Annotated in this window: 199 protein-coding genes, 2 tRNA genes and 1 pseudogene (2 of these 202 only partly in view); 86 read left to right on the forward strand and 116 right to left on the reverse strand. The window is 41.4% G+C overall.

Annotated features, from left to right (window positions below; translation table 11 throughout):
- The 13 genes from PULV_RS05380 to PULV_RS05440 form a co-directional block, all read right to left on the reverse strand.
- A protein-coding gene (locus PULV_RS05380; protein ID WP_086742560.1) for an FAD:protein FMN transferase crosses the window boundary here: on the reverse strand, window positions 1–620 show its 5' portion. 412 nt of this gene lie to the left of the window's left edge; the window shows 620 of its 1,032 coding nt (coding positions 1–620); its start codon is at window positions 618–620; its stop codon lies off the left edge, out of view.
- A gap of 110 nt (window positions 621–730) precedes the next feature.
- Window positions 731–1,957: an NADH:ubiquinone reductase (Na(+)-transporting) subunit F gene (nqrF, locus tag PULV_RS05385; RefSeq protein ID WP_086742559.1), complete on the reverse strand. Its 1,227-nt coding sequence runs from the start codon at window positions 1,955–1,957 to the stop codon at window positions 731–733.
- Between the two features lie 17 nt (window positions 1,958–1,974).
- Window positions 1,975–2,583 carry an NADH:ubiquinone reductase (Na(+)-transporting) subunit E gene (gene nqrE / locus PULV_RS05390; RefSeq protein ID WP_086742558.1) on the reverse strand — a complete coding sequence of 203 codons (609 nt, stop codon included), beginning with the start codon at window positions 2,581–2,583 and terminating at the stop codon, window positions 1,975–1,977.
- Window positions 2,584–2,593: 10 nt separating this feature from the next.
- A complete protein-coding gene (locus tag PULV_RS05395) occupies window positions 2,594–3,226 on the reverse strand; it encodes an NADH:ubiquinone reductase (Na(+)-transporting) subunit D (RefSeq protein WP_086742557.1) in 633 nt (210 codons plus the stop codon).
- Window positions 3,219–3,971, reverse strand: a complete 753-nt coding sequence (locus PULV_RS05400; RefSeq protein ID WP_086742556.1) for a Na(+)-translocating NADH-quinone reductase subunit C — start codon at window positions 3,969–3,971, stop codon at window positions 3,219–3,221. The genes PULV_RS05395 and PULV_RS05400 overlap by 8 nt, the downstream gene beginning before the upstream one ends.
- Complete coding sequence (locus tag PULV_RS05405; protein ID WP_086742555.1) at window positions 3,964–5,166, reverse strand: NADH:ubiquinone reductase (Na(+)-transporting) subunit B; 1,203 nt, start codon at window positions 5,164–5,166, stop codon at window positions 3,964–3,966. The genes PULV_RS05400 and PULV_RS05405 overlap by 8 nt, the downstream gene beginning before the upstream one ends.
- A gap of 2 nt (window positions 5,167–5,168) precedes the next feature.
- Window positions 5,169–6,512: a Na(+)-translocating NADH-quinone reductase subunit A gene (locus PULV_RS05410; protein ID WP_086743190.1), complete on the reverse strand. Its 1,344-nt coding sequence runs from the start codon at window positions 6,510–6,512 to the stop codon at window positions 5,169–5,171.
- A 405-nt stretch (window positions 6,513–6,917) separates the two neighbouring features.
- On the reverse strand, window positions 6,918–8,108 hold the full coding sequence (fabV, locus tag PULV_RS05415; protein WP_086742554.1) for an enoyl-ACP reductase FabV: 1,191 nt from the start codon (window positions 8,106–8,108) through the stop codon (window positions 6,918–6,920).
- Between the two features lie 120 nt (window positions 8,109–8,228).
- On the reverse strand, window positions 8,229–9,338 hold the full coding sequence (locus tag PULV_RS05420; protein ID WP_193331106.1) for a TRAP transporter substrate-binding protein: 1,110 nt from the start codon (window positions 9,336–9,338) through the stop codon (window positions 8,229–8,231).
- Between the two features lie 10 nt (window positions 9,339–9,348).
- Window positions 9,349–10,728, reverse strand: coding sequence for a TRAP transporter large permease (locus PULV_RS05425; RefSeq protein ID WP_193331107.1), 1,380 nt, complete (start codon window positions 10,726–10,728; stop codon window positions 9,349–9,351).
- Window positions 10,728–11,270, reverse strand: coding sequence for a TRAP transporter small permease subunit (locus tag PULV_RS05430; RefSeq protein WP_227009359.1), 543 nt, complete (start codon window positions 11,268–11,270; stop codon window positions 10,728–10,730). Before PULV_RS05430 ends, PULV_RS05425 begins: the two co-directional genes overlap by 1 nt.
- Before the next feature lie 101 nt (window positions 11,271–11,371).
- Entirely contained in the window at window positions 11,372–11,695 is a 324-nt protein-coding gene (locus PULV_RS05435) for a BolA/IbaG family iron-sulfur metabolism protein (protein ID WP_086742550.1), read from the reverse strand.
- Between the two features lie 230 nt (window positions 11,696–11,925).
- Window positions 11,926–12,516, reverse strand: coding sequence for an alpha-ketoglutarate-dependent dioxygenase AlkB family protein (locus PULV_RS05440; RefSeq protein WP_193331108.1), 591 nt, complete (start codon window positions 12,514–12,516; stop codon window positions 11,926–11,928).
- Window positions 12,517–12,558: 42 nt separating this feature from the next.
- Between PULV_RS05440 and PULV_RS05445 the strand changes: the two genes are divergently transcribed.
- The 4 genes from PULV_RS05445 (at window position 12,559) to PULV_RS05460 (ending at window position 16,426) form a co-directional block, all read left to right on the forward strand.
- On the forward strand, window positions 12,559–13,695 hold the full coding sequence (locus tag PULV_RS05445) for a methyltransferase (RefSeq protein WP_193331263.1): 1,137 nt from the start codon (window positions 12,559–12,561) through the stop codon (window positions 13,693–13,695).
- Between the two features lie 97 nt (window positions 13,696–13,792).
- Window positions 13,793–14,344, forward strand: coding sequence for a YajG family lipoprotein (locus PULV_RS05450; protein ID WP_193331109.1), 552 nt, complete (start codon window positions 13,793–13,795; stop codon window positions 14,342–14,344).
- 5 nt (window positions 14,345–14,349) lie between these two features.
- Window positions 14,350–14,967 carry a peptidylprolyl isomerase gene (locus PULV_RS05455; RefSeq protein ID WP_086742546.1) on the forward strand — a complete coding sequence of 206 codons (618 nt, stop codon included), beginning with the start codon at window positions 14,350–14,352 and terminating at the stop codon, window positions 14,965–14,967.
- Window positions 14,968–15,025: 58 nt separating this feature from the next.
- Window positions 15,026–16,426: an AmpG family muropeptide MFS transporter gene (locus PULV_RS05460; protein WP_086742545.1), complete on the forward strand. Its 1,401-nt coding sequence runs from the start codon at window positions 15,026–15,028 to the stop codon at window positions 16,424–16,426.
- 34 nt (window positions 16,427–16,460) lie between these two features.
- Here PULV_RS05460 and PULV_RS05465 read toward each other — a convergent pair whose 3' ends face one another.
- Window positions 16,461–16,700 (reverse strand): helix-turn-helix domain-containing protein, encoded by a 240-nt coding sequence (locus tag PULV_RS05465; protein WP_086742544.1) that lies wholly within the window; start codon window positions 16,698–16,700, stop codon window positions 16,461–16,463.
- 518 nt (window positions 16,701–17,218) lie between these two features.
- Here PULV_RS05465 and PULV_RS05470 point away from each other — a divergent pair.
- On the forward strand, window positions 17,219–17,389 hold the full coding sequence (locus PULV_RS05470; protein ID WP_176365112.1) for a hypothetical protein: 171 nt from the start codon (window positions 17,219–17,221) through the stop codon (window positions 17,387–17,389).
- 73 nt (window positions 17,390–17,462) lie between these two features.
- Here PULV_RS05470 and PULV_RS05475 read toward each other — a convergent pair whose 3' ends face one another.
- The 4 genes from PULV_RS05475 to PULV_RS05490 form a co-directional block, all read right to left on the reverse strand.
- Window positions 17,463–20,546: an efflux RND transporter permease subunit gene (locus PULV_RS05475; RefSeq protein ID WP_193331110.1), complete on the reverse strand. Its 3,084-nt coding sequence runs from the start codon at window positions 20,544–20,546 to the stop codon at window positions 17,463–17,465.
- A 2-nt stretch (window positions 20,547–20,548) separates the two neighbouring features.
- Entirely contained in the window at window positions 20,549–21,640 is a 1,092-nt protein-coding gene (locus PULV_RS05480; RefSeq protein WP_193331111.1) for an efflux RND transporter periplasmic adaptor subunit, read from the reverse strand.
- Between the two features lie 190 nt (window positions 21,641–21,830).
- Window positions 21,831–22,169, reverse strand: a complete 339-nt coding sequence (gene erpA, locus PULV_RS05485) for an iron-sulfur cluster insertion protein ErpA (RefSeq protein WP_086742541.1) — start codon at window positions 22,167–22,169, stop codon at window positions 21,831–21,833.
- An 86-nt stretch (window positions 22,170–22,255) separates the two neighbouring features.
- Complete coding sequence (locus PULV_RS05490) at window positions 22,256–22,948, reverse strand: DUF6776 family protein (protein ID WP_193331112.1); 693 nt, start codon at window positions 22,946–22,948, stop codon at window positions 22,256–22,258.
- Window positions 22,949–23,050: 102 nt separating this feature from the next.
- Here PULV_RS05490 and PULV_RS05495 point away from each other — a divergent pair, with 102 nt between their 5' ends.
- The 4 genes from PULV_RS05495 to hemL all read left to right on the forward strand — a co-directional run bounded on the left by PULV_RS05495 (window position 23,051) and on the right by hemL (window position 27,600).
- Complete coding sequence (locus tag PULV_RS05495; RefSeq protein WP_086742539.1) at window positions 23,051–24,733, forward strand: chloride channel protein; 1,683 nt, start codon at window positions 23,051–23,053, stop codon at window positions 24,731–24,733.
- A 14-nt stretch (window positions 24,734–24,747) separates the two neighbouring features.
- A complete protein-coding gene (locus PULV_RS05500; RefSeq protein ID WP_086742538.1) occupies window positions 24,748–25,182 on the forward strand; it encodes a CopD family protein in 435 nt (144 codons plus the stop codon).
- A 99-nt stretch (window positions 25,183–25,281) separates the two neighbouring features.
- Window positions 25,282–26,298 (forward strand): aspartate carbamoyltransferase, encoded by a 1,017-nt coding sequence (locus PULV_RS05505; RefSeq protein ID WP_086742537.1) that lies wholly within the window; start codon window positions 25,282–25,284, stop codon window positions 26,296–26,298.
- A gap of 21 nt (window positions 26,299–26,319) precedes the next feature.
- The gene (gene hemL / locus PULV_RS05510; RefSeq protein WP_086742536.1) at window positions 26,320–27,600 is read left to right on the forward strand and encodes a glutamate-1-semialdehyde 2,1-aminomutase; all 1,281 of its coding nucleotides are present in this window, start codon (window positions 26,320–26,322) and stop codon (window positions 27,598–27,600) included.
- Window positions 27,601–27,696: 96 nt separating this feature from the next.
- On the opposite strand, the gene mrcB is transcribed toward hemL, so the two are convergent.
- Window positions 27,697–30,072, reverse strand: coding sequence for a penicillin-binding protein 1B (mrcB, locus tag PULV_RS05515; protein WP_193331113.1), 2,376 nt, complete (start codon window positions 30,070–30,072; stop codon window positions 27,697–27,699).
- A gap of 154 nt (window positions 30,073–30,226) precedes the next feature.
- Window positions 30,227–30,400 (reverse strand): hypothetical protein, encoded by a 174-nt coding sequence (locus PULV_RS05520; RefSeq protein WP_176365111.1) that lies wholly within the window; start codon window positions 30,398–30,400, stop codon window positions 30,227–30,229.
- A gap of 241 nt (window positions 30,401–30,641) precedes the next feature.
- Here PULV_RS05520 and PULV_RS05525 point away from each other — a divergent pair, with 241 nt between their 5' ends.
- From PULV_RS05525 to PULV_RS05560, 8 genes are all read left to right on the forward strand, one after another.
- Complete coding sequence (locus PULV_RS05525; RefSeq protein WP_086743189.1) at window positions 30,642–31,094, forward strand: acyl-CoA thioesterase; 453 nt, start codon at window positions 30,642–30,644, stop codon at window positions 31,092–31,094.
- Window positions 31,084–32,136, forward strand: a complete 1,053-nt coding sequence (locus PULV_RS05530) for an aldo/keto reductase (RefSeq protein ID WP_086742534.1) — start codon at window positions 31,084–31,086, stop codon at window positions 32,134–32,136. The genes PULV_RS05525 and PULV_RS05530 overlap by 11 nt, the downstream gene beginning before the upstream one ends.
- 167 nt (window positions 32,137–32,303) lie before the next feature.
- The gene (locus PULV_RS05535; RefSeq protein WP_193331114.1) at window positions 32,304–33,251 is read left to right on the forward strand and encodes an ABC transporter substrate-binding protein; all 948 of its coding nucleotides are present in this window, start codon (window positions 32,304–32,306) and stop codon (window positions 33,249–33,251) included.
- A gap of 57 nt (window positions 33,252–33,308) precedes the next feature.
- Window positions 33,309–35,603 carry an ATP-binding protein gene (locus PULV_RS05540; RefSeq protein ID WP_176365110.1) on the forward strand — a complete coding sequence of 765 codons (2,295 nt, stop codon included), beginning with the start codon at window positions 33,309–33,311 and terminating at the stop codon, window positions 35,601–35,603.
- Between the two features lie 123 nt (window positions 35,604–35,726).
- Window positions 35,727–36,488 (forward strand): LytR/AlgR family response regulator transcription factor, encoded by a 762-nt coding sequence (locus PULV_RS21905; RefSeq protein ID WP_227009360.1) that lies wholly within the window; start codon window positions 35,727–35,729, stop codon window positions 36,486–36,488.
- An 84-nt stretch (window positions 36,489–36,572) separates the two neighbouring features.
- Window positions 36,573–36,953: a BlaI/MecI/CopY family transcriptional regulator gene (locus PULV_RS05550; RefSeq protein ID WP_086742531.1), complete on the forward strand. Its 381-nt coding sequence runs from the start codon at window positions 36,573–36,575 to the stop codon at window positions 36,951–36,953.
- A gap of 12 nt (window positions 36,954–36,965) precedes the next feature.
- A complete protein-coding gene (locus PULV_RS05555; RefSeq protein ID WP_086742530.1) occupies window positions 36,966–38,960 on the forward strand; it encodes a M56 family metallopeptidase in 1,995 nt (664 codons plus the stop codon).
- A 39-nt stretch (window positions 38,961–38,999) separates the two neighbouring features.
- Window positions 39,000–39,809, forward strand: coding sequence for a class I SAM-dependent methyltransferase (locus tag PULV_RS05560; RefSeq protein WP_086742529.1), 810 nt, complete (start codon window positions 39,000–39,002; stop codon window positions 39,807–39,809).
- Between the two features lie 21 nt (window positions 39,810–39,830).
- On the opposite strand, the gene hrpB is transcribed toward PULV_RS05560, so the two are convergent.
- The 8 genes from hrpB to PULV_RS05600 all read right to left on the reverse strand — a co-directional run bounded on the left by hrpB (window position 39,831) and on the right by PULV_RS05600 (window position 47,872).
- Complete coding sequence (gene hrpB, locus PULV_RS05565) at window positions 39,831–42,254, reverse strand: ATP-dependent helicase HrpB (RefSeq protein WP_193331115.1); 2,424 nt, start codon at window positions 42,252–42,254, stop codon at window positions 39,831–39,833.
- Window positions 42,255–42,351: 97 nt separating this feature from the next.
- Window positions 42,352–43,557 (reverse strand): organoarsenical effux MFS transporter ArsJ, encoded by a 1,206-nt coding sequence (gene arsJ / locus PULV_RS05570; protein ID WP_086742527.1) that lies wholly within the window; start codon window positions 43,555–43,557, stop codon window positions 42,352–42,354.
- Window positions 43,558–43,570: 13 nt separating this feature from the next.
- Window positions 43,571–44,569, reverse strand: coding sequence for an ArsJ-associated glyceraldehyde-3-phosphate dehydrogenase (locus PULV_RS05575; RefSeq protein ID WP_086742526.1), 999 nt, complete (start codon window positions 44,567–44,569; stop codon window positions 43,571–43,573).
- A gap of 3 nt (window positions 44,570–44,572) precedes the next feature.
- The gene (locus tag PULV_RS05580; RefSeq protein WP_086742525.1) at window positions 44,573–44,908 is read right to left on the reverse strand and encodes an ArsR/SmtB family transcription factor; all 336 of its coding nucleotides are present in this window, start codon (window positions 44,906–44,908) and stop codon (window positions 44,573–44,575) included.
- Window positions 44,909–45,045: 137 nt separating this feature from the next.
- On the reverse strand, window positions 45,046–45,720 hold the full coding sequence (locus tag PULV_RS05585) for a hypothetical protein (RefSeq protein ID WP_193331116.1): 675 nt from the start codon (window positions 45,718–45,720) through the stop codon (window positions 45,046–45,048).
- A 75-nt stretch (window positions 45,721–45,795) separates the two neighbouring features.
- Window positions 45,796–46,143: a response regulator gene (locus tag PULV_RS05590; protein ID WP_193331117.1), complete on the reverse strand. Its 348-nt coding sequence runs from the start codon at window positions 46,141–46,143 to the stop codon at window positions 45,796–45,798.
- A 147-nt stretch (window positions 46,144–46,290) separates the two neighbouring features.
- Window positions 46,291–47,523, reverse strand: coding sequence for an ammonium transporter (locus PULV_RS05595; protein WP_086742523.1), 1,233 nt, complete (start codon window positions 47,521–47,523; stop codon window positions 46,291–46,293).
- Between the two features lie 10 nt (window positions 47,524–47,533).
- Window positions 47,534–47,872: a P-II family nitrogen regulator gene (locus PULV_RS05600; RefSeq protein WP_086742522.1), complete on the reverse strand. Its 339-nt coding sequence runs from the start codon at window positions 47,870–47,872 to the stop codon at window positions 47,534–47,536.
- A 317-nt stretch (window positions 47,873–48,189) separates the two neighbouring features.
- On the opposite strand from PULV_RS05600, the gene PULV_RS05605 reads away from it, so the two are divergent.
- From PULV_RS05605 to PULV_RS05620, 4 genes are all read left to right on the forward strand, one after another.
- Window positions 48,190–49,272, forward strand: coding sequence for a sensor histidine kinase (locus PULV_RS05605; protein ID WP_193331118.1), 1,083 nt, complete (start codon window positions 48,190–48,192; stop codon window positions 49,270–49,272).
- A 1-nt stretch (window position 49,273) separates the two neighbouring features.
- A complete protein-coding gene (locus tag PULV_RS05610) occupies window positions 49,274–50,371 on the forward strand; it encodes a histidine kinase (protein WP_193331119.1) in 1,098 nt (365 codons plus the stop codon).
- 85 nt (window positions 50,372–50,456) lie between these two features.
- On the forward strand, window positions 50,457–51,011 hold the full coding sequence (locus PULV_RS05615; RefSeq protein WP_086742519.1) for a histidine kinase: 555 nt from the start codon (window positions 50,457–50,459) through the stop codon (window positions 51,009–51,011).
- Window positions 51,001–51,723: a LytR/AlgR family response regulator transcription factor gene (locus tag PULV_RS05620; RefSeq protein WP_086742518.1), complete on the forward strand. Its 723-nt coding sequence runs from the start codon at window positions 51,001–51,003 to the stop codon at window positions 51,721–51,723. Before PULV_RS05615 ends, PULV_RS05620 begins: the two co-directional genes overlap by 11 nt.
- A 23-nt stretch (window positions 51,724–51,746) precedes the next feature.
- Here PULV_RS05620 and PULV_RS05625 read toward each other — a convergent pair whose 3' ends face one another.
- Complete coding sequence (locus tag PULV_RS05625; protein ID WP_086742517.1) at window positions 51,747–53,012, reverse strand: response regulator; 1,266 nt, start codon at window positions 53,010–53,012, stop codon at window positions 51,747–51,749.
- A 121-nt stretch (window positions 53,013–53,133) separates the two neighbouring features.
- On the opposite strand from PULV_RS05625, the gene PULV_RS05630 reads away from it, so the two are divergent.
- The 6 genes from PULV_RS05630 to serA all read left to right on the forward strand — a co-directional run bounded on the left by PULV_RS05630 (window position 53,134) and on the right by serA (window position 58,971).
- On the forward strand, window positions 53,134–54,018 hold the full coding sequence (locus PULV_RS05630) for a dTDP-4-dehydrorhamnose reductase family protein (RefSeq protein ID WP_193331120.1): 885 nt from the start codon (window positions 53,134–53,136) through the stop codon (window positions 54,016–54,018).
- Between the two features lie 101 nt (window positions 54,019–54,119).
- A complete protein-coding gene (locus PULV_RS05635; protein ID WP_086742515.1) occupies window positions 54,120–55,622 on the forward strand; it encodes a S10 family peptidase in 1,503 nt (500 codons plus the stop codon).
- 201 nt (window positions 55,623–55,823) lie between these two features.
- On the forward strand, window positions 55,824–56,381 hold the full coding sequence (locus tag PULV_RS05640) for a hypothetical protein (protein WP_086742514.1): 558 nt from the start codon (window positions 55,824–55,826) through the stop codon (window positions 56,379–56,381).
- A gap of 51 nt (window positions 56,382–56,432) precedes the next feature.
- Window positions 56,433–57,014, forward strand: coding sequence for a 5-formyltetrahydrofolate cyclo-ligase (locus PULV_RS05645; protein ID WP_193331121.1), 582 nt, complete (start codon window positions 56,433–56,435; stop codon window positions 57,012–57,014).
- Between the two features lie 56 nt (window positions 57,015–57,070).
- Window positions 57,071–57,727, forward strand: coding sequence for a ribose-5-phosphate isomerase RpiA (gene rpiA, locus PULV_RS05650; protein WP_193331122.1), 657 nt, complete (start codon window positions 57,071–57,073; stop codon window positions 57,725–57,727).
- A 14-nt stretch (window positions 57,728–57,741) separates the two neighbouring features.
- Window positions 57,742–58,971 (forward strand): phosphoglycerate dehydrogenase, encoded by a 1,230-nt coding sequence (serA, locus tag PULV_RS05655; protein ID WP_193331123.1) that lies wholly within the window; start codon window positions 57,742–57,744, stop codon window positions 58,969–58,971.
- A 71-nt stretch (window positions 58,972–59,042) separates the two neighbouring features.
- On the opposite strand, the gene PULV_RS05660 is transcribed toward serA, so the two are convergent.
- Window positions 59,043–61,226 (reverse strand): OsmC domain/YcaO domain-containing protein, encoded by a 2,184-nt coding sequence (locus PULV_RS05660; RefSeq protein WP_193331124.1) that lies wholly within the window; start codon window positions 61,224–61,226, stop codon window positions 59,043–59,045.
- A 209-nt stretch (window positions 61,227–61,435) separates the two neighbouring features.
- Complete coding sequence (radA, locus tag PULV_RS05665) at window positions 61,436–62,800, reverse strand: DNA repair protein RadA (RefSeq protein WP_086743187.1); 1,365 nt, start codon at window positions 62,798–62,800, stop codon at window positions 61,436–61,438.
- Window positions 62,801–62,937: 137 nt separating this feature from the next.
- Here radA and PULV_RS05670 point away from each other — a divergent pair, with 137 nt between their 5' ends.
- Window positions 62,938–65,451 (forward strand): PilZ domain-containing protein, encoded by a 2,514-nt coding sequence (locus PULV_RS05670; RefSeq protein WP_086742509.1) that lies wholly within the window; start codon window positions 62,938–62,940, stop codon window positions 65,449–65,451.
- Window positions 65,452–65,566: 115 nt separating this feature from the next.
- On the opposite strand, the gene serB is transcribed toward PULV_RS05670, so the two are convergent.
- The gene (gene serB / locus PULV_RS05675; RefSeq protein WP_086742508.1) at window positions 65,567–66,574 is read right to left on the reverse strand and encodes a phosphoserine phosphatase SerB; all 1,008 of its coding nucleotides are present in this window, start codon (window positions 66,572–66,574) and stop codon (window positions 65,567–65,569) included.
- Between the two features lie 107 nt (window positions 66,575–66,681).
- Between serB and PULV_RS05680 the strand changes: the two genes are divergently transcribed.
- A complete protein-coding gene (locus PULV_RS05680; protein ID WP_086742507.1) occupies window positions 66,682–67,299 on the forward strand; it encodes an AhpA/YtjB family protein in 618 nt (205 codons plus the stop codon).
- On the opposite strand, the gene PULV_RS05685 is transcribed toward PULV_RS05680, so the two are convergent.
- From PULV_RS05685 to prfC, 4 genes are all read right to left on the reverse strand, one after another.
- Entirely contained in the window at window positions 67,269–68,039 is a 771-nt protein-coding gene (locus tag PULV_RS05685; RefSeq protein ID WP_086742506.1) for a TatD family hydrolase, read from the reverse strand. The genes PULV_RS05680 and PULV_RS05685 overlap by 31 nt on opposite strands.
- Window positions 68,040–68,055: 16 nt before the next feature.
- Complete coding sequence (gene pdxH / locus PULV_RS05690; protein ID WP_086742505.1) at window positions 68,056–68,694, reverse strand: pyridoxamine 5'-phosphate oxidase; 639 nt, start codon at window positions 68,692–68,694, stop codon at window positions 68,056–68,058.
- A 71-nt stretch (window positions 68,695–68,765) separates the two neighbouring features.
- Complete coding sequence (gene argS, locus PULV_RS05695) at window positions 68,766–70,508, reverse strand: arginine--tRNA ligase (protein WP_086742504.1); 1,743 nt, start codon at window positions 70,506–70,508, stop codon at window positions 68,766–68,768.
- 118 nt (window positions 70,509–70,626) lie between these two features.
- On the reverse strand, window positions 70,627–72,210 hold the full coding sequence (gene prfC / locus PULV_RS05700) for a peptide chain release factor 3 (protein ID WP_086742503.1): 1,584 nt from the start codon (window positions 72,208–72,210) through the stop codon (window positions 70,627–70,629).
- Window positions 72,211–72,510: 300 nt separating this feature from the next.
- Here prfC and PULV_RS05705 point away from each other — a divergent pair, with 300 nt between their 5' ends.
- A complete protein-coding gene (locus PULV_RS05705; RefSeq protein ID WP_086742502.1) occupies window positions 72,511–74,784 on the forward strand; it encodes a TonB-dependent receptor plug domain-containing protein in 2,274 nt (757 codons plus the stop codon).
- Window positions 74,785–74,804: 20 nt separating this feature from the next.
- Here the strand turns inward: PULV_RS05705 and PULV_RS05710 are convergent, their stop codons facing one another.
- The gene (locus PULV_RS05710; RefSeq protein WP_176365108.1) at window positions 74,805–75,209 is read right to left on the reverse strand and encodes a YfiR family protein; all 405 of its coding nucleotides are present in this window, start codon (window positions 75,207–75,209) and stop codon (window positions 74,805–74,807) included.
- A 263-nt stretch (window positions 75,210–75,472) separates the two neighbouring features.
- On the opposite strand from PULV_RS05710, the gene PULV_RS05715 reads away from it, so the two are divergent.
- Window positions 75,473–78,127 (forward strand): ATP-binding protein, encoded by a 2,655-nt coding sequence (locus tag PULV_RS05715; RefSeq protein ID WP_193331125.1) that lies wholly within the window; start codon window positions 75,473–75,475, stop codon window positions 78,125–78,127.
- Here PULV_RS05715 and rimI read toward each other — a convergent pair.
- The 3 genes from rimI to PULV_RS05730 form a co-directional block, all read right to left on the reverse strand.
- Window positions 78,102–78,560 (reverse strand): ribosomal protein S18-alanine N-acetyltransferase, encoded by a 459-nt coding sequence (rimI, locus tag PULV_RS05720; protein WP_193331126.1) that lies wholly within the window; start codon window positions 78,558–78,560, stop codon window positions 78,102–78,104. The two genes, PULV_RS05715 and rimI, sit on opposite strands and share 26 nt — an antisense overlap.
- Entirely contained in the window at window positions 78,541–78,858 is a 318-nt protein-coding gene (locus PULV_RS05725) for a hypothetical protein (protein ID WP_193331127.1), read from the reverse strand. Before PULV_RS05725 ends, rimI begins: the two co-directional genes overlap by 20 nt.
- Before the next feature lie 65 nt (window positions 78,859–78,923).
- Window positions 78,924–79,000, reverse strand: a tRNA-Trp gene (locus PULV_RS05730).
- A 224-nt stretch (window positions 79,001–79,224) separates the two neighbouring features.
- Here PULV_RS05730 and PULV_RS05735 point away from each other — a divergent pair.
- Window positions 79,225–80,247: a GGDEF domain-containing protein gene (locus tag PULV_RS05735; RefSeq protein ID WP_193331128.1), complete on the forward strand. Its 1,023-nt coding sequence runs from the start codon at window positions 79,225–79,227 to the stop codon at window positions 80,245–80,247.
- A gap of 141 nt (window positions 80,248–80,388) precedes the next feature.
- Here the strand turns inward: PULV_RS05735 and guaA are convergent, their stop codons facing one another.
- Both guaA and guaB read right to left on the reverse strand, forming a co-directional pair.
- Complete coding sequence (gene guaA, locus PULV_RS05740) at window positions 80,389–81,966, reverse strand: glutamine-hydrolyzing GMP synthase (protein ID WP_086742496.1); 1,578 nt, start codon at window positions 81,964–81,966, stop codon at window positions 80,389–80,391.
- A gap of 85 nt (window positions 81,967–82,051) precedes the next feature.
- Window positions 82,052–83,521, reverse strand: a complete 1,470-nt coding sequence (gene guaB, locus PULV_RS05745; RefSeq protein WP_086742495.1) for an IMP dehydrogenase — start codon at window positions 83,519–83,521, stop codon at window positions 82,052–82,054.
- 151 nt (window positions 83,522–83,672) lie between these two features.
- Between guaB and xseA the strand changes: the two genes are divergently transcribed.
- Window positions 83,673–85,022, forward strand: coding sequence for an exodeoxyribonuclease VII large subunit (xseA, locus tag PULV_RS05750; protein WP_193331129.1), 1,350 nt, complete (start codon window positions 83,673–83,675; stop codon window positions 85,020–85,022).
- A gap of 1 nt (window position 85,023) precedes the next feature.
- Here xseA and PULV_RS05755 read toward each other — a convergent pair whose 3' ends face one another.
- On the reverse strand, window positions 85,024–85,359 hold the full coding sequence (locus PULV_RS05755) for a hypothetical protein (protein ID WP_193331130.1): 336 nt from the start codon (window positions 85,357–85,359) through the stop codon (window positions 85,024–85,026).
- A 90-nt stretch (window positions 85,360–85,449) separates the two neighbouring features.
- Window positions 85,450–86,040 carry a carboxymuconolactone decarboxylase family protein gene (locus PULV_RS05760; protein ID WP_193331131.1) on the reverse strand — a complete coding sequence of 197 codons (591 nt, stop codon included), beginning with the start codon at window positions 86,038–86,040 and terminating at the stop codon, window positions 85,450–85,452.
- Between the two features lie 177 nt (window positions 86,041–86,217).
- Here PULV_RS05760 and PULV_RS05765 point away from each other — a divergent pair, with 177 nt between their 5' ends.
- A complete protein-coding gene (locus PULV_RS05765) occupies window positions 86,218–87,642 on the forward strand; it encodes an aminotransferase-like domain-containing protein (protein ID WP_193331132.1) in 1,425 nt (474 codons plus the stop codon).
- Window positions 87,643–87,829: 187 nt separating this feature from the next.
- Complete coding sequence (gbpA, locus tag PULV_RS05770) at window positions 87,830–89,296, forward strand: N-acetylglucosamine-binding protein GbpA (protein ID WP_193331133.1); 1,467 nt, start codon at window positions 87,830–87,832, stop codon at window positions 89,294–89,296.
- 104 nt (window positions 89,297–89,400) lie between these two features.
- Here the strand turns inward: gbpA and PULV_RS05775 are convergent, their stop codons facing one another.
- The 3 genes from PULV_RS05775 to cysE all read right to left on the reverse strand — a co-directional run bounded on the left by PULV_RS05775 (window position 89,401) and on the right by cysE (window position 93,154).
- Window positions 89,401–91,206, reverse strand: coding sequence for a pre-peptidase C-terminal domain-containing protein (locus PULV_RS05775; RefSeq protein WP_193331134.1), 1,806 nt, complete (start codon window positions 91,204–91,206; stop codon window positions 89,401–89,403).
- Window positions 91,207–91,347: 141 nt separating this feature from the next.
- Entirely contained in the window at window positions 91,348–92,268 is a 921-nt protein-coding gene (locus PULV_RS05780; protein WP_193331135.1) for a hypothetical protein, read from the reverse strand.
- 79 nt (window positions 92,269–92,347) lie between these two features.
- On the reverse strand, window positions 92,348–93,154 hold the full coding sequence (gene cysE, locus PULV_RS05785; RefSeq protein WP_086742488.1) for a serine O-acetyltransferase: 807 nt from the start codon (window positions 93,152–93,154) through the stop codon (window positions 92,348–92,350).
- Between the two features lie 137 nt (window positions 93,155–93,291).
- Between cysE and PULV_RS05790 the strand changes: the two genes are divergently transcribed.
- Together PULV_RS05790 and PULV_RS05795 are read left to right on the forward strand one after the other, a co-directional pair.
- Window positions 93,292–94,470, forward strand: a complete 1,179-nt coding sequence (locus PULV_RS05790) for an MFS transporter (RefSeq protein WP_193331136.1) — start codon at window positions 93,292–93,294, stop codon at window positions 94,468–94,470.
- 182 nt (window positions 94,471–94,652) lie between these two features.
- The gene (locus PULV_RS05795; protein WP_193331137.1) at window positions 94,653–97,157 is read left to right on the forward strand and encodes a serine/threonine-protein kinase; all 2,505 of its coding nucleotides are present in this window, start codon (window positions 94,653–94,655) and stop codon (window positions 97,155–97,157) included.
- A 7-nt stretch (window positions 97,158–97,164) separates the two neighbouring features.
- Here the strand turns inward: PULV_RS05795 and PULV_RS05800 are convergent, their stop codons facing one another.
- The 3 genes from PULV_RS05800 to PULV_RS05810 all read right to left on the reverse strand — a co-directional run bounded on the left by PULV_RS05800 (window position 97,165) and on the right by PULV_RS05810 (window position 101,785).
- Window positions 97,165–97,701 carry a hypothetical protein gene (locus tag PULV_RS05800; protein WP_193331138.1) on the reverse strand — a complete coding sequence of 179 codons (537 nt, stop codon included), beginning with the start codon at window positions 97,699–97,701 and terminating at the stop codon, window positions 97,165–97,167.
- A 129-nt stretch (window positions 97,702–97,830) separates the two neighbouring features.
- Window positions 97,831–98,706, reverse strand: coding sequence for a DMT family transporter (locus tag PULV_RS05805; RefSeq protein WP_193331139.1), 876 nt, complete (start codon window positions 98,704–98,706; stop codon window positions 97,831–97,833).
- A gap of 154 nt (window positions 98,707–98,860) precedes the next feature.
- Window positions 98,861–101,785 (reverse strand): M16 family metallopeptidase, encoded by a 2,925-nt coding sequence (locus tag PULV_RS05810; RefSeq protein WP_193331140.1) that lies wholly within the window; start codon window positions 101,783–101,785, stop codon window positions 98,861–98,863.
- Between the two features lie 236 nt (window positions 101,786–102,021).
- Here PULV_RS05810 and PULV_RS05815 point away from each other — a divergent pair, with 236 nt between their 5' ends.
- Window positions 102,022–102,978, forward strand: coding sequence for a methylenetetrahydrofolate reductase (locus PULV_RS05815; protein ID WP_086742482.1), 957 nt, complete (start codon window positions 102,022–102,024; stop codon window positions 102,976–102,978).
- A 237-nt stretch (window positions 102,979–103,215) separates the two neighbouring features.
- Window positions 103,216–103,914 (forward strand): helix-turn-helix transcriptional regulator, encoded by a 699-nt coding sequence (locus PULV_RS05820; protein WP_217895787.1) that lies wholly within the window; start codon window positions 103,216–103,218, stop codon window positions 103,912–103,914.
- A gap of 21 nt (window positions 103,915–103,935) precedes the next feature.
- Here PULV_RS05820 and PULV_RS21910 read toward each other — a convergent pair whose 3' ends face one another.
- The 6 genes and pseudogenes from PULV_RS21910 to PULV_RS05845 form a co-directional block, all read right to left on the reverse strand.
- Window positions 103,936–104,337, reverse strand: coding sequence for an OmpA family protein (locus PULV_RS21910; RefSeq protein WP_319608840.1), 402 nt, complete (start codon window positions 104,335–104,337; stop codon window positions 103,936–103,938).
- 63 nt (window positions 104,338–104,400) lie between these two features.
- Window positions 104,401–105,171, reverse strand: a pseudogene (locus PULV_RS21915) (CsgG/HfaB family protein); the annotation flags it as partial.
- A complete protein-coding gene (locus PULV_RS05830; protein ID WP_405127481.1) occupies window positions 105,171–105,599 on the reverse strand; it encodes a curli assembly protein CsgF in 429 nt (142 codons plus the stop codon). The gene PULV_RS05830 and the pseudogene PULV_RS21915, both read right to left, overlap by 1 nt.
- A gap of 2 nt (window positions 105,600–105,601) precedes the next feature.
- Window positions 105,602–105,997: a CsgE family curli-type amyloid fiber assembly protein gene (locus PULV_RS05835; RefSeq protein WP_086742480.1), complete on the reverse strand. Its 396-nt coding sequence runs from the start codon at window positions 105,995–105,997 to the stop codon at window positions 105,602–105,604.
- 34 nt (window positions 105,998–106,031) lie between these two features.
- Window positions 106,032–107,540: a curlin gene (locus PULV_RS05840; protein ID WP_227009361.1), complete on the reverse strand. Its 1,509-nt coding sequence runs from the start codon at window positions 107,538–107,540 to the stop codon at window positions 106,032–106,034.
- A gap of 20 nt (window positions 107,541–107,560) precedes the next feature.
- A complete protein-coding gene (locus PULV_RS05845) occupies window positions 107,561–108,049 on the reverse strand; it encodes a curlin subunit CsgB (RefSeq protein WP_086742479.1) in 489 nt (162 codons plus the stop codon).
- 408 nt (window positions 108,050–108,457) lie between these two features.
- Here PULV_RS05845 and PULV_RS05850 point away from each other — a divergent pair, with 408 nt between their 5' ends.
- Window positions 108,458–110,959, forward strand: coding sequence for a S8 family serine peptidase (locus tag PULV_RS05850; protein WP_193331141.1), 2,502 nt, complete (start codon window positions 108,458–108,460; stop codon window positions 110,957–110,959).
- Window positions 110,960–111,038: 79 nt separating this feature from the next.
- Here PULV_RS05850 and PULV_RS05855 read toward each other — a convergent pair whose 3' ends face one another.
- The 3 genes from PULV_RS05855 to PULV_RS05865 form a co-directional block, all read right to left on the reverse strand.
- Window positions 111,039–111,548, reverse strand: coding sequence for a GNAT family N-acetyltransferase (locus tag PULV_RS05855; protein ID WP_086742477.1), 510 nt, complete (start codon window positions 111,546–111,548; stop codon window positions 111,039–111,041).
- Entirely contained in the window at window positions 111,548–112,207 is a 660-nt protein-coding gene (locus PULV_RS05860) for a thioredoxin domain-containing protein (protein ID WP_193331142.1), read from the reverse strand. The genes PULV_RS05855 and PULV_RS05860 overlap by 1 nt, the downstream gene beginning before the upstream one ends.
- A 563-nt stretch (window positions 112,208–112,770) precedes the next feature.
- Window positions 112,771–112,856: transfer RNA gene (locus tag PULV_RS05865), tRNA-Leu, on the reverse strand.
- A gap of 320 nt (window positions 112,857–113,176) precedes the next feature.
- On the opposite strand from PULV_RS05865, the gene PULV_RS05870 reads away from it, so the two are divergent.
- Window positions 113,177–113,674, forward strand: a complete 498-nt coding sequence (locus PULV_RS05870) for an RDD family protein (protein WP_086742475.1) — start codon at window positions 113,177–113,179, stop codon at window positions 113,672–113,674.
- 29 nt (window positions 113,675–113,703) lie between these two features.
- On the opposite strand, the gene lptG is transcribed toward PULV_RS05870, so the two are convergent.
- Window positions 113,704–114,765 carry an LPS export ABC transporter permease LptG gene (gene lptG, locus PULV_RS05875; protein ID WP_086742474.1) on the reverse strand — a complete coding sequence of 354 codons (1,062 nt, stop codon included), beginning with the start codon at window positions 114,763–114,765 and terminating at the stop codon, window positions 113,704–113,706.
- The gene (gene lptF / locus PULV_RS05880; RefSeq protein ID WP_193331143.1) at window positions 114,762–115,874 is read right to left on the reverse strand and encodes an LPS export ABC transporter permease LptF; all 1,113 of its coding nucleotides are present in this window, start codon (window positions 115,872–115,874) and stop codon (window positions 114,762–114,764) included. Before lptF ends, lptG begins: the two co-directional genes overlap by 4 nt.
- 156 nt (window positions 115,875–116,030) lie before the next feature.
- Here lptF and pepA point away from each other — a divergent pair, with 156 nt between their 5' ends.
- From pepA to PULV_RS05895, 3 genes are read left to right on the forward strand one after another with little or no spacing between them, the layout of a single operon-like run.
- A complete protein-coding gene (pepA, locus tag PULV_RS05885) occupies window positions 116,031–117,542 on the forward strand; it encodes a leucyl aminopeptidase (RefSeq protein ID WP_193331144.1) in 1,512 nt (503 codons plus the stop codon).
- Between the two features lie 36 nt (window positions 117,543–117,578).
- Entirely contained in the window at window positions 117,579–118,019 is a 441-nt protein-coding gene (locus PULV_RS05890; protein WP_086742471.1) for a DNA polymerase III subunit chi, read from the forward strand.
- Between the two features lie 24 nt (window positions 118,020–118,043).
- Window positions 118,044–120,890 (forward strand): valine--tRNA ligase, encoded by a 2,847-nt coding sequence (locus tag PULV_RS05895; protein ID WP_193331145.1) that lies wholly within the window; start codon window positions 118,044–118,046, stop codon window positions 120,888–120,890.
- A gap of 96 nt (window positions 120,891–120,986) precedes the next feature.
- On the opposite strand, the gene PULV_RS05900 is transcribed toward PULV_RS05895, so the two are convergent.
- Window positions 120,987–122,246 carry an outer membrane protein transport protein gene (locus tag PULV_RS05900; RefSeq protein WP_193331266.1) on the reverse strand — a complete coding sequence of 420 codons (1,260 nt, stop codon included), beginning with the start codon at window positions 122,244–122,246 and terminating at the stop codon, window positions 120,987–120,989.
- Between the two features lie 345 nt (window positions 122,247–122,591).
- On the opposite strand from PULV_RS05900, the gene PULV_RS05905 reads away from it, so the two are divergent.
- Window positions 122,592–122,885 (forward strand): hypothetical protein, encoded by a 294-nt coding sequence (locus PULV_RS05905; RefSeq protein ID WP_193331146.1) that lies wholly within the window; start codon window positions 122,592–122,594, stop codon window positions 122,883–122,885.
- On the opposite strand, the gene PULV_RS05910 is transcribed toward PULV_RS05905, so the two are convergent.
- From PULV_RS05910 to nudF, 10 genes are all read right to left on the reverse strand, one after another.
- The gene (locus PULV_RS05910) at window positions 122,863–124,095 is read right to left on the reverse strand and encodes an HD-GYP domain-containing protein (RefSeq protein ID WP_193331147.1); all 1,233 of its coding nucleotides are present in this window, start codon (window positions 124,093–124,095) and stop codon (window positions 122,863–122,865) included. The genes PULV_RS05905 and PULV_RS05910 overlap by 23 nt on opposite strands.
- 181 nt (window positions 124,096–124,276) lie before the next feature.
- Window positions 124,277–124,612 carry a ribonuclease E inhibitor RraB gene (rraB, locus tag PULV_RS05915; RefSeq protein ID WP_086742467.1) on the reverse strand — a complete coding sequence of 112 codons (336 nt, stop codon included), beginning with the start codon at window positions 124,610–124,612 and terminating at the stop codon, window positions 124,277–124,279.
- The gene (locus PULV_RS05920; RefSeq protein WP_086742466.1) at window positions 124,612–125,331 is read right to left on the reverse strand and encodes a 1-acylglycerol-3-phosphate O-acyltransferase; all 720 of its coding nucleotides are present in this window, start codon (window positions 125,329–125,331) and stop codon (window positions 124,612–124,614) included. Before PULV_RS05920 ends, rraB begins: the two co-directional genes overlap by 1 nt.
- Before the next feature lie 166 nt (window positions 125,332–125,497).
- Window positions 125,498–127,804: a DNA topoisomerase IV subunit A gene (parC, locus tag PULV_RS05925; RefSeq protein WP_193331148.1), complete on the reverse strand. Its 2,307-nt coding sequence runs from the start codon at window positions 127,802–127,804 to the stop codon at window positions 125,498–125,500.
- A 57-nt stretch (window positions 127,805–127,861) separates the two neighbouring features.
- The gene (locus PULV_RS05930) at window positions 127,862–129,730 is read right to left on the reverse strand and encodes a tetratricopeptide repeat-containing diguanylate cyclase (protein WP_193331149.1); all 1,869 of its coding nucleotides are present in this window, start codon (window positions 129,728–129,730) and stop codon (window positions 127,862–127,864) included.
- Window positions 129,731–129,834: 104 nt separating this feature from the next.
- Window positions 129,835–131,730: a DNA topoisomerase IV subunit B gene (gene parE, locus PULV_RS05935; RefSeq protein ID WP_086742463.1), complete on the reverse strand. Its 1,896-nt coding sequence runs from the start codon at window positions 131,728–131,730 to the stop codon at window positions 129,835–129,837.
- A 108-nt stretch (window positions 131,731–131,838) separates the two neighbouring features.
- A complete protein-coding gene (locus tag PULV_RS05940; RefSeq protein ID WP_193331150.1) occupies window positions 131,839–132,402 on the reverse strand; it encodes a YqiA/YcfP family alpha/beta fold hydrolase in 564 nt (187 codons plus the stop codon).
- Entirely contained in the window at window positions 132,384–133,175 is a 792-nt protein-coding gene (locus tag PULV_RS05945; protein ID WP_193331151.1) for a metallophosphoesterase, read from the reverse strand. The genes PULV_RS05940 and PULV_RS05945 overlap by 19 nt, the downstream gene beginning before the upstream one ends.
- Window positions 133,162–133,614, reverse strand: a complete 453-nt coding sequence (locus tag PULV_RS05950; RefSeq protein ID WP_086742460.1) for a DUF1249 domain-containing protein — start codon at window positions 133,612–133,614, stop codon at window positions 133,162–133,164. The genes PULV_RS05945 and PULV_RS05950 overlap by 14 nt, the downstream gene beginning before the upstream one ends.
- Window positions 133,608–134,240, reverse strand: a complete 633-nt coding sequence (nudF, locus tag PULV_RS05955) for an ADP-ribose diphosphatase (protein WP_193331152.1) — start codon at window positions 134,238–134,240, stop codon at window positions 133,608–133,610. The genes PULV_RS05950 and nudF overlap by 7 nt, the downstream gene beginning before the upstream one ends.
- A gap of 183 nt (window positions 134,241–134,423) precedes the next feature.
- On the opposite strand from nudF, the gene tolC reads away from it, so the two are divergent.
- The 3 genes from tolC to PULV_RS05970 all read left to right on the forward strand — a co-directional run bounded on the left by tolC (window position 134,424) and on the right by PULV_RS05970 (window position 137,521).
- Window positions 134,424–135,785 (forward strand): outer membrane channel protein TolC, encoded by a 1,362-nt coding sequence (gene tolC / locus PULV_RS05960; RefSeq protein WP_086742458.1) that lies wholly within the window; start codon window positions 134,424–134,426, stop codon window positions 135,783–135,785.
- A gap of 100 nt (window positions 135,786–135,885) precedes the next feature.
- Window positions 135,886–136,812, forward strand: coding sequence for an LpxL/LpxP family Kdo(2)-lipid IV(A) lauroyl/palmitoleoyl acyltransferase (gene lpxL / locus PULV_RS05965; protein ID WP_193331153.1), 927 nt, complete (start codon window positions 135,886–135,888; stop codon window positions 136,810–136,812).
- 133 nt (window positions 136,813–136,945) lie between these two features.
- The gene (locus PULV_RS05970) at window positions 136,946–137,521 is read left to right on the forward strand and encodes a TcpQ domain-containing protein (RefSeq protein ID WP_086742456.1); all 576 of its coding nucleotides are present in this window, start codon (window positions 136,946–136,948) and stop codon (window positions 137,519–137,521) included.
- A 131-nt stretch (window positions 137,522–137,652) separates the two neighbouring features.
- Here the strand turns inward: PULV_RS05970 and glnE are convergent, their stop codons facing one another.
- Window positions 137,653–140,442 (reverse strand): bifunctional [glutamate--ammonia ligase]-adenylyl-L-tyrosine phosphorylase/[glutamate--ammonia-ligase] adenylyltransferase, encoded by a 2,790-nt coding sequence (gene glnE, locus PULV_RS05975; protein ID WP_193331154.1) that lies wholly within the window; start codon window positions 140,440–140,442, stop codon window positions 137,653–137,655.
- 118 nt (window positions 140,443–140,560) lie between these two features.
- On the opposite strand from glnE, the gene PULV_RS05980 reads away from it, so the two are divergent.
- A complete protein-coding gene (locus tag PULV_RS05980) occupies window positions 140,561–141,454 on the forward strand; it encodes a DUF350 domain-containing protein (protein ID WP_193331155.1) in 894 nt (297 codons plus the stop codon).
- On the opposite strand, the gene PULV_RS05985 is transcribed toward PULV_RS05980, so the two are convergent.
- Both PULV_RS05985 and PULV_RS05990 read right to left on the reverse strand, forming a co-directional pair.
- Entirely contained in the window at window positions 141,444–141,896 is a 453-nt protein-coding gene (locus PULV_RS05985; protein WP_193331156.1) for a globin family protein, read from the reverse strand. The genes PULV_RS05980 and PULV_RS05985 overlap by 11 nt on opposite strands.
- An 88-nt stretch (window positions 141,897–141,984) precedes the next feature.
- On the reverse strand, window positions 141,985–142,542 hold the full coding sequence (locus PULV_RS05990; protein ID WP_193331157.1) for a Crp/Fnr family transcriptional regulator: 558 nt from the start codon (window positions 142,540–142,542) through the stop codon (window positions 141,985–141,987).
- A gap of 92 nt (window positions 142,543–142,634) precedes the next feature.
- On the opposite strand from PULV_RS05990, the gene PULV_RS05995 reads away from it, so the two are divergent.
- A complete protein-coding gene (locus PULV_RS05995; RefSeq protein ID WP_086742451.1) occupies window positions 142,635–143,093 on the forward strand; it encodes a hypothetical protein in 459 nt (152 codons plus the stop codon).
- Between the two features lie 41 nt (window positions 143,094–143,134).
- On the opposite strand, the gene PULV_RS06000 is transcribed toward PULV_RS05995, so the two are convergent.
- Together PULV_RS06000 and PULV_RS06005 are read right to left on the reverse strand one after the other, a co-directional pair.
- Complete coding sequence (locus PULV_RS06000; protein ID WP_193331158.1) at window positions 143,135–144,136, reverse strand: ABC transporter permease; 1,002 nt, start codon at window positions 144,134–144,136, stop codon at window positions 143,135–143,137.
- Window positions 144,129–145,034 (reverse strand): ABC transporter ATP-binding protein, encoded by a 906-nt coding sequence (locus tag PULV_RS06005; RefSeq protein WP_193331159.1) that lies wholly within the window; start codon window positions 145,032–145,034, stop codon window positions 144,129–144,131. Before PULV_RS06005 ends, PULV_RS06000 begins: the two co-directional genes overlap by 8 nt.
- Before the next feature lie 166 nt (window positions 145,035–145,200).
- On the opposite strand from PULV_RS06005, the gene rsmE reads away from it, so the two are divergent.
- The 4 genes from rsmE (at window position 145,201) to ruvX (ending at window position 148,013) form a co-directional block, all read left to right on the forward strand.
- Window positions 145,201–145,932 (forward strand): 16S rRNA (uracil(1498)-N(3))-methyltransferase, encoded by a 732-nt coding sequence (gene rsmE / locus PULV_RS06010; protein WP_193331160.1) that lies wholly within the window; start codon window positions 145,201–145,203, stop codon window positions 145,930–145,932.
- Between the two features lie 70 nt (window positions 145,933–146,002).
- A complete protein-coding gene (gene gshB, locus PULV_RS06015) occupies window positions 146,003–146,950 on the forward strand; it encodes a glutathione synthase (protein ID WP_193331161.1) in 948 nt (315 codons plus the stop codon).
- A gap of 30 nt (window positions 146,951–146,980) precedes the next feature.
- Entirely contained in the window at window positions 146,981–147,538 is a 558-nt protein-coding gene (locus tag PULV_RS06020; protein ID WP_086742446.1) for a YqgE/AlgH family protein, read from the forward strand.
- 25 nt (window positions 147,539–147,563) lie between these two features.
- The gene (gene ruvX, locus PULV_RS06025) at window positions 147,564–148,013 is read left to right on the forward strand and encodes a Holliday junction resolvase RuvX (RefSeq protein WP_086742445.1); all 450 of its coding nucleotides are present in this window, start codon (window positions 147,564–147,566) and stop codon (window positions 148,011–148,013) included.
- Here ruvX and PULV_RS06030 read toward each other — a convergent pair.
- From PULV_RS06030 to PULV_RS06040, 3 genes are all read right to left on the reverse strand, one after another.
- Window positions 148,010–148,906 (reverse strand): hypothetical protein, encoded by an 897-nt coding sequence (locus PULV_RS06030; protein ID WP_227009362.1) that lies wholly within the window; start codon window positions 148,904–148,906, stop codon window positions 148,010–148,012. The genes ruvX and PULV_RS06030 overlap by 4 nt on opposite strands.
- Before the next feature lie 168 nt (window positions 148,907–149,074).
- Window positions 149,075–150,205, reverse strand: coding sequence for a PilT/PilU family type 4a pilus ATPase (locus PULV_RS06035; protein ID WP_086742444.1), 1,131 nt, complete (start codon window positions 150,203–150,205; stop codon window positions 149,075–149,077).
- Between the two features lie 9 nt (window positions 150,206–150,214).
- Window positions 150,215–151,267: a type IV pilus twitching motility protein PilT gene (locus PULV_RS06040; RefSeq protein WP_086742443.1), complete on the reverse strand. Its 1,053-nt coding sequence runs from the start codon at window positions 151,265–151,267 to the stop codon at window positions 150,215–150,217.
- 4 nt (window positions 151,268–151,271) lie between these two features.
- Here PULV_RS06040 and PULV_RS06045 point away from each other — a divergent pair, with 4 nt between their 5' ends.
- From PULV_RS06045 to PULV_RS06060, 4 genes are all read left to right on the forward strand, one after another.
- Window positions 151,272–152,000: a YggS family pyridoxal phosphate-dependent enzyme gene (locus PULV_RS06045; RefSeq protein ID WP_193331267.1), complete on the forward strand. Its 729-nt coding sequence runs from the start codon at window positions 151,272–151,274 to the stop codon at window positions 151,998–152,000.
- Between the two features lie 11 nt (window positions 152,001–152,011).
- Window positions 152,012–152,830 (forward strand): pyrroline-5-carboxylate reductase, encoded by an 819-nt coding sequence (proC, locus tag PULV_RS06050; protein ID WP_086742442.1) that lies wholly within the window; start codon window positions 152,012–152,014, stop codon window positions 152,828–152,830.
- A 9-nt stretch (window positions 152,831–152,839) separates the two neighbouring features.
- A complete protein-coding gene (locus PULV_RS06055) occupies window positions 152,840–153,373 on the forward strand; it encodes a YggT family protein (protein ID WP_193331162.1) in 534 nt (177 codons plus the stop codon).
- A gap of 93 nt (window positions 153,374–153,466) precedes the next feature.
- Window positions 153,467–153,904 (forward strand): DUF4426 domain-containing protein, encoded by a 438-nt coding sequence (locus PULV_RS06060; protein ID WP_086742440.1) that lies wholly within the window; start codon window positions 153,467–153,469, stop codon window positions 153,902–153,904.
- Between the two features lie 304 nt (window positions 153,905–154,208).
- Here PULV_RS06060 and PULV_RS06065 read toward each other — a convergent pair whose 3' ends face one another.
- The 5 genes from PULV_RS06065 to metA all read right to left on the reverse strand — a co-directional run bounded on the left by PULV_RS06065 (window position 154,209) and on the right by metA (window position 161,851).
- Window positions 154,209–156,155, reverse strand: a complete 1,947-nt coding sequence (locus tag PULV_RS06065) for a sensor domain-containing diguanylate cyclase (protein WP_193331163.1) — start codon at window positions 156,153–156,155, stop codon at window positions 154,209–154,211.
- On the reverse strand, window positions 156,148–157,029 hold the full coding sequence (locus PULV_RS06070) for a type 2 periplasmic-binding domain-containing protein (RefSeq protein ID WP_086742438.1): 882 nt from the start codon (window positions 157,027–157,029) through the stop codon (window positions 156,148–156,150). The genes PULV_RS06065 and PULV_RS06070 overlap by 8 nt, the downstream gene beginning before the upstream one ends.
- A gap of 180 nt (window positions 157,030–157,209) precedes the next feature.
- A complete protein-coding gene (gene metH, locus PULV_RS06075) occupies window positions 157,210–159,843 on the reverse strand; it encodes a methionine synthase (protein WP_193331164.1) in 2,634 nt (877 codons plus the stop codon).
- A gap of 9 nt (window positions 159,844–159,852) precedes the next feature.
- Window positions 159,853–160,914, reverse strand: coding sequence for a homocysteine S-methyltransferase family protein (locus tag PULV_RS06080; RefSeq protein ID WP_193331165.1), 1,062 nt, complete (start codon window positions 160,912–160,914; stop codon window positions 159,853–159,855).
- Entirely contained in the window at window positions 160,904–161,851 is a 948-nt protein-coding gene (gene metA / locus PULV_RS06085) for a homoserine O-acetyltransferase MetA (protein ID WP_193331166.1), read from the reverse strand. The genes PULV_RS06080 and metA overlap by 11 nt, the downstream gene beginning before the upstream one ends.
- 469 nt (window positions 161,852–162,320) lie before the next feature.
- On the opposite strand from metA, the gene PULV_RS06090 reads away from it, so the two are divergent.
- Window positions 162,321–163,508: a sensor domain-containing diguanylate cyclase gene (locus PULV_RS06090; protein ID WP_193331167.1), complete on the forward strand. Its 1,188-nt coding sequence runs from the start codon at window positions 162,321–162,323 to the stop codon at window positions 163,506–163,508.
- Between the two features lie 31 nt (window positions 163,509–163,539).
- On the opposite strand, the gene PULV_RS06095 is transcribed toward PULV_RS06090, so the two are convergent.
- From PULV_RS06095 to PULV_RS06110, 4 genes are all read right to left on the reverse strand, one after another.
- Window positions 163,540–164,172: a 3'-5' exonuclease gene (locus tag PULV_RS06095; RefSeq protein ID WP_193331268.1), complete on the reverse strand. Its 633-nt coding sequence runs from the start codon at window positions 164,170–164,172 to the stop codon at window positions 163,540–163,542.
- A gap of 102 nt (window positions 164,173–164,274) precedes the next feature.
- Window positions 164,275–166,113 (reverse strand): DUF294 nucleotidyltransferase-like domain-containing protein, encoded by a 1,839-nt coding sequence (locus PULV_RS06100; RefSeq protein WP_193331168.1) that lies wholly within the window; start codon window positions 166,111–166,113, stop codon window positions 164,275–164,277.
- 100 nt (window positions 166,114–166,213) lie between these two features.
- Window positions 166,214–167,938 carry a sodium:solute symporter family protein gene (locus PULV_RS06105; RefSeq protein ID WP_193331269.1) on the reverse strand — a complete coding sequence of 575 codons (1,725 nt, stop codon included), beginning with the start codon at window positions 167,936–167,938 and terminating at the stop codon, window positions 166,214–166,216.
- Between the two features lie 11 nt (window positions 167,939–167,949).
- The gene (locus tag PULV_RS06110) at window positions 167,950–168,213 is read right to left on the reverse strand and encodes a DUF4212 domain-containing protein (RefSeq protein WP_086742431.1); all 264 of its coding nucleotides are present in this window, start codon (window positions 168,211–168,213) and stop codon (window positions 167,950–167,952) included.
- A 411-nt stretch (window positions 168,214–168,624) separates the two neighbouring features.
- Here PULV_RS06110 and PULV_RS06115 point away from each other — a divergent pair, with 411 nt between their 5' ends.
- From PULV_RS06115 to purU, 3 genes are all read left to right on the forward strand, one after another.
- Window positions 168,625–172,074: a PAS domain-containing hybrid sensor histidine kinase/response regulator gene (locus PULV_RS06115; RefSeq protein WP_193331169.1), complete on the forward strand. Its 3,450-nt coding sequence runs from the start codon at window positions 168,625–168,627 to the stop codon at window positions 172,072–172,074.
- Window positions 172,075–172,300: 226 nt separating this feature from the next.
- Entirely contained in the window at window positions 172,301–172,654 is a 354-nt protein-coding gene (locus PULV_RS06120; RefSeq protein WP_193331170.1) for a DUF3718 domain-containing protein, read from the forward strand.
- Window positions 172,655–172,797: 143 nt separating this feature from the next.
- Window positions 172,798–173,631, forward strand: a complete 834-nt coding sequence (gene purU / locus PULV_RS06125) for a formyltetrahydrofolate deformylase (protein ID WP_193331171.1) — start codon at window positions 172,798–172,800, stop codon at window positions 173,629–173,631.
- A gap of 55 nt (window positions 173,632–173,686) precedes the next feature.
- Here purU and PULV_RS06130 read toward each other — a convergent pair whose 3' ends face one another.
- Both PULV_RS06130 and acs read right to left on the reverse strand, forming a co-directional pair.
- Window positions 173,687–174,340 (reverse strand): response regulator transcription factor, encoded by a 654-nt coding sequence (locus tag PULV_RS06130; protein ID WP_086742427.1) that lies wholly within the window; start codon window positions 174,338–174,340, stop codon window positions 173,687–173,689.
- Window positions 174,341–174,423: 83 nt separating this feature from the next.
- The gene (gene acs, locus PULV_RS06135; protein WP_193331172.1) at window positions 174,424–176,364 is read right to left on the reverse strand and encodes an acetate--CoA ligase; all 1,941 of its coding nucleotides are present in this window, start codon (window positions 176,362–176,364) and stop codon (window positions 174,424–174,426) included.
- Between the two features lie 380 nt (window positions 176,365–176,744).
- Between acs and PULV_RS06140 the strand changes: the two genes are divergently transcribed.
- Window positions 176,745–177,905 carry a DcaP family trimeric outer membrane transporter gene (locus tag PULV_RS06140; RefSeq protein WP_193331173.1) on the forward strand — a complete coding sequence of 387 codons (1,161 nt, stop codon included), beginning with the start codon at window positions 176,745–176,747 and terminating at the stop codon, window positions 177,903–177,905.
- Window positions 177,906–178,099: 194 nt separating this feature from the next.
- On the opposite strand, the gene PULV_RS06145 is transcribed toward PULV_RS06140, so the two are convergent.
- The 5 genes from PULV_RS06145 to rplU form a co-directional block, all read right to left on the reverse strand.
- Window positions 178,100–178,474: a DUF3718 domain-containing protein gene (locus PULV_RS06145; RefSeq protein ID WP_193331174.1), complete on the reverse strand. Its 375-nt coding sequence runs from the start codon at window positions 178,472–178,474 to the stop codon at window positions 178,100–178,102.
- 83 nt (window positions 178,475–178,557) lie between these two features.
- Window positions 178,558–179,043, reverse strand: a complete 486-nt coding sequence (folA, locus tag PULV_RS06150; RefSeq protein ID WP_227009363.1) for a type 3 dihydrofolate reductase — start codon at window positions 179,041–179,043, stop codon at window positions 178,558–178,560.
- Between the two features lie 69 nt (window positions 179,044–179,112).
- On the reverse strand, window positions 179,113–180,261 hold the full coding sequence (cgtA, locus tag PULV_RS06155) for an Obg family GTPase CgtA (RefSeq protein WP_193331175.1): 1,149 nt from the start codon (window positions 180,259–180,261) through the stop codon (window positions 179,113–179,115).
- Window positions 180,262–180,577: 316 nt separating this feature from the next.
- Entirely contained in the window at window positions 180,578–180,835 is a 258-nt protein-coding gene (gene rpmA / locus PULV_RS06160; protein ID WP_086742422.1) for a 50S ribosomal protein L27, read from the reverse strand.
- A gap of 16 nt (window positions 180,836–180,851) precedes the next feature.
- Entirely contained in the window at window positions 180,852–181,163 is a 312-nt protein-coding gene (gene rplU / locus PULV_RS06165) for a 50S ribosomal protein L21 (RefSeq protein WP_086742421.1), read from the reverse strand.
- Window positions 181,164–181,548: 385 nt separating this feature from the next.
- Between rplU and ispB the strand changes: the two genes are divergently transcribed.
- Entirely contained in the window at window positions 181,549–182,520 is a 972-nt protein-coding gene (gene ispB / locus PULV_RS06170) for an octaprenyl diphosphate synthase (protein WP_086742420.1), read from the forward strand.
- Window positions 182,521–182,605: 85 nt separating this feature from the next.
- Here ispB and mdh read toward each other — a convergent pair whose 3' ends face one another.
- Entirely contained in the window at window positions 182,606–183,541 is a 936-nt protein-coding gene (mdh, locus tag PULV_RS06175; RefSeq protein ID WP_193331176.1) for a malate dehydrogenase, read from the reverse strand.
- A gap of 384 nt (window positions 183,542–183,925) precedes the next feature.
- Between mdh and argR the strand changes: the two genes are divergently transcribed.
- Window positions 183,926–184,393 (forward strand): transcriptional regulator ArgR, encoded by a 468-nt coding sequence (gene argR, locus PULV_RS06180; protein ID WP_086742418.1) that lies wholly within the window; start codon window positions 183,926–183,928, stop codon window positions 184,391–184,393.
- Here argR and PULV_RS06185 read toward each other — a convergent pair.
- The 4 genes from PULV_RS06185 to PULV_RS06200 are packed head-to-tail and all read right to left on the reverse strand — an operon-like array spanning window position 184,390 to window position 188,997.
- On the reverse strand, window positions 184,390–185,298 hold the full coding sequence (locus PULV_RS06185) for a Dyp-type peroxidase (RefSeq protein ID WP_193331177.1): 909 nt from the start codon (window positions 185,296–185,298) through the stop codon (window positions 184,390–184,392). The two genes, argR and PULV_RS06185, sit on opposite strands and share 4 nt — an antisense overlap.
- Before the next feature lie 18 nt (window positions 185,299–185,316).
- Entirely contained in the window at window positions 185,317–186,354 is a 1,038-nt protein-coding gene (locus tag PULV_RS06190) for an ABC transporter ATP-binding protein (protein WP_193331178.1), read from the reverse strand.
- Window positions 186,347–187,993 (reverse strand): ABC transporter permease, encoded by a 1,647-nt coding sequence (locus PULV_RS06195; RefSeq protein ID WP_086742415.1) that lies wholly within the window; start codon window positions 187,991–187,993, stop codon window positions 186,347–186,349. Before PULV_RS06195 ends, PULV_RS06190 begins: the two co-directional genes overlap by 8 nt.
- Complete coding sequence (locus PULV_RS06200; RefSeq protein ID WP_193331179.1) at window positions 187,993–188,997, reverse strand: extracellular solute-binding protein; 1,005 nt, start codon at window positions 188,995–188,997, stop codon at window positions 187,993–187,995. The genes PULV_RS06195 and PULV_RS06200 overlap by 1 nt, the downstream gene beginning before the upstream one ends.
- 335 nt (window positions 188,998–189,332) lie before the next feature.
- Here PULV_RS06200 and PULV_RS06205 point away from each other — a divergent pair, with 335 nt between their 5' ends.
- Window positions 189,333–189,485, forward strand: a complete 153-nt coding sequence (locus PULV_RS06205) for a hypothetical protein (protein ID WP_193331180.1) — start codon at window positions 189,333–189,335, stop codon at window positions 189,483–189,485.
- A gap of 239 nt (window positions 189,486–189,724) precedes the next feature.
- On the opposite strand, the gene PULV_RS06210 is transcribed toward PULV_RS06205, so the two are convergent.
- The 7 genes from PULV_RS06210 to ampD form a co-directional block, all read right to left on the reverse strand.
- Entirely contained in the window at window positions 189,725–190,411 is a 687-nt protein-coding gene (locus PULV_RS06210) for a tRNA-uridine aminocarboxypropyltransferase (protein WP_086742413.1), read from the reverse strand.
- Window positions 190,412–190,526: 115 nt separating this feature from the next.
- Window positions 190,527–191,954, reverse strand: a complete 1,428-nt coding sequence (gene lpdA, locus PULV_RS06215) for a dihydrolipoyl dehydrogenase (protein ID WP_086742412.1) — start codon at window positions 191,952–191,954, stop codon at window positions 190,527–190,529.
- Window positions 191,955–192,128: 174 nt separating this feature from the next.
- Window positions 192,129–194,021 (reverse strand): pyruvate dehydrogenase complex dihydrolipoyllysine-residue acetyltransferase, encoded by a 1,893-nt coding sequence (aceF, locus tag PULV_RS06220; RefSeq protein WP_193331181.1) that lies wholly within the window; start codon window positions 194,019–194,021, stop codon window positions 192,129–192,131.
- A gap of 11 nt (window positions 194,022–194,032) precedes the next feature.
- Complete coding sequence (aceE, locus tag PULV_RS06225) at window positions 194,033–196,699, reverse strand: pyruvate dehydrogenase (acetyl-transferring), homodimeric type (RefSeq protein WP_193331182.1); 2,667 nt, start codon at window positions 196,697–196,699, stop codon at window positions 194,033–194,035.
- A gap of 71 nt (window positions 196,700–196,770) precedes the next feature.
- Window positions 196,771–197,520 carry a pyruvate dehydrogenase complex transcriptional repressor PdhR gene (pdhR, locus tag PULV_RS06230; RefSeq protein ID WP_193331183.1) on the reverse strand — a complete coding sequence of 250 codons (750 nt, stop codon included), beginning with the start codon at window positions 197,518–197,520 and terminating at the stop codon, window positions 196,771–196,773.
- Between the two features lie 306 nt (window positions 197,521–197,826).
- Window positions 197,827–198,669, reverse strand: a complete 843-nt coding sequence (ampE, locus tag PULV_RS06235) for a beta-lactamase regulator AmpE (RefSeq protein ID WP_193331184.1) — start codon at window positions 198,667–198,669, stop codon at window positions 197,827–197,829.
- Between the two features lie 52 nt (window positions 198,670–198,721).
- Window positions 198,722–199,261 carry a 1,6-anhydro-N-acetylmuramyl-L-alanine amidase AmpD gene (gene ampD / locus PULV_RS06240; protein WP_193331185.1) on the reverse strand — a complete coding sequence of 180 codons (540 nt, stop codon included), beginning with the start codon at window positions 199,259–199,261 and terminating at the stop codon, window positions 198,722–198,724.
- A gap of 242 nt (window positions 199,262–199,503) precedes the next feature.
- Here ampD and nadC point away from each other — a divergent pair, with 242 nt between their 5' ends.
- The 6 genes from nadC (at window position 199,504) to coaE (ending at window position 206,086) form a co-directional block, all read left to right on the forward strand.
- Window positions 199,504–200,391, forward strand: a complete 888-nt coding sequence (nadC, locus tag PULV_RS06245; protein WP_193331186.1) for a carboxylating nicotinate-nucleotide diphosphorylase — start codon at window positions 199,504–199,506, stop codon at window positions 200,389–200,391.
- Between the two features lie 471 nt (window positions 200,392–200,862).
- Window positions 200,863–201,288: a pilin gene (locus PULV_RS22110; RefSeq protein WP_319608831.1), complete on the forward strand. Its 426-nt coding sequence runs from the start codon at window positions 200,863–200,865 to the stop codon at window positions 201,286–201,288.
- 101 nt (window positions 201,289–201,389) lie between these two features.
- Complete coding sequence (gene pilB, locus PULV_RS06255) at window positions 201,390–203,093, forward strand: type IV-A pilus assembly ATPase PilB (RefSeq protein WP_193331187.1); 1,704 nt, start codon at window positions 201,390–201,392, stop codon at window positions 203,091–203,093.
- A 70-nt stretch (window positions 203,094–203,163) separates the two neighbouring features.
- Entirely contained in the window at window positions 203,164–204,402 is a 1,239-nt protein-coding gene (locus PULV_RS06260; RefSeq protein WP_193331188.1) for a type II secretion system F family protein, read from the forward strand.
- A 4-nt stretch (window positions 204,403–204,406) separates the two neighbouring features.
- A complete protein-coding gene (locus PULV_RS06265; protein WP_193331189.1) occupies window positions 204,407–205,306 on the forward strand; it encodes a prepilin peptidase in 900 nt (299 codons plus the stop codon).
- Window positions 205,307–205,423: 117 nt separating this feature from the next.
- Entirely contained in the window at window positions 205,424–206,086 is a 663-nt protein-coding gene (gene coaE / locus PULV_RS06270) for a dephospho-CoA kinase (RefSeq protein ID WP_193331190.1), read from the forward strand.
- A 164-nt stretch (window positions 206,087–206,250) separates the two neighbouring features.
- Here the strand turns inward: coaE and PULV_RS06275 are convergent, their stop codons facing one another.
- The 4 genes from PULV_RS06275 to folB all read right to left on the reverse strand — a co-directional run bounded on the left by PULV_RS06275 (window position 206,251) and on the right by folB (window position 209,592).
- A complete protein-coding gene (locus PULV_RS06275; protein ID WP_227009364.1) occupies window positions 206,251–207,318 on the reverse strand; it encodes an IS110 family RNA-guided transposase in 1,068 nt (355 codons plus the stop codon).
- Window positions 207,319–207,937: 619 nt separating this feature from the next.
- The gene (locus PULV_RS06280; protein ID WP_193331191.1) at window positions 207,938–208,750 is read right to left on the reverse strand and encodes an undecaprenyl-diphosphate phosphatase; all 813 of its coding nucleotides are present in this window, start codon (window positions 208,748–208,750) and stop codon (window positions 207,938–207,940) included.
- A complete protein-coding gene (gene folK / locus PULV_RS06285) occupies window positions 208,747–209,235 on the reverse strand; it encodes a 2-amino-4-hydroxy-6-hydroxymethyldihydropteridine diphosphokinase (RefSeq protein WP_193331192.1) in 489 nt (162 codons plus the stop codon). Before folK ends, PULV_RS06280 begins: the two co-directional genes overlap by 4 nt.
- Window positions 209,236–209,592, reverse strand: a complete 357-nt coding sequence (gene folB / locus PULV_RS06290) for a dihydroneopterin aldolase (RefSeq protein WP_193331193.1) — start codon at window positions 209,590–209,592, stop codon at window positions 209,236–209,238.
- Window positions 209,593–209,717: 125 nt separating this feature from the next.
- On the opposite strand from folB, the gene plsY reads away from it, so the two are divergent.
- On the forward strand, window positions 209,718–210,305 hold the full coding sequence (gene plsY / locus PULV_RS06295; RefSeq protein WP_086744546.1) for a glycerol-3-phosphate 1-O-acyltransferase PlsY: 588 nt from the start codon (window positions 209,718–209,720) through the stop codon (window positions 210,303–210,305).
- 31 nt (window positions 210,306–210,336) lie between these two features.
- Here the strand turns inward: plsY and tsaD are convergent, their stop codons facing one another.
- Window positions 210,337–211,350, reverse strand: a complete 1,014-nt coding sequence (gene tsaD / locus PULV_RS06300; RefSeq protein ID WP_086744547.1) for a tRNA (adenosine(37)-N6)-threonylcarbamoyltransferase complex transferase subunit TsaD — start codon at window positions 211,348–211,350, stop codon at window positions 210,337–210,339.
- Window positions 211,351–211,590: 240 nt separating this feature from the next.
- Between tsaD and rpsU the strand changes: the two genes are divergently transcribed.
- The 12 genes from rpsU to PULV_RS06360 all read left to right on the forward strand — a co-directional run bounded on the left by rpsU (window position 211,591) and on the right by PULV_RS06360 (window position 226,129).
- The gene (gene rpsU / locus PULV_RS06305) at window positions 211,591–211,806 is read left to right on the forward strand and encodes a 30S ribosomal protein S21 (protein WP_086744548.1); all 216 of its coding nucleotides are present in this window, start codon (window positions 211,591–211,593) and stop codon (window positions 211,804–211,806) included.
- A gap of 21 nt (window positions 211,807–211,827) precedes the next feature.
- Entirely contained in the window at window positions 211,828–212,274 is a 447-nt protein-coding gene (locus tag PULV_RS06310) for a GatB/YqeY domain-containing protein (protein WP_193331194.1), read from the forward strand.
- Between the two features lie 121 nt (window positions 212,275–212,395).
- Window positions 212,396–214,147 (forward strand): DNA primase, encoded by a 1,752-nt coding sequence (gene dnaG, locus PULV_RS06315; RefSeq protein ID WP_193331195.1) that lies wholly within the window; start codon window positions 212,396–212,398, stop codon window positions 214,145–214,147.
- 137 nt (window positions 214,148–214,284) lie between these two features.
- The gene (rpoD, locus tag PULV_RS06320; protein ID WP_086744551.1) at window positions 214,285–216,132 is read left to right on the forward strand and encodes an RNA polymerase sigma factor RpoD; all 1,848 of its coding nucleotides are present in this window, start codon (window positions 214,285–214,287) and stop codon (window positions 216,130–216,132) included.
- Window positions 216,133–216,208: 76 nt separating this feature from the next.
- Window positions 216,209–217,087, forward strand: coding sequence for a 50S ribosomal protein L11 methyltransferase (prmA, locus tag PULV_RS06325; RefSeq protein ID WP_193331196.1), 879 nt, complete (start codon window positions 216,209–216,211; stop codon window positions 217,085–217,087).
- A gap of 212 nt (window positions 217,088–217,299) precedes the next feature.
- Entirely contained in the window at window positions 217,300–218,271 is a 972-nt protein-coding gene (gene dusB / locus PULV_RS06330; RefSeq protein ID WP_086744553.1) for a tRNA dihydrouridine synthase DusB, read from the forward strand.
- Between the two features lie 17 nt (window positions 218,272–218,288).
- The gene (gene fis / locus PULV_RS06335) at window positions 218,289–218,579 is read left to right on the forward strand and encodes a DNA-binding transcriptional regulator Fis (protein WP_002957804.1); all 291 of its coding nucleotides are present in this window, start codon (window positions 218,289–218,291) and stop codon (window positions 218,577–218,579) included.
- Between the two features lie 153 nt (window positions 218,580–218,732).
- The gene (gene purH / locus PULV_RS06340; RefSeq protein ID WP_193331197.1) at window positions 218,733–220,325 is read left to right on the forward strand and encodes a bifunctional phosphoribosylaminoimidazolecarboxamide formyltransferase/IMP cyclohydrolase; all 1,593 of its coding nucleotides are present in this window, start codon (window positions 218,733–218,735) and stop codon (window positions 220,323–220,325) included.
- Window positions 220,326–220,472: 147 nt separating this feature from the next.
- Entirely contained in the window at window positions 220,473–221,297 is an 825-nt protein-coding gene (locus PULV_RS06345) for a class I SAM-dependent methyltransferase (RefSeq protein ID WP_193331198.1), read from the forward strand.
- 10 nt (window positions 221,298–221,307) lie between these two features.
- Window positions 221,308–222,594, forward strand: coding sequence for a phosphoribosylamine--glycine ligase (gene purD / locus PULV_RS06350; RefSeq protein ID WP_086744556.1), 1,287 nt, complete (start codon window positions 221,308–221,310; stop codon window positions 222,592–222,594).
- A 130-nt stretch (window positions 222,595–222,724) separates the two neighbouring features.
- Complete coding sequence (locus PULV_RS06355; RefSeq protein ID WP_193331199.1) at window positions 222,725–225,271, forward strand: EAL domain-containing protein; 2,547 nt, start codon at window positions 222,725–222,727, stop codon at window positions 225,269–225,271.
- 45 nt (window positions 225,272–225,316) lie between these two features.
- Entirely contained in the window at window positions 225,317–226,129 is an 813-nt protein-coding gene (locus tag PULV_RS06360; RefSeq protein WP_086744558.1) for a DUF2797 domain-containing protein, read from the forward strand.
- Between the two features lie 167 nt (window positions 226,130–226,296).
- Here PULV_RS06360 and PULV_RS06365 read toward each other — a convergent pair whose 3' ends face one another.
- A complete protein-coding gene (locus PULV_RS06365; protein WP_227009365.1) occupies window positions 226,297–228,843 on the reverse strand; it encodes an EAL domain-containing protein in 2,547 nt (848 codons plus the stop codon).
- A gap of 17 nt (window positions 228,844–228,860) precedes the next feature.
- On the opposite strand from PULV_RS06365, the gene PULV_RS06370 reads away from it, so the two are divergent.
- On the forward strand, window positions 228,861–229,238 hold the full coding sequence (locus PULV_RS06370; RefSeq protein ID WP_086744560.1) for a hypothetical protein: 378 nt from the start codon (window positions 228,861–228,863) through the stop codon (window positions 229,236–229,238).
- A 3-nt stretch (window positions 229,239–229,241) separates the two neighbouring features.
- On the opposite strand, the gene PULV_RS06375 is transcribed toward PULV_RS06370, so the two are convergent.
- Window positions 229,242–230,159 carry a histone deacetylase family protein gene (locus PULV_RS06375; protein ID WP_086744561.1) on the reverse strand — a complete coding sequence of 306 codons (918 nt, stop codon included), beginning with the start codon at window positions 230,157–230,159 and terminating at the stop codon, window positions 229,242–229,244.
- 172 nt (window positions 230,160–230,331) lie between these two features.
- Window positions 230,332–230,686 carry the end of a serine hydrolase gene (locus PULV_RS06380; RefSeq protein ID WP_193331200.1) on the reverse strand. 1,193 nt of this gene lie beyond the right edge of the window, so 355 of the gene's 1,548 nt are visible here — the last part of the coding sequence; the start codon falls outside the window, past its right edge; it ends in the stop codon at window positions 230,332–230,334.

Below are 230,686 nucleotides of genomic sequence, written 5' to 3' on the forward strand. Positions count from 1 at the left end.
CCAATTTCAACCATATAATTAGTTAGGTTTTTTTGCTCCAGCAACATCGCGACTTTATCAATCCCATAGCCTTTTGCTATTGCGGAAAAACTAATTTCTAGATCTGGTATTGATTTAGCTAACCCCTGTTCTGTAAGTGTTAATTTATCTACGCCAATGCGTTTTTGTATTTCTTTTATCAAATCATCGGCCGGAATATTAACCGGATGCTTATCTGGGCCAAACCCCCATAAATCAATTAAGGGCCCCATAGTCACATCGAGTGTTTGAGTGCTTTTACCTAATCGAATCGATTCAGCCACGACAGTACGAAAGTCATCCGAAATTTGAAATGGAGTGGTTGTTCTAGATTGATTGAATAATGATATTTCAGAGTCAGGAATGTAAGTAGACATCGATTGATTAACTTGCGCCAATACATCGGTCACTTCGGAGTACAAGTTCATCGATTGCATTTTTTCGATCGGAACAAATACTTTGATGGTGAATGTTGTGCCCATTGTCTTACCTTGAAGCAACACTTCTTGAACACGAGTGTCGTCTTTTGCTGGCTCACAACCTTGTAATAACAAAGTAATCAACAACACACTCAGCAAGCTAAACCAATTCAAGCTTTTCATTTTATTCCTCAACACTTTCAGACCGATACAAAAAAGGCTTCTTACCTACTATTGTAAATAAGAAGCCTATATTACCCTAATAATTTCTATTATGGGTCTAAACTTTTTGGCTAGCCACCGAAGTCATCTAATAAGATATTTTCTTCTTCAACACCTAGTTCTTTAAGCATATTGATAACTGCCGCGTTCATCATTGGAGGACCACACATGTAGAACTCACAATCTTCTGGTGCTTCGTGATCTTTTAAGTAGTTCTCGAATAACACGTTATGGATGAAACCGGTATAACCTTCCCAGTTATCTTCTGGTTGCGGATCAGATAGTGCACAGTGCCATACGAAGTTATCGTTTTCAGCTGCTAACCCATCAAAATCTTCAACATAGAACATTTCACGCTTAGAACGCGCACCATACCAGAAGCTCATCTTACGCTTAGAGTTTAAGCGCTTAAGCTGATCGAAGATGTGTGAACGCATTGGTGCCATACCTGCACCACCACCAACAAAGACCATTTCAGCGTCAGTGTCTTTAGCGAAGAACTCACCAAATGGACCAGAAATCCATACTTTATCACCTTCTTTAAGTGACCAAATGTACGAAGACATTTTACCACATGGAAGTGACAAGTTATTTGGTGGCGGAGAAGCAATACGCACGTTCAACATGATAATGCCTTCTTCTTCCGGATAGTTTGCCATTGAGTATGCGCGGATTGTTTCCTCGTCTACTTTTGACTCCAGGTTGAAGAAACCAAAATGCTCCCAGTCACCACGGTATTCTGCAGGAACATCAAAGTCTGCATATTTAACATGATGTGGTGGCGCTTCAATCTGAATATAACCACCAGCACGGAAAGGCACTGACTCGCCATCAGGGATTCCAAGCTTCAGCTCTTTGATGAATGTTGCTTTGTTATCATTAGAGATAACTTCACATTCCCATTTTTTAACACCGAAAATTGACTCTTCTAATTCAATTTCCATATCAGTTTTCACATTAACCTGACACGCTAAACGACAACCTTCGCGCGCTTCACCTTTAGAGATATGGTCAAGCTCAGTTGGTAGAATGTCACCACCACCTGAATGAATGTGAACACGACACTGGCCACATGAGCCACCGCCACCACATGCAGATGATACAAAAATACCCGCGTCAGCAAGTGCGCCGAGTAGTTTGTTACCTGCAGATGTTTTAATTGCTTTATCAGCGTCGCCATTGACACCGATGATAATGTCACCACTGGCCACTAACTTAGATTTAGCCGCAATAATGACTAAAACAAGCAGTACCACGATAGCGGTGAACATACCTACGCCTAAATATACCTCAAGCATGATTTTTCCTTGCTACCTTAAAGTGAAATACCAGAAAATGACATGAAGCCAAGACCCATCAAACCAACCGTAATAAAGGTAATACCTAAACCACGAAGTCCATCAGGAATATCAGCATATTTCATTTTTTCACGAATACCTGCAAGTGTTGCAATTGCAAGCGCCCAACCCACACCTGAGCCAATACCATACACCACTGATTCAGTGAAGTTATAGTTACGCTCAACCATGAAAGATACCGCACCAAAAATCGCACAGTTAACTGTGATCAATGGTAAGAAGATACCTAATGCATTATAAAGTGCAGGGAAAAACTTATCTAAAGCCATTTCTAGGATTTGCACGAGTGCTGCAATAACACCAATGAATGTTAAGAAACGTAAGAAGCTTAAATCAGCTTCAGGAAAACCTAACCATTCAAGTGCACCTGGAGCCAACACTGCGTGGAAAACGAGGTTGTTAACCGGTACTGAAATACCTAGTACGAAGATAACCGCGACACCTAAACCGATCGAAGTAGTTACTTTTTTCGATACAGCTAGGAATGTACACATACCTAAGAAGAATGATAACGCTAAGTTTTCAATGAAAACCGCTTTAACAAATAAACTAATATAATGTTCCATTGTTCTCTCCTTAACCTTTCGCTTCTACTTGGTCTTTCTTATAAGTACGAAGTACCCAAATGAATAAACCAATGATGAAGAAAGAACTTGGTGGAAGAATCAGTAAGCCCATAGGCTGGTACCAACCACCATCAGACACTAATGGTAAAATTTCAGCACCAAATAGTTTACCTGAACCAAATAACTCACGAATGAAGCCAACAGTTATTAATACCACTGAGTAACCTAAACCATTACCAATACCATCTAAGAATGACATTAATGGTGGCGACTTCATTGCATAGGCCTCTGCACGACCCATTACGATACAGTTAGTAATAATCAAACCAACAAATACAGATAACTCTTTAGCTGTCGCATAAGAAAACGCCTGTAAAACTTGGTCAACAATGATAACTAACGATGCAATGATGGTCATTTGCACGATAATACGGACAGATGACGGAATCTGATTACGGATCAATGAAATGAACATGCTTGAAAAAGCCGTTACTAATGTCAAAGCAATTGACATGATAACCGCATTTTTAAGGCTTGAAGTAACCGCTAATGCAGAACAAACACCGAGTACTTGAAGTGCAATTGGGTTATTGGCAAAAACCGGTCCAAATAAAACCGACTTCATTTCTTTAGTATTAGCCATTATTCAATGCTCCTTGACGAACTTTAGCAAGGAAAGGACCGAAGCCGTTTTCACCTGTCCAGAACTTAAAGGTATTATCAACACCTTTAGACGTTAATGTTGCACCTGATAAACCATCTACCTTGTGAACATTACCCGCAGCATTTGCTTTAACGATATCAACAGGAAGTTGTTTACCTTCCCACGTAGACACCCATTTAGCATTTTGAATTTCGCCACCAAGACCTGGTGTTTCAAAGTGCTTATAGAAGTTAATTGATTTAATCGTTTTTGTGTCTGGCTCAAGCGCGATAAAACCAAACATTACACCCCAAAGGCCATACCCTTGTACCGGTAAAATGATCGATTCAACAGCACCTTGTGCATTTTTTGCAAAATACACTGGTGATTCAGTCGTCATACGTTGAATGCCAGCTGTATCTGTTTCTTTGTCTAATTTGATACTACGCTTAGCGTCAAATTTTGATTTCTCAAAATCAAAGCTATTTGGATCAGTATCGACAAATTCACCTGTTTTCATGTTTACAACACGTGCTTCAATGTTCTTTTCGAACACTGCTTTTACGTCTGTTACATCTGAAAAACCTGCAGCAGCTAAAATATTACGTTGAATATCTTTTGCTTTGTTCTCGTCTTGGAAAGGACGTAATTGAACTGAAGCAAACGATACAAAGATCGCACACACTAAACAAAGTGCAACAACGACGCCAAGCGTTTTACCAATAGATTCGTTATTACTAGACATTGCGTGCTAACCTCCTCTTGATGTTAGACTGCACAACGAAGTGATCGAATAACGGCGCAAACAAGTTAGCAAATAAAATAGCTAACATCATACCTTCTGGATATGCAGGGTTTACAACACGGATCATCACAACCATAAAACCAATTAAGATACCGTAAGACCACTTACCACGATCAGTGAATGATGCAGATACTGGGTCTGTCGCCATAAAGAACATACCAAACGCAAATCCGCCTAATACTAAGTGCCAATGCCAAGGCATTGAGAACATAGCATTCGTATCAGAACCAATTGCATTTAATAAGAATGACGTCGCCACCATACCGATCATTACACCAGAGACAATGCGCCATGAAGCAATGCGGACATAAATTAAGAATAAACCACCAAGCATAATTGCAAGCGTTGACGTTTCACCCACAGAACCTTGGATAAAACCATAAAAAGCGTTTAACCATAATTCCATGTTGCTGTAATCAATGCTACCGACAACAGCTTGTCCTAACATAGTTGCACCAGAGAATGCATCTACAGCAGTCCATACTGTGTCACCCGAGATTTGAGCTGGGTAAGCGAAAAATAAGAAAGCACGGCCAGCTAACGCAGGGTTTAAGAAGTTACGTCCTGTACCACCGAAGACTTCTTTAGCGATAACAACACCAAATGTGATACCTAATGCCACCTGCCATAAAGGGATCGTTGCTGGAAGAATCAATGCGAATAACACTGAAGTTACAAAGAAACCTTCGTTAACTTCATGCTTGCGCACAGATGCAAAAATCACTTCCCAGAAACCACCTACCGCGAATGTAACTGCGTAAATAGGTAAGAAGAAACATGCGCCATAGAACATTTTAGCGCCCCATCCCGCATCAGCAGTTAATTCACCACCGAGCATTTGGAATAGGCCTACTTGCCAAGTATTCGCAAGTTCAAAACCACTCGCTAAAGCACCAGCAGCTTGATGACCAATATTAAACATACCAAAAAACATAGCTGGGAATGTTGCCATCCATACTAAGATCATGATGCGTTTTAAATCGATGTTGTCACGAACGTGAGAACCATTTTTAGTCACAAGACCAGGAGTATAAAAAATAGTCGCAGCAGCTTCATAAAGCGCATAGAACTTTTCGTATTTACCACCTGGCTCAAAGTTAGGTTCGATTTTCTCTAAATAATTTTTTAAGCTCATTATTAACCTTCCTTCTCAATTGTTGTCAGGCAGTCACGAAGGATAGGACCATATTCGTATTTACCAGGACAAACGAAGGTACATAACGCCAAATCTTCTTCATCTAATTCCAACGCACCTAGAGAAATAGCACCATCTAAGTCACGAGAAATCAGATCACGTAATAAAAGAGTCGGTAAAATATCTAACGGCATTACACGCTCATAGTTACCAATTGGCACCATTGAACGATTAGAACCACCTGTAGACGTTGTCATATTAAACAAACGCTTAGGTGATAAATGCGATAAGAATGTACGCGTTACCGAGAACTTTTTGCTACCAGGAACAATCCAACCAAATAGCTCTTTTTCACGGCCTTCAGCCAAAACAGAGACTTGGTTATGATAACGACCTAGATAAGCTTGAGGGCCCGCAGCGGTAGTACCAGACAAAACAGATCCTGAGATAATACGGTTTTCACCGTCTTCAAGTTCACCTGACACTAATTCAGCCAAAGAAACACCTAGTCTAGTTTTAATTAAACGAGGATTTTTAACAGAAGGACCAGCTAAAGAAACAACGCGGTCTGTGAAGATTTCGCCTGTTAGGAATAACTTACCAAACGCAATGACGTCTTGGTAACCTAAATGCCAAACCTGTTTGCTCATTGAAACTGGATCTAAATGATGAATATGTGTTCCAACTAAACCAGCAGGATGAACACCACCAAACTCATGCACTTCAACTGAAGCAATCGATGAGCTAGGCACTGAACTACCCGATGTTTTACAAACAAACACTTTGCCATCTGTTAAGCGAGAAACCACGACTAAACCCGCTTCAAATGCTTCGCTATGCTCAGCAATCACCACTGCAGGATCTGCAGCAAGCGGATTAGTATCACTTGCAGTAACAAAAATTGAGCTAGGATTTGCATCCAACGCCGCAACTTTACTGAAAGGACGTGTTCTCAACGCCGGCCATTGGCCTGATTCGACAAGTACTTCTTTGACTTTTTCACGATCTAGGTTCGCAAGCTCACCTGCCGAGAATGAATCAAAGGTGACCTGCTCGTTGCCATCAAGTTCTATGACAACCGATTGCAGAACACGCTTAGCACCACGGTTAATTTCTTTAACTACGCCAGAAGCTGGAGCAGTATATTTGACGCCTGGGTTCTTTTTATCAATAAAAAGAACTTGGCCTTTTTTGACTTGGTCATCCACGCGAACTTGCATGGTAGGACGCATTCCGATGAATTCTTCACCTAGCACAGCCACTCGTTTGACGGCAGAGCCATCATGAATAACTTGCTGAGGTGCGCCTTCAATAGGAAGATCCAGACCTTTTTTTATATTGATCATACGCACTTGCATTACATTAACGGAAAGAAACTGAAAATTCTGCTTACTGTATAAGCCAACTTATTATTAAGTCCACTCAAGTACACCGCCCGACAAATTTTTATCAAACAATGATAGGCTACACAGTGAAACCCACACATATCCACCGAATTTTAACATTATTAAGCTTGGTTATGCGAGCCAATTTATGAAAATTCTTCTTACAAATGACCTAATTGAAGTACATATTTCGTACTGTGCAATTTTTAAAGAAACAAAATAATAAAAATGATTTAACTTTATAAATGTCAATAGGCTATTTAGCTAAACCAAGCCAGAAGGCTAATTTTTAAAATTGCATCAATCAGTGTAGTGGCTTTAAAAAAAAAGGCCGCATAATGCGACCTTTTATTTAAAAATCTCAGTTTATAGCATGTGTTCAATTGGGGTAAATGTAGCGACATCCGCCTCATAATCTACCGAGTCGATACCAAAGCCGAATAAACGTAAAAACTCATTGTGATAACCCACATAGTCTGTTAGTTCATCAATCGTTTCTGTCGTCACTGAGTCCCAAACTGTTTGAATGCGTGCTTGAACATCATCTTCAAGCTCTTTGTAGTTTTGGAATAAATGACCATCAGCATCCAAACGAGGAGAAGCACCATAAAGGTTTTCATTAAACAAACCATGGATTTGTTCAATTGTTCCCTCATACGTTCCATCCGCTTTCATCACTTTAAACAAAGCTGAAATGTACAATGGCATAATAGGAATAGCAGAGCTTGCTTGTGTTACGACGGCGTTGAGTGATGATACATAAGCTTCACCATTTAATGCGCGAGTCGTCTCTTTAATTGCTGATGCGGCACGATCTAAATCTTCTTTCGCTTTACCAATGGTTGCATGACCATAAATAGGCCAAGTCAACTCTTTACCTATGTATGTATAAGCGGTTGTTTTAAAGTTTTCTGCCAACACATCTGCATCATTAAGCGCGTTTAACCACAACTCCCAATCTTCGCCGCCCATTACTTTAACAGTATTAGCGATTTCATCTTCATTGGCCGCTTCTACCGAGATTTCATCGATTAAGCGCTTTGAAGTATTTAGATTCTTAGTGGTTACTGAATTGCCAATCGGTTTTAATGTCGATGAATAGACCTCTCCAGTCTTAGGATCCGTTCGACGAGGCGATGCAAGGCTGTAAATGACTAAGTCAATTTTACCCATCTCAGCTTGAATGGCTGCGATCGTTTTTTCTTTGATTTCATTTGAAAAAGCATCGCCATTGATACTTTTAGCCCATAAACCTTCCGCTTCAGCAGCTTGATGAAAAGCAGCTGAGTTATACCAACCAGCTGAACCCGTTTTAGTCTCTGTGCCTTCTTTTTCAAAGAAGATACCTAACGTTTTAGCTTGAGAACCAAATGCAGCGGTAATACGTGATGCTAAACCATAACCAGTTGAAGCGCCGATCACTAACACATTTTTTGGACCATTTTCTAGCGCGCCTTGCGCTTTAACATAGTCAATTTGTTCTTTTACATGTTCAGCACAGCCTACTGGGTGTGCGTTGGTGCAGATAAATCCACGGATTTTAGGCTTAATTACCATTATTTGATTCCATATCTATCACATAAAATTGCCTGCTAGTTTAAAACACATTCAGGCAAAACAGGTCTGATCAGCGCCAGATTATAGAAAAAAGGTGCTAAAAAGAATAAAAACTAGGGCTTACTCTCGATTTAAGTAGTACGCCTTTTCTGAAATTGTATGATATTGCGAGACTTGCTGTAAAAAATCATTGTAAGCAGTCCAAATTTCGAGCATTTTTGCATCATTGGCAATTTGCTCTTCCATCACTTCACTCATTGCTTGTTTAAGTGCCAACATGACTTCTGGTGGTAGCGGTCTGATATCAACATTATGTTTATTCTTTAATTGCTCAAGGGCTTCATTATTTCGAGCTGTATATTCATCTAACATATCAGTGTTTGCAACCCGCATTGCCGCATTCACAATCGCTTGTAAATCACTGGGCAAACTCTCAAATGCAGTTTTGTTGATTAAAAACTCTAAATTAGCACCCGGTTCGTGCCAGCCCGAATAATAGTAATATTCAGCAGCTTTATTTAAACCAAATGCCAAATCATTGTATGGCCCAACCCACTCTGTAGCATCAATAGCGCCTGTTTGTAGAGCCGTAAATAACTCCCCACCCGTCAACGACACAGGCACACCACCCAGCTTTTTGAGTACTTCACCACCTAAGCCTGGAATGCGCATTTTTAATCCTTTAAGATCATCAACAGCATTGATTTCTTTTTTAAACCAGCCCGCTAATTGCACCCCTGTATTTCCGCCCGCGGCTGGAATTAAGTTAAATGGCGCGTAAAGCTCTTGCCATAATTTTAATCCACCGCCATGATGAAGCCATCCATTGACCTCTTGTGCATTCATTCCAAAGGGAATAGCGGTAAAAAATTGAGCAGCAGGAATTTTACCCTTCCAATAATAGGCCGCGCTATGGCCCATTTGCGCAGTACCTGCTGATACCGTATCAAAAACTTCAAATCCAGGGACCAACTCACCCGCACCAAACACTTTAATCTTTAGACGGCCATTACTCATAGCTTCGACATTCTTTGCAAATCGCTCTGGCGCAGTACCAAGTCCAGGATAATTTTTTGGCCAACTGGTAACGAGTTTCCATTCTATCGTTTGTACCGGAGGGAGGTTTTTGGTTGATGTTGATGATGTATTGACGCGCTGAGAATTATCACCACAGCCTCCCAAAATTACTGCAAATACGACACAACATAACGGGATTATTTTTCTAAGCATTTCCTTTCCCTTACTTATAAAGTTCATTAGGCAGCCATGTAACCAATTGCGGATACATAGCCATTAAAATTAATAATATCAGCTGGATAACAACAAATGGGACCACCCCTTTGTATATGTCACTCGTGAGAACAGTTTTGGGAGCAACGCCGCGCAAATAAAACAATGCAAATCCAAAAGGAGGGGTTAAAAAGGATGTTTGCAGGTTTACAGCTATCATAATGCCCAACCAAATTGGGTCGACTCCCATCATCAATAAAATAGGTGCCACGATGGGCACAACCACAAATGTAATTTCAATAAAGTCGAGAATAAACCCTAACAAGAACATCACCAGCATCACAACAAGTACAGCAGAAAAAACCCCGCCTGGTAGTTGCTCAAACAATGAAACAATCAGCTCCTCACCACCGAAACCCCGAAATACCAACGAAAAAACCGCCGCACCGATCAAAATCATAAACACCATAGCGGTGACTTTTAACGTCCCTTGAGTGACATACTGTAGATTGGTCAAAGTAAGCTGTTTTTGCCAAAGCGCCAGTACTAATGCACCAAAGGCCCCCACGCCAGATGCTTCTGTTGGCGTTGCAATGCCAAATAAAATTGAACCTAAAACCACACCAATTAACAGCAGAGGCGGCACCAATGCGGTGATTGGCCCGACTTTTCTTCTTTGCTTAATATCGGCGATATCGTCTTTTGTCAGACTCGGTACACTCTCAGGTTTTAACATTGCTAAACCAATTGAGTAACCAATATACAACAGCACTAAAATAAACCCTGGGATCATTGCCCCTGCAAATAAATCACCGACAGAGATATTATCGGGGCTGAAAATCCCCATATTTAGCTGGGCTTGTTGATAGCTACTTGAAAGCACATCACCCAAAAGCACTAATGCGATTGAAGGTGGAATAATTTGCCCCAAAGTACCAGTCGCAGCAATGATCCCAGTGCTGTATTGCGTACTGTAACCACGCTTAAGCATAGTGGGGAGAGCCAACAACCCCATAGTGACCACAGTGGCCCCAACGATTCCTGTGCTGGCAGCTAATAACATGCCAACAAGCGCAACCGAAATTCCCATCCCAGCTTTAGTACGGCCAAACAAAAGCGCCATCGCATCAAGTAAGTTTTCTGCTACTTTAGACTTTTCGAGCATTAAACCCATAAATACAAACAAAGGAACCGCCAATAATGTGGTATTTGTCATGATGCCGTAGAGTCGATTTGGCAAAGCCTGCAAAAAGGCCATATCGAAGTGCCCGAGTAACACACCAATGCCAGCAAAAGCTAATGAAGTCCCAGCCAGCGCAAATGCGACAGGAAATCCTGTTAGTAAAACCACACAAACAGCTAGAAATAAATACAGCGCTAAATAATCCATTACTGCACCTCTGCTTTAGTTGCATCAACATCGGGGGATTTCATTAACGTCAGCAAGACACGACAAAGCTGAGCTATCGCTTGCAGTAGCAAAGTAACAGGAAACAAGAAAAGCAACGTTTTTAAAAGATAGACACCTGGAATTCCACCCGCTTCGATGGATCCTTCTTTGACTTGCCACGACTGCAGCACATAGTCATAACTTGACCATAAAATAAATACAGTGGTAGGAATTAACAGAAAAACAATACCGAAACAATCAACCCAAGCTTGCTTTGTTTGCGATAAGTGACGATACAATACGTCAACTCTGACATGTTCGTTATATTTAAGTGCATAACCGCACCCAAGCATAAAAACCGAGGCATGGATGTAGATGATGGATTCTTGCATAGCAATCCAACCTAAATTAAATACATACCGTAAAATAACTACTGAGGTCATAATGAGTACCATTAAGCAGGTACTCCAAGCTAAACATTGCCCAAGGCGTTCAGTGAACGAATCAAGATAACTCGCCACACTTAGAAGAGTTTTTCGCATATACATCATTTAAAATTAACAGCATACGCGAAAATCTAACATTTAAATAACGTCTAATAAACCTTTGTTAAACAAATCAGACGAGATCAGGAGTCACAAATTTATAAGTGTGCACTCACTTTTTTAGAGCCACCTAAACAATTTGGTGATACCGGTGCTTGTTGATATAAATCTGTCCACTCATGAGGTGTGTATGTATGCAGTGCTAATGCGTGAATATGATTAGCCAGTTCATCAGCTAACACAGTATTGATTGCACGATGGCGTTGCAGTAGTCGCTGATTTGCAAAATCTTCCGTCACGATAATGACTTTAAAGTGAGACTCTAAGCCTGCACTGTGCATATGACTTTCGTTGATGACCTCTAAATGCTGGCAATTAAATTGTGCTATCAACTTTTCTTCTATTTGAATCTGCATTTGCATGAGCTTAACCTTTTTAAATTCGTAGACCTACTTTAGCGCAAAAAAGCCGCTACTAGCGCTAATATTTTCACTTAACAAGGCAAGCCTTTGTCCGTAAAACAAAGATTATTTTATTGTAAAAATCACTCAAGCTATAGCTAAAAATCGACTTTTGAATAATTAGTTTAAAATTTAACAACCTAAGGCAAACGTCGTACAAAATAAAAAATCAGCCACATCGAATGCTTATTTTATGGCATCACATACCGAAAGGTTAGATTCAAGCGCCCTGATAACACTTTGTTTTGTTTAGGTAAACTATGCTGATAGTCTCGCTGTGCGCTGCCTTGCATAATCAAGCAATCACCATCAGACAAAGGTAAGTCTATGACTTGTTTTGTCTTTTTATTTCTAATCTTAAATAGCCGAGTTTCACCTAATGATAACGACGCGATTGTTGGGTTGATGCCGAGCTCAACTTCATCATCACTATGCCAGCCCATACTATCTTGACCCGTACGATACCAATTAACGAGCAGCGCATTAAAAGGTGTGTCACAAATCAAGCTCAGGCGCGCTTTGATCCCCAGTAAAGCTTGTGGCCAAGGGTTAGGTTGCATCAATAACCCAGAATATTGATAAGAGGCTTGTGGATCACCAAAATAACACTGCAATCGAGGGATTGGGATTTGCTTACCAAACATTTGGATTTGAGGCTGTTGCCATCGACAGTGATCAATCAAATGCTGGTATAGCGCCAATGACTTTTGCGAGCTAAGGGTGTTTTGATGATAAATAAACTCATTTGGTAAGGATTTGATCTTGGTGTTGAACAAAGGCATGTTAAAATCACTCTTATTCAGGGCGAGTACTCTATAAAGAAGATAATGACACAAGCAACCTTAGGCACAAAAAATTTTATTCTCGAGCGTTTTCCATTAGATCAAAAAAATAGAAGCCTTCAAGCATGGGATTCTGCTGACGAGTATTTAATCGATTATATCAATGAACATCACGCAAACTGTCAAGATATTTTATTGCTAAACGATAGCTTTGGTGCGCTTGCTTGCTATTTTGCCAAACAAGGAAAACGATGCAATGCCATCACTGATTCCTATATTGCCCAACAAGCCACTGTTCACAATTTAATTCAAAACAATTTAAATGCCGATGCGGTGACTTTTTTCGATAGCTTAGCAACCCCTAGCCAGCATTACGATCTTGTGCTTATTAAGCTGCCAAAAAACCTTGGTTATTTGAGCCATCAGCTCGCGACACTTAGTCAATTTCTTCCAGCTAATACTCCTGTAATTGCTGGCGGAAAAACAAAAGATGTCCATAACTCAACTTCAGCCAACTTTGAGAAATTTATCGGCCCGACTCATACGAGTCTCGCAGTCAAAAAGTCTCGCTTAGTTATCAGTACCTTTACCAAAACGCCATCACAAAGCCCCTACCCAATCTCATGGCCAATTGAAAAAACAGATTTGACGATTTTTAATCATGCCAATGTATTCTCAAGAGACTCGCTCGACATCGGCGCACGCTTTTTTGCTAACTATCTACCTCAAGGTAAAAAAGCGCTTCAAATCGTCGATTTAGGCTGCGGTAATGGCGTTATTGGTTTGCAAACCCTAAAGCAAGCACCAGAAGCCCAACTTACGTTTGTCGACGAGTCCTTTATGGCAATCGCGTCGGCGCAGCTCAATATTGAACATAACGAGCCCGAAAAAATGGCCAACTGTCAGTTTATTCAAGGGGACTGCCTTACAGACCTTGATGATGAAAGCCAAGACATGGTGCTGTGTAATCCGCCATTTCATCAATTACAAGCCGTTACTGACCATATCGCTCGACAAATGTTTAAAGATAGTTATCGCGTTTTGCGCCCAGGCGCAGAACTGCGAATTGTCGGAAATCGTCACCTTGATTATCATGAACAACTTAAATACCTATTTGGAAACTGTAAGCTACTTGGTTCAAATAAAAAGTTCGTGGTATTGAGTGCAAAAAAACGATAATTAACCTGTTGTTCAGCAAGCCTTCATATTCATAAATGATACTCTTGTCGCTGAACAACCATCTCAAGCTCGTTTGATTTTTTAAAAAAGGGTAATCATGAAAAAAGTAATTCTAAGCCTCTGTTTATTAACTTTAGCAGCGTGTCAAAGTGCACCAAGCAATATAATCATTCAGCCAAACTACACAGCCACGGGTAATCAATTAATAGGCAAGCAGTTTGATGTAAATGTGCGTGATGTTCGAGCCAGTAACAGTGCTTTAAAAGTGATCAACAAAGATGGGCCGACAACTGTTCCAAGTAATAATTTGAGCCAAAGCTTGCACAAAACACTTATTGACGCACTGAAACGCCACGGTGCAAGTAGCGATACACAAACTAACAATCAGCTTGAATTAAAGATCCATCAATTAGAAGCCATAGTGAAACAAGAAACGTTAAAATATCGCAGCGAATCAGTGATCGAGCTCGAATTAGTTATCAATCAAGGTAACCGACGCTTTGCCAAGTATTACAACGGCAATCAACAAAGTGAAGGCCCGCTTCTTCATGATAAAGCGCGAATAGAAAGCGATTTGAATACCTTGTTAGAGCAACTTATCTCACGTATGGTAACCGACCAAGAGTTAAAACAATTTCTACAAGGTTAAGTACTATGTTGTTCCGTACATTATTCATGGTGATTTTTTTCGTCAGCTCATTTTCGAGTCTAGCAGCGATTGAAGGGCGTTTTGTTCAAAAAGATAACTTGTTTCCACGCGTTAAAATAAGCACTAACTTTGGTGATATTTTACTCGAACTCGATCGCAGTAAAGCGCCAATCACAGCGAATAACTTTTTAACCTATGTGATGGATAATAGCTACAAAGGCACTATTTTTCATCGTGTTGAACGTAACGAAATCAATGATACCGATTTTGTTATTCAAGGCGGTGGCTACGACACCAACTATGATGCTGTCGGTGAAAATGCCCCTATCTTTAACGAAAGTGGCAACGGTTTAAAAAATGATATGTATTCAGTAGCCATGGCTTATCAAGATAGTAAGCCACACACAGGTACACGCCAATTTTTCTTTAATATGGATAACAATGACCACCTCAATCCAGGGAAAGATTGGGGCTTTGCTGTTTTTGCGACAGTAATGGATGGCTATGAAACGCTAAATAAAATCATGGCTGTCAAAACTGATTACAACGAAAAAATTGGCTACTCGTTTATCCCGGTAGAGCCTGTTGTCATTCTCGATGTTAAAGTCCTCGACCCACTATAACCTTTTTAGGGCTTGTTATTAAAAAAGGCCCATTAAACTAAAAATAATAAGACTTGCCATGAATAGTGCATTATCGCTCAAAGAATATTTTTCTTACTTCAAAGATAAACGATTAATAAACATCTTTATTTTTGGCATGGCAAGTGGCTTTCCCTGGGTCTTAATTGGCTCTGTAATGTCCGCATGGCTAAAAGATGAAGGACTTAGCCGCAGTACTATCGGCTTGTTTGGATTGGTGTTTGGTGTCTACAGCATTAATTTTTTATGGTCCCCGCTCATTGACCGAATTAAGCTTCCTCTACTTTATAATTGGCTTGGACAACGTCGCAGTTGGATCTTCGTTTGCCAACTCATCATCATCATAGCGACTTTGAGTCTAGGTTTCATTGATATTAAACAACAACTCGCAACCGTTGCCCTGTTATGTTTTATCATTGCCCTTGCTTCAGCTACACAAGATATCTCAATTGATGCGTTTAGGATTGACTCGTTAGCCGAACATGAAAGCTATAAAACAACCGCAGCTGCGGCCATGGCCACTTCTGGATGGTGGTCTGGTTACGCTCTTTTAGGAGCTATCCCTTTTTACATAGCGGATATGCCAAATTGGCAGTGGTCTCAGGTTTATTTTATTTTAGCCGGATTAATGGTGCTGATGTGTTTAAGCTTATTTTGGGCACAAGAACCGAAAACAAACCGCGATATCATTCAAGCTGAACTAGAACGTAATTACCAATTAGCACTCCAGCAATCACAGCATCACATGGCGGCCTTACAAAAACCACTTGCATGGCTCATAGTGACATTAATTGAACCATTTAAATCCTTTTTCAGAAAAAATGGCGTGAAATCAGCTTTAGCTTTACTCGCGTTTATCTTTTTATTCAAAATCGGAGAAGCATTTTTAGCTCGAATGTCGATTGTCTTTTATAAAGAAATTGGCTTTAGCAATACACAAATCGCTAATTACTCTAAGCTTGGAACAGGCTTAATAACCATAGTATTTGCTTTTTTTGGCAGTATTTTCAATCACAAATACGGGATAGTGAAAGGCTTAATGATCAGTGGCATTGCCATGGCAGCTTCTAACTTAATGTTTTCTTATATTGCGATTCAAGGCCCTAAAGAGCATTTGTATGCTATTGCAATCGTGATCGATGGATTTACTCAAGCTTGGTCTTTAGTGGCAATGGTTGCGTTTATTTCAATGCTCTGCGATCGCGCTTTTACCGCTACACATTACGCATTATTAGCATCGTTAGGTAATTTAGGAAGGACTGTGCTATCAAGTTATTCTGGCGTGGTCATTGACGATTGGTTAAACGGAAATTGGGCGTTATTCTTTGCCTTGACGGCTCTGATGGTGCTGCCATCGTTACTCTTTTTATGGTTAATCAGAGATAAACTCTACCAATTAGAAAATAACTTTCACGCTAATACCGCGACAACTGAAAAATAAATGCGTCCTTGCTAGGCTTATCCCTGTTTAAAACTTATTCGCCTTTAAGCAGCGCTAAACCTTCAATTGGATCAACTTCAAGTGCATGACAGTAGCGCATGAACTCGACAACATCTAGGCGACGTTCTTGGTTCTCAATTTTCCCAATGAATGAATGCGGTGTACCTAGAATTTGAGCTAAGCTACGCATTGTATGGCCTTTTTCTTGACGTTTGTCTTTTAACCATTTTGTTAAACGTCCGTTTTCTTCAGACGAGACAGTTTTACCCATCATATACATCTCCTACTAGATGAATGTTACTAATAAAAATTAAATGAGAATGCCCCTTCTCATTTAAAGTATAACTAAAAGTGCATAATGAATGCCGCTTTTAGCAAATTCTGACTATTTAACCATAAGCCCAATATTAGGTATAGCCGTTTTTTTAATCTTTACCTAATTTAGGTTCTTATTAACATCTCATTTGCGATTACTTTTCAAAATACGAACATTTAGCGGCAAAATTCCCGAATGTATTGACTATGTATGCATTTAAGGGATTTTCCTCAAAGGATACTAACACAGAAACCATACAATTTTTGTGAGTTTTTAAGACTGTTTATTACAGTTAGTTTAACTATTTATAACAAAACTAAATAGACATCAGCGCGCTTAAATGAGCGATATCACCCTTTACCACGTATTAACACCCAGCCGAATGACTCTAACAATAAACACCCACCTCATCGCTAAACAACTGATATACTCAATGTTGATTATCAAATTATCTCTATACAGGTACTTGAATTGTTATGATCCGATTAATGTTTTTATTACCCATTATTTTGTGCCTTGCTTGGTATTTTTTCTTAAAAGCAAATAATGTGACCATGAAAGAAGGGAGAAAAGGATTTTTTTATATTCTGGCATTTAGCGCAATTCTATTGGGGTTCTTTTCGATGATGATCTACATCACCCAATAAACCTGAAAGACATGTGTTTTAAGAGGCGATTAATGACAGGCGGATTATCAAACCATCATTAATCGCGACATGATTATGTTCTCTCTTTTGCGTTTACGCGTAATGCTAATAAACAGGGCGTTAAAATCAGCGTCAGCACAGTTGCAAAGGCCAACCCACCAGCCACAGCTGTCGATAATTGCACCCACCATTGCGTCGAAGGCGCACCAATATCAACCTGACGATTAAATAAATCAATATTAATTTGCAGCACCATCGGCATCAGGCCCAAAATCGTAGTCACAGTTGTCAATAATACGGGTCTGAGTCGCTGCGCACCTGTTCTTAAAATCGCCTCCCGCGGGGCAATCCCTTGTTGACATAAGACATTATAAGTATCAATCAAGACGATATTATTGTTTACAACAATCCCTGCAAGTGCAATGACGCCAATCCCCGACATAACAATACCAAAAGGTTGCTGTAAAATTAGCAGTCCAAGAAACACACCGACAGTAGAAAATACCACAGCGCTTAAAATTAAAAATGCTTGATAAAAGCTATTAAATTGCGTGACCAAAATAATACCCATCACAAATAACGCCACCAAAAATGCATTTTTCAAGAACACTTCTGACTCGTTTTGCTCTTCGTTCTCACCCCTGACTTTTAGTTTAACCCGAGGATCTAACCCTTGCGCTTCAAGTTGAGCTTGTAAACGTGGTAATGCCATACTTAATAAGTATCCAGGTCGCATATCCGCATTCACTGAAACAACTCGGTGACTATCGACTCGGCGAACCGTATCAACCTTTTGTACCGCTTGACGTGCAACAAAGTGTGAAATGGGAATTTGGCCGTTGAGAGTGTTTATGCGTAAATTTTCTAAGCGGCCAAGATCTCTTTTATCAAATGGAAAACGAACGCGAATATCAATTTCATCATCCACGTCGTCCGGGCGGTATTCACCTAACTTCAGTCCGTTAGTAATCATTTGCACGTTCGCACCAAGCATTGCAGCATCGGCTCCAAAACGCGCTGCATCAGCACGATTGATTTTTAATTGCCATTCGATTCCAGGTTTCGATCCTGTGTCATCAACATTTGTAAACGCGCCATCAGACTCAATTGCGAAGCGGATCCGTCGAGCTTCTTGCTCCAAAATATCAGGAAATTTTGAACTCAGCTCGATAGATAAATCTTTGCCGCCACCTGGGCCATTCTCATCTTTGCGCAGTTCAATTTCGACACCTGCTATATCGCTGGTCAAGGACATCGCCTCAGCGATAATATCATCCGCAGGAGCCCGTTGATCCCAATCTTTTAAATTCAAGCGCAACGTGCCCACTAAGTCTTTCCCGCCAGTTAACGAGTAGAGAGTTTTGATTCCATCCACAGTTAAAATTCGAGACTCCACATCTTCCATAATGGTATTTTTTTCATAAATAGATAAATCACCAAACGAGCGGACTTTAATGTTTACGCCATTAGGCTCAACATCAGGAAAGTACTCAATGCCAAGCTTAGATTGCCCATAACCAATAAACACACACACAGCAAATCCGATAGCCCCAATCAAGACCAACCATGGTCGGCTGATTGCTGAGTCAAGCAGCCTGACATACCGACCAACTAAACCATGAAGCTGCGTTAAATCGCCTTTTTCAGCAACAAGCAGTTCGTGTTTTTGTGACTCGGATAGCGCGTTGACTTTTCCCATTAAACTGCCCAGAGTCGGCACAAAAATAAGCGCCATCACCAGTGACGCACTGAGCGTTGCCATTAGAGTAATTGGGAGATACTTCATAAACTCCCCCATCATTCCCGGCCAAAAAATTAAAGGAGCGAAAGCCGCAAGGGTCGTGGCTGTAGAAGCAATAATCGGCCAAGCCATCCGCTTAGCGGCTAAGGCATAAGCTTGCCTACGATGCATTCCCTCCCCCATCATACGATCAGCGAATTCAGTCACGACAATGGCCCCATCGACCAACATACCAACAGCCATAATTAGCGCAAAAAGCACGACGATATTAACCGTCATACCAAAAATTGAAATCACTAAAATGCCCGTTAAGAATGAGCCAGGGATCGCGACCCCAACCAAAAATGCTGCCCGCGAGCCCAAGATTGCAATAATGACAATCACCACAAGTAATACAGCCGATAACACATTGTTTTGCAAATCATTGAGCATTTGTTCGACGTCAACAGACATATCACCGGTGTAATTAACTTTAATATGATCAGGCCAGCGAGTTTGTGTTTCACTTACAACCGCTTTAACTTGCTTCACAGTATCAATAATGTTTTCACCGGTACGCTTTTTAACCTCGAGTGAGACCGCCTGTTCGCCATTAATTCGTGCAATGGTAATAGGATCTTTGTAAGCTCGGCGAATAACGGCTACATCCATAAAGCGTACGACTTTATCGCCGACAACTTTAACCGGTTGCTCCATTACATCTTGAATGGTTTCAAATACTGAAGGAATTTTAACGGCGAAGCGCCCTTTACCTGTATCCAATGTCCCCGCAGCAATGAGTCGATTATTATTGCTCAGCAACTGAAAAATATCGTTTTGGCTCAAGCCATAAGAGACCATTGCCAAAGGATCCACTTCAATTTCGACCATATCCTCACGATCACCGCCAATTTCAACTTCTAATACACTTGAAATGGCTTGAAGTTCATCTTTTAGTTGCCGCGCTAAAGTAAGCAATCCTCGCTCTGGTGCCTTTCCAGAAAGAGTGAGGGTAATGGTTGGCTGCTCATCTTCCATTAACACTTCATGCACCTCTGGTTCTTCTGATTCAGAAGGCAGTTTTGCTTTCGCTAACGAAACTTTATCACGCACATCTGCCAGTGCTTCTTTAGGATCCATTCCTGCGATAAATTCAAGTGTGACCGATGCATGCCCTTCACTGGCGACTGAGGTCATTTCTTTTACACCTTCAATCGCGCGCAACTCTATTTCCATCGGCCTGACAAGCAAACGCTCCGCATCTTCAGGCGAAATACCGTCATGAACAATCGACACATAAATAAAGGGGATCGTGACATCTGGGTTCGCTTCTTTGGGGATCGTTTGATACGTCACCCAGCCTGCAATTAATAGCAATACAAAAATAGATAGACCGGTGCGAGTATGTTTCAATGCAGCATCAATGAGGTGACCCATATCTACTCCTCAGCTTGTGCAAAAATAGGGTTAACCACATCACCTATTCTTACAAACCCTTGGCCAAGGGTAATTACATTGGCTTGTTCGCCAAGCCCTGTCATCCAGACACCTTCGGTCGTTGATTTAACAATATTCATTGGATTGAACACGACGCGATTATCCGCATCAATACTTTTCACTCCAATGTTTCCCTCTGGATCTAACGCCATAAAAGCGGGGCTTAATTTAATGGCTCTCACCGCTTCGGCATTAATATCAAGTTGCGCCGAAAAACCAGCGCGAAATGCCATATTCGGATTGGCAAACGCAGCTTCAATTCGAAATGTGTTCGTACGGGAGTCCGCAACTGAGGCTATATATCTGATCTCACCTTGGTAGGAGCTCTGATTCAAAATAGTCGCCATTACAGGCTGTTTGAGGCGTAAACCAGCGACTTCTGATTGGGTCACATCAGCACGAATAACCAAAGGATCTAAATCCGCTAACTCAAACACTGCATCTCCGCGGCCAACATAATCCCCCTCTTGCACTAAACGTGTATTAATCACCCCATCAAAAGGTGCAATGATTTGTGTTCGTTTATCGCTTAAGGCCAAACTCGCATACGTAGCTTTTGCCTGCGCGAGTAAAGTTTCAGCTTGAGCAAGTTGCACTTGATCTTGAAGACCTTTTTTTTGCAGTTTGACAGCCCCTTGGTATTCGAACTCTCGTTGTTTTATCAGGGCTTGTGCTGATGCTAGTTGTTGAGATAAATCTCCTTTTTCTAAGGACATCACGACCGTGCCTTTTTCGACAAACGTACCTTCATCAACAAATATACGCTCGACTTGTCCGGCTTCGTAGCTACTTACCCGTGCAACTTTATCTGGCTCACTGCGGCCATAAAGAGATAAAGACTTATAAACTGATTCAGCAAATAACCGCTCAACTTTTACGTTTGCTTTATGAGCTTCGCTGTTGCTGGGTTCTATTTTAGATTCGGCATTAGATGGCCCTGCCATCATCCAAATAATGACAGCTAAACAAATCACGAATGAAATCAGGTAAGGTTTTTGATCTAAGAGTATTTTGATGCGTTGCGGGGTAAACATCGGCTTCTCCACCTTGAGATGTGCAAAGAAAAGCAAATTAATGAGTAAGCAACTCTTTGAACTTAAATTATTTATTTTTTACTGTATAAATAATACGAGCTTTAGTGAGAATAGGAAGAGAAAAAATGCAATTTTTTGTAAGCACAAAAAAACCACTGCAGGCAGTGGTTTTTTTGTTAATTCGGCTTGATTAAACGCTAAATGAAGAGCCACAACCACAGGTTGCTGTTGCATTCGGGTTGTTAACAAAAAAGCGCGAGCCTTCTAAGCCTTCAGTGTAATCAACTTCGCCATCGACTAAGTATTGAATACTCATAGGATCAATTACCAATGTCACACCGCTTTTTTCAATTTCTAAATCACCTGGGTTTACTTTCTCATCAAAGGTAAATCCATATTGAAAACCTGAGCAGCCACCACCGGTAACATACACGCGTAATTTTAGTGCTGGGTTTTCTTCTTCTTCAATTAATTGCTTCACCTTGTTGGCGGCAGCATCGGTAAATTTAATTGGTAATTGATCTGACATTATCTTACTCACTAGACGGCAATAGCGAAATTATCTAATACCCGAGTATTTTAATCAAGTACTCGTCACTATCTAAGGGGGGAACTTTAATTAATAGGCTGCCATGGAATCGTTTGAGTGAGTTGTTCAAATTTTTGCCATTTTAATGTCGGCTTCACCGCTTCAAGCGCTATTTGATCAGCCACAAAACCATCAGGTAATTTAAATTCTCCCTCAAATAACTGAAAGTAATGAAATTTGAAGTTTGTTGGCGAATCTTCAAACTCTGAAAGAGCGAGTAAATCAAGCTGAGTATTTTGTTGATTAAGTGTTCCAAAAAGAGTTAAAGATAACCGCCCTTGGTTAATCTCTTTTACTTGCGTTGCTTGGTATAACAAAAAAGTGAATTGATAACGCTGCTCACCTAAGCCACTCAACTGCCAGTTAAGTAATGACAACCCAGAATTGACTAATTCAGGTGCCATAATTGTTTGATACACTAATAACTCTTTTCGTAAGCTGATCAGTTCAGCCGTCAACTGGTTGATTTGGAATTTGTTTTGCTGTTGTGATGCTTGCTCAAGCGAAAGCTCAGCACGCACCTTCCTCTCGTTACGTTTACTTTGTGTTAATTGTAATTGCGTGGCTATGAGCTGCTCTTGCAGTCTCGCAGCCTGTTGCTGCAAAGCTTGACGAATAGAGGTCGCGTTATAAGCACTATTTATCACGATGATTAATGCACATAAACAGGCGCATATCGCCACAACATAGCGCATTGACCAACCCTTGATTTTCGTCATATCAACCTTAGATAAAGCACCGTTTTTATTAGAAAATAAAACGACTTAAACGAATCAATCTGTTAAACTTTCTTGATTGTGGAACATATTCAGGATTATGCAATGTCGCTTGAATCCCTCAGGCGTCGTTTGGCTCGACCAAAGACATCTGTACAACTTTGCTTATTGGGAGTCTGTGCTGGGCTGATTGCTGCGATCCTGATCATATTATTTCGTTTAGTAATTATTGCTGTACAAGGGATGTTTTTAAATGAGGCTGATAATTTTGCCGAACTCTCTACCCTTGAGCGCTTTGCTTTACCTATGGTCGCAGCACTGTGTATTGCTATTTTTGCTGATTTTACCGGTTTTAAGCATTACCGCTTAGGGATCCCCTTTGTACTGCATCGCATCAAACAGCATTACGGCAACATGCCGATTTGGAATGCGGTTAATCAATTTGTTGGCGGCGCATTAGCGCTAATAAGTGGTTTTTCTGTAGGCCGAGAAGGCCCATCAGTTCATATGGGCGCCACAGGTGCAAGTATTTTAGGTACCTGGTTGCATTTACCTTATAACGCCATGCGAACACTCGCAGGGTGTGGGGTTGCAGCTGGCATTGCCGCTTCGTTTAACACCCCTTTGGCCGCCGTGATTTTTGTGATGGAAGTGGTTCTGCGTGAATATAAAGTCCATATTTTTGTGCCTATCATGTTGGCCGCAGTAACCGGTGCCCTCACCACTCAATTTGTCTTTGGCACTGATACCGAGCTTTCGATGATCCACGTCATTCCATTAAGTGGCTGGCATATTCCTTATTTAATTTTATGTGGTGTGGTCCTTGGTGCGTTGGCATTTAGTTTTAATCAAAACTTAATGCTCATTATGCGTACATTTAGCAAAGTAAATATGTTTCCGCGTTTAATACTGGCAGGGATCATTACAGGCATGATTGGTTATTTGGTGCCACAAGCGATGGGACCAGGATTAAGCGCCATCGCAATTTCGGTTTCATCCCCAGAAGATATTCAATTACTGACCACTATTTTTGTCGCCAAATTATTGGCCACTTTATTTGCTTTAGGCCTTGGGATCCCTGGCGGAATTATTGGCCCAGTAATAGGCTTAGGCGTTGTGATTGGCTCAATGATGTCCTATTTTGGCCATTATATTAGTCCCGATGTCGAAGTCGTCGGCACCTACGCTGTTTTAGGAATGGCCGGGTTACTCGCTGCAACCTTGCATGCGCCTCTTGCCGCGTTAGTGGCGGTGATGGAATTAACCTCAAGCCCCACTATTATTGTGCCTGCGATTGTGGTGATAGTGTCTGCGTATGTAACAGCCCTTCAGCTATTTGGTAATCGTTCAATATTTTTGCAACAGCTCGAATTTCAAGGGCTCGCATACCAAGTATCACCCGCTGTCGAAGCATTACAAAAAGTCGGGGTGCTCGATGAAATGGATGAAGACTTTAAATTGCTTTATAGCGATGATAAACAACAAATTGCCGAAACACTCAATGCTGTTGATGCCCAAACGCCCCTAATCGTCTTTGATGAAGAACACGGTTATCGCCTAGCCGAATATGATTTATCCCTTACTGCTGAAGAAACCGTCTCGATTTTGTATGTGCCTCTTGAAGGCGTCAGCAGTCAATCCACATTAGCAGAGGTCTTTACCGTACTCAACGATAAGCGCAGTGGCGCTGTCTATGTTTATAACAAGCTTGATAACAAACAAATTATGGGCATGATCCGCTGGGATCATATTCGCCATATTCTGACAATTCGTAATAGTTTACTTTAGGGTTTCGACACAAAATGACCACGTTATTGATTTATAAAAGTTTACACATTTTTTTTATGGTCGCTTGGTTTGCCGGTATATTCTATTTACCGCGCCTGTTTGTTTACCATGCAATGAGTAGCGATAAACCTTGCCATGACATGCTCAAAACGATGGAAAGAAAACTACTCTATTTTGTCACACCTTTTGCGGTACTGACTCTCGTATTTGGCGTGCTGATGATTGCAGAATATGGCCGTGAATGGTTTCGCCACAGCTTATGGTTGCATTATAAATTAGTGTTCGTCATTGCGTTATATCTCTACCATGCATATTGCTTTAAGTTATTAGCTGACTTTAAACATGATCGTAATACTCGCAGCCATAAGTTTTATCGCATTTTTAACGAAGCGCCGGTGCTTATTTTATTAGCGATCATCTTTTTAGCCATTCTCAAACCAGCACTTTAAATTTGGTACTCAAGCAAAATTAAACACTACAGTCGCGCGTGAATTTGATATAGTTACGCGCGAAAATTCCCCGTAACTTTGTTCTTTAGGATTAGCCATATGTTGAACTTTCAAGGCGAAAATATTCTTTCGGTAAATCAATTAAATAGAGACAGCATTGACACCATTTTTGCCGTTGCGAAAAAAATGGAGCCGTATGCTAAAAAACAAAAGCGTACCAAAGTGCTCGAAGGCGCGATTTTAGCTAACCTATTCTTTGAACCAAGTACCCGAACTCGCGTCAGTTTTGGCACCGCATTTAACTTACTCGGCGGATTAGTTCGCGAAACAACCGGGATGCAAAGTTCAGCGCTCGCAAAAGGCGAATCACTTTACGATACCGCGCGTGTTATTTCAGCTTATGCTGACGCAGTCGCGATGCGCCACCCTGATGCAGGCTCTGTCTCAGAGTTTGCTACGGGCTCCGATGTTCCAGTTATCAATGGTGGCGATGGCCCCAATGAGCACCCCACTCAAGCACTACTTGATTTATTGACCATTGAAAAAGAACTTGCTCGCTATGACCGCAACATCGATGGCATGCACATCGCACTGGTTGGCGATCTAAAATATGGCCGCACTGTGCATTCTTTATCAAAATTATTGTGCCATTACAAAAACGTAAAGTTTTCTATGGTCGCACCTGATGGCTTACAAATGCCTGATTATATTTTAGACTCGGTCACCAATGCTGGTCACGAAATTCAATTAGTGAGTCAAATGGAAGGTAATTTAGCTGCCGATATCGTCTACCAAACTCGCATTCAAGAAGAACGCTTTCCATCACAAGAAGAAGCAAACAAATACCGCGGTGGCTTTCGTATTAGCCAAGCGATTTACGAAGCACACTGTAAACCGAGTTCTGTGTTAATGCACCCTCTACCTAGAGATAGCCGAGGCGAGGCCAACGAACTTGATAACGATCTTAATCAAAATGATAACCTAGCTATTTTCCGCCAAGTCCAAAATGGCGTGTTAATTCGTATGGCATTATTCGCCTTAACCTTAGGCGTCGACACGCTTGTTGAAAAACATGAAGTCGATGTTCCTTGGTTTAGCCGTAAACGCGATAGCTAATTAAAAGAAAAGGATAAATACATGACTATCAGTCAAGACCTATTTCAACGCGCTCTCGATTCAATTCCTGGTGGAGTAAACTCACCGGTTCGTGCGTTTAATGGTGTCGGTGGTACGCCACTTTTCATCACTAAAGCACAAGGCGCATATACTTATGACGCCGATGGCAATCAATACATTGATTATGTTGGTTCATGGGGCCCGATGATCATGGGTCACAACCATCCAACCATTAAGCAAGCGGTGCTTAATGCTGTTGAAAATGGATTAAGCTACGGTGCGCCCACTGAAACAGAAATTTTGATGGCCGAAAAAGTCAAAGCCTTAGTGCCATCTATCGAAAAAGTACGTATGGTGAGCTCAGGGACTGAAGCTACTATGAGTGCTATTCGCTTAGCCCGTGGCTTTACTGGCCGTGATAAAATATTAAAGTTTGAAGGCTGTTACCATGGCCACGCAGACTCACTGCTGGTAAAAGCAGGCTCAGGAGCCCTTACCATGGGCGTTCCTAATTCACCGGGGATCCCAGCTGATTTTGCTCAGCATACTTTAACGGTTTCATTTAATAGCTTAGATGAAGTTAAAGCCATCTTCGCTAAATATGCCAATGACATTGCCTGTGTGATTGTTGAGCCTGTGGCTGGAAACATGAACTGCATTCCTCCAGTTGAAGGCTTTTTGGAAGGCTTACGCACCGTCTGCGATCAATATAAATCAGTGCTTATTTTCGACGAAGTCATGACTGGTTTTCGTGTTGCACTCGGCGGCGCTCAGCAGTATTACAACATCACGCCCGATCTAACCTGTTTAGGAAAAGTGATTGGCGGCGGCATGCCTGTCGGTGCATTTGGCGGTAAAAAAGAGATTATGGATTTCATCGCCCCTGTGGGTCCTGTTTACCAAGCTGGCACTTTATCGGGCAATCCGATTGCGATGGCTGCCGGTTTAGCAGCATTAGAATTGCTTGCAACTCCAGATTTACACGATGAACTCGAAGCAAAAAGCCAACGTTTATGCGAAGGGTTTGAGCAAGCGGCAAAAGAAGCAGGCATTGCTCTAACCACAAACTACGCAGGTGGCATGTATGGGTTCTTTTTTACTGAAGCAGAAAAGGTAACCAGCTATCAACAAGCTACTGAGTGTGACATTGAGCGTTTCAAGCGCTTCTTCCACTTAATGCTGGAAGAGGGTGTCTATTTAGCGCCATCAGCCTTTGAAGCTGGCTTTGTCAGTACTATGCACGGTGATGAAGAAATCGAGCAAACTATCGCTGCTGCTAAACGCGTTTTCGCAAAGCTTTAATCGCGATATTGATAAGCAAAAAACCAAGCACTTGCTTGGTTTTTTACTTTTTAATCAACAGTCACTTTAGATAACTTAAGCTCAAGTTAAATAAACTTAATTACATACAGGTCGCTGCTGAAATTCAGAAGCGCGCACCGGGAGTTTAATCACAGTCCCACATCCTGGAGGCGCTTGGCGTCCAGTCTGCTCAGACACAAATGCCCATTTAATATCTTCTGGCCGCGTATCCGCAATAGATTCAGGATTGAGTTGTTTTAAATACCGAATATACAATTCAAGCGCCCCTTGGCCGCCAGTTAACCCCGTCGATTTATTGTCATCACGGCCTAACCACGACACTGTGACCGTATTGTGATCAAAGCCCGCATACCAGCTGTCGCGTAAGTCGTTGCTGGTTCCTGTTTTACCTGCAAATTGAATCGTAGGAAAATACTGTTTGAGTTTTTTAGCCGTCCCTTCATAAGTGACTTTTTTCATCGCATATTTTGTTAAGTAAACGGCATCTTCTTTAAAGCGTCGCTCTTTGCGCGGTCGGTGTTGATAAATCACTGCGCCAACAGCATCCGTAATCGCAGCAATGGATGTAAGCTTTTGATAACGGCCATCTTGCGCTATGGTGGTGTACATTTGTGCGACCTCAAAACTCGATAGCTCAAGTGCGCCAAGCAATAAAGACGGATACGGATTAATCGCCCCCTCGATCCCCAGCTGCTCAATAGTTTGAGCAACATTGTCAATTCCCACATCTAAACCAAGTCGCACCGCAGGTAAGTTTATACTTTGGCTAAAAGCTTGATACAGAGGCAATGCCCCACGGAACTGATGATCAAAGTTTTCTGGTTTCCAACGATTACCTTGATCATCCACCATCGAAATCGGCACATCCTCTAATAAAGTCCCTAAGTGATACTCTGTTGATGACAACCCAGTTAAATAAACCGCAGGTTTCACTAATGAGCCAATATTACGCTGTGAATCTAACACACGATTAAAGCCAGATAACTGTGTATCTCGCCCTCCCACTAACGCACTGACACCACCCGATTGAATATTCACCGACACCATAGCTGCTTGAAGCTGATCGGCTTTTTTATGGCGCTCAAGGATAGGCAACCCTTTTGAAACAGCTTCTTCCATTGCGGTTTGTTTTTGCAAATCAAAGTATGTGAATACTCGCACACCTGCATCGAGTGTATCTTTAGATTCCAATAACTCATTTAACTCACGGCTCACTAAGTCTAAAAAACCAGGGTGGGCAACTTTGGCACTTTTACCCATGTCTTCAATGCCTAATGGACGATTCAGAGCAAGTTGGAACTCTCTTGGACTGATCAACTGATTTTCAGCCATCAGTCTCAACACTAAGTCGCGGCGTGCCATCGCTCGCTCAGGGTAACGACGAGGGTTGTAAAAAGACGGCCCTTTAATAATTCCGACAAGTAAGGCGATTTGATGATATTCCAATTCATTAGCGGGCTTAGCAAAGTAAAAGTCACTGGCTAGCTCAATCCCATGCACTCCTTGGTTATATGCTTGGCCAAGATATACTTCATTCAAATACGCTTCCAATATTTGGTCTTTGCTATAACGATAATCCAAAATTAAGGCAATTAAGGCTTCATTAAATTTACGTGTGTAGGAGCGTTCTCGGCTCAAATAAAAGTTCTTCGCTAGCTGCTGAGTCAGCGTGCTACCACCTTGAACTGTTCGCCCTGCTAAAATATTTGAATACAGTGCCCTTAAAATTGACCAAGGTGACACGCCATGATGATGATAAAAATCCTGATCTTCGACCACTAACAACGCATCTTTGAGCATATTTGGAATACGCTCGAGTGGGACAAATTCGCGGTCTTGACCAGTCGCATTACTTAAACGGGCAATTTGCACCGGCTCAAGGCGTGCATAAGCTAAATCACGCTGTTTTTCATCTTTAATACTGTGCAGTTTTTTAGCGCTAAATGCTAACTCAAAGACCCGTTGCGCTTCTGGGCCATCAAAAAACTCAAATGCGCGGCGGTAAATCCGTACTTGGTTATCTGAAACAACATATTGCCCAGTAGAAGAAAGCTGATTGACCTGAGAGTAATTTAGCCGGTTAAGTTCCCATACGACTTCTTGAATAGATAAGTATTGCCCCGGATAAAATTGCATCGCTCGCGCATATACTTGCGCTGGTAATTGCCATTTATTCCCTTCAAATTGACGAGTAATTTTTGAATCCAAATAAATAACATAAAGACAAATGACTAAGCTAAGTGTTAACCCGCCTTTCCAGCAAATAGACCACAGGCTTTGTACAATACGCGCTTTAATATTACGAGTTCCAGAAGCTGTTTGCTTTTTTTTGCGAGTGTTGTTTGTATTTTTACCTGATGGTTTCTTTGCTTTTGTGGTGCTTTTTTTAGCTGTCGAACGGGGGCGTTTCGTTGCAGGTTTTGTTTCAGGTGGCGTCTCTTTGGCAGTCATAACACTCGTTTCTTAACACATCATGTGAATTAGCACGAAACGCTAACTCTTTGTATGAGCTAAGCATATCGCGCTTTAACAAGTCATGCAGTATTTTTAAGGTCAGAAACGTTTATTTGCTTAAACCCTCGTCATGATGAATAGATAATAAACGTTATGGTTTAGCTGTTGATTTTTGAGTCTTGAGCAACCCAAACCAAAAAGCCATTTCAAATAACACACCTAAAATGAGGAAAACAGTACCACCAGCGGCAAAGCTAGCACTATAAAAGACTAACGATATCGTGATTAAGCCCACCAGAATTAACCACTTCATGGCTACTTTCATTTCTTTCTCCTTAACTGTGTCTATTGGTTAATTGTCGGTAATTAGCTGGCTAATCACAATGGACTAAGTGTAACAATTTATAAAAACTGTTATCAAAGCCATGACTGTGCTTTTTTAAAAGTCGTGTATTCGATGTTTAGCAAAGCGCAAAGCATCATAATCTTGCTTTTATTTTCTCTTGAGAAGCCCAGATGAGCTTGTTAGTCTAGAGCTTATCTTTGATATTAAAGCAGAAACAACGATGGATAACTTCCGACAAACACACCCTGTTCACAGTGAAATAAAAGTCGCATGGGGTGAAATGGATGCCCTTCAGCACGTCAATAATGTCGCTTACTTTCGCTATTTTGAAACTGCTCGCCTTGATTTTTTCAACCAATTTAATTTGCTTGATGAGTTAGAAAAAACAGCGATAGGCCCTGTGATCAGCGAAAATAACGCTCGCTATAAACGCCCCGTGACTTACCCTGACACCCTGCTGGTTGGTGTCAGCGTTTCTGATATTAAAGCCGACCGCTTTATGTTGCATTACACTGTAATGAGCCAAGCACAACAAGCCGTGACTACGGTTGGTTCATCACAAGTGGTGATGTTTAACTTCAAAACAGGGAAAAAAGCACCACTGTCGAATGAGTTGCTCGCTATCCTTCATCGCTATACCAGTGAAACACAGGAGTGCCGCAATGAAGTTTAATCGCTTAGGTTCTAGTAATATCCCTGTTTCTGAAATTTGTTTAGGCAGTATGACCTGGGGATTACAAAACACTCAGCAGGATGCTGATCAACAAATTCAATATGCTCTTGAGCGACAAATTAACTTTATTGATACCGCTGAAATGTATGCGGTGCCGCCAAGTCCTGAGACTTATGGAAAAACAGAAGCCATCATTGGTGACTGGATCCGCCGCCACCCATCACAACGCCAAGATTTGATAATCGCCACCAAAATAGCAGGACCTGGGCTCAACTGGGTACGCGAAGGCAGTCCTATGACAGCAAAAAGCGTGCAGTCAGCTGTCGAAGCATCCCTTAAGCGCTTACAAACTGATTATATCGATTTATATCAACTACACTGGCCAAATCGGACTTCACCGCATTTTGCCAAGCACTGGCCAAACATGATTGATTTCTCAGACATTGACGTCGATGAGCAAACCACGCAAATGCTCGACATTTTGCATGCGCTGGATCAATGTGTGAAGGCAGGTAAAATTCGCTATTGCGGCCTATCGAATGAAACCCCATGGGGGATCAGCCAATACCTCAAGCTTGCCCAACAACACAATTTACCTAAAATGGTCTCTATTCAAAATGAGTTTAGTTTGTTGCATAACAAAGACTGGCCATATCTGATTGAACAGTGCGTCCATGAAGACATCGCGTATTTACCTTGGTCTGCGCTTGCAGGAGGCGCTTTAACCGGCAAATACCTCAAAGGCGCTCGCCCAGAAGGAAGCCGCTGGACACTGGTACAACGAAATGGTTTGTTTCGTGATACACCTCAATCACAACAAGCCGTCGCGGCTTACGTTGACCTTGCTAAACAACATGCGCTTACCCCTGCACAATTAGCACTCGCATGGTGTAAGCAAGTCAATGGCGTTAGCTCAACCATTATTGGCGCGACAACCTTACAGCAGCTACAAGAAAATATTACTGCATTTGAGGTTACGCTGAGCGAAGCGTGTTTAGAGGCAATCAAGGAGATTTTACAACACCACCCACAACCGTTTTAAATCAGGTGCGGGTTATCAGCTTATACGCTAATAACCCACCCTATAAAAGCAAGATATTGACCTACTAACAACTCGTGCTAAAAACAACCAGCAAAAATAAACACGCCCTAGAGTTTTCTAATTAAGTGCTCTATGCTTTGTGTTGATTAAGCTTGAAAGGATATGTCATGGCTCGTACGGTTTTTATCTTTCTGACTTTAATACTTTTATTTAGTTGTAGTGACCCACAAAAAAAGCCCATTAAAATTGCAATTAACCCATGGCCTGGATATGAATTCCTCTATCTTGCACAACACCTAGACTTGTATAATAAAGCCAACTTACAAGTCGAAATCATTCAAGTTTCGACCCTAGCCGATGGACAACGAGCATATTTAAATGGTCACGTAGATGGATTTGCCAGCACTTTGGTAGAAGCGGTTCAAGTCGAAGCGCACGGTGCACCGCCTGTAGAAATTGTTTTATTAGCTGATTATTCAAACGGTGGCGATGTCATTTTGGCCAATAAGACTTTTACTTCCATTAATGATTTAAAAGGAGCCACTATTGGCTGCGAAGTGAATTCTTTAGGTTTATATTTTTTAGCCCGAGCACTCGAAAAATACAACCTCAGTATTTCTGATGTTTCAGTCAAACATGTCGAACAATCTCAAGGGCTTGATGCATTAAATTCAAAAGAAATTGACGCGTTCATCAGCTACCCCCCCTATTCATTAAAAGTGCTTGCTGACCCTCAATACCAACAAATTTTCAGTTCAGCTGCTATTCCAAGCGAAATACTAGATGTAGTATCAATTTCTAAAACTGTACTCATTGCCAACCCTGACTTAAAAGCTAAGCTGCAACACGTATGGACATTAGCGCTGGACTACCATAAGCAGCATCCTGATAAAGCCAACCAAGTCATGGCACAACGTGAAGGCATCACAATTGAAGAGTTTGAGGATACTCTCAATGATTTAAAAATCCTCGACATGTCAGAGCAACGGGCAATCGTCAAAACCAACCGGGTTTCAGAATTGGCGCTATCAGTTTGTCACACCCTCACTCAAGTAAATTCAATCTCTTCTGATTGCGCTCATACGGAGCACATAATCAACATGAAAACCTTTTAATAAATACCCATGCTAAAAAAGACACCTTATCGTAACTCGATTATTTTTAGACTTACGATGATTAATATTGTCGTGGTTATGGTTATTTTATCGGCCATAACAGTTGCTTTTATCAATGAAGCAAAACGACGCGTCAACAGCCAAACTGAAGCGTTTTTAAAACACCAATATCAAGCAACCGCTTTAGCATTACAAGGCAACTCCTTGACCAGTCAGGCAATGCGCGTATTGAGTTCGATTGCTACGAACGAGCATATTCTTCGCGCTACGCTAATTGGAGGGCAAGATAAGCGCATAATTGCAGACAACCAGCACCAATATCAACGAGCGTCTATTGATGATGCTTTCAAACCAAATACAGCATCGTTTATCACTCAAGCAATTAATCAATCAAATAGCCATGCAAAAAAAATTGATGGCGAACACTTTTTTTACATTGCTAAAATGATGTTAATTGACCCAGAAATCAAACGCCAGCGCCCTTATTTCATGTTTATAAAATATGATTTAAGTACTGAACAGCAGACTGTTTTTTATGAGTTAAGTGGTTATTTAATCATCGTGCTGTGTGGTTTTTTCATTATATTTTTTGTGACCTACCTCACTCAAAAGCGATATTTTTTCTCACCTTTAACCCAGCTCAGTAACGATATTTCCAAACGTTTACAATTAAAAGATCGCACTGATGAATTTGGCGTGTTTATCCAAGCTTATAATCATGGCCTCAATACGCAACATGCCCAAGAACAAGAGCTGGCTGAGTCTCGACGCTATATCGATACTATCACTCATGAAATTCCTATTTTATTGGCTTACTTTAACAACACACGCTGCTTAGAGTTCATTAATAAACGGTTCTTATCTTGGATTGCAAAATCAACCGAAGACGTCACGGATTTAACCATAGATCAATTATTGCATCATCATGTCCGTACTGACTTAGAACCCTTTTATTTACGCGCATTATCAGGATCGCAATGTTTTTTTGACTGTGAATTCATCGATAAAGATTTAGAGTTTAAATATGTAAAATGCACATTCATTCCAGATCAAGACAGCGATAACACTGTTAAAGGATTTTTCATTTGCATTGAAGATATTACTGAAATTCAACAAAGCAACGATCGAATTACTAACTATCTACATGAATTAGAAAATACCAATACAGAACTAGAAGAAGCCCGCTTTGCTGCGGAGTCATCCGAAAAAGCAAAGTCAGAGTTTTTAGCCTGTATGAGCCATGAAATTCGAACCCCGATGAACGGTATTTTAGGTTTACTAGGGATTGTTCAACGCCAAGCGACACTGAGCCCTGAGCACTTTGATAATATTTCCTTAGCACTTAAAAGTGCGGACTCTTTAATGAATATCATTAATAGTATTTTAGACTTTTCAAAAATTGAATCAGGTAAATTAGAGTTAGAGCACACCCCCTTTCACCTCAAAAAAGAACTCAATTCCATCCTTGCTTTATTAAGTCCGCAAGCCAACGAAAAGCAATTGAGTTTTGAGCAAACCATTGACCCTTCATGTGATTGTTTTGTAAAAGGAGACCCAACTCGATTACGTCAAGTCATCATTAATTTATTAAGCAACGCTGTAAAATTCACTCATAAAGGGAGCGTTGTTTTTCAAGCACAATTAAATCAAGAAGTTGAGCCAGCTTATTTACATTGCCGCATTACTGATTCAGGTATTGGCATGACACAACATCAACTCAGTAAATTATTTCAACCTTTTAGCCAAGCAGATAGTTCTACTACTCGCCAATATGGTGGTACAGGGCTTGGTTTATCCATTGTGAAACGACTTTGTGAATTAATGGGCGGAGGAATTACAGCCATTAGTGAGCCAGAACAAGGCAGTTGTTTTGAATTTCAAATTGCGTTACCACTCAGTGAAGAGCAACCTCAACACACTCAAGAAGAACAAACATATCGCCAAAATCATTCAGAACATAAAATTTTGTTAGTCGAAGATAATAAAGTCAATCAGATTGTCGCCACAAAAATGCTCAGTGAGCTCTCTCTTGAAGTAGATATTGCTCAAAATGGGCTTGAGGCATTAGACATACTCAAACAATGCGATGTTCATCATCCTTACACATTAATTTTGATGGACTGCCAAATGCCTGAACTTGACGGCTATCAAACAACTGAACTCATTCGTGCAGGTGATGTCGGCGCCTATTACAGCGCCATCCCAATAATCGCAATGACCGCTAATGCAATGAAAGGCGACAAAGAGGCGTGCCTCGCTTGCGGGATGAATGATTACATCAGCAAACCACTCCAACTAGATGATATTTATCAAGTCTTATCACTTTGGTTATCCAAACTGACCAAAAAGTAACAACCACATAGCATCTAAAATAAAATCTCGTTCCTTTTTTGTTGCAATATACGAAAGATATCGTATATTAACTACGAGCAACTTCGTATATAAAAATAACACTACGAATCTAAGGAGAAGATGATGTCAAAGTTTACAGTAATAATTGCAAGTGCATCGAATAAACAAGTTAACCTAATTAATGACTGCATAAATGACGACCTACGCTTTGAACTCGCCTGTGTTACACACCATACTGACGAAATAATTGATTTATGTAGCAACATTCAGGTTGATCTTTTGGTGATAAGCGACACGTTGTTTGAACAATTATCAGCAACCGACCGTCTCAAACACTTGCCCATTCATACAAAATTAGCCTTTACCTCTAATTCCACTGAATTTGCAGCGCAAGCATTCGAGTTTAATACGATAGATCTAATGCCAACGCCGTTAACAAAAGCGCGCGTGACCACTATGTTCAATAAATTTGCCAAAACCAGTGAGCCCCTCTATCTCAATCATTTAAAGCAAATGCAATCTTTGCTACAACAAGTAAAACACTATGGATTAGAAACAGAACAAATTATTGTCAAAGAATCAGGCAGAATTCGTATTATTGATACGAATGACATTGAGTGGATTGCAGGTGCAGGTAATTATGTTGAACTCCATTTAGGGCAAGAAACTCGACCTGTGTTGCATCGCGAAACGCTTTCTTCGATGCTCAACCGCATGGCTATCCATGGGTTTGTTCGCATTCATCGCTCGACCTTAGTCAAAAGACGGAGCATAAAAGAGCTCAAACCCACCGAAAATGGCGATTATTTATTAACCTTAAAAAACGGTGAATCTCTTAATTTATCTCGCCGTTATAAACAAAACATGACCGGGATCTTGTGTTAACCTTTTTTGTTATTGATTACGAACAAGTTCGTATGATAGTGTATCTAAAACAAGCACATGCCGTGCTGAGGAACAAACAGCGATATGAGCAAGCTAAAGCCAGTACCAACAACGACAGAGTTAAATTTGCTAAATATTCTTTGGAAAATCCAACCTGCAACAGTCAAGCAGGTACATGAATGTTTGTCCAAAACACAAACGTCTGGCTATACCACGGTGCTAAAAATGCTGCAAATAATGCACGAGAAAGGCTTGGTCTCTCGTGATGAAAGTCAGCGAGCTCACCTGTATAAAGCCCACGACTCGCAAACACAAACGCAAAGCTCTATCGTTAAAGATTTACTGAGTAAAGCGTTTGGAGGCTCAAAGTTTAATCTCGTACAACGCGCGCTCGGCGAAAGTGCAAGTAAAGACGAAATTAATGAAATTCGTAAACTGCTTGATTCATTAGAAGAAAAAAAATAAAGGGACATCAACATGGAAGTATTAACGTATGTCTTAGATAATCGCTTTTTTCAATTACTCGCTTGGCCATTAATTCATTTTTTATGGCAAGCCTGTGTAATTGCAGTGTTGGTGTTTGCAAGTCTTAAACTGATTAATAATCGTTATTCAAAACTACGCTACGGCCTCAGTTTATCAGCACTGGTACTTTGCTTACTTAGCCCTCTAGCCACCTACTTAGTCACTGAATCACAGATGCAAGTAAACGAGCTAGTGGATGTGCAAAGCATAACGGTATCTGAAGCGCAATCATCTCTAATCCCTTCAAACTATGTAAATACCCCATTAACTCAGTGGCTGGATTACGCCCCACTGTTATCTTTATTTTGGCTAATCGGCGTGTGTTTTTTCAGCCTTACCTTGCTGACACAAATGTATCGTACTTATCAGCTCCCAAAGCAAAACACCATCGCACCCAGTGTTGAGTTACAGCAGCTATTTTACAAACTAATCCAACGCTTTAATGCAAATAAACATAGTCGTTTGCTCATTTCTATGTCTGCGGAAGTACCCATGGTCATTGGCTGGATCAAGCCCGTTGTGCTACTTCCTCTTTCTATGAGTTCAGGATTGAGTATTCATCAAGTAGAGATGCTCTTAGCTCATGAAATTGCACATATTAAACGCTATGACTACTTAGTGAATTTTTTGCAAACCCTTGTTGAAGTGATCTTTTTCTTTCACCCTGCAGTGCATTGGATTTCGAAGCAAGTGAGGGCCGAACGAGAATATTGCTGCGACGATGTGGCGCTGTCATGTTGTGATAACCCACTTGCCTACGCCAATACTTTGACTCAAGCGGAAATGCTCAGACCTCATCACATTCCCACTTTAGCGATGGCGGCTTCAGGTGGTGACTTAAAAAATCGCATTTTTAGAGTGATTGATCATCAATGCACTCCAAAAAACACTTTTAAAAGTGATGCCCTTGTTGCAGTCGTGGTTTTGTCTTTATTAAGCAGTGCTTTTTATAATCAAAAAAGCCACGAACACACAGTGAATGACAAAGCTCTAAATGGCAAAACTCAAAATGATAAACCAAAGGCTAATACAACCCCTCTTACCGATCCGATGACGAACACAGACACACTTGAGAGTCAAATTGAGTCACTCTCTGATGTTCTTGAACTTACAGCAACCTCTTCATCAGCAACGACGGCACTCATCTCGACACCAACCATAGCGCCGACTTCTCCACCACAAAAAATACAAATCAGTCACTCTCAGTCAGAGCCAACAACATCGCCTATAGACACTCCCGTGACAATTAAAACTCCGAACGCTTTGTCAAAGCCATCTGCTATTAGCGCTAAAAGCCCGGCAGTTAAGCCTACTGCCAGTTTAGCGACAAAAGCAACGAGTCCAATTGAGCACGGCACCGTCGCACTTACAGCCAAACCCAAAAAAGCTGAACAAGAAAAACCAACAACTGGCGCCCTAATTTCTCACGCAGAAGAAACTACTCAGCCACAAGAAACAACAACTACTATCCAACACAATACAAGTGAACCGGATGCTTTTTCAGCAACGCCAACGCTAGCGAACACAAAACAGCAAAGTGCGGCGGCCGCTAAAAAAACATCTCAAACAGAGATTGCCAAGCCACAGCAAACAAATGAATTATCTGCCACACAATCATTGTCGACAGTCACGGTTAATTCTGCTCCTGAATTAATTCACTCTTTACCGATTGATACACCCAGAGCAGGATTTAGACGAAAAGAACGAGTTTCAGTTCAAGTGACTTTTACTGTTGATAAACAAGGGAATGTGGATGATTTCGAATTTGAAAATGGCGCACTGGCTTTTCGAAAAGCCATCAAAGAATCAGTAAGAGAGTGGCAATTTAAACCCGCTATTACTGATGGCAAACAAGTCACAGCCCGAGTGAGTCGCGAATTCATTTTCACCAAACCTGATCTCTATGATGATCTACCAACAACGGGAACTAGAATCAAACGCTATTAAATGTAAAAATACACCCCCATTTTTTAGCGTTAGACGTACATGATAATTAATCCTGCTTGGCGTATTTTAACTATCGGTGATGGTGACTTATCTTTTTCTGCCTCAGTATGGCAACACCAAAAACCCGCGCACCTTAGCGCAACGGTTCTCGATAGCGCAGACGAACTGTGCGCTAAGTATCGTCATAACCAACTCGCATTTTTACAACAGCAATCAGTAAATGTGTGCACTGGGTTTGATATCACCGATCCTACAAGTTGGGGGGAAATCAACAACTATCAATTTGATTTGGTGATTTTCCAATTCCCACTTGTGCCTAATTTTACCGATGCGAGTGATTATCAGCGTTATTGCCAACATATAAGTGTCAACACCCTCAATCGCATACTGCTCAGACAATATTTAACACATTGTTTTTCGCAATTTTTGGATCCTGATGGAGCCAACCTAGCGGTGATCACCTCAAAAGATGTTAAACCTTATTTGCACTGGCAAATTGACACTACATTGACCCAACAAAGTGGCATCTATTATATTGGCAAAAAGCAATTTGAGATTAACCAATTTCCAGGTTATCAAATCAGAAATGTTGATCGTGATAAACACGTCAAAGATACACAAGGATGGAGTTACTTTTTTAGCACCTACCCAGAGCATTCAATCAAAAGTGACCTAGAATTGCCCATCAATTATCAATCAGGCTGCCCACTGTGTAGAGTGAAGCATTTATCGACAACAGATGAGCAAACTGCCCACACACACTCAAAACGCCATCAAGACATGTTGCATTATGAACAGCAATGGCAGTGGGCATTACATCACCATCCGGCTATAAAATTAGGTAGTTAATCAGGTTTCAATAGGGCGCATTTACATACGACTTTTAACCCGATTTGTTGCCACACTAGTAGCAGGATCATCTGGCCAAAAATGTTTTGGATAACGCCCTTTCATTTCTTTTTGCACCTCTTTGTAGCTGCCTTGCCAAAACCCGGCTAAATTTTGAGTTAACTGTAGTGGGCGACCCCCAGGTGATAACAGCGCCATTAATACCGGCACTTTTCCTTTGGCAATCTCCGGGCTTTGCATCCAACCATACACCTCTTGCATCCGCACTGATAAAGTAGCAGGTCCATCAAGTTGATACTCCAAGCCAATTGTAGAACCGCTTGGCACCTTCACCTTAGTCGGAAAAAGTTGTTTAAGTTGATGTTGGCTTTCCCAGTCCAACATATTGCTCAAAATTTCGAATAGCGCGATTTTTTTTAACTGTGCAAAAGTCGAAATATTGGCCAAATATGGAGCCAGCCACACAGATAAATGACGTGTTAAATACGCATCAGAACATTGTGAGAATGAATCAGGAAAATATTTTGCGGCTAATTCCATTCGAATCAAAAGCTGCTGGCAATTGGAATACTCAGCAAATAAGTTAAGGCCGTGTTTGGCAACTAAATTGAGCCAAGCTTGGGTGCGAAGTGACTCATCAAGATTCGTTTTATTGTCTTTTCGCTCGATCACAAGCGCGCCAAGCATTAAGCGACTTTCTGCGATAAATCGTTGCGCTTTTTCATCAAACTCACACACATCACAGCGCTGAAATAAATGCGGTAAATATGTCTGTAGCTGACCGATTGCAACAGGTACGGCACTGAAAATTCGCTGCCCTTTATGACCGCCAAGCTCTGCAATCGCCACATATTCATCTTTATGCCAATGACCTTCAATAACATCGGCACCAGCACCATTTGCCAATTGGTATCCTTGCCCTCGTCGTTTTGCCATTCTATCTGGGAACGCCATTGCAACCAATAAACCGAGATCTTCTGTTTGCAGTGACTCACTCGGCTTTAATCCGAAGCGTTTAAGCCACATTTTTAAACTCAATTTAAACTGAGGGTGCGTTAAATAGTGCTTATTTTGTAACGCAAAGGCGAGATCCGGATGTTTACTCACTCGGGACTCTAATAACGCCACTAAATAGATTGCTAATGGTAATAACTGTGGCTCTTCTGCTTGTAAGGCTTGCGCCTTAAGTAACATATGCGCTAATCGCAAATCCGTACCAAAGCTCAACATTTGACGACCAAACGGCGTAATTTTATGTTGTTCATCAACAGCTTCTAGCATGATAAGTACTTGCCATGCTTGCTGCTGGGCAATCAGCGAGGGCGAATCGAGTAACGTCAGCTCTGCGATGTCACACCCCCAAAGCGATGCCTCAAGCAAAAGCTGGCTGATATCACTGCTTAATATTTCAGGTTTATCATGGGCATCTCGGCGCTCAAATTGCGCCAAAGAACCCAATCGATAGACGACCCCAGGCTCTAACCGTCCAGCTCGACCAGCACGTTGTACTGCTGATGAGCGGGAGATCTGCGCCGTAACCAGCTCAGTCACTCCGGTTTTAATATTAAATTGAGCCGCGCGTTTTCGACCGCTATCGATTACGATGCGAATACCTTCTATGGTTAAACTGGTTTCTGCAACATTGGTTGTTAATACTACTTTTCGTTTACCTGAGGGGGCGGGCGCAATCGCCGCTTGCTGCTCGCGCTTATTTTGATCGCCAAATAACGTAAAGACTTCAATATCTGGAGGAAGATCCATCAACTGCTGATTTAAGTAAGTTATTTCTCTTTGGCCGGGTAAAAACACCAAACAACTGCCAGACTCTTCTGAAATCGCTTGCTTGATTATTGCAGGCATTTCAAAAAGCCAGTTACTTTCATCTTTAAGGGCTACATACCGCTCAACGATTGGATAACTGCGCCCCTCACTTTGAATAAGCTGACAATTTAATTGCTCAGCAATATGATCCGCATCCAGTGTTGCTGACATTATTAATATTGTCAGATCATCGCGCAGCGCAGCTTGACTCTCAAGCGCAAACGCAAGCGCGGTATCAGCGGCCAAAGAGCGCTCATGAAATTCATCAAAAATCAGGCAATCCACACCACTTAGTTCAGGATCTTGTTGCAGCATGCGAGTGAGCACCCCTTCGGTGACAATCTCTAGCTGAGTCTGTGCACTGACGTATTGCTCATTGCGTATGCGTAAACCAATACTTTGCCCTAGGGGTTCTTGCTGGCAACTCGCCAAAAAATGCGCGATATTGCGTGCCGCTAACCGCCTTGGTTCTAACATAATGATCCGCTTGAAGTGTTTGTCTCTTACAAGCTGTAGCGGCAGCCAAGTAGATTTTCCAGCACCCGGTGGCGCTTGCAATAAAGTGACAGGCTGTGAATGGAGTTGATCAACAAGGTCGGCGTAAATAGTCTGAACAGGAAGCACGAAAAAATAACTTTACCAACAAAAAAGATACGCCATTGTAGCGCTAAATAGTCGCTCACCCAACTATTTAGCTGATGAAGAAAAACAAAGCATGCAATTAATCCGTGCCTTGACTCATGGCACTTTTAGGTAAATTAACACTGATGAATACACAAACTAACACCAAAACAAAGCTGGCGTAAATCGTCGCACTGAATCCCGCGGCTTGATACAAATAACCTGATAACACAGTGCCTAACAAACGTCCGCCTGCATTGGCCATATAATAAAAGCCAACATCCATTGATGCGCCTTCTGAGCGAGCATAATGAACAATTAAGAAGGAATGAATAGCCGAATTAACAGCAAAAACCACCGCAAAGAGCATCAACCCCATTAATGCAACCATTTGCCAATCAAAGAAAACTTGCGCAGCCAAAATCATTGCACCCAATACCAAGAGTAAGGCGATGGCTCCATACAATGCATGTTGTCCTGTTGGTGCATGATCAGCAAAACCGAGTAATTTTGGAGTCGATGACTGCATCATGCCATAAATGATCACCCAAGCTGCCATCATTGCCCCGACAAGCTGACTACTCCAGCCTGCTTCTAAGGTTAAAAATACCGGTAAAGCCACCACAAACCATACATCCCGCGCGGCAAACAAAAAACAGCGTGCGCCAGAGAGCCAATTAACTGCAGGGCTTGTTGAAAAAACCTCACTGAATTTTGCTTTATATTGCTTAGCTTGCAGCGTGTGGGTTAAGTTCATGCCAACTAACAAGGTCAATAATGTCAGTCCACCAGCCAGGCAATAAAGCGCCCCTGTGTACCCAACCACATGAAGTAACCAACCCCCTAAAAAGAACCCCAAACCTTTTAGTGCATTTTTAGAGCCCGTCAACACACTAATCCAATAAAACAACCGAGATGATTGATCTGCAGGCACCAGCTGCTTGATAGCTGTTTTGGCACTCATTTTATTTAAATCTTTAGCTATGCCAGAAATCGCCTGCAAAGCCATCACATAAGCGATACCAAGCCACTGCGTCTGTGCCAATAAAATCAGCGCCACAATTTGTAAAAACAAGCCTGAAAACAACGTGCTTTTTAGACCAAATCGCGCAGCTAACCAACCACCAAACAAGTTGGTCACAATGCCAAAGAATTCATAAAATAAAAACAACGATGCCACAGCTAAGGGGCTGTAACCTAACTGATGAAAATACAGCACCACCAACATCCGTAGTGCCCCATCAGTTAAAGTAAAGCCCCAGTAAGCACTGGTCACTAGCCCATATTCTTTTACGTCTTTATTCATAGTGAGTCATCACTTAACCGCGTGCAATTAAATCAACAATATCGCGCATTCTGCTGACATAATTGATTTCGTTGTCGTACCACGCCAACACTTTCACTTGGGTTTTATTGGTAACTTGGGTCAATAAACCATCAACAATTGCACTGTGTTGGTCACCCACAAAATCAACCGAAACCAATGGACGATGTTCGATATCCAAGATGCCTTTCAATGAGCCCGCTTTGGCCGCTTCAAAAGCTTGATTAATTTCGGCCACACTTGTTTCTCGCTCTGCTTCAATGACTAAGTCAACCAACGAGCCGCTCAATAAAGGCACTCTCACAGCAAGTCCATCGAGCTTACCTTGCAGCTCAGGAAAAATACTCATAATCGCCGTTGTCGAGCCCGAGCTCGTTGGGATCAATGACTCACCGCAAGCGCGTGCTCGGCGCAAGTCTTTGTGCGCTCGATCAACAATGGTTTGGGTATTGGTAATATCATGTATTGTGGTCATCGAGCCATGTTTAATCCCAACCGTCTCTTTGAGCACTTTAATGACTGGAGCTAAGCAGTTAGTGGTACACGAAGCGGCAGTCACAACAGCATGAGTATCGGCTTGATATAATTCATGATTCACGCCGTAGACTATATTCAAAGCGCCCGAATCTTTGACCGGACATGATACCAAGACTTTCGCCAGTCCTTTATCCAGTAAAGGCTGAAATAATGCTGATTGGCGGTATAAGCCTGAACACTCAATCAATAAATCAATCTCATCAATAGGTAACGCGTTTAAATCTTTCTCTTGTAGGGTGCTGATACGCTGTCCTGACACATTAATGGCATCAGACTCAGCCACGATTTGTTCATCTAAAAAACGCCCTTGAACCGAATCAAACGCCAGCAAGTGGGCAACTGTTTTTGCATCACAGCTAGGATCATTGATGTACATGATCTGGTGCTCACCTTGCTCAATCAATAAGCGAGTTAATAATTTGCCCATTCGGCCAAAACCATTAATTGCGACTTTCATTGTTTATTCTCCACACACACTAGGGTTAAATTGATTGCGATCTGCAATACATTGAGGATCCATATCAAGTTGCTGTTTAAGCACATTTAATGCAGCCACTTGCAAGGGGGTAAGCTGTTTTGATAGGCCGTAATAGCGCCAGTTTCCTTGTTTAAACACCTCAGCTAATCCAGCATTTTTTAAATAACTTAAATGACGACTCACTAAAGGTTGCGACAAATCCAGCGTCGTGACGACATCACAGACACAGACGGCATCATAAGACAGTAAAATATTTAAAATTCGAAGTCGTGCTGGCTCAGAGCATGTTTTGTAAAAATGAGCGATTGTATCTATCATTTGTGTATACGTATAAGCAAATATAGAGCGAGCTTACAGTGTTTTTAACAAAGAGAAAATAGAGAACATTTAAAATTCATAAAAGTGTCATAAAACCCGTAGGGTAAATAATCAATGAGCCATAACATCTCACCGATTTAACCAACATGTTTTTTAAATTGTGCCATCACCTCCTCTAAGTCATGCACTATTTTAAAGTGCTCAAGCGCCATTTCTTCAAATTTCATCAATGTCGAGTCAGTGACTTCTGTCAGGCTTTTTTCTTCATCATCTGTTAATTGCAATTTATTAAATACTTCAAAAAACAACCATGATTGCTGGTTTTGAATATGGTTTGTTTCTTTGTTAAATTCATGCATCCTGAACTTAACTAAATCAAGCGCCTCCGAGACTTTTGAAAAATATAACTGCTTGACCATATTTTGATTAATACTGAGTAAATGATGCTCTGCACACTCAACATACGCGGTGAGGACATCAATCAGTTGCCCTTGTTTAACCTCATCATCTGGGATGTTTTTAATTAACATGCTGATGTTTTCTGTTTGAAAAAAATAGCGCCGGCCAATTTTTAAAATTCTGTCTCCTTTTTGCATCGCCAAGCACATCACTTCTTGCTCTAATCCTGTGGCAGCATCTTCAGGGCTGTCCCAAATAGTTAGCCCCTTATTTTCGTTGATAGCAATGGCCGCCAGTAAATTTAATTCACTAAGGTAATGAAAAATGGCGTTTAAAAAACCACTAATACTATGAGTGGTTAAACAAGAACGAATTGCCCGTGCGGTGTGCCCCCAAACAAAAGAATCCGACATGGCCACATACACAGCTTCAGTTGAGGCTTGCTCTGCTTGGGCTATTTGCCGATATTTAGCCCTAAATTTTAGTGCTTATTCTAATTTAAGATTCAACATTGTTGGCGCACATTGGGTTTTATCAATCCAGTCTATGGCGCCGCTATTAAAGGCGGCCATTTTTTTATCTAAATCTTTAGATGCGCTTAAAAAAATAACGATGGGTCGCTCTGCTCTAGATTTCAGTTGTTCAGAAATAATCACCCCTTCACCATCGGGCAAATGGTAATCTAACAACACCACATCAAAATGTGACTTATCAAGTCGCGCTTGGCCTTGCGCAATACTATGGGCCACGTCAGTCTGATATCCTTGACCTAATGATAAAACCAATAAATCACACACACTCTCATCATCTTCAACAATCAGCACTGACACAGTCATAAGTAGACCCTCAAATAGAATCCATTAAGCTTAGTAAATATCTTAAAAAAGCTCGCCTTATCATTGATAAAAACGCATTAATTTATCTCAACCATAAAAAAAGCCCATCAAAAGATGGGCTTGAATCAGTTGTGCAGTTTACTCACATTAGATATTACTACGGACTGTAACAAACTCCGGGTATGCATCAACTCCACAATCATGTTGATCCATGCCATTAATTTCTTCTTCTTCAGAAACGCGGATCCCCATAAATTTTTTCAGTAAAGCCCAAGTGATAAATGACGCAACAAACACAAAGGTAAATATGGTTGCCGTACCAATTAGCTGATTAACAAGAGTCGCATCTGTGTTTGACAGTGGCACCAGCATTAAACCTAAAACACCACATACGCCGTGTACTGAAATTGCGCCTACAGGATCATCAATTTTTAGCTTATCGAGTAACACTATGCTAAAGACAACAAGCGAACCGCCCAATGCACCCAGTAATAATGCTAATACTGGCGTCGGTGACGCAGGCTCAGCCGTAATGACAACCAGGCCCGCTAATGCGCCATTAAGCACCATAGTTAAATCCGCTTTGCGCCATAAAATTTTACACACAAACAAGGCTGCAATCGCTCCAGCTGCGGCAGCAGCATTGGTGTTAACCATTATTTTGCCCAGTGCAGTTGAGTTTTCGACATCAGACAGTAACAACTGCGAACCACCATTAAACCCAAACCAGCCCATCCACAAGATGAATGTTCCCAATGTCGCTAAGGGTAAGTTTGAGCCTGGAATTGGATAGATTTCGCCATTTTTACCATATTTGCCTTTACGGGCCCCTAACAATAAAACACCAGCAAGGGCAGCTGACGCACCCGCCATATGCACAATGCCTGACCCTGCAAAATCAACAAAACCCAGCTGAGATAAAAAGCCACCGCCCCACGTCCAATAACCTTCGAGTGGGTAAATAAAGCCTGTAAGTACGACTGTAAAAGCTAAAAAGGCCCAAAGCTTCATGCGCTCAGCAACCGCGCCTGACACAATAGACATCGCCGTGGCGACAAAAACCACTTGGAAAAAGAAATCAGACTCTAAAGAGTGATTCGCGTCCGCAGCTTGCGTGCCAATCAAGCCACCAAGAGTTGGAATGATGCCACCTTCTGGGTTATCAACGTACATAATGTTATAACCCACCAATAAAAACATGGTGCAAGCAATCGCATATAATGCGACGTTTTTAGTTAAAATCTCAGTGGTATTTTTTGAGCGAACTAATCCCGCTTCTAACATGGCAAAACCTGCAGCCATCCACATCACTAAGATACCTGAAATTAAAAAGTAAAAAGTGTCCAGTGCAAATCGTAATTCTAATACTGTGTTTTCCATCATCTTCCCCTTAAATCGCTTCTTCGTCGAGTTCACCAGTACGGATCCGCACAATTTGATCTAACTCATAAACAAAAATTTTGCCGTCACCTATTTTTCCGGTTGAAGCGACTTTTGTAATCGCCTCCACAATGCGTTCGACATTTTCACTGCGTGTAGCAATTTCAAGTTTGATCTTTGGAATAAAATCCACTTGGTATTCAGCACCACGATACAACTCTGTATGACCTCTTTGGCGGCCAAATCCTTTGACATCAACTACAGTCATCCCTTCAACACCTAAATCAGAGAGCGCTTCTCGTACATCATCTAATTTAAATGGTTTTATAATTGCACTAATCATTTTCATAGTGGACCCTTCAATATCATTATTATTAATCTGTTGATATTTTGTTAATCCAACCTTTGTGCCACTCTGTAAAAAGCAATTAATTCAGTACGATAGAAATATTTATTAACAATTAAATACTTTACTTGCACCACTTGTGTGCAAAAATAAAACCCAGCACACACTATTGGTGCATTTGACACAGCGCGTTTTAATTCCCGATTTAGTTACAGATTGATTTATTGTGATTTTTATCACAATATAGGGTCTTTATTGCCCGTGGTTTGAGTCGGTTTTTCTGGGGTAACCTTTTTAATTTACAAGGTAGTTTTTAACCAATGACATATTGGATCCTCCAAGCCATTGCTGCTTTAGCGCTATTTAGCATTCAGTTTGCTTTTGCGCATGAACGCGAATTCAGTATTTACCCAGACTGGGTTGTATTGACGTCCATCATTTGTAATTCCGCATTACTTGTTCTGCTCAGCCACTTTATTATTCGTGCCCCGCAAAAGTATTTACAAAAAGATAAAGCATATAAAAAGCAGATTTTCTTCACGTTAGTTGTCACAGCGCTCGCGGCAGCCTTTATCGATACCACGATTGCTTCTATGATTGATGCCACAATCAAAGAATCATTAAATGGTCAGGTTTATCAATTTAGAAATGGCAGTGAATTCACCCAAGAACTAAATGTGCTAGGTTTGCATAAAGAGACATGGGATATGTCGCGATTAATTGTCATCCCCCTGATGATGTTTGCTCTTTATTTTTTGTGGGGTCTTTTTTATCTATGCCTCACCAGCCTCAGAAATAGACTGCAAATCAAACAAAAGGTCAAAGAAGGGCAACTGGCGCTTTTAATGAGCCAACTCAATCCTCACTTTTTGTTTAACTCGATGAATAGCATTCGCGGCATGATTTTCGAAAATAAAGAAATCGCCAAAGAATTAGTCGATAAGCTCACCGAACTCTTTCGTTACAACTTGAGTTCAAAACAACAACCGACTATCTCACTCAAAGAAGAACTCAAAGTCTGTGAGTTTTACCTTGATATTGAACATACTCGTCTCGAAGAACGTTTGTTGATTGAAATTAATGTGCCAGATGAACTCTATCATTATTCCATCCCAACAATGGGAGTGCTTACTTTGCTTGAAAATGCCATTAAACATGGCATCGCTCCGCGAATTGAACAAAGCTTGTTGCGCATTACTGCCACAGAGCAAGACAAAACCTGGCAGCTTGATGTCTCCAATCCTCTTTACCTTGGTGAGTTTAAAGCCAGCGGCACTGGAACGGGCTTATCCAACCTCAAGCAACGAATGACATTGATGTACCAAGATGAGGCAAGCATTACAACTAAAGAGGTCGATAACCACTTTATTGCATCACTCATTTTACCGAAAAAGAAGCATTAATATGAATTGGCAATACCTTACACACACAGGCAAAAAATATTGGCAATACTTAGGTATCTCTCTCGTGATAGGGGTTGGCTACTCCTTTTACACCATTTTGACTATTTTAGAAGAACTCGCCAGTAGACCTTACCTTGTGACACAAGTATTAGTTAGCTATACAGGCTTTTTCATTGCTTTTCATATTGTTGCTCGTGGTATGTACAAAGTGAATGAACATAAAATCATGTCGATTAAAAAGCAGTTACTTTGGATTATCTGCATTTCAATCGTGGCTCCGCTCCCTTGGTTGTTGAGTGACTTTCTCTTTTTTCAACTCGTCCCCCGCACCTATACTTTTGATGACTTGATGAAGATTGTGTATCAGCTTCCAACCACTAATTGGTCTTATCAAATACTGACTATCGTGATGAGCTATTGGGGAAACTTTATCATTTACCTGATTGTTTATGTCATGATTGTATCGGGGCGCAACTACCACAAATTAAAAGATATTAACGAAAAACAAGAACTTAAAATTCTTATAAATCAAATCAATCCTGATTTTCTTTACAATACAATGGATGTTATTAAGCGCACCATTGATATTGATGCTGAGCAAGCAGCCGATGTCGTCACCCAAGCCTCAGAGTTATTTAGGTATAACCTCACCGCCAGTAAAAATAATGCCGCGACAATAGAACAAGAACTTGAAAGCCTCACGAACTATCTCAATTTGCTGAAATTGCAAAATCGAGCACCCCAAGATATTCATATCGAATTGGCCGATCAACATTTTATTGAGTCACTGCCGACTATGACCCTTATTTTTATGGTGTCGCATATTTTAAAAAATGCACTGCACCCCAACCATTCATTATTGATAAAAGGGCAGCAACAAGGCGAGAAATACCTACTGACTTTGCTGCACACATCAACAAAAAAGCGCATTGTCGATGCTGATTATTTTAGAAACATCAAACACAGGCTCGCGTTTATGTTTCATGACAAAGCGCAACTCACTTCAATTAAAGATAAAAATAGCCATAAGTTAATGTTATCTTTGCCATTAAAGGAACAAACAACCACTCATCCTGATATTTTACCTTCTGTCATTTAACAGTAGGCATTATGGATGTTAACTTTTACACTTATTGTTACGCCTTAATTAATGCGATTCTACATTACTTTTAAAAAGCGACTTTATGTTTGATACCAATACCGAATCAGCGCTCAACCCACACTTCATCTTCAATAGTATGAACGCGATTCGCTATACAATTTTTGAAGATCAAGAAAAAGCCAGCGAACTGCTCAGCGAGCTGGCACAATTGCTACGCTACAAACTCGCAGATGGCAAAGCCCACACCGATGTGCTTGAAGAGCTCACCTATGTTAAACAGTATTTAAATCTTGAGGCCTTGCGCCTTGAAGAGCGACTCATCAGCACTGTCACGTTCAATAACGTGAGTAAACACAACCCTCTGAGCCACTCATTATTGTTGCCGCTGGTAGAAAAAATTTGCCATGAAAAAGATATTTATAGCGTGCAAGAAAACACGCTCACGATTGTGTGCAGCGAACACAATAAATGCGTCACTTTCACCCTTGAATTAACCCAAAAACCAGGGGTAAAACCTGGTGAAATCAATTTTGATACTGAACTTAATCTAATTAAATCCAGCGTAGCAACTACAATTGCACAAACACTGACAAAAAATAGCTATAAAATGGAGTTAACGCTTAATTATGACCATTAAAGTGATCATCGTAGATGATGAGCGCCTTGCCCGAAACGAACTCAAACGTTTATTGGCCAAGCATAGCCAAGTGGAAATCATCGACGAAGCCAAAAACGCTGAAGAAGCAAAAGAAAAAATAGCCGAACATAAACCTGATGCGATATTCCTCGACATCCATATGCCGGGTGCAACAGGGTTAGAGTTAGCAGAATCACTCGGTGACGATGTGAATATCATTTTTTGCACGGCCTACGATCAATTTGCCGTTGATGCCTTTTCACTCAACGCCATGGATTACCTAGTCAAACCCGTCAATCCTGAGCGCCTTGCTGACAGCTTAGTTAAATTAGAAAAACGTTTAGCACAATCAAAAGAAAAATCGTCATTGCCAGACGATCATAAATTGATGGTTAAATATGGCGAGAAAATGCGCATCATTCAACTCAATGAAATCATTCGCTTTGAATCAATTGGCAACCATGCAGCCATTTACACCCCACATGGTAAAGCGTACTTGCATAGTTCACTCAATAAAATCGAAAAGAAACTCGATGAAAGCCATTATTTTAGAGCGAGCCGCTCTGATATTATCCGTCTTGATGCTATTTCAAGCATGGAGCAATCGATTGGTTATGGCTTAACTGCGACCTTATCAAATAACCAAACGGTTGAAATTTCGCGTCGCCAAGCAACAAAACTCAAACAACTACTTGAGTTTACCCAGCTCTAAACACTCCTAAAATCCGCAATGCATCACACCGGCTCGATGCATTGCGATTTATTTTCAAACACCGCAACTTGATTTCGACCTTGCCCTTTAGCATCATACAATGCGATATCGGCATGTTGCATGGCTGTTTCAAGAGACGGCCCTTCAATCCCACAAATTCCAATACTGACAGACACTGCAATTGGCTGCGAAGCAAACACAAACAAATGATTTGACACATAAAACCTAAACTCATCCATCAACTCTACAGCTTGGCTTAGATCACTCACATTCAACATTAACGCAAATTCTTCACCACCAATTCGGGCGATTAAACACTCTGGAAAATGATGCTGTAACAAAGAAGATAATAACACCAACACTTCATCACCGGCTTGGTGGCCATAGGTATCATTGATTTGCTTAAAGTAATCAATGTCTAACATCGCCAATACTGACGTTTGTTCTGGTTTACAGTGTTGTATTGATTGCTGTGCTTGTTGATAAAAATAACGGCGATTATACAAACTCGTTAAATAATCCCGATTCGCAGCATCTTTAATTTGCCCAATCATATTGAGTTGTTCCATAGTCTGCATCACACGACAATGAAACTCTTCAGGCATAAAAGGCTTAATCAAAAAGTCATTCGCGCCGTATTTAATAAACTTTGCCGATAAACTTTGGCTGCCCGAACCTGAGATGCCGATAATAGCTAACTCGTCTCGTCCACGGCGGTGACGAATTGCTTTAGCTAACTCAAATCCATCCATTTTTGGCATCGCATAATCGGTCAGCAACAATTTGATTGAATTATCTGAACTGAGCATTTGCAAAGCCTGTTCGCCATCAGCAGCTTCCTCAACTTGATACAACAGTTGCTCTAACATCTGCTTCATTAAATTACGACTCGTTTTTGAGTCATCAGCAACAAGCACCTTACTGCCTTGATTTCGCAGCAACTGCGCAAGCAGTTTTATTGCATAAAGGTAAGAATCTCGATTATCTTTGAGTACGTAGTCAATCACACCCATTTCAATCATTTGCAGGCGTTTATATTCATCAATCGCAGACGTCAGCACCACGGTAGGGATCGCTGACTTCATCATCAATTTGACCACTTCCCCGTTCGGGGCATCGGGTAACGTTAAGTCAACTAATGCCACCGTATAACGATGCTTTTTAATCAATGTTGCAGCTTCACGCAGCGACCAAGCAAAATCAACGTCAATATCTAACCACTGAGCGGCTAAATGTCTTAATACTTGTTGAACCATTTTGCTATCTTCAACAATTAATACTCGTTGCATGTGCCTACTCCGTAAAGCTAAAATCAAAAACTTTAGCCAGCATAACGCTTTATTATTACAATCGATACGAGATAAAAGCAGAATGTAACAATTTGTTGCTAATTTAACAACTGAGAAACGTATGAAAAAAATAATGATTACCGGTGCAAGCGGCCTGTTAGGGCGTGCATTAATGTCGACATTTACGCCAAATTTTACCGTTTTAGGCACGGCCTTTTCTCGAACATCACCGCCCTTGCATAAACTTGACCTAACCGACTTTACCGCCCTTGAAGCCTTTATTACTGAACATCAACCCGACTACCTAATTCATGCGGCAGCAGAGCGTAAACCTGAAGTGTGCCAAGCGCAGCCCGAGTTCACACAACAACTCAATGTTTCGCTGCCTCAAAAATTAGCCCTGCTGTGTCATCAATATCGTATTGAGCTGTTTTTTATCAGTACCGACTATGTGTTTGATGGACTTAACCCTCCATACGCTGAAAACGCCGACACTCACCCACTCAACGACTATGGTCTGTCTAAACAACAGGCCGAGCAAGCGGTGTTAAGCTATCCAGCGCACAATGTTATTCGCGTGCCAGTGCTCTATGGCCAAGTGGAGTTTATTGAAGAATCTGCACTCACTATCACGTGGGCACAATTGCAGCAAAATAAGCAACCTGCCATGGACAATTGGGCGATACGCTACCCAACCCATGTAAGTGACATTGCAGCCACCTTACACGATATGCTAACTAAACTAACACCGTCTGAACGTGGTGGGGTTTTTCATATCTCAGATACGACAGCTCACACTAAATACGCGCTTGCTTGTGCATTAGCGGATGCCTTTGGAGACGATAAAACGCGTATTATTGCCCAAGACAGCGCCGTTGGTCAGGCTGCAAGACCAAAAAACTGTCAATTACAAGACACCCGTTTAACCCAAAAAGGAATTTTATATCAACGAGATGCAACTCAAGGTCTCATTGATGCTGTTCGGCCCTTTGTAGCACACAGCTAATTACTAACTTCACCGTATAATCTGGTCATCAGTCTCAAGATGTTTGGTTTTTAGACTAAAGTTGCTTTAAATGATCACATTATCATTACAAGAGATCCGTTATGAATGTACTAAAAAGCTCGCTCATAGTGATGCTGATGTTCAGTCAGTTTAGCTTTGCGACTAACATAGAAATAGAAGCCGAGAGTAAAGTCACCACTGAACACAAAGTAAAAATAAACGGCGATACCGTTAATTATTCAGCCACAACAGGCACTCAACCTGTATGGAATGAAGAAGGCCAAGCGGTGGCCACGCTGCACTATACGTATTATCAAAAAAAAGCCGTCAAAGATCTCAGTAAACGACCACTGCTTATTTCGTTTAACGGCGGTCCAGGGTCTGCTTCGGTCTGGATGCACTTGGCGTACACTGGGCCTCGTATTTTAAATATTGATGACGAAGGCTATCCAGTACAACCTTATGGTGTCAAAGCCAACCCCTACTCAGTGCTAGATGTCGCCGACATTTTGTATGTTAACCCAGTCAATACAGGCTACTCTCGGGTTCTAAAAAATCAAGACGGTAAGTTACCCAGTAAAAAAGAGCAGCAAGCCATGTTCTTTGGTGTCAATGCGGACATTCAATATCTGGCTCAGTGGCTCAACACTTTTGTAACTCGCCATGATCGCTGGTTATCACCCAAATTTTTAATTGGCGAAAGCTATGGTACGACCCGCGTGTCTGGTCTTGCGCACGAACTGCAGAATCAGCAATGGATGTATTTAAATGGGGTTGTGCTCGTTTCTCCAACCGATATTGGTATTAAACGCGATGGTCCGGTTGATGCTGCCAATCGCCTGCCTTATTTCACTGCCGCGGCTTGGTACCATAAGGCCTTAACACCTGAGTTACAACAACTTGATTTAGATGAAGTACTTGCACAAGCCGAACTCTTCGCTATTGATGAACTGATCCCTGCCATTGCTCGCGGGGGGTTTTTAGCCCTTAATGAAAAACAACGTATCGCAGAAAAAATGGCACGTTTTAGTGGCTTAAGCACGCAAGTAATTATGCAAAATAACCTCGATGTTGCCCCAAGCTTTTTTTGGAAAGAGTTATTAAGAGATAAAGGGCTCACCTTAGGGCGTTTAGATTCTCGTTATTTAGGCATCGATAAAAAAGAAGTGGGTGATTCTCCGGATTATTGGCCAGAGCTAACATCATGGTTACACTCATTCACTCCTGCTATTAACTGGTATTTGAGTCAAGAACTGCAATACAAGACTGACATCAAGTACAACATGTTTGGCCCTGTGCACCCTTGGGATCGTACCAAAAACAAAACAGGCGAAAATTTACGCCTTGCGATGGCGCAAAACCCTTACCTCAATGTACTGGTACAAGCCGGATACTACGATGGGGCAACCAACTACTTTGATGCTAAATACACCTTATGGCAGCTAGATCCCAGTGGTAAAATGAAAGATCGCTTAAGCTTTAAAGGCTACCGCAGTGGTCATATGATGTATTTACGTCGTGATGATTTACAGCTATCAAATCAAGACTTACGTGAATTCATTTTACAAGCGATACCAGCGGCTGGTGTACCAGCCAAGTATTAACTCCTGGTTTGTGCTCTGAGTAAGGGAAACACCTTCTCCCTTACTCTTATTACGCCTTAACTACTTGGCAACACGCCCCCTTTCACATTTTCTTAATAATAAACTCAATAAAATCTTGCACCTATTTAAATAGCTAACTCGCAATAATCCACATCTTGGGTATATAATTTAAACTTCGTAACGGGGAATAGAGAAAATTCAATGAGTGATCAATGTAAAATTGTTTTTGCTGGTTTAGCGGCAAAAGTATCACCCGAACTCGCAAAGCAGTTGTTACAGCAAAAACTAAAGCTGAACGAAAAAACCGTCAAAAAGTTTCTTCAAGGCCAAGATGCATTTAACCCGACCACTCTTGAAAAAGCACAAAAGCAACAAAAAGTGTTCGCAAGCCTAGGTATTAAAGTGCAAATAGTCACTCCAGCTCACGCCAGCCAAACAGATGATGATGACGATGAACAAAGTCAAAAAGAGCGCGATTTAAAAATCATCAATGCACTGGATTACATCACCACCAGCTTGATCCGTTTAGAAGAAAAAGTCGATGAATTAGCTCAAAACACCCCAGCTAAAATGCCTGATCTTGAAGATGATATCGATCCTGAACCTCACGCTGAGCCATTAATCTTTGAAGATGATCTCGATGAGCCAATTAAAAAAGGGCCAAACAAAGTCTTTATGCTGATTGGAGGCTTTATTTTATTACTTCTGATTGCATTATTAGTGATCAGTCTACTCTACCCAGACATGGTAACGTTCTAATTTTTCTGCAATGATGCGGCACATACTGCATCCTTTTTTTGGTAAAACCCCTTGAATAGAGCACAAATAAGAGAACTCGTGCGAAAAAAGCGCAATTCTCTAACAAAAAAACAGCAACAAGAAGCCGAAAACGCCCTAAACTTGAATTTAATTCAACAACTAAAACACTATAAAAACGCCAAAATAGCCCTCTACTTAACTAATGACGGCGAATTAGGAACAAACAAGTTAATACAAAGCCTTAGAACGCTAAACCATCAAGTTTACCTTCCTGTGATCCACCCCTTTTCAGCTGGTTATTTACTCTTTCAGCTTCATGAAGAAAATTCACCCATGAGTACAAACCGCTATGGTATCTTTGAGCCCAAGTTAAATTGCAGTCAAATCTGTCCAATTGAGCAATTAGATATCCTGTTCACTCCCCTAGTTGCATTTGATGCACAAGGGAACCGATTAGGAATGGGTGGTGGGTTTTATGACCGAACCTTGGCAAAGTATTACCAAGAACAATGGCAAAAACCCATAGTGATCGGCTTAGCGCATGAGTGCCAAAAAGTAGATCTCGTACCAACCGAAGCATGGGATATTCCATTAAAATGGATCGCAACCCCTGAATTTAATTACCGTTGGTAGACAAAAAATTTATATACTGACGCCATACTCAATTACCCGTTCTGGAGATTACTGCAATGACACAAGATGAAATGAAAAAAGCCGCCGCCTGGGCTGCACTCGAATACGTAGAAAAAGGCAGCATCATCGGTGTTGGTACTGGTTCAACCGTTAATCACTTTATCGATGCTTTGGGCAGTATTAAAGAAGATATCCGCGGTGCAGTTTCAAGCTCTGAAGCGTCAACAAAAAAGCTTAAAGAGCTCGGCATTGAAATTTATGAGCTTAACGATGTTGATACATTAAGCGTGTATGTCGATGGGGCTGATGAAATCAACCCGCAAAACGAAATGATTAAAGGCGGTGGAGCTGCGCTCACGCGTGAAAAAATTGTCGCGGCTGTGGCCAAAAAGTTTGTATGTATCGTTGATAGTACAAAACAAGTCGACATCTTAGGGCAGTTTCCACTTCCCGTTGAGGTGATCCCAATGGCACGCAGTTATGTGGCCAGAGAGTTAGTAAAGCTCGGTGGCGACCCACTTTATCGCCAAGGCGTGGTAACCGATAACGGTAATGTCATTTTAGATGTGTTTAATCTAAGTATTACCGATGCAAAAAAATTAGAGCAACAAATAAACCAGATGGTAGGCGTTGTGACAAATGGCTTGTTTGCTGCACGTGGTGCAGATACGGTCATTGTCGGCACTCCTGATGGACCAAAAACACTTAAATAAACTGAGGAATGAGGATGAGTAAGGTTTCGTTAGCAAAAGATAAAATTAAGATTTTATTACTTGAAGGATTGCACCAAAGTGCCGTAGAGACACTCAAGCGCCACGGCTATAGCAATATCGAGTATGTCAAAACGTCCTTAGCTGAAGACGACCTTATTGAGCGAATTAAAGATGTTCACTTTGTCGGGATCCGCTCGCGTACTCATTTAACCGAAAAAGTATTGGATGCAGCAGAAAAACTGGTTGCTGTCGGTTGTTTTTGTATCGGCACCAACCAAGTCTCTCTTGATGCGGCCCGTACTCGTGGTATCGCAGTTTTCAATGCACCGTTTTCAAACACCCGCTCGGTTGCTGAGCTTGTGTTAGGTGAGATTTTATTGTTACTGCGCGGTATTCCACAAAAAAATGCCATGGCTCACCGTGGCGAATGGGATAAATCCGCTCATGGTTCGTTTGAGGCGCGTGGCAAAACCTTAGGTATTATCGGTTACGGACATATCGGAACCCAACTTGGCATCATGGCTGAAAACATCGGTATGAACGTTCAATACTTCGACATTGAAGATAAATTAAGCTTAGGCAATGCCAACCAAGTTCATCAACTGACGCATCTGCTGCAAACTTCTGACGTCATTAGCTTGCACGTACCAGAAACACCACAGACTAAAAACTTGATTGGTGCTGCTGAGCTTGAAGTGATGAAGCAAGGCGCAATTTTAATCAATGCTTCTCGCGGTACTGTGGTTGATATCGATGCACTTGCCAGCAGCCTCGCTGATAAAAAGCTATCAGGCGCAGCCATTGATGTCTTCCCAGTAGAACCAAAATCAAATGACGAAGAGTTTATGTCGCCACTGCGCGAGTTTGATAACGTGATTTTAACTCCTCACATTGGTGGTTCAACACAAGAAGCGCAAGAAAATATCGGTATTGAAGTTGCCGGTAAGTTAGCCAAATATTCAGATAATGGCTCGACGTTATCGGCAGTTAACTTCCCTGAGGTGTCTTTACCTGAACTAGGCGATCGTAGCCGTTTACTGCACGTTCACCACAACCGTCCGGGTATCTTGACGCAAATCAACCAAGCATTTGCTCAGCATGGCATTAACATCGCAGCGCAGTATTTACAAACTGATGAATCGATTGGTTATGTCGTGATTGACGTTGATTCTGATGACTCTGAAATTGCGATCAAAGAATTACGTGCCGTAGAAGGTACGATTAAAGCGCGGATTTTGCACTAACAAATAGCGACATGTTTAAATATCGAACCAAAAAAGCCAGCTAAGCTGGCTTTTTTGTGTCTTTTTAAAAATTATGAGTGAGCTTTGGCTGCACGCGCACTGTGTAGTTTTTTATAACTTTCAATTAAACGCTGATGACGCTCAAGACCTTCAAGTTTCATACTGGTTGGTGTTAAACCATAAAATTTAACTTCACCTGTCACAGAGCCGACAACATTTTGCATCACGTCTTTGCCAAACATGCGCTCAAAGCTGACCATGAAATCTGCAAGTTCAAGTTCCTCATCCAAAGTTACTTCTAATACACAGTGAATAGCTTGATAAAACAATCCACGTTCAACGGTATTATTATTAAATTGTAAGAAGGATTCGACTAACTCGATTGCCTCTTCTAACTCACCTAACGCTAAATAAATTAAAATTTTCAGCTCTAGGATAGTGACTTGACCCCAAACGGTGTTTTCATCAAACTCAACACCTATTAAAGTGATAATATCAATATAGTTATCTAGTTGGCTTTCTTCTAAGCGCTCAACAAGAGCAACAAGGGCATCATCATCAAGAGAGTGAATATTTAAAATATCGCTGCGATAATGCAAAGCTTTGTTGGTATTGTCCCAGATTAAATCTTCCACCGGATACACTTCGGAGTAATCAGGTACCAAAATACGACAAGCCGTGCCTAAATCTGAAAATTCAGCCACGTAAGCTTCTTTGCCTAATGCCTTTAAAATACCAAACAAACTTTCTGTTTCTTCGGCATTGGTGCCCGAAAAATCCCATTCACAAAATTCGTAGTCGTGTTTAGCACTAAAGAAACGCCAAGAAATAACCCCTGTTGAATCAATAAAGTGTTCAACAAAATTCTCAGGCTCAGATACAGCCATGCTATTAAAAGTCGGCTTAGGTACGTCATTGAGCCCTTCAAAACTACGCCCTTGTAGCAATTCGGTTAAACTACGCTCAAGTGCCACTTCAAAGCTTGGGTGCGCGCCAAATGAAGCAAAAACACCACCCGTTTTAGGGTTCATAAGCGTGACGCACATTACAGGGAATTGCCCCCCTAAAGAAGCATCTTTAACGACAACAGGAAACCCCTGCGCTTCGAGCCCAGCAATACCAGCCACAATACTAGGATATTTATCTAATACAGATTGTGGCACATCAGGTAGCACGATTTCTTGCTCGATAATTTGACGTTTTACCGCGCGTTCAAAAATCTCCGACAGACATTGTACTTTCGCTTCTGCTAAATTATTGCCAGCACTCATGCCGTTGCTGAGGAATAAATTTTCAATCAAGTTAGATGGAAAATACACTGTCTCACCATCAGAATGACGCACATATGGTATCGCGCAAATACCCCGCTCTACATTACCTGAATTGGTATCAATCAAATGAGAGCCACATAACTCACCTTCAGGATCGTAAATCTCACGGGTATAATCATCTAAAATCCCCGCCGGCAATGCATCACTTTCATCAGGTTTAAACCATTTTTCATTCGGGTAATGCACAAACTCACTATTAGCAATGTCTTCACCCAAAAATTGGTCATTGTAAAAGAAATTACAATTTAAACGTTCAATAAACTCACCTAACGCAGAACATAGCGCACTTTCTTTCGTCGACCCTTTACCGTTAGTAAAACACATGGGCGATGCCGCATCACGAATATGTAACGACCAGACATTAGGAACTATGTTGCGCCACGACGAAATTTCTATCTTCATGCCTAAGTCAGCTAAAATAGCCGTCATATCAGCAATCGTTTGTTCAAGTGGCAGATCTTTACCAACGATAAAAGTATTAGCTTCATCGCTTGGTTTAGCCATCAGCATGGCTTGCGCATCTTCATCTAGATTTGCAACAGTTTCGATTTTAAATTCAGGGCCGGTTTGAACTACTTTTTTCACTGTACAACGGTCAATCGAACGCAAAATACCTTCGCGATCTTTATCAGATAAACTCTCTGGCAGCTCAACCTGAATTTGAAAAATTTGGTTATAGCGATCTTCCGGATCAACAATATTATTTTGCGACAGTCGAATGCCATCGGTCGGGATGTCGCGTGCGTTACAATATACTTTGACAAAGTACGCTGCACACAATGCAGAGGAGGCTAAAAAGTAATCAAAAGGACTTGGCGCTGAGCCATCACCTTTATAACGGATCGGCTGATCAGCAATCACAGAGAAATCGTCAAACTTAGCTTCAAGCCTAAGGTTGTCGAGAAAATCAACTTTAATTTCCATTGAATATAGTTCCAGTTCGAGTGCAGTGAGGTCTGTATTTACACAATGTATTTGTGCCCCCACCTGCATTGATCTTAATTAAGGTCATTATCTGCTTTTTGCCAACAATAGTCTTGGTCAATTGGCATAACTGACCCATAAATATGGTGGTGTCATCCAATATCCAATCGAATCAACACTCTTAGCAAATAATGTCGTACGTCTTATGATTAAAACAACGCTTCCAGTGCTTGTGACAAGCTGGTCACCGCAATGACTTCCATCCCATCTATCGGCTCTTTTGGTTTATTGGCCTTTGGCACAATGGCACGTTTAAAGCCATGTTTAGCCGCTTCTTTAATTCGCTCTTGTCCACTTGGGACTGGGCGTATTTCACCGCCTAAGCCCACCTCACCAAACACCACTAACTCTCGCGATAACGAATAGTTTTTAAAGCTTGATACCAATGCGGCAATCAAGGCTAAATCGGCACTGGTTTCAGTGACTTTGACGCCACCGACGACATTGACAAAGACATCTTGATCAGCCACTTGCAAGCCACCATGACGGTGTAATACGGCCAGCAGCATCGCAAGCCTGTTTTGATCCATTCCCACCGTCACGCGCCGAGGGTTCGCCAATTGAGAGTAGTCAACTAAGGCTTGCACCTCAACCAACAGAGGTCGGGTCCCTTCCCAAATCACCATGACTAATGAACCCGGTGTTTGCTCACTGGCGCGATTCAAAAAAATTGCCGAAGGATTACTGACTTCTTTAAGTCCCTGCTCCGTCATGGCAAACACACCAAGTTCATTCACGGCACCAAAGCGATTTTTATTACCTCGTAAGGTGCGAAAGCGGCTATCGCTCTCCCCTTCCAATAAGATTGAACAGTCAATACAGTGTTCAAGTACCTTGGGGCCAGCAAGTGAGCCATCTTTAGTAACATGACCGACCATAATAATCGCGACTTGGTGTTGCTTGGCAAACCGGGTCAAATAGGCGGCACTTTCTCTTACCTGCGAGACACTCCCTGGTGCAGATTGCACATCACTCATGTGCATCACTTGAATGGAGTCAATTACCATAATTTGTGGCTTTTCAATTAACGCGAGCTGGCAAATTGTCTCCACGTTAGTTTCAGCCAAGGTTTTGAGGTTTTTAGTCGGTAAGTTGAGTCGTTTTGCCCGCATGGCTACTTGTTGCAATGACTCTTCCCCAGTGACATACAGCGCGGTCATTTTTTCAGCCAGCAAGCACATCGTCTGCAGTAACACCGTACTTTTACCCGCCCCGGGAGAGCCACCAATTAAGATGGCACTTCCTGGTACTACGCCTCCACCGAGCACGCGGTCAAACTCCGAAAAACCGCTACTAAAACGCGGTAACTCAGCTAAATCCACATCATCGAGGCTTTGTACTTTTGCTTCAACAAAACCTGCATACCCGGCAGTTGCGCCACGGGTTGGCTTAGTAGAAGGAACTCGAAACTCAGAAATAGTATTCCACGCTTTACATTCTGAACACTGACCTTGCCAGCGTGAAAAATCAGCGCCACAATCATTACAAACAAATGCAGTTTTCTTTTTTACCATGATATCAAAGGCATACTTTTTGCAGTGATGTTTAATAGAGATTTTTACCAGAAAATTGGTTATTCTCATTATTCACTACTTAGTGATTCAATATTCTAATTATACAGTGTTTTCAAATACAAAGGTGATGGATTTTTATGCCAGATGATGTCTTGCTAAAGTATCAAAGTGTAATCGAAGAACTTCGAGATAAACTTGGCGCACCTAATTTTGATAAAATTTTTCAAAATAAAACCAAAGCGTTATCTAAGCCTGACCAATTTTTGTTAAAAATGGAAATGAACCGCCTGTCACAACCTGTGCAACGTTTCATTGATTTGCGCGGCCAAGTAACGGGAGATGTTCGACCGTATGAACACAACGGCAAGCAACATTTTATGGATGACCTTGCCATTGAAGTATTTGAAAAAGCGATAAAACAACACGGCTCTTATACACTTGCAGTGTATGAGTCGGTAATGAACACCGAAAACAATCATAAAGTTATGCAGCGTAAAGCCAAAGCACTTGGCACCGACGCGCCTATCAATGTAAAAGAGCCTGAAAAACAAAAACCTATGACTCATCTGGTCGAGTTTGCATCCTATGAAACTCGCAGTGAAGAACGCATGAATTATTCGATTCGTGTGAAAATACATATCTCCGCCAAAAACACCGTTGAAGCCAATACATCAGATATCTCGGTCAGTGGGTGTAAAGTCAAATTACCGATGCGCTATGAACTGGCGGTCGGACAAAAGTTGAATATTCGTTTAGTCGGTTTAGAGCAAGATTTTGAACTGGGGCTTAAAGAAGGCGTACAGTACGAAGTGGTTGCGATTGAGTCTGTGAGTGACGACACTAATCATATTCGTATGAAACGTACTTATGCAGAAAACAGCGCCAGTTTTGATGACTTTTTACGTAGTTTTATTCATGGTAATAAACGCCGCTATAAAGTGAATCTCGATAACACATTAGAAGCGGTGATTGTCAAAGGATACGAGCAGTATTACCTACCCCGTGTTAGTTCATTGTTCATCTATATCAGTGATAAAAACCAAGTGTTAACCCCTACACTTTCTCTGACTAATGAAAATAATATCAACACACTGCGCTATTTTACTGATGAAACTAAGCAGTCTGTTTTATCCAGCATTTTAAACCCTAAACGTTTGAGCTTAATTATTCAGCAACCGGGTCAAGTTAAGTCAACGGTATTGTATTGCTTCACACATATTGTCGCTGGAAAAGCGTATTTTTATTCATCGACGGCGCAGGAGTTAGATTTAATTCCTGCGCTCAAAGCTTTATTTTTTGGCTTTGGAAGTCAAAAAAGCAGCTGGCGAACCTTTAATGTGCAATTGATCCCCACTATCGAAGCCGATGCGTTTATTCCGCTCTCGCTGCCTGAAAGTGCAAGCGCCGATATTGCCAAATTTAATAAACCTCCTTCTGCACGGGTTCAGGGTTTTATTCAGAATATTCAATATATTGCCTTACTGACTGACATCACATCTAAAACTGCCTCTTTGGAATACCAAAAAAACACCTTTAATAAAGACCAAGTTAATGCGCTCAAACAATTTGGCCATGCCAAGCAAAAAACATATGCAAACATCGATGCTGTGGCACTTGAATATGTAAACCTGCGCAGTGAAACCCGCTATTTGTACAAAACGCCCATTGAACTAGAGCAAGAAGAACGCGGTAAAATTACAGCTCATACCTTAGATTTGTCTGAAAATGGCTTACAGATTGAGCTCCCTGAGCCAACCTTGTACGAAAAAGGGGATTTATTACTCGTTGCATTACCGGAAATGCAAAAAATCACTAAAAAATATCAATTGAGCAAGTTACCTTACGAGATCATGGCGGTAAGCAAAACTAAAACCATCGTTAATTTACGCAGTTATCACCCAACACCCGATATGCAACATCAAGGGACGCTTTTTTTCACTCAACTGATTTCACACAACCGAGAAAAACTCCAAGCCGCAGAGGACTCACCAAAAACACCGGGGCTTTCGAATGCTTTGCGCAATATGGCGACTAAAAATGTATGCCAATTCCCTTTTTATATGCATAAAAAAGGAGCCCACTTTGAAATTGGTGCCATAGGTAAAGGTTTATACCCAAATAGCTGCCATTTGTTACTTCAGCATTTTGGTTTACTCGATGAGCAGTTTTCAATTGAGCACTTTATTCCAGAAAGTGCCATTAATGATATTTTTGTGCCACGTTTAAAAACTCTAAAACGCCAAGATCCGCCGCTGCAAATTGATTTATATATCCGCTTTAATCCTTTGATTAAAAATATTGAAAAAGCCATGATGTGTGATTTTATGCCAACTGAATACACCGGCATTACGAAAAAGAGTTTTATTACCGCATCTGCTACGCAAGATTTGTTTTTTGGTTTTCGTATTTATTTATCACGTACTGGGCGCCCAGATACTGAGTATTTATCAAAAGAGCTTAGCTATATCAGCCATTATGCGATTCATAAAGCGAAAGTGCTTGAAGAAGAGTTGTGGTCAGTGGTGTGTGTCGGAGAAATGATTGAGATTACACAAGAGCTAATCCAGCGCTATCATATCGAACCAAACATTATTAAAAACATGCAGATCCGTAAGCAGCGTTGGTTAGATAAACTAAATCAATCAGCTTAAGTCGAGTTGATCTTTCAAGGTTATTTTTGCACGATTTTTAGTTAGATTGTGAGGCGGCAATTCACTCGCCGCCCTTAATCCATTTTTATCTTGAATAAAACTCAACCGACAAAGATCAACATACCCTCGGGAAACTCAAGAAATACGCCACTTGCAACAGTGAACCTGTATTGATTGCCACATCTGCCGTTTTAGCGACCAGCGGCTTACCATGCACAGCCACCCCCAAACCTGCCGTCGCCATCATGATAAGATCATTCGCCCCATCACCCATGGCAACGGTTTGGGTAAGGTCAATGCCTTGTATGCCTGCATAATGCTGTAAAAAGCGACTTTTTTCTTGCGCATCTACGATCACACCCAGTACATTTCCAGTTAACCGCTGCTGTTCGAACTCCAACTCATTCGCATGAATGGCATCTAAATTCAATAAGCGCTGCACTTGTTCCGCAAACGGAATAAATCCGCCCGATGCTATAGCTAACTTCCAATTATGCTGTTGTAAATATTGGCAAAGATCCTTTACTCCGGGCATAAGCGGCAACTGCTGTTTTAATTCATCAATTAAAGATTGTTCAATGCCTTTTAGCTTTGCAACCCGCATCCGTAAACTTTCAGAAAACTCTAATGCCCCTTGCATGGCCTGCGCAGTGACTGCTGAGACTTCGTCATATACTCCAGCTAATCGTGCAATTTCATCTATACACTCAATCTCGATAGCGGTTGAGTCCATATCCATTACCAGCAATCCAGCTTCATTAACAGATGGCGCATTTGCAACAACCGCTAACTGCGCACTCATTTGCGGTTTAAATGCCTCTAAATGGGCTTTAACTTCTGCACTGTCACCATTAAAAACTAAAACCACGGCGGGAAGTAACGCTTGTGTCGGTTGAAATACTGCTGCATTCACTACGTTAACACTTGCTTGTTCAAGTAACTGTTGTAATACATCGAACTCAATGGCCTCTAGCGGCACACCAAAAACAAGTAAGTACGACAATGCTTTGTCTTGCTCCACAAGAAGTGTTTGCTCACTCAGTTGAAATGTATGCCATTCATTGTGAGCTAAAGAAGGGTGACTGAGGGTCGAATGTATTGCAGCCCATGGGAATGAAGGCATGTATAACTCCTGTATAAAGTGGGTGAGCGCGTAAGGCGTGATATACTTTTTGCTGTATTGCATTTTTACCAAGAAATGCGCACACTGTCAGTAGGGTATTGAGCATTATGAAAAAAACACAACTACAAAATCCAGCTGTTGCATCCATTTATCAAAGGATCACTCGTTTGAGCCTGGCTTTGCTGTGCCTGTTTATTTTCATCAATATTGCGTTTAACACTAGCTTTGAAAGCCATGAAATCCTGCTCAAGCAATCTCACACTACCGCCCGAAGCCTTGCTTTACAAATGTCGCTGACAGCCCGCGATGCGATAAAAGAAGATGATAACACCGCATTACAGCGAATTGTTGATAATGTCGTCAAAGATCCACATGTACAATCGGCGGCTATTTTTGATCAACACGGCCTGCTCATCAGTAAAAGTGCAAACGGCTATTTGTATAAAGAGCAACTCAATCAACCCAAAGCTTTGCCGGGGATTTCAAAATTATTAACTCCAGTCATAGAACCTATCACCTCTAAATCCGGAAAGCGTTTGGGATTTGTAAGACTGACGTATCTCTCTATGGCGGCGATGAATGAAGGCCACTCTTACTTCCATCAGCTCGGACGGCAAATTGGTTTGATGCTCATTTTATGTATTGTCGGTACTTGGCTGATCGCTCGGACGATAAAAAGATGGCAAGTGATGCGTTATATTCGAAAAATATCTTTAGTTGATTGATACACTTGTTGGCAAACCTGCTCTGCTGGCTCTGCTCTGATTGCTTGTAAACAGCTTAGTATCTCGCAAAGTGCTAACGGCGAATTATCTTGCCCTTGCGCACCTGATAAGGGCATTGACGGCGCATCCGTTTCAAGTACTAACAACGCCAGAGGAATACTCGCCAGTGTTTGCTGAGTTTTATGGCTTCTGGCATAACTAATGATCCCGCCGACGCCAAGTTTAAAGCCTAAATCACAGTAATAACGTGCTATTTGTTCACTGCCAGAAAATGCATGAATGATCCCACCAAATTTTGGTCTTACTTTTTTAAACGCCGCCTGAATCAAATCGTGACTTTGCCTATGATGCACGATTAAGGGCAGCTCGAGTTCGTTGGCCAATTTGATATGCTCAATAAACAGCTGAGACTGAGACGCAAGCTCAGGTTGATTGCGATCGATACCACATTCTCCAATCGCGATAATTAAATCACGATGCTGGCGGCACAATGCTGCCAACTGATTCATGGCATCATCACACTGTTGATCTAAAAAGTATGGGTGTAAGCCAAAGGCGATATCGATAAAATCTGCATATTGCTCTTTAAACTTAATCAATGCCAAGCATTGCATTAAATCAACGCCTGGCACGATCAGCCGCTCGATTCCTACAGCTTTGCATTGCTCAATTATCTGCTCTCTTTGGTCATCAAATGCAGAAAAATCAAAATGACAATGTGAATCAATCAGAGCTGACATCTTTGTAAAAACAACCTTAAGGATTCAATCGTTCAATTGACCATTGACCTGTATCTTGCTTTTTATACATGAAACGGTCGTGTAAGCGGTGGGCACCGCCTTGCCAAAATTCAATTTGGTGCGGTTCAATACAATACCCACCCCAAAATGAAGGTAGAGGGATTTCGCCTTGAGAAAACTTATTTTTCATTTGCGCGAATTTCTCTAACAGTACTTGTTTTGATGAGATCGGTCGACTTTGCGCTGACGTCCATGCAGCAATCTGACTTTCTTTAGGGCGAGAGAGAAAATATTGGGTAACCGCTAGATTTGATAACGGCTTGGCCGTACCATAAACAATGACTTGGCGCTCTAATGGATGCCAAGGAAAGTGCAAACAGATTTTTTGGTTTTGAGCCAACTCCTGCGCTTTTCGTGACTCTGTGTTGGTAAAAAACACAAACCCACCTTCATCTAAATGCTTGAGTAACACAATACGCTGTGAAGGCTGACCATCTGGATCGACCGTAGCTACCACCATCGCAGTAGGATCGGGCAGATCAGCTGCAACTGCTTGCTCTAACCAGGCTTCAAATTGCACAATTGGATTATCGTTTAGCATCTCTCGATCGAGTCCATCTTTTAAATATTCTCGTCGTATGTCTTCTAATTTCATCTCATCATCCCTAGTAAAAATGATTGATTACAACCAAAAACAGCGCCGAAGCGCTGTTTATATTTAGATGGTTACATCTGCTCCATCACTTCAATACCGAGCAAGTCGAGGCCTTGCTTAATGGTATTAGCGACAAGATTACATAACATTAAGCGGCTGTCTCTAAGCGCTGGTGACACATCGTCTTTAAGTACAGGGCACGCTTCGTAGAATGTCATGTATAAGCTCGCCAACTCGTACAAGTATGAACACAGTACGTGTGGTGTTGCTTCGCTGATCATTTGATCAAGCACTTCTTCTAACTGTAATAACTTAAGAGCGAGTGCTTTTTCTTGCGGCTCAGCAATGGTTATTGCAGCGTTTAACGTGCTCACATCGACATTCGCTTTACGGAATAAACTTCTTACTCGCATATATGCGTATTGTAAATATGGAGCCGTTGCGCCTTCAAAGCTCAGCATAGTGTCCCAGTTAAAAATGTAGTCACTGGTGCGGTTTTTTGATAAATCGGCGTATTTAACTGCGCCTATACCGACTTTTCGAGCGATCTCTGCACGCTCTTGTTCAGATAAATCTGACTCACGCTCAGCCAGTTTCGCCCCAGCACGTACAATGGCTTCTTCTAATAAGTCAGCTAATTTAACTGTATCACCACTGCGCGTTTTGAATGGTTTGCCATCTTCACCCATCATGGTACCAAATGGGCAAAATTCATAACTGGTTTCGTCACGCAACAAACCCGCTTTACGAGCGGTAAATTCAACTTGGCTAAAATGTAAGCTCTGACGGGCATCGACAAAAATGAGGATACGGTCAGCCATTAATGTATTTGAACGATAGTCACATGCGGCTAAATCAGTTGTTGCATACAAGAAGCCACCGCCAGATTTTTGCACAATAAACGCCGATGGTTCACCGTCTTTATTGGCGAGCTCATCTAAAAACACTACTTGTGCGCCTTGTGATTCAACAGCAATATTTTTCTCTTTTAATAAGGAGATAATCGCGTTTAACTGACTGTTATAAGCACTTTCAGCCATGATATCGTCTTGGCTTAGGGTCACATTTAATTTTTGATAGACCTCAGCAGAATGTTTCACTGACGTATTAATGAATAAACGCCATAACTTATCACAGTGCGCATCACCACTTTGTAGTTTCACAACATAATCACGGGCTTTATCTGCAAAGCCTTCTTCATCGTCAAAACGCTTTTTCGAATCGCGATAGAATGACTCCAAATCAGCAAGTGCAACCGCTTCTAAATCAATACCTTGGTTTAGCAAATCTTCAAGATGTGCGATTAACATACCAAATTGTGTGCCCCAATCACCCATGTGATTTTGACGCACAACCGTGTCACCACGAAACTCAAGTGCACGCACAACTGCATCACCAATGATGGTTGAGCGTAAATGACCTACGTGCATTTCTTTGGCTAAATTTGGCGATGAATAATCCACTACCACTTTTTGTGTGGCTGGATGAGGGCTGACGCCAAGCTTTTCATCTTGATTTGCGATAACAAGCTGGTTAGCCAAAAACTCAGGCTTTAAATGAATGTTAATAAAACCAGGGCCTGCGATTTCAAGCTGAGCAGCAACATCGTCAAGCTGTAAATTATCTATGATTTTTTGAGCTAATTCTCGCGGATTACTTTTTAACTTTTTCGCAGCCCCCATCGCACCATTAATTTGGTAATCGCCAAATTGTGGGCGCGTACTTTGTGTAACCGCAGGATTTGTGTCTTCAGGTAAACCTGCAGCGACCATCGCGGCGATGGCTCTTTCGACTAATAATTGACGAATATTCATTATCTTTCTCTTATAGTCGCCGGTAACCTTGAAGCACCAGCTATGTCATTTAAATTTTGGATTGTAAAAGGTCATATAAACTCGGGAAATCGCGGTGTGATACCACACCGCATTACGATTAATTCTCGCGAGTTTGATGGAAGCTCACATCAGGGTGACGCTCCATCGACAGGTTGAGATTTACACGACTTGGAGCGATATACGTGAGGTTATCACCGCCATCAAGTGCTAAATTCGCTTCGCACTTACGTTTAAATTCTTCAAACTTTTTGTTGTCTGTACCTGAGACCCAGCGTGCTGTATTGACATTCACACTTTCATAAAGCGCATCGACGTTGTATTCAGATTTTAAGCGCGCAACGACCACATCAAACTGCAGCACACCCACCGCACCTACAATTAAATCATTGTTGATCAGTGGTCTAAATACTTGCACAGCGCCTTCTTCAGACAATTGCACTAACCCTTTAAGCAGCTGCTTTTGTTTAAGTGGGTCGCGTAAACGAATTCGGCGAAACAGTTCTGGAGCAAAGTTTGGAATACCACTAAATTTAAGCTTTTCACCTTGAGTAAACGTATCACCAATCTGAATCGTGCCGTGGTTATGCAAGCCAATAATATCTCCCGCATATGCATCCTCAGCACGCTCACGATCACCGGCCATAAACGTCACCGCATCAGAAATGCTGATCTGTTTTCCAATACGGACATGATTCATTTTCATGCCTTGGCTGTATTTACCCGAGACAATTCGCATAAATGCAATACGGTCACGATGCTTTGGATCCATATTGGCTTGAATTTTAAACACAAAACCACTGAAATTGTCTTCTGTCGCCACAACTTCGCGATCTTCGGTCTGACGAGGTAAGGGCTGTGGTGCCCACTTGGTCAAACCATCAAGCACGTGATCAACACCAAAGTTACCCAAAGCAGTACCAAAATATACCGGCGTTAATTGACCACTTAAGAACAGCTCTAAATCAAATTCATGTGAAGCACCAATGACCAATTCAAGTTCTTCGCGCAGCAACTCTGCTAAATCTTCACCGATGGCTTGATCGAGCTCAGGGTTATCTAGCCCTTTTACCGTCCGGACTTCTTGAATGGTATGGCCTTGACCTGTTTGATACAAAATCGCTTCTTGGCGATGGATATGATAAACGCCTTTAAATTCTTTACCGCAGCCAATTGGCCAAGTGATAGGCGCACACGCAATGTTTAGCTCATTTTCAACTTCGTCCATCACTTCCATCGGATCGCGAATATCACGGTCAAGTTTATTCATAAACGTAACAATCGGTGTGGTACGTAAACGTGTCACTTCCATCAGCTTACGAGTTCTATCCTCAACCCCTTTTGCGGCATCAATCACCATTAAGCAAGAATCAACAGCGGTGAGCGTACGATAAGTATCTTCCGAGAAATCTTCGTGTCCAGGAGTATCGAGTAGATTGACCAAACAATCGTTATATGGAAATTGCATCACAGACGTGGTGACAGAAATACCCCGCTCTTTTTCCATTTCCATCCAGTCAGATTTGGCGTGCTGGTTAGAACCTCGGCCTTTTACTGTACCAGCTTTTTGTAACGCCTTTCCGAATAAAAGGACTTTTTCTGTAATCGTTGTTTTACCCGCATCCGGGTGAGAGATAATGGCAAACGTGCGACGTTTGGCCACCTCAGTAGAAACACTGGACATTAAAACCGCCAATTGCTGAATTTAAGGATCAAAAAATGGCTTCGATTATAATACCAAACCATTATTTTAACTAGGGTCTGTTGCCCTTTTAAAACGAATATTACTGTACTGAAAAGTGTCATTGTTACAAAAGTGGGTCAGTCGGATTTTGACGCTACTTCGCCTTCGTTTGCTCTAAAATCGATTCTAAAAACAGTATCAAATTGCGCTTATTCACTGCATTTTATTCGTTTGGTTAATAAACATATCTTGCAAGATATGCTAAGTTAATTTAATACACTGCAATTAATAAATTATTCAATGAATTATACGCATTTATCTTCAGTACTTTTATTAGCAAGTGCCGCATTTACATCAACAGCCGACGACAATGCGCAATACAGCTTAGAAACACTGCATGTCATGTCTCTTAATGAATTGCTTAATTTAGAAGTCATCAGCGCAAGCCGTACAAAAGAAAAAATAATCGATGCTCCAGCCAACATTACCGTCGTCACAGCGCAAACAATTCATCAACGTGGTTACCAAAATTTAATTGATGTATTACGTGATGTGCCCGGTTTCGACTTTGCAAATATCGAAGACAGTGCTGGCGAATACACCACTCACAGCGTCAATAGAGGTCTTGGCGGCTCACCAGGTAATGTACAGCTGCTGATCCTTGTCGATGGTGTGGTGCAAAATCATATTGGTTTTAATTGGTCCCAACCTTGGGGAAATCAGCAAATCTTCGCTGATTTGAAAAAAATAGAAATCATACAAGGGCCGGGCTCTGCAAGCTATGGTGCAAATGCTTATTCTGGAGTTATTCATTTTATCACTGCTGCCAACAACGATGAAGTAACAGATCAATTTTCAACCTTGTTTGGCCAAAACAACCTACGCACTTCCAGTTTCGTGGTCGATACTCAACTCAGTGAATTGTATTTACAGGCGTCGGGGAGACTGTCTGAAACCGATGGTGATTTAGGTGTAGCCCGTTATGATCCTGCCGGTTACTTCAGTGCGCAGCCATGGCCCTTAACCCAAACACAAGATTACGCTAACGAGCAATACCTAACAGGCTCTGCAAATCCAAATGCTGGGCAACTTCAGTCTGCTGGCTTTAATAACCAATCAAAGGATTGGGCGCTTCGAGGCAAAGCAACTTGGCAGCCATTAAACAAAAACCTTGGTATTACCCGCATCAATCTAGCCTTTAATAAGTGGTCTCAACAGCAAGGTTTAGGCAGTTATGTGGCTGGATTTGAATATCAAACTCGCGCAAAAAGCTATCAAAAACATCATGAAGCGGCTCATGTAGCCCTCGATGTTGACTATCAAATAAATAACAATACGCAATTAACCTCAAAGCTCTGGTACCGTGAAAACAAGCAATTACCTCAAACCGGATTTCAATATAGTTACCGCTTTGTTGATTTAGTAAAAAGCTACCATAGCACCAACAGCCAAATTGGTTTTGAACAACAAGTACAATTTGATCAAATCGATTCTAATTGGCTACTGGGGTATCGAGTTCAACAGTCTGAGAAAATGGATCAAGTGGTCTCACTTGGCCAGTACCAAAGCGGCCAAGATGCGAGCACTCATTCTAGCTGGGACATTGCGGCATCAGGGCTTGGACTCAATCAATATGCAAATTCTGGTACCCGTGAAGTCGACGAACGTGCCGCTTATATTCAATACCAAGCTAATTATCAGGATTGGTTCGACTACACATTAGGACTTCGTTACGATCACAGTGATGAATATGGCTCGACTATCAATCCACGTTTGGCGTTGATCTATAATGCGGATCGTTTGGTAGAGAACATTGATTGGCGGATTAAGTTTTTATATGGGCAAGCTTTTCGTGAGCCTTCTATTTTTGAACTGACCGATGAATTTAGGGGCAACAATCACCTCAAACCTGAATCAATCAATACCTATGAAATCGTGAGTCACTGGGTGTCAAACAACGATGTGTACGATGCCAGTTTAAAAGCCGCTGTTTTTTATAGTCAGCAAAAAGATGTCATCACCTTACAAGCACAAGACAGCGAAAGTGGCAGTATGTTTATTAATGGCAAAAGTGATGATACCTATGGTTTTTCACTTGATAGCCATTGGAACATTTCCTCACAAATTAACGCTTATGCTAATTATCAGTTCACAGAAGGCGAAAATAATGCCAGCACTTTGTCACTTCAACATACTGCAAAACATAAAATAAACTGGGGAGTGAGTCTCGATTCTTTTGAGCAAAAGTTAAATATTAACTTTCGAATGAATCACCTTTTATCTCGAGCCACTCCACCGAGTAATCGGTATTTTGTTGGACAGGCTCCGAGTGTCAGTTTAGCTAACTTAGTTGTTAGTTGGCATGGCTGGAGTACTTCATCAGTGACCATCACACCTCAGCTACTTATCAATAACCTATTTGATAAACAATTTTTAGGGGTCGGACGCCAAGATGGCAGCAGTGATATTAACCGTTACGATCCTGAATATAATATCAATCCAAATGGATTCACGCCGCCCTATCACCCACAACCAGGCAGAACAATTGCGGCTAATATAAAAGTGACATTTTAGAGTGAGAAATAAAGATAAAACTAGCGATATGTCTGTGCGATAGATAAAATTTTATCATCCCACTGTAAGCCTGATGCGGTACTGGTCGTCAAATTAATATAAAACTTAGGGCGCCCCTCTTTGGCACCTAATCCTAACGTGACTCCTTGTGTAACCCATTTTGGGTTACTCGAAATTAATAAGGCGTTATTTTGAATGGCATATTCGACGGCCGCTTCAATTTGCGCTTCATCGGCAATATAAACCAAATCAAACGTTGAATTTGGCAAATTAGAGCCAATCTCCAGATTACTAATTTTAATTTCGCTGTAACCTTTGACCTTTAGCTTATGAAACGCTTGGTAAATGGTTGGGGATGCTAGTACATAAATTGAAATTGACTCTTTGCTGCTCAGTTTTGCTTCATACGATAAAATCTTTGACACCAAAATAACTTGCAAGCTAGAAGGAAGTTCAGACGACAACGATATTTTTGGCAGAACAAAAAAGCACAAACAACACAACACCATCAAACTGTGTTTTAAGTGATTATTTTTATTTTGCCGCGACTCCTGCGTCATACTAATATTAAATACTCTCAATGTAGTTAAAAAAACACGCCGTAAGTTGCTATGTTGCAAACATAACTATTTAATATTAAATCACCTAGTGTTATAAACAAGTACTAATAAGGATATAGGGATAAATAATGATCAAAAGCAAGCTTAGTATCAAGTTACTCTGGTATGTAACCCCGCTTGTGATTGTTCCATTATTATTCTTAGGTGGTTTTGCTTTATCAAATGTTACTCAATTTACTGAACGTCAAGCAGAGCTCAGTGTGAGTCGCTTCGTCGAACAACAGCAACAAAAAATATTTAATTACACTGAATCTTTTCACGCAACCACAGAGCTCCTTTCTAATTCTCCTGTTTTATTTGAATTTCTTGATGATTATGAGAATAAAACCAGCAATAAAGTGGTAAACCCAGGTAACTTACTCGATGTATTCGTCAGCTACACAGATGCTTATCCAGATATTCTTAGCATCGACTTAATCACTCCCGATGGAAAAAGCATTGCATTTTATTCCAGTGATTTGTTTGCCACCTCGGATAGTTACCACTTTACCGACAATTTAAAAAATAGTTCTATCAGACGCCAACAATTTATGTTTCAAAATGATCAAGGCGCAACATCTCTCTACTTCGCACAACAAATTTTCAAGGCAGATTACCACTTAGAAAGTCCTAAATTATTAGCGTACCTGATTGTCCATTTAGATCCCTCTGTATTGAACACCAGTATTTTAGAAACCCCCTTTGAGAACACGCTCAATATCGTTTTAAATGAAGAAGGCAAAATTCTCTTTAGTTCAGATTTTAGTAAGCTTGGCCGTTTTTTAACTGAGTTTGAATATAAAAGCATTGTCACTGCCGCCGAACAAGCGCATCTCATCGAGCTACAGCTCAATACCCTTGATGATGAAGAGCGAATGATTTATGCCAATCAAATGAATGGTGGCGCCTATTATGTATCTTCTATTCCCAAGAACATTCTTTATGAATCAGGCAAAGCCATCACGCTGTTTACTGCATTAGTGGTATTCGCCTCAGTCATTTTTTTACCAATTCTGATTTTTATTGTCGTACGTTCGCTGCTCTTAACTCCTTTAGAAATGCTCGCAGAAGCCAGTCACCGAGTTGGAGATGGCGACTTAAAAATCCTCTTACCAATCGAGCGAGAAGACGAAATGGGCTCGCTGTTCCAAGACTTCAATCACATGGTGAGTCAAATTCGTCATTATCAAGGGCAACTTGAAGATTACAAAGAGCACTTAGAAGAAAAAGTCTCTGCGCGAACCCATGAGCTGGCAAAAATGAACCATCAACTTGAAAAAGCCATGAACCAAGCTGAGCAAGCCAGCCAACTTAAAAGCCGCTTTTTAGCCAATATGAGTCATGAGATCCGCACCCCTTTGACTGCTATCATGGGCTTTACCGAACAAATGCTCACCAAAGAACCTGATGACAAAAAAGCGCAGCACCTCAATACAGTCCTTAGAAACTCGCGCCATTTACTTGAGCTTATCAATAACATTCTTGATTTATCGAAAATAGAAGCTGAAAAGCTAGAAGTTGAGCAAAAGCCTCTTGAAATCAATCAGCTCATAGACGACATCACCTCTGTAGTTGAAGTCCTAGCACAAGATAAGCAACTTGAGTTTAATATTCATTACCACTACCCACTGCCACGAACGATCAACAGTGATGTTACACGCCTAAAACAAGTCCTACTGAATGTTTGTACCAATGCGGTCAAATTTACTAGCGAAGGCTCTGTTACTTTGTCAATTAATGCACAACAAGACTTACGCCTAATTGAATTTAAAGTACAAGACACAGGGATTGGCATGTCAACTCAAGAGCTCTCTCGAATTTTCAAACCTTTTGAGCAAGCCGACTCGAGTACCACCAGAAAGTTTGGCGGCACTGGTCTTGGTTTATGTATTTCAAAAAATCTAGCGCAAATCCTCGGAGGTGACGTTGAAGTCAGCAGTGAGCTCACAAAAGGCAGTTGCTTTACAATCACTGTGGCTGCACACAATGAACACATTCCTGTTGAAGTGATCAAATCTGCCGCTGATTTAGCCCAGTTAAAACCATCACAAACGCCATTTAAGGCGACGCATTATCAAGCGCATATACTGGTTGCTGAAGATAATCTCGATAACCAAGAGTTAATACGCCTTTTACTTGAGCAATGGGGACTTGAACCACACTTTGCAAACAATGGTGCACAAGCGGTCGAGCTGGCGCTTAAAAATGATTACGACCTAATCTTAATGGATATGCAAATGCCCGTAATGGGAGGGTTAGAAGCAACAAAAATGCTGCGAAATACAGCCTATGATGGGCCGATCATCGCTTTGACAGCTAATGTGATGAAAAATGACATAGATACTTATTTAGCAGCTGGCTGCGACGAATCGTTAGCAAAACCCATAGATAAACAAGAACTCGAAAATACCCTCGAAAAATATCTAAGCCTGCAACACGATTCAACTAAAAAATGGGAAGAGGTCCTAAAAAGCGATCAATTCAAACAAATTAGCGCCAATTATAAAGCCAAAATGCCTCAGCTACATCAAGAGCTGACAGAGCTTTACAGCGCAAAAGATTGGGAGCAACTTGTTGCACTTGCTCACAGCATAAAAGGCAGTGCGGGTTGCTTTGGCTTTACCCACATTAGCGAAGCGGCGTCAGAGTTAGAGAGTTGTTTAAAAAATAAAAACCAAGATTCTCTAGATTACCAGTTTTTAAAGCTCGAAAAGTCAATCACATATGTTTTGCAAATGGATTAAACGGCAACCCCATTAACACAGCATCTTCATTACCCTCTGCTGTAGGGTAATAATTTTTACGGACCCCCATTTCACAAAAACCCATTTTATCGTAAAGGTGAATGGCCGCTTTATTACTCGCTCTTACTTCTAAAAAGATGTTTTCAGCTCCCTTCGCTTCAGCCTGTGCCAGCAAATGAGTCATCAGCTTTGCCCCCACGCCTTGCCCTTGAAGCTTGTGATCAACACAAATGTCCATCAGCGTAATATCTGGCCCTGCAACTTCGCCAATATAAAATCCGGCCAGCTCATCAGCAATAAAGAAACCAAAATTAAAATACCGACCACTAAAACACGACTCCATGTTTTTATATGACCAAGGAAACTGATTCGCTGCCACTTCAATCGCCATCATGGCGTCTAAGTGCGTTTTATTAAGTGCTTGAATGCTCATCTAAATACCGAGTTATTGCTTGCCACAACGCTTTTTTATTCTCAACATCCATCATTTCAGGTGAGATGTGTAAAGCAGCATCAGACAAAAAGAACGCATTAGGTTCGTTTGTTTGTAAAATTTTCACCTGAGAATTTGTCAATACCTGATTAAGGTCAGTCAATATTTGAGTTGATTGAAGCTGATAACTCTCAGGGTGAGTGGTATTTTCTTCTGGTGATTGAGACGCCAAGTGTTGGTAATAATTATTGAATTGTAGTAGCTCAACATCAAATATTTTTGCTTCGACAGAATTCATATAAAGCCAAATAAATTAAAACTGACGCTAGTGTAACAACAAATTGAGGTAAGAGAAAAAAGAATTGGCAGGGGCGGAGAGATTCGAACTCCCAACCGTCGGTTTTGGAGACCGCTGTTCTACCAATTGGAACTACGCCCCTGCAATGTCGACGAATTATAAAGAGCTTTTTTAAAAGGTAAAGTAAAAAATGCACATTTAAGTTCAAGTGATTATTTTGTAAGCGCAAAGTGTATTTATAATACAAAAATAGGGCTTACTTTGTTCTTTACCATGGTTGCTATTTTGATTAATTCAATTATAAATAGGTATGGATGACACTTTTAGGGAAAATTTTTTAGTTAAAAACCTCCTAGAGGAGTGAATATGCAAGAAGAGTTACTCAATTCCGTAGTCAAAATCACCAAAACTCGCGATGTTGATTCTCTTGAGTTCAGTTTAGTGTCAACTATTCATGAATTTATCGAATGCAAAGAAATCATTATCTATAAAAACTTATCTGAGTTTAATAGTTCAGGGGTGGAAAGAAGCGCCTCACTGCGTGTTGATGAAGAAAACAACTTTGTTTGGGGTGAGCGTGACATCCTGACAGACACCTCGCAAGAGCTTGCATCCTGCTTACACTCCGCGTGCTCCATTAACATTCAAAATAAAAATGGCACAGAGCAGCGCTGGATCCCCGTTTTACTGAATGACAAGCCCGTTGGGGCTATTTACATTGAGTGCAATAGCCTTTGTAGCCACCAGCAAGTCATGATTAACGCATTTTGCCGGATATATGAAAACTACCTCACCATCTTAAATGAAAACGAGCGAGACAAGCTGACAGGGCTTTTAAACAGACAAACATTTGATCGAAAAATAAAAATGCTGATGGAACGCCAACTCAACGATCACTTTAAAATTAAAGCCGAAAAAACCAATCGAAAAATTCACGATGATTCAACATCATGGCTGGCAATTATCGACATTGATCATTTTAAAGCTGTCAATGACACCTATGGTCATGTTTGTGGTGATGAAGTACTTTTGTTGTTAGCACAAAGAATGTCGGGCTTTTTTAGGGCCTCAGATTTAGTATTTCGTTTTGGTGGCGAAGAGTTTGTGATTGTTTTTGAGCCAACCACCTGCGCCATGATTACAAAGCGTTTAGAGGAATTTAGACAAACGATTCATGAGACTGATTTCCCATTTATCAAACAACTCACATTGAGTATTGGCGCGGCGCGAATGAGCCCTTATGATTTTCCTATTTCTGTCATTGAAAATGCAGATAAAGCACTGTATTACGCCAAAGAGCATGGTCGCGATCAATTGGTATTTTATCACCAAATTAACAAAAAACAGTCCATAGCGGCTAAAAGTGACTCAGATATAGAGCTTTTTTAACGTTACAACTCGAGATACCCACACCATCACGTACTTATTGAACTTATTGCGCTGCAAGCACTCTCAGCAATTATTTATCACCTTGAAAAATAGACATAAAAAAACAGCAAGCCAAAGCTTGCTGTTTTTTATCGAGTCAGATTATTCCCACTCAATCGTCGCTGGCGGCTTACCTGAAATATCGTAAACCACGCGAGAAATACCATCGATTTCGTTAATAATACGATTAGAAACTAACCCTAAGAAGTCATAAGGTAAATGTGACCAGCGTGCCGTCATAAAATCAATCGTTTCAACACAACGTAATGACACAACCCAATCATATTTTCGCGCATCACCCATTACACCCACCGATTTTACCGGTAAGAATACAGTAAATGCTTGGCTGACCTTGTGGTAAAGATCTGCTTTATGAAGTTCTTCAATAAAGATTGCATCTGCACGGCGTAATAAGTCACAGTACTCTTTTTTGATCTCGCCCAGTACGCGCACACCTAAACCTGGCCCTGGAAATGGGTGACGGTATAACATGTCGTAAGGTAAACCAAGCTCTAAACCTATCTTACGTACTTCATCTTTAAATAACTCACGTAATGGCTCAACTAAGCCCATCTTCATGTCTTCAGGTAATCCACCCACATTGTGGTGTGATTTAATCACATGGGCTTTACCTGTTGCTGAAGCTGCTGACTCAATAACATCAGGATAAATTGTCCCTTGACCTAACCATTTGGCATTTTTTAGCTTTTTAGATTCAGCATCGAAAATATCAATAAACGTATGGCCAATTGCCTTACGCTTTGCTTCAGGATCTGATAATCCCGCTAAGTCATTTAAGAATTGCTCTTCAGCATCGACTTTGATGATGTTTAATCCAAAGTGATTACCAAACATATCCATTACTTGCTGACCTTCGTTAAGACGAAGTAAACCATTATCAACAAAAACACATGTCAGGTTTTTACCGATAGCACGGTGCAATAACATCGCCACAACAGAAGAATCAACGCCACCAGATAGGCCTAAAATCACTTCATCATCACCGACTTTTTCTTTGATACGCTCAATTGCATCATCAATGATTTTGGCTGGAGTCCATAATTTTTCACATCCACAGATATCAACGACAAAACGCTCTAAAATACGTAAGCCTTGTTTTGTATGTGTTACTTCAGGGTGGAATTGAATACCAAAGAAACGTTTCTCATCATTGGCCATAATGGCGTGAGGGCATGTCTCAGTACGTGAAACAGTGGTAAATCCAGCAGGGATTTCAACCACTTTATCACCATGGCTCATCCATACATCAAGTAAACCATTACCCGACTCTGAAATATGGTCTTCAATGTTGGCCATTAATACTGAGTTTGCGACATTTTCAACTTGGGCATAGCCAAATTCTTTTTTGTCTGAGCTTTCAACTTTACCGCCCAACTGCATGGCCATTGTTTGCATGCCGTAGCACACACCTAACACTGGAATACCTGCGTTAAATACATACTCAGGTGCACGAGGGCTCCCCTCTAACGTCGTCGACTCAGGACCACCTGATAAAATAATCCCTTGAGGATTAAACTCTTTGATTTGCTCTTCAGTTACGTCCCAAGCCCACAGCTCACAATAAACACCAATTTCACGTACTTTACGTGCAATTAATTGGGTGTATTGAGAACCAAAATCTAAAATTAGGATGCGTGAATCGTGAATATTTTTGCTCATGATGTCTCTCGATTGAAAGAAAACTAAAATAAAGATGGGCTAACCTGAGTTAGCCCAAAAGCGTGACCGGTATTAAGCGCAGCGATTAACCTTGACGGTAGTTCGGCGCTTCTTTAGTGATTTGCACATCATGAACATGTGACTCACCCATACCTGCAGATGTAACACGAACAAACATAGGTTTGGTGTTCATTTCTGCGATGGTTGCACAACCCGTTAAGCCCATAGAGCTGCGGATCCCGCCTACTTGCTGATGAATAATATTAGCAATCGGTCCTTTATATGCAACTCGACCTTCAATCCCTTCTGGAACCAATTTTTCAACTTGCTTAGAATCTTGGAAGTAGCGATCTGATGAACCTTCTTTTTGATTCATTGCGCCAAGGCTACCCATACCACGGTATGATTTATAATAACGGCCTTGATACAACTCTACTTCACCTGGTGATTCTTCAGTACCAGCAAGCATTGATCCCACCATGACCGAAGAGGCGCCAGCTACAAGCGCTTTTGCGATATCGCCAGAAAAACGAATACCACCATCGGCAATCACTGGAATATCACGACCTTTAAGACCTTCAACAGCATCTGAAATAGCCGTTAACTGAGGCACACCACAACCCGTTACAATACGAGTTGTACAAATAGAACCTGGGCCAATCCCGACTTTAACAGCATCAACACCTGCGTCAGCTAGTGCGATTGCACCTTCTGCAGTGGCAACATTACCTGCAACAATTTGTAAATCAGGGAAAGCTTGACGAGTTTCGGCAACGCGATCGAGTACACCTTGTGAGTGACCATGTGACGTATCAATTAATAACACATCCACACCTGCTGCAACTAACGCAGTAATACGCTCATCAGTGCCAGGACCGACGCCTACAGCGGCACCTACACGTAAACGACCACGTTCGTCTTTACATGCATTTGGTTTTTCTTGTGCTTTTTGGAAATCTTTAACAGTGATCATGCCTTTTAACTTAAACGCATCATCAACAACTAGAATTTTTTCGATACGGTGTTCGTGCATCAATCCTAAGATTTGCTCACGTTGTGCACCTTCTTTAACTGTGACTAATTTGTCCTGCTGCGTCATAACTGTTGAAACAGGTTGCTCTAACTTTGTTTCAAAACGCATATCACGGCTAGTTACAATACCAATTAAGGTATTGGTTTCATCTGTCACAGGGAAACCAGAGAAGCCTTTATCTTCAGATAAAGCCAGAGCTTCTTGAATGGTTAAGTCGGCTGTCACAGTAACAGGATCAGAAACAATCCCCGCTTCGTATGTTTTCACTTTACGAACGTTTCTTGCCTGTTCTTCTATGGTCATGTTTTTGTGAATGAAACCTAAACCGCCCTCTTGTGCCATCGCAATCGCTAGGCGTGCTTCTGTCACTGTGTCCATTGACGCTGACACTAAAGGTAAATTAAGTTCGATACCACGCGTTAAGCGTGTTTTCAGGTTTGCAGTATGAGGTAATACGGTAGAATGACCAGGTACTAAAAGTACGTCATCAAAGGTTAAAGCTTCTTTAGCTATTCTTAGCATTTGGCAACTTCTCACAATTGAAGGTTAATATATAAATATATATAGAGGGAGTTGCGGTAAAATTTTATCAGCAGTTCTAAGTTGAGTAAACAAAATTCCAGAATATTTATGTTAAAGTACCCGCTGTTGTTTAAAAACAGATACCTGGCTTATGTACCATTCACAAAATTCATCAACCGTTTACACTGTGACGCGTTTAAACAAAGAAATCCGTCAGATTTTAGAGCGTAACTTTGCCTCTATTACGATTAATGGTGAGATTTCAAACTTTGTTAGCCCAAGTTCTGGTCATTGGTACTTTACCGTGAAGGACGACCTCGCCCAAATTCGCGCAGCCATGTGGCGAGGCAACAATCAAAAAATGCAGTTTAAACCCAAAAATGGCGACCAAGTACATATGCGGGCCCGCATTTCGCTTTACGAGCCTCGAGGGGACTATCAACTGATTGTTGAACATATGGAACCTGCTGGCGAAGGACAACTGAAACAACAATTTGAAGCATTAAAAATGCAACTCGCTGCCGAAGGACTCTTTAGCAGCGCGCTTAAAAAACCGTTACCAAGTACAATCAACAAAGTGGGGATTATAACCTCAGCCACAGGTGCAGCGATTAAAGACATTCTCACCGTATTACATCGCAGAGCACCGCAACTTGAAGTGGTAATTTACCCTGCTCAAGTGCAAGGGGCAAATGCGCACCAGCAACTCATAGAACAACTCGCCCTAGCCAATGCCCGCAATGAAGTCGATGTCCTCATTTTAGGACGAGGTGGTGGCTCTCTTGAAGATTTGTGGTGTTTTAATCACGAACTGCTTGCTCGAGCTATTTATGCCAGCCAACTCCCTGTAGTCAGTGCTGTCGGTCACGAAATAGATACCACTATTAGTGATTTTGTCGCGGATATTCGCGCCGCAACCCCTTCTGCGGCTGCTGAACTGGTAAGTCCCGATCAACAGCAATTGTTCGCCTTTATTGAACAACAGAAGCAGCGCCTGCATCATGCATTTAAACATGCCTATGCCCGCCTTAACCAGCAAGCACTTGAATTACATCATCGATTATCGTTATGTCATCCGCAAAACCAATTACAGCAAAAAGCGCAAAAGCTCGATGAATTGCAATTAGCCTTGCAGCAAGCCATGGCGCAACGAATCAATACAGCGCGCACTCAGCATTCGCAAATCGAAAACCGACTCATGCTGCGCTCACCTCAAACACACATCCAGAATGCACAACATAGGCTTCAACAACTCGAAAATCGTTTGAATCAAGTAATGACACAAACATTAAAAGACGGCCATAACCAACTTGCTTTATATGCCGCACAACTCGAAGCGGTCAGTCCATTAGCTGTCTTATCTCGGGGGTATAGCATTACCAAAGATGATAAAGGTCACGTCATCAAATCAGCAGAGGCACTGCATGTTGGTACAACTGTAACAACAAAACTGGCCAACGGAATGTTCGAATCTACCGTTTTGTCTGTTAGCCCCAAATAAGTTAATCGGCGACCTCCGATTGTAAAATCATGATGATTTTACCCACAGAATCCTGAGTTAAGCCCCCCATTAACTCAGGATTAGCAAGCGCATACAGATAATCATCAATACTGCGCCCCTCTATTTCATCACTGTGACTGATAAGATCGGCCCAATCAGTCAGCGCGTCTTCATCGATTAGATTGCGATAAAACAATTCCAAAACATGTAACAACATTGATTTCTCAACCAGTATTGCTGGTGCATCTTCAAGACGGGGGAAGTCAGCTAAATGACGCCAAGCAGTATCAGGTTGATCAAATAAAATTATTTGGCGTAATAAAGAGTCGCGAGTCATACGTAAACCCAATTGATAATGTCAGCTTACTGTACAGAGGTGGCTGATAACTTGTAAAGAAACACCTCTTGTTATTGCCTAAGTTGACTATTATTGGTGTTTTTCTATCGCCCAACCTTGTTGGCTTAATAAGGCTTCGCCAGAGGCGATTGCGCCCTCTTCGAGGGTTGTTGCCATTGAATCATTCCAACGATTGAGGTAGCCAAATAATGCGATGACGCCGAGTATTTCAACAATCTCATCTTCACTCCAATATTCATGCAAACGCGCTTGAATATCTGCATCCACGCCATTGGGTACTTGTGACGCCGCTAACGAAAAATCTAACGCAGCTCGCTCAGCTTCATTGAATGCTTGATGGGTGCGATACTGCCAAATGTTATCAAGTTGAGCTTGCTCTGCACCGTAACGCTCTGCCGCACGAATAGTATGTGCTTGGCAATAACGACAACCTGTTGCATTACTCGACACATACGCAATCAATCGCTTTAATGCACTGGTTACTCGGCCTTGATTATCCATCACTGCCATATTCAATGCGATAAATGCTTTGGCTATTTTTGGGCGACGCATCATGGTTAAAACACTGTTAGGGCAAAAGCCTAATGTTTCATTAAAAAACTCAGCTAATTGTGCGACTTCTGGATTGCTGTCGGCTGCAAGAGGGCTTACTAATGGCATGGCTTTATTCCTATTTGGTTAATTGATAAACACTATAAATCAATCAAAATGCTCGAAATAGAGACACATACAGCGTAAATTAGCAGTACAAAATAAAGTAAAAAACAATGTACCGTTCTATTTTTATAAAATTGTACCGTTCTTAATGCTCGTTGACGTTACACAGCAAGGAAGAGTATGCATCGATTAAAATATCGTGTTATTGCAGAGCGCATTGCACACCAAATTAACGATGGCACTTTAGCGCCCAAAGATCAGTTACCGACCATCAGAATGGCATGCCAACAATTTAATGTCAGTGTGACAACGATTCAAAGCGCCTATCAATATTTAGAGCAACAAAATTTAATCGTTGCCAAAGCCAACTCTGGTTTTTATGTACTCGAGCAAGCCAGCCCTCATCCGATTGCATTGGAAGCACCGAGTCACTTGCAGCTCAATAACAGCATGTTTGATATTTTGACTCTATGTCAGCACCCCCAGACCTATAACTTTGGCACCGCGGAGTTGCCCCCACAATTACTCCCTTTAACGCACATGCAAAAAACACTTCATCAGTTAACGCGTTATCATATCCATGAGCTTGTACAAACTCACTATACTAGCGGCGATTTAACTCTTAGAAAGCAGATTGCCAAACATGTAGCCAATGTCGGAGTGCACTTGCATCCCGATGAACTGATCATAACCAGTGGCTGCCAAGATGCAATCGCCCTCGCCTTATCGACGTTGTGCCAAACTGGCGATGTGGTTGCTGTCGAGAGCCCTTGTTTTCCAGGATTTTTACAAGTCTGTAGTGCACTAAAGTTAAAAGTCATTGAAATACCTTGCCACTTAGAGCGCGGAATGAGCATTGAGGCACTTGAAATGGCGCTGGCGAGTTGGCCAATTAAAGCACTGTTAATCGCCCCCTCATTCAGCAATCCAACAGGCAGCTTAATGCCCGAAGACGAACGCCACAGGCTTTGCCAACTAGCCGAACAATTTGATTTCACCATTATTGAAGATGATCTGTATTCTGAGCTGAATTTTTCTGGCGCAACAACGTTAGCCATTAAACATTTTGATCACACCAATAAAGTGATTTATTGCTCCTCCGTGTCAAAAATTGTCGGCTCGGGTTTTCGTTTAGGCTGGATAGCACCAGGAAAACACTACGCAGCGATCATGCAAGCCAAAGCATTTAGAAATATATCAGAGCCACTGATCAGCCAAAAACTGATTGCCGAATTGATGCAATCAGGGCGCTATCAAAAACATGTTAAGCAACTGCGAAAAACCCTACAGCAAAATTTCGAAAAAATGCACGTTATTATTAAGACTCATTTCCCTGCTCAAACTCGTATCTCTCAACCCAAAGGAGGGCTAGTCGTTTGGGTTGCCTTACCAACAGGTTGCGACAGCTCTACTTTGCTAGATGAAGCCAGAAAAGAACACATCTCATTCTTTCCGGGTGAGGTTTTTTGTGAGCGAGCGTTGTATCAACACTGCTTTCGTCTCTCATTCGCGCTCAACTGGGCCGAACAAACGGAGCGAAAGCTCAGGAGATTGGGGGCACTTGTACATAAACAAATACAAAAAAGTAAAATGATGCTCACTTGATTTTGCCTTTCATTCACAGCGTGAATTGTTTCTAACTTAATAACTAGTTACCATTCCGGGTGCAACAAACCTTTTGTATTAAGTGAATAACAAAAACCAATTATAAAGAACCAACTTTATGGCTAGTTGTTAATAAATGTGCCTCTAGACACACTTAATACAGCCTTTTATGTCTTTTAGGAGCAAAATGAAACACATCAATAAAACGCTACTGGCGATGACCCCCATTGCTGCAGCCCTGTTAATGCCACTGTCACAGACCGTATCGGCTCATGGCTATATTTCCAAACCAGAGTCTCGTGGTTATTTATGTCGCCTTGGCGAAAACACCAGTTGTGGCAATGTTGTCTATGAACCGCAAAGCCTTGAAGGGCCAGACCGCTTTCCTGAAACGGGGCCTGCCGATGGTCATATTGCCAGTGCTGGTCACCGTGCATTTAGTCAATTAAACGCACAAACAATCAGTCGTTGGACAAAACGGCCAATCAAAGCCGGTCCGAATGAATTCACTTGGACGTTTACCGCCAACCACTCTACACGCGATTGGCGTTATTTCATTACCAAAACCACCTGGGATCCAAATAGCCCATTAACACGTGACCAATTTGAAGCCGTGCCGTTTTGTGAATACTCAGGTCATTACAAACAACCGCCTCGTAACGTCACTCATTTGTGTAATGTGCCGGCTGACCGCAATGGCTATCACATTGTACTGGGAGTCTGGGATGTAGGTGATACTGGCATGAGTTTCTACAATACGGTTGATTTAATGATCGACAACGGTGATACCAACCAAGTTTATTGGCAAGATGTTGGCGACATTCTAGCTGGTCGTGATTTAAGAGCCGGTTCAAGCATCAAAACACGAGTATTCGGCCATGATTCAAAAGAGTTAGCGTCATTGCAAACCGTGTTAACAATTGACACCGACGAAGCGGGTCTTGGTACCAATTGGCCACTCGCACTGGCGAATAAAATCAATGCAACACAATCTTGGCTACAAGCCGGTCAACTGGACGATAACAACACTATTCAACCAATGGCTGGACGCAATGAAATTTTTGCACAAAGTAACTCAGGTATAAGCTCCGTCGAGCTTGAGTTTGTCGCAGCTCCTTTGCCTAAACCTGACTTTGACGTGTCAGGAATTAGCCATCGTTATGAAATTAATGACAGCGATGTCAAATTCACATTCACCACCGACATTAGTGAAAAGGCGAGCATTACAGCAACGCTCAATAAAAACTATCGTAGCGTGGTCACACACACCTTCCAAGTAGAAGCGGGCCAAACTGAATTAACGATGTCATACCCAGAAGCAGAAGCTGGCCACTACAATTTAGTGATCAGCTACCTCACTGAAAATGGCACCACAGATCAAGCAACATTCCACCTTAATCTTGTAACCCCTACAGACGGAGGTGATCCGGTTGATCCTGTAGAACCTCCAACAACAGATGCTGATTACACTTTCCCTGAAGGCCTAAGCAGCTACAAAGCAGGAACAACGGTCTTTCAACCTAAAAATGGTAAAGTGTATCAGTGTAAACCTTGGCCATATAATGGTTACTGCGTACAGTGGTCAGAAGGCTCAAATCAATATGAACCGGGCGTGGGCTTATATTGGAATATGGCCTGGATTGAACTGAACTAAAACTCGTCTCAGTTCTTTATAGCTCATTTAGAGTCAAGAAAATAAAAAGCCACCCTATTTTCATAAGGTGGCTTTTTTAATGTCGCTAGATTACTGAATGTTAATTACTGAACATTGATTTCTAGGTTTAAACCAGTCACTGCAGCGTAGCCGTAAACACCGACATGCCAAGTTGTTGCGACTGTATTATTTTCTGAGCACGACTCTGAATTACCCTCACGCCAAGGGCGACAGGTGTAATTCTGTAAAGTGGGCTGCGAGCCTTTACGAACATATAAATCTGCATCCCCTGTCCCACCTGAAATGGTCACACTCACATTAGTCGCATTTGCCGGTGCATCCACCGAAAAATATTGCCATGCTCCCTTTGCTAGGCTGATATTTGACTCGTTAACGACGATGGGTAACGTCACCCCACCCAATTGATAACTGCCAATTAAGCGCACATTATTGTACGTGCTATAGGCAGATAGCATCACAGAGTACTCACCACTTTGCGTTAAAGAGCAGCTTTCTGTATTACCTGATTTAAATGGGCGACAATCCCAATTATTAGTGCCAGCTTTACTGCCTAACTTAACATAAAGATCGGCATCGCCCGTGCCACCCGAAGTGGCAATACTGATATTGCTCGCACCGCTTGGCACGCTGAAGCTATAAAAAGTCTGACTGTCTTTTGCCCCAGAAACTGTTTGTGCTTGATCATTGTCCATAACAATGACTTCAGGCGGTAAAATAACACCCGTTCTGAAATTAGCCATAGCAGGTGAAGTTAAGTTTAATACCCGAGCATTATCGTTTCGTGCTGTGGTTCCCATTACATCTCCGTTATAGGTTTTGTTTGGGTTTGACCAATAATTGATTCGTGTACAGCCTGAGGTACAGTTATATGCCATCACTGAGCGCCAACGCGATTGCGGATCTTGATAGCCATGCCCGTACGCGTAAGGTGTGGTAGTGGGATCATTTTCTGGATTATGACGTGCCCCTTGAAGGTGGCCAATTTCATGCCCAAACGAGTAATAACCTGTTGCACAATCATAATCGACAATCACAAACGCAGAATCCGCATTGGCGCCAATCGCATCAGCTTCACCACAATAGCCATTTGTATCGTGGACAAGTACCACAACATCAGCAGCGTATTGGTCACGTAGGCTGTGCACTTCGTCCATATAACCATCGTTTTTGGCTGCTAAACGGGCTAAATCCGTACTTGAATTAGGCGCTTCGGTATAATTGACTTTCGCTTTATGCGCCAATGTTACTTTTGCATTAATCCCTGAGTTACCATAACCTGCATTGGTTTCTGTAATCGCTAAATCAATTAAGCTATTGATATCTGCAACTTTAGATTGAGCGGTGGCCGTGTACACAACCAAAAGTTTAATATCAGCAACAGCTGCTGCCGCAGCTAGTTCGCTGTTGTTTAAGATTTGATTAAAATTTAAATCTTCAAGATGGCTAGGTGCATTTTCATTAAATCCCTGTGGATGCTCTTGTGGGGTGTTGGATTGATCAATCTCAGTGATTAAATGGCTATTATTATCAGTCGGTTGAATTTTAAACAGGCGATTTCCAAATTGAACTGTGCCAGTCACTCCTGCATTGCTTTGTACTAAAGTTGCATGTTCGCCTTGTTCATTCACCCCTTGCCAAATCAAGTTACCGCTGGCACTTTGCTGCGCCTGCTGCTTAGTAAACTCAATCTCCATCCCATCAAGAGGAATGGTTAAACTTGCTGTTTCAGCACTGAGGTTAAACTGCGCGCTGCTCAGTATTGATTGGCTTTTCGCAAATTCATTGATAGTCAAAGGGGCATGACTAGCTGTCACATTAAACAGTGCTTGCTCAGCATATACATTAAGCGAAGCTAATATAGCTAAGCTCATCATCGTTTTTTTCATCATAATAGTTCCCGTATTATTTTAAGTTGTTAATAAACTGGGAACACAATAACAGTTAATTTTTTGTTATCAATACACTGAATAATTCCGAAAAACGAAAAAGTTACATTTTGTAAACATAGTTTTACTTTAAGGTACAACTTTTTACTGAGCTGATTTAAATCGTTTTTTTATTGGAACCTCATCTAGATTTATTTTATACGCATTTCCTCCCATGCCCTTAAAGTTTTCATCTGTAAAGATCAGGGTCTGATTATCATAAAAGGTCACAGATTCTTTTTGCGTCACGATCCCTAAATCAATCTGCGACACGTCTCCACTAAAAAAATCATCTTCTGACCAATTTTCGAATAACCATAAGCGCTCTGAATCGAGCAAAACAAGCTTACTACGGTCAGGACTAAGAGCAGCCGATGTGACCCAACATAATACCTTTACATCTGTGCAAGTGGTAAAAGAGCTAATATATTCGGCGGCAAAATTACTGGCGTGATCGCCAATTTTAAAGATATGAGTTTGGCCATCAAAAGGGGATGTCCGATTTTTTGTAAACAGGTAAAGCGAACGATTAAACGATACAAACGCTTCTAAATCATGAATACCTTGTGCACTTTTTTCACTCGTATCACTAAACGTGGGATAGTTAAATTTAATGATCTCAGCTTCTGTTGTCTCACCTTTAATATCAATTGGGTTTTCAATTTTATAAATGGTTAACCATTCGCGTTTTTGATCATTGTTGCCAAAATCACCAATAAAGAAATGACCAAAATCGTTTTGTGTCATATCTTCCCAATCAAGGTTTTTGGCGTTGGTTATTTTGACTGAGCGTGTGACTTGCCCACTGACATCCACCTGATGTAAAAATGGCCCACCACCGCCATCGTTAATGGCCCATAAACGCTGTTGTTTATCAAACTCGATCCCCGATATTTCACGTACTTTATCGTCCATATCTGCGATTTTAAACTGATACAAATAATGGATCTGGTACACAACAAACACAGTTAGCAAGATTACAAATAACAAGGCTAGCTGAGCGATTTTTTTGGCGGCTAAACGCATCGTGTTCACTTTTAAAAACTAACAATAAAAAAGGCCAGACAATTCTGACCTCTCAAAAAATACGATTATATAAAAAACATCACAACCATGCACTGGTCAACGAATCATCCGCCAAGGCTAATACATTTTGATCCATGGTTTCAGCTGGACGATTACAAGGCTTACCCACGACTTTTGCAGGCACTCCCACTACAGTGGTGTGCGCTTTTACAGGGCTTAAAACCACTGAGCCCGCTCCAATTCGCGCGCCTTCTGCCACTTCAATGTTACCAAGCACTTTCGCCCCAGCACCTATCATCACACCTTCACGGATTTTAGGATGACGGTCTCCTTGCTCGTTACCCGTACCGCCTAAGGTCACCCCTTGCAAAATAGACACGTTATCTTCAATCACGGCGGTTTCACCAATGACGATACCTGTGGCATGGTCAAACATAATGCCATGACCAATTTTACAAGCTGGATGAATATCGACCCCAAACACTTCAGAATTACGGCTTTGAATAAATCGAGCTAACTCTTTACGATCTTGTCGCCATAAACAATGCGCTAAACGATGCACTTGAATCGACTGAAACCCTTTTAGATTCAATAACACTGTTAAATAACTATCCGCAGCAGGATCGCGATCTTTTACCGCTTTAATATCGTGAGACACATGCGTCAGCATTCGGTCACAATCAACAAACGCTTGATCAAATAATTCTCGAAAGGTAAATGCAGACACAACCGCATCAGACAATTTGTTTGCAACAATAAAGCTCAGTGCAGAGCCTAAACACTCATGATTTAAAATACACGAATAGACGTGACTGGCTAACAGCGGCTCTTTTTTTACCAGCTCTGTTGCTTCTACTTTTAATTGCTGCCAAATTTGGTGTCTCATTCAACCATTTACCTGTAAATAAAATGGGCTTTAGTTTAGCCCAAATATTGATTAAAGTGTCTAGCTTCATTACGCCCTGTCGTTATGCCTTATAACCAACAGTTTTAAGCCTGCAAAACAACTTTTTAAGGAACACTGTGAACCGCCACGTTATTATTTTAGCTTTATGCCAAGGCCTAATTGTTACCGGTAACATTATGTTAGTGGCCATTACGGCATTAATAGGTCAAAAAATTAGCCCCAGCGTGACTTGGATTACACTACCAGTTGCCACACAATGCTTAGGCCTATTACTCGCCACCATTCCTGCGTCATTATTAATGGCTAAAACAGGGCGAAAACTTGGTTTTACGACCGGCAACTGTATCGGGATCAGCGGAGCACTCCTTGGCTGGTACGCCCTTGAGCAACAGTCATTTTTGTTATTTTGTATTGCAACAGGGTTCATTGGCATCGGCATTGGTTTTGCCACTCTCTATCGTTTTGCTGCTATCGAGGCCTGCCCCGACAAACCCAGTCAAGCCATTTCGCTGATTATGGCCAGTGGCGTGGTTGCTGCTGTTATAGGCCCTAATTTAGCGATTTGGGTTGACCACCATGTTGATTCTATCAACTACAGTGCAACATTTTTGGCCTTAGCGGCGCTGTATTCTCTGGCCATTGTGCTGCTACAGTTTATCCGTTTTCACTCGCCACATAACACACAAGACTCAGGACCCGCTCGCCCACTCAAACAAATAATGGCTCAAGAATCGTTTATTATCGCCGCGTTTGTGGCCATGGTGTCATACACCTTAATGAACTTGCTGATGACGGCCACGCCACTTGCGATGCATCGCCATGGCTTTGATTTAGCCCAATCAGCCTTAGTCATTGAATGGCATGTCTTAGGCATGTTTTTACCCTCTTTTTTCACCGGTAAACTGATTGAAAAAATAGGGCAAATACACACTATGCTTTTGGGCTCTGCATTGATGTTACTGTGTATCGGCATCAATTTACTGGGTGTCACACATCATCATTTTTTACTGGCTTTATTTGCGCTCGGTGTCGGTTGGAATTTTATGTTTATTGCAGCCACTCAAATGGTGTCACAAACCTACCAAGCAAGCGAAAAAGCCAAAAGCCAAGCTGCCAATGAATTTTTAGTATTTAGCATGGTCACGGTGTCTGCATTAGGTGCGGGCTGGCTTGAAAGTACCGTTGGTTTTCAAACATTGAATAGTGTGTCGATTGTGCCACTGTGTTTGGTGATTGGGTTATTGTTTAAATTCAAATTTAACAATAAAAACCAGCTACATCAAATAGCTAATTAAGAGTCAATACTGGCTAATTACTCCCATACCAACAGGGAAATGCCTTTGCTTCAACACGGACAAATGGTATAAATTAGCCCAGCGTTATAATTACATCGCACGTTTTTTGCTTGGTATATTAACTAAAACCAAAAAGAGCCATAATTGGCACTGACGATAGCGAGAGTGAAAAGGATCATTTTGTGATTGATGGGTTAGCGGAGTTTTTAGCCACAAAGGGATACACCATTAGCGAGCCAATTGGCAAAGGCGGCATGGGTGAAGTCTACTTGGGTCACGATCCTCGTCTCAATCGCCCTATCGCAATTAAAATATGCTCACTGAGCGATCACCCCAATAGTCAATTAGAAGCCAAAAATTTAGCCGCACTGAATCACCCTAACATAGTACAAGTTTACGATGTATTAGAGCACTTAGCACATACTCTGATCATCATGGAGCTAGTCGAAGGCCCGACGCTGAAACAGCACCTAAAAACAGCGGTATTAACTGAAAAACAAAAACTCAATATTGTAACGCAAATATGCCAAGCGTTAGTTCACGCTCATCAACGAGGTGTGTTTCATTGCGATCTAAAAAGTAGCAATATCATTGTTAACCAAGACAATGACGTCAAGTTAGTCGATTTTGGGATCAGTATTAGCGAACACAACCCACAACCCAGAAGCATCAATTATGGCTCTGTGCTAACGGCCTCTCCTGAGCACCTAAATGGGCAAGCGCTCGATCAACACAGTGACTTATTTTGTTTAGGATTACTCGCCTTTGATATGTTTTATCAGCGTCATCCCTTTGTAAGCAAACAAAGTAGCCTGGTTGACAACATGTTTAAACACCCCAAGCTCGATGCACAAAGCTTGCTCCCGCTATTGCCTGAGGCACTCGCACAGCTACTCAATCAATTAGTCGAAGTGGATAAAAAGCAACGCCCTGAAAATAGTGAAGATGTGCTAACGCGATTGCGTTTTATAGAACAACATTACGATATGGCGACTGATGATACATTAGCTATCACCAAAGTCTTACCTGCTGCCAACCAGTCCAAGTCAATGTTCAAGTTATTTGCTGCTGTACTTAGCCTTATGTTAGTCAGTGCAACACTTGGGTACTGGTTGATAACCCCAAAAGAGAAAGAGACGGTCTTATTATTACCCTCAACCGCACTCAATACAGTCAAAACCAATTTCACGCTGACAATCGATGATGCCCTTAGCCAGTACTTTATCCAGAATGACCAGTTCAAGTTACTGCCAGAAACCGATGCACGATTAATCGACCAAATGACCGCTAAAAGTCACAGTGAACAGTTGGCGATTGCTGGTAAAGAATTAGGCGCATCCGTCATTATCCGCCCCACCATTCGTTGTGAGAAGATCTTTTGCCAAGTTAAATTGCAATCTTACCGCGCTCCATCTTGGTATGTACACAATGAAAAATCAGGGAGGCTTAATGTCGAAAACTACACTCATTTATATACGTTTAGTCAAACCTTGCTTGAACAAATTACAGGCGGCCACGATATTAGCACTCAGCTAAACGATGGCGATGAACAAAACTACCAACAATATTTATCCATTAAACAAGCTTTTTTAAATGGTGATTTAAATAATACATCAGACAAAAATTCATTAGATCAACTCTATACATTATTGAAACAAAACAACAAAATTTATAGTGCGTATAGTTTATACCGAGAGCTTGCCCTCAATACCTATCACATTGATAAAAACCCTGAGCATTTAACCCAAATGGAAGCACTGTTAGCCAGCTCACCAAGTCAATACAAACAAAGTGAAAGCTATCACCTTGATTTATTCAGCCTGTATCAAGCCCAGCAAGAATGGGAAAAAGCTCGTAATGTCATCGAGTTATTAAAACCTAAAAACCCTAGCCATTATTACAGCTTGCTCGGGAGATGGCACTACGCTCAAAATCAATTTAAAGAAACAAAGCAATACTATTTAAAATCTCTTGAGCTCACTCCGAACTTAGCACTTAGGAAATCATTGGCTTATTTGTACTATATCGAAAGCGATTTTGAACAAGCGCTAAACGAGACTTTACGTATCGTTAATGCGCTACCTGATGACTTATTTGCCAATCAGTTATTAGCGGATATATATATGGGACAAGGTGAGTATAAAAAAAGCATCCAACATTATTTATCTTTTATTGATAGCTCACAAACACCGATTGATTACAGTAACTTAAGCCTCGCTTTATGGCTTGACCAACAGCCAGAAAAAGCGCTTTATTACGCCCAAAAAGCACTCGAACTCGCGACTGAGAATACCGGCATCATCTTAAATTATGCTGACTTATTAAATGTGAACGCTCAAACACAACAAGCGCACGATTATTACCAGCAAATAATCAACAAAGTCATTGCAAAGCCGAGTGCGCAAGAGTTATTAGAAAAAGCGCAAGCTTACAGTCAAGTCGGTGACCATATGAATGCGCTTAAAACATTGAGCTCTGTTGTTGTAAACAACGAGAACAAACAATTTTACTTTTACACCGCGACACTTGTGAATACTCAAGCAAAACAATTTGAGTCTGCCTTAGTAAGCTTTGAAGAATCTTTACAAGCAGGTTATCCCATTGAATGGTTTCAGTTTCCTTGGTATCAACCGCTGTGTAAATTTACTATTTTTAGCAATAAAGCAGGCAGTTTTTGCCTGCAATAAGAGTGGATTACCTTTCGACTGGAGGTCGTCTAATAATCACACCCGGATCTTGTGACATAAAGATTTGTGCCTCTGCTGTATTAGGATCAGCAAATTGCACAACATAACGAAAAGAAATAGCCAGGTCAGCATCTGAAGGTGTCGCAGTTGCAAGGTTAACCGCCACCACTTGATCTAAAGGGATCGGTAAGTCAGGGTTTTGTGCATTAATAAACTGCTGGGTTTGACCCACATTGGCAATCTTCAGTACTAAGGTTTTATTGTCTGAAGAGACATACGAGCGCAAGTTGTAATTACAGTTATCAATTGCTTGGCAGTACTCTATTCCGTTACCAAAAAACGACCATCCCTCAACAGCCATTTCAAGTATTAACGTTGCTTCTTGAGCAAAGTTAATTGCTGAATTGTGATTATCAAATGTCACCATTAAGCTATCAACAGCTTTGCCATTTTGCAGCGTTTGCCATACTGTTTTTTCGCCCTTGACAGGAAACGTAGGATGAAGCTGAAATGTCGTGCTGTTATTATTTATATTGATTTCCATAATGTCTGTTCCTAGTTAAAACTCAATCATATATAACCAGTTAGTACATTGATATTACTAATTATTACATCTTGAAAATCAGTTTTTTTTGAATCAAAATGACTTCAAAAACCAGCACAGCTATTAAACTCAGTCCTGCTTTAATCGCGATTGTTGATACTGGTTCACCCCAAATGCCAGAGCAATCATTGCCCCACCCACTGCCAAACGCACTAAATCCGCATCGCGATTCCAAATCATTAAATTGACCACTATCCCTGCCGGGATCAGCACATTGTTCATGACTGCTAATGTCCCGACATCAACAAGGGTCGCGCCTTTATTCCACGCGAAGAACCCAAGCCCAGAAGCAATCACTCCTAAGTAAACCAGCACGCCCCATTGTATTGAAGTCTGCGGCAATTGTGAGGGGTTGCCAAAGAGTGCATAACTTAAAAGTGCAACAACAAAAGCACCAACAAAAAACCAGCCAAAAATTTGATGTTGTTTGATTGGCTGAGAGTGCCGTTGGTTTTGTTGATTCATCACTCGCTTATAGCTCACCTGACCCATGGCAAAACACACATTAGCGCCTTGCACCAATAAAAACCCAGTGATAAAACCAGCGTCGATACTTTGATACCGGATTGCCACCGCACCTAACACAGCCAATAACGCCGACACTAAAAAATGCAGATGAAATTGGCGCTCAAGGACATCATTAATCAACGTAATATAAACAGGTGTCATCACAGTAAACAGCAGTACCTCAGGTACACTTAAATACAAAAAGGAATGGTAATAAAAACCGTACATCAAGCCCAATTGCACCGCACCAATCGCCATCAACTGCGTAACAAAGACTTTACTCAATTCGCCCAAGCGCAAAAAAGGTAAAAAAACTAAAGCAGCAAGCCCTACTCGCATCAGCACCGAAAACCACGGGTCGACTTGCCCTGCCAAATACACGCCAATTAGGCTAAACGAAAACGCCCAAAGCACTGTGACAACGATTAAATAAAGCATGATAAATTCATTGTTAAATATAAAAGCGCTATGTTAATCAATAACCCCGCCACAACAAAGCAGTAAACAACATTCGCCATCTATCTACTCCACCGAAAATAAAAAAGCCCGCGATATACGCGGGCTTTTATTGTTAAGCTCGTTTATTGCTTAATTATAAAAACACGTTTTCAATATCGAGTACTTCAACGTGTTTTTTATTCAGTTTGAGCGGGTAGCTTTCAATGATTTTATCTTCATTAATAAGCGCTGCTGGTTTATCTGAATTATATTTAAGCGGAGACACTTGCTCAGTGGTTAAACGTTTTGCCATGTCTTTACCATCACCGGTTACAAATACAAACTGAATATTATCGGTTTGTAAGTTGTCACGAATAACGCGGTTTACATCATCCACTGTGAGGCTCGCTAGTTGCTTACGCACATAACTTACAAACTCATCCGTTTGATAGAACTGGCTATCGAGGGCATAACCGAGTTGACGATCTTGGCTTGCCACTAACTGTGGCACAAAGTTAACTAAGAAATTACGGGTTGCAGCAAAGTTCTCTTCACTCATGCCGTCTTTGATTAATTTATCAAGTTCAAACATTGCAGTACGGGTAGCAAAATGCGCATCGTTATTAGAACGCAGTGGGCGTAACCATACTTGGAAGATTTGCTCAGAGCGGCCTAAGTTTGCATCCGGCTTGGTTTGGAAGCTACCACGTGGGAAGTATTCGATGTAAGAATAATCACCATAATTCATGCCGCGCACTTGGCGAATTCGCTCATATAAGAAACTGTTTGAACTTCTGTGCTCACCAAAATACGAACGCACTAACCAAAGTGCCGCCCAATCTTTATCGCTGCGAATAGTCTCAATCGGGAAACCAAACGACACAGCGGTCGACTTCGCAGTTTTTTCAATAATTGTTGCATGGCGGCCAACTAGTTTAGGTGCGTCAGCGATGGTTAAACGCTGCTCATCACCTTTTGGTAAAGTAGATAAGTCTTGCAGCATTTTGCTTTTTACTTTGCTAGGTAATGCACCTGTAATCCCTAAGTTCAGTTTCGCTTGTGTAAACTCGCTACGGTAAAAGGCTTTTACATCATCAAGAGTGATCGACTCTAAATCAGACAAGTCACCATAGTTATAACTTTCATACGCATGGCCTTGATACAATTTATGATAAAGCACTTCTTTACCGAGCTCTTCATCGTTAGAGGCTTTTAAACCTGATTTTAAACCGTCAATTTGTTCTTTTTTCAAACGCTTAAAATCATCTTCACGAAAACCAGGATTAAGTAACTGATCGCTGACTAATGCGTACCAAGCTGCAGCATTGTCTTTATGGACACGACCGCGAAATGAAAGCATTTCTTTATCAAGTTGCGCACCAAAGCTACCAGCTATCGGATACATGGCTTTTTTAATGTCGTTATAAGAGCGACTTTCTGAACCACCTTGTGCTAACAAACTCGCGGTTAATGCGGCTAAGCCTTTTTTACCCACAGGATCAGCCGCAGCGCCGGTATAGAATAAAAAGTTTACATCCACCAGCGGTGAATCATTACTTTTATCAAGCACATTAAACGCCACTTCAGTTGGTTTATTGTTGATTTTTGCGACCAAGGCATTCAGGCTGACTTCTTGTTCAAACCCTTTGATGCTCGCTAAATCAGACATGGTCACAGTGGTGCGCGCTTCATCAACAAAGTACTGATTCGCAATGTCTTTTATATCTTGCGCTGTGATTGCATCAGCACTTGCATACAGGTCATTAATGACTTCTGGATCACGTTCAAAGTGCATATACGATGCAAGCGTTGAAGCAATGGCTTCTGATGAATCAAGGCCACCAACAAAGCTGTATTTTAAGTTTGATTTTAAGCTGGCCAGTTTATCGGCATCCACTAGCTCAGTGCGCGCTTGGGCATAAGTTTGATTAATCGCATCACGCACGACGGCTAAATCTTGTTCTTTTTCAACTTTTACAAATACATGCAACAAACCTGGATCTTTGGTTTCGGCGTTGTAAGTAAACATTTGGCTAGCAATTTGTTTATCCACTACTAACTCTTGATACAGTGCTGAGTTATTTGAGAAATAAAGCTGAGAGATTAAATCAAGTGCAGCGCGGTCTTTTTGCTTAGGTTGCCACGCTGTGCCTTTATACGACACTAATAACCAGTGACCTGGTAAGCCATCATTTTTCTCATGGATGTATTTAGCTGCTTGCTGTTTTGGCTCAACCGGAATATCAGCGACGAAATCGCCTTTTTGCCAGTTACCCCAGTGTTTCTTCACCATTTTCATGGTTTCTTGTGGGTCGACATCACCTACAATCACTAACGATACATATTCAGGCTTATAAAACTTTTCAAAGAACTCTTGTCCATACGCCATTTGATCTGGCATGGCTTCAATATCTTCAAAAAAGCCCATGGTAGTGTGCTTATAGGTATGCTTTTCAAACGCTTCGTTTCTAACTGCAGAGAGTAACTTACGAATTGGGCTGGCATTATTTTTTAAATATTCGCCTTTTACAGTCAAAGCTTCAGTACGAAATTGCTCTTCGCTATACGATAAGTTTTGGAAAATATCCGCTTCAATTTCGAGTACTTTATTTAAATGCTCTTTTGAGAAGTTAAGGTGATAATTAGTGTAATCATTGGTGGTGTAAGCGCGGTTATCCACCCCTGAATTTTTCAAAATATCTGAGTACACATCTTGCGGGTATTTTTCAGAGCCTTTAAACATCATATGTTCAAAAAAGTGAGCAAAGCCAGTTTTGCCCGCTTCAACTTCATTGCGTGATCCGACTGAAACCGGTATTTGCAGCGATACAACATCAGGGTAATCGGTTTTAACAATCATCACGCGCAAGCCATTTGGCAACTCTTCTAATACATAGTTTTGCGAAAACACTTTATCGCGACTATTGTTGGCCATTTTTTTGTGGCTTGTTTGCTCAACAGCGTATGTAGATTGACCTGAAGTATCGTTGTTGCGTTTATTTCCTGCATCTACGTGGACAACACAACCCGATAAAATGGCAGACACTGCCAAGCTGGTCGCTAAAAGTTTAAATTTCATGGTGATCCCTTAAGTGTTTTTTGTTATATCGCGGCCTATTATGCTCAAGCATCGATTATTACGCGACTGATTACGATGAAAGTTTGTAAATAGATGTGTCATTTGACTGGCGATACCTCCTCTCAACATGAATTTAATTCAACTTCAATGAAAAACTTTCACTAAAAAAATCTATCTAGACGTCTAAATGGCTGCTATATTAGTTGCCATAGATTGAATTTCGTTAGGGCAGGGTCATGGCATTATCGCTACAAGAGAAAATTGAAGATGCAAATCAAGGTGTTTACCTCATAGGTACTACGCCACCAAAAATTGATACCGATAATGCGCAATTAGAAACAATTGCCAATAAACTACTTAGCCGTCTACATGAAATTGAATATGATGGTGTGGTGATTTATGACATTCAAGATGAAAGTAGCCGTATCAGCGCCCCGCGCCCTTTCCCATTTAAGCAAACGGTCGACCCTCGCGTATACAGCCAACTGCTGAGCAAATTGTCTGAATTAGATGTGATCACCTATAAAAGTGTCGCACAGCGTGGTGTCACACAATTCAAAGCCTGGCTTAACGAAACCAAGCAAGAATTCAATCTGAAAAATTTAGTCTTAGTCGGCAGCCCTTCATCAGAAGGCGACATCAAGTTGAGCTTGCCTGATGCTTACCAAACATTGGCGGACAGCGAGCAAGATTTCTTCTTAGGTGGCGTGACGATTGCTGAGCGTCATGCCTCAAAACGCAACGAGCATACGCGCCTGATCGAAAAAACACAGCAAGGCTGCCGCTTCTTTATTTCGCAAGCTGTTTATGATGCACAAGCAACCATTGATTTAATTACCAGTTATGCCCGTACATGCCGCCAAGAAGGTATTAAACCTAACCGTGTGATTTTAACTTTTACCCCTTGCGGTGGTGAAAAAACCCTACAATTTATGCAGTGGCTAGGCATTGCAGTCCCTGAAGCGACAAAATGGCGCATATTGGATGCCGAGGATTCACTTAATGAATCAATTCGTATTTGCCGTGAAAATTTAAACCAGATTTTGCGTAGTTGTGCCCACTTAGATGTGCCGTTGGGTTTAAATATTGAAAGCTTAACTAACCGTAAAGAAGAGATTGATGCATCGATTAATCTTTATCGTTTACTAAAGGCGACGATGGAGCTCAACCTAGCCGAAAAACAAATTGCTTAACCCATCTTAAAGCAACTCAAAAAACCTAACCTTTGCCCCAAGGTTAGGTTTTCTCTAATCCGTAACGTTCCAAAAAATTGACAGCGTTATCATATAGATAAATTACTCTATCTATAACGCGATGTGATTTTTCCCCCCTTTTATATAGCATAAAAATCTAGCTTATTATTTTACATTAGTTTCTAATTTAAATACGCTGACTGTCCGCTTTCAACAATCTATAAAAGGAAGTTATAAGTGAATTGGCTAGAGTCAAATGTATATCTGCAAGTCTCATCGCATTATCAAGAATCCAATACGATCAATGTGCTACTGAAAGTGCTAGAAACAATGTGTTGTAATGTCAAAGTCGACACCAACCTACCTGAATTAAATGAGGCAAAACAAGACAACCTTTACTTAATTTGTGCTCGGGATACACCATGGAATGATATGTTACCGGCCCATTTAATGCTGCTCGCCAGAGATCATCGCGTGATTATTTACAATGCAAAGCATGAGGAAATTTCTGAGCAATTACTACTGATGGCAAACGTCAAAGGCGTCTTTTACCATAATGATACCCCCGACATTCTATTAAAAGGGATCAGTAAAATTTTAAATGATGAATTATGGTTTAAACGCAGCTCTATCTGTAAAGCCTTTGGTAACTTACTCGCCCAGCAACCTAAATATGCAGCCTCAGAGCAAAGTAATGACTCACTTGAAAAACTGACCAAGCGAGAGCGCACTATAATTCATCTCATCTCACAAGGTGCAAAAAACAAAGATGTCGCCGAGAAACTGCACATCAGCGACCACACAGTCAAAACCCACCTTTACAGTGCATTCAGAAAAACCAATGCCCGCAACCGTATTGAGCTAGTCAATTGGGCGCAAAAGTTTTTACCTTGTGCCCTGCAACATGGCGCACCAGCTAGCCATATCAATCCTTAACGACAAAAAAAGAGTCTCTTATTAGAGACTCTTTTTTTGTAAGTGATCATTCACTTTTATTATCACACGGCGATCGAAAAACAATCCTTCTGGATCATCAGACTGAAACATTGCCTGCTCCTCACCTAATCCGGCAATTGCGATCCGCTCCATGGCAATGCCGTTTTGCAGCATATATTGTGCAATATTTTTTGAGCGACTGAGTGAAAGCGCACTGTTATCGTCACTGTGGCCGCGTTGATCCGCATAACCATAAAGCTGAACACTTAATCGTGAATCACTATTGAGTAAGTCTATGATGCTATTGAGTTGATCGACATACACTGATTCTACTTGTGCCGTGCCCGTTCTAAATTGCACCGCAAAGCTCAATTGCGTCACGGCTTGCTGAGACACTGTGGCCATGTGCTGTGCTTTTAGCATTTGCTGCTGTTTGAGTGCCGCAGCTTGTTTTGCTTTTACTTGCTCAAGCGCACGTCTATTTTGTTCTTGTGTGGTCCAAATTCCTTTATCAATCCCTTTGACAACCAAAGTCGATAACGCTTTTTCTATCGCTTGTTTGACACAAATATGCATCGGCTCGTTTTCACTGTAGCCCGCCTCTGCTTCTGCCAAACGTTTATAACTGACATAACGGAAAAAGCCCGCGCGAATTTCTTGGCTCAAGACTTTTTTAGTGGTCGCGACCGATAATAAAATTTGCCCGGTACGTACATCCACCGCACGTAAGTAAATTGAAATCACATCTTCGCGGTACAGCTCTGAAGCACCAATACCAAAATACTCCATCCCTAAGCCACCTGTTTTAACATTCGAATCATAGCTAATAATGCCACCTTCAAGAATAATTTTTGCAGTGGTTAATGGAGGTAATTGTGTTGTTTCTTCTTCTTTGTCTTTAAGTGATGCTCGGACAATTTTACGTTCTGTAAGAATATTTTGTAGTCCTTCGCGTTCAACAGGTGTAAACCAATCAGACTCATGCAGTGCTTGCACTAAAATGGAGTTTGCCCCTTGTGTCACCGCTGTTGAAAACGAGCTGACATTCGCTTGGGGTTTGTATTGCCCAGTTTGATCACGAAACGAATAAACTGACACCGCCACACTTCCCGCGGGAGTGGGTAAGTTTTTAAGCTCATTAAATGTATCGGTTTGCTCAAGCGCTTGTGCAATTTCAAGATCCGGTGGCAACGTTTTATTCACGACCGAACAACCGGATAAAATGACCACTAAGGCCAATAAAAAAGACTGTTTCATCATCCGCCAAACCTCGGTACTTCAACTATCACCACTTCACCGGTCACTGTATTGGTTATTTGCACGGTGATTGTATCCACCCCACTAGTCAGCACTTGAATTTCATAATCTCCACTCATAAAAATAGAGTCTTGATTAAAAATGCTGTCATCAACCCCTTCACCAAATGCCAGATCAGTAATCTCGCGTACCATGCGATTGATATAAGCTCGCTCTAACGAGTCTTGGAATTTTTCGGCATAGCTTTTTTCATTAATTGGCGCTTTGTGCTTGTTTTGCGATTGCGCTTTATTGAGCAACATCGAGCCATTTAAAGGACTGCCGCCAAAACTTGGATTGATTGGGGTGTACACTAATTCACTGGCGAAGGCATGTGAGACAGATAACATCATCACTGCACTTATTATTATTTTTTTTGATCTTGTCATTACTACCATCCACTACTGGCTAAATCTTCACTTTGTTCGATAAATTGCGAACGAGCTATCGCATCAATCGTGGTGTAAATTGCTTGTTCTACTTTATCTTCAACCGGCTCAATGCGTCGGCCCATGTACGTGCCATAAATAATGGTGTTGTTCATCTCAACCACGAGGCGGGTGCCTGCCCGTGGTACTACGGTTTCTTTTATCACTACGTTGGTGCCTACTGTGTTGGGCATGTCCTGCCATAATAAGCTGAATTTATTATAAAATTCATGACCTGAGCGACTGATTGTACGATCGAGTAACAAGCCACTGATTTCTATTTCGCCATAGACAGGTTTCGTCGTGCACAGTAAGAAAACGCACATTAGTAACAATGGGATAGAGTGATATCGGTTCATAAAAGTGGGGCCAATCAAGGCCCCTCCTACACAATTATTGTTGAACAATCGTTGCGCTGTTGTAATCACCTACTTGTGTGATTGAAATGTTACCTGAGGCACTAATAATTGAACCTTCAACTAAGTTGCCATCACCCATTTGATTGATGCTTAGTGTGATATCACCACCACCAACCAAAAGTGCATCGCCACCTAGACCGCCAATCATGTTGTAATTGCCCGTTTGCGCAATATCAATATTGTGGCCACTGCCTTCAATCATCATGTCTAGTGAGTTTAAGTCACCGTTTTGTGCAATATCTACATTACTATTGTTACTGTCTAAAATACTGCTGAACGTAACCGTTGAGTCATTTTCATTACCCATTTGTGACACCATCACTTCATTATTAAAGCTGGTCAGTGACACATTAGGATACGATGACTGTACAAGACTCGCATTCGAATCACCTGTTTGTGACACAGTGACATTGCTATCTGCAGCATTAAAGTTCGCAATATGGCTGCTGTTGTCATTACCAAGTTGTATCAAAGTGAAATCATTATTGTCGCCTAATGCGCCCATGTATGATTCATTGCTATTGCCCAATTGCGTTACTTTGAAATCATTATCACTGCCAATCACATCAGCTGACGCTTTATTTTCATCGCCTTGCTGGTTAATGGCGACTTCATTGTCTGAGCCTGTGAACACATCGCTGACAATTTCATTGTCATCGCCACGTTGATCAAGCATTAACGTGTTATCGTTTCCTTCTACAGCGGCCACAGTAACTGCGTTACTACCACCTTGCTGATCAATCGAAATATCATTGTCTGAACCATTGATTAAACCAATAGTCGCCACTTGGATATCACCTACTTGCTCAACATTGAGCTCATTCGCATCACCGATTAACTCATTTACTTTTAAGGTATTCCAAAGGCCATCTTGAACAACGTCGATACTGTTTGCATCACCTTGCACTTTGTCTAAGTGCATTTCACTCCACGCACCCGCTTGAGATACAGAAACAGCATTGCTATTTCCTTGCATGTCTTTGTTATAAGCCCAATGCCCACCATCAGATTGCTCAACGGTAATCTCATTGTTATCGCCGGTGATAACATTAATCGCTTCATTGTTAGCGCCTAAAAAGCCTGCACCAGACTGAGTCACAGCAATTTCATTGCCATTACCAGTTAGCTCAGTTAACGCACCATTCATCTCGCCATTTTGAGTGTAAACCTGGCTATTTTCATTGCCTGTGGTGGTTAAAAGAAGCAAATTACTTTGCCCTACTTGCACTGTTTCAGTGCTATTAGCTTCACCTGTTGTGGTTATTTCAAGCTGATGTAAGTCACCATCTTGCAACGCTCTTAAATCATTCCCCCAGGTCACACCTGTTCCTGAAGTTTGATTGATTACCATTGAGTTACCGACTACTTGTACTTTATTTTTAGTATGGACGGACTCACTTAAATCTTTGCTGCTTGCCAGCACCGTTGTTGAACTCAACGCCATTGCGACAGCACATGTAACCAGAGATTTATTTAATTTCACTGGGTTTCTCCTAGATATTGTTATTGTTTAGAAAACGAGACATTGACCACAAGATCGTTACCGATTTGCGTGACTTTAAATGCCTGTTCACCTATCTGTGAAATATTGGCTATGTTGGCATCGCCCTGCTGGAATACTTCAGCGTGGTTATTATTCCCTTGCTGTGACAGGTTGATGAGGTTATCTGAACCATTTTGCAAAAAGGTCGCTAAATTATTGCTGCCATTTTGCACCACATACGCCTCATTCGTACTTCCATTTTGTTGGTTGACTGTTGCTTTATTTAATATCCCATACTGAGTGACAACTACTTGATGCTGTTGCGCACCGTCTCGGTATTGCAGGGAAGGATTTAGACTGAGAGAAAGAGGAGATTCGATGAGGTCTTGATGAAGCTTCGACAATGACTGATCACAAAAAGCGGGCAGACTAACCATTAAAGCACTGCAAGACAGCAGGGCAATCAAGGCATTTGATCGGTTATTCGCGGTATGTTTTTGTGTGGTCATTATTATTATCTTTATCAGGGACTCAACCCCTTTAATCTACCGATATAACCTAGCTGTCGCATATCGGCCATAATTACTCTTTATTTTAATTATTTAAATTCAATAACTTAAACACTTAAAAATCTAAATGTTAATTTTTTATAAACACGAATACCAAAAAAGTATGAGAAAAAATAAACTGACAATTTCCCCATCGCCTGCCATTTAAAGATAAAAAAGAAACATTAAAACAATAACTTGAGAAATAACGTTCCTTTTTTGAATATTTAACTTGCCTAAAATATAAAATGAGCGTTTTCTTAATAGGTTGCTGATTTATTTAATACACATTTAGATTGCTGGAATTTGAGGCCTAAGCGCTCAGGATATGCCTGAGTAAGACAATAAAGTCATAATGGAATCTCACTCATGAAAGCAAAACTTTCGACGTTATCACTTGCCTTGCTACCTTTATTTGCAAGTGCAAACCCAAGCATTGCGCCAGCTAAAAAAGCGGAACCACATTACAAAGCCGATTCAGTAATCGTTGTTTATAAGCAAGGCACCAAAAGCACTGATCGTGCTTCAGCACGTAAATTAGTTGCTGCAAAAATCTCAGATATCAACCTCGATGAAGTTGATGATCGCTTTAAAAATGTTCTCTCTGGACGCTTAGCACAATATAAGCTTGATAAAACCAATGCCAAAGATGCCATTGCCAAACTAAAATCTCACCCTGCAGTCCTCTATGCAGAACCCGATTACCAAGTCAAAGCTTTGGGCGTCCCTGATGACTCTCGCTTTGGTGAACTTTGGGGTTTACACAACACAGGTCAAACAGGCGGAACTGCCGATGCTGATATCGATGCAGTAGAAGCTTGGGATATTTCGACGGGTAGCCGTGAAGTTATTGTTGGTGTGATTGATACTGGGGTTGATTATTCTCACCCTGATTTAGCTGCCAACATGTGGACTAACCCTAATGAAATCGCAGGCGATGGCATTGATAATGACAACAACGGTTACATTGATGATGTCCACGGTATCAATGCGGTGACAAATTCTGGCGATCCGATGGATGATCAAGGCCATGGTACACATGTATCAGGTACTATTGGTGCATCAGGTAATAACGCCAATGGCGTAGCTGGTGTAAACCATAATGTTTCGATTGTCGGCTGTAAGTTTTTGGAAGCGTCGGGCAGCGGTAGTACATCAGATGCCATTAAATGTATCGATTACATGGTTGGCTTAAGTAATGCAGGCGTTGAAGTAAGAGTATTAAATAACAGTTGGGGTGGTGGCGGCGCAAGCCAAGCTCTTGCGGATGCGATTACATCGAGTGAGCAAGCTAACATATTATTCGTAGCAGCTGCGGGCAATGATGCTGTGGATAACGATGTCAATCCAAGCTATCCATCAAACTATGAGCATGCCAGTGTGTTATCTGTCGCAAGTACTGATCATAACGATGCGATGTCTGGATTCTCTCAGTGGGGACTCACCACGGTAGATATGGGCGCGCCGGGTTCTGCTATTTTATCGACAGTTCCAGGTGGCGGCTATTCGAGCTTCTCAGGTACATCCATGGCGACTCCACATGTTGCGGGTGCCGCTGCGTTAGCGTTATCGGTTAACCCTGCGCTAAACTTCCAAGAACTCAAAGATCTTCTCATGAGCTCTGGGGATGACAACGCAGCACTTACTGGTAAAACGGTATCGGGTAAACGCTTAAACGTATTTAACGCCTTGCAAGATGCAAACCCTGAGCCTGGCTTTAGACTCAAAGTGGCACCTTCTAATCAAACTATCACAGCAGGCGATACAGCTACATATACCTTTGAAATTGCTTCTGTTGCTGAATGGAATGATACAGTCACGCTTGCGCTAACAAGCTCAATTGCTGGTGCGAGTTTATCAACAAACTCTGCGATGCCGGGCGATACTGTCACTCTTACAGTGCCAACAACGTCAGAAACAAACTGGGGTGATTACAGCTTTACTGTCAACGCGACTAGTGGTGATTTAGCTAAAGATGCAACCGTGGGCTTATATGTTTACCCACAAGGTTTGAATGACTTTACTTACGCCAATGACAGCAGTGCAGCCATTCCTGACAATGACCCAACGGGCATTACCTCAGTAATCAATGTACCTGATGACATCACTTTATTTGGAACGTCTGCATCGGTTGATATTAGCCATACTTATATTGGTGATTTAATTGTGAAGCTCACGTCGCCATCAGGTTCTGTGGCCACGTTACACAATCAAGCCGGTGGTTCTGCAGATGATCTTGTTGCCACTTTCACTTCAGCAGTGTTTGATGGAGAAGTCGCAACAGGTGATTGGACGCTGAGCGTTGAAGATACCTACGCAGAAGACACAGGCACACTGAATAACTGGTCAGTGACTTTCACTGGACTGGGTGAAGTGGGTCCAACAGCTCCAATAGCTGGTTTCACGTATGAGCGTGATTTCCTAAATGTCAGCTTCACTGACACCAGTACCGATGTGAATGGCGATATTGTATCGCGCACATGGGACTTTGGTGATGGCAATACCTCAACAGACACTAACCCAATGCATAGCTATGCTGCCGCAGGCACATATGCAGTATCACTTACTACGGTTGATTCTGAAGGTCTGAGCAGTACTAAAACAGAAGAAATTCAAGTCTCTGAAGTCAACATTGAGCTTGCAGTGAAACGCTCAAATAAATCACGTACTGGCTATATGCGTGTCGAGCTAACATGGCAAGGTGCTGCACAAGGCACAGTCGATGTTTATCGTAATGGTGAGCTGTTAAATACCGTTGAAAACAAAGGTGTTTATCGCGATATTCAACGTCAAGTTGAAGAAAATGCCTTTACCTACAAAGTCTGCCAATCAGTGGATATTTGTTCAAATGAAGTAAATGTTAATTTTTAGTTTCCACCCCTAACGACCAAGGCGCTCACATTGAGCGCCTTTTTCATTTTATCTTGCAATGTTTAAGCGCAATGACACATTAAATCTGCTTGTAAAAATACACCGTGGCCGCCATACAACCGAGGCCATCTCTAGCAAAGTTTGGGATCACTCCACCATTTTGATAGCCTAATTTTGGATATAAAAATGAAGCTGTGTCGCCTTGTTTAGTATCGAGTACCAACAAACGCAACTCGTGCTCTGACGCCCATGCTTCAAGTGCTCCCATTAACGCTTTGGCCACCCCTTTGCCTCTTGCCGCTTTGGCAACCATCAACTTTTCGACCTCTGCGCGATGATTACCATTAGCTTTATTGCAAACAGACAATTGCACAGTGCCAAGCAACTGACCCGCTTCAAATGCAATCCACATCCATTGCGTTGGCTCTGCCAAATCCGTATTCACATTTTGCCAATACGATCTCGCTTCAAAAAAAGTGACTGGAGCAAGAAATCCAATCGATGCCCCATCAGCAACAGTCTCAATCAGTAAATCAGCGAGTGCATCGTGATACTGACTAAGGTCATCGAGACGGGTGATGGCCATCATTATGGCGCAAGCGTCTGTAGATAATCGACTAACGCAAAATACGCCTCATTAGATCGTAAGTCATCATGGGGGACTACTAAATATTTGCCGTTGACAACAATGGCAGGCACGCTATGAATTTTGTTATCTGTCATCTCTTTGAGGCTTTGTTGCATCTTCGCAATCACCGTTGCATCTTGGCCTGCAATAGTTAAAAACGCTTCTTTATCGATGTCATTACGTGTAAAAAAGTCATCAAAACGCTGCTGAGTCATCCCCTGTTTATACAAATCAAATAAATCAGCAAAATGGTCCATATTATTGGTTTGTTGTAAGGCATAAAATATACGGCCATCGTTTGCCCAGCTCTCATTTAAAATCGCATGCTTACGAACAAAACCCAGCTCAGGCTGTTGGGCTTTATAGGCTTGTAAGGGCGCTTCAAAATGCTGGCAATGTGGGCAGCCAAGCCAGAAGTATTCAACAATAAAAGGCACTTTAGCACCTTCGGCATCGATACCACTGACAATGCGATAATGTACACCTTCTTGATATTGAGCTTGTGATTGAGACTGTACACTCTCAGCTTTTGCTGCAGGGTTTGTAGGCGTTTCAACCTTTGAACAGGCAGTTAAACCAAATAACAGCGAAACCGCACTGGCGAGCAGAATTTTTTTCATTTTGATGATTCTTATTCTTAAAAAAGTACTCTGATCATAAAAGAATTTAAACAAAATAGCAGGGGTTAATTTTGTTTACTGATAAACCACATACTTTGGCTTGAAAAGGCCGCTCTTCAAAATTCGTTTGAAGAATAATGCTGCTTTAATAAATCACAGGCATAAAAAAACCTTACCAAATACTAAGGGCTATAAAAAGTCGACCCAGTGGGCATGATTTCACATCCAACCGCCACGCTTATTCTGCGGGGCCGATTATAGAAAGTGAATCCCCTCGTCTCTCTACGAACTTTGCAGTACAGCACAATAATCAGACAAGTATAAATTGAACTGATAAATCACAGGCATAAAAAAACCCTTACCAAATGGTAAGGGTTATAAAAAGTGGTACCAGTGGGCGGACTCGAACCGCCACGCTTATTCAGCGGGGCCGATTATAGAAAGTGAATCCCCTCGTCTCTCTACGAACTTTGTAGTACAACACAATAATCAGACAAGTATAAATTGAACTAATAAATCACAGGCATAAAAAACCCTTACCAAATGGTAAGGGTTATAAAAAGTGGTACCAGTGGGCGGACTCGAACCGCCACGCTTATTCAGCGGGGGATTTTGAATCCCCTATGTCTACCAATTTCATCACACTGGCACAATTTTTCTTTAATCTTCTCACGCCATCTAAAATGATTGAGAAAATAAAGAAAAACCACTTACGAGCAAAAACTTATAAAAGGTGCTTTTGTCTCTGGTTTTGCATTATACAAAGAAAGCAGTGCTGAGCAAGCGGTTTTTTACCTAAAGCTGAACAACTGCTCAGCAATCAATCAATTTGTATGTTTACGCTTCTTTTACTGCGGCTTTACAATCGCTCACATTTTAAATTGCAAGGCAATCCCGACACTTGGGATGGATTCATGTTTGCAATATTGTTTGTTAGAATATGAGCAATCCAACTTTGATAGGCTCGTTATGACAGATTTTCCTCGCACTGGCTTTTGGCGCCGTGCCGCCGCTTGGCTTTATGATGCGTTAGTGATCATTGCATTTGCCATGCTCACCACAGTGCTTTACCTACTGTTTATTCAACTGTTACTTTCTTTTGAATTTCTGAGTTTAGGAAATGCGGCTGATGTCTCTGATTTAATTCAACAAGATCCAATTTTAAAGACCATTCGCACTGCCTTATTGATTTTAGTCAGCATCTGCTTTTTTGTGTATTTTTGGACGCGAGGCGGTCAAACAATTGGCATGCGCGCATGGCGACTAAAAGTTCAGCAGGTGGGTGGCGCTCGCATTACTGTCAAGCAAGCGATTATTCGCGCCGCTACAGCTTTAGGTGGATTAGGCAATTTGGCTGTAATCGTTAATTTAAAACAGCCCAGAGCGCTACAAGACTACTTAGCTGGCACTGAAATAATCACGCTCAGCAAAGAAGAAAACAAACGGATTTATAAGTCTCTCGACTAGGTTATATTAAGCGTAATAAACGCAGCCTATTAGCTGCGTTTATTAATTAGATAAACTGAAAACGCAATAAATATCACGCTAGGTAAAGTAGCCCCGACAAATGCAGGTAGCTCATACACAAGTACAATCGGGCCAAATATTTTATCACTTAAGTGAAACACTATACCTGTCACTACGCCCATCACGATCCTCGCTCCCATAGTGACAGAACGAAGCGGGCCAAAAATATACGACAACGCAACCAATAACATCACACCAATCGACACAGGCTGCATCAGCTTACGCCAAAGAGCTAACTCATAAGTACTGCTATCTTGATCATTTTTTTCTAAGTAATCCAAATAACCAACTAAGCCACTAAAAGAAAGCGACTCGGCTTTTAGCGAGACAATACCTAGCTTATCGGGTGTTAAATCTGAGGGGTAAAACAGCTCATCAAACTTTTTGGAAGTGACCTCCTCACCTAGCGATAATTGATTCACGCCACTGAGCATCCAACCTTCGGAATGACTCACCGCACTTTGTGCATTGGTAACTTCAACCAAGTCGAGATCTTTATTGAAGCGATACATTTTTAAATCATCCAGTCGACCTGATTCATCCACGTTATCGATATTTAAAAACACATCGCCATCTTTAGCCCACACACCTTGGCGCGCATTAAACACATTACCACCAGAAATAGCGAATGTACGCAGTTCTTTTGCTTGTCTTTGCGCTTCAGGAACGCCCCACTCACCCATAGCCATAACGCATAACGCCATAAATAATGCGGTTTTCATCACTGAGCGAATAATCGCAAAACGTGACATACCTGCAGCTTGCATCACCACTAATTCACTGTTCGAAGCCAGCGCACCAAGCCCAGTTAAACCACCAATTAATGTCGCCATTGGGAAAAAAGTCACCACATCACCGGGGATACTGTACAAAGTAAAAAGACCAGCCGTAGTGACATCATACGTACCGCGGCCAACATATTTAAGCTGCTCAATAAATTTTATTAAGGTGCTAATCCCAACCAAAACGAGCAGTGCAAACCCTGTGGTTTGTAAGATGCTTCGCCCTAAATACCAATCTAAGGTTTTCAACTCACACGCTCCCGTTTCTTAAATATCGCTTTGACCATCGCACCGGATGCTCGACCTCGTAAAATCAGTAAAACGCCAATGAATAAAGCGCTGATATGGATCCACCACAAACCGATATCGGTTGGGATTTTCCCACCTTCAATGGCATGCTTAGCCCCATTTAGTAAAATAAAATAAGCCAAATAAATCACAATCGCAGGGACTAACTTGGCAAACTTACCTTGCCTTGGGTTTACTTCACTGAGCGGAACAGCAATGAAGGTTAAAATTAAAATAGAAAGCGGAATAGCCAAACGCCATTGAAACTGAGCCGCAGCTTCGGAAGAATCCATTTGCAATAATGCCAAGCTACTCACGGCTTCGAGCTTACGGCGTTTATGCTCTATTGCTTGTTCTTGGATTTCGACTTGATAACCATCAAATTCAGTTAATTTAATATCAAGTTGATTGCCATTGGTTTCGTAGTGCTGGCCATTGCTCAGATTGAGTTGTTGTTCACCGTTTTCTTCTTCGATGACTATCCCTTTTTCTGCATAGACAATGCGAGCTTCAGGTGCTGCGTTATCATCAGAAAATTGTGCCACAAACACTTTGTTGAGTTCTTTGCCGCCTTGACTAATGTCATGCACAAATACCACGGCTTTTTCATTGCCCGTTTGTTGAAATCGGCCAGCGCGTAAGCTAAATAATCCCGACTCAGCCTTGGCTTTTTCTTCAAGGCGATACTCTTGCTCACTTGCCCATGGCGCAACAACTAAAGTCAATGCCGCAGCAAAAAGCGCCATCACAGCACTAGAGGCGAGCGTCACCCGCACCACATACCATTCGCTGACTCCACACGCTTTTAACACAGTCATTTCACTGTCAGCATAAACTCGGCTGTACGCTAATATAATGCCCAAAAATAAGCTTAAAGGTAAAATAAACGAGGCTAATTGCGGTAACTTAAGCGCAAGCATTGAAATGATTAATTTAGCCGGCAAAGAACCGTCTGTTGCTTCAGTTAAAATGCGTACAAATTTTTCACTGACAAAAATTGTCATCAAAGTCAGGAACACCGCCAACTGCGATTTCAGCACTTCAGCAGTTAAATAACGAAAAATAAGCAAAATGTGCCCCTATAAAACATGTCTTTTCACTGGAATAGTCAGAAATTTTAAGTAAACTTGTTATTTTCACAACTTAATTATATGCCATTGCAGGTTTTTATAAACCTAAAAGTTATTAATGGCATAAATAGTGAGCAGATTCATTTAGGAGTCGCTATGGAATTCAGCGTAAAAAGTGGTAGCCCAGAGAAGCAAAGAAGTGCTTGTATTGTAGTCGGCGTTTATGAACCGCGTCGTTTGTCACCTATCGGTGAGCAGCTGGATCGGATCAGTGATGGTTATATCTCCAATTTATTGCGCCGTGGTGATCTTGAAGGTAAGCCCGGTCAAATGCTGTTATTGCACCATGTGCCAAACGTATTAAGTGAACGTATTTTATTGGTTGGCTGTGGTAAAGAGCGTGAGTTAAACGATAAACAATACAAACAAATCATTTCGAAAACTATCAACACGCTTAACGAAACTGGTTCAATGGAAGCTGTGTGCTTTTTAACTGAGCAACACGTCAAAGGCCGTGATACATACTGGAAAGTCAGACAAGCCGTAGAAACAACACAAGACTGCTTATACACCTTTGATCAACTAAAAAGTAAAAAGAGTGATACTCGTCGCCCGTTACGTAAAATCGTGTTTAACGTGCCGACGCGTCGTGAATTGGCCATTGGTGAAAATGCCATTGAACATGGCTTAGCTATCTCAGCTGGTATGAAGCTGTGTAAAGATGTCGCTAACATGCCGCCAAACATTTGTAATCCTGCTTATTTGGGCGAGCAAGCCAAGTTACTCGAAGAGACCTTTGAGAAAGTCACCGTGAATTTGGTCGGCGAAAAAGAAATGGAAGAGCTTGGAATGCACTCTTACCTAGCGGTTGGTCGAGGAAGTGCAAACGAATCCATCATGTCGGTGATCCACTACAATGGTGCGCCAGAAAGCCAAGCCCCCATCGTGCTTGTTGGTAAAGGCCTTACTTTTGACTCAGGCGGTATTTCAATCAAACCAGGCGAAGCCATGGATGAAATGAAATATGATATGGGTGGCGCAGCCGGCGTCATTGGTACGATGCGCGCATTAGCTGAAATGGATCTCCCAATCAACGTCATTGGTGTACTCGCTGGTTGTGAAAACATGCCAAGCTCAAACGCCTATCGTCCAGGTGATATCTTAACAACTATGTCTGGGCAAACCGTTGAAGTTCTTAATACTGATGCTGAAGGGCGTTTAGTATTGTGTGATGCGCTTACCTATGTAGAAAGTTTTGACCCAGAAACAGTTATTGATGTCGCTACCCTGACTGGTGCGTGTATAATCGCCCTAGGTAGTCATGCCACAGGATTACTGTCGAGTCATAATCCTCTCGCCCATGACTTATTAAAGTCAGGTGAGCAAAGTGGAGATCGCGCATGGCAACTGCCATTATGGGATGATTATCAAGATCAACTTGAAAGCCCATTTGCAGATTTCACTAACTTAGGTGGCCGAGCAGCTGGCACAATTACCGCGGCATGTTTCTTATCTAAATTCACCAAAAAATATAATTGGGCTCATTTAGATATTGCTGGAACAGCATGGCGCAGTGGTAAAAACAAAGGCGCGACAGGTCGCCCAGTACCGATGTTAACTCAGTACTTGCTAAACCGTGCTGATGTAACCCCAGTGCAAGAGTCGTAATTTACTTTTGCACCTAAGCAATGCTTTGAGGCAAAAATGAACGCAGTGTTTTACGTTCAAAAACAAGAAAATGAGCCGGATAACCCTATCCCGGCTCATTTTGATCTCGCTGCACGCATTGCAGCTGATTATTACCGCCAAGGTCAGCGTGTCTTTATTTATACCGACAATAAAAACGACGCTCACTTAATCGATGAACATTTATGGGGATTTGAAGCGGACAGCTTTGTCCCCCATAACCTTCAAGGTGAAGGCCCCGCCATGGGCGCGCCGGTTGAGATTGGCGACTCAACTCCGGTTGGCAACCGAAAAATTTTAATTAATCTGGCGCAAACCGTGCCCGATTTCATTCGACGATTTAATCAAGTGTTTGATTTTGTCCCTTTGCAAACAGAGCAAAAACAAGCGGCCAGAGAGCGCTATAAGCAGCTTCGCCAACTTGGGGCCAACATGACAACACGTGATATTGAACAGTAAGTATTATTTAAAAGGTTCTGTGTAATGGATAAAACCTATAATCCGCAAGATATTGAACAGTCTTTATATCAAGATTGGGAAGAAAAAGGCTACTTTAAGCCGTCAGGCCAAGGTGAAGCCTATTCAATTATGATTCCACCTCCCAATGTCACTGGTAGCTTGCACATGGGTCATGCATTCCAAGACACCATCATGGATACCTTAACCCGTTTTAAACGCATGCAAGGTAATAACACCTTATGGCAAGTGGGTACCGATCACGCGGGTATCGCGACTCAAATGGTTGTCGAGCGCAAACTCGCCGCAGAAGAAGGGAAAACTCGCCACGATTTAGGTCGCGATGCGTTTATCGATAAAATCTGGCAATGGAAAAACGAATCAGGTGGCACAATTACCAAGCAGCTTCGTCGCTTAGGTGCATCGGTCGATTGGGATCGTGAACGCTTTACCATGGACGAAGGCCTATCTGAAGCAGTCAAAGAAGTGTTTGTTCGTTTACACAAAGAAGATTTAATTTACCGCGGTAAGCGCCTTGTAAACTGGGATCCAAAACTTCACACAGCTATCTCAGATTTAGAAGTCGAAAACAAAGACAAACAAGGTCATATGTGGAACCTTCGTTATCCACTTGCTGATGGTTTAACTACAAAAGATGGCAAAGATTACATTGTCGTCGCCACAACTCGCCCAGAGACCATGCTCGGTGATACGGGTGTAGCGGTCAATCCTGAAGATGAGCGTTATCTTGATTTAATCGGTAAAGAAGTGCTGCTGCCAATCGTTAATCGTCGCATTAAAATTGTCGCCGACGAACATGCCGATATGGAAAAAGGCACAGGTTGTGTAAAAATCACACCTGCTCACGACTTTAACGATAACGAAGTCGGTAAGCGCCATCAATTAGAAATGATTAATATCTTTGATAAAGATGCGGCAGTGCTCTCGGCTGGTGAAGGTTATGACTTTAGCGGTAAGCCTATTGAAATTGACGCCCCGATCCCTGAGCGTTTTCACGGCTTAGATCGCTTTGATGCACGTAAACTCATTGTTGATGAATTTGAACAACTTGGCTTACTCGAAAAAATCGATGATCACAGCTTAACTGTGCCTTACGGTGACCGTTCAGGTGTAGTGATTGAGCCTTTATTAACAGATCAATGGTATGTACGTGTTGCACCACTTGCTGAACCAGCAAAGCAAGCGGTTGCCAATGGGGATATTAAATTTGTCCCTGCGCAATACGAAAACATGTACAACGCATGGATGAATGACATTCAAGATTGGTGTATTTCACGCCAACTCTGGTGGGGACACCGCATTCCAGCTTGGTATGATGCACAAGGTAACGTCTTTGTTGGCCGCGATGAAGCTGAAGTACGCGCCGAAAATAATATTGCTGATGATGTCGTCTTAACTCAAGACGAAGATGTACTTGATACGTGGTTCTCATCTGCGCTGTGGACATTCTCAACACAAGGTTGGCCTGCAAATACAGACGATTTAAAAACATTCCACCCTTCGGATGTTTTAGTGACTGGTTTTGACATCATCTTTTTCTGGGTCGCTCGTATGATCATGATGACGATGCACTTCATTAAAGATGACAATGGCAAACCACAAGTCCCCTTTAAAACTGTGTATGTTACCGGCCTCATTCGTGATGAGAATGGCGATAAAATGTCAAAATCAAAAGGCAACGTGCTTGATCCTATCGACATGATTGACGGCATTGATTTAGAGAGCTTAGTTGAGAAGCGTTGCGGTAACATGATGCAGCCACAACTTGCTAAAAAAATCGAGAAAAACACCCGTAAAGCCTTCACTGATGGCATTGAAGCACACGGTACTGACGCCCTGCGCTTTACACTCGCTGCGATGGCTTCAACTGGCCGCGACATCAACTGGGATATGAATCGTCTCGATGGTTACCGCAATTTCTGTAACAAGTTATGGAATGCGAGCCGCTATGTGCTGATGAATACTGAAGACAAAGATTGCGGCTTTAATGGCGGCGAGATGCAATACTCTCTTGCCGATCGTTGGATCTTAGGTCAATTTGAAACCACAGTGAAGACTTTTACCGATCATTTAGATAACTACCGCTTTGATTTAGCAGCAAATACTATCTACGAATTCACATGGAATCAGTTCTGTGACTGGTATTTAGAGCTGACAAAACCAGTGTTATTCAAAGGGACAGAACAAGAGCAACGCGGCACTCGCCAGACCCTTGTCACTGTGCTTGAAGGACTATTACGTCTGATGCACCCGCTCACACCTTACATTACCGAAACTATTTGGCAGCGTGTTGCACCACTTGCTGGCATCAATGCGGATACCATTATGCTGCAAGCATACCCTCGCTTTGATGAGAGCAAAGTCGACGCAAAAGCCATGGCCGATTTAGAGTGGGTGAAACAGTTCATTCTTGCAATTCGTAATATCAGAGGTGAAATGGACATCAGCCCAAATACACCACTGAATGTATTACTCAAAAATGCCTCAGCAGAAGATCAAAGCCGCCTAAATGAAAACCAAGCATTTTTAGCCTCACTAGCAAAACTTGAGACTATCACTGTGTTAGGTGACAACGATGACGCTCCAGCTTCAGCGACAGCGCTAGTTGGGAACCTTGAAGTGTTAATTCCTATGGCGGGCTTAATCGATGTCGATGCAGAGCTTGCTCGTATCGCCAAACAGCTTGAAAAAGCAGAAAAAGGCCTTGCTCAAGTGCAAAACAAACTGGCTAATGAAAAGTTTGTTAATAATGCACCTGAAGCCGTCCTTGCAAAAGAGCACGAAAAGTTAGCCGAGTTTACCGATGCGCAAACAAAGTTGCTTGAACAAAAAGCAAAAATAGAAAGCTTATAATCTGCTATTTTTACCCATAAAAAACGCGAGCTTAGCTCGCGTTTTTTATTTTCATCAGAACAAATTATCTTGGTTTAAACGACTCAATCCGAGTGACTAAAACTGATAATTATACTGAGCACCAACAAGATAAGCATGGCCCTTAGATTCAAAACCCCAAGACTGACCAAGATTGTCGCTTTCTGTGAAGTTTTGTGTCTCACCGCGCAAGGCACTCATGCCCACATCAACACTTGAATGTGCATCAAGCTGATAAGTTAAACCTGCACTTAACCATAAGCGGTTGGTATCTGGAATTGAGATAGACAAATGACTCTGCTCTGCAGGAGACTCATCATACGCCAAACCAGCGCGAAGCTTTAGCGCCTCATTAAATTGATAATCTCCCCCTAAAGCAACACGAAAAGAACTTGTGAAGTCTTCAGTTTTACTAAATACAGGGGCATCACGGCCTTCAACGTAGGCTTCTAACTTATCGAAGCTCGTCCAACCCGTCCATAAAATTGAATAATGTAATCCGAACTCTGAATTCAATTGATGAGAGCCTGAAAATTCAGCAATAGCTGGCAAGGTAATCGCGACTGAACCTGGTAAACTTTGCCCAGCTAACCCACCGAGTTGGGCTGGTAGCTGATTTGAATAAGTACCATCAAACGTAATATCTGTTTCGCTGCGGTAATGAAAACCGTAGCGATGTCCAGGTTTCACGTCATACGCAAAGCCAATATTGAATCCATAGCCAGTGTCATCACCTTCTAGATTAACCGCTTGCGTTTGAGCTGGGATAGGTAAAGGAGATGCACCAAAGGTACGCTTAATTGTCGCATCGGCATAAATGTAATTAATGCCAACCGCAACAGAAAATACTTCGTTTACTCGGTAAGCGAGGCTGCTGTTTAAATTAACTGTGGTTATTTCTGTATTACCTGCCAACTGCCCTGCAGCATAATCATCATTAAACTCTGTTGCCAAACCGAAATTAGAAAAAGCACCAAAACCAATCGCAAACTCATCATTAATTGGCATGGTAAAATAAGCAGCTGGAACAACCGCACTCGGGGCAATACTGTCTTCATTTAACACATCGGCACTTAAACCATAAGGTGCACTTTCACCTTTGAGGCTAACATCAGGTTTAACATACGTGGCCACAACACTCAGTTGCATGTTGTCAAATTGAGTCATTAAAGCCGGGTTACGCGCAACGACTGAGGCATTTTCAGCAATTGCAGCATCGCCAGCGAACGCTCTGCCTAACCCTGAGGCACTGTGTTCTGCTAATTGAAATGCTGCAGAAAAAGCCTGCTGCGATACTAATGTCAAACTTACTGCAAGCAGCGTTTTTTTAAAATTCATGGTGTTCTCTTGTTGTCTAATGCGATACATCATCGCATCGCTGTGCGTCATCATATTACTTAACATCATGACGTCAGCGTTATTTGCACGGCGCATCTTGGCGATAGGACCAAGACCTTGGTAACAAGCGCTAACTTACTTATTACTGAGCATATACTCTAACTTTTTTAGAGTAATAACTCAGCATTTAAATTGTAATTAAGTTTGTTCTCTCGCTTAAAAATCAACGGATTGAGTACAAAACAAGCAAAGCGATTAAAACACCTAAATGATAATAAATATCATTTACATTTAATTTATTTTTGATATGCTTAAACTCTGACAAGCCAATAAGGAACGATACCAATGCTATTAATCATGCTTGCTTTTATGTTCTGTTTAATTGCCGTTAAAGCGTTATTAATGAGTAATCAATATGCAGATACGGATGACGCCCATGCTGATGAGAGACTCACTCAATTTTGGTTTGTGGCGATTATTATGGCGGTAGTGGCGCAGCTAATGTGCACTTATTTGTTTGATGGCTTTTTTGGCACTTTTATATGGTTACTAATGCTCTTAAGCAGCTATGTAATAATCCGATTGCCTTTGGTTAAGTTACTTAAATTCGAACGCACTAAACGCTCAACTGCTCTTTGAGTAAACGACTTAAATTTATTTGATGCTCCTGTGGCTGGACACTGCCAAGAATTCTCAGTGTTGATCCATGCTCAGATAAACAGAGTTTTTTACGGGTAATATAGTGCTGGTGCTTGGCATTGTAAAAAACCTGAATTTTCGGACGTAAGGGTTGTGAGCGGTTGCCTTCTAATACTAAAGCCAGCTTTTCTCCCGTGAGTTTGACTATCGAACCAACAGGGTGCACACCGATACACCGAATAAATTTTTGCACCAGCACGGCATCAAAAAGCGTTGGTTGACTCATTAAATAGCGCAGGGCTGCAATGGGTTCAATGCCTTTTTTAAATGTTCTATCGGCTGTCAACGCATCATATACATCGACAATGGCGATGATCTTCGCTGCGGTACTAAGCTGGTTATTTGATAAACCCCGAGGGTAGCCACTGCCATCTAATCGTTCATGATGGTTAACAATGACATCAATCATCAATGGTGTCAGTCCAGGATATTGCTTAGCAAGCTGGTAGCTATGCGCAACATGTTTTTGCACGGCCTTTCGTTCTAAGGCGGTCAGTTTTGTTGGTTTGGTCAAAATTCCCTGAGGTACTTTGGCCTGCCCTAAATCATGTAATAATGCCCCCATAGTTAGTTCGATAATGCGCTCTTTCGCAAAACCTAAAAACTTAGCAAACATCGTCACTAGGATGGCTGTATTAATAGAATGCCTAAATGCATAAGTGTTTTTATCTCGCAGACGAGTCAGCACAGCCATGGCACTTTCATTTCTAAAAACTGATTCCAAAATCGTTTGTCCAACGTCATCAAGAACCGCAATATTGACATTTTGCCCCATCATTAAATCACAGTGCAACGTGGTCATTTTTCGAAGTCCAGCATCATAATCTGCTGAAGCTTGGCGAAACTCTTCTTCAATGGAAATTGCGTCGTCTACTGGAGGGCGTTTTTTTCGACGTGGATTATGTTTAACTGCTGGATTAGGCGAAACCGTTTCTTCGCTAGGTGGCGTTTCTGCTGATGGCTCTACAGGCGATTGCTCACTTTGCCTTACATCTATCTCTAATTGCTTAACCCCACGTTGTTGTAAGGTGTCAATTAATGGCTGGCTACGAACTATCCCAGTTTTTATTTTAAGATCCGACTTTTGCTTCAAAATTCGGGTGACATACATGCCAGGTTTTAATTCGGCAATTGAGATAACTTTTAACATAAACTGCATTCATTACGTTCAAGGCATAAAACTTACACTCGATTAACACCAATTGCGACATTTATCATGAATTAAGTAGGGGGATGCAATAAAAACACAACTTTTGTATTAACTTTAGAGGAATGAATTTGGGCAGGAAAAGCGATAGCCAAGCACGCGGACTAAGCTATCGTAACGCAGATTATTCTTGGAAGTAAGTGCCCCAGCCATCGTACTCAACTTGGCATTCATGAGCTAATGCTGACAGTTTATCAACATCTTCCATGATTACATCAACATCTAGCTCAGCTTCAACCACGACATCAAAGCCCCAAATTTTGCTGCCATCTTCTAATTCTAATTCCGCAGGATCTTCAACGTCATAACCTAACTTAAATGCTTGTAGTGCGGCATTTTCTAACTGTTTGAAATCTTCACTGACAAAGTGATGTTCTACTTCATATAAAATCTCTGGATTTGAACCATCTTCTAATAATGACTCAACAATGTCTTCACTAATTTCGCGCCAGTTTTCCATTATTTACTCTCTTGTTCTGCGACTTTCGCATCTAACTGTTTGATCTTGTCATCCATAATAGCATGGACGTTTTGAGCTTGCTCTCGAATGCTGCTATTTTGCTGCAATTTAATCGGCGCAAGCAACTCAATATAAATAGTGCCATTATTCCAACGATTAAGCTTAATGGTCTTGTGAGTCGTACTCATACACACTGGCACAATGGGCACTTCGGCTTGTAATGCAGTGTGAAACGCGCCCGTTTTAAAAGGTAGTAAACCTTTACCATAACTACGAGTGCCTTCAGGAAACATCCAAACAGACAACTGCTTATGCTTAATTTTATTGGCCGCTTTTGAAATCGTACCAAGCGCTTTTGAGCGATTAGCTCTATCGATCAAAATATTACCAGAGAGCCAATATAGTTGACCAAAAAATGGGATCCATTTTAGGCTTTTCTTACCTATGCTCACCGTTCGCTCAGGAACCGCATTGGTGATAGTAAAAATATCATAACTATTTTGATGATTAGCAACAAACACATACGGGCCTTTGCTTACTTCTGGAGACACGCTAATTTCGATCGTCACTCCTAACAACTTGCTGACACTGCCATACCAAGTTGCAATACGATGGACATGATTAGGGTGAAACGGTACAAAAATGCACAGCAATAATCCAAATACTCCGCTGAATAAAATAAACAGCGCAATCAAAAATAATCTAATTACAGCAAGCAAAGCCTGACTCCTCAAGTGAAAGTGCGCGCATTATAAACCTTATCGTAAGCAAATCCTATTTTGGCGTACAGCTGTAAGCCAATATTCATAATCACTAAACCTCAATGACGAATATGGCAATAAAAAACGCCCCGAAGAGCGTTTATTTAATCGTAAAAATACTAATTTAATCGAGCTTAAAGTCTTGAGGATCATCTAATGATTCAACGCCACCGACTTCAACATTATCGATTTCAATCGCATCAACACGCTGCAAACCTCGCGGTAGTTTATTACCTCGGCGACCTCGTTCTCCATAATAATGCTCTAAATCGCTCGATTTCAGGGTTAATTTTCGCTTACCGGCATGCAAGGTCACAGAGCTATTTTCTGGCACCACAGCCAATACAGTCACAAACTCTTCGCGAGACTTCACTCGAGCTGAAGGGATTGAAATAATTTTGTTTCCTTTGCCTTTTGCCAGTTTTGGTAAATCACGCAGCGGGAACATTAACATGCGCCCTTCATTAGAAATCGCCAGGCAATAATCGCTGCTGATGTCGTTCACTCTTATTGGAGACATTAAATGTGCTTCAGCAGATAAACTCACCAATGCTTTACCGTTTTTATTTTTGCTGACTAGATCTGTAAAGCCCGTCACAAACCCATATCCAGCATCTGAGGCCATCAAGAATAAGTGCTCATTGTCGCCCATAACCACATGCTCAAAATTCACGCCAGTAGCCATATTAAAGCGCCCTGTCATGGGCTCTCCTTGGCTTCGAGCGGTTGGTAGGCTATGTGCATCAGTCGAAAATGCGCGCCCACTTGAATCTAAGAACACCACAGGCTGATTACTTCGCCCTTTTGCCGATGCTTTAAATTCATCTCCAGCCCGATAACTCAAACCGACAGCATCAATATCATGCCCTTTTGCACACCGTGCCCAGCCTTTTTCTGATAACACCACAGTAACAGCTTCGCTTGGTATTAAATCTTTTTCGCTTAACGCTTTTGCTTCTGCACGCTCGACCACCGGAGAGCGGCGCTCATCACCATACAGTTCAGCGGCTTGTTGAATTTCTTTTTTGATCAAAGTCGACATACGACGATCTGAACCTAAAGTTTGCTCCAACTTATCTCGCTCTTGAGCCAGTTCATCTTGCTCGCCACGGATTTTAACTTCTTCGAGTTTAGCTAAGTGACGTAGTTTTAACTCTAAAATGGCTTCTGCTTGAATATCTGAAATGCCAAAACGCGCCATCAGCACAGGTTTTGGTTTATCTTCAGCGCGGATAATTTCGATCACTTCATCAATATTTAAAAAGGCCGTTAATAAACCTTCTAAAATATGCAAACGCGCCAAAATTTTATCTAGTCGATATTGAAGGCGTCTGCGCACTGTTTCTCGGCGGTACACTAGCCATTCTGATAAAATGGTAAGTAAATCTTTTACTTGCGGGCGGCCATTCAAACCGAGCATATTGAGATTGACGCGGTAACTTTTTTCAAGATCTGTGGTAGCGAATAAGTGAGCCATTAAAGGCTCCACTTTAATGCGGTTTGAGCGAGGAATAATCACGATGCGCGTCGGATTCTCATGATCTGACTCATCTCGTAAATCTGCAACCATAGGCAGTTTTTTCGCCTGCATCTGAGCGGCGATTTGCTCTAACACTTTGCCACCAGAACATTGATGGGGCAAAGCCGTAATGACGATATCCCCTTGCTCTTGCGTATAAACAGCGCGCATTTTTATAGAGCCTTTACCTGTTTGGTAAATTTTTTGAATCTCTGCCTTTGGCGTAATTATTTCAGCTTCAGTGGGGTAATCTGGCGCATGCACAAGTTCAAGCAGCTCATTGAGCTCCGCTTTTGGCTTATCAAGTAACAAACAACAGGCATCTGCGATTTCTCGGACATTGTGAGGGGGGATATCTGTCGCCATCCCGACTGCAATACCGGTAATACCGTTAAGCAAAATATGCGGTAAACGCGCAGGAAGCACCAAAGGCTCATCCATGGTTCCGTCGAAGTTTGGCGTCCAATCGACTGTACCTTGCCCTAATTCTTGCAGTAATACTTCAGAAAATTTTGATAAACGAGCTTCGGTATAACGCATTGCAGCAAATGACTTCGGATCATCTGCCGCCCCCCAGTTACCTTGACCATCGACTAATGGATAGCGATATGAAAATGGTTGAGCCATCAACACCATCGCTTCATAACAAGCACTATCACCATGCGGGTGATATTTACCTAGCACATCACCGACGGTACGGGCTGATTTTTTATACTTGGCGGCCGCAGATAAACCTAACTCGCTCATTGCATAAATAATTCGCCGCTGTACAGGCTTTAAACCATCACCAATATGCGGTAAAGCCCGATCCATGATCACATACATGGAGTAATTCAAATAAGCGTCTTCAGTAAAACGCCCCATTGATAATTGTTCTATACCCTGCAACGACAGAGCTTCTAAATCGCTCATTCAAGCTACCTAATTTTTGTTTTAATTTTAATGATGCGCTGTATTACGCAACAAAGATTAATCGATTTTACTCACTACCCGATTACGCCCTTCATTTTTGGCTCGGTATAACGCCTCATCAGCATGTTGGAATAAACTTTCAAAGTCATCCACTAGTGGGTTAAATGATGAAACACCAAAACTGGCTGTCACAGTCACCACTTGCTTATTCAATTCGAAGGTACGCTGTTCGATTAATTGACGGATCCTTTGCGCTATTTCGATGGCTTGGGCGAGTTCAGTATGCTTTAGCACCACCATAAACTCCTCTCCCCCGATCCGACCCAGTAAATCAGGTTCTCTGAGCCCTGATTGTGCAGCGTCAGATACCCCTTTTAATACCTCATCACCAAATGGGTGGCCATAGCGATCATTGATACCTTTAAAATGATCGATATCAAAAATCACGATACTCAGAGGATGTTCTGTTGTTTGCGATTCCTTAAAAACATTTTTTGCAAAATGAAAGGTATAACGACGATTGGCAAGTTGCGTCAGACTATCAGTATTGGCAAGTCGATTTAAACGTTTACTATGCCTAATTTGTCGATAAACATACACAGTCAACATAATAAATATCAAGACAAATAAAACGATAATTAAACGTTGTAACTCGTGTTCTTTTTTTCCTTTTTCCAAAGCCAACTGATCGATTAGCCTGCTTTGCTGCAACACTTTATTTTCAAGTTCAGTTTGTTCGGTATCAAACATTACTTTGTATTTTGAACGTGCATCTTCACGCTCTTGAGAATAATAATCTGCAAGCAAAGCTTCACTGGCAACTTTTTCATAATATGCACTTTCATAATCTCCTAAAAGAGCCATCACCTTTGCCTTTTGATCAGACAAACGGACAAACAAATTAATATTTTTGCCTTTGTCTAATTGAGTTATTAAGCCTTCAACGCGCTCAATTCTATCAAGGGCTTGCTCGATTTGTTGATTATGGGTGGCTAATGCGGCTTCGAGTAAATAGTGATGCGCTTGACCATATGGGTCTTGGATAAAGCTAAAAAACTGATTAGCCAGCGCCATTTGCTCTGCGGCTTGTTCAAATTGCTCTTGTTTTATTTTCACATTGGCAAGACCAATATGGGCAAAATAAACAAAGCGCTTTTCACCAACAAACTGGGATAACTTCAGCATCTTTAAATAGCAGATGGTTGCTTTGTCATGCTCTTTTTGCGCGATATGAGAGAAAGATAAACTCATCTGAGCCTGCATTTCATCATAGTGCAGCTCATTGCTAGCAAAGTAATCGATGGCCTCATTTTGCAGTGCGATTGCCTTGTCGTAATCATGCAGATTGGCATATGTATTGGCTAAGTTAGTTTTTAGATAAGCCATCTCAAGCTCATCATTTAACGAACTAATTATGGTATAAGCTTGCTGATAGTATTGAATCGCTTCAACATCGTTGTAACTATTACTGTGTGCAAGCGCAATAGCAGTGTAACTTTCGGCTAATAATTGATTGTTTTCTTCTAGCCTTGCTTGTTCCATTGCTTGTTGATACATCGCAAGGGATTGTTCAGTATTACCCGCAATATCGAGTAAACTGCCCTCGACCAATAAAATATTGATTCCAGTATCCGTTTCAGTATCTGGGAATAATCGTTTAGCATCTGAATTAAACTGCCCAGCGGCTTTAAAGTCCCCTAAGTACACTTTATACAAAGCTAATTTATTCAAGACAGTGGCTTTATCAAAATCACTCATTTGCTCAAAACGCGATACTTTTACTTTCTCTAAAAACTCAAAAGCTAAATACGGGTCTTTTCTATCAAGCTCTTTCGCTTTGACTAACGCCTCTTTTAACCAAGCAGGATGGACATTTGAGCCAGACGCGACTGACGAAAAAGCAATAAATACCAGTAACAACATCATTAACAGCCTGTTATTAAATGGTATAAACATATCTACTTTTTTGATTGCTGACTTCAAAGCCACCTACTTAAATAAACGATTATTATTTGAATATATTAAACAACTTATAGCTGCACTTCCGCTTTATCACCACTATCTTCGAGCCATTGACGACGGTCTGAGGCACGCTTTTTAGCCAATAACATGTCCATCATTTCAATCGTCTGCTCTTTGTGCTCAAAAGTCAGCTGAACCAAACGGCGTGTGTTGGGATCCATAGTGGTTTCACGCAATTGTAATGGGTTCATCTCACCCAGACCTTTAAAGCGCTGTACGTTTACTTTACCGCGTTTTTTCTCTGCGGCAATGCGCTCTAAAATACCATTTTTTTCATCTTCATCTAAGGCATAATAAACATCTTTTGCCACATCAATTCGATACAAAGGTGGCATAGCGACATAGACATGACCTTGCTCAACTAAGGTCGGAAAATGCTTTACAAATAAAGCACATAACAAAGTGGCAATATGCAATCCATCCGAGTCAGCATCGGCTAAGATACAAATTTTTCCGTACCTTAATGCTGAGATATCCGTTGAATCAGGATCGATACCTAACGCAACTGAAATATCATGCACTTCTTGTGAGGCTAAAATTTGGCCCGATTCAACCTCCCACGTATTTAAGATTTTACCGCGAAGCGGCATAATCGCTTGAAAATCACGATCTCGCGCTTGCTTCGCAGAACCGCCTGCAGAATCTCCTTCTACGAAAAAGATTTCACTGCGGTGTGTTTCGCTGGTACTGCAATCGGTGAGTTTACCTGGCAATGCGGGGCCTGAGGTGATTTTTTTACGAACGACTTTTTTGGCCGCTCGCATCCGTTTTTGGGCATTATTAATACAAAGCTCAGCAAGTAATTCAGCTTTATCTGTGTGTTCGTTCAACCACAAACTAAACGAATCTTTTACCACTCCCGAAACAAATGCAGAGCAAGAACGCGACGAAAGTTTTTCTTTTGTTTGACCTGCAAACTGCGGATCTTGCATCTTAACTGAAAGTACGTAATTACAGCGGTCCCAAATATCATCTGGGGTCAATTTCACACCACGGGGCAGTAAATTTCTAAACTCACAAAATTCCCGCATCGCTTCAAGCAAACCTTGACGCAGACCATTAACGTGAGTACCGCCTTGTGCGGTCGGAATTAAGTTAACATAACTTTCGCTGATCCCTTCCCCGCCTTCTGGTAACCAACAAATCGCCCAATCGGCCCCTTCTGTCGTTCCTTTAAATTCACCGGTAAAGGGTTCTTCTGGAAGAGCTACAAATCCTTTTACAGATTCTTTTAAGTAATCTTTTAATCCTGCCTCATAAAACCATTCAGTGGTTTCTTTGGTTTGCTTATTGATAAAGCGAATTTTCAGGCCTGGACATAAAACAGCTTTGGCTTTGAGCAAATAAGAAAGTTTTGAGACAGAATAATTAGCAGAATCAAAATAACTCGCATCGGCCCAAAAACGCACAGATGTACCAGTATTTCGTTTACCAACAGTGCCTGTTACCGATAAATCTTCAACTTTATCACCGTTTTCGAACGCGATTTGGTATTGCTGGCCATCACGCTTTACTGTCACTTCAACACGTGTTGAAAGCGCATTCACTACCGATATCCCAACACCATGCAAACCGCCTGAGAATTGATAGTTTTTATTCGAGAATTTACCACCAGCATGTAATTTAGTTAAAATTAGTTCAACACCTGGGATCCCTTCTTCAGGGTGAATATCAATCGGCATCCCTCGCCCATCATCTTGAACTTCGAGTGAATTATCTTCATGCAAAATCACATCAATTTTGCTGGCATGCCCAGCTAATGCTTCATCCACACTGTTATCTATCACTTCTTGTCCAAGGTGATTGGGTCGTGTGGTGTCCGTGTACATGCCTGGACGGCGTTTGACGGGATCAAGGCCATTTAAGACCTCAATGGATTCTGCATTATAATCTTGATTGCTCATAGTATGCTGTTCTTTCTCTTATATATGCATCGGTACTAGTGGTAGTACTGGCGTCACTTTGTACGTGATTTACTCACAATACAGAGTCGCTAAATGTGAATACTAGTTTTACGTTATTTTGAGGAATTCTACAATCTTTGCAAAATAACGTTCAAAACCTATAAAACTATGATCGCCGCCAAATTCGACGACTTGCGGGCTATTTTTATAATATCGAACCGCTTGCTGAAAATCTAAAACTTCATCCCCAGATTGCTGCAACAACAAAATTTGCTCAGCAATAGGAAGTTGAGGTAGATACAATTTTTTTAATTGCTCAACGTGCTCTAAGGTCAACTCATAATGGTATTGTTGATATGGATTATACTGTTGCCCCAATAATGAATGCATTAACTGATGTGGAGCCACTGCTGGGTTAATGAGCACGGCCGGTACCTTGTATTTTTGCGACAAGTACGTGGCGTAAAACCCACCAAGAGAGCTTCCAACCAACACTGTGTGTGAGTTTATCATGCGCTCAATCGTTACTAAAGCTTCAAGGGGTTGGTGATTAAGTAAAGGTACTTGATAATCAACATTAAAATGGGCTAAAAACTCACCTAATAACTGCGCTTTGGCCGACAGAGGGGAGCTGTTAAACCCATGGATATAAATTACACGTTTTTTAACCATCGTATTTGTGTTGTTAACCTTGAAAATGAGTCAATATTGATAAGCCGATAACTAGGCCCCTTATCTTCTTGTAACCATTCGGGGCTGTTTTTAACAAATTGAATACAAGTGGCTGGCGTCGCATAAATAGCAATATTCTCAAAAGCATCACTGTAGTCATTATGAACATGACCATGAAATACATGCTTAACATTCTGGGTATCTGCAAGAGTGCGTAAAAATTGATTTCCATTTTCAAGCAGGTGTTTATCTAAATAACCTTTTATTGGCATTGGATGATGATGACAAAAAACCAGAGTATTTTTCGGTTCCTGACTAATAACGTGTTGCAACTCTGTCATGTGTGCCTCTGTCACCCAACCTGCAGGAGTTTCACTTTTACTATTACACAAAGCGATATTCACATTTGGTGTGCTTAACCATTTCGCTGGGTGTATAACATTTGGGCTGGCACCACCAAATGCTTGCTCATAATACGATAGCTCATCATGATTTCCGGGTAGCCATACAACCGGGCAACCCAAATTCGCTTGCTCGACCAGTCGTAGAAATTGCATATAAGAGGCAAGACTGTGATCTTGGGTAATATCACCCCCAAATATTGCCAAATCACAGCGCTGTGACGCGATATCTGCCAGTACATCACCTAAATATGTAGTGCAATCTACGTCAAAATAGCGACCTGATGGCTCAGAAAATAAATGGCAATCTGTAAAATGCGCAATTTTCAACGTCGTTTGATTAAGCGTTAATACCTGATCAAACCAAGCCATTATTCACATCCCAATGCAATCGAGAACGCCCGTGGCTAATACAAAAATCTAACCAGTCGAATAAAAAGGCATTTATCTGATATTTCTCGTCTTTATGGCGCATTTGTGGATTTGGGTAATGGTAAGATGGCTTAACACGATTGGGATAATTTAAACAAAACACTTCTGCAACCCTCGCATCATGATAGACGCGAACCATTAATTTAGGACTAACAAACCCCATAATATCACCTTGGGTCTGACGAAAGCTGACTTCTGTAGTAAATTTAGCGGAGGCTGTAATTTCAAGTTGATAACAAAAATTAGCGACTAAAATATCAACGGTTTTGCCAACGCTTTCATCTTTTGGCATCAAACGCATAATGCGAAAATAGTTTTGCTCACACAGCGTCATAAACGCAGGTAAGTTTTGCCTATATTTAACTGCACTATTTAACATCTTGTTTGATTTGCCCACTGTTCCATTAACCGAGTTTGATTTAATGCCATCCATTGTAGACTAATCACAGTGGCTGCATTATCAATCGTTCCATCAGCCAGCAATTCAAGTGCTTGAGTTAAAGGCAGAACATGAACCTTAATGTCTTCCCCCTCAGAAGCTAATCCATACAATCCTCCAGCTTGCGATAAATCAGCACGCGCTGCATATAAAAATAAGCGCTCAGTTGTGCCTCCAGGACTCGATAAATACGACATCATAAATTCAAGCTGATCGAGTTCAATTCCCGCCTCTTCTTGCGCTTCTTTTCTGACAACACTTTCATAATCGGTCGAACCATCGGCCATGCCAGCAATACACTCTAGTAACCAAGGGTTATTCTTGGATGCAAGGGCACCGATACGGATTTGTTCAATCAATAGAACATTGTTGGTATTAGGATCATAAGGCAAGACAGCAACGGCATGACCTCGCTCTAATATTTCACGATGAATAATCTCAGAATGGCCACCGGCAAATAAGCGATGCTTAAAGGCATACCCTTCTATTTTAAAAAAACCGCGGTACAAAGACGTTTTTTTTACTACTTCGACATCTTTATCATTGAAAGTTGAAATATTAATCATATATTACTCAGATACAGTGACCTTTATAGTCAATTAGTTTACTCTCAACTGTGATCGACAGGAACAATTTATATTCTGTTACACTTGAACAACTTAATTTACGTAAAAGCCTTATAGCTTTAATAAAAAACAGTTTACCATCAAGTTAATTTAAGAATAATAGTCTTAAGGACGTTATACCTCATGAAGAAAAAAATACTCTCTACGCTACTCGGTTTAAGCGCTACATTTGCAACCAGCGCAAGCTTTGCTGAAGATTTACTCCAAGTTTATCAAATTGCCTTGGCCAATGATCCAACTGTATTAAGAGCAAAAGCCAATCGCGAAGCGCAAAGTTACCAAATTGACCGTGCGATGAGTAGTTTATTACCCCAGTTAGACATGACGATGGGTTACTCTAAGGTAGACAGTAATTCATATAACCGTGAAGATATCAATTCGCCATACTACAAAGTAGATAGCGATTCCGATACGTTTAAACGTGGATTATCATTACAACAATCTTTATTTAACCTTTCTTCTTGGCGCAGCCTCGATATTGCAGAAAAGCAATCACTACAAGCGCAAGCGAGTTATGATTTAGCGCAACAACAATTAATTGTACGTGTTGCTAACACTTATTTTGCCGTTTTATCGTCATTGGATGATTTAGAGTTTGTGCAAGCTGAAAAACGCGCAATTGAACGTCAATTAGAGCAAACAAAGCAACGCTTTGCTGTCGGTTTAACTGCTATTACTGATGTACATGAAGCGCAAGCGCAATTCGATAACGCTGTGGCGCGTGAAATCGTTGCAACCAATAACGTAGAGACTGCTCGTGAGAATTTACGCGAAATAACTGGTAAATATCACGAAAAACTTAACCCATTAAACACCACAAAGTTTTCAACGGTCAAACCAAATCAAAACTCTGTTGATTTTATCAAAACAGCTGAAGATAAAAATATTGAGCTACAAGTTGCTAAAGTCACCTTTGATATTGCAAAACAACAAATTGATTTAGCACAAGCGGGTCATTTCCCAACTCTCACACTAAGCGCAAGCTATGGTGATACGTTAGCTGATGGCTCAGCTACGGCATTGGGTCAATCAAGTAATTCAAATAATGAACCTCGTAGCGATCAAACCAGCATAGGTCTTAACTTCGCAGTGCCTATTTATTCTGGTGGTGGCACACAAGCGGCAGTAAACCAAGCTCGTGCCTTTTATGTTGCAAGTGCTGAAGATCTAGAAGCATCACATCGTTCAGTCAGTAAGCAAGTTCGCACGTCTTACAATCAAGTAGTGTCTGATATCGCTACATACAAGGCACTTGAGCAAGCTGTTGTTTCTGCAGAAAGTGCGCTTCAAGCAACAGAAGCTGGTTTTGAAGTCGGTACTCGTACCATAGTGGACGTATTACTGAGTACGCGTAATTTGTACGATGCTAAACGTAACTTATCTGCGGTTCGTTATCGCTACGTTGTTTCAACATTAGGCTTAAAACAAGCTGCAGGGACATTGAACCAAGACGATGTTGCAGCAATCAATCAGGGTCTAAACTAAACCCTGATTTAAAATAAAAAAGCCAAGCTATCGCTTGGTTTTTTTATTTTTACTGAAAATCCGCTAAGATACCCTTCCTTTTTATTGATGAGCATGTTTTGTGGTTAAGAATCCTCCTTTCAAACTCGCATTTTTAGGCCCTAAATACTGGCCGACTTGGTTAGGCGTACTGATCTTATATGCCCTATCTTGGTTACCATTTTTTATACAAATACAACTTGGTAAAGCTATCGGTTTACTAGTTCATCGCTTTGCTAAAAAACGCAAAAAAATTGCCCAAGTCAATATTCAACTGTGTTTTCCTGACATGCCAGCCGATCAACAAGCCCAGTTAGTACTGAAAAATATGCAACAAACGGGGATCGCTATTTTTGAATCTGGTATGGCCTGGTGGTGGCCACAATGGCGTGTACGTCGCCACTTTGGTGGGATCAAAGGATTTGAGCATATCGAGACCATCCAAAAAACAGGCAAAGGGGTTTTATTGCTTGTTCCACACATGCTGCACCTAGAAATGGCAGGGAGAATGATGGGGATCACGCAGCAAGGAATTGGCTTTTATCGTCCACACAACAATGCACTAATGGAATTTTTAATGACTCGCGGGCGACTGCGCTCCAATGAGTACTTAATCGGTAAACGGGATGTGAAGGGCCTGCTCAAAGCACTGAAAGACACTAAGCTCTGTTACTATTTACCAGATCAGGATTATGGCCGAAAGCGCGCTGAATTTGTGCCTTTTTTTGCGGTCCAAGATGCAGCCACCACAACCGGAACCATATTATTTGCCTCTAGCCAATATTGTGAAACCGTTAGCTTTATGAGTAAGCGTGATGATAGTGGTCAATACTACTTAGAAATTGTTCCTATGCCTCGTGACTTCCCAAGTGGTGATGACAAACAGGATGTGACCCTTGTCAACCAAGCGATTGAAACTGCCGTGCTCAATGCACCAGAACAATACATGTGGTTGCACCGTCGTTTTAAAACGCGCCCCAACCCCAAAAGCCCATCATTCTATAAATAAGCATTTGTTTAGTGAGCACCGTTCTGCTTGTGCTTGCTAAACCAACCACTTGCCCCTTTATTCATACATTTGCCTATAGATCAAAACCTAAAAACTGTTTAAGATAAATTGTTTTGATTAAAAGAGATTCACTATGTGGTTTTGGATTAAGCACTTATCACTGGCTTTTATATTAATTGCGGCCGCCGCTTATTTTTTATTAGGTGATGGACCTGTTTATAAAAAAAACGATAAAACAAATGCCGCCGCAGATGGTTTATCACAGTTTTATGCCAATATTCGTGCAGCCGCAGAGCGCTCGTCCAATGAAGATGAATACGTCATTGAATTAGATATGCCAAGCACAGATATAAATTCGGCACTACAGCAACGCAGTAAGTCGGTTAAGCCGTCAACAACCAAATGGCGAGGCGAAGTCAAAAGCCGTCGTTTTGTTGAAGGTGAGACACTTAAAACCATTATGAAACAGTATGCTGATGAAGAAGGTATTGAGTTTTTGTGGTATTTACACAAAGACTACATTGTGAAGCATAACTTTCGCGTTGAAGATAACTTTGTTGCAACTCTTTACCAGCTAGGTAAAGCAATTGATAGTGACTTTGAATTTGAAGTGAAAGCTTACTTTTGCCACAAGCAACGTACGGCAGTTATCACTGAAAAACCGTCACAATTTGTCCGCGATAACTGCATATTAGCCAAAGCATATTAATGAACCTAAGCTCAGGTTCATTAATCAGTATTTTCGTAAATAGCTTAGGTAAAAATGAGATTAAATTAAAAGGCTGCCTAACCTAGCAGCGTTTTAAAACACGCCATTTACCCCAATTCAATGAACATCAATTAAAGTAATAATTGCTGCCAAACGGCACTGACATGTTTGCGGTGCTCAGTCACTGCCTCAGTCAAAATTAATTTACTTTCTTGACGCAAACTCAATACATGATACTGCTCACGATAAAAGCAATATGCAGCAATCAATTGTGTCGCCTGCTGCTGTTCCATAATTCCGAGCTCACTGGCAACAGTAAAAATACGAATATTATCCGACCATGTCGTCATTTCAGCCAGCTGATGTGCATTGGCCAACACACAAAACTGAGCAATAAATTCAATATCAGCCATCCCGCCAACATCTTGTTTTAAGTCAAAAAACTGCTGATCCCCTTTCGCTAAATGTGCACGCATTTTTTCACGCATTTCTCTCACTTGTACTTTCAACTCATCAACATCGCGATTGAGAGATAAGACTTGATGACGAATATCAGCAAAGCGCTGCTGCAAGCTTACTTGGCCATAAATCATTCTGGCTCGAACGAGCGCCTGGTGCTCCCAGGTCCACGCTTGTTCATTTTGATAAAGTCCAAATGTATCGATGTTGATGGCCAATAACCCTGATGCGCCTTCAGGACGCAGCCTTGGGTCAAGCTCATACAGCATGCCTGAGCTAGTGCGCGTATTGAATAAATGCATTAACCGTTGAGCTAGTTTTAAGTAAAACTGACGTGAATCTATTTGTTTCGGCCCTGTAGTAACTGAAGTAGCATCACTATTATGTACAAACACTAAATCAAGATCAGAGTCATACCCCAATTCAAACCCACCCGCTTTACCATAAGCTATGACAGCAAACCCTTTATTTTGCTCATCAGTACCTTGTGGATAGCCAAAACGCACCACCATCTGTTGCCAGGCAATTTGAACACTTTGCTCGACAATCGCTTCAGCCAAGGCGGTGAGATGATCACTCACTTTCATAATATCAATGACATGAGTTGCATCTGCTGCAGCAATACGTAATTGATGCGTTTGCTTGAACTGCCTTAATGCTTCCATTTGTAACTCAAGATCATCCGGCTCGATACGCAAAAAGTATTGGCGAATTTCACGTTGATACGCCCCAAGCGATAGAGGTCGATATAAAATGGCCGGATCGATTAATTCATCAAGTAAAATTGGATAACGTGCAATGTGTTCGCCAATCCATTGGCTGTGGCTGCATAATTTTATCAGTTGTTTGAGCGCCCCTTGATTTTCATACAAGAGCTCTAGGTAGGCGGTGCGTGATGCAACCTGTTCAATGACAGCTAAAGTCAATTTAAGCACATTCACTTCAGAGGTTTGCGCCGTGATATGCTGCAACATCACTGGCAATAACTTGTCCATGATGTCTCGGCCCCGAGAGCCAATACGTTTTTTATTCATTTGATCTTTAAATGTCATTAACTGGGACTGCCAGAGCTGATAATCATCCTCTGACCATGCCAGTTTTAATGATTCAAAATCACCTTGCTCCCAAACACTTTCAAATGTAATCAGCTGTGGGTTATCTTGCTCTTTCTCTTCACCAACCACTAAACGGAACTCTTGATGCACATTGGCCATTTGTTGGGCAATTAGGGTGCGAACTTGTTGGTAATCATCCACAAATAAAAGTGCACATAACCGCTGCTGATTTAGCTCATCACTGGGTAAGGTTTGTGTTTGAGCATTATCAAAAATTTGTAAATACTGCTCTATTTTGCGTAAAAATAAATACGCATCTTCGAGCTGTTTTGCATGCTGGCTATCGACCTCTCCCAAAGAGACCAATTGCGCCAAAGCGGTTAGCAAAGATTGAGTTTGCAAACCTGCTTCGCGCCCACCGCGGATCATCTGAAATGCTTGAACAACAAACTCAACCTCGCGGATCCCGCCAGAGCCAAGCTTAATATTATCCACTAGGCCTTTGCGACGTACTTCTTGGGCGATTAACGATTTCATTTTTCGTAACGACTCAATCACTGAAAAGTCAATGTACCGGCGGTACACAAAAGGTTTCAGCAAGGAATAAAACTCTGACCAATATTGATTCTCTTGACCAATTAAGCGCGCTTTGAGCATCGCGTATCGCTCCCAATCGCGACCTTGCTCTTGATAATACTCCTCAATCGCAGTGAAGCTCATTACTAACGGGCCGCTATCGCCAAAAGGGCGTAGCCGCATATCGACGCGAAACACTTGACCATCTGGGGTCACTTGATTCAAGGCTGCTATTAATTTTTGTGCAACTTTATTATAAAAGACTGACGCTTCAACCGCTTTGCGTCCACCTTGGGTATCTGTTTGGTATGGGTAACTAAAAATAAGATCTATATCTGATGAGTAATTCAACTCACAGCCACCGAGCTTACCCATACCTAAAATCAACATAGGCAAAGGGTTGCCTAACTTATCAAGTGGTTTACCGCAGCTCTTAGCTACTTGCTCGTACGCCCATAAATAGGCATCGTGAATGAGTTGATCAGATAATTTAGAAATGTAAGCAATGCTATCGGCAATTTCATTTCGATTCACTAAATCCAAAAATGCCACTTTTAGCCAATATTGCTGGCGGTACTGACGTAAACGTGAAAAGCATTCCCGCTCATCGACAAGTGCAACATCGTTATCAAACACAGGTAAGATATCTCGGCTATTTAATTGCTCGGTATCAAGTAACCACGATTTAAGATTTGGCTGACTACTCAAGACATTAAATGCAAAATCACTGAGCGCCAACAGGGCCACAATTCTATCGTCAACCTGCAGCCCTGAGTACAAAGTTTCAAAACGAAGCTGACCAAGCTGTAAGAGTGAAGGCGATAATTTCATGTAGACGTCCTAGCTGAATCTTAAATATAAACTTTAAATTTTGTTGGTTATACTTCACTATATTCCAAAATTCGTTGGGAATATTCCTGCACACTTGAATGAGATAACGATATTGACTATGACTTATAACGCCCTGTTGCAACAAGCATTAATTGCATTAACTGTGACTTTTTTAATTACTTTTATCGTGATTTTGTTTCTAAGGTATCGCGCCAATCAAAAAAGTGAAATAGGCTTAGTCAAAGAGTTATCTCAAAAAGATAATTTTGCTGTTGGGATCAGCTATGCAGCGCGTATTTTTACTCTCACTCTGATCGTTGGTTATTTAATCCGCCACTTAAATTTTACCGATATTCAAGCTGATTTAATCTATGCTGGGATCTTAATTAGCCTCGCCATATGCTTTAGTTATGCAGGTAAACAAATTCATAATAAATGGGTACTTAGCCGATTTAACGAAGAACAAGAAATCTTAAAACGAAATGTATCTGCAGCCTTGGTTGAATCAAGCGCCTTACTTGGTAATGCCTTAATCATCTTAGGCTTGTATAAATGGTCACACACGCAAAGTGTTGATGGGTTAATCATTGTCTCACTCACCTTTGCAGTCATCCAACTGTTCTTATTTTTACACAGTAGGTGGCAAGAATATTTATTTGCCAAAGCCAATCAAGGCAGCTCACTGCAAGAATACCTAAGTTTTGACAATACTGCGCTGGGTCTTAAATATAGTAGCCAGACTTTATCTGTTTGTATGGCCATTTATGCCGCATTGTCTTTTATGCCTTATCTTGCAGGAGCCATAGTCGATAACATTCTCACCGCACTTTTTTATAGCGCTGTATTTATTTTATTTCAGCAAATGAGCAGTGCACTTTTCACCCGACTGGCACTGCCTAAGGTCGATACTGAATCAGAAATTGATCAACAAGATAATATCGGCGTAGCAAGTATCGAACTGGCAATTTATTTAGCGATTGGCCTAGTGCTTATCGCTATTTTCAATCCATAGATTGCGCCGCTTTCCACTTATCAAAATTGGCATAGTCATAGCTCATACCTGCTTGCATCACACTTGCAACAATCGTATAGGCTTCAACCCACGCCTGTTTAACATCAGGCGTAAATGCCCTTTGTAATCCTTGCTCGAGTGTCCAGAGCAGTGCTTCTGCAACAGTATTAAAATCCTCAGGGGCGATGCGATACACTTGATGACGTCTTCCGAGCTGCCACACCGCCATTTCTAAACGATCAAATTGCTTTAAACCACGTACAACCGTAGTTAAAATCTGCATTAATTTTTTGCCTTGCTCGTCGATATCATCCTTAAACAAACGCTTTAGCTGTGGATTGAGTTCAAATAAGCGCCCATAAAAGAGATCGGCAGCTTGCTTGGCGATAGGAACCACTTTTTCCCAACTCGATTGAACTAATTCCACTTGAACAGGAGTCATGCTTTTATCCTTTTCTTAATGAACGCCTAGTTTCATTGAGTTTAGACCATAGAATAAAAACACTCGGTAAAATATTGTTCTGACTGAATTAAGTAAGTGTCGCTAGTTTGTTTCTCGATTTTATTCTGCTCAAGGCAACTGGCGTAATGCCTAAAAACTTAGCCAATTCTGCCTGACTAATGCGTGAAAAAATTTGCGGGTACTGCTCTATAAAGCGTAAGTAACGTTGCTCTGGTGTGAGGCACAAGAATTGATATTCGCGATCTTCTTTTCGCGCTGTTAACTGCTGCATAAATGCTAGCTCAACATCTCTTAATTCAGGGTAATCTTTGACCCATAACTTAATTTTTTCATAAGGAATCGCCACCACATCAGACGCCTCCATACTAATACATGAATAAGGTGATGGCTGAGCAAACACCACACTCATTAAGCTGCCTGATAAATCATTTTCAGATAAAAATGCTTTAACAAATTCCTTACCGTCTGGTTGAAAGAAAACCAGTTTCACGAGTCCTTTTTTAATCCAAAACAAACGAGGCTCAAAGTCTCCTTGATTAAAGAGTGCTTGGCCTGGCTGATAGGTTTGCATAGATAAATTAAAGTTTTCAGCCACGCTACTGAGCAAGAGTTGGTATTTATCCATAAATAGTCTGATCCAAATTAACTTGAGTTAACGCTCTAAAAGTTTAAGCAGTGTAAAGTTTCGCCATTGTTGAACATACTAAGGACAGTATCATGCAACTCAATAGAAAAACCTTTCTAATAATTGACCACATTCCTGCAGTAACACGCCGTTTTACAATGAGTTTAACGAACACAAACAGCAAACTAGTTGTTGCTGGTAACAATACACGACATTTACTCCGAATGATGTACGACCACTTGATTGAAGATTATACCTATTGTGATTTCAACAGTGAGATTTCAGTTGCAGAGCTAAAACAATATGTTTCAACCTATCATCATATCGATGGCTTATATCTATTTGCTGATTATTACCAACAACAACCTAACGAGACAAAACAACTAATTACTTCTTTGCATAAACAGGTATTTTTAATCAAAAGTGACCTTTCCCAGCAAATTTTTACCTGCGAAGCGCTCAATCAAACACAATCACATATTACTTTTATTGATCAACTTGGTGAACTCAGTAAATTATTTCAAATCGAACCCACAAAATTAGTAAGATAAAACAAGGGAGAGCGTCAGCGCTTTCCCTTGATAAAAACTATTTACCTCGCTTGTCCTTGCCAACGGAAAAGCCAAGAGCCAAGAGTTAAAAAAGCAAAACTCATAAAGAGTAACGCCAAGATATGCTGCTTAACTTGCCACAAGCTTGCACCCTCTAACATCACTTCACGCGCAGCTTCTAGCAAATGGGTTAACGGAAACACTTGCGCGATGTGCTGAATAAATTCAGGGCTACCCTCAAGAGAAAACCACACACCTGAGAGCATCATCATCGGCCAAGATGTCAGATTTAATAAACCACCGGTAAATTCCTCCGATTCAGAACGAGCTGCCACGAGTAACCCGAGTGAAATTAATGAAAAAGCGCCAAGCCCAGCGATGATAAATAAATCGATGTAACTGCCGACCATATAAAAGTCGAACATCCAATCACAGCCAATAAAAATCACACTGCTTAACGTCAATACGATAAACAAACGCGAGCAAACCTGAGCGGTTAAGAATTCAATAGGCCGTAAAGGGGTTGCGTGTAAGCGTTTTAGCACTGAGTTTTTACGATAACGAACAATCACATACCCAATACCAAATAAACAAGAAAACATCATATTCATGCCTAAAATCCCAGGCACAACCCAATCTAAATAACGTATTTCTCGGCCGTTAATGACCTGCTGTTCAAAGTGAGGCTCGACACTCAATAACAATTTTTGTGCAATATAACCATTCGCAGAAGATTGATTAACCCAATATTGCTGATTGTTAAAATCAACCAGCAAATCCAGCTTATGCTGTCTGAGCTTATTTTGTGCAAGAGCAGGATCTTGATAAGAAACAAATTCAATGTGCTTAATTTGCGTCAATACTTGCTGGTGATCCTCTCCAACAATGCCAATTTTATAGAGCGTCTTTCCAGAACCAGAGAAAATAAACGCAAAACCAACAAGCAATAACACCGGGAACATCACATTCCAACCTAGTGCCGCTCTATCGCGAAAAAACTCATAATTTCGCGCCTTAAATACGGCATAAAAACGCTTAAACATGCTCAAGTCCCTCTTTGTTGTTCAGTCCATGTCCGGTTAGTTTTAAAAACAAATCATCTAAATTGGCTGACTTGACCTGTAACCCTTGTAAAGAAACTCCTTGTTCCATGAGTTGCAGCAATGTCTGTTGAATATCAGTACTTTGAATTAACACTTTATCGGCCACTTGCTGATAATCAAAAGGCATACTTCCTGATAGACTCTTTAAAGCATCCGCATTGAGCTTAATCAGCGCGCCACTAAAATGCTGTTTGAGTAAATTATCAGGTGTATCTTTAGCAATAATTTGACCTTTATCCATAATGGCAATTTCATCACATAAATATTCAGCTTCATCCATATAATGGGTGGTCAAAATGATTGTTTTTCCTTGCGCTTTAATTTGATTGACTAAATCCCAAAACAGCCGACGACTATGCGGATCCAATCCGGTCGTTGGTTCATCTAAAAAAATCAGTTGTGGATCATTAATTAGCGCCAGCGCCAATAAAAGTCGCTGTTTCTGACCTCCAGATAACTTGCGATGATCTTGCTTTAAAAAATCCTCGAGTTGGCACAAGCCAATTAACTGCTCAAGCGGTACTGTACGTTCATAAAAAGCGGCAAACATTTTTAGGGTTTCATGCACTGTTAAATGATCTTGGATCGCAGTATGTTGAAACTGAATACCCAATTGTTGATAAATAGTGTCATTGATAGGCGATCCTTGATACAAAATCTCCCCACTTGAAGGTTTAACAATTCCCTCTAACATCTCAATGGTTGTTGTTTTACCTGCTCCATTTGGCCCTAGTAAACCAAAACAACTTCCCTGCTCAACTGAAAAACTCACGCCATCAACCGCCGTTAATTGGCCAAATGTACGGGTTAAATTGGCAACGTCTAAAATAATAGCCATGCTTTCTCCTTGTGTTCAGCCATCAAATTAGCACATTGATGTTATCTAAAAACACTTTTAAAAAAATAAAGCCTACCAATTGCGGCTTTTCGTTGCCAAGGCCCATTCCCTTTCATACCATAGTGGCATGACATTCAGTTGTATCTATTCGTAAAAAGGGCACTTCATGCGCATACCTCATATCTATCAACCAGGCGATATCGCACTCAATCAAATTATCAATCTCGATGATGATGCTGCCGGTCATATTGGCCGAGTTTTGCGCATGTCCGTTGGTGAGCAAGTGAGCATTTTCAATGGTCAAGGGGGAGAATATCTTGGCGAACTTCATGAGGTCTCAAAAAAACATGTCAGCGTGAAAATACTCAGCTTTACAGATAAAGATGTTGAATCCCCATTAAAAATCCACTTAGGCCAAGGTGTCTCTCGGGGTGATAAAATGGATTTCACGATTCAGAAATCTGTCGAACTAGGCGTCACCGAAATCACACCATTATTTACTGAACGCTGTGGAGTCAAACTCTCTGGTGAACGGTTAGAGAAAAAGCATCAGCAGTGGCAAAAAATAGCGATTGCAGCCGCTGAGCAATCAGGTCGAAACGTGGTCACAACCATTCATCCACCCATAAAACTTGAGCAATGGCTAAGCCAATCAAGCAATGAACTCAAGCTCACCTTACATCCAAGAGCTGAGCACAGCATCAAAACTATTCCCGCCCCAACTGAAGGCTTAAGATTTGTTGTTGGGCCTGAAGGTGGGTTTACCGATGCAGAAATGCTGGCAACTAAAAACAGCGGTTTTATCGATATTCGCTTAGGTCCTCGAGTTTTACGAACGGAAACTGCAGCTTTGACGGTCTTAAGTGCATTGCAGTTGCAGTTTGGTGATTTAGCCTAATAAACAATAAATTGGTTTTTGCTCAATCATCCCCATATATGAAAAATAGAAGATTAAAAAGGATACCCACATGGCCATTAAGCTCGGCATAATTTCAGATCCAATTTCAGGTTTTAACATCAAAAAAGATACTGGTTTTGCCATGATGGAAGAAGCGCAAAATCGAGGCTATGAAATTCATTATATGGAAATGGATGATCTCTTTTTACGTCAAGGTGAAGCCTACGCCACGACTTCAATCGCGACAGTCTTTAATGATCCCGCTCATTGGTATGAGCTGGAAGAAAAGCAAACCGTCAAACTCGCTGATTTAGATGTCATTTTAATGCGAAAAGATCCGCCATTTGATACCGAATATATTTATGCCACATATATATTGGAACGAGCGGAACAAGCAGGAACACTGATAATTAATAAACCGCAAAGTTTACGTGACGCCAACGAAAAGCTCTATACAGCCTGGTTTAGTGAACATACTCCCGATACTTTAGTGACACGAAATAAAGATCAAATTCGTGCCTTTCTTGCTGAACATCAAGACATTATCATTAAGCCTCTAGATGGCATGGGCGGCGCGTCTATTTTTCGGGTTAAACAAGACGATCCAAACATAGGTGTGATCTGCGAGACCCTCACCGAGCACGGTAGCCGTTTTACGATGGTTCAAAATTATATTCCTGCCATTAAAGATGGGGATAAACGTATTTTAGTAGTCAATGGTGAAGTCATTCCTTATTGCCTAGCGCGTATTCCACAAGGCGGTGAAACCCGAGGTAACCTTGCGGCAGGTGGTCGAGGCGAAGCTCGTCCTTTAAGTGAATCAGATTTTAAGATTGCCAATGCAATTGCACCTATACTCAAAGAAAAAGGGCTGATTTTTGTCGGCTTAGATGTGATAGGCGACAAACTGACAGAAATAAATGTCACCGCTCCAACTTGTGTAAGAGAAATTCAAGCGGCTTATGATATCTCCATTACCGGCATTTTATTTGATGCCATTGAAGAAAAGTTAGCTTAAGCTTTATTGCTTAAAATAAGGAGAAACCGGATGCAATCATTAGAAAATCATTTTTTAATCGCAATGCCCACCATGCTTGATCCGAGTTTTAAGCAAACGGTTACCTATATTTGCGAGCACAATAATGAGGGTGCTATGGGGTTAGTTATTAATCACCCCACCGATTTCACCATCGGTCAATTACTCGATAAAGTGGATATAGAAAACGACAAATCAACCGAGTCATCACAAAGCTTAGTCTTTGCTGGCGGGCCTGTTGATACCGAGCGAGGGTTTGTTTTACATAGTACAAAATACGGATTCGCCACCAGCTCCGCTTTAAGTGAACAAATCATGATCACCACATCGAAAGATGTATTAGCGAGCTTAACGACCTCACAATCTCCCGATAACTTTTTAGTGACACTGGGTTACGCTGGTTGGAGTGCAGGCCAACTTGAGTCTGAGTTACAACAAAATGCTTGGCTCACGATTCAAGCCGATCCTGAGATTATTTTTAATACTCCGGCACATTTGCGCTGGGAAAAAGCCATCGAAATGTTAGGCATTGACTTGGCCATGTTGAGCCATCAAGTCGGCCACGCATAACTACATATATAAATAGGTATTTTTTATGGCAAAAAAGCCATCAACGCCGATAGGTGAACGCACAATATTGGGTTTCGACTTTGGTACTCGCAGCATAGGCATTGCTGTTGGCCAAGAAATTACAGGCTCAGCCTCTCCGGTTAAAGCCGTCCCCGCCAAAGATGGCATCCCAAATTGGGATGATATTTTACATGTTGTAGAACAGTGGCAACCTGACTTACTTGTGGTTGGACTACCGCTCAATATGGATGGCACCAATCAAGAAGTAACGTTTCAAGCCAAAAAATTTGCCAATCGCCTTCATAACAAAACTGGATTAGTTGTCGAAACGCAAGACGAGCGCTTAACAACTGCAGATGCCAAGGCACAATTATTTGCCAGTGGTGGGTATAAAAAACTCTCTAAAGGAAATGTTGATAGTAAATCAGCCCAAATTATTTTAGAGAGTTATTTTGAAAACAGTTACGGTAATTAATGTGGTTTGATAAGCGCCTGATTAAGCACCTTTGTGGTGCTTAAATCTGGAATAAACCCTGCTTCGAAATACGCTTTTTTAATTCGTCCCTGAAGCCGTAATTGCTTCAGCCCAAGTTGCAGTGCCTTAAATACATCGGGACCTTCTGGATGATTTCGGCTCACAACAAAGTGCCGACTATCATCAAGTACAATGGCTAAGTTCGGCACGGCCATTAAATCAACATTTCCTAACTTATAATGATTATTTAATGCTGGCATAAAAGGCATCAACATAAAATCAGCCCACTTTAAATGGACCATGCGGATTTGACTTAACCATTCATCTTCTACAAACAATTCTTTGAGGTTTAAACTTTTTAATGTCGTCCAGTCAGTACTCCAACGTGGTGTAGAAACCGATGTCATCGTATGTAAATCAGTCAAAGATTGAACGTTAAATACCGCTTGATGGTCTGGGTTTGCGTATATTCCAGCAAAATACTCCCCCCTGCGGATCACTGCATCCGAAATGAAGACATCATTTTCTAACAGCTTTGCATCTGACAGCCAATAGCTATCAAAACTAATTAAAAGTTCCCCTTGTTCAATTAGCTTAGTATTTCGAAAGTTAACTTTCCCTACTTTATATGTGAATTTTTTTGTGTAGCCGCCCAATTTTAACGCCTGCTGCGCAATAATCATATCGACCACATCTCGACGAATTTTTGGTCCTATAAAACTGGTAATTTCAAGAGGATCGCGCCCAGCTAAGAACGTCATATAGTCATCATAAACATCATCACGTAAATACAACATGACCGTTTGATTACTGAGCGATGGTTCTTTTGCAAAGCCCGAAACGCTCAGCACACACGTAATAAATATCAAAAATAAACTAGAATACGTTTTCAAACTTACAACCTAATCAATACAACTATGAAGATTATAACCACCACCCTGAAAATTAGCGAACTGATGAGCCTGTGAACCTGGGCAATAATCTAATCTGCTAAGAGCGACTTATCACACATAACCAATAAAAAATGCAGCCTAAGCTGCATTTTTTATTATAAACAAAGATTAGTTGCTCTCATCGCCGCCTAACCCATCAATGGTCACGCCTTGTAAAAAGCCAGCCCCTTGCTGTTCATTATTTCGTAGTTTTATCATCAACCGGAGATCATTTGGCGAGTCAGCATGATGTAAGGCATCGGCATAATTGATACGGTGGCGCTGATAATGATCAAATAAGGCCTGATCAAAGGTTTGCATGCCCATTTCTCGTGATTTCGACATAGTTTCTTTAATCCCACCAATGTCGCCTTTCTTAATCAGCTCAGCAACCATCGGAGAATTCAGCAGCACCTCAATTGCCGCCACTCGCCCATTACCATCGGCTGTCGGAATCAATTGCTGCGCCACAATTGCACGTAAATTAAGCGCAAGATCATATTTTAATTTATCATGTTTTTCTTTTGGGACCAGGTGCATAATCCGGTCAATCGCTTGGTTGGCGTTATTTGCGTGAAGTGTGGCCACACATAAATGACCCGTCTCAGCAAAACTCAAGGCGTATTCCATTGTTTCTTGTGAGCGAATCTCACCAATTAAGATAACATCTGGCGCTTGACGTAACGAACTCTTCAAAGCTGACTCAAAACTATCTGTATCAAGCCCAACTTCCCGCTGCGTGACAATACTTTTTTGATGTTCATGTACAAACTCGATTGGATCTTCAATCGTTAAAATATGCCCACGTTGATTACGATTACGGTAGCCAATTAACGCTGCAAGTGAAGTTGATTTACCGGTGCCCGTCCCCCCCACAAACAAGACTAACCCTCGTTTGGCCATAATCACATCGGTCAACACTGGCGGAAGGCCTAAATCGTTCACATCAGGAATGGTGCTCACAATCCGACGAATAACCATCCCAGCTTTATCACGCTGCCAAAATGCAGAAATACGAAAACGCCCTTGATCTGTGGCTATCGCAAAGTTACATTCTTTTGAGTCGTGGAATTCTTTTTTTTGCTTCTCCGACATCGCTGATTCAACTAGCGACAACGCTTCTTCTTCTGTTAAATCATGATCATCTAAATGGGTTAATTCACCATTTATTTTTGCACTGACAGGCATAAAGGTAGATACAAATAAATCAGAGGCGCTTCGGTTGATCATTTGGCTTAAATAGCCATTTAAAGTACTCATATTCTTCTCTTACATTGTGCCCATGCCACCAAATGCTCCTTTATCATGAGCTTTGGCCTGTGCTTGTGCTTGACTAATAATGCCGCGGTTTAGTAGATTCAATAAACACTGATCCATCGTTTGCATACCATGAGATGCACCAGTCTGAATAGACGAATACATTTGGGCAATTTTATCTTCACGGATTAAGTTACGAATAGCAGGAACACCAATCATAATTTCGTGCGCAGCAATTCGGCCACCCGTAATCTTCTTTAACAGCGTTTGCGAAATAACCGCGCGCAGTGATTCAGACAACATTGAACGCACCATATCTTTTTCTTCACCAGGGAAAACGTCAATAATACGGTCGATGGTTTTTGGGGCTGAGGTCGTATGCAAAGTACCAAACACTAAGTGACCCGTTTCTGCCGCTGTCATCGCTAATCGGATGGTTTCTAAATCACGTAGCTCACCAACCAAGATAACATCGGGATCTTCACGTAATGCGCTTCTGAGTGCATTACTAAAGCTTTTAGTATCACGATGCACTTCACGCTGATTGATTAGGCTCAGTTTATTTTGGTGTACAAATTCAATTGGATCTTCAATGGTTAAAATATGGTGGTGCTTGTTGGCATTAATGTAGTCAACCATCGCCGCGAGCGTAGTCGACTTACCCGAACCGGTCGGCCCCGTCACTAACACTAAACCACGTGGGTTATCTGAAATCGTTTTGAAAATGTCAGGGGCACCTAAGTCATCTAAGGTTAACACCTCACTTGGGATGGTACGAAACACCGCAGCTGGACCGCGATTGGAGTTAAACGCATTCACACGAAAACGCGCTAAATTTGGCACTTCAAATGAAAAGTCGCATTCTAAATTTTCTTCGTATTCTTTGCGCTGTTTATCATTCATAATGTCATACACCAAACCGTTGACATCTTTAGCTTCAAGCACAGGAATATTAATGCGTCTTACATCACCATCAACACGTATCATAGGTGATACCCCAGATGATAAATGTAAATCGGACGCCTTGTGCTGAACACTAAAGGCGAGTAATTCGGTAATATCCATGAGTATAACTCCACAACTATCTGATAATTATATGGTTACAATAGCAGAACGACTTAAATCCGCCTACGCAAGAATTGCGCTTGCAGAGAAAAAAGCACAAAAACCAGCGCAAAGTGTGAGCTTGCTTGCTGTTAGCAAAACCAAGCCAGTTCAATTAATCATAGATGCTTATGAAGCTGGACACCGAAAATTTGGTGAGTCATACGTGCAAGAAGCCGTCGATAAAATAAAACAGCTCCCACATAGAGATATTGAGTGGCATTTTATTGGGCCTATTCAATCGAATAAAACCAAGCCCATCGCAGAAAACTTCTCATGGGTACAAAGTGTCGAACGGATAAAAATCGCTGACAGACTCAATAAACAACGACCCAATAATTTGTTGCCTCTCAATGTGCTCATCCAAGTTAATATCTCTAACGATGCAGCGAAATCAGGCTGCCCTGTTGAAGAAGTATCTGAATTAGCTGAGTTTATTGCACAATCTCGTCAATTAACTCTAAGAGGTTTAATGACTATCCCAGCTCAAACGGATAATGAAGCAGAACTCATCGCAAGCTTTAGCCAATTAAGGGCTTGTTTTGATACACTTAAAACCCAATATCCTTCTATGGATACTTTATCTATGGGGATGAGTGGTGATGTCGAAGCGGCGATTACTGCTGGTTCAACCATGGTTCGCATTGGTACTGATATTTTTGGTGCCCGTGATTACCCGACTCAACAACATTAAAAAGGTTTCGTATGTCTCAAGCAACAGTTGCATTCATTGGTACTGGAAATATGAGTTATGCCATTATTGGTGGCATGATCAACAGTGGTTTTAGTGCCGCACACATCATTGCAACCAACCGCAACCAAAGCAAACTCGACAAAGTAGCCAATGACTTTGGCGTACAAACACAAACCGATAATTTAATCGCCCTTGCGCAAGCTGATATTATTGTGCTGTCTGTGAAACCACAGATGATGGCCGATTTATGCCAAACATTTGCTGATTCTGGCATTGATTTGAGCGACAAAGTGTTCGTCTCTGTCGCTGCCGGTATCACAGTTGCTCGTTTACGTGAAATGTTACGCCAAGACGTCAAGCTTGTTCGCTGCATGCCAAACACACCTTCATTACTCGGTAAAGGCGTATCAGGATTGTTTGCCGCTGGTACAAACGAGCAAGAAAACGCCACCATTACAGAGATTTTTAGCGCCACTGGCATTGCAATGTGGCTTGAGAAAGAATCACAAATTAATGACATTATTGCTGTCACTGGTTCGTCACCTGCCTATTTCTTCCTATTTATGGAAGCCATAGAATCAAAAGCGAAAGCGCTGGGTTTTAGTCCTGAGCAAGCGCGTCAGTTAGTCCAGCAAACAGCCATGGGCGCTGCAATGATGGTTGAAGATCAACAGATTGAAATTAATGAACTGCGCAATAATGTCACCTCAAAAGGGGGCACCACAGCCGCAGCCATTGCACACCTCCAACAGCAAGGTTTAGAAAATACAGTCAGTGATGCGATGGATGCCTGTATTGCTCGCGCCCTGCAAATGGAACAAGAACTTTAAGGACTTACGATGAATGCATTTAAATTTTTAATTGAAATAGCGTTTGACCTATTTTTAATGGTCGTACTGCTGCGCTTTTGGCTGCAATTAGCTAAAGCGGATTTTTATAACCCGCTGAGCCAATTTGTCATTAAAGCGACCTCCCCATTAGTGAACCCTTTGCGTAAAATTATTCCTGGTTTTGGTGGCTTCGATTTAGCCTCTTTAGTGCTCGCGTTCATCATCGCATTTGCCAAAATCAGTACCGTCATGCTGTTATTTTTTAACGGCTGGGATCCAGTCAATGCGTTAGTAGGAGGCGTAATTACACTGTTTAAAGAAGCGCTTAATTTAGTGTTTTGGGTGCTCATCATCAGAGCAATCTTAAGCTGGGTGAGCCAAGGCCACAATCCTATAGAAGCAGTTTTTCATCAGTTAACTGAGCCTATGCTTCGTCCAATTCGTAAAATATTACCGCCATTAGGTGGTTTAGATTTATCGATTTTAGTACTCATTGTGGCTTTACAGTTTTTACAAATTCTATTTATGGATTTGTTTCGTTAAATATGAAACTTGCGTGTTTAGCTTCAGAAACAATGAGGCTAAGCACACAGTTTTAGTTTTAAACAACATAAATGCTCTCTCAAAGGAAACGTTATGATCGCCCGTATTTTCACTGTTTTTGCGCTATTGTTAAGTGGCACTGTATTCGCTAATGATGATGGCGGACAATATAAACAGCTTGGTGATTGGGAGGTGCATTACATTGCCTTCCCTTCGACTTTTTTACAGCCGAATATTGCCAAACATTATGGCCTTGAGCGCAGTAAATATAGCGGTGTTATCAATATTTCCGTATTAGATAGCCGCCATAAAGACAAGCCAGCCCAACAGGTCGAGATTGTTGGCCAAGCCAGAAATTTACTCGGTAACACGGTCAGCTTGGATTTTAAAGAAGTCGTTGAAGGGGATGCGGTTTATTATATTGCACCAATTAAGTTTACCAATGAAGAAATTTACCGCTTTAATATCGACTTGAAACAAGGTCGTCAACAACACACATTAAAATTCCAACAAAAATTCTATGTAGATTAGGGGTTGTTGATCTTTCAGGGTTAAATTTGCAGCAGTCTGTTTGGTATTTAGGCAAGGCAGCAGCTATGTGGTGTGGTTGTTCCCCATAAATAGGTGATAACGCAGCATCAATGCCAAACAGGCGCTGCCCTTCGGGTTCTGCCCAGGAGCGATTTACTCTTTGTTGCTCGGTTTTGACTTAGCCCGCTAGGTTACAAACCTCACGCCGCGATTAAATCGCTCCTAGTTTGAACGAATTTTAATCCGCAAAGGTCAACAGACCCTAGAGCATGACTATTTAAAACAGAAGGCACAGCCTTCTGTTTTAAAATTGCAATGGCTGCGTTAAGTTTGATTGCACCGAGATGGCTTTTGAGGCCACAGCTTGCGCTAATCCTTGTTTAATTAATTGCTCTGAACTTAATTGGCTTTGAGCTTGATAGTCCAACGCAATCCACGCGTTGCGGCCACTTTTTTTCGCACCATACAAGGCTAAATCGGCTAATTCGAGTACTTGTTGCCAACTAAAAGCGGTGACATTTTGTTTGTTAAACGGAAAGGTCGCAAGACCAATTGAACAACTGATTTGCAAAGGCTTGTTCTGCTCTAAGTCAAACGGATAATGCGCTACCCTTGTCCTTAAACGCTCAACAATTGCAGGTACGTCATCACGCAATGCATGGCGAAACACAATCAAGAACTCTTCACCGCCCCAGCGAATAACAAAATCACCTTCTCGGATCACGGTTTTTAAAATCGTCGAAAACTGTTTAAGCACGCTATCTCCTGCGCCATGTCCAAAGCGATCATTGATATGCTTAAAATAATCAATATCGATTAGCGCAAACGATAGTCCATATGCGTCGCTAGCCTTAGTTGATGAAAACGCTCGCTCGACTAAGGCTATCTCATCTTCAATGATATTCGTAAAATAGTGTCGATTATGAAGCCCTGTCAGACTGTCGCTATAACTGAGCTGTTCGAGCTCTTTGTTTTTTTGGGCTAACTCGAGTGTTTGTTTTGTCACTTCTGATTTCAATCTGGCTAAGTATTGCTGGGTAATAAAGCGGCGATATAGAATCCAAACAAATACCATAAAAAGAACTGCAAAAAAGCCCCACTTCTTTTTTGTCTGCTCATGCTCTTTTTGTTGCTGTTGCTGCTGTAAATGCTGCTGTTGTATTTGCGTGGCGTGCAGTGTATTTTCTTGCTCAAGCAAACGTATTTGCTGTTGTTGCAAACGGGTGTTGAGCTGCGCCTCAAGTTGCAGCACTTTGTTGTTTCGCTTTTGTTCATCAAGGGCAACAACCGTTAAATGATAACGATTTAAAAAAATATACGCCTCTCGCATTTCTCCGAGCTGTAAATAAGCATCGGCTAATAATTTTTGTAACTGCGCTTGAATGGTTAAAAAACGCGAGTTATAGGTAATACTTAGCTGCTCAAGCGCAATCTCTATGGCCTGTTGAAATTCCCCCTGCTGTAAATAAGTTTGCGCTTTTAACAACTGATACTTAAGCATTTGTTCCGAAGAAAACACAGCTACAAATGTTGGAGTGAGCTTTTCAAGTGCCTCACGCGCATCCTCTGGGCGCCCTAATTTTAAGGCGGCTTGTGAATAAGCGAGCTGCAATTCTATTTGCGTGATCGAATCAGCTGTCAGTAAAGTTTCAGCCTGCTGATACAGCAAAATGGCTTGGCGGTAACTGCCATTAAAAACATGAAGCTGCCCTTTTAAGACTAAAATATGTGCACGGTACGCAGGGTTGTTTTCACCTATAGCCTGCAAGCCTAAATCATAAAATTGGTTTGCTAAGCGAGTTTTCTCTAGCTCTAAATGTAATTGGCCATATGCACTATAAACATGCGCTAAAAGTATCGGGTCTTGTAATTGTTCGCCAATATCTAACGCCTGCGCATTTAATAATAAAGCCTCAGAGAACGCGCCAAAATACTGCTTAATTTTTGCTTCAAGCAACAATGCCTCAAGCTCAATCGCTAAACTTGGTGTCGCTTGCAAATTAGCTTTCACATCATCGAGCGCTGTCAGCATCATGAAATCATAATCATCCGCTATCAATGATTTTAACTTTGCCAGCGAGGCCTCAAGTTTGTTACTCGTTTGTCCTTCAAGCACATTCTTAGCTTTAATTGAGGTAACCTTTGCATCTATCGCCTCTGATGGTTGTTCAGTAATCTGAGCCAGAGCACTGTGCGCAACAAGACTATTACCTGCGATCACTGCGAGGAGTATTAAAGATGATTTAGTCATCGACAACCACCATCGCTTGATTGACTAACTGCCACTCTTTAACTTGCGAATTTATAAAGCCAGCTTGTTGATAAAAGCGCTCAATTTTACCTTGCTTATTAAGCTCAACTAACCCTTTTTCAAGTGCTTCAAATATCACTTTACCTTCCGGATGCTGCTTACTCACAACAAAATGTCTTGAATCAGGTAGCATCACTTTTAAGTTTGGGATGGGTACAAATTCTTTTCCGGAAAAACGTAATATTAAGTCAGGGCTCACACTAAAATTAACCAGCATGGCATCGACAATTTTTGCATCGACCATAGCCAGCATATTTTCCCATGGACCAATAAAGTTGTTAATGATCACAGGGGTACTTTTAAGCGCGCGCCAATCGGCTTTCCAACGCGGATTGGCGACTACTTTTAATTTATGAAGATCAGCAATGGTCATGCTTTGTGCCGCTAAATTATCTTTTGCGACATAAAATCCCGCTTCATATTGCCCATACGGGATCACTGCCTCGCTGACATAGAGCGAGCCTAAAAAGTCGATCGTATCTTCAAACCATAAGGTGCGCCCTAAGGTTAAAACATCACCACTGATTAAATCCGTATATTCATTGAGATTATGAGATTCTGTGCCTTTAAACTTCACAGGGCGAGTTTCCCCCCCTAAATAAAGGGCTTGTTGTAATAGAATCATCTCGACTATTTCAAGGTGTGAACCTGCAGAAAGAGGCGTGAATTCTTCGACAGCCAGTGCTGAACGACCATTGAGGATTTCGTTATAACGGCTAGTGAAATTTTCACTTTTTAGGATATCCACCACCACTTCGTTGGCAGCCTGTAAACCACAACTAATTAATAGCAGTAATACACATAATTTAGACATATACAAAACCTTAGATACATCCTTGCGGTTACATTTTGAGTACCAAAAATTAACATAATTACGACCAAATAAAACGTTTAAATTGATTTAAATCCGGATTTATCGTCCATTGGCTGGTGATTTTGCATAAAAAAGCCAGTATTTATAACTGGCTTTTCCTCATTCGCTTTTTAAATACTCTTAACTTTCTGGTTCATAACCTAAGTTAGGCGATAACCAACGTTCGGCTTCTGTCAGCGTCATATTTGTGCGCTTAGCATAATCTTCTACTTGATCTTTTTGAATGGCCGCGACTGCGTAATATTTTGCTTCTGGGTGCGAGAAATACCAACCCGAAACAGCAGCACCTGGCCACATAGCATAGGAACTCGTCAGTTGCATACCAATTCGTTGCTCAGTATCGAGTAACTGCCAGATTTTCTTTTTCTCTGTGTGTTCAGGACAAGCTGGGTAACCCGGTGCAGGGCGGATCCCTTGGTAGTTTTCACGGATCAGCTCTTCATTTGAAAGTGTCTCATCAGGGGCATAACCCCAGTACTCTTTGCGAACTTGCTGATGAAGATACTCTGCAAACGCTTCAGCTAAACGATCAGCGACCGCTTTGACCATTATCTTATTGTAATCATCGTGCTGTTTATCAAAGGCTTCGGCTAAATCATCTTCCTCTAACCCACCCGTGACCGCAAATGCACCAAAATAATCTGCTACACCTTTTGGCGCGATATAATCGGCCAAACAATAATTGGCAAAATCTGATTTCTCGGTCTGTTGGCGTAAATGACACGACAGAGCCAAAACGTCAGTGCGTGTTTCGTCGGTATAGATTTCAATATCATCACCGACTCGATTAGCAGGGAATAAACCAATCACGCCTAACGGCTGTAAGCTACCTGAACGCTCAAGCTCATCTAACATCGCATTGGCATCGGCAAATAAACTCTGAGCTTGCTCACCAACGATTTCATCCTGCAAGATACGAGGATACTTTCCTGCTATCGACCACGTCATAAAATAAGGAGTCCAATCGATGTACTGACGTAACGTCGCTATCGAGACATCTTTAAACTCTGTCACCCCAAGCTTTTTAGGCACAGGTGGCGTGTAATTTTGCCAATCAAGCTGCGCGGCATTTTCGCGAGCTCGTGTTAATGACACCGCTTTAGAGCGTGGACGCTTTCGCGCTTGCTGATCTCGGACAACCTCATATTCTTTTTTGGTTCTCTCTAAAAAGGCTGGCTTTAACGTATCGCTCAACAAAGACGAGACCACGCCCACAGCGCGGCTGGCGTTGTTCACATAGACCACGCCTTTATCATACTGTGGCTCAATCTTAACGGCAGTATGCGCTTTGGAAGTCGTTGCACCACCAATTAACAATGGGATCGTAAAACCTCGACGCGTCATTTCTTTGGCAACATGCACCATCTCATCCAATGACGGTGTGATAAGGCCAGACAAACCGATTGCATCGGCTTTTTCATCTATCGCCGTTTGCAAAATTTTCTCAGCGGGCACCATCACCCCCAAATCAACCACGTCGTAGTTATTACACTGCAGCACCACACCTACAATGTTCTTACCAATATCATGGACATCACCTTTTACGGTCGCCATAACAATTTTACCGTTGGTGGCACCTTCTTCTTTGAGTGCATCAATAAACGGATTCAAATAAGCCACCGCTCGTTTCATCACTCGTGCAGATTTAACCACCTGTGGTAAAAACATTTTGCCTTCACCAAACAAGTCACCGACAACATTCATGCCGTCCATGAGAGGCCCTTCGATCACCTCAATTGGGCGTTCAAAGCTCAAACGACACTCTTCGGTGTCGGCTTCGATGAAATCAGTAATGCCTTTGACTAAAGCGTGTTCTAAACGCTTAGCGACAGGCCAAGTGCGCCATTCTAAGTCTTCAACGCGCTCGGCTTGCGCCATCCCCGAATATTTAGGTGCGAGTTCGACTAAACGCTCACCTGCGCCGGCATCTTTATTGAGGACCACATCTTCAACAGCAATGCGCAGCTCTTCTGGAATATCATCATACACAGCCAACTGGCCTGCATTGACAATCCCCATATCCATGCCTGCCTTAATGGCGTGATATAAAAAGACAGAATGAATCGCTTCACGAACCGGATTATTGCCTCGAAAAGAGAACGACACATTCGAAACACCACCTGAGACCTTACAATGTGGCAAGCCTGCTTTAATGCGTCGCGTTCCTTCGATAAACTCAACCGCATAATTATCGTGCTCTTCAATCCCGGTAGCAACTGCGAAAATATTCGGATCAAAAATAATGTCTTCTGGTGGAAAACCCAGTTGCTCAACCAAAATCCGATAAGAGCGCTGACAGATGTCAAACTTGCGGTCTTGTGTTTCGGCTTGGCCTGTTTCATCAAACGCCATCACCACGGCAGCCGCACCAAAGCGTTTAATGATTTTTGCTTGGCGAATAAACGGCTCTTCACCTTCTTTTAAAGAAATTGAATTAACAATCGCCTTGCCTTGAATGCACTTTAAACCCGCCTCGATGACTTCCCACTTGGATGAATCGACCATAATCGGCACCCGAGAAATATCTGGCTCGGAGGCGATTAAGTTTAAAAATTTCACCATCGCGGCTTTTGAGTCCAACATGGCTTCATCCATGTTGATATCGATGACTTGAGCGCCACTTTCAACTTGCTCTCTGGCAACACTTAACGCTTCTTCATAGTTTTCTTCCATGATTAAACGTTTAAATTTGGCCGAACCGGTGACATTGGTTCGCTCACCTACATTGGTAAACACAGCTGTATTTTGAGTCATTATCAGTCCTTAGTTCAGATTACAGGCTTCTAAACCAGATAAACGCATCCTAACTTCAAGTTCTGGTAATGGACGTGGAGCAACCGTTGCAAGTCCTTGCGCAAATGCTTTGATGTGTGCAGGCGTAGTTCCACAGCACCCACCAACAATATTGATAAAGCCACATTTACCCCAATCGATAATTTCAGTGGCCATTTCTGGCGCTTCAAGATCATATTCACCAAATTCATTCGGAAGACCAGCATTGGGATGAACTGACGTATAGGTTTCACACACTCGTGATAACTCTTCAACATATTGGCGTAATAAATCTGGGCCAAGGGCACAATTGAGCCCAATAGAAATAGGCTTGATGTGACGAATTGAGTTATAAAATGCCTCGGTAGTTTGCCCTGATAACGTGCGCCCTGATGCATCGGTAATCGTGCCTGAAATCATTACTGGCAATACTCGTCCGGCTTGCTCAAATGCTTCTTCAACTGCAAAAGAGGCCGCTTTGGCATTTAAAGTATCAAAAATGGTTTCAATCAAGATAATGTCGACTCCACCTTCCATTAAAGCAAGCGTTGACTCAATATACGCTTCCACCAGCGCATCAAAAGTAATATTGCGATAACCCGGATCATTGACATCTGGCGAAATAGAACAGGTTTTAGACGTCGGGCCAAGTACACCCGCAACAAAACGAGGTTTATGCGGCTCAAGCGCGGTGACTTCATCACATACTTGTCGGGCTAATTTAGCCGATTCAAGATTAATCTCTCGGCTTAAGTGCGCCATTTCATAGTCTTCCATTGAAATGGTGGTTGAGTTAAAAGTATTTGTTTCGATAATATCTGCACCAGCGCGTAAGTAATTTCGGTGAATAGTTGCAATCACCTCAGGCTGAGTGAGACTCAATAAATCATTATTGCCTTTGATCAATACATGCCAGTCAGCAAAGCGCTCACCGCGATAATCTTCTTCAGAGAATTTATATTCTTGGATCATAGTGCCCATGGCACCATCTAAAATTAAAATGCGCTCATTGAGGGCGGCTTTTAATTGAGCGGTCTTGTCTTTATTCGGCATAATTGTTAGTCCTCACATCCTGGCTAACTAAGTTAATATCATACGGCGTAGTTTGGTACACATAATAGTTTAACCAATTCGAAAACAATAAAAAGGCGTGACTTTGCCAAGTTTTAGACGGCTTATTATCTGGATTATCATCAACAAAATAATTTTCAGGTTTGGGGGCATCAGAACCTTTCGCACAGTCACGAATATACTCCCCCTTCAATGTATCCGCATCATACTCTGGATGGCCGGTTAAATACACTTGGCTGCCTGATGTGTTTTTAGTCAAGTACGCCCCAACAGTCTCAGAGCCCGCCAAGATAGTCAGCTCGTCTACCTGTTGAATTTTGTTTATATCGATGTGGCCATAACGAGAATGAGGCACCAAAAACTCATCGTCAAAACCACGCGTCAGGGCTGCATGCTCAAAAAAGCACTGATGTTGAAACACCCCACATAATTTTTGTTCGCGCAGTTCGCGCTTTAAACCATAATGATGGTAAAGCGCTGCATGAGCGGCCCAACATGAAAACAGTGTCGAGGTTACATGTTGCTCAGCCCAATCTAAAATAACTTTAAGCTCATCCCAATAGGCGACTTCTTCAAACTCAAGATGTGCTAAAGGGGCACCAGTGACAATCAATGCATCATAGTTAAGATCTTTTACTTCAGAAAAATAACGGTAAAACGTATCAAGGTGCTGCTCAGAGGTATTTTTACTTCTGTGAGTGTCTAACCGCAGTAAATCAACATTAACTTGTAACGGAGAATTGGCGAGTAAACGAATAAACTGCACTTCGGTTTCAACTTTATTTGGCATCAAGTTTAAAATAGCCAATTGCATTGGACGAATTTCTTGCGTTTTTGCCCGAGTTTTAGGCATGACAAACACATTTTCTTGGCGTAATTGTGCAATTGCAGGGAGTTCATCAAGGACAGTAATTGGCATCGTTATTTCTCTATAAGCAAAACTAGCTGCAATTATGACTGGATATCTGGAAATTTCAAGCTCCAGATGTTTAGACGTCCACCACAAAATCTAAGTCTGCTTTTTTATGGGTCACTGTTGGCCTGCTTTTCTGATTAAGCTAAAGCCATCATAAAAAACAGCAGGCGACTTGGCTCTCTAAGTTGATGAACATTTCATCACTATATCAGTAGAAAATATGGCACATCATGTAGATTAACGAGAGACACTGCATATTTTATTGTGGGTTTTTACGTTCTTTTGTTGGCTACTAACATTTAAATTGTTGAAAAGTCTTATCGAATTGACCTAATGTATGCATGCTTGCGATACAGATTAACCTATCAGTAAAACCCGCTTTTTCAGTGTTTGAGTTCACAAACCTCTCTGATAATACTATCTTTATTGAATGAGTACTTTTTCATTCTAAACTTTATCAAAAGGAACGCTTATGGCACTCACTGGTTTAAATGAATCCGGTGTAATTGACCGTATGACAGACATTGTTGCCTGCCTCAATAGCAGTGACTCCATACAGCGTTTTTTACTCGACATTCATTGTATTTTACAAAAAGTCACCTATGCCGATAATTTTTATGTTGTGCTTCTGGGTGATGATGACCGCCTTACTTTTCCTTATTTTCATGATGTAAAAGATGACTTTGATGCCGAAGAACTCAATGGTATTGAGCTCAATGATTTGGCCAGCACCCTTACTTATTACGCTTTAGCTCAACAAAAAGTCTGCAACTTTAATCTATCACAACTCACAGAGCTGATTGAAAAAGGCGAAGTTAAGGTCCTTGGCTCTCTACCACAACAATGGCTGTGCTTTCCCCTCATGATCAGAGAAAACTTTTTAGGCGCATTCATTATTCAGTCTTATCGACGGGAAGACGAGTATTCAGGTGTCATGGTTGATGTGCTCTATACCATCAGCCATGTTATTGCCTCCGCCCTCGATGCATTTAATAATCAACAAGCTTTATATGAAGCTAATCAGCGCTTAGCTCAATATCAAAATGAATTAGAACATCAAGTTGAATCTCGTACAAAACAACTGCAAAACAGTCTCACTGAGCTACAACGAGAGGTGGATCAACGAAAACAGCTCCAGACTCTCCTTGAGTTTGATTCACTTCACGATAGCTTAACCGGGCTTGCCAATCGAAAATCACTCTTTAATGAACTCAAACGAATTTCTGCACGCCTTGATCGCCAACCAGCGTATGTTTATCTGTTATATCTTGATTTAGATGGCTTTAAACCGATTAACGATACATATGGCCACCATGCTGGCGATAAAGTATTGGTTGAAGTCAGCAAGCGGATGATCAAAGCAATGCGAGGCTATGACTTAGTCGCACGTATTGGTGGGGATGAATTTATTATTGTCATCGATCAGGCGCTGGATGAAGTTGAACTCACGCAAATAGCCGAGCGTTTAATTACTGATATTCACCAACCTATTGAAATCGATGCCTACACGCAGGTCACCAGTGGGATCAGCATAGGCATTGCTTTTACCACTTTATCAGAACAAGTTGGAGAGCCCCTCGTGCAACAAGCAGACAAGGCGCTTTATCAAGCCAAAAATAGCGGCAAAGGCTGTTTTCAAATTTACCAATCAAACTTGTAATTTAGCCACTGACAGTCTGCGGCAGTATTGACTAAACTAGCTGGCGCAATGCAATCCCTTTTCCGGAAGTAATTTTATTGAGCTGCGCTAAAAAAAGCTCAGCAGTGGCGAGCGCATCCGTTAAGGCGTTATGTGTTAAATACTCAGGCAAACTATAACGGGCACGACATGCCGCTAAATTCAAATCATCAAAGCCAATCTCTTGCCCTTGTAGTGATAGTCGTTTGTGCTCGATTTTCATGGTATCAACCATGACAGTGGCAGCAATTGGCATATTAAACTGACCAAATGCATTTTTTAAAAATAACCAGTCGAGTTCGGCATTATGAAAAACCAATACATATTTATCTAATAAGGGCCTAAGCTGCTGTAGCGCTAAAACCAACGGCACTCCACCTTCTAAAGCATGGCTGTCAATACCATGGAAAATTGGGCTTTGTTTGAGCTCATTGACATGGGCATTAATAAAGTGCTCACTTTGACCGACAAATATCCGCTGATCTTCAATGGGTAACCAAGCTAAAGACACGATTTCATCCTGTTTAGGATTGAGGCCGGTCAACTCCAAATCAATCACTAAATATTTAGCGCGAAAACAATTTTGCTGCAAGGTATCTTGCAACTCAGGGGAAAACCCCAATAACCGTTTTAAGGTATTAAACATACTCACGATAACTGTTCCTTCTTTACTTAATCAGGCTACACCCGATAAGTCGTTAGTTGCCGAGGCCACCCACTCCTTGCGAGGCAAAATTCAGGCAAATAGTTATAAACTGCCTCGTGCAAACTTAAATGCAGCGGCTTGTTGCGCTTGTTTTACGAGGAAAAATGCTTCTTTCAGTTGATGCTTTTCTAATGATGTTAATGTCTCTGGGTTAATACAGTTACTTGGTAATCCCTCTTGGTTGATCTGGCTTCGTAAGCGCAGCTGGGTCAGAAAACGCCAACAATCTTTGAGATCATATAAATCCCGCTTATTGTTTGCTTGTGCTTTAACAAGTAAATCGATGCGCTCAACGGTATTAGCTGCTTTAACCCCTTTGCTCAATGCGTACAAACGCACAATGTCATTTATGATGACTACGCCGCGTTTCTTTAAATCTAAATATTTGTATTTATGGGGTGTCTGCTCAAGTTTAAATTGATTAAACAAACCAATCGGCACTGAATTAGTATTAATATCGGTGGCCATTGAAGCAAAGAAAATCTGATTTTTACTCATTTCACTGAGTTTCAAACTAAAGCTTTTATAGAGCTCATTCGAGCCTTCAACAAAACGTAAATCAAAAAATATCTTACAATTTAAGACCGCTTGCGGTGATGGACTGCTCACCCAATGGGAAAACTTCGCCAGCCACGCAGATATCGATAAACAACACTCAGGTGAGCTAGCCATTATATTGCCAGGACATTTTACAATGCCACATACACTGAGTTGCTCACAGACAAACTCCCCCATCGCCGCAAAATATGACTGCTGAGCAGCAGTGAGTTCATCGGGTAATAATAAGCCGTTATCTTGATCTGAATGAAGAGTTTGCTCTTCCCTTGCTTGTGAGCCAAAACATATCCAGCTAAACGGCGTTGGTGCTGCGCCATGATCTTCTTGAAATAAATAAATTAGCCGCGATGTGAGCGCATCAGTAATGCCGCTGAGTAATTTCCCAATCAAGCTGATATCTTCAACTTTATGAGAAAAACCCTGTAATAATTCAGGTATTTCCATCGCATAGCGTTTTACATCAGCTACAGTGGTAGCCTTATAAATGCGCCCAATAAGTTGGACTGGATCTGATTTTTGCTGACGAAGTAAATCAGTGCTGGTTAACATACCGAGGGGTTTATGATTTTCATCTAGGACAGGTAGATGATGAATATTGTGCCGTAGCATCAGATGTAAAGCCGAAAAAACTCGGTTATTTTCGAAGATGTACTTAGGTTTCGCACTCATGATTAAACTGACCGATTCTCTTGGATCGAGCTCAGTGGCTAATACACGGTTACGTAAATCCCGATCGGTCACCACGCCAACAAGGCGCTCATGCTCCATCACCATAATGGATGACACTCCATGTTGGCTCATCTTTTTCGCCGTTTGGCGAATACTGGCATCAGGCGAAAGTGTCACTGCGCCCTTATTCATCACTTCAGAAATTCGACGCTCAGACCAATTATCTGCTTTATTTTTATAATGCGTTGATAACAAGCGGTTGGCATGTGCACGCACAAAATACTGTTCAAACGCTTTGTATTGATGGCGTAAAAAATCAAACGCATCTTGTTCAAGTAGATAAACAATGCCATCAGTCTGAACTTGTAGTTGATTTTGAATGTCATCTCCCGTCAATAGCGACGGGTAACCAAAATATTCACCTTCAGAGAGACGAGCCACCAATTCACCATTTGGCTCAACTAAATCAAACGATCCAGAGCGAATTAAATACAAATTAGGGGCTTGATTATTAAGCCATTGATGCTGATTTTCTTTGCTTACATACACAACCTGCAGATGCGAGACAAAATAATCCGTTGCAGCAAAATCGAGCTGATTAAAAGGGGCTTGTTCGCTAATAAAGCGTAATAACTCTTTTTGTTCAATGGTCATGATCGTTACCAATTGTATAGGCTAAGCCCACTGTACTGAAACTGGATAAAAAAAAAAGCTCGACGTTAGTCGAGCTTCATTTTGTTACCATGCTAAAAGTTTAGTGTGCATGAGCTGTTTCTGAGCCTTTCGGGTTACGAATACTCTCAACCATCTCTTGAACTTCTACCGGTGTTTCTGCTGTTAATTTAAGAACAGCAACCGCAACCACAAAGTTCACTAACATACCAATTAGACCAATCCCTTCAGGTGAAATCCCAAACAACCAGTTAGCTGGAGCATTCAGCTCTGGGCTAACAAACTTGAAGTAAATGATATAACCTGCCGTGAAGGTAATACCCGATACCATACCGGCAATCGCGCCTTCTTTATTCATCTTCTTAGAGAAGATCCCCATAATAATTGCAGGGAAGAAGCTTGCAGCTGCCAAGCCAAAGGCAAACGCAACAACAGAGGCGACAAATCCAGGCGGGTTAATACCAAAGTACGCCGAGACACAAATGGCCACCATCGCCGCTAAACGCGCTGCCATTAGCTCCTGTTTATCTGTGATATCAGGTTTAAAGGTCCGTTTAAGTAAATCATGAGAAACCGACGTTGAAATAACCAATAATAAACCTGCCGTTGTTGAAAGCGCCGCAGCAATACCACCCGCCGCAACTAATGCAATCACCCAAGCAGGTAAATCTGCAATTTCTGGATTCGCTAATACCATGATGTCACGGTCAATTTTAACTTCGTTTGCTGAATTTTGGTCTTCAATTTTGCCAGCAGAGTAGAACATTTTGCCGTCGCCATTTTTATCATCAAACTTAATTAAACCTGTACGCTCCCAGTTTTTAACCCACGCTGGCGCATCCGCATACACAGTACCACTACCATCTTTACCATTGATTGTATCAATCATGTTCACTCGAGCGAATGATGCAACTGCAGGAGCGGTCGTGTACACAATCGCAATAAATACTAAGGTCCATGCAGCAGAAATACGCGTGTCTTTAACACGTGGTACCGTGAAAAAGCGAACAATAACATGAGGTAAACCAGCAGTACCTACCATTAAGGCACCCGTGATGGCAAAGACATCAATCATGCTCTTTGAGCCTTCAGTGTACTGGGCAAAGCCGAGTTCTGTGCTCAGACCATCAAGTTTATCAAGCAAATACATGCCTGAACCATCACTTAATGTTGCACCAAAACCGGTTTGTGGCAGGACGTGACCTGTCATCATCAATGAGATAAAAACAGCTGGAACTAAATAAGCAAATACTAATACACAGTACTGAGCAACTTGCGTATACGTGATCCCTTTCATGCCACCCAAAACAGCATAGAAAAATACTATCACCATACCAATGTACACACCCGTTTCGATTTCAACTTCTAAGAAACGAGAGAACACCACGCCTACACCACGCATTTGGCCCGCGATGTATGTAAAGCAGATAAAGATTGCACAAATAACCGCAACCGTTCTGGCCGTTTGAGAGTAATAACGATCTCCGATGAAATCTGGAACCGTGAATTTACCGAACTTACGCAAATAAGGTGCAAGACACAGTGCTAATAAAACATAACCACCAGTCCAACCCATCAGATAAACGCCGCCATCATAACCAGCGAACGAGATAATACCAGCCATCGAAATAAACGACGCAGCGCTCATCCAGTCAGCTGCTGTAGCCATACCATTTGCTAAAGGAGGCACACCGCCACCAGCAACATAAAACTCTTTAGTTGAACCCGCTCGCGCCCAAATTGCGATGGCAATGTACAGCGCGAAACTTGCGCCGACAATGATAAAGGTGAGTGTTTTTACATCCATCATTTTAATCCTTATTCATCTACGCCATATTTTTTATCTAACGCATTCATTTTGTACACGTAGAAAAAAATCAAACCAACAAATGTATAAATTGCACCTTGCTGCGAGAACCAGAAGCCCAATTTAAAACCAAAAAAGCGTATTTCATTGAGCACATCCACCAATAAGATGCCAAACCCAAACGAAACTACAAACCAAATCACTAAAAGCTTAAACATGAGAGACAGATTTTCTGACCAATATGCTTTCGCTTGTTCTTCATTTTTAAAAGCCATTTTTATCCCCTTACATCACACTCATAATGAGCAGTGATTGTATTAATTGTCACCATTGACTCTAGCAATGCTCGGCATCATTTAAATTGAGACCTTAGTCGTAACAATTGATTAACCTTTCCGTTTACGTAAAGGTTGTGGCAGACAAATATAAATGTAAGACACTGAAAATTAAGCGCTTTAATGAAGGGTGTCTTTTTGAAAAGATGCATATGAAAAAATTACAGACCCAATGCGACATTAGTCTTAGATTGAAGGTAAATCGAAAATCACCTACAACTTACTTTTTAAAAACAACAACTTAAAAACAATCAAACGCAATTTCTGTAAACTGAACTGATGATTGAAAATGGTACTTTTGTACTTCGTCATGGTAGAGTTTATAAACTAAAAAAATAACACATCATTGCCATGACTTTTTTTCTTATTTTTGTCGCACTCGCCTATATTGCCGTCTTATTTTGGCTGGCTAATTGGGGGGATAAAACCAGCGCCAAAGCGAGTAAAATTACCCGCCATCCATTTGTATATTCACTTGCGCTCGGTATTTACTGCACATCTTGGACGTTTTATGGCGCAGTCGGCACTGCGGCGAACAATGGCTGGAGTTATCTGCCTATTTTGCTCGGTCCTGCACTACTGTTTATATTTGGCCAAGGTTTTTTGCATAAGCTTGTCGTCGTCAGTAAAAAACAAAACATTACCACCATTGCTGATTTTATCTCCTCTCGTTACGGCAAACGCCAATTTACCGCAATTTTAGTGACAGTGATCGCACTGCTTGCCACTATTCCCTATATTGCATTGCAATTAAAAGCGCTCAGTACCAGCTTTGTTTTACTCCAATCAAGCAGTGGCATATCAGGGCCACTCTTGGCCTTTATTGGTACTTTGATGATGGCGTTATTTGCTATTTTTTTTGGTACTCGCAAAGTCGATGTCACTGAGTACCGCTCAGGCCTAATGCTGGCCATTGCGTTTGAATCCTTTATTAAACTCATCGCTCTGATTGCCGTTGCAGGATTAGCCATTTACATTTTTAGTGATTACCAGCCTGGGATGATGGCATTTTTTCAAAGCCAAGATGCATTTGATCATTGGCAACGTAGCGATTTTTTTAGTTTCACCTTTATTGGTCAAGCCTTAATGGCTGCCGCGGCCATTATCTGTTTACCACGACAATTTCATGTCACAGTAATCGACAATCAAGATCCAAAGCACCTTAAAACAGCGCGTTGGGCCTTTCCGCTCTATTTACTGTTAACCGCAGCTGTGATCATTCCTATCGCGACGGCAGCAATGCATCCACTTATTGGCGGCGAATTTGCCCCTGATAGCTTTGTTTTAGCCTTACCACTGGCTCACGGGTTTGATGTTATTGCCATTTTAGTCTTTGTCGGTGGCTTGTCGGCCGCGACTGCAATGATCGTCGTTGCCACCTTGACACTCAGTACGATGATCTCTAATGACGTTGTATTACCGCTCATGCTGCGCCGAAAATTTAGACGTAACTTAATTACCACAAGTTATAAAAAACGCATTTTACTGGTACGCCGCTTGACCATCGCCTTGATTTTGTTTCTCTCCTATTTCTATCAACAAATGGTCGGTGATCAGTCTGCACTAGCCAGTATGGGGTTAGTTGCATTTTCTTTAGTGACTCAGCTTCTTCCAGCTATAGTTGGTGGCTTATATTGGCGTAAAGGCCATGCATACGGTGTTTATGCTGGCTTAATGGCTGGCATACTATGTTGGATGTTGTTTTTAATGCTGCCCATGCTTGAGGGAGTGCCCGCAGGAGAGTATGTATCCCAACAAAGCATCATCACACAAGGGACATTTATTGCCCTTTTTGCCAATATTATTTGTTATATCAGTTTTAGCTTAGGTGCCCATGAGCGTTTGGTTGATAAAATTCAGGCTTCCGCTTTTGTAAATCCTCGTGCCTCAGAAAACTCAGCAAAACGCGCAACTAAGCGTATCAATGCAAATATCTACGATCTCAAAGTCTTGCTACAAACTTTTTTAGGCATTGAACGCGCAAAACAAATTTTGATTGAATACGCCATGATGCATGAAATGGGCGATGATAATAGCAGCCCAAGCATCAATTTTGTTGAGTATTGTGAGCGCTCACTGGCAGGTGTACTAGGCGCATCTACTGCTCGCGCAATTATGGGGGCGGTGATTTCTGGTAAACAGATGGCTTTTGAAGAAGTCGTCAATTTTTTTGATGAAACAACACAAGCGTTACAGTTTAATCAAAACCTTCTGTACACCGCATTAGAAAATCTCAGCCACGGCATTTCGGTGGTGGACAAAGATCTCAAACTGGTTGCTTGGAATAAACGCTATATTGAAATGTTTGAATATCCTGAAAATTTTCTTGAATCAGGACAGCCAATTGAAGAGGTGATCCGCTTCAATGTTAATAAGGGTGATTGTGGCCCGGGAGAGTTCGAAGACCAAGTACAAAAGCGGGTGCAGCATTTAAAAAATGGCACCCCACACCATTTCACGCGAAAAAGGCGCAATGGCAAAGTATTTGAAATGATAGGTAACCCACTTCCTGATGGTGGGTTTGTCACCTGCTTTTCTGATGTCACCAATCATATAAATACTCAAGATGCGTTAGAAGAAGTCAATATAGACCTCGAAAACAGAATCGAAGTGCGTACGCAACAAATTAGGTCAATTAACAAAAACCTCGAAGCACAAATAGTTAAACGCGAACAAACGGAACAAGCTCTTCAGCAAGCAAAAATGGAAGCTGAAAAAGCCAATGAAAGCAAAACGCGCTTTTTAGCCTTGGCCAGTCACGACATTCTACAGCCCCTCAATGCTGCTCGGCTTTATTTGGCGGCTATTGATGAAGCACAACTCAATGCCCCTAACAAAAGCGCTCTGGATAAACTAGGTGATAGCTTAGATTCAACGGTGCATTTAATGTCTGCTCTACTGGAAATAGCTAAGCTCGATCAAGGTGCGATGACACCAACTCCCCGCCATTTTTCAATTAGTGATATTTTACAGCCTCTTTCCAATGAATATTCTATTTTATCTAAAGCAAAAGGCCTGCTTTTAAAAATCAAAGAATGCGATACGGTTGTGCATAGTGATACCACTTACCTAAGACGTATTATTCAGAATTTAGTATCCAATGCAGTTAAGTACACACAGACAGGTAAAGTATTGGTACTGTGCCGCAAAAGAGGACTGCATTTACGAATTGAAGTCTGGGATACCGGGCCTGGAATTTCTGAATATGAGCAACAGCGCATTTTTAATGACTTTTATCGTATTAGTAAAACGGATAACAAAGGAGTCGGGCTGGGTTTAGGTGTGGTAAAAAGGATGGCCGATTTACTTTCCATTCCACTTTCGCTCACCTCCGTAGTTGGAAAAGGCAGTTGTTTTAGTATCGAAGTGCCTTTAGGTGAGCCTGCATTAGTTCAACAGAAACCATCAAATTCGTCACAATTGAGCCAAGATAAAACGTTAACTATTTTCATGGTCGATGACGAACAAGAAAATTTAGCCGCTATGAGTACTCTGTTAGATAAATGGTTTGTAAAGTATAACAGTACTGATAACGTCGATGATGCCCTTACGTATGCACACACACATTGTGCCCCTGATGTTATTTTAATGGATTACCAACTTAGCAATGAATGTGATGGCGTTAGTTTAATATCACAACTGCGTGACATTTGGCATAAACAGGTCCCTTCTATCCTAATTACTGCGGTGCGCGATGACAGCTTAAAGCAACAAGTTAAAGAGCTTAATATTCATTATTTAAGCAAGCCGATAAAACCAGCCAAATTAAAAGCTTTGTTAAACCATAACAGTCGGTTGTAACGATTGTTATGGCATTTAACTTTACATTCTGATTAAAAAACAAACCGAAAAATAATACAAAAGGATGGAAATAAACTTTTTTACTAGTAAAAGCATGCAAAACCATAAAAATTAACTAAACTATCACGTAGATAAATGTAAGTACCTAATTTAGTTATTTATATTAGTCACTTAGCATCAAATTGCTAAGTAATATTTATCATAATAAATACTCACGGGATAAAAAATGAAAAAGACTTTACTCTCACTTAGTGCTATCGCACTTACTTCCACTCTTTTTACAGCCAATGTCAGTGCCAATGACGAAGTATCTACACGTATTTGTGAGTACACACAAATAGATGATAAATCTCGTCTTCGTTCATTTTTAAAAGATAAGAATTTAAAAATCCGCACTGTTTTTGACAGTATTCAATGTAACGGTGAAAACTTATTACAGTTCGCAGCTTCATCTAAAGCCCTTAATACAGGTGAGTTTATTATCGGCCAACTTCCAAAATCTGTTGTTGCTGATAATTTAGCGTCGATTAAAGAAAAATCTCCGCATCTTCATATTGCTGCTGAGCAACGTGTTAACTAAACGTATTCAGTTATAAGAAAGCTGGCTTTTGCCAGCTTTTTTTATGTCATCGCTTTGGCAATGGATATAAATCTTGTTCTGTCATTCGCTTCGTGGTAACTATCTAAGACGTTTACGTAATCTTATGATGGAATGAGGAAACCATGAAGAAAGTATTATTAACAGACTGTCCTGATGAAAAAGGTCTCATCGCAAAAATAACCAGTCTCTGCTTCGAACACCAACTTAACATAGTCAAAAACAATGAATTTGTTGACAATATTAACTCTCGATTTTTTATGCGCACAGAACTAGAGGGTGACTTTTCTAATCATAATTTAATCCCCCAACTCGCGCGGATTTTGCCACCCAAAAGCCACCTTAGGCTAGAAGGTCAAGACAAACAAAAGGTCGTCCTGCTAGCGACAAAAGAAGCCCATTGTTTGGGTGGTGTATTACTCAAATGCTTTGAAAATGCACTTAATATTGAAGTCGTCGCTGTCATTGCAAATTACGATACACTCGCTCCTTTGGTTGCGGGGTTTAATATACCTTTTCATGTTATCAGCCATGAAGGACTCACTCGCAGCGAACATGATAAAGCTGTCGCCGATAAAGTAGCTCAATACCAACCAGACTTGATTGGCTTAGCTAAATATATGCGCATTCTTACTCCTGAGTTTGTGCAGCAATTTAGTGGGAAAATTATCAATATTCATCATTCATTCTTACCCGCTTTTATTGGCGCTAAACCATATCAACAAGCGTATCAAAGGGGAGTTAAAATTATTGGGGCGACCGCACATTTCGTCACAGATGAGCTCGACGAGGGGCCAATCATTACTCAAGATGTCATCCATGTGACTCATGACAACGATGCAGCGGCTTTAGCACAACTTGGTAGAGATGTTGAAAAGAATGTATTTTGCAAAGCCTTGCAACTAGCAAGCGAGCACCGCATCTTCATTAATGATAATAAAACGGTGGTGTTTAGATAATGGCACATTAACGTGTTAAATAACTTTTACACGTTAATGTATTTTTCAAAAGGTATTAATTGCTTTCTGTTTGCGGTTCTAGTTGTAATTTAGAGGCAATTAGTACTGCTTGAGTTCGATTATAAACGCCAAGCTTTCTGAAAATAGCTGTGATATGGGCTTTTACAGTTGCTTCAGAAATACTTAACTCATAAGCAATTTGCTTATTGAGTAACCCTTCATGTAAATAACTCAGCACACGGTATTGTTGCGGTGTTAGTGACGCTATTTGCGCTGCTAACCCGATGTCATCATCGCTTAAGCCTGCTACTTGATCTTTGAGTTTGCTCGGTAACCAAGTGTCTCCTTCTAAGACAGCTGATACACCTTGCGCGATTTCAGCTGAAGAGGATGATTTAGGGATAAATCCCATTGCTCCATATGCCATGACTTTAGAAACAACTTGGATGTCTTCACTACCAGAAACAACTGCAATAGGTAATTCAGGGTAATCCTCTCGGATGCGGATCAGCCCGTATAAATCATCATTGCCAGGCATGTGTAAATCTAACAATAACAAATCGAGCTCATCATGCTGTTTCAGTAGGTCTAATGTGGCATCAAAGTTATCCGATTCGAATACCTCTAATTCAGCAAACGCTGACTTTAACGCCCCCTTTAATGCCTCCCTAAATAAAGGATGATCATCCGCGATCAAAAACTGGCTCATTATCTACTCCTAATAAAATCGGCTGTTATCTTAACAGGTAACAGCCGATATCTTACTTGTTGAACTATCGAATTAGCAACCTTTTAACGGTTTAGGCGATTTTCGATAAGCTCCTCAACAACACTAGGATCTGCAAGTGTAGACGTATCTCCTAACTGCTGATGCTCGTTTGCAGCAATTTTGCGTAAAATACGACGCATAATTTTCCCCGAACGAGTTTTAGGAAGCCCAGGAGACCATTGAATCATATCGGGAGATGCTATTGGACTCAGTTCTTTACGGACCCAATTACGGACATCTTTCGTTAACTCTTCCGTAACAGCCACCCCATCGTTTGGCGTGAGATACACATAAATCCCCTGCCCTTTGATGTCATGAGGGTAACCTACTACCGCGGCCTCTGCGACAGCTTCATGAGCCACTAACGCACTTTCTATTTCAGCGGTACCTAAACGATGTCCTGAGACATTTAATACATCATCAACACGGCCTGTAATCCAGTAGTAATCATCTTCATCACGACGACAACCATCACCGGTGAAATAAACACCAGGGTAAGCAGAAAAGTACGTTTGCTCAAAACGTTCGTGATCACCATAAACTGTTCGAGCTTGCGATGGCCAGCTATCTAAAATAACAAGATTACCATCTGTTGCTCCAGTTAAAGTATTGCCTTCTGCATCATACAATGCAGGCGAAATACCAAAAAATGGACGAGTCGCAGAACCTGGTTTCATCGCAGTCGCACCCGGTAATGGTGTGATCATCATGCCACCAGTTTCTGTTTGCCACCAAGTATCAACGATTGGACATTGACCATTACCGATTTTTTCATAGTACCATGCCCACGCTTCTGGATTAATTGGCTCACCCACCGATCCTAAAATGCGAAGACTGGTACGCGAAGAGGTGGCTGTTGGCTCCTCACCTTTAGCCATCAAAGCCCGAATTGCTGTTGGAGCAGTATATAAGATTGTGACATTATGCTTATCAACAATCTCCCCCATACGCCCTGCAGTTGGGTAAGTAGGCACCCCTTCAAAAATAACTTGTGTGCAACCATTTGCGAGCGGGCCATATGCGATATAACTGTGGCCTGTGATCCAACCCACATCGGCACTACACCAATAAATATCGTCTTCTTTTAGATCAAAGACACATTCATGAGTCAATGATGTATAGACTAAATACCCAGCCGTGGTGTGCACCACGCCCTTCGGCTGCCCAGTTGAGCCCGAAGTATAAAGGATGAACAAAGGAGCTTCTGCATCCATTACCTCAGGTTCACACGTAGTGGCCTCATCGGCGACTAAATCATGCCAATATACATCGTGTTCAAACCATTCAACTTCACCACCAGTCAACTGATGAACAATAACATGCTCAACAGTTGTGACCGTTTCTTGAGAAACAGCTTCATCAACATTGGCTTTTAACGGAACGGCATTGCCGCCACGGCGTCCCTGATCGGAAGTAATGACCACTTTCGCACCAGAATCTCGAATGCGATCAGCAATAGCTGACGGCGAAAAGCCACCAAAAACAACAGAATGAATCGCACCAATACGCGCACAAGCTTGCATTGCATAAACAGCTTGAGGGGTCATTGGCATATAAATAGCAACACGGTCACCTTTTTTAACCCCTAGCTTTTTTAAGCCATTTGCCAATTTACATACTTCATCATGTAATTGCTGATACGTTATATGGGCGACATCTTCAGGGTTATCCCCCTCCCAAATGAGTGCAACTTTATCTGCTTTATCTTTTAAATGGCGATCAATACAGTTATATGACACATTTAATTGACCATCTTCATACCAACGGATATCAACATGACCTTGATCAAAAGACGTATTTTTTACTTTAGTGAATGGTTTTATCCAATCAAGGCGTTGACCTTGCTCGTGCCAAAATGCAGCTGGGTCATCAATCGACCATTGATATAACTCTTGATACTTTGCTTCATCAATCAATGCATTTGCTTTTACTGACTCTGGTACTGGATAAATACTTTCTGACATAACCGTCTCCCTAAAATTCTTGCTAACAGCATATACCCAAAGAATTACCCAGCTACCTATTATTAAATATTAGACCTTAGTATGAGAGCGCTGCTTGTTTGTTCAAGATCAAACCATTAACGAATATTTTTTACTTTAATTACAAGTTAACTTCCTCTTGAACAGTTCTCAACCTGCTTAAGGCTCATGGACCTATTAAGTTTGCTAAACCCTATAAGCTTCTGTATACAAGAAACTTTATAGATTAACGTTGTGATTCAAACCTTGTTTTTATTACATAATTTTAACAAGTTACACCTTAGTCGTATAGACCAATAGGTAATTGAGCAAAATCTATTCATAAACAACATTACTTAGGCACGTTCAATTGGGATACAGTGATGAAAACAATTACATTAACAAAAAAATTAAGCGCTATTGCAGTACTAAGCGCCCTTAGCTTTGGCGCGAACGCTGCGTCTATGGACAATACAACTGTCAATTATGGTGGTTACGTTAAGCTCGATGCGATGTGGAGCGACTTTTCTGCAGGTGCAATTTCAGGTGATAGCATTGGTCGTGACTTTTATGTTCCAGGAACAACACCTGTTGGGCCTGATGCAAAAAACAATGACCCCGTCTTTGATATGCATGCAAAACAATCACGCTTCTTCTTCGGAACTGACACTAAGTTAGACAGTGGAAAAAGCATTAAAACAAAAATTGAACTCGACTTTTTAGTCACCCCTGGTGGCAATGAGCGCGTTTCAAACTCATATGTACCAAGACTACGCCAAGCATTTTTAACCTATGATGGCTGGTTGTTTGGTCAAGCATGGTCAAACTTCCAAAACGTTGGCGCCCTTCCTGAAACCCTAGATTTCGTAGGCCCAGCTGAAGGGACGGTCTTCAACCGTCAAGCCATGATCAAATATACAAAAGGAAACTGGTCATTCTCTGCAGAAAATCCAGAAAGTACCATTACAGTCAACGGTGCACGCGTCGAGACTGATGATGCTGGCTTACCTGATTTATCAGCTCGCTATACCCATAATGCTGATTGGGGTCAACTTGTTGTCACAGGCTTAGCTCGACAACTGAAGTATAATAAAAATAATGTTGATGCGACACAAAGCGCTTACGGCGTAAGTGTTTCTGGCAAAGTGAACATTGGAAATGACAACATAAAATTTATGCTGACTCAGGGTTCAGGTTTAGGACGCTATGTAGGCTTAAATGCAGCTAACGGCGCCGTATTGAATGGTGATGATCTTGATGCAATTGATTCGACGTCTGGATTTGTTGGTTATCAACATCATTGGAGCAATAAAGTACGCTCTACCTTCTTGTATTCATTTTTTGAAGCGGATAACAATACAGACTTAGCTTCAATGTATGGTAGTCCAACAAAGTCGAGTACCAGTTATAGCGCTAACTTGCTTTATTCTCCTGAGAAAAAGCTCACTTTTGGTGTCGAATTGAAGCATGCAAATCGTGAAATAGAAAGTGGAGTTGATGGCGATTTAACTCGTTTACAATTCTCAGCTAAGTACGTTTTCTAAAAAGAATTACTTCCTAACAAATGCGGCTATAGGCCGCATTTTTTTGTATCTGAATTATTTACCGCATCTATTGTAGACTTCGATGCGCGCGCGTCCCAGCATCAATGAAACAAACGAGCATAGTTTAAGTGAGCATTAACGACCCATAAAAAAACCAGCATAAGCTGGTCCTTTATAATATACTCATTCAAAAGTTACAGACCTGCACGGTCCTTAATTGCAGCTGCGACAGCTGAAGCTCCATGCCCATTTGCCGTCGCCCACTCATAATCACCTGATGAAGCTAATTTCTTTTTAGGAAGTTGTTTAACAATAAACTCGCCTGCACTTGTCGCATTACTTGCCATAGCATGACGTAATAATGAGTTCCCACCACAGCTAATATCATCATACACATTACGGAGCTTTAAACGGCTGTCATCAAGCTTCTTACGTAAACGATTTTTGTCATCTGCTGCAACATAGTCACAAATACTTGCAACAAGCTGATCTGTTGCATTTACAGAAGAAGAAAATACCATTGATCCTGTTGCTAAAATACCTAACACAATACTCGCTGTTAATTTCATACTTCGTACCTTTTAATACTTTTTACTTAGTGAGAATGCAAAAATTGTATCAAAATGATTAGATTGATGCAATAACCTAATGCTTATTTAGTATAAGTTATGAAAGTGTAGTCAAAAGGATTAGTTTTGTCACTGTAATGTCGCTCAGTTTCTAACACCTGCCATGGGCCTACTTTTTCATAGTCAGGAAATTGCGTATCCCCTTGCGTATCAAGATCAATAAACGTTAAATACAAACGGTGGCAAAGAGGTAAAAAAGCCTCATAGATAAATCCACCTCCTATAATCATTACCTCATCAACTTCACCTGCCTTTTCAATCGCTTGTGAAGGAGAGTTAACAAGTTCAACTCCTTCAATTAATAAATCAGTATTACGTGTAATAACGATATTTTTCCGCCCTGGCAAAGGACGACCAATTGATTCAAATGTCTTACGACCCATAATTACGGGCTTGCCTAAAGTTACGGCTTTAAAATGTTTAAGATCTGCAGGTAAATGCCAAGGCATTTGATTTTCTTTACCAATCACACGGTTATTAGCCATGGCGGCTATCATTGAAATAATCACAAGAAACACCTAATACTTATTTATTAATTTTAATATACTAAAACGAAAAAAGGCGCCAAGCGCCTTTTCTTATTTCTGATAAACGACTTCTACATCGTAATCATCTTCATCCCAATCATCATCGTCCAAATCATCATCAAGCGTTTCTTGGTGATAAGAGTCCCATTTGAACTCAACTTCTTTCGTCGTTTCTTGCTCAAATTTATCTTTTGGCATTGAATCAAGTAACGTCATGACATCAAAGCACAACTCGGATGTATTTTGCTTACTCACAGCTGAAATTTTATAGATATTTTCTTTAATATCTAATGCATCTGCAATCTGCGCACAGACCGCATCAACTTCATCTTGTGGTAACAAATCAATTTTGTTAAAAACAAGCCAGCGCGGCTTAGAAGCCAATTCAGGACTATAACACTCAAGCTCTGCAACTATAGCATCTGCATTTTCAACAGGATCAGAACCATCAACTGGCATCACATCAATAATGTGAAGTAAAACACGGCAACGCTCAAGGTGCTTCAAAAAGCGAATACCTAAGCCTGCGCCATCTGCAGCACCTTCAATCAAACCAGGAATATCCGCAATAACAAATGATTTATTTACATCAGGACGGACAACACCCAAATTAGGTACCAATGTAGTAAATGGGTAATCAGCTACTTTTGGCTTTGCTGCAGAAACACTACGAATAAATGTAGATTTACCCGCATTCGGCATCCCAAGTAAACCCACATCTGCAAGTAATAACAATTCAAGTTTTAGATTTCGAATTTCACCTGGTGTACCTAATGTTTTTTGGCGTGGTGCACGATTTGTACTTGATTTAAAGCGAGTATTTCCTAAACCATGAAACCCACCTTTAGCAACCAACAAACGCTGGCCATGGCGTGTTAAGTCACCAATACTTTCGCCAGTTTCGATATCTGAAACTCGCGTACCTTGTGGCACACGAAGAATAAGATCGTCACCTTTTTTACCTGTACAGTTACGACTACGGCCATTCGTACCGCGCTCTGCACGATGAAAGCGTTCAAACTGATAATCGATCAGAGTGTTAAGGTTTTCGTCAGCTTCAAAGTATACACTGCCGCCATCACCACCATCACCTCCATCAGGACCCCCTTCTGGAACGTATTTTTCTCTACGAAAAGAAACGGCTCCGCTACCACCGTCACCGGCTTCGGCTCGGACTTCCACTTCATCAACAAATTTCATGGTTTCTCGCTTACAGAATAACTTGAATACTTTAACTTTGAGCAATTATAAATCGTTGCGCATGCGCTTGCTATAGATAATAGCAATCAATCCCCCGAATAGATAATCCAGCGCTTAATCCTAGCCATATTCACGCAATAGGAGCGAAAATAATCACACACTTTTGCGTAATAACTAAATAGACAAGGAACTAACTCTATAAATTAACAATATAAAATGAACGAATTGTTCAACGATAGGTAATTGAGGAAGTTAAATTTAATAATTAAAAACAAAAAACCCCGCCTAAGCGAGGTTTTTCAAAACAAAGCTCTGATTACTCAGAAACGATGTTTACGTATTTACGGTTTAAAGGACCTTTTTGTTCAAACTGAACTTTACCGTCAGCTTTTGCAAAAATTGTGTGGTCTTTACCGATACCTACGTTTGCACCAGCGTGGAACTTAGTACCACGTTGACGAACGATGATGCTACCCGCTAAAACTGACTCGCCACCAAAACGCTTAACGCCTAGACGTTTACTTTCTGAATCGCGACCGTTACGAGTACTACCAGCTGCCTTTTTATGTGCCATCTTACTGTACCTCTAATTAAGCGCTAATGCCTGTGATTTTAACTTCAGTGAACCATTGACGATGGCCCATTTGCTTACGAGAATGCTTACGACGTCTAAACTTAACAATCTTAATCTTCTCGCCACGACCATGAGAAACAACTTCAGCTGCAACCTTACCGCCATTAACGAAAGGTGCACCGATTTCTACTTTCTCACCATTAGCAACTAAAAGTACTTTATCAAACTCTACTGCAGAACCAGTTTCTACGTCTAATTTCTCAAGACGAATCGTTTGACCTTCAGTCACACGGTGCTGTTTACCACCACTTTGGAAAACCGCGTACATAATTAACTCCGTCTGTGCGCCCTCAAATCGACGCAACTAAATATTCTTCAATGGCCGCGAAGTTTACGCTAATTATTCAGTACAAGCAAGTATATTCAATCAACTTTTTGCAAAAAACAATTCACACTAAACAGTTTGCAAAAAACCATTATAAACAATGAATTAGAGCTGCAAGCTTACTAAAATAGATACAAAGTGCAGATAATGATAAATAACGTCTACTTTTCAACCACACGGCATGTTTATTTGTGAGTAAAGTTACTCTTTGAATATATTTTAATTTAATAATTCTCGCTAAGCTAGCATTAAACGGTCGAGCTCAAATAATTATTGTTGTATAATCGAACGCTGCAAAACCACTACAAAGAAACTGGTTCGGAGATCAATGGATATCAAATCTATCCAGGCGCTGACTGACAATGACATGCAGAGCGTCAATCAATTAATTTATACTCAACTACAGTCTGATGTAGCCTTGGTCAATCAACTTGGTTTATATATCGTTAATAGTGGCGGTAAACGAGTTCGCCCAATGCTATCTCTTCTTGCTGCAAAAGCACTTGGTTACCAAGGTGATGCACACATTACATTGGCAACTATTGTCGAGTTCATTCACACCGCAACATTACTGCATGATGACGTAGTGGACGAATCCGATCTCAGACGTGGTAATGCAACCGCTAATGCAGAATTCGGCAATGCCGCAAGTGTATTAGTGGGTGACTTTATTTACACTCGAGCCTTTCAGCTCATGGTTGGTCTTGAAGAAATGCGAGTCATGAAAATACTCTCTGATGCAACAAATGTCATCGCTGAAGGAGAGGTACTGCAATTAATGAACTGTAATGACCCCGACACCACTGAAGCTAGCTACATGCAAGTTATATACAGTAAAACAGCTAAATTATTTGAAGCGGCAACTCAACTGGCGGCAGTCATTACACAGCAAGATGACACGATAGAAAACGCTTTAAAGCTTTATGGCATGCATTTAGGGACTGCTTTTCAATTAGTTGACGATGTACTCGACTACAGTGCAGACCAAGCTGAACTAGGCAAAACCATCGGTGATGATTTAGCAGAAGGCAAACCAACCTTACCGCTCATTTACGCAATGCAGCATGCAAATGAAGAGCAAGTATCACTTATTCGCCGCGTCATTGAACAAGGCAATGGTCGTCAATACCTTGATGAAATTCTGGCCACCTTAGCGCAAACCGATGCCCTGAATTTCACCTTAAATAAGGCAAAAGAAGAATCAGTTAAGGCAATTGAATGTCTAAATATACTCCCTGATAGCGAGTATAAAAATGCCTTGATTGGATTAGCTAAACTAGCGGTCGATAGAAATCATTAACAACAACGACTCGTTTAGCGACAGTTCAAAATTCACCGAACATAAAAAAGGCCTGCAATGCAGGCCTTTTTATCATGCAATGAAATTAACCATTGATGAAATCGATACCTTCTTTGATATCAGCATTTAACGTTGCAAGCATGTCATTTTTAGCTTGTTCTTCGAATGCACTTAACGCACCGTAAGAAAGAATTTCTTCAACGCCATTTTTACCTAGACGAACTGGGTGCGCGAAGTAAGGTGCATCACCATTTTCAACAGCAACATACGCATAATCAACTACATCTTCACCTTGTAAGCCTTTAACTAGCGACAAACAAAAACGAGCTGCTGCAGCACCCATAGATAATGTCGCAGAACCTCCGCCCGCTTTAGCATTAACAACTTCAGTACCTGCATTTTGAATACGAGGAGTTAATGCAGCCACTTCTTCATCAGTAAAGGTCGCGCCTTCAACTTGAGACAATAATGGTAAAATTGTTGTACCAGAGTGACCACCAATAACTGGTACTTTCACTTGAGCAACATCTAAACCTTTCAGTTCAGCAATAAACGCTTCAGAGCGGATCACATCAAGAGTTGTCACACCAAATACACGTGACGCTTCATAAGTACCTGCTTTTTTGAATACTTCAGCAACAATTGGCACTGTGCCATTTACAGGGTTAGTGATAACACCAACCAATGCTTTAGGACAATTAGCGACAATACCTTCAGCTAATGTTTTGATAATTCCTGCATTCACGTTGAATAAATCAGCACGATCCATACCAGGCTTACGTGGCATACCCGCTGGAATTAACACAATGTCAGCACCAGTTAATGCATCAGCAAGATTATCAGCACCAAAACCTGCCACTTTTACATCTGTAGGGATGTGAGACAAATCAACAGCAACACCGGGTACAACTGGAGCTACATCGTATAATGACAACTCTGAACCAGCTGGTAAGCTAGTTTTCAATAATAAAGACAGGGCTTGGCCGATACCACCAGCGGCACCTAAAACGGCTACTTTCATTTGTATTCTCCGTATAAAAGGGAAGGTAAAAAAATTTGCCCCTAAAGATAATGAAAACTGAGGCTAAAGACAAATTAAACCCGCTATTTTCTTACTATTAGCGACTATAGTTGTAACAACTTAGCAAAAATCCACCTTTAAAGCTCAGCTTATGATGTATTCGTCTGTTTTATTTATTTTTTCCTAAGGATCCGAACGGTCTTCAATACTCAAAAATCACATATTTAGGTTAATAACCAAGCTTTTAAATGTATATCCGTTTATTTCTCTACAATTTGAGGGGCGGTTAAATCCCCTTAATCGCAAATAGTGCGGTGAACTTTGTGCATCTTAGCGTAAATTTGTGTAGAATTTATGAATTGATATGATATAGAACAGTCAGAGATGCAGATACAAGACAAACAAGAAGCACTGGTAAAAGCCTTTAAAGCACTTTTAAAGGAAGAAAACTTCGGCTCTCAAGGCGAAATTGTTGACGCCTTAAAAGACCAAGGTTTTGATAATATCAGCCAAAGTAAAGTATCTCGAATGTTGAGTAAATTTGGTGCGGTAAGAACTCGTAACGCCAAACAAGAAATGGTTTACTGTCTGCCTGCTGAAATGGGTGTGCCAACGGCTAAAAGCCCGCTGCGCCAACTTGTTATTGATATCATGCACAACGAAATGATGATTATCATCCGCACTAGCCCTGGAGCGGCACAACTCATCGCTCGCTTATTGGACTCGCTTGGAAAAGCTGATGGCGTGCTCGGCACTATCGCTGGAGATGACACTATTTTTATTGCGCCGGCCAAAATAAGCGAAATAGACATCACCTTAGAGCGCGTAAAAAACCTCTTTGAAACGGTTTAATGCTTCGCTAGCGCAGTTAAAAAATCAATCGATGGGGCAAAAAATGATGCCCCCATATCAGCACTGGTAAAATCAAGCCAACTATCATAACCCTGATCACTGTCTAAACGATTTTTGAGTAACAACAAAAAAGCCTCACTGTTGGCACTGCAGCTCACCTGCAGCATACCTTGCTCATGCATATCCCCATAAGGCATTCCTTGCTGTAATAGCAATGCATTCCCTTGTGAGTCTTTGAGTTCAAAACGATGTACATGACTGCCTGAATTTATAGGCTCTATCAAGTCATTATCAAGACGAGTCCGCCCAATAATCGCCTCTTGCTCATCAATACTAAGTAGCTGCCATTTATTCAGATTGTGTCTAAAGCGTTGAATATGAACAAAGGAGCCTTGATGAAATGGCGAGTCAACATCTTCGATTAGAGCCACTCTTTTCTTAGCTCGGCCATGAGGGACATCCGCGCCATAAATAAACCCATTCAGATCACGCCCATCTAAAAAACGAAAGCATTTAACTTGCTCGACCAACTCCACATCAGGTGCCAACAAATTAAGAACACGAAGACCAAACAGGTGATTAACATCACTTCTATCTGAACGTATTTGTATGAATAGATCAAAAGGCTGCGAGGGCATATTATGTTCAGCATCATCCACTTGTGGAAAACCTACCAGTCCATCGGGTATCTCAGTTGGAATGAGGTGAGGCCAATACTCAGCACCGATTGCCACAACACTTGAAAGCAGAGCCTCTGAAAATTGATCTGAGAAGTCATCTTGCAAATCGATAATTTGCGCAAACTTTTTTGCGACCGACTCATCATGCCCATCTAGCACATTTAAAAATAAATATAACCCATGTAAATTCGCTTCGGCACAAATTCCTGATTGCGCTTGTGGCATAACGCACCCTCTTAATGATCACGACTGAGCAAAAAAGTTAACTGGATGAGGCAAAAGAGTCGCGGTAACAGGCTGGCCAATTTCAAATATCGCGTTAGCATTTGCAGCAATTTCAATTTCTTGTCCGGCAATATCGACTCGATAAAAAAATTGCTCTCCCATAAAACGTCGAGCTTTCACGCTATGTTGACCCTGTTGATCGGCCTTAAGCGTTAAGTGATGTGGGCGCACATATACCTGCCCTGCTTGCTCAGTTTGCGCTAATCCTAAATCAGCTTCCAGCAACCCAAGTTCAGTCGTCAACTCTCTATTATTGTTATAACTTGCCGCTAAGTATATGCCGTTACCTAGAAATTCAGCAACTTGCTTTGAGTTTGGGTGTGAAAATAACGCTTGAGGTTCATCAATCTGTAAAATTCGTCCTTGATCCATCACGGCTAATTTATCAGCAAAAGCAAACGCCTCTTCTTTTGAATGTGTGACAAAAATCGCAGAAACTTGCGCGGCTTTGATAATTTGACGGATCTCTTCAATCAACTGGAAACGAACTTGATGATCAATGTTTGAAAATGGTTCATCTAATAATAAAAAAGTCGGTTTATAAGCCAAAGCTCGAGCGATTGCGACCCGCTGCTGCTGCCCGCCAGATAACTGATGAGGGTAGCGATTAGCCAAATCTGGTAACTTTATCAACGCCAGCATTTCTTCAACTCGAGCCTGACGAGACGATTTAGACCACTTTGCCAGACCAAAACCAATATTTTCAGCCACTGTTAAATGAGGAAAAAGCGCATAATCTTGAAACATCATGCCCAAATTTCGCTGCTCTGGTGGCAAAAAACAGTGCTCATCGCTAATACATTGATCTGCAATAGCAATGCAGCCCGACTCAGGCTTTATCAAGCCAGCAATTGCTTTGAGCGTGGTTGTTTTACCACAGCCACTGGCACCTAATAAGCACACTATTTCATTCGAGTTAACTGTCAATGACAACTGATCAATCACAGCTTGGTTATGATAACGATAAACAAGATTTTTAATTGATAAGCTACTCATGAGATTGCGTTCGTTCCATAGATGAATTGACAAAATATAAAGGGAGTAACCCCACTAATACAATTAATAAAGCAGAAAACGCAGCTAATTCTAGGTGTTCATCACTAACATACTGATAAACATGGGTGGCTAACGTTTCAAAATCAAATGGCCTTAATAACAGGGCTGCAGGCAACTCTTTCATGCATTCAATAAAGACTAAAAGCCCCGCAGTGAGAATACCACGATGCATAAGAGGTAGATGGATCAAACGTAAGGTTTGCCCTTTTGTGCGCCCCATGGATGCACTGGCCATGTCTAAAGAAGGTGAGATCCGAGCAAAGCTGGCTTCTATTGTACCTTGAGCTATGGCATAAAAACGCACTACATAAGCAACGATAAGTGCAAAAATAGTCCCACTAAAAAACAACCCCGGAGCCGAAAACCACTGTGAGCTATCAGCAAAGTGATTAACCCATTCATCTAAACGCGTTAAAGGCAATAACACAGCTATAGCCAGCACAGTCCCTGGCAAGGCATATCCTGCACTACCAATTCGCCCTGGTATTGTTTTAAATGGCGAATCACTTAAACGCTGAGCATACACAACAAATAACCCAATCAACACACAACAAAAACTGACAATACTGGCTAACGTTAGACTTTGCCACGCGTAAATAAAAAAGTCACTTTGCCATGATTGTTCAAAGTATTGCACAGCATAACTGAATAAAATAACTACAGGGATAATAAACCCTAAACCGAGAACCAACAGACAAAAGCCAGTGGAAAAATATGCTTTAACCCCTTTTAATGTATACAATGCGCCGTGATTATGAACACTTTGTCGTTCAAACACATGCTGATTTCGTCGACTAAATCGCTCAGCGCCCAATGTTAAAAACAAGATAAGCAGCATAACTGCAGAAATTTTTGCAGCCGCAGTCAATGAATAATAGCCCAACCAAGTATCATAAACAGCCGTGGTTAACGTGCTCACAGCAAAGTAATGGACAGTAGCAAAATCCGCCATCGCTTCCATACTGATCAACGCTAACCCCGCCACAATAGAACCTCTGGCTAATGGTAAGGATACTTTGAAGAAACTAAATACCGCTGAGTGCCCCATCAACTGACTAGCATGAATGAGTTTATGTGATTGCTCTTTTAATGCCGTTTTAAAAATGAGATACAAATACGGGTATAACACCAAAGCAATCATAATAATCGCACCTGGCAAAGTGCGAATATCAAAAAACCAATACTCACCTGCAGATTGCCAACCAAATAGACTTCTCAGCCACACTTGTACTGGTCCCGCAAAATCAAACAAATCAGTGTAAATATACGCAATAATATACGCAGGCATCGCCAATGGCAGCATCAACGCCCATTCGAAGTGTTTTTTTCCAGGAAAATCACAATATGCAACGAGCCAACCTAAAGGAAGTGCGATTAGAGAGCTGACAAGTGCCACGCCAATAATCAATAAGATGGTATTTGCAGTGTAATCCCAAAGGACGGTTTGCCAGAGGTGGTCAAAAACCTCAGCCGAAGGTTGAAACGATTCAAAAATAAGAAAAGCGAGAGGAAGCGACAGTAAAAGCCCTGCCGCCCAAGCGCACACCTGCCATTTAGACAGTGAAAAACGTAAATGCATTAAAGATCAAATTTCACCTCATCCATCAGCTTCAATGCTACAGGACGATACTTACTGACTTCAGTGAGTGGTAAACTATCTTCCTTAAACTCACCCCAAGATGCCACTAATTCTGACAGTGGTACACCCGCTTTAACAGGGTATTCCATATTAAGTGAAGCATACATATTCTGAGCTTTGTTGTCAGTCATAAATTCAATAAGTTTCAATGCGTTTGCTTTATTTTTCGTAAACTTACTCATCACCACACCCGATACATTAATATGGGCACCGCGATCTTGTTGGTTTGGGAAATTAATATGAACTGCATCAGCCCAAGGCTTTTGCTCAGGATCCATTATCATCTTACCAAAGTAATAGCTATTCCCAAGCGCTAAGTCACACAGCCCCTCTTTAATCGCTTTAACTTGAGCTCGGTCATTACCTTGAGGCTTACGTGCTAAATTAGCTTTCACCCCTTCCAGCCATTTTTTTGTTTCAGCTTCACCGTGATGGGCAATCATTGATGCGACTAAACCTAAGTTATAAGGATGCTTACCAGAGCGAGTGCATAACTTACCTTTAAATTGAATATCCGCTAAATCTTCATAACGTAACGTAGGCATTGCACCAATACGAGTTTTTGAAGAATAAACATTACGCGCGCGTTTCGTCAAAGCCACCCATAAACCATCATCAGCTCTAAAGGTACTTGGTACATTTGCTTTGACTAATTCACTCTCAATTGGCTGCATCAAATCCGATTCTTGCAACTGGAGCAAAGTATTGAAGTCCGATGACAGCACCACATCCGCAGGAGTGTGTTTACCTTCTCGCTTAATGCGCTCAATTAAACCACTTTTAGCAAAGACCACTTTTGTTTGAATCCCTGTTTGAGCGGTAAACTCTTCTAAGATAGGCTCAATTAAAAACGGTTGACGAAACGAATAAATATTAACCACATCAGCGGCTAGACTACTGACACTAAATAAACTAGCAAGTAATGCCATCGCTTTTAATTTCATAATTCATGCCTTTTTAAATAAGAAGTATTATCAGTTGAATTTTAAACATTCTGATACATAAGTACAGCTTTTATCTCCCTTCCCTGACTTTATGCTCTTCTTAAACTCCATCAGAGTCAAAACTTCATAAGTAGGATTAACTTTGTAAGATATTTCCCACAAACTCGACAGACATTCCTATTTATGTAGTATGAAAACACAGCAAAAAAAATATAACATTTTGAATTAAAATAACTTTAATTTTTTTAAAATATGATGACCAGTATTTTATTGCTGTTGATAGGCTATTTTAGTCAGCCTAAATATCTATAATTGATTCATAGCTTGAAGGAAAGATGGAGCGACAAGCAAGGCAAGATGCCAAAGTGCTTAGTTTAGCACAGGGACAAGGAGTAAAAGTAGGATGTGCAGGATGCACAGAGCGGGATGCTCAAGTCATGGATAGTGCCACAGGAGTGGCCTTCAAAGATGCAACAAGGACGTTTTAACGCTGACAGGAGTCAGCCGCTCATTGAAGTAAAGCGTAAAGGATGACTGCTAGGAGCACACAAGGAAATAGACTTAGGATGAGTCTGCTATAGAAATATAGCTAAGGATAGACGAGTAGGATTGCCCCAAAAGGCACCGAGCAGGATGCTCAGAAAGATTCCGGTCAGCGTGGACTATTTTATAGGCCACGCTTTTTTTTGCCTAAAATTTTGAGTAAATGAATCTATCTCATTACAAGTCACTCTTTGTTTTTGAGTAACGCTCCTTTGTTTCGCTTGCCACTTAAATATGCCTCACGAAAATCAATAAAATGTCGTTCTAACTTTGCTGATGCATCTAATTCATTTGCCATTTCTAACACCATAATCGCGACTTCAGCAGTGCCTAAATGATTATCAAAAGCCGCAACACGAAGTTTGTACTCACTTAATTTATCTGGTGTGATTGATAAAATAGGTAAATGATCTAAATAAGGGCTTTTGCGGATCATTCGCTTCGCTTCACGCCACGTGCCATCAAGAAAAATAAATAACGGTTTTTTACCCTCTGTTACATCTATTTTTTCAATAAAACGCGATGCTGGTAAATTATCATTCGGAAAGACAATGATGGGCTGATAAATAGGGTTGGCTATGAGTGCTAATAACTCAGGCTCGACCTCTGTTCGCTGCCAGCGAAAAGCGTAATGGTCAGGAATAATATCGGCAATCAAACGTCCGGTATTTGAAGGTTTATAACTTTCGTTATGTGACATCAACAAACACACCGCACTGTGGCAATTAGCCACTTCAATACCTGCACAAATGCAATAATTGACCGATAGCAAACACCCTTCACAGCGGATCATTTTGCCACCACGGGCATTAAATTCGCGTTTTGATGTTTCTAACTGCTTTGCACGAAGTGCTAATACTGCATTTTTCAACCGACTGACCTTTTGCCTTTATGTTTATTCAAAGGCATAAAAAATGCCCACTCAAGGCGGGCATTTTATAACAACTGTATCAGAACAGTTAGCTTAAGATTATTTTAAATCTAGCTTATTTCTTTTTAACTGCTTTTTTGTTTGGTAAATCAGTGATTGAGCCTTCAAAAATCTCAGCCGCTAAACCAATTGACTCATTCAATGTTGGGTGAGCATGAATGGTTAACGCTAAGTCTTCACCGTCTGCGCCCATTTCAACTGCTAAGCCAATTTCACCTAGCATTTCACCCGCATTGATACCGATCATCGCACCACCAATAATACGACCTGAATCTTTATCGAAGATAAGCTTAGTTTGACCTTCAGTACGTGCTGATGCAATTGCACGACCAGATGCAGCCCAAGGGAATACTGCAGTTTCGATGCTTAAGCCTTGCTCTTTCGCTTCTTTTTCTGTCACACCAACCCATGCGATTTCAGGATCTGTATAAGCAATTGAAGGAATACACTTAGGATCAAAGAAATGCTTTTGACCTGAAATTACTTCAGCAGCAACATGACCTTCATGTACAGCTTTGTGCGCAAGCATTGGCTGACCCACTAAGTCACCAATCGCAAAAATATGATTCACGTTAGTACGTAATTGCTTATCAACATTGATGAAACCACGCTCATCAACGTTTACACCCGCTTTATCTGCATCAAGTAACTTACCGTTTGGCGTACGGCCAACAGCCACTAATACTTTGTCATAACGCACAGGTTCAGCTGGTGCATTTTTACCTTCGAACGTTACATATAAACCATCGTCTTTTGCATCAACAGCAACGACCTTAGTAGAAAGCATGACGTTGAACTTGTCTTTCACATAACGTTGGTAAATTTTGATCACGTCTTTATCTGCAGCAGGAACTAACTGATCAGCAAATTCAACCACATCAATTTGTGACCCTAGCGCACGATAAACAGTCCCCATCTCAAGACCGATGATACCACCGCCTAACACAAGTAGCTTTTCAGGCACATCTTTAAGCTCAAGTGCACCCGTTGAATCAATTACGCGATCATCTTGTGGAATAAAAGGTAAGTTAACTGGTTGAGAACCCGCAGCAATAATTGCATTATCGAATGTAATCGTGCTGGTTGTACCATCAGCCGCTTCAACAGCTAAAGTATTAGCACCGGTGAATTTACCGTAACCATAAACAGTTTTCACTTTACGCATTTTAGCCATACCAGCTAAACCACCAGTTAATTGACCAATTACAGACTCTTTCCAAGAACGGATTTTGTCTAGATCAATTTGCGGTGCGCCAAACGTCACACCGTGAGATGACATTTCAGCGGCATCATCAATAACTTTAGCAACATGAAGTAATGCTTTTGATGGGATACAACCCACATTCAAACATACACCACCTAACGTTTCGCGAGATTCTACTAGTGTTACTTCCAGACCCAAGTCAGCAGCACGGAAAGCTGCAGAATAACCACCAGGACCACCGCCTAGTACAACAACCTGAGTTTTGATTTCGTTGCTCATGCTATTACCTTATTATTTTCGAACGGGACACTGCCCTATTGTTTTGCCCTGCCATTTATCCTTTTACAAGTAACCCTGCAAGACAAGAACACACGACAGCGTTTAAATTTGGTCAAATTGTATCATTGGATACAAAATAAATCCTGTTTGTTTACACAAACAGGATTGGGTTTTTTACATTACTAACTGACGAATATCACTTAAGTAGTTAGCTAATGTCACAGTAAAGCGTGCTGCTAACGCACCGTCAATTACACGGTGGTCGTAAGAGCAGCTCAGTGGCACCATTAACTTTGGTTCAAACTCTTTACCGTTCCATTTAGGTTTAATCTCTGATTTAGAGACACCTAAAATCGCCACTTCAGGAGCATTTACGATAGGCGTGAAAGCCGTACCACCGATGCCACCTAGGCTTGAAATAGTAAAGCAGCCACCTTGCATATCTGCAGAGGTTAATTTACCTTCACGCGCTTTTTTCGAAATATCCATTAACTCGCGAGATAATTCGATAATGCCTTTTTTGTTCACATCTTTAAAGACTGGAACAACTAAGCCATTTGGCGTGTCAACCGCCACACCTATGTTGACATATTTCTTCAAAATCAAGCTTTCGCCATCTTCAGATAACGATGAATTGAACGTTGGAAATTCTTCAAGTGCTTTTGCAGCCGCTTTCATCACAAACACTAATGGCGTAATTTTCACGCCTAGTTTTTGTTTTTCAGCCACTGCATTTTGCTCTTTACGGAACACTTCAAGTGAAGTGATATCCGCTTCATCAAATTGGGTCACATGCGGGATTTGAACCCAGTTACGATGAAGGTTTGCACCAGATAACTTTTGAATACGAGAGAGTTTTTTCTCTTCGATTTCACCAAACTTAGCAAAATCAACTTTCGGCCAAGGAATTAGATTTAATTCTCCGCCGCCAGCATTGCCTTTATTTGCGCTCAACGCACCCGACTCAACTTGCTTAACAAGCTGTTTAACATAATTTTGTACATCGTCTTTCACCACTCGGCCTTTACGACCGGTGCCTTTAACGTTCGCAAGGTTAATACCAAATTCACGTGCTAAACGACGAATAACAGGCGATGCATGGGCATATGCACTATTTTCAGCAAACGATTCAGCTTTAGCTGCAGGCGTTGAAGCAGGTGCAGAAACAGGAGTAGATTGCGCTGCAGGAGCTGTCGGAGCAGCTACTGGCGCTGCTTGTGCTACAGGCGCACTGCCTGCCACTTCAAACACAAACACCAAGGAGCCAGTCCCAACTTTATCACCAACGGCTACTTTAATTTCTTTGACAGTACCAGCAAACGGCGCAGGCACTTCCATTGATGCTTTATCGCCTTCAACGTTTAAAATAGACTGATCTTCAGCAACCACATCGCCTACTGATACTAAAACTTCAGTGACTTCAACTTCATCACCGCCGATATCGGGAACATTCACGTCTTTATTCGCAGAAACAGAGGCAGCAGGTGCTGCTTGCACTGGCGCAGCAACCGCTGGTGCGACTGGTGCTGATGATCCAGCCACTTCAAAGATCATCACTAATTTACCAGTCGCTACTTTATCACCTGCGACAACTTTGATTTCTTTGACTGTACCTGCAAATGGCGCCGGCACTTCCATTGACGCTTTATCGCCTTCAACGTTTAAGATTGATTGATCTTCAGCAACAACATCGCCAACAGCCACTAAGATCTCAGTGACTTCAACTTCATCACCGCCAATATCAGGCACATGAACATCTTTTAATTCAGTAGCAGAGGCACTCACAGGTGCCGCTTCGCTAACTGGTGCTTCAACTTCAGCTGCAGGAGCTGCGCCTTCACCTTCAAAAACCATAATGAGGCTGCCAGTTTCAACACTGTCACCTACTGAGACTTTAATCTCTTTTACCACACCCGCTTGTGACGCCGGTACTTCCATTGAAGCTTTATCACCTTCAACAGTTAACAAAGACTGATCTTCAGCCACGGTATCACCAACACTGACTAAAATTTCAGTGACTTCAACTGCATCAGCACCAATGTCTGGTACATTAATTTCAATAGTCATCTTCAATCCTCTTAAGCGTACAGTGGGTTAAGTTTGTCTGTATCGATTTCAAACTTTTCAATTGCTTGAACGATCAGCGCTTTATCCACTTCACCACGTTTTGCTAATTCAGTTAATGCAGCCACAACAACATAACCCGCATTTACTTCAAAGTGACGTCGTAAGTTTTCGCGGCTATCAGAACGACCATAACCATCAGTACCTAATACTTTGTAGTTTGCTGATGGGATAAACGCACGAACTTGCTCTGCGTAGTTTTTCATGTAATCCGTTGCAGCAATTGTGGCTGAATCGTTTAACACTTCAGTGATGTAAGCATCACGCGCCTCGGCACCAGGGTTAAGCATATTGAAACGCTCAACATCTTGACCATCACGAGTTAATTCATTAAACGATGTCACAGAGTAAACATCTGAACCAATACCGTAGTCATCACTTAAAATTTGCGCAGCTTTGCGCACTTCATTCATGATAGTGCCAGAGCTTAGTAATTGAACTTTCGCTTTGCTACCTGCATAGTCTTCAAGCTTATAAATACCACGACGGATACCTTCTTCTGCGCCTTCAGGCATCGCAGGTTGATGATAATTTTCATTCATTACTGTGAGGTAGTAGTAAATATTTTCTTGGTTTTCACCGTACATACGACGAATACCATCTTGAATAATTACAGCTACTTCATAGCCATAAGTCGGATCGTAAGAAATACAGTTTGGAACCGTGTTTGCTAAAATATGGCTGTGACCATCTTCGTGTTGCAAACCTTCACCGTTTAAGGTTGTACGGCCAGCAGTTGCGCCAAGCAAGAAACCACGCGCTTGCTGATCGCCTGCCATCCATGCCATGTCACCCACACGCTGGAAACCAAACATAGAGTAGTAGATATAAAACGGGATCATCGGTAAATCGTTGGTGCTGTATGATGTTGCAGCAGCAACCCAAGACGACATAGCACCTAATTCATTAATCCCTTCTTGCAATACTTGACCTGAAGTGGCTTCTTTATAATAAGAAACGATATCGCGATCTTGTGGGGTATAATTTTGACCGTGCGGGTTATAAATACCAATTTGACGGAACAACCCTTCCATACCAAACGTACGCGCTTCATCGGCAATGATTGGTACAATGTTTTGGCCAATGTTTTTGTCTTTAAGCAATACATTTAAGGTACGAACAAACGACATTGTCGTAGATACTTCACGCTTTTGTTCTTCAAGTAACGGAGCAAATGCATCCACTTCAGGAAGTACTAAAGGTTGAGTGAAGTTAGCAATACGCTTTGGCGTGTAACCTTTTAACGCATTACGACGTGCATGTAAGTACTCATGCTCTTTTGAGCCTTCTTCAAGAGTCAAATAAGGCAAGTTAACCAGCTCATCATCAGACACTAAGTCTTGTAGACCAAGGCGAGAACGTAAATGCGCAACATGCGTCATGTCCATTTTCTTCACTTGGTGAGCAATGTTCTTACCCTCAGCCGCTTCACCCATGCCATAACCTTTTACAGTTTTAGCTAAGATAACCGTTGGACGACCTTTTGTATCTTGCGCCGCTTTAAACGCTGCATACAATTTAGATGGCTCATGACCACCGCGCTTAAGGGCAAAAATTTCATCATCCGTCATATCCGCAACCAATGCCGCAGTTTCAGGGTAACGACCAAAGAAATGCTCACGCACATACGCGCCATCTTTTGCTTTATAGGTTTGGTAATCACCATCGATGGTTTCATTCATCAACTGTAATAATTTACCTGTAGTGTCTTTCGCCAGTAGAATATCCCAACCTGAACCCCACACAACTTTAATGACATTCCAACCAGCGCCTTTAAACAGACCTTCTAGTTCTTGAATGATTTTACCATTCCCCATAACTGGTCCATCTAAACGCTGTAAGTTACAGTTGATGAGGTAACACAGGTTATCGAGCTTCTCACGGGCTGCAAACGAAATCGCACCACGTGATTCAGGCTCATCCATCTCGCCATCACCTAAAAAGGCGTAAACACGTTGGTCAGTGGTATTTTTTAAACCACGGCCATCTAAATACTTTAAGAAACGTGCTTGGTAAATCGATGCAATTGGGCCAAGACCCATAGAAACCGTAGGGAACTGCCAAAATTCAGGCATTAACTTTGGATGTGGATAAGACGACAAGCCATTGCCATCTACTTCTTGACGGAAGTTATCAAGTTGATCTGCACTTAAACGGCCTTCAACAAACGCGCGGGCATAAATTCCTGGCGAAATATGACCTTGGTAATAAACTAAATCACCACCATCAACATCGTTAGGCGCTTTGAAAAAGTGGTTAAAACACACTTCATAAAACGCTGCCGATGATTGGTAAGACGCCATATGGCCGCCAAGCTCAAGATCTTTTTTAGATGCACGCAATACAATCATGATTGCGTTCCAACGAATGATCGAGCGAATTCGACGCTCTAGATTCACATCACCAGGGTACGCTGGCTCTTGCTCAACTGGAATAGTATTGATGTAGTTTGTTGTTACACCGGTTGGCATATCAACACCGTCTAAACGGGCTTTTTCTAATACTTGCTCAAGTAAAAATTGAGCACGTTCTACACCTTCTTCACGCACAACAGACTCTAAAGCCTGTAACCACTCTTGTGTTTCTAGTGCGTCTACGTCAAATTTATTGACTTCAGACATATGGAGTTTTCCTTATGTTTAAAATACGAATTTAGCTTCAAATTTTCCCACAACATTAAACCCGATTTGGCTTAATTTTGTTGTGTGCGCCTTAAACTACGCTCAATTCTTGAATGTTCTCTACCGGCTTCTAATAACGCTTCTTCGATAAACGCCAAGTGAGCATTACTGGCAAGCCTTGCTTTATCAGGCTCACCATTAACCACTGCATCAAGCAACAATTTACGGTGCTCGGCTAGCTGCTTACGTACAGCTGGTTTTTCGAGTAATACCGTTAAATTTTGCACAATGTTTTGTTCTAACAACGCTTCCATGCCGCGCACTAAATGCAGTAACACCACATTATGTGACGCTTCAGCGATGCTAAAGTGAAAGCCATTTATCGCTTTTGCTTTAGCCTCTATATTGCCTTCTTCAGCCATAATTAAGTCAAAACTCGTTTGAATCTTGGCATAATCAGTGGTGGTACCACGCAATGCAGCATAATAAGCAGCAATACCTTCGAGTGCGTGGCGAAATTCAAGTAAATCAAACTGCGATTCAGGATGTTTACTGATCAATTCAAATAGAGGATCAGTCATCCCGCCTTCAAGCTGATTTTTAACGTAAGTACCGCCCCCTTGGCGACGGGTAACTAACCCCTTCGCTTCTAGCTTTTGAATAGCCTCACGTAATGACGGTCGAGACACATCAAATTGTTTAGCGAGCTCGCGCTCTGGAGGAAGTTTTTGCCCAGCCGCTAATGACCCTTCAAGAATCATATTTTCTAATTGCTCTAAAATTACATCGGATAATTTTGCTGCTTTGATCTTCAGAGACATAGAAAAAGGGTTACTCAAGTTATTGAAAAAGATTTAAAGGTAAATTGGTCATACCAAAATATTGGGCATAAATTAACAAAATCTACCGCCACTGTCAAAGCACGACTAATAAAGCAACAATTTAAGACAAAACAACGCGCAGTTAAAAAACACGTTAACCGACAATTATGAAAACTTTTCTACAAAATGAAAGAAATAAAGCTAAAAAGCAAAATGGTCAGACCAGAAAGCAAAAAGCCACAGTTTAATCTGTGGCTTTGATTGTTTGGCTAAAAAAAGCGCAGCATCTCAATGCAGTCGCAACCACTAAGAGACATTGCCAAATAATGTCAGTGCCGCAATGATGGCTAAAAAGAACAACACATTACGCTTGACCAATTTCACCATACACAGCGCTTCAACCGTACAACCAATATGCTGAGCCTCAACTTGCTCAGCAGCAAGCGCTGTTTCTGTGACCATTTTACGATTACTAATCGAAAAGTTAAGCACATGCTTGAGCCAGCACGAGGTTCCTTTATTAAAGTTACCGATAATTAAAAAACCAAAACTAGCAATTCGCGCCGGTAACCAATCAAGCCAAAATAATAATGCTTGCAGCATTTTTTTTTGTGGTCTAAGGCTTTCTGCTTTGCCTTCACGCACAGCATCAGCAAAACTACGCACCAATGCATAAAATACCGCACCCGCTGGACCGAGCGCTACAAACCAAAAAATCACCGCACAATAAAAACGAAAGTTAATCCAAGCTAACGTTTGCCCAAGGGTTTCGCCACCACGCTGATCTTCTGTGCGTTTTTGGCCAAGCTGCAACGCATATAAACTAGCCGCTTCGCTATCATTGCGCTGCATCGCATTTAAATACCCTTTATATTTTTCACGATAAAACACGCAGCCCAAACACACCAACAACACCACCACATTAACCAACATCTGCCACAGCACAAAATCAATAAAGCGCGCCGCACCCGCAACTAACAAAGCCGGTATAAGTAACCACAACAGCACAAAGATTGATTGTTTAAATAACCCACTGAATCCTCGTGACTTGTCTAAATAAATACTGGCATAAGTTTGCATTTGCCAATATTTACCGCGGGCATCTAAGCGCTCAATAATCAGCGCGATTAAAATCGAAATTAAGGTCATAACATTACCTAATTGAGCTATCTCGTTTGGTTAATCAAATAAAAGTATAAGGTTATAAAAGTGACAAAAAGTGTGGCCAATCAAAACTCTGACCCGGATCCGTTTTTCGCCCCGGCGCAATATGCTCATGCCCAGTGATCCGCGCTTTTGTCAGCTTAGGATACTGTTTTATCAATGACTTGGCTATAGCCGCCAATCCCAAATATTGGGCGTCGGTATAAGGGATAGTATCGGTGCCTTCGAGCTCAATCCCGACACTAAAATCATTACAATTACTGCGCCCCTCAAACATCGAGACTCCCGCATGCCAAGCGCGTTGATTAAACGGCACGTATTGAACAACTTGCCCATCACGGCGAATCAAACAATGCGCCGACACTTCAAGCCCTTTTAAATCAGCAAAACTCGGGTGCGCAGTGCAATTTAGGCAACCCAAAAACAAATCATCAATAAAAGGCCCACCAAACTGACCCGCAGGTAACGAAATATTGTGCACCACCAATAACGAGATTTCGTCATCTGGGCGCGTATTACAATGCGTTGATGGACAACGCGTCACCCCCTCTAACCAGCCTTGTTCAATTGCAAACATGCGCTTCCTTTTTTGTTTATTCGCTTTTGCCCTATTTTGCCTCTAGGGTTTCTTTTTATAAAGAGGTAAAATAAATCATATATCTGACAACACGCTAGCAAACGGGGTAGAAATACCTCATAAAAGCATTGGGTACTCAAGCGCAGCTAAACTCGCTCCTCTTGCAACTGAGTCAATACACTCAGTAAAACCAAGTGCCATATAAAGGTAACACCCAAGACTAGCCAATTGAGAGTCAACTTATGAACGTTTCACCCCAGTTAATTGAACAACTCGTCGCCCAAGCCCTAGCAGAAGATCTCAATGGGCAAACCGCAATCGACGGCGATATCACCGCAGCGCTGATTCCGGCCACCCAACAAGCCCACGCCAAAGTCATCACCCGCGAAGACGGCATCTTTTGCGGCGAAGCCCTAATAAAAGAAGTGTTTAAACAAGTCGACCCTAGCGTCAACCTCGAAATCAACAAACTCGATGGCGACATAATAAAGGCAAACGACACCTTATTTACCGCCAAAGGCAATGCCCGCGCCATTTTAACCGCCGAACGCACCGCCCTTAATTTTGTGCAAACCCTCTCGGGCACCGCCACCACCACCGCGCACTATGTCAAAGAGTTATCAGGCACCAGCACTCAGCTACTCGATACCCGTAAAACCATTCCTGGCTTACGCGCCCTGCAAAAATATGCCGTGGTCTGCGGCGGTGGTAAAAACCACCGCATTGGCTTGTTCGATGCATTTTTAATTAAAGAAAATCACATTGCTGCCTGTGGTGGCATCGCAACAGCCGTCGCAACCGCCAAAAGTAATCACCCCACTTTAAACGTCGAAGTCGAAGTCGAAAACCTTAACGAGCTTAACCAAGCACTCGACGCCGGTGCCGATATCATCATGCTCGATAACTTCACTGTTGTCGATATTAAACAAGCCGTACAATTAACCGAGCAACATAGCAATCAACAGCGTATTAACAATCAGCGCGCTAAGCTTGAAGTTTCTGGTAACATGACCATTGAAATATTACGCCAATATTCACAAGCGGGCGTCGACTACATTTCAAGTGGTGCAATTACCAAGCACGTAAAAGCCCTTGATTTATCAATGCGTTTTTTGAACGATCCAATTTAAAACAAACCTAAACTTTTTATGAAACATTTGCATAACGCTAATTGTCAGGGCTAACAAAATGTGTACAATGGCGAGAAAATCAAATTCATTACAACATTTGTAACGGATTTGTAATAAAAGATACTACCAAAATCACAAAACACCTGTTAGTATCTAGTAAGAATTAGCGAGTACAGGAAGTAGCAGCTAATATAAAAGGATGATTAAACAAGGATGAGATAGTCTATAACCACTGTTTAGTCGAGTGAGCAGGCCAAAATATACGCCTTTTTACCTACCGAACTTGGCAATAGCCTAAATCAAACATATTTAAATCATTTTTTTGTATTCAGTGTCGGGTGTTAGGAAAAATACTCCCACTGGCTTTCTCAATTGAGAAAACACACTATACTGAAAGATGTTAAATCGGGGCGTGAACATACTTTCCCCCCGGAAGTTAGCCCCAAATGTTACTCGTTAGGAGAGGTACATATGAAAAACATGAAACAACAAGCCCAAAAAGGCTTCACACTAATCGAATTAATGATCGTAGTTGCAATCATCGGTATTTTGGCTGCAGTTGCGTTGCCACAGTATCAAAGCTACACACGAGGTGCTACAGCTCAAACGGCAGCAACTGGTGCAAATGTTTATAAGTCAGCTATTGGCATTTGTGCACAAACCCAAGGCGGTATATTAACACCTTGTGATGCCGGTAATAACGGTGTTCCTGCTACAGATGGTATCGTTACTGCTGTAGTCGATGGAGTTGTTGATCTAACTCTAGGTGATGTTGATGGTGACGGAACTGATGATACAGTTCGTATGACTCCAACTCTTAATAATACCAATATAACTTGGGTAACAGCAACTCTTGCAGGTACAGACGCTTGTGCAGCAGGTTGGATTAAGTGCTAAAAGTTTTTTTTTAGTTTACTAAAAATTGCTTTTTATTACGGTTTTATTTTTGATAAAACCGTTTTTATTTTTAATGACACTGTTTTTTGCCAAGCATACTTATGAAATTGACATCGCCATTTATTAAAAAGCTTTCCAACCTCGGTCTATTGAATCTTAATAATCTTCAACAGAATAATGATAACTCCTCAACCTCTGTTTTCGAATTAATATGTAATCAATCAAATTTAACAGCTGCAGAGCTATCGACTAAGGCTGCACATCTATTTCAAGTGCCTGAATTAGATTTGAGTAATTTTGATATGAGGTTACTACCTGATGAAAAAGTGCTCAATGAAAAGTTAATCAAAAAACACAGCGTACTTCCCATTGCTATTAAAGGTAAAACCCTTTATCTCGCCTCCGCCGACCCTACTAACTTTGATGCCTTTGAAGACTACGAATTTAATACCGGCATGCAAACCGAAGTCGTAGTGGTCAATTACGAGCAACTCAACCTTGCCATTGAATCGTTATTTGATAAAACAGACGGACTTGAGCTCAGCGATGCACAAATGGCGGAGCTTGAAGGGGTCGAAAGCGAGCAAGAGACTTCGAATAAAAAATCCCTCTCGACCGATGTCAACAGCAAAGAAGATGATGCGCCAATTATTGTCTACATCAATAAAATATTGATGGACGCGATTAAAAAAGGCGCCTCTGACTTACATTTTGAGCCTTATGAGCATACCTATCGCATTCGCTTTAGGGTAGACGGGGTACTGCACGAAATAGCTACCCCACCGGTAGGGCTCGAAAGCCGCATCTCTGCACGCATAAAAGTCATGTCGCACATGGACTTGGCCGAAAAACGCAAACCCCAAGATGGCCGTATTAAGCTTAAAATTTCAAAAAAGAAAAGCATCGATTTTCGTGTCTCGACTTTACCGACCCTATGGGGCGAAAAAATCGTAATGCGGATACTCGACTCTTCCAGCGCCATGCTCGGCATTGATGTACTCGGCTACGATCCCAAACAAAAAGACCTCTACATGAATGCCCTAGCCCAGCCACAGGGTATGATTTTAGTCACTGGGCCGACTGGTTCAGGTAAAACCGTCTCGCTTTATACTGGCCTGAATATTCTGAATAAACCCGAGCGCAATATTTCTACCGCGGAAGATCCGGTCGAAATCAACTTAGCGGGTATTAACCAAGTACAAATCAATCCCCGCGCGGATATGACCTTTGCCAATGCGCTGCGGGCATTTTTACGTCAAGATCCCGATGTGGTGATGGTGGGGGAGATTCGAGATTTAGAGACTGCTGAAATCGCGATAAAAGCGGCGCAAACTGGTCACTTAGTGCTCTCCACCTTGCATACTAACTCAGCACCAGAAACCCTCACTCGTCTAATGAACATGGGAGTGCCATCTTATAATATCGCAAGCTCAGTGAGTTTAATTATTGCACAGCGCCTAGCTCGGCGTTTATGTAACCACTGTAAAACCCCTGAAGATGTCCCTACAGAGGAGCTATTAAAGCTCGGCTTTACAGAACAAGATTTACCTGAACTCACTTTGTTTAAAGCTGTCGGTTGTGAGCACTGCACTGAAGGTTATAAAGGCCGCGTGGGTATTTACGAAGTAATGCCGATTACCCCGAGTATTGCACAAATTATTATGCGCGGCGGTAACTCCCTTGAAATTGCCGAAGTCGCAACCAATGAGGGAGTGAATAACCTGCGCCGCTCAGGCCTGATAAAAGCCGCCACGGGCATGACCTCAATCATTGAAATCAACCGCGTTACTAGCTATCAACATTAAAAGCGTGTTTAATACACGCTACAATACGATAATAAAAATAAAGACAGTATAAACGGCTAAGGATTGTACCATGGCAAAAAAAACAGCTACCAGTAAAGCACTCGATACCTATACTTGGGTCGGGGTGAATAGTCGTGGTAAAAAACTTGAAGGCGAAATGAATGGCGCTAGCATTGCATTAGTAAAAGCCCAATTACGTAAACAAAGCATCATCCCCTCTAAAGTAAAAAAGAAAGCTAAACCACTATTAGGTATGTCTTCTGACCCTAAGATTACCGCTAAAGATATTAGTGTACTGACCCGGCAAATCGCCACTATGCTAATGGCTGGCGTGCCACTGATTCAAGCAATAGATATGATCGGGTCAGGTTCTGAAAATAAAAGTTTACAAAAATTAGTAACGAAAATAGGTGATGAGGTTAAAGCGGGTAACCCGTTTTCAGATGCGCTACGTAAACACCCACTATATTTTGATGATCTCTATTGCGATTTAGTTGAATCCGGTGAACAATCAGGTGCCCTAGACGCAATTTTTGACCGCGTTGCCACCTATAAAGAAAAGTCAGAAGCGCTCAAATCAAAAATTAAAAAAGCCATGATTTACCCCATAGCCGTACTCTCTATTGCCTTAGTGGTGACTTCTATCTTATTAATATTTGTCGTGCCACAATTTGAATCTGTCTTCTCAGGCTTTGGTGCAGAACTACCCGCATTTACTCTATTTGTTGTTGGTATCTCTGAATTTATGCAAAATTATTGGTGGTTAGTATTTGGTGGCATGGCGGCGGCGTTTTTTGCCTTTAGACAAGCCCATCGCGGCAGTAAAAATGTCCGTGACAATACCGATCGTGCAATTTTAAAACTACCTATCATAGGTAAAATTCTCGATAAAGCGGCAGTGGCCCGTTATGCCCGAACGCTTTCGACTACTTTTGCGGCCGGTGTACCGCTGGTTGATGCCCTTGACTCAGCTGCTGGAGCCTCAGGCAATGCGGTATATCGTGAGGCAATTATTGAAATTAAAGCTGAAGTCAGCTCAGGTAATCAAATGAACTTCGCGATGCGCAACTCGAATATTTTCCCTGATATGGTGGTGCAAATGGTTGCTATTGGTGAAGAATCAGGTTCACTCGATGACATGCTGGCAAAAGTCGCCACCATTTACGAGCAAGAAGTGGATGATGCCGTCGATGGTCTGTCAACCTTACTTGAACCTATGATTATGGCAATATTAGGCGTGCTTGTGGGTGGTTTGATTATTGCCATGTACTTACCGATATTCCAACTGGGTGCGATTGTTGGTGGTTAATACTATGCTTACAGAGTTACTTAACCTTTACCAACAGCAAACTTGGTTTTTTTACTTAACGGTGGCCTTAGTATCGTTAGCTGTGGGCAGTTTTTTAAATGTAGTGATTTATCGTTTGCCAGTAATGATGCAAAACGAGTGGCAATCTGAATGCCGATTACTACTCAAAGATGAGCTCACTGCCAGCTCGCAACAAACAGGTTCAACAAACAATACAGTAACCTTTAATTTAGCCGTTCCGGCATCGACTTGCCCTAAATGCCAGAGCAAAATCAAAGCATGGCAAAATATTCCAGTACTGAGTTGGTTATTACTCAAAGGGAAATGCGCCAACTGTAAAGCGCCCATCTCAATTCGTTACCCAAGTATTGAACTACTGACGATGCTTGCAAGTGTCGCTGTCGCTGCAGTGTTTGGCGCAACTGCCACAACCGTTCTCTATGTTGCGATGACCTGGGTGCTGATTGCACTGATCTTCATTGATATTGACCACATGTTGTTGCCCGACCAGCTCACCTTGCCGTTACTTTGGTTGGCATTACTGGCGTCAGTATTTGCTTTAACCATTGAGCCAACACAAGCGATTATTGGCGCAGCACTAGGTTATTTGTGTTTTTGGTCAGTGTATTGGCTGTTTAAACTAGCTACAGGTAAAGAAGGCATGGGCTACGGCGACTTTAAACTGATGGCCGTATTTGGCGCTTTGCTCGGCTGGCAAGCACTGCCGATGATTATATTATTATCAAGTTTAGTCGGCGCACTTATTGGCATAACTTTGCTCAGCATTCAAGGTAAAGACAAAGCCACACCTATCCCGTTTGGCCCGTACATTGCCATAGCAGGTTGGATTGCAATGTTATGGGGTGAACAAATTAACCAAGCGTATTTGTCGCATTTACTTTAGCCTTAAAAAAACGATTGTTCATACTAGGCTGAGCCAGCATCATTGCCACTCAGCCTGATATTTATAAATCACTACTCATCTTTTAAACCTAAATGCAAACTAAATAAGCGCCCAATTATGGTTCAACACTATCCCCCAGTACTTTTAAACAAACCTGTGATAGGCCTCACTGGAGGGATTGGTTCAGGTAAAACAGCTATCGCCAATATGTTCGCAAAGCAGGGCATAGAATTAGTCGATGCAGATATTATTGCCCGTGACGTGGTCGCAGTGGGAAGCCCTGCACTAAAAGCTATTAGCCAGCACTTTGGCACTGATATTTTACTCTCCAATGGCGAACTTAACCGCGCTAAATTGCGCGAGCAAATATTTACTCACCCTGTTGATAAAACATGGCTAAATAATTTATTGCACCCGTTAATTCGAGAAAAAATTCATCAAGATCTAAACGCTGCTACCAGCCAGTACGTGATTCTGGTGGCTCCTTTATTATTTGAAAATCAACTAGACCAAATCTGTACCCGCACTGTCTTAATTGATGCCCCTGAATCATTGCAAATCAGCCGTACCAGTGCACGCGATAACGTCTCTACAGCACAAATCGAGGCCATTATTGCAGCGCAAATGTCACGCTCTGAAAAACAAAAAAAAGCCGATGATATTATTGATAATTCAAAAGACCTACCTTTTGCGCAGCAGCAAGTGAGCCAATTACACCAAGAGTACTTAGGGGCTTATATGGACTCCCCGTTAATGTCAAAAAGAAAAAGTTTAAAATAAGTTAGATGCTCGCTTATATACAGGCTCAAATTGAGGTGCTACCTCTGGCCTCTGATGTTTTCGCACCTTCATGACTTTTCTGTTGAGCAGTTTTATAAACTTCAGCCCCTAACAGTCTCTTGAAGGTCGGTCTTACCTATTTTAATACGCTCTTTTTGACAAATCTAAGCCACAAGTAATTGTGGCTGATACTCTGCATCATGCTTTAGCAACGCAAAAGCAGTTCTTACTGTTTTATTCGCCAACGCTATCGCGGCTATTTTTTTACCTCGACGAACGGTTAATTCTCTTAACCAGATATCTTTTTGGCTACGGCTTTCTCTTTTTTCTAGTTGGCAAACAACAGCTAATGCACCTTTATACAAAGCGCTGCGCAGCTTCTTGTTTCCTATCACTTTCGATATTGAGCCTATTTTCTCCTTACCACCACTACTATGTTGTACTGGCGTTAAGCCTAAACAGGCAGCAGCTTCCCGACCATTTTTGAAATGTGTGGTGTTACCTAAAGCTATTTTCATTAAAATAGCACAGACGGGACCCACACCTTCTAATGCTTGTAAACGAGTGCAGATTGGGTCTTGTTTAACGATTTCTCGTAACTTTTCTTCAATCAGTTTAACTTCTTCTATTGTTCCAATAAAACGCCTAAAAGTCAGTTGTATTGAAAAGCGAAAGCGATGTGTTAAATCATTTTCTGCATCTTCAAGTATCTCAGGAATGGCTTGTATTAACTGAGCATCACCTTGAGCAATAGCATGCCCCAATTCAAGTAATAAAGCGCGGAGCTGATTACTTAAGTTGACTTTTTGCTTAACTAATAAATCCCGCATGCATTCTATTCCTTGTAGACATTGCTCTTGCACTGAAAGTAAACGACTTTCTTTTATATGAGGCTGGCGAGCCGCAACACTTATTGCCAATGCATCGTTCGCATCTGTCTTCTGGCCTTGCCTAAACGCTTTCACCTGTCGGGCATTGATAGCTTTCACATAATGACCTACTTGTTTGGCAAAGCGTGCCCAATAATGTGTACTGCTACATGATTCCATAGCAACTAAAGATTTTTTCTCTTTAATTAGTAATCCTTTGAGTTTAGCTCTGGAGATTGCTTTGTTATAAATAACCTGACCGTTCTTATCTGTCTTACAAACCTGAAATAAATTTTTTGCTAAATCAATTGCTATCACATTACAATCAAACATGTATGGGCTACTTGGTAAAAGTTTTGTCACTTATTACGCTACTCCCGAGGGAGGTGGGAGTCCATACATCTGTTGATCTTTCGTGGTTAAATTTTGTTCGATATAAAAGCGTTTTTATCACGGCGAGTAGTGTGTAGCCTAGTCATTCTAAGCAAATACTGCTCAACAAAGAGAAATACGCTTTTAGCCGAACCCTTCGGGCAGCGTTTGTTGGGTATTTCTACTGCGTTATCGCTTTTGTGGTATAGCTCGCTACACCACAAAAGCGATGCCTTGTAAAAATACCCAACAATTCGCTGTAAAAATCATCACGAAAGATCAACTGCCCCTAATTAAACTGAACATTTATGCTGGCATACAATTTCAGCGCCATAGCTTCATACCTTTTTCATGTATGTATTAACAAAAAAATTTTCACTTCGATTATTTTTCATCACAGAAGAAGATATCGTCGAAGTAAAAACTTAACTCATTGTTAAAAATAAAAAAGATCCCTATAAACAAGGTACAAAATTTAAAGATCACGGCTGGCAACAAAAAACCGCCCCCATTTGGGAGCGGTTTTGATTATGACTCAATTTCATTCTTGATAAGATTAAAGATCACGATTTAGCCCATCCATCTCTCACTCAAGCTGAAATTTATTATGTTAAACGGCTGAAAAATACAAAAAGCCAAATAAACCAACCCCAAGGATCAAACGATAAATCACAAAAGGTAACATTCCCATGCGTTCGATCACTTTCAAAAAGAAATAAATACAAATATAAGCGGAGATAAAGGACAGCACAGAGCCCAATACAATCGCATTCCAATCAATAAGCTCCTCGCCCGTTGAGAGCTTATAAATATAATAAGAACCCGCCGCTGCAATCACAGGGATAGACATTAAGAATGAAAATCGTGCCGCACTTTGTTTATTTAACCCGAGTAATAAACCAACCGTCATCGTGATGCCTGAGCGAGAGGTACCAGGGAACACCATCGCCACCACTTGAGAAAGACCAATTAACAGCGCACTGACCCAATTGAGCTGATAAATCGATTTCATTTGTTTACCTTTGGCATCGGCATACCAAAGCAGCAATCCAAATACGATAGTGGTAGTCGCGATAATCCACGCATTGCGAGAGTAACTTTCCACAAAGTCTTTAAAAAAGTAACCAATAACCAGCGCAGGAATCGTGGCAAGAATAATCCACCATCCTAGTTTGCTGTCATCCGTTTTACCTTGTTCGCCAAATGATTTAAACCACGCGCCTAAAATATCAGCCACTTCTTTACGAAAATAAATAATTACAGCCACTAAAGTGCCGACATGTACGGCGACATCAAACGCAGTGCCTTGATCTTGCCATCCTAAAATCTGCGAAGGCAAAATTAAGTGAGCAGAGCTCGATATAGGTAAAAACTCGGTTAACCCTTGCACTAGCGCCAACACAATGATTTCAATAATACTCATACTACTGGTAACTCCACTTTCCATAGTTTTTGTTGTGTTTTATCGTATGCTTGCCAAATGTCCGCTATACGTTGCTTTACAACAGGGTGAATAAATTCGGGGGCCACTTCTGCTAACGGCCATAATACAAAGGCGTTTTTAATGATTTCATCTCGGGGTAATTGAGCTGGGGAAGAACAAATCACATCGTCATAAAAAAGCAAATCAAGGTCGAGGGTTCGTGGGCTAAACTTTTTATCGTTGTCTGTCCGGCCATGATCACGTTCGATTTGTTTTAGCAACCTGCATACTTCGTCTAACGACAACTCAGTGGTTGCGCCAATCACAGAGTTATAAAAGTTATTGCCACTAAAACCAATAGACTCACTTTCGAAGACGGACGAGTAAACTAACTCATTAAAATGCTCACTAAGCACTGCGTTTGCTGAGCGAATATAATGCGCTTTATTAATATTTGAGCCCAAGCTTATAAAAATAGAGGTCATTTAAGCAGGCCTAAACCGAGTGATTTCAACTCCAACTGTTTGCGCAGCTTTTACCGCAGCGGGTTTACTCACACGGATCATCACCTGTTGGACATTAAACTCAGTTAAAATAATAGCTGCCAGCTGCTCTACCAAGGTTTCAAGTAACTCAACAGGCTTGGCTGTGGTATGTGCGATAATTCGCTCACTCACTAGTGCATAATCAACAGCGTCGTTAATATCATCAGACAGCGCAGCAACGCGAATATCTGTCAGCATCTCAACATCAAAAAATAAATCCTGTTTACTTTCTTTTTCAAAATCGTAGACACCAATGATAGTGTTTACTTGCAATTGCGATATAAATACTTTATCCATAGTAAAGATGCTCGAACTTGTGGCTGGTCGGATACCTAATTTTAAAAAAAACCAGTACCCTTCACCGGAATAATATCAGCGGCAGATAATAGCCCAATTTTGCTGATTAAAAAATAAGGATCACAGTGTTAACAGGTGTAATGCTCATTTTTGCCTATTTATTTGGCTCGATTTCCTCAGCAGTCTTAATTAGTCGTGTTTTATCTTTGCCTGATCCCAGAGAATTTGGTTCTAAAAACCCGGGAGCAACCAATGTATTGCGCCTAGGAGGGAAGCTTCCTGCCGCTTTAGTGCTTATGTTTGATATTTTAAAAGGCACGATCCCAGTTTGGGGGGCTTACTTTTTAAAAATAGAGCCGCTGATGCTTGGACTAATTGGGGTGGCGGCCTGTTTAGGCCACATATACCCAGTCTTTTTTCAATTTAAAGGTGGTAAAGCCGTTGCCACTGCATTTGGTACTTTATTGCCAATTGGGTTATCTCTTGCTGGCTTATTAATTGCGACTTGGCTTGCTATTGTGTGGTTAACTCGCTATTCATCCTTAGCGGCACTCATTACGGTCAGTCTTGCCCCATTTTATACTTGGTTGATTAAGCCACTTTATACAGTACCCGTTACCATGCTGGCCGTTTTAATTGTATTTCGCCATAGCGCTAACATTCTTCGCTTAATTAAAGGCACTGAGCCAAAAGTCGGACATAAAAAAAGCTAACCAATTGTTAGCTTTTTTATGTTACTACCTTTTAAAGAGGAGGTAGTTCTTCTATTGACCAGCGAGGTTTCACTTTAGTGTCTAAATCAGAAAACTGCCCAGCTTTAAAACGCTGCATACCAGCATAGGCAATCATAGCGCCGTTATCTGTACAAAACTCTGTTCTTGGATAAAACACCTCACCTTGCATACCTTGCATGATCTTAGCAAATTGCTCGCGTAAGTAACTATTTGCACTCACGCCACCGGCAATAACCAAGCGTTTAATTCCGGTTTGTTTTAATGCTCTTTTACACTTGATTGCCAGCGTATCGATAACGGCTGTTTGAAAAGCATGAGCTATATCGGCTTTAGTTTGTAAATCGTCGCCTTCTGAACGAATTGTATTAGCTGCAAACGTTTTTAAACCACTAAAGCTAAAATCTAGACCTGGGCGGTCAGTCATCGGCCTTGGGAAAATATACCGCTTCGGTGTGCCTTGTTCTGCTAATTTTGCCAACAAAGGGCCACCGGGGTAATCTAAACCTAATAATTTTGCCGTTTTATCAAACGCTTCACCGGCTGCATCATCAATTGATTCACCAAGAATTTCGTATTCACCAATTCCCGCGACTTTAACAAGCAGCGTATGACCACCCGAAACCAATAATGCGACAAATGGAAACTCAGGACGGTTTTCCTCAAGCATGGGCGCAAGCAAATGCCCTTCCATATGATGAACTGCAACCGCAGGAATTCCCCAACCAAATGAAAGTGCGCGGCCAATCGACGACCCAACAAGCAATGCACCGACTAAGCCTGGTCCTGCTGTGTAAGCGATAGCATCTATATCGGTTGCAGTACACCCGGCTTCATTCAAAGCAGCAGTAATCAAGGGTAAAGTTTTTCGCACGTGATCTCTTGAAGCTAACTCAGGCACCACCCCACCATAGTCAGCATGCAGCTTTACTTGGCTGTAAAGTTGATGCGCTAATAACCCTTGTTCATCATCATAAATTGCAATTCCTGTTTCATCACAAGATGATTCAATTCCTAAAATACGCATCAGTTAAACTCCCAAACACACCGATTTAATGCTTACACATGATTAAAATATGGTATTTTACGCACAGAATCGTAAAACAGAGCGCCAATTTTACTGACTTGGCGGAATTTTACTAGCTTTGTTATAATTATTCTTTACATTGCGGCTTGCTTCGGATTACAATGCCGCACCATTTTTGAACTAGACGGCCAATTGTTGGCCACATGAGTCAAACTCATTTAGTTAGTAGGTGATTTTTTAATGCCAGTAATCAAAGTAAGAGAAAACGAACCGTTTGACGTGGCTTTACGTCGTTTCAAGCGTTCATGTGAAAAAGCAGGTATCCTTTCTGAAGTTCGTAGCCGCGAATTTTATGAAAAGCCAACAGCAGAGCGTAAGCGTAAGAAAGCAGCGGCAGTAAAACGCCACATGAAAAAGCTTTCTCGCGATAACGCACGTCGCGTTAAACTTTACTAATTTAGTCAGGTCTTGTATTTAATGAGTCTATTGACACAATTAAAAGACGCACAAAAAGATGCAATGCGTGCCAAGGATAAAATTACTCTTGGTACTATTCGCATGGCATTAGCTGAAATCAAACAGCGCGAAATTGATAACCAAATAACATTAGATGAAGCAGCAATTACTTCAGTTATTGTTAAAATGGTTAAGCAACGTCGCGATGCTCACGACCAGTTTATAAACGCTGGCCGCGAAGATTTAGCACAAACTGAAGCAAGTGAAATCAGTGTACTTGAAGGCTTTTTACCAAAACCTTTAAGTGAAGAAGAAATTCTTCAGCTAATTGACAAAGCAATTTCAGATTGCGGTGCATCGGGAATGCAAGACATGGGTAAAGTTATGGGGTTAATCAAAAGCCAAGCTGAAGGTAAAGCCGACATCGGTAAAATCTCTGGCTTAATAAAGCAACGATTAAGCCCATAATAAAGTAGCGATACTGTTACTGAACCGAGCCTAGTGCTCGGTTTCTTCGTTTTAGCCTCTTGTAGATCCAAATTCCAAATTCCGTTATTCTTGCAACCAACTTCATTAGACTGAAACTTCTATGGCCGGAAAAATCCCACGTAGCTTTATTGATGACTTACTCGCACGAACAGATATTATCGATTTAATCGACGGTAAAGTCGGTCTGAAAAAAGCAGGTAAAGATTACCAAGCGTGCTGCCCTTTCCATAATGAAAAAAGCCCTTCTTTCACGGTTTCACAAGATAAACAGTTTTACCATTGTTTTGGTTGCGGCGCTCATGGCAATGCGATTTCATTTATGATGGATTATGAAAAGCTCGACTTTGTTGATGCCATCGAAGAACTCGCATCTATGTTGCATATGGAAGTTCCCCGCGAAAACACTCACGGCCAAAGCAACAAACCCCAAGTCAGTGCAGAACAAAAACGCTCTGATTACGATCTAATGATGCAAACAAGTCAATTTTACGAGCACCAACTCAAGCGCCATGATAATTCAAATGCTGTTATTGAATACTTAAAAGGGCGAGGACTTTCAGGTCAAACAGTTAAAAAGTTTATGATTGGCTACGCGCCAAGTGAATGGGATGGGTTGTGTAAACATTTAGGGCGCACGGTCGCTCAAAAAAAGCAACTTGTTGATTTAAAATTAGCAAGTGAAAAAACACCTGGGCGCCAGTTTGATTTCTTTCGTGATCGCCTTATGTTTCCGATTCGCGACAAACGCGGCAGAGTGATCGCCTTTGGGGGACGCATCTTACAAGGAGATAATGGCCCTAAGTATTTAAACTCACCCGAAACACGTATTTTTCACAAAGGTTTTGAGCTTTACGGCTTATATGAAGCCAAACAAGCCTTTAAAAAACTCACGCAAGTTATGGTTGTTGAAGGGTATATGGACGTTGTTGCTTTGTCTGAACAAGGAATCGAATATGCGGTTGCTGCACTAGGTACGGCAACAACGAGCGAACATATGCAAACCTTATTTCGAACCACAGATAAAGTCGTTTGTTGCTACGATGGCGATAGAGCGGGTAAAGATGCAGCATGGCGCGCGCTCGAAAATGCCTTACCTTATTTAAATAATGGCAAATCGCTACAATTCGTTTTTTTACCTGATGGCGAAGATCCCGATTCTTTAGTACAAAAAGAAGGCAAAGAACTCTTCGAACAACGCTTAGAACAGGCATCTGACTTTAGTAAAGTCTTGTTTGAGCGACTCAGTATTGATATCGATATTGCTACCGATGCAGGAAAAGCCAAGCTAATGAGCTTAGCGCTGCCGCTGATTGAGAAAGTCCCCAGTGACTTTTACCAAGAAAATTTGCTCGAGAAACTCGCGCGCTTGATTGGCAGAACCCGTGAACAACTTAATCAAAAACTCAATAATCCGCGCCAACAACAATCAGTGCAAAGTAAATTTAAAATGACTCCTATGCGCATTGCGATTGGTTTGTTGCTTCAGCACCCGAATTTAGCCAATACAATTCCTCACTCACCTGAATTAGTTGAGCTTAATTTACCTGGCTTGGCTTTATTTAAAAATCTACAAGCTCTTTGCTTAAAACACCCCCATATCAATACAGGGCAAATCTTAGAGTTACATCGAGATACACCAGAATTTAAAGCATTATCTCGCTTAGCTGGTTGGCAACATCAAATTGCAGAAGAGCAGTTGGCCATTTATTTTCAAAATACATTTAAATTTATTGAAGACCAGTGTTTAAATCATCGTCTTGAGACCTTATTAATAAAAGATAAAACACAAGGACTCAATAAAGAGGAGAGACTCGAATACTCCTTATTAACCCAAGCCTTAAAAGGCGCTTAAAATAACTAACAGCAACCGGTGAGCTAGCCAGAAAAAATACTTCGTGTTATAATGCTCTATTCATCGCGTCGCATTTGAACTAATTTCCGAGCTGACGCCTGCAGTGTCAACTTTTCAAAGTGGAAGAGAAAATCTCTATGGAGCAAACTCCTCAGTCACAACTAAAACTCCTGATTCAAAAAGGTAAAGAGCAAGGCTATTTGACGTTCGCTGAAGTGAACGACCACCTTCCACAAGACATTATTGATTCAGATCAAGTTGAAGATATCATCAGTATGATCAACGACATGGGTATTCAGGTAAGCGAAAACGCCCCAGATGCCGATGAACTGATGATGCAAGAAACAACTACTGATGAAGATGCAGCTGAAGCTGCAGCAGCAGCGCTTGCTACTGTAGAAAAAGAGATCGGCCGTACAACTGACCCTGTCCGTATGTATATGCGTGAAATGGGCACCGTTGAGCTTCTAACCCGCGAAGGCGAAATCCAAATCGCCAAACGCATCGAAGAAGGTATCAACCAAGTACAAATTTCTGTCGCTGAGTACCCTGAAGCTATCACTTACCTTCTTGATCAATGGGATAAATACGAAGCTGAAGAAATTCGACTTAGCGATATTATCTCAGGGTTTTTCGATCCTGATGAAGAACAAATTCCAATAGCTGCGACTCACATCGGCTCTGAACTTAATGCTGAACAGCTCAAAGACGAAGACTCTGATCTTGATAGTGACGATGATGATGACGAAGACGAAGAAGAAGTTGATACAGGTCCAGATCCTGAAGAAGCCCGTGAAAACTTCGAAAAATTACGTGATCTTTACAACAAAGCTCGCGATATCTTCGAAGTAAAAGGACGTACTCATCCTGACGCAAAAGAAGCCATCGCTGAAATTGGTGACCTTTTCCGTACCTTCAAATTAATGCCAAAGCAATTTGACCGCATGGTGAATAACATGCGTGAAATGATGGACCGTGTTCGTGTTCAAGAACGCTTGATCATGAAGCAAGCATGTCAGATTGCAAAATTACCAAAGAAAACTTTCATCAAGCATTTTGCTAACAATGAAAGCAATGGCGAATGGCTCGAAATCGAAATCAACGCGGGTGAAAAATATTCAGCCAAACTTGAAGAGTGTCGTCCAGAAATTGAACGTAGTTTAAATAAACTACGTGGCATGGAGCAAACAACTGGTTTAAGCATCGAGCGAATTAAAGACATTAATCGCCGCATGAGCATCGGCGAAGCAAAAGCCCGTCGTGCTAAAAAAGAAATGGTTGAAGCTAACTTACGTCTTGTTATTTCAATAGCAAAAAAATACACCAACCGTGGTTTACAATTCTTGGATTTGATCCAAGAAGGTAACATTGGTCTAATGAAAGCGGTTGATAAGTTTGAATATCGCCGTGGTTATAAATTCTCGACTTACGCAACATGGTGGATCCGCCAAGCGATTACACGTTCAATTGCGGACCAAGCACGTACGATTCGTATCCCAGTACATATGATTGAAACGATCAATAAGCTCAATCGTATTTCACGACAAATGCTACAGGAAATGGGCCGTGAGCCAAACCCTGAAGAACTAGCTGAACGTATGATGATGCCTGAAGATAAAATTCGTAAGGTATTAAAAATAGCCAAAGAGCCTATTTCAATGGAAACCCCGATCGGTGATGATGAAGATTCTCACTTAGGTGATTTTATTGAAGATAGCACCATTGAATCACCCATTGATTCAGCGACAATGGAAAGCTTGAAAGGCGCAACACACGAAGTATTAGCGGGCTTAACAGCACGTGAAGCAAAAGTATTAAGAATGCGTTTTGGTATTGATATGAATACTGACCATACTTTGGAAGAAGTGGGTAAGCAGTTCGATGTAACCCGTGAACGTATCCGTCAGATTGAAGCTAAAGCGTTACGAAAATTACGCCATCCTTCACGTTCTGATTTACTTAAGAGCTTTTTAGATTTTAAATAATCGCCGAGCTTAAAACTGATTATAAAAGGCCGCTTAGCGGCCTTTTTTCTTCATTCATAATTAAAAGGTCACCAACATGGCTTGGATCCAAATCCGTATCAATGCGAACAAAGAAAATGCTGATCAAATTAGCGATTACTTAATGGAATGTGGCAGTGCCTCTGTTACCTTTATTGACGCTAAAGATACCCCTATTTATGAACCCCCCATAGGTGAAGTCATTTTATGGGCTGATACCACTGTTATTGGTTTATTTGATGCGAGCGAAGATATGCAAGCCGTTGTGCGCTTTTTATCATCACAGCCAGAGTTGTCGCAGCAATTTGTCTATAAAATCGAGCAATTAGAAGACAAAGACTGGGAAAGAGAGTGGATGGATAACTTTCACCCAATCAAATTTGGCGAACGCCTTTGGATATGCCCTAGTTGGCGAGATATCCCTGATCCAACCGCTGTTAATGTCCTATTAGATCCTGGTTTAGCGTTTGGCACTGGTACGCACGCAACGACGGCACTTTGCCTTGAATGGTTAGAAAGCCAAGACTTGACTGATAAAACAGTCGTTGATTTTGGTTGTGGCTCTGGCATTTTAGGTATTGCAGCAATTAAGCTAGGCGCAAAACGCGTGATTGGAATTGATATCGATCCACAAGCACTAGCTGCGAGCATAGATAACGCTGAGCGAAATAATGTGGCCGATCAACTCGAAGTCTATTTACCGCAAGATCAACCTGAATTTAGCGCTGATGTAGTGGTTGCGAATATTCTTGCAGCCCCACTTCGTGAGCTTCACTCTGTTATTTTAGGCTTGCTTAAGTCCGGTGGTGGACTCGCCCTATCAGGGATCCTCAATGAGCAAGGTCAATCCGTCGTCGATGTGTATCAATCATTATGTCATTTAGACCCTATCGAAGAAAAAGGCGAATGGGTTCGTGTCAGCGGTCGCAAACACTAAACCAGCTTTTAATGCCGACATCACCTGAATATGTGATCTGTCGGCATTAACTAGTTGTATTTTTTTTAACCATAAAAATGATTCTCTCAACCGCTTAGCGAAAGTCAATACATAAAGTTTAAAAAAAAACACTTTTGTTCAATTTATAGCCTTTGATTTTTGCAAAAAAAAACGTAAACTTAGCGCCCCTTAAATAGAGGCCTTTTAAAGCTGTGCGTATCGGTCCATATCAATTAGAAAACAATGTGATTGTCGCGCCTATGGCAGGCATTACTGACAGGCCATTTCGTCAACTTTGCCGTCGCTTAGGTGCTGGCTTAGCTGTATCTGAAATGCTGTCTTCTAATCCTGATGTTTGGAAAACTGAAAAATCGATGAGCCGAATGGATCATTCAGGTGAAACCGGTATTCGTTCGGTACAGATTGCAGGAGCCGATCCTGCGCTCATGGCTCAGGCAGCTCAATTTAATGTGGCAAATGGTGCTCAAATTGTTGATATCAACATGGGATGCCCAGCAAAGAAAGTGAATAAAAAACTTGCAGGTTCTGCACTGTTACAATATCCGGATTTAGTTGAGGAAATCGTTCAAGCTGTCATTGATGCAGTGGATGTTCCTGTAACACTTAAAATCCGCACAGGTTGGGATACCGATAATCGTAATGGTGTTGAAATTGCAAAAATAGCTGAACGCAATGGTATTGCTTCACTAGCTGTTCATGGACGCACAAAAGCGTGTATGTACAAAGGTGAGGCTGAATATCAAACCATCAGGGATATTAAGCGTTCAGTGTCTATACCTATTGTTGCCAATGGTGATATTACCTCACCAGAGAAAGCAAAGCAGGTCTTAGACTACACGGGCGCAGATGCCATCATGATTGGAAGAGCAGCACAAGGTCGCCCTTGGATTTTTAGGGAGACCGCTCATTATCTGAAAACAGGCGAATTACTCCCTACTCCTGAAATAGCAGAAGTAAGAAGTATTTTGATGGAACACATTGCAAACTTGCATGTATTCTATGGTTCAGTAATGGGGCCGCGTATTGCTCGAAAACATGTGTCCTGGTATTTGCAAGCTCATGATAAGGAAGGACAGTTTAGGCGAGTATTTAATGCACTTGAAACAATTAACCAGCAAGTTTCAGCATTAGACCAATACTTTGAAACACTAGCAGCAAATTAAGAAAGAGAAAGAATACAATGTTCGAACAAAATGTGACTTCTCCATTTATCACAAACCCACATGTTCAGTCACACGAAAAACCGCAACCATTACGCGATGCAGTTAAAAAAGCTGTGCATCACTACTTGAAACAGCTTAATGGCCAAGATGTGCAAGACGTTTATGACCTTGTTCTTTCTGAGCTTGAAGCACCATTACTTGAAGAAGTAATGACTTATACCCGCGGTAACCAAACGCGCGCGGCTATTTTATTAGGCATTAACCGTGGCACACTTCGTAAGAAGTTAAAAAAATACGGTATGAACTAATCACCAAGCAGCTTAGGCTGCATAAAAAGCACCCTCGGGTGCTTTTTTGTTACACAGATTTATACTTGTTCAAAAAGACCAGCGCTACTGGAAACAACTGTTAATGTTTAGCTTTTTTTGCTAACTCTATAATTTGAGGTAATCAAAACTACAATGGATACACTTCGTCCTATTCGCCGCGCACTATTAAGCGTGTCAGACAAAACTGGTATTGTTGAATTCGCACGCGCTCTTGCTGCAAAAGGGGTTGATATTCTATCAACTGGCGGAACCTGTAAGCTTTTAGCCGATAACGGCATCCAAGTAACAGAAGTATCTGATTACACCGGTCACCCTGAAATCATGGATGGCCGTGTTAAAACACTGCACCCGAAAATTCACGGTGGTATTTTAGCTCGTCGCGGTACAGACGAAGACGTGATGGCACAAAACAACATTTCTGAAATTGATATGGTTGTTGTCAATCTTTACCCATTTGCTGAAACTGTAGCAAAAGAAGGGTGTAGCTTAGAAGATGCGATTGAAAACATCGATATCGGCGGACCAACCATGGTTCGTGCTGCAGCTAAAAATAATAAAGACGTCACAATTATTGTTAATGCTGGTGATTACGATCGCGTATTAGCAGAAATGGACGCTAATGACGGTGCAACAACATACCAAACACGTTTTGATTTAGCGATTGCTGCTTTTGAACACACAGCACAATACGATGGAATGATCGCCAATTACTTTGGCACTAAAGTGCCTGATTACAGTGAAAATGCTGCTGAACATCCAGAATCAGCGTTTCCTCGCACAATTAATTTCCAATTCAAGAAAAAGCAAGATATGCGCTATGGTGAAAATTCACACCAAAATGCCGCTTTTTATGTTGAGAATGATGTCTCTGAAGCCTCTGTGGCCACTGCAAAGCAGTTACAAGGTAAAGCACTTTCTTACAACAATATCGCTGATACTGATGCAGCCCTTGAGTGCGTCAAAGAGTTTGCTGAACCAGCTTGTGTGATCGTAAAACATGCTAATCCGTGTGGTGTATCTGTAGGTGGCAACATTTTAGAGGCGTATGAGCGCGCATTTAAAACTGACCCAACATCCGCATTTGGTGGCATCATAGCTTTTAACCAAGAGTTAGATGCCAATACTGCTGAAGCAATCGTTTCACGTCAGTTTGTTGAAGTGATTATCGCACCGAGCGTTTCTGAAGACGCGGCACAAATAGTTGCAGCAAAACAAAACGTTCGTTTATTAGAGTGTGGTCAGTGGTCTGGTAAAACAACCGGTCACGATATCAAGCGTGTTAACGGTGGTATCTTGGTACAAGATCGCGATTTGGGCATGGTGACGCAAGGCGATTTAACTGTTGTTTCTAAACGCCAGCCAACAGAGCAAGAGCTAAACGATTTAATGTTTAGCTGGAAAGTGGCTAAGTTTGTTAAATCAAATGCGATTATCTATGCACGAGATGGCATGACCATTGGTGTAGGTGCAGGCCAAATGAGCCGTGTTTACTCAGCCAAAATTGCAGGCATTAAAGCTGCCGATGAAAGTTTAGAAGTCAAAGGCTCTGTCATGGCGTCTGATGCCTTCTTCCCATTTCGCGATGGGATTGATGCAGCGGCAGATGCAGGGATCACCGCGGTTATTCAACCAGGTGGCTCAATGCGCGATGATGAAGTAATCGCTGCAGCTAATGAGCATGGAATGGCAATGGTCTTTACTGGCATGCGTCATTTCCGTCACTAAGCACAATCAATCACGACAAGCTAAGCCTCTTAGCTTGTCGTTATCATTGGTAATACCGTCACACTCTTATTGTAAAAGTGATAGCCAGCAACATTTTTTCTGCTATTTTTGTTAGCATAAAAATGATAACAATTGAGAATTCAGATAATGCCACGCTTTAAAACAGCGCTTAGTGCAACTTTAGCTTTAGTCTTAACAGCTTGTGCCAGTACAGATATCAATACCTTATTAACCGATGCAAGCCAAGATACGCTTCGCAGTCATGAAAATCGAGGTCGTGATGTTTATCGCCACCCGATAGACACTCTGACATTTTTTGGTTTAGAGCCAACAATGACAGTGGTTGAAATTTGGCCTGGTGGCGGTTGGTACACCGATATTCTAGCCCCAGCTCTTAAAGAACATGGTATGTACTATGCCGCACACTTTCCAGCTGATTCGCAAGTGAAATATTATCAACGCGCGCTATATAGCTTTGATGATAAGCTCAAAAGCAATCAAGCGTTTAGTGATGTTAAAGTCTCAGAATTTTACCCAGGTACCCATCATTCAATTGCCCCAGCGCAAAGTGCTGATATGGTGCTTACTTTTAGAAATCTACACAACTGGTATATGCAACGTGATTTGGAAGGCGTCAATAACGCGTTTCAAGCTTTTTACACCGCACTAAAACCAGGTGGGATTTTAGGAGTGGTCGATCATCGCCTCCCTGAAGATCGAGATGAAAAAAAAGCTAAACGCTCAGGGTATGTCAAAGAGAGTTGGGTTATCGCTCTAGCTGAACAAGCAGGCTTTGAACTTATCGATAAAAGTGAAATTAATGCAAATCCACTTGATACTGCCGAGCATGAAAAAGGGGTCTGGACCTTACCTCCTCGCCTCGCTCTTGGCGAACAAGATGCTGAAAAATATCGCGCCATCGGTGAAAGTGATCGCATGACACTCAAATTTAGAAAACCAGATAACAAATAGGGATCTCCTTGTGAATGTACTTGTAATTGGTAGTGGTGGTCGTGAACATGCACTTGCATGGAAAGCGGCACAATCAACAAAAGTAAACAAAGTATTCGTCGCGCCTGGCAACGCTGGCACAGCGCTTGAAGCTAAATTAGAAAATATCGCTATTGGTGTTGAAGACTTAGACGGGTTACTCGCCTTTGCTCAACAAAATGCGGTCGCCTTAACCATTGTTGGGCCAGAAGTCCCACTCGTAATGGGTGTAGTTGATAAGTTTCGTGCAGCTGAGATGGCCATTTTTGGCCCTACGGCTGGAGCGGCTCAATTAGAAGGCTCAAAGTCATTCACTAAAGACTTTTTAGCACGTCATAACATCCCAACTGCAGACTACCAAACTTTCGAGCAAATTGAGCCCGCTTTGGCTTACTTAGCCGAAAAAGGTGCACCTATCGTCATCAAAGCCGACGGTTTAGCCGCTGGTAAAGGTGTGATTGTAGCAATGACCGAAGCTGAAGCTGAAGAAGCCATTCGCGATATGCTCGCTGGGAATGCATTTGGTGAAGCCGGAAGCCGTGTAGTCATCGAAGAGTTTCTAACCGGTGAAGAAGCCTCATTCATTGTGATGGTTGATGGTAAAAATGTACTGCCGTTTGCAACATCACAAGATCACAAACGCGCTTATAACCAAGATCAAGGTCCAAATACAGGTGGCATGGGTGCCTATTCTCCTGCGCCAGTTGTAACCGATGAAATTCACCAGCGCATTATGAATGAAGTTATTCATCCAACGGTTGAAGGAATGGCTGCTGAAGGCCACCCTTACACTGGCTTTTTATACGCTGGTTTAATGATTGATGCTGACGGCACTCCAAAAGTAATCGAATACAACTGCCGCTTTGGTGATCCAGAAACACAACCTATGATGCTGCGTTTGCAATCAGATTTGGTTGAGCTGATCGAAGCTGCAAATCGTGTCGAGCTTGATAAAACAACGATTGAATTTGATTCACGTGCAGCGGTCGGTGTGGTACTTGCCGCAGCTGGTTATCCAGGTGATTACCCGAAAGGTGATGTGATCTCAGGGCTAAAAGTTGATTATGCTGAAGGTCAAAAAGTCTTTCATGCTGGCACTAAACAAGTTGGTGATGACATCGTCACCGCTGGCGGTCGTGTCTTGTGTGCAACAGCGTTAGGACATACCGTTACACAAGCGCAACAAGCTGCTTATGAATTAGTTAAAGAAGTTCATTGGGCTGGTGTTGAATACCGCACAGATATTGCCTACCGCGCCATAGAGCGTGAAAAGAGCTAAGTAGCGTTTTATTGTTAGGGTGCAACCATGCACCCTACTTTTCTTCCCTAGCCTTTTCAATTGTCATTTCAGGCTGTACCCGTCTACACTTTGCACTGCTATTCATGTAAAAGTAATTTCTAGAGCCTTAATGCCAGTACCCAATTTAATCAAATACATCATTCCAGCGATCATTCTTTTTATCCTGTGTATGTTAATTAGTGTCATGATAGGGCATATCGGTGATCCGACCCAACGCACCATCAACCGCACGCAAATCATCTATACGCAAACAGCCTTTTTTATCGATTCTGACAATAAAGTTACGTTAAATGATCATCTTCGCGATCCTTGGTTAATGGTCAAAGATGATTGGCAGCATATTCCTTGGAGTTTTGAACAGCACACTTATTGGCTAAAAATCACTCTAACCAGTCGTGACCCTCACGATACACAGCTTTTTGCCCACTTTGACAACCCCATGCTTGATGAACTCGATGTGTATCAGCTCGATGAGCATAAAAATATGATAAAACAATTGGCGTTAGGTGATACACGCCAAGGGTTAACGCTTGCACAGCGCAGCATTCCAACATTCGATTTAATATTAAAGGCCCAGAGCAGGACTGACTTATATATTCGTATAAAAACCACAGGGATAGCCAAAACCCCAATCAAAATTTATAACCACGACGAATATGGACGCTTAAAAGAAAAAATTCATTTAATTTGGGGGATCTTTATTGGTATCTGCGTGATGATCGCCTTATACAACCTTGTCTTATTTTTTGCCATAAAAGACACTGTTTATCTATTTTATATTGGTTATATCATTTCAGTCTTAGTGTTAATGGGTGTCGTGTTAGGTTTTGGTCACTATATCTGGCCAATACCTGTCATGGCGTTCATTCATAAATATGTTATCGCCAGTAATTTTACTATTGCCATTTTCTCGTTATTATTTGCTTTATCTTTTTTGCGTTACCATACCCATAAAGGTCGTCTGTATCAGATCTCGCGCAATTTTTTAATCCTAATGATGTTGCTGACACTGCTTTCTTTTTGGCTGCCAGAATATCAAGCGGCACCACTGTTTTTTTGTTGTTTAGGGATTTTGTACTTTTTAAGTTTTACGTTAATTGGCTATAAAATCAGGCTCGGATTTCGTTGGGCTAAGTTTTACATTGTTTCGTGGATCCCTTTAATCTGCACCGCTCCTATCCAGCCGTTGATGCTCACGGGGAAAATTGAATACACATTTTTAACCAGTTATGCTTTTTTAATTGGTGTGCTGCTCGAGATTATTTTAATGGCGATGGCTTTGGCTGACAGAATGCGCTATCAAAAAGAAAAAGCGCTCTACAATGCCACACATGAAATTACCACTGGGTTACCTAACCTAAATCAATTAGAGATCACACTTGAATCTTTACAAGCCCAACAGCGTAAGTTCAGCCTGTGTGTGATCGAGATCTCCAACTTTAACTCTATTGCCCCTTATATCAGTAATCAAGAAACAGACAAGTTGGTGCTTAAGGTCGTGAATGACATAAGCGCACAAATCAATCTCGATCGGCGTTTTATCCCTTTTGAACATAAACATGGCCACCCCATCAAAGTCGCAAAAGCTCGCGATGGTGTGCTCGCCATTTTGGCGCATCGTTTTATTAATCTACAAGCACTGCAGCTGCAGCTTGAAAAAATGCAGCTTACCATCAACAAAGACTTAACTCTGAGTGGACTGTTTATCAATCTCGATACACATATTGGCGTATGTGATCACCCTGCCACTACGACCTTGGTTTCCCACATTATTAGCCAGAGTTTTCAAGCTCTTGCTCAAGGGAAAAGAGCAGGTAAAGAAATTTGTATTTACGCTGAAGATGAGCATTTTAATGTTGCACAGCGGCTCACGCTCGCGACAGATTTACAACAAGCAATCCGTAATAATCAGCTCGAACTATACCACCAGCCGCAAATTAACCTTCATAACAATACCGTCGAAGGCTCTGAAGTGTTGTTACGCTGGCAGCACCCTACGCTAGGTTTTATTCCACCAGATCAGTTTATTCGCATTGCCGAAGACACAGGGGTGATTAATGAACTAAGTTTGTGGGTTATCGAAACTACATTTAAACAGCTAAAAGAGCTATTATCCCATGGGTTTCAACAGCATAAGGTGTCTATAAACATTAGTGGTAAGGATATTACCATGCGTGGTTTTCTGACTAAGGTCACCAACCTCATTGCAAATCACGATATTCCGTCACACTTAGTGAACTTAGAACTAACAGAATCTGTGATGGTCAGTGACTTTAATTTACTCAGCGAGCTGATGAAGGCTTTTTCGAATATGGGAGTGAATGTCTCAGTTGACGATTATGGTACTGGCTATTCGTCTTTAGCTTATATTTCACAATTACCATTTAATGAACTCAAAATAGATAAAAGCTTCATTCTCGACTTAGTTGAATCACCCCGAAATTTAACCATAGTTAAAAATACAATCGACATGGCTAAACATTTAAATCTGACGGTCGTCGCTGAAGGGGTAGAATCTAATCTCGTCGAGCAAAAACTAAGAGACTTCAATTGTGACATAGTACAAGGCTATCACTACAGTAAACCACTGCCATTCAATGATTACCTAACTTGGTTAGATAACTATCAAAAGCATGTAATAAACCAAGTTTATTAATTTAGAATTTGCTAGTATGGTTGCTTGATTAAAAGGGGCCAATCAATGCAGGGTACATTAAAAAAACTCAAATCAAGTTTAACCACACCAATCCAATATCAACTACCTATCGGCGATCAAGTCGTTGATATAAATCCTTTAATTGGTAAACCACTCACTTTAAGCTTTACCGGTAACATTTATTGCAGCCATTGCGCCAAAAAAACTAAAAAAAGTTATGCGCAAGGTCACTGCTTTGTATGTATGCGAAAACTCGCCAGTTGCGATATGTGCATTATGAAACCAGAAACTTGCCACCACGCACAAGGAACATGTAAAGAGCCTCAGTGGGGTGAAGATAACTGCATGATCCCACACTATGTTTACCTTGCGAATACTTCCGGATTGAAAGTCGGCATTACCCGACATACCCAAATCCCTACTCGCTGGATTGATCAAGGAGCCACTCAAGCGCTACCTATATTTAAAGTGCAAACTCGTTTGCAATCAGGTTTAGTCGAAGTCGCATTAGCCGAGTTTATTGCTGATAAAACCAATTGGCGCAATATGCTTAAAGGCCAAAATGATGTTATTGATTTAAAAGCCGCAGCCAGTGAACTCATTCCGCAAATTCAAGACAAACTCGATGAACTCGCGCAGTTATTTGGCGCAACTGCAATTGAGGTGCTCAATGAAGAAGTGGTTGATTTAAGCTACCCAGTTCAGGTTTATCCAAAGAAAATTAGCTCATTTAATTTTGATAAAGATCCCAGTATTTCTGCAGTTCTTCTCGGAGTTAAAGGCCAGTATCTCATTTTTGATACAGGCGTCATTAACATCCGAAAATTTACATCTTATGAAGTAAGTATTGATTTTTAGCATGTTAAGCTGAGCTCTGGGTATTTAATTGCTTACCCTGAGTTCAGCTAAAGATCTCTAGGGTCATCACCTATTTATGGGGAACAACCACACCACATAGGTGTTGCCTTGCCTAAATACCAAACAGGCAGCTGCAAATTTAACCCTGAAAGGTCAACAGACCCTAGTTAAATGCAAGGATGATTGTACTGTTTAATGAAGGCCGTACACTCATGTGCTGTCAGTGGTTCACTGAAAAAGTAACCTTGAATCACTGGGCACTGTAATTGTTTTAAGAAATGTAATTGTTTCTCTTGTTCGACCCCTTCAGCAACTAAACCTAAATGTAAACTTTTTGCCAAAGCGATAATCGCCGAAACAATTTGGCTATTCCCGTACTCCTCAGGAATATTCGCAATGAAACTAGCGTCAATTTTTAATGTATTGATTGGTAATTGCGTCAAATAACTCAGTGCCGAAAATCCAGTACCAAAATCATCTAATGCGATTTTTATTCCCAATTCATTTAGCTCTTCCAGAACCGATTTCGCTTCGCTCAAAGAACAAATAAAGCTACTCTCGGTGATTTCTATTTCTATCCGATTGGCTGGAATTTGCCATTGTAACAGTGCATTTTTTATCGCCAGTACTAAGTTTCCCTGCGAAAAATGCAAAGCCGATATGTTTATTGCCACATGCTCAAAGGGGATATCTTGTGCTATCCACAGCTGCACTTGCTGACATGCTCGGTTAATCACCCACAAATCGAGCTCAACAATCAAACCGAGTGACTCTGCTATTGGAATAAATTGGGCAGGTGAAATAGCGCCAAGCTCATTGCATTGCCATCGAATTAACGCCTCAACCCCCGCTATTTGATTGCTATTGATATTGATTTTAGGTTGATAAAACAGCTCAAATGCATCAGTCCGTAATGCTTTTTTAAAATGTGTTTCCAACGCCAGTCTTTCTAATGAGCGTGTATTCATCACAGGTTTATATAAATGAAAGGCATTTCGACCTAGCTCTTTACTGCGATACATGGCAATGTCAGCATGCTTCAATAAGTTGTGTGAATCTGTTGCATCTGTAGGATAAACGGCTGCGCCAATTGAGGTGGTAATCGAGACATCGAGGCCATTGAGCTTAAATGGAGCTTTTAATTGCGACAGTAATACATTTGCAAATGTGGTCAATTGCTCTTCGTCCTTCACATTAGTGAGTAATAATGTGAATTCGTCGCCACCTAAACGGGCCAATGTATCCCCTTCATGAACACATTTTTGGAGACGTTCGGCCACTTGCTTTAAGAGAACATCACCAACATTGTGTCCCATAGTGTCATTAATTTGTTTAAAATGATCGAGATCGAGGAACATCACGGCTAACTTGCTTTTATCTCTGTGGGCCATCGACAAAGCCATATCTAGACGATCGCTAAACAGCCGACGATTTGGTAAATGTGTAAGTTCATCAAAGTAGGCCAGTGAAATAATCCGCTTTTCGGCTTTTTTTCGCTCGGTAATATCGCTAAAAATAGCAGCATAAAGTAACTCATCATCAGGCTCTTTGATTTCGATAATCGTCAGCCACTCCAGATAGACCTCACCAGTTTTCTTTTTATTCCAAATTTCTCCTTGCCACATATGCTCACGGCGTAAAGAGGCCCACATTTGATCATAAAAAGCTTGATCATGCTTGCCTGAACTTAAAATACTCGGCGTCTGGCCAACCACCTCATGCGCTGTATATCCAGTGAGTGTCGTAAATGCTGGGTTAACTTGAAAAATAGTGCCATGACAATCTGTAATCATCACCCCATCTAATGATGCATTGATAATTTGCTTGGCTAAAAACAGACTCTTTTGAGACGCTTTGAGTGCTTGATTACGTTGCGTCAATGCCATCTCTAATTCAGTCATGTAGGCGACTTCAATATCTGTAATGATATGACTCAGGGATAACATGCCGCATATTTTTTCATCTGAATTAACAACCACTAAATGACGAATGTGATTATCTGTCAACTGTTGATAAGCACGATACAAACTTGTTTCTTTTGTCACTGTTTCTAAAGGCCAACTCGCTAATGACCAGCATGAATGTTGAATATGTTCGCTCGCCACCACATTGAGTAAATCACGCTCTGTGATAATGCCCATTTGTTGTAATGATGCATTAAACACTAACACAGCATTTACTTGTCGCTCATGCATATAACGGGCAACCGTATCGATACCATCTGTCGCAGGTAAAACAGGCACGTTTCGATCATAACTTTGGTCGACTAACCTGAAATTAAGATAATGCTCAAGTCCTTGGTTTCTAACGACATCGCTTAAGCTAATCATGCCACACGGTCGATCATTTTCGTCAACGACCAATAAATGACGAATATGATGCTGATGATACACAGCAGCTACATCACTCAAAGGTGCACACTTAGAAATATGTAGGACTGGCTGGCTCATAAACTCTATGATGGGCTGAGCAGAGTAAGCTGTGGCGGTAAAATCTATTTTCCTACAGTCTGATTCTGTCCAAATCCCTATAATCTCTTGATTTTCATTGGCAATAAAAACGGCACTCACATCATGCTTTCGCATCTGTACTGCAGCCTGCTGCAGTGTCATCGAGATATCACAGGTTATTAGTTGAGTTGACATCACTTGCGCAACTCGGATCCTTTGAGCATTGAACTGCATTCTTAGCGCCATTTTATGAAATAAAAACATGGATCACTTTAACAAATTTGGCGTATAGTGAAATTGATGAAGAACAAGGTACATTACAAAAAGCAGATTATTTTCAAAAAGGAATGATAATGCCGAGCTTCCCTATTTTATGCTTTACTGTTGGCTTTGATGAAATCAGTTATTTTGCGAAACAAACCACCTTGAATGAATATCTCGAAAGTCTACCGACCAGCATGCATCAAGATTTACGTTTAGTGTGTCAAAATGGTATGGAGTACGATGGTGCGTTCAACCCCCTAGGGCAAGTGCCACTTGAAGATTTTAGCCATAAAGTGAAGCACACCTTAGTATTAGAAGGGCAATGCTGTATCGATAAAGTACAGTTAAATGATTACGATCAGGGCTTTGCTCTGTTAGCCGAATTTGCCCAATAACAGCTAGCCATGCGCCAAAGCTTTTATATGCTCTGTTACGCTGCGGCCTAAGGAAGATAAATCGTAGCCTCCTTCAAGCATTGAAATAACGCCTTTGCTATTGCACGATTTGCTCAATTGAATCACTTGCTCGGTAAACCAAGTATAGTCAGCCTCAACTAACGTCAGTCCGCCCATATCATCTTCTAAATGAGCATCAAAGCCTGCACTGATAAAAATAAGTTCAGGATTAAATAATGTCAGCGCAGGTAACCAGCGGTTCATCACAATCGTTCGCAACTCATCGCCACCTTGACCTGCACTTAATGGGGAATTGAGTATGTGTGCGGTACTATCAATTGCCGTATTCGGGTAAAAAGGATGTTGAAACAACGAACAAAACATCACTCGTTCATCTCCAACGAAGATATCTTGAGTCCCATTTCCATGGTGCACATCAATATCTAATATTGCGATACGCTGAACCCCTAAATTCAATGCATATTGAGCTGCAATCGCCAGATTATTCACCACACAAAACCCAGATGACGTGTCTTTATTAGCATGATGCCCAGGCGGCCTGACGGAACAAAAAGCAGCATCTAATTGACCCGAGATAATTTCATCAACAGCCAACACACCCGCACCAACTGCTCGCTCAATGGCTTTAAAGCTATCAGGACACAGCCATGTATCGCCATCTAAATCTTGTAAACCATCCAGTGGAATGTTACCCAAAATATGCTTTATGTGTTCATCACTATGAACGAGTCCGATATGTTCCAACGTGCCTTTAGGTGCAAGCTTATGTTGTACTTCCAGATCAACACCGGATGCTAACAACCGATCTGAAATGGCATCAAGCCGCTCAGGACATTCAGGATGCTCTGCAGTCATTTTATGTTTTCGACAAGCCGGATGAGAAATGATTGCTGTACGCATGATGATTACCTGAAAAATATAAAATTGTAAAAGGCAGTGTTTATATTGATTTAGCTATGTATCCAACACCGAGGCCGAGATAAACACAGTACAAACATTGAATAATCGCTTATTGAAGGGTAACAAAGCCATCTTGTGATGGCTTTGCGACTTTGGTCGGTTATGAAGTGCTTTATTTCGATTTCACTTTCAAGTGTAAGTTATGAAAATCAAAACTAAAGTCAGTAATGGCTGGTGAGACAGCCCGCATTGTCACGCTTTTTACCGAGTTATCTGCATTGAGTTGAAATTCCACAAAGGCATCAGCTTCTAATAACTTTTCATCCCAACGTGCAATAAAAGTATTACCATTGTAATGCTCTAATGTGCCTTTTAAGCGTGCGGTATGGGTAAAATCAATTCTTAAATTACCTTTTTCATCAGTAATATTTATATCGCCATACCAAGCATCTTGATAAGCATTCGCGTAGATTGCATTCGGCAAAGCGGCTTGTTTATTTTTTACTGCTGCCAACTGAGATTGAGCA

The organism is Pseudoalteromonas ulvae UL12, from assembly GCF_014925405.1.
Classification (GTDB): domain Bacteria; phylum Pseudomonadota; class Gammaproteobacteria; order Enterobacterales; family Alteromonadaceae; genus Pseudoalteromonas; species Pseudoalteromonas ulvae.

What these genes read in the sequence shown, in the direction of transcription:
- PULV_RS06040 (WP_086742443.1), bottom strand. Translation starts at nt 151,267, where the DNA reads ATGGATATTACCGAATTACTCGCCTTTAGTGTTCAGCACAAGGCGTCC.
- rpsU (WP_086744548.1), top strand. Translation starts at nt 211,591, where the DNA reads ATGCCAGTAATCAAAGTAAGAGAAAACGAACCGTTTGACGTGGCTTTA.
- ruvX (WP_086742445.1), top strand. Translation starts at nt 147,564, where the DNA reads ATGGCAAAAAAGCCATCAACGCCGATAGGTGAACGCACAATATTGGGT.
- PULV_RS05995 (WP_086742451.1), top strand. Translation starts at nt 142,635, where the DNA reads ATGCAACTCAATAGAAAAACCTTTCTAATAATTGACCACATTCCTGCA.
- PULV_RS05775 (WP_193331134.1), bottom strand. Translation starts at nt 91,206, where the DNA reads ATGATGAAAAAAACGATGATGAGCTTAGCTATATTAGCTTCGCTTAAT.
- fabV (WP_086742554.1), bottom strand. Translation starts at nt 8,108, where the DNA reads ATGGTAATTAAGCCTAAAATCCGTGGATTTATCTGCACCAACGCACAC.
- PULV_RS05595 (WP_086742523.1), bottom strand. Translation starts at nt 47,523, where the DNA reads ATGGAAAACACAGTATTAGAATTACGATTTGCACTGGACACTTTTTAC.
- PULV_RS05405 (WP_086742555.1), bottom strand. Translation starts at nt 5,166, where the DNA reads ATGAGCTTAAAAAATTATTTAGAGAAAATCGAACCTAACTTTGAGCCA.
- PULV_RS05850 (WP_193331141.1), top strand. Translation starts at nt 108,458, where the DNA reads ATGAAAGCAAAACTTTCGACGTTATCACTTGCCTTGCTACCTTTATTT.
- PULV_RS05810 (WP_193331140.1), bottom strand. Translation starts at nt 101,785, where the DNA reads ATGAAATTTAAACTTTTAGCGACCAGCTTGGCAGTGTCTGCCATTTTA.
- PULV_RS06115 (WP_193331169.1), top strand. Translation starts at nt 168,625, where the DNA reads ATGACTTTTTTTCTTATTTTTGTCGCACTCGCCTATATTGCCGTCTTA.
- PULV_RS05590 (WP_193331117.1), bottom strand. Translation starts at nt 46,143, where the DNA reads ATGACTGTGTCAGTGCTGATTGTTGAAGATGATGAGAGTGTGTGTGAT.
- mrcB (WP_193331113.1), bottom strand. Translation starts at nt 30,072, where the DNA reads ATGACTGCCAAAGAGACGCCACCTGAAACAAAACCTGCAACGAAACGC.
- PULV_RS05660 (WP_193331124.1), bottom strand. Translation starts at nt 61,226, where the DNA reads ATGGAAATTAAAGTTGATTTTCTCGACAACCTTAGGCTTGAAGCTAAG.
- PULV_RS06260 (WP_193331188.1), top strand. Translation starts at nt 203,164, where the DNA reads ATGGCAAAAAAAACAGCTACCAGTAAAGCACTCGATACCTATACTTGG.
- rpiA (WP_193331122.1), top strand. Translation starts at nt 57,071, where the DNA reads ATGACACAAGATGAAATGAAAAAAGCCGCCGCCTGGGCTGCACTCGAA.
- PULV_RS06110 (WP_086742431.1), bottom strand. Translation starts at nt 168,213, where the DNA reads ATGGCTTTTAAAAATGAAGAACAAGCGAAAGCATATTGGTCAGAAAAT.
- rraB (WP_086742467.1), bottom strand. Translation starts at nt 124,612, where the DNA reads ATGGAAAACTGGCGCGAAATTAGTGAAGACATTGTTGAGTCATTATTA.
- PULV_RS06360 (WP_086744558.1), top strand. Translation starts at nt 225,317, where the DNA reads ATGCAGGGTACATTAAAAAAACTCAAATCAAGTTTAACCACACCAATC.
- PULV_RS05555 (WP_086742530.1), top strand. Translation starts at nt 36,966, where the DNA reads ATGGAAGTATTAACGTATGTCTTAGATAATCGCTTTTTTCAATTACTC.
- PULV_RS05835 (WP_086742480.1), bottom strand. Translation starts at nt 105,997, where the DNA reads ATGAACCGATATCACTCTATCCCATTGTTACTAATGTGCGTTTTCTTA.
- PULV_RS05575 (WP_086742526.1), bottom strand. Translation starts at nt 44,569, where the DNA reads ATGAAAGTCGCAATTAATGGTTTTGGCCGAATGGGCAAATTATTAACT.
- pepA (WP_193331144.1), top strand. Translation starts at nt 116,031, where the DNA reads ATGGAATTCAGCGTAAAAAGTGGTAGCCCAGAGAAGCAAAGAAGTGCT.
- lpdA (WP_086742412.1), bottom strand. Translation starts at nt 191,954, where the DNA reads ATGAGCAACGAAATCAAAACTCAGGTTGTTGTACTAGGCGGTGGTCCT.
- nqrF (WP_086742559.1), bottom strand. Translation starts at nt 1,957, where the DNA reads ATGCTTGAGGTATATTTAGGCGTAGGTATGTTCACCGCTATCGTGGTA.
- PULV_RS05625 (WP_086742517.1), bottom strand. Translation starts at nt 53,012, where the DNA reads ATGCAACGAGTATTAATTGTTGAAGATAGCAAAATGGTTCAACAAGTA.
- PULV_RS05505 (WP_086742537.1), top strand. Translation starts at nt 25,282, where the DNA reads ATGTTGAACTTTCAAGGCGAAAATATTCTTTCGGTAAATCAATTAAAT.
- PULV_RS05805 (WP_193331139.1), bottom strand. Translation starts at nt 98,706, where the DNA reads ATGCTTTATTTAATCGTTGTCACAGTGCTTTGGGCGTTTTCGTTTAGC.
- PULV_RS05765 (WP_193331132.1), top strand. Translation starts at nt 86,218, where the DNA reads ATGCATCGATTAAAATATCGTGTTATTGCAGAGCGCATTGCACACCAA.
- guaA (WP_086742496.1), bottom strand. Translation starts at nt 81,966, where the DNA reads ATGAGCAAAAATATTCACGATTCACGCATCCTAATTTTAGATTTTGGT.
- rimI (WP_193331126.1), bottom strand. Translation starts at nt 78,560, where the DNA reads ATGAGCATTCAAGCACTTAATAAAACGCACTTAGACGCCATGATGGCG.
- rsmE (WP_193331160.1), top strand. Translation starts at nt 145,201, where the DNA reads ATGCGCATACCTCATATCTATCAACCAGGCGATATCGCACTCAATCAA.
- purU (WP_193331171.1), top strand. Translation starts at nt 172,798, where the DNA reads ATGAAGAAAGTATTATTAACAGACTGTCCTGATGAAAAAGGTCTCATC.
- PULV_RS05440 (WP_193331108.1), bottom strand. Translation starts at nt 12,516, where the DNA reads ATGCCTTTGTTCAACACCAAGATCAAATCCTTACCAAATGAGTTTATT.
- prmA (WP_193331196.1), top strand. Translation starts at nt 216,209, where the DNA reads ATGGCTTGGATCCAAATCCGTATCAATGCGAACAAAGAAAATGCTGAT.
- PULV_RS05930 (WP_193331149.1), bottom strand. Translation starts at nt 129,730, where the DNA reads ATGATGTTGTTACTGGTATTTATTGCTTTTTCGTCAGTCGCGTCTGGC.
- PULV_RS05530 (WP_086742534.1), top strand. Translation starts at nt 31,084, where the DNA reads ATGAAGTTTAATCGCTTAGGTTCTAGTAATATCCCTGTTTCTGAAATT.
- PULV_RS05430 (WP_227009359.1), bottom strand. Translation starts at nt 11,270, where the DNA reads ATGCGAAAAACTCTTCTAAGTGTGGCGAGTTATCTTGATTCGTTCACT.
- ampE (WP_193331184.1), bottom strand. Translation starts at nt 198,669, where the DNA reads ATGACCTTAATTTCGATTTTAATCGCGCTGATTATTGAGCGCTTAGAT.
- cysE (WP_086742488.1), bottom strand. Translation starts at nt 93,154, where the DNA reads ATGAGACACCAAATTTGGCAGCAATTAAAAGTAGAAGCAACAGAGCTG.
- PULV_RS06265 (WP_193331189.1), top strand. Translation starts at nt 204,407, where the DNA reads ATGCTTACAGAGTTACTTAACCTTTACCAACAGCAAACTTGGTTTTTT.
- pilB (WP_193331187.1), top strand. Translation starts at nt 201,390, where the DNA reads ATGAAATTGACATCGCCATTTATTAAAAAGCTTTCCAACCTCGGTCTA.
- PULV_RS06060 (WP_086742440.1), top strand. Translation starts at nt 153,467, where the DNA reads ATGATCGCCCGTATTTTCACTGTTTTTGCGCTATTGTTAAGTGGCACT.
- PULV_RS05725 (WP_193331127.1), bottom strand. Translation starts at nt 78,858, where the DNA reads ATGAATTCTGTCGAAGCAAAAATATTTGATGTTGAGCTACTACAATTC.
- PULV_RS05635 (WP_086742515.1), top strand. Translation starts at nt 54,120, where the DNA reads ATGAATGTACTAAAAAGCTCGCTCATAGTGATGCTGATGTTCAGTCAG.
- hemL (WP_086742536.1), top strand. Translation starts at nt 26,320, where the DNA reads ATGACTATCAGTCAAGACCTATTTCAACGCGCTCTCGATTCAATTCCT.
- PULV_RS05585 (WP_193331116.1), bottom strand. Translation starts at nt 45,720, where the DNA reads ATGTCGGATTCTTTTGTTTGGGGGCACACCGCACGGGCAATTCGTTCT.
- PULV_RS05945 (WP_193331151.1), bottom strand. Translation starts at nt 133,175, where the DNA reads ATGGCTTGGTTTGATCAGGTATTAACGCTTAATCAAACGACGTTGAAA.
- tsaD (WP_086744547.1), bottom strand. Translation starts at nt 211,350, where the DNA reads ATGCGTATTTTAGGAATTGAATCATCTTGTGATGAAACAGGAATTGCA.
- pdxH (WP_086742505.1), bottom strand. Translation starts at nt 68,694, where the DNA reads ATGAAATTAGAAGACATACGACGAGAATATTTAAAAGATGGACTCGAT.
- PULV_RS05470 (WP_176365112.1), top strand. Translation starts at nt 17,219, where the DNA reads ATGATCCGATTAATGTTTTTATTACCCATTATTTTGTGCCTTGCTTGG.
- PULV_RS05400 (WP_086742556.1), bottom strand. Translation starts at nt 3,971, where the DNA reads ATGTCTAGTAATAACGAATCTATTGGTAAAACGCTTGGCGTCGTTGTT.
- PULV_RS05950 (WP_086742460.1), bottom strand. Translation starts at nt 133,614, where the DNA reads ATGTTAAATAGTGCAGTTAAATATAGGCAAAACTTACCTGCGTTTATG.
- PULV_RS06310 (WP_193331194.1), top strand. Translation starts at nt 211,828, where the DNA reads ATGAGTCTATTGACACAATTAAAAGACGCACAAAAAGATGCAATGCGT.
- aceE (WP_193331182.1), bottom strand. Translation starts at nt 196,699, where the DNA reads ATGTCTGAAGTCAATAAATTTGACGTAGACGCACTAGAAACACAAGAG.
- serB (WP_086742508.1), bottom strand. Translation starts at nt 66,574, where the DNA reads ATGCCTTCATTCCCATGGGCTGCAATACATTCGACCCTCAGTCACCCT.
- prfC (WP_086742503.1), bottom strand. Translation starts at nt 72,210, where the DNA reads ATGTCCAGTGTTTCTACTGAGGTGGCCAAACGTCGCACGTTTGCCATT.
- PULV_RS05520 (WP_176365111.1), bottom strand. Translation starts at nt 30,400, where the DNA reads ATGAAAGTAGCCATGAAGTGGTTAATTCTGGTGGGCTTAATCACGATA.
- nadC (WP_193331186.1), top strand. Translation starts at nt 199,504, where the DNA reads ATGAACGTTTCACCCCAGTTAATTGAACAACTCGTCGCCCAAGCCCTA.
- gshB (WP_193331161.1), top strand. Translation starts at nt 146,003, where the DNA reads ATGGCCATTAAGCTCGGCATAATTTCAGATCCAATTTCAGGTTTTAAC.
- PULV_RS06375 (WP_086744561.1), bottom strand. Translation starts at nt 230,159, where the DNA reads ATGCGTACAGCAATCATTTCTCATCCGGCTTGTCGAAAACATAAAATG.
- erpA (WP_086742541.1), bottom strand. Translation starts at nt 22,169, where the DNA reads ATGTCAGATCAATTACCAATTAAATTTACCGATGCTGCCGCCAACAAG.
- PULV_RS05670 (WP_086742509.1), top strand. Translation starts at nt 62,938, where the DNA reads ATGCCAGATGATGTCTTGCTAAAGTATCAAAGTGTAATCGAAGAACTT.
- dnaG (WP_193331195.1), top strand. Translation starts at nt 212,396, where the DNA reads ATGGCCGGAAAAATCCCACGTAGCTTTATTGATGACTTACTCGCACGA.
- PULV_RS05465 (WP_086742544.1), bottom strand. Translation starts at nt 16,700, where the DNA reads ATGATGGGTAAAACTGTCTCGTCTGAAGAAAACGGACGTTTAACAAAA.
- PULV_RS05680 (WP_086742507.1), top strand. Translation starts at nt 66,682, where the DNA reads ATGAAAAAAACACAACTACAAAATCCAGCTGTTGCATCCATTTATCAA.
- PULV_RS05600 (WP_086742522.1), bottom strand. Translation starts at nt 47,872, where the DNA reads ATGAAAATGATTAGTGCAATTATAAAACCATTTAAATTAGATGATGTA.
- metH (WP_193331164.1), bottom strand. Translation starts at nt 159,843, where the DNA reads ATGACTCAAAATACAGCTGTGTTTACCAATGTAGGTGAGCGAACCAAT.
- PULV_RS05490 (WP_193331112.1), bottom strand. Translation starts at nt 22,948, where the DNA reads ATGACGAAAATCAAGGGTTGGTCAATGCGCTATGTTGTGGCGATATGC.
- radA (WP_086743187.1), bottom strand. Translation starts at nt 62,800, where the DNA reads ATGGTAAAAAAGAAAACTGCATTTGTTTGTAATGATTGTGGCGCTGAT.
- PULV_RS05830 (WP_405127481.1), bottom strand. Translation starts at nt 105,599, where the DNA reads ATGACAAGATCAAAAAAAATAATAATAAGTGCAGTGATGATGTTATCT.
- PULV_RS21905 (WP_227009360.1), top strand. Translation starts at nt 35,727, where the DNA reads ATGTCAAAGTTTACAGTAATAATTGCAAGTGCATCGAATAAACAAGTT.
- PULV_RS05755 (WP_193331130.1), bottom strand. Translation starts at nt 85,359, where the DNA reads ATGACTCGCGACTCTTTATTACGCCAAATAATTTTATTTGATCAACCT.
- PULV_RS05895 (WP_193331145.1), top strand. Translation starts at nt 118,044, where the DNA reads ATGGATAAAACCTATAATCCGCAAGATATTGAACAGTCTTTATATCAA.
- PULV_RS05500 (WP_086742538.1), top strand. Translation starts at nt 24,748, where the DNA reads ATGACCACGTTATTGATTTATAAAAGTTTACACATTTTTTTTATGGTC.
- aceF (WP_193331181.1), bottom strand. Translation starts at nt 194,021, where the DNA reads ATGACTATTGAAATTAATGTACCAGACATTGGTGCTGATGCAGTTGAA.
- PULV_RS06205 (WP_193331180.1), top strand. Translation starts at nt 189,333, where the DNA reads ATGGAGCGACAAGCAAGGCAAGATGCCAAAGTGCTTAGTTTAGCACAG.
- PULV_RS06055 (WP_193331162.1), top strand. Translation starts at nt 152,840, where the DNA reads ATGAATGCATTTAAATTTTTAATTGAAATAGCGTTTGACCTATTTTTA.
- PULV_RS05620 (WP_086742518.1), top strand. Translation starts at nt 51,001, where the DNA reads ATGACCATTAAAGTGATCATCGTAGATGATGAGCGCCTTGCCCGAAAC.
- PULV_RS06000 (WP_193331158.1), bottom strand. Translation starts at nt 144,136, where the DNA reads ATGTTTAAGCGTTTTTATGCCGTATTTAAGGCGCGAAATTATGAGTTT.
- argR (WP_086742418.1), top strand. Translation starts at nt 183,926, where the DNA reads ATGCAGATACAAGACAAACAAGAAGCACTGGTAAAAGCCTTTAAAGCA.
- PULV_RS06080 (WP_193331165.1), bottom strand. Translation starts at nt 160,914, where the DNA reads ATGCCGAATAAAGACAAGACCGCTCAATTAAAAGCCGCCCTCAATGAG.
- rpmA (WP_086742422.1), bottom strand. Translation starts at nt 180,835, where the DNA reads ATGGCACATAAAAAGGCAGCTGGTAGTACTCGTAACGGTCGCGATTCA.
- PULV_RS05560 (WP_086742529.1), top strand. Translation starts at nt 39,000, where the DNA reads ATGATAATTAATCCTGCTTGGCGTATTTTAACTATCGGTGATGGTGAC.
- PULV_RS06145 (WP_193331174.1), bottom strand. Translation starts at nt 178,474, where the DNA reads ATGAAATTAACAGCGAGTATTGTGTTAGGTATTTTAGCAACAGGATCA.
- PULV_RS06365 (WP_227009365.1), bottom strand. Translation starts at nt 228,843, where the DNA reads ATGTTTTTATTTCATAAAATGGCGCTAAGAATGCAGTTCAATGCTCAA.
- PULV_RS05540 (WP_176365110.1), top strand. Translation starts at nt 33,309, where the DNA reads ATGATTAATATTGTCGTGGTTATGGTTATTTTATCGGCCATAACAGTT.
- PULV_RS06070 (WP_086742438.1), bottom strand. Translation starts at nt 157,029, where the DNA reads ATGTCTAAATTATGTGTATTACTGCTATTAATTAGTTGTGGTTTACAG.
- PULV_RS05780 (WP_193331135.1), bottom strand. Translation starts at nt 92,268, where the DNA reads ATGCGTTTAGCCGCCAAAAAAATCGCTCAGCTAGCCTTGTTATTTGTA.
- PULV_RS05705 (WP_086742502.1), top strand. Translation starts at nt 72,511, where the DNA reads ATGAATTATACGCATTTATCTTCAGTACTTTTATTAGCAAGTGCCGCA.
- PULV_RS05615 (WP_086742519.1), top strand. Translation starts at nt 50,457, where the DNA reads ATGTTTGATACCAATACCGAATCAGCGCTCAACCCACACTTCATCTTC.
- PULV_RS22110 (WP_319608831.1), top strand. Translation starts at nt 200,863, where the DNA reads ATGAAAAACATGAAACAACAAGCCCAAAAAGGCTTCACACTAATCGAA.
- PULV_RS06140 (WP_193331173.1), top strand. Translation starts at nt 176,745, where the DNA reads ATGAAAACAATTACATTAACAAAAAAATTAAGCGCTATTGCAGTACTA.
- PULV_RS05890 (WP_086742471.1), top strand. Translation starts at nt 117,579, where the DNA reads ATGAACGCAGTGTTTTACGTTCAAAAACAAGAAAATGAGCCGGATAAC.
- cgtA (WP_193331175.1), bottom strand. Translation starts at nt 180,261, where the DNA reads ATGAAATTTGTTGATGAAGTGGAAGTCCGAGCCGAAGCCGGTGACGGT.
- PULV_RS05855 (WP_086742477.1), bottom strand. Translation starts at nt 111,548, where the DNA reads ATGATGGCCATCACCCGTCTCGATGACCTTAGTCAGTATCACGATGCA.
- PULV_RS05475 (WP_193331110.1), bottom strand. Translation starts at nt 20,546, where the DNA reads ATGGGTCACCTCATTGATGCTGCATTGAAACATACTCGCACCGGTCTA.
- PULV_RS05610 (WP_193331119.1), top strand. Translation starts at nt 49,274, where the DNA reads ATGAATTGGCAATACCTTACACACACAGGCAAAAAATATTGGCAATAC.
- PULV_RS06090 (WP_193331167.1), top strand. Translation starts at nt 162,321, where the DNA reads ATGGCACTCACTGGTTTAAATGAATCCGGTGTAATTGACCGTATGACA.
- PULV_RS06020 (WP_086742446.1), top strand. Translation starts at nt 146,981, where the DNA reads ATGCAATCATTAGAAAATCATTTTTTAATCGCAATGCCCACCATGCTT.
- tolC (WP_086742458.1), top strand. Translation starts at nt 134,424, where the DNA reads ATGAAGAAAAAAATACTCTCTACGCTACTCGGTTTAAGCGCTACATTT.
- folK (WP_193331192.1), bottom strand. Translation starts at nt 209,235, where the DNA reads ATGACCTCTATTTTTATAAGCTTGGGCTCAAATATTAATAAAGCGCAT.
- PULV_RS06345 (WP_193331198.1), top strand. Translation starts at nt 220,473, where the DNA reads ATGCCACGCTTTAAAACAGCGCTTAGTGCAACTTTAGCTTTAGTCTTA.
- PULV_RS05525 (WP_086743189.1), top strand. Translation starts at nt 30,642, where the DNA reads ATGGATAACTTCCGACAAACACACCCTGTTCACAGTGAAATAAAAGTC.
- ispB (WP_086742420.1), top strand. Translation starts at nt 181,549, where the DNA reads ATGGATATCAAATCTATCCAGGCGCTGACTGACAATGACATGCAGAGC.
- PULV_RS05535 (WP_193331114.1), top strand. Translation starts at nt 32,304, where the DNA reads ATGGCTCGTACGGTTTTTATCTTTCTGACTTTAATACTTTTATTTAGT.
- PULV_RS05580 (WP_086742525.1), bottom strand. Translation starts at nt 44,908, where the DNA reads ATGATAGATACAATCGCTCATTTTTACAAAACATGCTCTGAGCCAGCA.
- PULV_RS05760 (WP_193331131.1), bottom strand. Translation starts at nt 86,040, where the DNA reads ATGCCATTAGTAAGCCCTCTTGCAGCCGACAGCAATCCAGAAGTCGCA.
- xseA (WP_193331129.1), top strand. Translation starts at nt 83,673, where the DNA reads ATGTACCATTCACAAAATTCATCAACCGTTTACACTGTGACGCGTTTA.
- PULV_RS06035 (WP_086742444.1), bottom strand. Translation starts at nt 150,205, where the DNA reads ATGAGTACTTTAAATGGCTATTTAAGCCAAATGATCAACCGAAGCGCC.
- coaE (WP_193331190.1), top strand. Translation starts at nt 205,424, where the DNA reads ATGGTTCAACACTATCCCCCAGTACTTTTAAACAAACCTGTGATAGGC.
- ampD (WP_193331185.1), bottom strand. Translation starts at nt 199,261, where the DNA reads ATGTTTGCAATTGAACAAGGCTGGTTAGAGGGGGTGACGCGTTGTCCA.
- PULV_RS05420 (WP_193331106.1), bottom strand. Translation starts at nt 9,338, where the DNA reads ATGCTTAGAAAAATAATCCCGTTATGTTGTGTCGTATTTGCAGTAATT.
- metA (WP_193331166.1), bottom strand. Translation starts at nt 161,851, where the DNA reads ATGCCAATTACTGTCCTTGATGAACTCCCTGCAATTGCACAATTACGC.
- PULV_RS06195 (WP_086742415.1), bottom strand. Translation starts at nt 187,993, where the DNA reads ATGCATTTACGTTTTTCACTGTCTAAATGGCAGGTGTGCGCTTGGGCG.
- arsJ (WP_086742527.1), bottom strand. Translation starts at nt 43,557, where the DNA reads ATGAATAAAGACGTAAAAGAATATGGGCTAGTGACCAGTGCTTACTGG.
- guaB (WP_086742495.1), bottom strand. Translation starts at nt 83,521, where the DNA reads ATGCTAAGAATAGCTAAAGAAGCTTTAACCTTTGATGACGTACTTTTA.
- PULV_RS05800 (WP_193331138.1), bottom strand. Translation starts at nt 97,701, where the DNA reads ATGGAAATCAATATAAATAATAACAGCACGACATTTCAGCTTCATCCT.
- PULV_RS05905 (WP_193331146.1), top strand. Translation starts at nt 122,592, where the DNA reads ATGCTATTAATCATGCTTGCTTTTATGTTCTGTTTAATTGCCGTTAAA.
- PULV_RS05435 (WP_086742550.1), bottom strand. Translation starts at nt 11,695, where the DNA reads ATGCAAATGCAGATTCAAATAGAAGAAAAGTTGATAGCACAATTTAAT.
- PULV_RS06190 (WP_193331178.1), bottom strand. Translation starts at nt 186,354, where the DNA reads ATGAGTAGCTTATCAATTAAAAATCTTGTTTATCGTTATCATAACCAA.
- PULV_RS06120 (WP_193331170.1), top strand. Translation starts at nt 172,301, where the DNA reads ATGAAAAAGACTTTACTCTCACTTAGTGCTATCGCACTTACTTCCACT.
- PULV_RS05940 (WP_193331150.1), bottom strand. Translation starts at nt 132,402, where the DNA reads ATGGTTAAAAAACGTGTAATTTATATCCATGGGTTTAACAGCTCCCCT.
- PULV_RS05425 (WP_193331107.1), bottom strand. Translation starts at nt 10,728, where the DNA reads ATGGATTATTTAGCGCTGTATTTATTTCTAGCTGTTTGTGTGGTTTTA.
- PULV_RS05990 (WP_193331157.1), bottom strand. Translation starts at nt 142,542, where the DNA reads ATGGATAAATACCAACTCTTGCTCAGTAGCGTGGCTGAAAACTTTAAT.
- PULV_RS06185 (WP_193331177.1), bottom strand. Translation starts at nt 185,298, where the DNA reads ATGCCACAAGCGCAATCAGGAATTTGTGCCGAAGCGAATTTACATGGG.
- argS (WP_086742504.1), bottom strand. Translation starts at nt 70,508, where the DNA reads ATGAATATTCGTCAATTATTAGTCGAAAGAGCCATCGCCGCGATGGTC.
- PULV_RS05395 (WP_086742557.1), bottom strand. Translation starts at nt 3,226, where the DNA reads ATGGCTAATACTAAAGAAATGAAGTCGGTTTTATTTGGACCGGTTTTT.
- purH (WP_193331197.1), top strand. Translation starts at nt 218,733, where the DNA reads ATGGATACACTTCGTCCTATTCGCCGCGCACTATTAAGCGTGTCAGAC.
- PULV_RS06065 (WP_193331163.1), bottom strand. Translation starts at nt 156,155, where the DNA reads ATGACTAAATCATCTTTAATACTCCTCGCAGTGATCGCAGGTAATAGT.
- PULV_RS05735 (WP_193331128.1), top strand. Translation starts at nt 79,225, where the DNA reads ATGCAAGAAGAGTTACTCAATTCCGTAGTCAAAATCACCAAAACTCGC.
- folB (WP_193331193.1), bottom strand. Translation starts at nt 209,592, where the DNA reads ATGGATAAAGTATTTATATCGCAATTGCAAGTAAACACTATCATTGGT.
- proC (WP_086742442.1), top strand. Translation starts at nt 152,012, where the DNA reads ATGTCTCAAGCAACAGTTGCATTCATTGGTACTGGAAATATGAGTTAT.
- PULV_RS05640 (WP_086742514.1), top strand. Translation starts at nt 55,824, where the DNA reads ATGAGTGATCAATGTAAAATTGTTTTTGCTGGTTTAGCGGCAAAAGTA.
- PULV_RS05605 (WP_193331118.1), top strand. Translation starts at nt 48,190, where the DNA reads ATGACATATTGGATCCTCCAAGCCATTGCTGCTTTAGCGCTATTTAGC.
- PULV_RS06095 (WP_193331268.1), bottom strand. Translation starts at nt 164,172, where the DNA reads ATGTTTAATACCTTAAAACGGTTATTGGGGTTTTCCCCTGAGTTGCAA.
- PULV_RS05715 (WP_193331125.1), top strand. Translation starts at nt 75,473, where the DNA reads ATGATCAAAAGCAAGCTTAGTATCAAGTTACTCTGGTATGTAACCCCG.
- PULV_RS05980 (WP_193331155.1), top strand. Translation starts at nt 140,561, where the DNA reads ATGACTTATAACGCCCTGTTGCAACAAGCATTAATTGCATTAACTGTG.
- PULV_RS05815 (WP_086742482.1), top strand. Translation starts at nt 102,022, where the DNA reads ATGGCATTATCGCTACAAGAGAAAATTGAAGATGCAAATCAAGGTGTT.
- PULV_RS05910 (WP_193331147.1), bottom strand. Translation starts at nt 124,095, where the DNA reads ATGTTAAAAGTTATCTCAATTGCCGAATTAAAACCTGGCATGTATGTC.
- PULV_RS06355 (WP_193331199.1), top strand. Translation starts at nt 222,725, where the DNA reads ATGCCAGTACCCAATTTAATCAAATACATCATTCCAGCGATCATTCTT.
- PULV_RS06280 (WP_193331191.1), bottom strand. Translation starts at nt 208,750, where the DNA reads ATGAGTATTATTGAAATCATTGTGTTGGCGCTAGTGCAAGGGTTAACC.
- glnE (WP_193331154.1), bottom strand. Translation starts at nt 140,442, where the DNA reads ATGAAATTATCGCCTTCACTCTTACAGCTTGGTCAGCTTCGTTTTGAA.
- PULV_RS06100 (WP_193331168.1), bottom strand. Translation starts at nt 166,113, where the DNA reads ATGACCATTGAACAAAAAGAGTTATTACGCTTTATTAGCGAACAAGCC.
- PULV_RS05460 (WP_086742545.1), top strand. Translation starts at nt 15,026, where the DNA reads ATGAATAGTGCATTATCGCTCAAAGAATATTTTTCTTACTTCAAAGAT.
- PULV_RS05970 (WP_086742456.1), top strand. Translation starts at nt 136,946, where the DNA reads ATGTGGTTTTGGATTAAGCACTTATCACTGGCTTTTATATTAATTGCG.
- PULV_RS05685 (WP_086742506.1), bottom strand. Translation starts at nt 68,039, where the DNA reads ATGTCAGCTCTGATTGATTCACATTGTCATTTTGATTTTTCTGCATTT.
- PULV_RS05495 (WP_086742539.1), top strand. Translation starts at nt 23,051, where the DNA reads ATGTCGCTTGAATCCCTCAGGCGTCGTTTGGCTCGACCAAAGACATCT.
- pdhR (WP_193331183.1), bottom strand. Translation starts at nt 197,520, where the DNA reads ATGTCTCTGAAGATCAAAGCAGCAAAATTATCCGATGTAATTTTAGAG.
- PULV_RS06005 (WP_193331159.1), bottom strand. Translation starts at nt 145,034, where the DNA reads ATGGCTATTATTTTAGACGTTGCCAATTTAACCCGTACATTTGGCCAA.
- PULV_RS05455 (WP_086742546.1), top strand. Translation starts at nt 14,350, where the DNA reads ATGTTGTTCCGTACATTATTCATGGTGATTTTTTTCGTCAGCTCATTT.
- PULV_RS05985 (WP_193331156.1), bottom strand. Translation starts at nt 141,896, where the DNA reads ATGACTCCTGTTCAAGTGGAATTAGTTCAATCGAGTTGGGAAAAAGTG.
- rplU (WP_086742421.1), bottom strand. Translation starts at nt 181,163, where the DNA reads ATGTACGCGGTTTTCCAAAGTGGTGGTAAACAGCACCGTGTGACTGAA.
- parC (WP_193331148.1), bottom strand. Translation starts at nt 127,804, where the DNA reads ATGAGCGATTTAGAAGCTCTGTCGTTGCAGGGTATAGAACAATTATCA.
- PULV_RS05630 (WP_193331120.1), top strand. Translation starts at nt 53,134, where the DNA reads ATGAAAAAAATAATGATTACCGGTGCAAGCGGCCTGTTAGGGCGTGCA.
- PULV_RS05480 (WP_193331111.1), bottom strand. Translation starts at nt 21,640, where the DNA reads ATGTTTACCCCGCAACGCATCAAAATACTCTTAGATCAAAAACCTTAC.
- PULV_RS05450 (WP_193331109.1), top strand. Translation starts at nt 13,793, where the DNA reads ATGAAAAAAGTAATTCTAAGCCTCTGTTTATTAACTTTAGCAGCGTGT.
- PULV_RS05845 (WP_086742479.1), bottom strand. Translation starts at nt 108,049, where the DNA reads ATGACCACACAAAAACATACCGCGAATAACCGATCAAATGCCTTGATT.
- PULV_RS05900 (WP_193331266.1), bottom strand. Translation starts at nt 122,246, where the DNA reads ATGAATTTTAAAAAAACGCTGCTTGCAGTAAGTTTGACATTAGTATCG.
- PULV_RS05860 (WP_193331142.1), bottom strand. Translation starts at nt 112,207, where the DNA reads ATGAAAAAAATTCTGCTCGCCAGTGCGGTTTCGCTGTTATTTGGTTTA.
- rpoD (WP_086744551.1), top strand. Translation starts at nt 214,285, where the DNA reads ATGGAGCAAACTCCTCAGTCACAACTAAAACTCCTGATTCAAAAAGGT.
- PULV_RS05870 (WP_086742475.1), top strand. Translation starts at nt 113,177, where the DNA reads ATGACAGATTTTCCTCGCACTGGCTTTTGGCGCCGTGCCGCCGCTTGG.
- acs (WP_193331172.1), bottom strand. Translation starts at nt 176,364, where the DNA reads ATGTCAGAAAGTATTTATCCAGTACCAGAGTCAGTAAAAGCAAATGCA.
- PULV_RS21910 (WP_319608840.1), bottom strand. Translation starts at nt 104,337, where the DNA reads ATGCTAAAAGCACAGCACATGGCCACAGTGTCTCAGCAAGCCGTGACG.
- PULV_RS06105 (WP_193331269.1), bottom strand. Translation starts at nt 167,938, where the DNA reads ATGGATGTAAAAACACTCACCTTTATCATTGTCGGCGCAAGTTTCGCG.
- mdh (WP_193331176.1), bottom strand. Translation starts at nt 183,541, where the DNA reads ATGAAAGTAGCCGTTTTAGGTGCCGCTGGTGGTATCGGCCAAGCCCTG.
- PULV_RS05550 (WP_086742531.1), top strand. Translation starts at nt 36,573, where the DNA reads ATGAGCAAGCTAAAGCCAGTACCAACAACGACAGAGTTAAATTTGCTA.
- PULV_RS06200 (WP_193331179.1), bottom strand. Translation starts at nt 188,997, where the DNA reads ATGAAATTAAAAGCGATGGCATTACTTGCTAGTTTATTTAGTGTCAGT.
- nqrE (WP_086742558.1), bottom strand. Translation starts at nt 2,583, where the DNA reads ATGGAACATTATATTAGTTTATTTGTTAAAGCGGTTTTCATTGAAAAC.
- fis (WP_002957804.1), top strand. Translation starts at nt 218,289, where the DNA reads ATGTTCGAACAAAATGTGACTTCTCCATTTATCACAAACCCACATGTT.
- nudF (WP_193331152.1), bottom strand. Translation starts at nt 134,240, where the DNA reads ATGATTAATATTTCAACTTTCAATGATAAAGATGTCGAAGTAGTAAAA.
- parE (WP_086742463.1), bottom strand. Translation starts at nt 131,730, where the DNA reads ATGAGCAATCAAGATTATAATGCAGAATCCATTGAGGTCTTAAATGGC.
- PULV_RS06130 (WP_086742427.1), bottom strand. Translation starts at nt 174,340, where the DNA reads ATGAGCCAGTTTTTGATCGCGGATGATCATCCTTTATTTAGGGAGGCA.
- gbpA (WP_193331133.1), top strand. Translation starts at nt 87,830, where the DNA reads ATGAAACACATCAATAAAACGCTACTGGCGATGACCCCCATTGCTGCA.
- PULV_RS05410 (WP_086743190.1), bottom strand. Translation starts at nt 6,512, where the DNA reads ATGATCAATATAAAAAAAGGTCTGGATCTTCCTATTGAAGGCGCACCT.
- serA (WP_193331123.1), top strand. Translation starts at nt 57,742, where the DNA reads ATGAGTAAGGTTTCGTTAGCAAAAGATAAAATTAAGATTTTATTACTT.